General features: G+C 56.8%; 215 protein-coding genes, 2 tRNA genes and 1 pseudogene (2 of these 218 cut by a window edge). 102 read left to right on the top strand and 116 right to left on the bottom strand.

Features of this window, described 5'->3' with window-relative positions:
- The 7 genes from ACXAET_RS08560 to ACXAET_RS08530 all read right to left on the bottom strand — a co-directional run.
- Positions 1-386: the 5' end (the start) of a CpaF family protein gene (locus ACXAET_RS08560; protein WP_475183745.1), read on the bottom strand. Its footprint begins 1,048 nt before the window's first position; the window shows 386 of its 1,434 coding nt (coding positions 1-386); it begins with the start codon at positions 384-386; its stop codon lies off the left edge, out of view.
- Positions 387-411: 25 nt separating this feature from the next.
- Positions 412-1,644 carry a CpaE/TadZ family protein gene (locus ACXAET_RS08555; protein ID WP_475183744.1) on the bottom strand — a complete coding sequence of 411 codons (1,233 nt, stop codon included), beginning with the start codon at positions 1,642-1,644 and terminating at the stop codon, positions 412-414.
- A gap of 195 nt (positions 1,645-1,839) precedes the next feature.
- The gene (locus ACXAET_RS08550) at positions 1,840-2,469 is read right to left on the bottom strand and encodes an OmpA family protein (protein WP_475183742.1); all 630 of its coding nucleotides are present in this window, start codon (positions 2,467-2,469) and stop codon (positions 1,840-1,842) included.
- A 16-nt stretch (positions 2,470-2,485) separates the two neighbouring features.
- Positions 2,486-3,892, bottom strand: coding sequence for a type II and III secretion system protein family protein (locus ACXAET_RS08545; RefSeq protein ID WP_475183741.1), 1,407 nt, complete (start codon positions 3,890-3,892; stop codon positions 2,486-2,488).
- Between the two features lie 191 nt (positions 3,893-4,083).
- Complete coding sequence (gene cpaB / locus ACXAET_RS08540; protein ID WP_475183739.1) at positions 4,084-4,959, bottom strand: Flp pilus assembly protein CpaB; 876 nt, start codon at positions 4,957-4,959, stop codon at positions 4,084-4,086.
- Between the two features lie 161 nt (positions 4,960-5,120).
- The gene (locus ACXAET_RS08535) at positions 5,121-5,336 is read right to left on the bottom strand and encodes a hypothetical protein (RefSeq protein WP_475183738.1); all 216 of its coding nucleotides are present in this window, start codon (positions 5,334-5,336) and stop codon (positions 5,121-5,123) included.
- 86 nt (positions 5,337-5,422) lie between these two features.
- Positions 5,423-5,647, bottom strand: a complete 225-nt coding sequence (locus tag ACXAET_RS08530; protein ID WP_475183736.1) for a Flp family type IVb pilin — start codon at positions 5,645-5,647, stop codon at positions 5,423-5,425.
- Positions 5,648-6,000: 353 nt separating this feature from the next.
- Between ACXAET_RS08530 and ACXAET_RS08525 the strand changes: the two genes are divergently transcribed.
- Positions 6,001-6,867, top strand: coding sequence for a lytic transglycosylase domain-containing protein (locus ACXAET_RS08525; RefSeq protein ID WP_475183734.1), 867 nt, complete (start codon positions 6,001-6,003; stop codon positions 6,865-6,867).
- 44 nt (positions 6,868-6,911) lie between these two features.
- On the opposite strand, the gene ACXAET_RS08520 is transcribed toward ACXAET_RS08525, so the two are convergent.
- The 5 genes from ACXAET_RS08520 to tldD all read right to left on the bottom strand — a co-directional run bounded on the left by ACXAET_RS08520 (position 6,912) and on the right by tldD (position 13,894).
- The gene (locus ACXAET_RS08520; RefSeq protein WP_068337606.1) at positions 6,912-7,538 is read right to left on the bottom strand and encodes a CoA transferase subunit B; all 627 of its coding nucleotides are present in this window, start codon (positions 7,536-7,538) and stop codon (positions 6,912-6,914) included.
- Positions 7,538-8,242 carry a CoA transferase subunit A gene (locus ACXAET_RS08515; RefSeq protein ID WP_475183733.1) on the bottom strand — a complete coding sequence of 235 codons (705 nt, stop codon included), beginning with the start codon at positions 8,240-8,242 and terminating at the stop codon, positions 7,538-7,540. Before ACXAET_RS08515 ends, ACXAET_RS08520 begins: the two co-directional genes overlap by 1 nt.
- Before the next feature lie 100 nt (positions 8,243-8,342).
- The gene (gene topA / locus ACXAET_RS08510) at positions 8,343-10,952 is read right to left on the bottom strand and encodes a type I DNA topoisomerase (RefSeq protein ID WP_475183732.1); all 2,610 of its coding nucleotides are present in this window, start codon (positions 10,950-10,952) and stop codon (positions 8,343-8,345) included.
- A gap of 162 nt (positions 10,953-11,114) precedes the next feature.
- Positions 11,115-12,242, bottom strand: a complete 1,128-nt coding sequence (gene dprA / locus ACXAET_RS08505; RefSeq protein ID WP_475183730.1) for a DNA-processing protein DprA — start codon at positions 12,240-12,242, stop codon at positions 11,115-11,117.
- A gap of 230 nt (positions 12,243-12,472) precedes the next feature.
- Positions 12,473-13,894, bottom strand: a complete 1,422-nt coding sequence (gene tldD / locus ACXAET_RS08500; RefSeq protein ID WP_475183729.1) for a metalloprotease TldD — start codon at positions 13,892-13,894, stop codon at positions 12,473-12,475.
- 176 nt (positions 13,895-14,070) lie between these two features.
- Between tldD and coxB the strand changes: the two genes are divergently transcribed.
- From coxB to ACXAET_RS08445, 11 genes are all read left to right on the top strand, one after another.
- Entirely contained in the window at positions 14,071-14,982 is a 912-nt protein-coding gene (gene coxB / locus ACXAET_RS08495) for a cytochrome c oxidase subunit II (RefSeq protein ID WP_475183727.1), read from the top strand.
- Positions 14,983-15,058: 76 nt separating this feature from the next.
- Positions 15,059-16,015 (top strand): heme o synthase, encoded by a 957-nt coding sequence (gene cyoE, locus ACXAET_RS08490; protein ID WP_475183726.1) that lies wholly within the window; start codon positions 15,059-15,061, stop codon positions 16,013-16,015.
- Positions 16,012-16,173, top strand: a complete 162-nt coding sequence (locus ACXAET_RS08485; protein ID WP_475183725.1) for a hypothetical protein — start codon at positions 16,012-16,014, stop codon at positions 16,171-16,173. The genes cyoE and ACXAET_RS08485 overlap by 4 nt, the downstream gene beginning before the upstream one ends.
- A complete protein-coding gene (locus tag ACXAET_RS08480) occupies positions 16,173-16,748 on the top strand; it encodes a cytochrome c oxidase assembly protein (protein ID WP_475183723.1) in 576 nt (191 codons plus the stop codon). The genes ACXAET_RS08485 and ACXAET_RS08480 overlap by 1 nt, the downstream gene beginning before the upstream one ends.
- Before the next feature lie 22 nt (positions 16,749-16,770).
- Entirely contained in the window at positions 16,771-17,586 is an 816-nt protein-coding gene (locus tag ACXAET_RS08475; protein ID WP_068337593.1) for a cytochrome c oxidase subunit 3, read from the top strand.
- 166 nt (positions 17,587-17,752) lie between these two features.
- The gene (locus tag ACXAET_RS08470; protein WP_475183721.1) at positions 17,753-18,430 is read left to right on the top strand and encodes an SURF1 family protein; all 678 of its coding nucleotides are present in this window, start codon (positions 17,753-17,755) and stop codon (positions 18,428-18,430) included.
- A complete protein-coding gene (gene thrC, locus ACXAET_RS08465) occupies positions 18,427-19,815 on the top strand; it encodes a threonine synthase (RefSeq protein WP_475183720.1) in 1,389 nt (462 codons plus the stop codon). Before ACXAET_RS08470 ends, thrC begins: the two co-directional genes overlap by 4 nt.
- Positions 19,812-21,074 carry a M16 family metallopeptidase gene (locus ACXAET_RS08460; RefSeq protein WP_475183718.1) on the top strand — a complete coding sequence of 421 codons (1,263 nt, stop codon included), beginning with the start codon at positions 19,812-19,814 and terminating at the stop codon, positions 21,072-21,074. The genes thrC and ACXAET_RS08460 overlap by 4 nt, the downstream gene beginning before the upstream one ends.
- On the top strand, positions 21,074-21,658 hold the full coding sequence (locus tag ACXAET_RS08455) for a GNAT family N-acetyltransferase (RefSeq protein WP_068337587.1): 585 nt from the start codon (positions 21,074-21,076) through the stop codon (positions 21,656-21,658). Before ACXAET_RS08460 ends, ACXAET_RS08455 begins: the two co-directional genes overlap by 1 nt.
- Positions 21,659-21,765: 107 nt before the next feature.
- Positions 21,766-22,584 (top strand): MBL fold metallo-hydrolase, encoded by an 819-nt coding sequence (locus tag ACXAET_RS08450; protein WP_475183717.1) that lies wholly within the window; start codon positions 21,766-21,768, stop codon positions 22,582-22,584.
- 38 nt (positions 22,585-22,622) lie between these two features.
- Positions 22,623-24,038: an FAD-binding oxidoreductase gene (locus ACXAET_RS08445; RefSeq protein ID WP_475183715.1), complete on the top strand. Its 1,416-nt coding sequence runs from the start codon at positions 22,623-22,625 to the stop codon at positions 24,036-24,038.
- A 35-nt stretch (positions 24,039-24,073) separates the two neighbouring features.
- Here the strand turns inward: ACXAET_RS08445 and ACXAET_RS08440 are convergent, their stop codons facing one another.
- Entirely contained in the window at positions 24,074-24,553 is a 480-nt protein-coding gene (locus ACXAET_RS08440) for a fasciclin domain-containing protein (RefSeq protein ID WP_068337581.1), read from the bottom strand.
- A 170-nt stretch (positions 24,554-24,723) separates the two neighbouring features.
- On the bottom strand, positions 24,724-25,263 hold the full coding sequence (locus ACXAET_RS08435) for an adenine phosphoribosyltransferase (protein ID WP_475183714.1): 540 nt from the start codon (positions 25,261-25,263) through the stop codon (positions 24,724-24,726).
- Between the two features lie 322 nt (positions 25,264-25,585).
- Between ACXAET_RS08435 and ACXAET_RS08430 the strand changes: the two genes are divergently transcribed.
- Positions 25,586-25,759 carry a hypothetical protein gene (locus tag ACXAET_RS08430; RefSeq protein WP_475183712.1) on the top strand — a complete coding sequence of 58 codons (174 nt, stop codon included), beginning with the start codon at positions 25,586-25,588 and terminating at the stop codon, positions 25,757-25,759.
- 4 nt (positions 25,760-25,763) lie between these two features.
- Here ACXAET_RS08430 and ACXAET_RS08425 read toward each other — a convergent pair whose 3' ends face one another.
- Both ACXAET_RS08425 and ACXAET_RS08420 read right to left on the bottom strand, forming a co-directional pair.
- The gene (locus tag ACXAET_RS08425) at positions 25,764-26,393 is read right to left on the bottom strand and encodes a LysE family translocator (RefSeq protein ID WP_475183711.1); all 630 of its coding nucleotides are present in this window, start codon (positions 26,391-26,393) and stop codon (positions 25,764-25,766) included.
- A 267-nt stretch (positions 26,394-26,660) separates the two neighbouring features.
- A complete protein-coding gene (locus tag ACXAET_RS08420; RefSeq protein ID WP_475183709.1) occupies positions 26,661-27,533 on the bottom strand; it encodes an S-methyl-5'-thioadenosine phosphorylase in 873 nt (290 codons plus the stop codon).
- A 205-nt stretch (positions 27,534-27,738) separates the two neighbouring features.
- Between ACXAET_RS08420 and ACXAET_RS08415 the strand changes: the two genes are divergently transcribed.
- Complete coding sequence (locus tag ACXAET_RS08415) at positions 27,739-29,373, top strand: SulP family inorganic anion transporter (RefSeq protein ID WP_475183708.1); 1,635 nt, start codon at positions 27,739-27,741, stop codon at positions 29,371-29,373.
- A 28-nt stretch (positions 29,374-29,401) separates the two neighbouring features.
- Here the strand turns inward: ACXAET_RS08415 and ACXAET_RS08410 are convergent, their stop codons facing one another.
- Positions 29,402-30,043: a CatB-related O-acetyltransferase gene (locus tag ACXAET_RS08410; protein WP_475183706.1), complete on the bottom strand. Its 642-nt coding sequence runs from the start codon at positions 30,041-30,043 to the stop codon at positions 29,402-29,404.
- Positions 30,043-30,648 carry a flavin reductase family protein gene (locus ACXAET_RS08405; protein ID WP_475183704.1) on the bottom strand — a complete coding sequence of 202 codons (606 nt, stop codon included), beginning with the start codon at positions 30,646-30,648 and terminating at the stop codon, positions 30,043-30,045. The genes ACXAET_RS08410 and ACXAET_RS08405 overlap by 1 nt, the downstream gene beginning before the upstream one ends.
- Positions 30,649-30,721: 73 nt before the next feature.
- Between ACXAET_RS08405 and ACXAET_RS08400 the strand changes: the two genes are divergently transcribed.
- The 4 genes from ACXAET_RS08400 to ACXAET_RS08385 all read left to right on the top strand — a co-directional run bounded on the left by ACXAET_RS08400 (position 30,722) and on the right by ACXAET_RS08385 (position 33,125).
- The gene (locus tag ACXAET_RS08400) at positions 30,722-31,216 is read left to right on the top strand and encodes a GNAT family N-acetyltransferase (RefSeq protein ID WP_475183703.1); all 495 of its coding nucleotides are present in this window, start codon (positions 30,722-30,724) and stop codon (positions 31,214-31,216) included.
- 53 nt (positions 31,217-31,269) lie between these two features.
- On the top strand, positions 31,270-32,013 hold the full coding sequence (locus ACXAET_RS08395) for an EcsC family protein (RefSeq protein ID WP_475183701.1): 744 nt from the start codon (positions 31,270-31,272) through the stop codon (positions 32,011-32,013).
- Between the two features lie 120 nt (positions 32,014-32,133).
- Entirely contained in the window at positions 32,134-32,598 is a 465-nt protein-coding gene (locus tag ACXAET_RS08390) for an NUDIX hydrolase (RefSeq protein ID WP_475183700.1), read from the top strand.
- Between the two features lie 71 nt (positions 32,599-32,669).
- Positions 32,670-33,125, top strand: a complete 456-nt coding sequence (locus ACXAET_RS08385) for a DUF1178 family protein (RefSeq protein WP_475183697.1) — start codon at positions 32,670-32,672, stop codon at positions 33,123-33,125.
- A gap of 171 nt (positions 33,126-33,296) precedes the next feature.
- On the opposite strand, the gene ACXAET_RS08380 is transcribed toward ACXAET_RS08385, so the two are convergent.
- Positions 33,297-33,653, bottom strand: coding sequence for a hypothetical protein (locus ACXAET_RS08380; protein WP_475183695.1), 357 nt, complete (start codon positions 33,651-33,653; stop codon positions 33,297-33,299).
- A 161-nt stretch (positions 33,654-33,814) separates the two neighbouring features.
- On the opposite strand from ACXAET_RS08380, the gene ACXAET_RS08375 reads away from it, so the two are divergent.
- The 6 genes from ACXAET_RS08375 to ACXAET_RS08350 all read left to right on the top strand — a co-directional run bounded on the left by ACXAET_RS08375 (position 33,815) and on the right by ACXAET_RS08350 (position 42,623).
- Complete coding sequence (locus tag ACXAET_RS08375) at positions 33,815-35,053, top strand: aspartate kinase (RefSeq protein ID WP_475183694.1); 1,239 nt, start codon at positions 33,815-33,817, stop codon at positions 35,051-35,053.
- 46 nt (positions 35,054-35,099) lie between these two features.
- A complete protein-coding gene (ptsP, locus tag ACXAET_RS08370) occupies positions 35,100-37,343 on the top strand; it encodes a phosphoenolpyruvate--protein phosphotransferase (protein WP_475183691.1) in 2,244 nt (747 codons plus the stop codon).
- A gap of 139 nt (positions 37,344-37,482) precedes the next feature.
- A complete protein-coding gene (gene zwf, locus ACXAET_RS08365; protein WP_475183689.1) occupies positions 37,483-38,928 on the top strand; it encodes a glucose-6-phosphate dehydrogenase in 1,446 nt (481 codons plus the stop codon).
- Position 38,929: 1 nt separating this feature from the next.
- Complete coding sequence (edd, locus tag ACXAET_RS08360; RefSeq protein ID WP_475183687.1) at positions 38,930-40,735, top strand: phosphogluconate dehydratase; 1,806 nt, start codon at positions 38,930-38,932, stop codon at positions 40,733-40,735.
- Positions 40,736-40,737: 2 nt separating this feature from the next.
- Positions 40,738-41,370, top strand: coding sequence for a bifunctional 4-hydroxy-2-oxoglutarate aldolase/2-dehydro-3-deoxy-phosphogluconate aldolase (locus ACXAET_RS08355; protein ID WP_475183685.1), 633 nt, complete (start codon positions 40,738-40,740; stop codon positions 41,368-41,370).
- Positions 41,371-41,420: 50 nt separating this feature from the next.
- Positions 41,421-42,623: a pyridoxal-phosphate-dependent aminotransferase family protein gene (locus ACXAET_RS08350; protein ID WP_475183683.1), complete on the top strand. Its 1,203-nt coding sequence runs from the start codon at positions 41,421-41,423 to the stop codon at positions 42,621-42,623.
- 9 nt (positions 42,624-42,632) lie between these two features.
- On the opposite strand, the gene ACXAET_RS08345 is transcribed toward ACXAET_RS08350, so the two are convergent.
- On the bottom strand, positions 42,633-43,733 hold the full coding sequence (locus ACXAET_RS08345; protein WP_475187179.1) for a pyridoxal phosphate-dependent aminotransferase: 1,101 nt from the start codon (positions 43,731-43,733) through the stop codon (positions 42,633-42,635).
- Between the two features lie 115 nt (positions 43,734-43,848).
- Between ACXAET_RS08345 and ACXAET_RS08340 the strand changes: the two genes are divergently transcribed.
- Complete coding sequence (locus ACXAET_RS08340) at positions 43,849-44,631, top strand: crotonase/enoyl-CoA hydratase family protein (RefSeq protein WP_475183682.1); 783 nt, start codon at positions 43,849-43,851, stop codon at positions 44,629-44,631.
- Here the strand turns inward: ACXAET_RS08340 and ACXAET_RS08335 are convergent, their stop codons facing one another.
- The gene (locus ACXAET_RS08335) at positions 44,632-44,964 is read right to left on the bottom strand and encodes a DnaJ family domain-containing protein (RefSeq protein WP_475183680.1); all 333 of its coding nucleotides are present in this window, start codon (positions 44,962-44,964) and stop codon (positions 44,632-44,634) included. It abuts the gene before it with no gap.
- A 334-nt stretch (positions 44,965-45,298) separates the two neighbouring features.
- Complete coding sequence (locus ACXAET_RS08330; protein ID WP_475183679.1) at positions 45,299-48,343, bottom strand: valine--tRNA ligase; 3,045 nt, start codon at positions 48,341-48,343, stop codon at positions 45,299-45,301.
- A 141-nt stretch (positions 48,344-48,484) separates the two neighbouring features.
- On the opposite strand from ACXAET_RS08330, the gene ACXAET_RS08325 reads away from it, so the two are divergent.
- Positions 48,485-50,776 (top strand): xanthine dehydrogenase family protein molybdopterin-binding subunit, encoded by a 2,292-nt coding sequence (locus tag ACXAET_RS08325; protein ID WP_475183677.1) that lies wholly within the window; start codon positions 48,485-48,487, stop codon positions 50,774-50,776.
- Complete coding sequence (locus ACXAET_RS08320) at positions 50,754-51,830, top strand: DUF2235 domain-containing protein (protein WP_475183674.1); 1,077 nt, start codon at positions 50,754-50,756, stop codon at positions 51,828-51,830. The genes ACXAET_RS08325 and ACXAET_RS08320 overlap by 23 nt, the downstream gene beginning before the upstream one ends.
- Before the next feature lie 240 nt (positions 51,831-52,070).
- Here ACXAET_RS08320 and ACXAET_RS08315 read toward each other — a convergent pair whose 3' ends face one another.
- Positions 52,071-52,646, bottom strand: a complete 576-nt coding sequence (locus ACXAET_RS08315; protein WP_475187177.1) for a GcrA family cell cycle regulator — start codon at positions 52,644-52,646, stop codon at positions 52,071-52,073.
- A gap of 126 nt (positions 52,647-52,772) precedes the next feature.
- On the opposite strand from ACXAET_RS08315, the gene ACXAET_RS08310 reads away from it, so the two are divergent.
- Positions 52,773-53,576 (top strand): ABC transporter permease, encoded by an 804-nt coding sequence (locus ACXAET_RS08310; RefSeq protein ID WP_475183672.1) that lies wholly within the window; start codon positions 52,773-52,775, stop codon positions 53,574-53,576.
- A 55-nt stretch (positions 53,577-53,631) separates the two neighbouring features.
- On the opposite strand, the gene ACXAET_RS08305 is transcribed toward ACXAET_RS08310, so the two are convergent.
- The gene (locus ACXAET_RS08305; protein ID WP_475183670.1) at positions 53,632-54,513 is read right to left on the bottom strand and encodes a DMT family transporter; all 882 of its coding nucleotides are present in this window, start codon (positions 54,511-54,513) and stop codon (positions 53,632-53,634) included.
- Between the two features lie 292 nt (positions 54,514-54,805).
- Here ACXAET_RS08305 and ACXAET_RS08300 point away from each other — a divergent pair, with 292 nt between their 5' ends.
- Positions 54,806-55,993 (top strand): acetylornithine transaminase, encoded by a 1,188-nt coding sequence (locus ACXAET_RS08300; protein ID WP_475183669.1) that lies wholly within the window; start codon positions 54,806-54,808, stop codon positions 55,991-55,993.
- Positions 55,994-56,050: 57 nt separating this feature from the next.
- Positions 56,051-56,977: an ornithine carbamoyltransferase gene (argF, locus tag ACXAET_RS08295; RefSeq protein ID WP_475183667.1), complete on the top strand. Its 927-nt coding sequence runs from the start codon at positions 56,051-56,053 to the stop codon at positions 56,975-56,977.
- Here argF and ACXAET_RS08290 read toward each other — a convergent pair.
- The gene (locus ACXAET_RS08290) at positions 56,974-57,573 is read right to left on the bottom strand and encodes a ferric reductase-like transmembrane domain-containing protein (RefSeq protein ID WP_475183666.1); all 600 of its coding nucleotides are present in this window, start codon (positions 57,571-57,573) and stop codon (positions 56,974-56,976) included. The genes argF and ACXAET_RS08290 overlap by 4 nt on opposite strands.
- A gap of 5 nt (positions 57,574-57,578) precedes the next feature.
- Positions 57,579-58,034: a twin-arginine translocation pathway signal gene (locus tag ACXAET_RS08285; protein WP_475187175.1), complete on the bottom strand. Its 456-nt coding sequence runs from the start codon at positions 58,032-58,034 to the stop codon at positions 57,579-57,581.
- Positions 58,035-58,342: 308 nt separating this feature from the next.
- Between ACXAET_RS08285 and ACXAET_RS08280 the strand changes: the two genes are divergently transcribed.
- Entirely contained in the window at positions 58,343-59,305 is a 963-nt protein-coding gene (locus ACXAET_RS08280; protein WP_475183665.1) for a pirin family protein, read from the top strand.
- Between the two features lie 66 nt (positions 59,306-59,371).
- Positions 59,372-60,346 carry a 2-dehydropantoate 2-reductase gene (locus ACXAET_RS08275; RefSeq protein WP_475183663.1) on the top strand — a complete coding sequence of 325 codons (975 nt, stop codon included), beginning with the start codon at positions 59,372-59,374 and terminating at the stop codon, positions 60,344-60,346.
- Between the two features lie 5 nt (positions 60,347-60,351).
- Here ACXAET_RS08275 and ACXAET_RS08270 read toward each other — a convergent pair whose 3' ends face one another.
- The 3 genes from ACXAET_RS08270 to hrpB form a co-directional block, all read right to left on the bottom strand.
- Entirely contained in the window at positions 60,352-61,830 is a 1,479-nt protein-coding gene (locus ACXAET_RS08270; protein WP_475183662.1) for an inorganic phosphate transporter, read from the bottom strand.
- 92 nt (positions 61,831-61,922) lie between these two features.
- The gene (locus ACXAET_RS08265) at positions 61,923-62,381 is read right to left on the bottom strand and encodes an NUDIX hydrolase (RefSeq protein WP_475183661.1); all 459 of its coding nucleotides are present in this window, start codon (positions 62,379-62,381) and stop codon (positions 61,923-61,925) included.
- Between the two features lie 110 nt (positions 62,382-62,491).
- Positions 62,492-64,933 (bottom strand): ATP-dependent helicase HrpB, encoded by a 2,442-nt coding sequence (gene hrpB, locus ACXAET_RS08260; protein WP_475187173.1) that lies wholly within the window; start codon positions 64,931-64,933, stop codon positions 62,492-62,494.
- Positions 64,934-65,156: 223 nt separating this feature from the next.
- On the opposite strand from hrpB, the gene meaB reads away from it, so the two are divergent.
- The 5 genes from meaB (at position 65,157) to ACXAET_RS08235 (ending at position 69,096) form a co-directional block, all read left to right on the top strand.
- On the top strand, positions 65,157-66,134 hold the full coding sequence (gene meaB / locus ACXAET_RS08255) for a methylmalonyl Co-A mutase-associated GTPase MeaB (protein WP_475187170.1): 978 nt from the start codon (positions 65,157-65,159) through the stop codon (positions 66,132-66,134).
- Positions 66,135-66,232: 98 nt separating this feature from the next.
- Complete coding sequence (locus ACXAET_RS08250; protein WP_475183659.1) at positions 66,233-67,417, top strand: Hint domain-containing protein; 1,185 nt, start codon at positions 66,233-66,235, stop codon at positions 67,415-67,417.
- A 119-nt stretch (positions 67,418-67,536) separates the two neighbouring features.
- Positions 67,537-67,824 (top strand): 50S ribosomal protein L28, encoded by a 288-nt coding sequence (gene rpmB / locus ACXAET_RS08245; RefSeq protein ID WP_068337516.1) that lies wholly within the window; start codon positions 67,537-67,539, stop codon positions 67,822-67,824.
- 403 nt (positions 67,825-68,227) lie between these two features.
- Positions 68,228-68,578, top strand: a complete 351-nt coding sequence (locus tag ACXAET_RS08240) for a hypothetical protein (protein ID WP_475183657.1) — start codon at positions 68,228-68,230, stop codon at positions 68,576-68,578.
- Positions 68,579-68,622: 44 nt separating this feature from the next.
- The gene (locus ACXAET_RS08235) at positions 68,623-69,096 is read left to right on the top strand and encodes a copper chaperone PCu(A)C (RefSeq protein WP_475183656.1); all 474 of its coding nucleotides are present in this window, start codon (positions 68,623-68,625) and stop codon (positions 69,094-69,096) included.
- Positions 69,097-69,184: 88 nt separating this feature from the next.
- On the opposite strand, the gene ACXAET_RS08230 is transcribed toward ACXAET_RS08235, so the two are convergent.
- The gene (locus ACXAET_RS08230) at positions 69,185-69,793 is read right to left on the bottom strand and encodes an HdeD family acid-resistance protein (protein WP_068337510.1); all 609 of its coding nucleotides are present in this window, start codon (positions 69,791-69,793) and stop codon (positions 69,185-69,187) included.
- Between the two features lie 60 nt (positions 69,794-69,853).
- On the bottom strand, positions 69,854-70,549 hold the full coding sequence (locus tag ACXAET_RS08225; protein ID WP_475183654.1) for an NAD-dependent deacylase: 696 nt from the start codon (positions 70,547-70,549) through the stop codon (positions 69,854-69,856).
- A 27-nt stretch (positions 70,550-70,576) separates the two neighbouring features.
- Between ACXAET_RS08225 and ACXAET_RS08220 the strand changes: the two genes are divergently transcribed.
- A complete protein-coding gene (locus ACXAET_RS08220; protein WP_475183653.1) occupies positions 70,577-71,020 on the top strand; it encodes a low molecular weight protein-tyrosine-phosphatase in 444 nt (147 codons plus the stop codon).
- On the opposite strand, the gene ACXAET_RS08215 is transcribed toward ACXAET_RS08220, so the two are convergent.
- From ACXAET_RS08215 to ACXAET_RS08205, 3 genes are all read right to left on the bottom strand, one after another.
- Positions 71,017-71,958 carry a LysR family transcriptional regulator gene (locus tag ACXAET_RS08215; RefSeq protein WP_475183651.1) on the bottom strand — a complete coding sequence of 314 codons (942 nt, stop codon included), beginning with the start codon at positions 71,956-71,958 and terminating at the stop codon, positions 71,017-71,019. The two genes, ACXAET_RS08220 and ACXAET_RS08215, sit on opposite strands and share 4 nt — an antisense overlap.
- Positions 71,959-72,024: 66 nt before the next feature.
- Positions 72,025-72,336, bottom strand: a complete 312-nt coding sequence (locus ACXAET_RS08210; protein ID WP_475183650.1) for a hypothetical protein — start codon at positions 72,334-72,336, stop codon at positions 72,025-72,027.
- 52 nt (positions 72,337-72,388) lie between these two features.
- The gene (locus ACXAET_RS08205) at positions 72,389-73,441 is read right to left on the bottom strand and encodes a Hint domain-containing protein (protein WP_475183648.1); all 1,053 of its coding nucleotides are present in this window, start codon (positions 73,439-73,441) and stop codon (positions 72,389-72,391) included.
- A 162-nt stretch (positions 73,442-73,603) separates the two neighbouring features.
- Between ACXAET_RS08205 and lepA the strand changes: the two genes are divergently transcribed.
- Positions 73,604-75,403: a translation elongation factor 4 gene (lepA, locus tag ACXAET_RS08200; RefSeq protein ID WP_475183646.1), complete on the top strand. Its 1,800-nt coding sequence runs from the start codon at positions 73,604-73,606 to the stop codon at positions 75,401-75,403.
- 160 nt (positions 75,404-75,563) lie between these two features.
- Positions 75,564-76,184: a hypothetical protein gene (locus ACXAET_RS08195; RefSeq protein WP_475183645.1), complete on the top strand. Its 621-nt coding sequence runs from the start codon at positions 75,564-75,566 to the stop codon at positions 76,182-76,184.
- Between the two features lie 1,256 nt (positions 76,185-77,440).
- Here ACXAET_RS08195 and ACXAET_RS08190 read toward each other — a convergent pair.
- Both ACXAET_RS08190 and ACXAET_RS08185 read right to left on the bottom strand, forming a co-directional pair.
- Positions 77,441-77,578, bottom strand: a complete 138-nt coding sequence (locus ACXAET_RS08190; RefSeq protein ID WP_475183644.1) for an entericidin A/B family lipoprotein — start codon at positions 77,576-77,578, stop codon at positions 77,441-77,443.
- A gap of 325 nt (positions 77,579-77,903) precedes the next feature.
- Positions 77,904-78,239, bottom strand: a complete 336-nt coding sequence (locus ACXAET_RS08185) for an ArsR/SmtB family transcription factor (protein WP_475183642.1) — start codon at positions 78,237-78,239, stop codon at positions 77,904-77,906.
- A gap of 311 nt (positions 78,240-78,550) precedes the next feature.
- Between ACXAET_RS08185 and ACXAET_RS08180 the strand changes: the two genes are divergently transcribed.
- The 6 genes from ACXAET_RS08180 (at position 78,551) to ACXAET_RS08155 (ending at position 82,312) form a co-directional block, all read left to right on the top strand.
- Positions 78,551-79,183 carry an ATP-dependent Clp protease proteolytic subunit gene (locus ACXAET_RS08180; protein WP_068337496.1) on the top strand — a complete coding sequence of 211 codons (633 nt, stop codon included), beginning with the start codon at positions 78,551-78,553 and terminating at the stop codon, positions 79,181-79,183.
- A 133-nt stretch (positions 79,184-79,316) separates the two neighbouring features.
- Positions 79,317-80,582 carry an ATP-dependent Clp protease ATP-binding subunit ClpX gene (gene clpX, locus ACXAET_RS08175; protein ID WP_475183640.1) on the top strand — a complete coding sequence of 422 codons (1,266 nt, stop codon included), beginning with the start codon at positions 79,317-79,319 and terminating at the stop codon, positions 80,580-80,582.
- Positions 80,583-80,644: 62 nt separating this feature from the next.
- The gene (locus tag ACXAET_RS08170) at positions 80,645-81,019 is read left to right on the top strand and encodes a Rid family hydrolase (protein WP_475183639.1); all 375 of its coding nucleotides are present in this window, start codon (positions 80,645-80,647) and stop codon (positions 81,017-81,019) included.
- Positions 81,020-81,098: 79 nt separating this feature from the next.
- Positions 81,099-81,482: an NADH:ubiquinone oxidoreductase subunit NDUFA12 gene (locus ACXAET_RS08165; RefSeq protein WP_475183638.1), complete on the top strand. Its 384-nt coding sequence runs from the start codon at positions 81,099-81,101 to the stop codon at positions 81,480-81,482.
- 12 nt (positions 81,483-81,494) lie between these two features.
- Positions 81,495-81,947 carry an outer membrane lipid asymmetry maintenance protein MlaD gene (gene mlaD, locus ACXAET_RS08160; RefSeq protein ID WP_475183636.1) on the top strand — a complete coding sequence of 151 codons (453 nt, stop codon included), beginning with the start codon at positions 81,495-81,497 and terminating at the stop codon, positions 81,945-81,947.
- Positions 81,944-82,312 (top strand): DUF2155 domain-containing protein, encoded by a 369-nt coding sequence (locus tag ACXAET_RS08155; protein WP_475183635.1) that lies wholly within the window; start codon positions 81,944-81,946, stop codon positions 82,310-82,312. Before mlaD ends, ACXAET_RS08155 begins: the two co-directional genes overlap by 4 nt.
- Here the strand turns inward: ACXAET_RS08155 and aat are convergent.
- The 4 genes from aat to ACXAET_RS08135 form a co-directional block, all read right to left on the bottom strand.
- The gene (gene aat, locus ACXAET_RS08150) at positions 82,267-82,899 is read right to left on the bottom strand and encodes a leucyl/phenylalanyl-tRNA--protein transferase (RefSeq protein ID WP_475183634.1); all 633 of its coding nucleotides are present in this window, start codon (positions 82,897-82,899) and stop codon (positions 82,267-82,269) included. The genes ACXAET_RS08155 and aat overlap by 46 nt on opposite strands.
- A 48-nt stretch (positions 82,900-82,947) precedes the next feature.
- Positions 82,948-84,297: an acetyl-CoA carboxylase biotin carboxylase subunit gene (accC, locus tag ACXAET_RS08145; RefSeq protein ID WP_475183632.1), complete on the bottom strand. Its 1,350-nt coding sequence runs from the start codon at positions 84,295-84,297 to the stop codon at positions 82,948-82,950.
- Between the two features lie 9 nt (positions 84,298-84,306).
- Positions 84,307-84,804, bottom strand: a complete 498-nt coding sequence (accB, locus tag ACXAET_RS08140) for an acetyl-CoA carboxylase biotin carboxyl carrier protein (protein WP_475183631.1) — start codon at positions 84,802-84,804, stop codon at positions 84,307-84,309.
- A gap of 150 nt (positions 84,805-84,954) precedes the next feature.
- Positions 84,955-85,491 (bottom strand): LuxR C-terminal-related transcriptional regulator, encoded by a 537-nt coding sequence (locus ACXAET_RS08135; RefSeq protein WP_068337480.1) that lies wholly within the window; start codon positions 85,489-85,491, stop codon positions 84,955-84,957.
- A gap of 205 nt (positions 85,492-85,696) precedes the next feature.
- Here ACXAET_RS08135 and ACXAET_RS08130 point away from each other — a divergent pair, with 205 nt between their 5' ends.
- The 5 genes from ACXAET_RS08130 (at position 85,697) to ACXAET_RS08110 (ending at position 91,612) form a co-directional block, all read left to right on the top strand.
- A complete protein-coding gene (locus ACXAET_RS08130; protein ID WP_475183630.1) occupies positions 85,697-86,992 on the top strand; it encodes a short-chain fatty acyl-CoA regulator family protein in 1,296 nt (431 codons plus the stop codon).
- Positions 86,993-87,070: 78 nt separating this feature from the next.
- Positions 87,071-87,451 (top strand): response regulator transcription factor, encoded by a 381-nt coding sequence (locus tag ACXAET_RS08125; RefSeq protein ID WP_475183628.1) that lies wholly within the window; start codon positions 87,071-87,073, stop codon positions 87,449-87,451.
- Positions 87,448-87,762, top strand: a complete 315-nt coding sequence (locus tag ACXAET_RS08120; protein ID WP_475183627.1) for a hypothetical protein — start codon at positions 87,448-87,450, stop codon at positions 87,760-87,762. The genes ACXAET_RS08125 and ACXAET_RS08120 overlap by 4 nt, the downstream gene beginning before the upstream one ends.
- On the top strand, positions 87,750-90,428 hold the full coding sequence (locus tag ACXAET_RS08115; protein WP_475183625.1) for an ATP-binding protein: 2,679 nt from the start codon (positions 87,750-87,752) through the stop codon (positions 90,426-90,428). Before ACXAET_RS08120 ends, ACXAET_RS08115 begins: the two co-directional genes overlap by 13 nt.
- A gap of 77 nt (positions 90,429-90,505) precedes the next feature.
- Positions 90,506-91,612 carry a FliM/FliN family flagellar motor C-terminal domain-containing protein gene (locus ACXAET_RS08110; RefSeq protein ID WP_475183624.1) on the top strand — a complete coding sequence of 369 codons (1,107 nt, stop codon included), beginning with the start codon at positions 90,506-90,508 and terminating at the stop codon, positions 91,610-91,612.
- Position 91,613: 1 nt separating this feature from the next.
- On the opposite strand, the gene ACXAET_RS08105 is transcribed toward ACXAET_RS08110, so the two are convergent.
- Genes ACXAET_RS08105 through ACXAET_RS08090 form a run of 4 tightly spaced genes read right to left on the bottom strand, consistent with a single transcriptional unit; the run spans position 91,614 to position 93,804 of the window.
- Positions 91,614-92,045 carry a protein tyrosine phosphatase family protein gene (locus ACXAET_RS08105; RefSeq protein WP_475183622.1) on the bottom strand — a complete coding sequence of 144 codons (432 nt, stop codon included), beginning with the start codon at positions 92,043-92,045 and terminating at the stop codon, positions 91,614-91,616.
- A gap of 9 nt (positions 92,046-92,054) precedes the next feature.
- On the bottom strand, positions 92,055-92,486 hold the full coding sequence (locus ACXAET_RS08100) for a DUF6691 family protein (protein ID WP_475183621.1): 432 nt from the start codon (positions 92,484-92,486) through the stop codon (positions 92,055-92,057).
- On the bottom strand, positions 92,486-92,908 hold the full coding sequence (locus ACXAET_RS08095) for a YeeE/YedE family protein (RefSeq protein WP_475183619.1): 423 nt from the start codon (positions 92,906-92,908) through the stop codon (positions 92,486-92,488). The genes ACXAET_RS08100 and ACXAET_RS08095 overlap by 1 nt, the downstream gene beginning before the upstream one ends.
- Before the next feature lie 32 nt (positions 92,909-92,940).
- A complete protein-coding gene (locus ACXAET_RS08090; RefSeq protein ID WP_475183618.1) occupies positions 92,941-93,804 on the bottom strand; it encodes an MBL fold metallo-hydrolase in 864 nt (287 codons plus the stop codon).
- Positions 93,805-94,047: 243 nt separating this feature from the next.
- Between ACXAET_RS08090 and ACXAET_RS08085 the strand changes: the two genes are divergently transcribed.
- Positions 94,048-94,263: a hypothetical protein gene (locus tag ACXAET_RS08085; RefSeq protein ID WP_224889499.1), complete on the top strand. Its 216-nt coding sequence runs from the start codon at positions 94,048-94,050 to the stop codon at positions 94,261-94,263.
- Between the two features lie 10 nt (positions 94,264-94,273).
- Here the strand turns inward: ACXAET_RS08085 and ACXAET_RS08080 are convergent, their stop codons facing one another.
- Entirely contained in the window at positions 94,274-94,492 is a 219-nt protein-coding gene (locus ACXAET_RS08080; protein WP_068337460.1) for a hypothetical protein, read from the bottom strand.
- Positions 94,493-94,758: 266 nt separating this feature from the next.
- On the opposite strand from ACXAET_RS08080, the gene ACXAET_RS08075 reads away from it, so the two are divergent.
- On the top strand, positions 94,759-95,022 hold the full coding sequence (locus ACXAET_RS08075; RefSeq protein ID WP_475183616.1) for a DUF2312 domain-containing protein: 264 nt from the start codon (positions 94,759-94,761) through the stop codon (positions 95,020-95,022).
- 253 nt (positions 95,023-95,275) lie between these two features.
- Here ACXAET_RS08075 and ACXAET_RS08070 read toward each other — a convergent pair whose 3' ends face one another.
- Positions 95,276-95,578 (bottom strand): hypothetical protein, encoded by a 303-nt coding sequence (locus ACXAET_RS08070; RefSeq protein WP_475183614.1) that lies wholly within the window; start codon positions 95,576-95,578, stop codon positions 95,276-95,278.
- A 106-nt stretch (positions 95,579-95,684) separates the two neighbouring features.
- Here ACXAET_RS08070 and ACXAET_RS08065 point away from each other — a divergent pair, with 106 nt between their 5' ends.
- The gene (locus ACXAET_RS08065) at positions 95,685-95,927 is read left to right on the top strand and encodes a helix-turn-helix domain-containing protein (RefSeq protein WP_170704308.1); all 243 of its coding nucleotides are present in this window, start codon (positions 95,685-95,687) and stop codon (positions 95,925-95,927) included.
- Between the two features lie 134 nt (positions 95,928-96,061).
- On the opposite strand, the gene ACXAET_RS08060 is transcribed toward ACXAET_RS08065, so the two are convergent.
- Both ACXAET_RS08060 and ACXAET_RS08055 read right to left on the bottom strand, forming a co-directional pair.
- Entirely contained in the window at positions 96,062-96,658 is a 597-nt protein-coding gene (locus ACXAET_RS08060; RefSeq protein WP_475183613.1) for a hypothetical protein, read from the bottom strand.
- A gap of 195 nt (positions 96,659-96,853) precedes the next feature.
- Entirely contained in the window at positions 96,854-97,288 is a 435-nt protein-coding gene (locus tag ACXAET_RS08055; RefSeq protein ID WP_475183611.1) for a hypothetical protein, read from the bottom strand.
- 60 nt (positions 97,289-97,348) lie between these two features.
- On the opposite strand from ACXAET_RS08055, the gene ACXAET_RS08050 reads away from it, so the two are divergent.
- Positions 97,349-97,762 carry a hypothetical protein gene (locus ACXAET_RS08050; protein ID WP_475183609.1) on the top strand — a complete coding sequence of 138 codons (414 nt, stop codon included), beginning with the start codon at positions 97,349-97,351 and terminating at the stop codon, positions 97,760-97,762.
- Between the two features lie 451 nt (positions 97,763-98,213).
- Here the strand turns inward: ACXAET_RS08050 and ACXAET_RS08045 are convergent, their stop codons facing one another.
- From ACXAET_RS08045 to ACXAET_RS08015, 7 genes are all read right to left on the bottom strand, one after another.
- Positions 98,214-99,143, bottom strand: a complete 930-nt coding sequence (locus ACXAET_RS08045; protein WP_475183608.1) for an alpha/beta fold hydrolase — start codon at positions 99,141-99,143, stop codon at positions 98,214-98,216.
- Between the two features lie 354 nt (positions 99,144-99,497).
- Positions 99,498-100,379: a LysR substrate-binding domain-containing protein gene (locus tag ACXAET_RS08040; protein WP_475183607.1), complete on the bottom strand. Its 882-nt coding sequence runs from the start codon at positions 100,377-100,379 to the stop codon at positions 99,498-99,500.
- Positions 100,380-100,525: 146 nt separating this feature from the next.
- A complete protein-coding gene (locus ACXAET_RS08035) occupies positions 100,526-101,401 on the bottom strand; it encodes a hypothetical protein (RefSeq protein WP_475183605.1) in 876 nt (291 codons plus the stop codon).
- Between the two features lie 338 nt (positions 101,402-101,739).
- A complete protein-coding gene (locus ACXAET_RS08030; protein ID WP_475183604.1) occupies positions 101,740-103,539 on the bottom strand; it encodes a GAF domain-containing protein in 1,800 nt (599 codons plus the stop codon).
- A gap of 155 nt (positions 103,540-103,694) precedes the next feature.
- Positions 103,695-104,864, bottom strand: a complete 1,170-nt coding sequence (locus ACXAET_RS08025) for a hypothetical protein (RefSeq protein ID WP_475183603.1) — start codon at positions 104,862-104,864, stop codon at positions 103,695-103,697.
- Positions 104,865-104,882: 18 nt separating this feature from the next.
- Positions 104,883-105,431, bottom strand: coding sequence for an adenylate/guanylate cyclase domain-containing protein (locus ACXAET_RS08020; RefSeq protein WP_475183601.1), 549 nt, complete (start codon positions 105,429-105,431; stop codon positions 104,883-104,885).
- A gap of 260 nt (positions 105,432-105,691) precedes the next feature.
- Positions 105,692-107,407: an adenylate/guanylate cyclase domain-containing protein gene (locus tag ACXAET_RS08015; RefSeq protein ID WP_475183600.1), complete on the bottom strand. Its 1,716-nt coding sequence runs from the start codon at positions 107,405-107,407 to the stop codon at positions 105,692-105,694.
- Between the two features lie 385 nt (positions 107,408-107,792).
- Between ACXAET_RS08015 and ACXAET_RS08010 the strand changes: the two genes are divergently transcribed.
- Complete coding sequence (locus tag ACXAET_RS08010) at positions 107,793-108,869, top strand: PLP-dependent cysteine synthase family protein (RefSeq protein ID WP_475183598.1); 1,077 nt, start codon at positions 107,793-107,795, stop codon at positions 108,867-108,869.
- A 351-nt stretch (positions 108,870-109,220) separates the two neighbouring features.
- Here the strand turns inward: ACXAET_RS08010 and ACXAET_RS08005 are convergent, their stop codons facing one another.
- Positions 109,221-109,724, bottom strand: a complete 504-nt coding sequence (locus ACXAET_RS08005) for a TetR/AcrR family transcriptional regulator (protein ID WP_475183596.1) — start codon at positions 109,722-109,724, stop codon at positions 109,221-109,223.
- A gap of 280 nt (positions 109,725-110,004) precedes the next feature.
- Between ACXAET_RS08005 and ACXAET_RS08000 the strand changes: the two are divergent.
- Positions 110,005-110,598: pseudogene (locus tag ACXAET_RS08000) on the top strand (SDR family NAD(P)-dependent oxidoreductase); the annotation flags it as partial.
- A 70-nt stretch (positions 110,599-110,668) separates the two neighbouring features.
- Here ACXAET_RS08000 and ACXAET_RS07995 read toward each other — a convergent pair.
- The 3 genes from ACXAET_RS07995 to ACXAET_RS07985 are packed head-to-tail and all read right to left on the bottom strand — an operon-like array spanning position 110,669 to position 113,087.
- Entirely contained in the window at positions 110,669-111,733 is a 1,065-nt protein-coding gene (locus ACXAET_RS07995) for a flavin monoamine oxidase family protein (protein WP_475183594.1), read from the bottom strand.
- A gap of 2 nt (positions 111,734-111,735) precedes the next feature.
- Positions 111,736-112,419, bottom strand: a complete 684-nt coding sequence (locus ACXAET_RS07990; protein ID WP_475183593.1) for an SDR family NAD(P)-dependent oxidoreductase — start codon at positions 112,417-112,419, stop codon at positions 111,736-111,738.
- A complete protein-coding gene (locus ACXAET_RS07985) occupies positions 112,416-113,087 on the bottom strand; it encodes a cupin domain-containing protein (protein ID WP_475183592.1) in 672 nt (223 codons plus the stop codon). The genes ACXAET_RS07990 and ACXAET_RS07985 overlap by 4 nt, the downstream gene beginning before the upstream one ends.
- Positions 113,088-114,651: 1,564 nt before the next feature.
- On the opposite strand from ACXAET_RS07985, the gene ACXAET_RS07980 reads away from it, so the two are divergent.
- Both ACXAET_RS07980 and ACXAET_RS07975 read left to right on the top strand, forming a co-directional pair.
- Positions 114,652-115,233 carry a hypothetical protein gene (locus ACXAET_RS07980; protein WP_475183590.1) on the top strand — a complete coding sequence of 194 codons (582 nt, stop codon included), beginning with the start codon at positions 114,652-114,654 and terminating at the stop codon, positions 115,231-115,233.
- Positions 115,234-115,286: 53 nt separating this feature from the next.
- Positions 115,287-115,940 (top strand): hypothetical protein, encoded by a 654-nt coding sequence (locus ACXAET_RS07975; protein ID WP_475183589.1) that lies wholly within the window; start codon positions 115,287-115,289, stop codon positions 115,938-115,940.
- A 350-nt stretch (positions 115,941-116,290) separates the two neighbouring features.
- On the opposite strand, the gene ACXAET_RS07970 is transcribed toward ACXAET_RS07975, so the two are convergent.
- The 6 genes from ACXAET_RS07970 to ACXAET_RS07945 all read right to left on the bottom strand — a co-directional run bounded on the left by ACXAET_RS07970 (position 116,291) and on the right by ACXAET_RS07945 (position 123,175).
- Positions 116,291-116,366: transfer RNA gene (locus tag ACXAET_RS07970), tRNA-Thr, on the bottom strand.
- A gap of 464 nt (positions 116,367-116,830) precedes the next feature.
- Positions 116,831-117,916 carry an ABC transporter ATP-binding protein gene (locus tag ACXAET_RS07965; protein WP_475183587.1) on the bottom strand — a complete coding sequence of 362 codons (1,086 nt, stop codon included), beginning with the start codon at positions 117,914-117,916 and terminating at the stop codon, positions 116,831-116,833.
- Between the two features lie 3 nt (positions 117,917-117,919).
- Complete coding sequence (locus ACXAET_RS07960; RefSeq protein WP_475183585.1) at positions 117,920-119,575, bottom strand: alpha-amylase family glycosyl hydrolase; 1,656 nt, start codon at positions 119,573-119,575, stop codon at positions 117,920-117,922.
- A gap of 9 nt (positions 119,576-119,584) precedes the next feature.
- Complete coding sequence (locus ACXAET_RS07955) at positions 119,585-120,733, bottom strand: carbohydrate ABC transporter permease (protein ID WP_475183583.1); 1,149 nt, start codon at positions 120,731-120,733, stop codon at positions 119,585-119,587.
- A 3-nt stretch (positions 120,734-120,736) separates the two neighbouring features.
- Complete coding sequence (locus ACXAET_RS07950) at positions 120,737-121,762, bottom strand: carbohydrate ABC transporter permease (RefSeq protein ID WP_068332514.1); 1,026 nt, start codon at positions 121,760-121,762, stop codon at positions 120,737-120,739.
- Between the two features lie 54 nt (positions 121,763-121,816).
- Positions 121,817-123,175 carry an ABC transporter substrate-binding protein gene (locus tag ACXAET_RS07945; RefSeq protein ID WP_475183582.1) on the bottom strand — a complete coding sequence of 453 codons (1,359 nt, stop codon included), beginning with the start codon at positions 123,173-123,175 and terminating at the stop codon, positions 121,817-121,819.
- Positions 123,176-123,391: 216 nt separating this feature from the next.
- Here ACXAET_RS07945 and ACXAET_RS07940 point away from each other — a divergent pair, with 216 nt between their 5' ends.
- From ACXAET_RS07940 to ACXAET_RS07930, 3 genes are all read left to right on the top strand, one after another.
- Positions 123,392-124,423, top strand: a complete 1,032-nt coding sequence (locus tag ACXAET_RS07940) for a LacI family DNA-binding transcriptional regulator (protein WP_475183580.1) — start codon at positions 123,392-123,394, stop codon at positions 124,421-124,423.
- A 1-nt stretch (position 124,424) separates the two neighbouring features.
- Entirely contained in the window at positions 124,425-125,735 is a 1,311-nt protein-coding gene (locus ACXAET_RS07935; protein WP_475183578.1) for a GH1 family beta-glucosidase, read from the top strand.
- 414 nt (positions 125,736-126,149) lie between these two features.
- Positions 126,150-126,235: transfer RNA gene (locus tag ACXAET_RS07930), tRNA-Leu, on the top strand.
- A 139-nt stretch (positions 126,236-126,374) separates the two neighbouring features.
- Here ACXAET_RS07930 and ACXAET_RS07925 read toward each other — a convergent pair.
- The 13 genes from ACXAET_RS07925 to ACXAET_RS07865 form a co-directional block, all read right to left on the bottom strand.
- A complete protein-coding gene (locus ACXAET_RS07925; protein ID WP_475183577.1) occupies positions 126,375-127,049 on the bottom strand; it encodes a DnaJ domain-containing protein in 675 nt (224 codons plus the stop codon).
- Positions 127,049-127,804 carry a vWA domain-containing protein gene (locus ACXAET_RS07920; RefSeq protein ID WP_475183575.1) on the bottom strand — a complete coding sequence of 252 codons (756 nt, stop codon included), beginning with the start codon at positions 127,802-127,804 and terminating at the stop codon, positions 127,049-127,051. The genes ACXAET_RS07925 and ACXAET_RS07920 overlap by 1 nt, the downstream gene beginning before the upstream one ends.
- A 192-nt stretch (positions 127,805-127,996) precedes the next feature.
- Positions 127,997-128,794, bottom strand: a complete 798-nt coding sequence (locus ACXAET_RS07915) for a pyrroline-5-carboxylate reductase family protein (protein WP_475183574.1) — start codon at positions 128,792-128,794, stop codon at positions 127,997-127,999.
- A 47-nt stretch (positions 128,795-128,841) separates the two neighbouring features.
- Positions 128,842-130,308, bottom strand: a complete 1,467-nt coding sequence (locus ACXAET_RS07910) for a M81 family metallopeptidase (protein ID WP_475183572.1) — start codon at positions 130,306-130,308, stop codon at positions 128,842-128,844.
- Between the two features lie 16 nt (positions 130,309-130,324).
- The gene (locus ACXAET_RS07905) at positions 130,325-131,179 is read right to left on the bottom strand and encodes an alpha/beta fold hydrolase (RefSeq protein ID WP_475183570.1); all 855 of its coding nucleotides are present in this window, start codon (positions 131,177-131,179) and stop codon (positions 130,325-130,327) included.
- A gap of 94 nt (positions 131,180-131,273) precedes the next feature.
- Positions 131,274-132,272 (bottom strand): ABC transporter ATP-binding protein, encoded by a 999-nt coding sequence (locus ACXAET_RS07900; RefSeq protein WP_475183569.1) that lies wholly within the window; start codon positions 132,270-132,272, stop codon positions 131,274-131,276.
- The gene (locus tag ACXAET_RS07895) at positions 132,269-133,255 is read right to left on the bottom strand and encodes an ABC transporter ATP-binding protein (RefSeq protein WP_475183566.1); all 987 of its coding nucleotides are present in this window, start codon (positions 133,253-133,255) and stop codon (positions 132,269-132,271) included. Before ACXAET_RS07895 ends, ACXAET_RS07900 begins: the two co-directional genes overlap by 4 nt.
- Positions 133,255-134,133 carry an ABC transporter permease gene (locus ACXAET_RS07890; RefSeq protein ID WP_475183565.1) on the bottom strand — a complete coding sequence of 293 codons (879 nt, stop codon included), beginning with the start codon at positions 134,131-134,133 and terminating at the stop codon, positions 133,255-133,257. The genes ACXAET_RS07895 and ACXAET_RS07890 overlap by 1 nt, the downstream gene beginning before the upstream one ends.
- The gene (locus ACXAET_RS07885; protein ID WP_475183563.1) at positions 134,114-135,058 is read right to left on the bottom strand and encodes an ABC transporter permease; all 945 of its coding nucleotides are present in this window, start codon (positions 135,056-135,058) and stop codon (positions 134,114-134,116) included. The genes ACXAET_RS07890 and ACXAET_RS07885 overlap by 20 nt, the downstream gene beginning before the upstream one ends.
- A gap of 54 nt (positions 135,059-135,112) precedes the next feature.
- Positions 135,113-136,672 (bottom strand): ABC transporter substrate-binding protein, encoded by a 1,560-nt coding sequence (locus ACXAET_RS07880; protein WP_475183562.1) that lies wholly within the window; start codon positions 136,670-136,672, stop codon positions 135,113-135,115.
- A gap of 87 nt (positions 136,673-136,759) precedes the next feature.
- Positions 136,760-137,452: a helix-turn-helix domain-containing protein gene (locus ACXAET_RS07875; protein WP_475183560.1), complete on the bottom strand. Its 693-nt coding sequence runs from the start codon at positions 137,450-137,452 to the stop codon at positions 136,760-136,762.
- 125 nt (positions 137,453-137,577) lie between these two features.
- Positions 137,578-139,617 carry an oxidoreductase gene (locus tag ACXAET_RS07870; RefSeq protein ID WP_475183558.1) on the bottom strand — a complete coding sequence of 680 codons (2,040 nt, stop codon included), beginning with the start codon at positions 139,615-139,617 and terminating at the stop codon, positions 137,578-137,580.
- Positions 139,614-140,276, bottom strand: coding sequence for a helix-turn-helix domain-containing protein (locus ACXAET_RS07865; RefSeq protein ID WP_475183556.1), 663 nt, complete (start codon positions 140,274-140,276; stop codon positions 139,614-139,616). The genes ACXAET_RS07870 and ACXAET_RS07865 overlap by 4 nt, the downstream gene beginning before the upstream one ends.
- A gap of 140 nt (positions 140,277-140,416) precedes the next feature.
- Here ACXAET_RS07865 and ACXAET_RS07860 point away from each other — a divergent pair, with 140 nt between their 5' ends.
- Positions 140,417-142,405, top strand: coding sequence for a CocE/NonD family hydrolase (locus tag ACXAET_RS07860; RefSeq protein ID WP_475183555.1), 1,989 nt, complete (start codon positions 140,417-140,419; stop codon positions 142,403-142,405).
- A 12-nt stretch (positions 142,406-142,417) separates the two neighbouring features.
- Here the strand turns inward: ACXAET_RS07860 and ACXAET_RS07855 are convergent, their stop codons facing one another.
- A complete protein-coding gene (locus tag ACXAET_RS07855; protein WP_475183553.1) occupies positions 142,418-143,344 on the bottom strand; it encodes a LysR family transcriptional regulator in 927 nt (308 codons plus the stop codon).
- Between the two features lie 104 nt (positions 143,345-143,448).
- Between ACXAET_RS07855 and ACXAET_RS07850 the strand changes: the two genes are divergently transcribed.
- The 10 genes from ACXAET_RS07850 (at position 143,449) to ACXAET_RS07805 (ending at position 154,674) form a co-directional block, all read left to right on the top strand.
- The gene (locus ACXAET_RS07850; protein ID WP_475183551.1) at positions 143,449-144,510 is read left to right on the top strand and encodes a maleylacetate reductase; all 1,062 of its coding nucleotides are present in this window, start codon (positions 143,449-143,451) and stop codon (positions 144,508-144,510) included.
- A gap of 25 nt (positions 144,511-144,535) precedes the next feature.
- On the top strand, positions 144,536-145,810 hold the full coding sequence (locus ACXAET_RS07845) for an ABC transporter substrate-binding protein (protein WP_475183549.1): 1,275 nt from the start codon (positions 144,536-144,538) through the stop codon (positions 145,808-145,810).
- A gap of 45 nt (positions 145,811-145,855) precedes the next feature.
- A complete protein-coding gene (locus ACXAET_RS07840; RefSeq protein WP_475183547.1) occupies positions 145,856-146,575 on the top strand; it encodes an ABC transporter ATP-binding protein in 720 nt (239 codons plus the stop codon).
- Positions 146,575-147,285 (top strand): ABC transporter ATP-binding protein, encoded by a 711-nt coding sequence (locus tag ACXAET_RS07835; RefSeq protein WP_224889469.1) that lies wholly within the window; start codon positions 146,575-146,577, stop codon positions 147,283-147,285. The genes ACXAET_RS07840 and ACXAET_RS07835 overlap by 1 nt, the downstream gene beginning before the upstream one ends.
- Entirely contained in the window at positions 147,282-148,145 is an 864-nt protein-coding gene (locus tag ACXAET_RS07830; protein WP_475183544.1) for a branched-chain amino acid ABC transporter permease, read from the top strand. Before ACXAET_RS07835 ends, ACXAET_RS07830 begins: the two co-directional genes overlap by 4 nt.
- A complete protein-coding gene (locus tag ACXAET_RS07825) occupies positions 148,145-149,230 on the top strand; it encodes a branched-chain amino acid ABC transporter permease (RefSeq protein WP_475183542.1) in 1,086 nt (361 codons plus the stop codon). Before ACXAET_RS07830 ends, ACXAET_RS07825 begins: the two co-directional genes overlap by 1 nt.
- Before the next feature lie 13 nt (positions 149,231-149,243).
- Positions 149,244-151,001, top strand: coding sequence for an FAD-dependent oxidoreductase (locus ACXAET_RS07820; protein WP_475183540.1), 1,758 nt, complete (start codon positions 149,244-149,246; stop codon positions 150,999-151,001).
- A gap of 39 nt (positions 151,002-151,040) precedes the next feature.
- Complete coding sequence (locus ACXAET_RS07815) at positions 151,041-151,925, top strand: intradiol ring-cleavage dioxygenase (protein WP_068332476.1); 885 nt, start codon at positions 151,041-151,043, stop codon at positions 151,923-151,925.
- A gap of 1 nt (position 151,926) precedes the next feature.
- Positions 151,927-152,751, top strand: coding sequence for a 3-oxoadipate:acetyl-CoA acetyltransferase (locus ACXAET_RS07810; RefSeq protein ID WP_475183538.1), 825 nt, complete (start codon positions 151,927-151,929; stop codon positions 152,749-152,751).
- A gap of 330 nt (positions 152,752-153,081) precedes the next feature.
- Complete coding sequence (locus ACXAET_RS07805; RefSeq protein WP_475183536.1) at positions 153,082-154,674, top strand: trypsin-like peptidase domain-containing protein; 1,593 nt, start codon at positions 153,082-153,084, stop codon at positions 154,672-154,674.
- Here ACXAET_RS07805 and ACXAET_RS07800 read toward each other — a convergent pair whose 3' ends face one another.
- Together ACXAET_RS07800 and ACXAET_RS07795 are read right to left on the bottom strand one after the other, a co-directional pair.
- Positions 154,675-156,291, bottom strand: coding sequence for an MFS transporter (locus ACXAET_RS07800; RefSeq protein WP_475183534.1), 1,617 nt, complete (start codon positions 156,289-156,291; stop codon positions 154,675-154,677).
- 45 nt (positions 156,292-156,336) lie between these two features.
- Positions 156,337-157,557, bottom strand: a complete 1,221-nt coding sequence (locus ACXAET_RS07795) for an APC family permease (protein ID WP_475183532.1) — start codon at positions 157,555-157,557, stop codon at positions 156,337-156,339.
- Positions 157,558-158,150: 593 nt separating this feature from the next.
- Here ACXAET_RS07795 and ACXAET_RS07790 point away from each other — a divergent pair.
- The 3 genes from ACXAET_RS07790 to ACXAET_RS07780 all read left to right on the top strand — a co-directional run bounded on the left by ACXAET_RS07790 (position 158,151) and on the right by ACXAET_RS07780 (position 160,257).
- Positions 158,151-158,600, top strand: a complete 450-nt coding sequence (locus tag ACXAET_RS07790; protein WP_475183530.1) for a phasin family protein — start codon at positions 158,151-158,153, stop codon at positions 158,598-158,600.
- Between the two features lie 58 nt (positions 158,601-158,658).
- A complete protein-coding gene (locus tag ACXAET_RS07785) occupies positions 158,659-159,066 on the top strand; it encodes a universal stress protein (protein ID WP_475183528.1) in 408 nt (135 codons plus the stop codon).
- A gap of 69 nt (positions 159,067-159,135) precedes the next feature.
- Positions 159,136-160,257 carry an adenylate/guanylate cyclase domain-containing protein gene (locus tag ACXAET_RS07780; protein ID WP_475183526.1) on the top strand — a complete coding sequence of 374 codons (1,122 nt, stop codon included), beginning with the start codon at positions 159,136-159,138 and terminating at the stop codon, positions 160,255-160,257.
- Positions 160,258-160,412: 155 nt separating this feature from the next.
- On the opposite strand, the gene ACXAET_RS07775 is transcribed toward ACXAET_RS07780, so the two are convergent.
- The gene (locus ACXAET_RS07775) at positions 160,413-161,318 is read right to left on the bottom strand and encodes a LysR family transcriptional regulator (RefSeq protein WP_475183524.1); all 906 of its coding nucleotides are present in this window, start codon (positions 161,316-161,318) and stop codon (positions 160,413-160,415) included.
- A gap of 88 nt (positions 161,319-161,406) precedes the next feature.
- Between ACXAET_RS07775 and ACXAET_RS07770 the strand changes: the two genes are divergently transcribed.
- Positions 161,407-162,054, top strand: a complete 648-nt coding sequence (locus tag ACXAET_RS07770; protein ID WP_475183522.1) for a class I SAM-dependent methyltransferase — start codon at positions 161,407-161,409, stop codon at positions 162,052-162,054.
- 45 nt (positions 162,055-162,099) lie between these two features.
- On the opposite strand, the gene ACXAET_RS07765 is transcribed toward ACXAET_RS07770, so the two are convergent.
- Complete coding sequence (locus ACXAET_RS07765) at positions 162,100-163,512, bottom strand: sensor histidine kinase (RefSeq protein ID WP_475183521.1); 1,413 nt, start codon at positions 163,510-163,512, stop codon at positions 162,100-162,102.
- Between the two features lie 286 nt (positions 163,513-163,798).
- Here ACXAET_RS07765 and ACXAET_RS07760 point away from each other — a divergent pair, with 286 nt between their 5' ends.
- A complete protein-coding gene (locus tag ACXAET_RS07760; protein WP_475183519.1) occupies positions 163,799-165,145 on the top strand; it encodes a cytochrome P450 in 1,347 nt (448 codons plus the stop codon).
- Positions 165,146-165,200: 55 nt separating this feature from the next.
- Here the strand turns inward: ACXAET_RS07760 and ACXAET_RS07755 are convergent, their stop codons facing one another.
- From ACXAET_RS07755 to ACXAET_RS07745, 3 genes are all read right to left on the bottom strand, one after another.
- Positions 165,201-166,253, bottom strand: coding sequence for a response regulator (locus tag ACXAET_RS07755; protein WP_475183517.1), 1,053 nt, complete (start codon positions 166,251-166,253; stop codon positions 165,201-165,203).
- A gap of 458 nt (positions 166,254-166,711) precedes the next feature.
- On the bottom strand, positions 166,712-167,209 hold the full coding sequence (locus ACXAET_RS07750; RefSeq protein ID WP_475183515.1) for a hypothetical protein: 498 nt from the start codon (positions 167,207-167,209) through the stop codon (positions 166,712-166,714).
- The gene (locus tag ACXAET_RS07745; RefSeq protein WP_475183514.1) at positions 167,202-167,954 is read right to left on the bottom strand and encodes a helix-turn-helix transcriptional regulator; all 753 of its coding nucleotides are present in this window, start codon (positions 167,952-167,954) and stop codon (positions 167,202-167,204) included. Before ACXAET_RS07745 ends, ACXAET_RS07750 begins: the two co-directional genes overlap by 8 nt.
- 601 nt (positions 167,955-168,555) lie before the next feature.
- Between ACXAET_RS07745 and ACXAET_RS07740 the strand changes: the two genes are divergently transcribed.
- From ACXAET_RS07740 to ACXAET_RS07720, 5 genes are all read left to right on the top strand, one after another.
- Entirely contained in the window at positions 168,556-170,892 is a 2,337-nt protein-coding gene (locus ACXAET_RS07740; RefSeq protein ID WP_475183512.1) for a hypothetical protein, read from the top strand.
- A gap of 130 nt (positions 170,893-171,022) precedes the next feature.
- Complete coding sequence (locus ACXAET_RS07735) at positions 171,023-172,963, top strand: type I secretion protein (RefSeq protein WP_475183510.1); 1,941 nt, start codon at positions 171,023-171,025, stop codon at positions 172,961-172,963.
- Between the two features lie 36 nt (positions 172,964-172,999).
- Positions 173,000-175,315 (top strand): type I secretion system permease/ATPase, encoded by a 2,316-nt coding sequence (locus ACXAET_RS07730; RefSeq protein ID WP_475183509.1) that lies wholly within the window; start codon positions 173,000-173,002, stop codon positions 175,313-175,315.
- A gap of 12 nt (positions 175,316-175,327) precedes the next feature.
- Positions 175,328-176,680 carry an HlyD family type I secretion periplasmic adaptor subunit gene (locus ACXAET_RS07725; protein WP_475183507.1) on the top strand — a complete coding sequence of 451 codons (1,353 nt, stop codon included), beginning with the start codon at positions 175,328-175,330 and terminating at the stop codon, positions 176,678-176,680.
- 79 nt (positions 176,681-176,759) lie between these two features.
- On the top strand, positions 176,760-177,137 hold the full coding sequence (locus ACXAET_RS07720) for a rhodanese-like domain-containing protein (protein WP_475183505.1): 378 nt from the start codon (positions 176,760-176,762) through the stop codon (positions 177,135-177,137).
- A 1-nt stretch (position 177,138) separates the two neighbouring features.
- Here ACXAET_RS07720 and ACXAET_RS07715 read toward each other — a convergent pair whose 3' ends face one another.
- Entirely contained in the window at positions 177,139-177,939 is an 801-nt protein-coding gene (locus tag ACXAET_RS07715) for an alpha/beta fold hydrolase (protein ID WP_475183504.1), read from the bottom strand.
- Between the two features lie 49 nt (positions 177,940-177,988).
- Here ACXAET_RS07715 and ACXAET_RS07710 point away from each other — a divergent pair, with 49 nt between their 5' ends.
- On the top strand, positions 177,989-178,363 hold the full coding sequence (locus ACXAET_RS07710) for a hypothetical protein (protein ID WP_475183502.1): 375 nt from the start codon (positions 177,989-177,991) through the stop codon (positions 178,361-178,363).
- A gap of 59 nt (positions 178,364-178,422) precedes the next feature.
- On the opposite strand, the gene glyA is transcribed toward ACXAET_RS07710, so the two are convergent.
- Entirely contained in the window at positions 178,423-179,718 is a 1,296-nt protein-coding gene (gene glyA / locus ACXAET_RS07705; RefSeq protein ID WP_475183500.1) for a serine hydroxymethyltransferase, read from the bottom strand.
- Positions 179,719-179,885: 167 nt separating this feature from the next.
- Here glyA and ACXAET_RS07700 point away from each other — a divergent pair, with 167 nt between their 5' ends.
- A complete protein-coding gene (locus tag ACXAET_RS07700) occupies positions 179,886-180,647 on the top strand; it encodes an NAD kinase (protein ID WP_475183498.1) in 762 nt (253 codons plus the stop codon).
- Between the two features lie 253 nt (positions 180,648-180,900).
- Here the strand turns inward: ACXAET_RS07700 and ACXAET_RS07695 are convergent, their stop codons facing one another.
- The 3 genes from ACXAET_RS07695 to ACXAET_RS07685 all read right to left on the bottom strand — a co-directional run bounded on the left by ACXAET_RS07695 (position 180,901) and on the right by ACXAET_RS07685 (position 186,858).
- Positions 180,901-182,340 (bottom strand): amidase family protein, encoded by a 1,440-nt coding sequence (locus tag ACXAET_RS07695; protein WP_475183497.1) that lies wholly within the window; start codon positions 182,338-182,340, stop codon positions 180,901-180,903.
- Positions 182,341-182,433: 93 nt separating this feature from the next.
- Positions 182,434-184,323 carry a propionate-CoA ligase PrpE gene (prpE, locus tag ACXAET_RS07690; RefSeq protein WP_475183493.1) on the bottom strand — a complete coding sequence of 630 codons (1,890 nt, stop codon included), beginning with the start codon at positions 184,321-184,323 and terminating at the stop codon, positions 182,434-182,436.
- Between the two features lie 261 nt (positions 184,324-184,584).
- On the bottom strand, positions 184,585-186,858 hold the full coding sequence (locus ACXAET_RS07685; RefSeq protein ID WP_475183491.1) for an NADP-dependent malic enzyme: 2,274 nt from the start codon (positions 186,856-186,858) through the stop codon (positions 184,585-184,587).
- A gap of 181 nt (positions 186,859-187,039) precedes the next feature.
- Here ACXAET_RS07685 and ACXAET_RS07680 point away from each other — a divergent pair, with 181 nt between their 5' ends.
- The 7 genes from ACXAET_RS07680 (at position 187,040) to upp (ending at position 193,419) form a co-directional block, all read left to right on the top strand.
- Positions 187,040-187,738, top strand: a complete 699-nt coding sequence (locus tag ACXAET_RS07680; protein WP_475183487.1) for a hypothetical protein — start codon at positions 187,040-187,042, stop codon at positions 187,736-187,738.
- Entirely contained in the window at positions 187,707-188,804 is a 1,098-nt protein-coding gene (locus ACXAET_RS07675) for a cupin domain-containing protein (protein ID WP_475183485.1), read from the top strand. The genes ACXAET_RS07680 and ACXAET_RS07675 overlap by 32 nt, the downstream gene beginning before the upstream one ends.
- Before the next feature lie 66 nt (positions 188,805-188,870).
- The gene (locus ACXAET_RS07670; RefSeq protein ID WP_475183481.1) at positions 188,871-189,287 is read left to right on the top strand and encodes a cytidine deaminase; all 417 of its coding nucleotides are present in this window, start codon (positions 188,871-188,873) and stop codon (positions 189,285-189,287) included.
- Positions 189,288-189,291: 4 nt separating this feature from the next.
- Positions 189,292-190,599: a thymidine phosphorylase gene (locus ACXAET_RS07665; protein ID WP_475183478.1), complete on the top strand. Its 1,308-nt coding sequence runs from the start codon at positions 189,292-189,294 to the stop codon at positions 190,597-190,599.
- Positions 190,596-191,807, top strand: coding sequence for a phosphopentomutase (locus ACXAET_RS07660; RefSeq protein ID WP_475183473.1), 1,212 nt, complete (start codon positions 190,596-190,598; stop codon positions 191,805-191,807). Before ACXAET_RS07665 ends, ACXAET_RS07660 begins: the two co-directional genes overlap by 4 nt.
- The gene (locus tag ACXAET_RS07655; RefSeq protein WP_475183469.1) at positions 191,804-192,790 is read left to right on the top strand and encodes an adenosine deaminase; all 987 of its coding nucleotides are present in this window, start codon (positions 191,804-191,806) and stop codon (positions 192,788-192,790) included. Before ACXAET_RS07660 ends, ACXAET_RS07655 begins: the two co-directional genes overlap by 4 nt.
- On the top strand, positions 192,787-193,419 hold the full coding sequence (upp, locus tag ACXAET_RS07650; protein WP_475183465.1) for a uracil phosphoribosyltransferase: 633 nt from the start codon (positions 192,787-192,789) through the stop codon (positions 193,417-193,419). Before ACXAET_RS07655 ends, upp begins: the two co-directional genes overlap by 4 nt.
- 6 nt (positions 193,420-193,425) lie before the next feature.
- On the opposite strand, the gene ACXAET_RS07645 is transcribed toward upp, so the two are convergent.
- A complete protein-coding gene (locus ACXAET_RS07645) occupies positions 193,426-194,442 on the bottom strand; it encodes a hypothetical protein (protein ID WP_475183463.1) in 1,017 nt (338 codons plus the stop codon).
- Between the two features lie 158 nt (positions 194,443-194,600).
- Between ACXAET_RS07645 and ACXAET_RS07640 the strand changes: the two genes are divergently transcribed.
- Together ACXAET_RS07640 and ACXAET_RS07635 are read left to right on the top strand one after the other, a co-directional pair.
- Positions 194,601-195,263, top strand: a complete 663-nt coding sequence (locus ACXAET_RS07640; protein ID WP_475183460.1) for a sulfotransferase family 2 domain-containing protein — start codon at positions 194,601-194,603, stop codon at positions 195,261-195,263.
- A gap of 248 nt (positions 195,264-195,511) precedes the next feature.
- A complete protein-coding gene (locus ACXAET_RS07635; RefSeq protein ID WP_475187167.1) occupies positions 195,512-196,195 on the top strand; it encodes a Hint domain-containing protein in 684 nt (227 codons plus the stop codon).
- Between the two features lie 66 nt (positions 196,196-196,261).
- Here ACXAET_RS07635 and ACXAET_RS07630 read toward each other — a convergent pair whose 3' ends face one another.
- The 8 genes from ACXAET_RS07630 to ACXAET_RS07595 form a co-directional block, all read right to left on the bottom strand.
- On the bottom strand, positions 196,262-198,463 hold the full coding sequence (locus ACXAET_RS07630; protein WP_475183458.1) for a 3-hydroxyacyl-CoA dehydrogenase NAD-binding domain-containing protein: 2,202 nt from the start codon (positions 198,461-198,463) through the stop codon (positions 196,262-196,264).
- A complete protein-coding gene (locus ACXAET_RS07625) occupies positions 198,456-198,944 on the bottom strand; it encodes a cupin domain-containing protein (RefSeq protein ID WP_475183456.1) in 489 nt (162 codons plus the stop codon). The genes ACXAET_RS07630 and ACXAET_RS07625 overlap by 8 nt, the downstream gene beginning before the upstream one ends.
- Entirely contained in the window at positions 198,944-200,155 is a 1,212-nt protein-coding gene (locus ACXAET_RS07620; RefSeq protein ID WP_475183453.1) for an acetyl-CoA C-acetyltransferase, read from the bottom strand. Before ACXAET_RS07620 ends, ACXAET_RS07625 begins: the two co-directional genes overlap by 1 nt.
- 11 nt (positions 200,156-200,166) lie before the next feature.
- On the bottom strand, positions 200,167-200,805 hold the full coding sequence (locus ACXAET_RS07615) for a glutathione S-transferase family protein (RefSeq protein ID WP_224889430.1): 639 nt from the start codon (positions 200,803-200,805) through the stop codon (positions 200,167-200,169).
- A 130-nt stretch (positions 200,806-200,935) separates the two neighbouring features.
- Positions 200,936-201,148, bottom strand: a complete 213-nt coding sequence (locus ACXAET_RS07610) for a hypothetical protein (protein WP_068332367.1) — start codon at positions 201,146-201,148, stop codon at positions 200,936-200,938.
- A gap of 54 nt (positions 201,149-201,202) precedes the next feature.
- Positions 201,203-202,984: an acyl-CoA dehydrogenase C-terminal domain-containing protein gene (locus ACXAET_RS07605; RefSeq protein ID WP_475183449.1), complete on the bottom strand. Its 1,782-nt coding sequence runs from the start codon at positions 202,982-202,984 to the stop codon at positions 201,203-201,205.
- A gap of 46 nt (positions 202,985-203,030) precedes the next feature.
- Positions 203,031-203,432: a MerR family transcriptional regulator gene (locus ACXAET_RS07600; protein ID WP_068332361.1), complete on the bottom strand. Its 402-nt coding sequence runs from the start codon at positions 203,430-203,432 to the stop codon at positions 203,031-203,033.
- Between the two features lie 270 nt (positions 203,433-203,702).
- Positions 203,703-204,071 carry a MerR family transcriptional regulator gene (locus ACXAET_RS07595; protein ID WP_475183447.1) on the bottom strand — a complete coding sequence of 123 codons (369 nt, stop codon included), beginning with the start codon at positions 204,069-204,071 and terminating at the stop codon, positions 203,703-203,705.
- Positions 204,072-204,184: 113 nt separating this feature from the next.
- Here ACXAET_RS07595 and ACXAET_RS07590 point away from each other — a divergent pair, with 113 nt between their 5' ends.
- The 3 genes from ACXAET_RS07590 to ACXAET_RS07580 are packed head-to-tail and all read left to right on the top strand — an operon-like array spanning position 204,185 to position 206,445.
- Entirely contained in the window at positions 204,185-204,604 is a 420-nt protein-coding gene (locus tag ACXAET_RS07590; protein WP_475183445.1) for a PaaI family thioesterase, read from the top strand.
- On the top strand, positions 204,604-205,122 hold the full coding sequence (locus ACXAET_RS07585; protein WP_475183442.1) for a PaaI family thioesterase: 519 nt from the start codon (positions 204,604-204,606) through the stop codon (positions 205,120-205,122). The genes ACXAET_RS07590 and ACXAET_RS07585 overlap by 1 nt, the downstream gene beginning before the upstream one ends.
- A 6-nt stretch (positions 205,123-205,128) precedes the next feature.
- Positions 205,129-206,445, top strand: a complete 1,317-nt coding sequence (locus ACXAET_RS07580; RefSeq protein WP_475183440.1) for an MATE family efflux transporter — start codon at positions 205,129-205,131, stop codon at positions 206,443-206,445.
- Here ACXAET_RS07580 and arsC read toward each other — a convergent pair.
- From arsC to ACXAET_RS07560, 4 genes are read right to left on the bottom strand one after another with little or no spacing between them, the layout of a single operon-like run.
- A complete protein-coding gene (gene arsC, locus ACXAET_RS07575) occupies positions 206,442-206,783 on the bottom strand; it encodes an arsenate reductase (glutaredoxin) (RefSeq protein WP_068332351.1) in 342 nt (113 codons plus the stop codon). The genes ACXAET_RS07580 and arsC overlap by 4 nt on opposite strands.
- Complete coding sequence (locus tag ACXAET_RS07570; RefSeq protein ID WP_475183437.1) at positions 206,780-207,838, bottom strand: quinone-dependent dihydroorotate dehydrogenase; 1,059 nt, start codon at positions 207,836-207,838, stop codon at positions 206,780-206,782. The genes arsC and ACXAET_RS07570 overlap by 4 nt, the downstream gene beginning before the upstream one ends.
- On the bottom strand, positions 207,835-208,266 hold the full coding sequence (locus tag ACXAET_RS07565) for a DUF1330 domain-containing protein (protein WP_475183435.1): 432 nt from the start codon (positions 208,264-208,266) through the stop codon (positions 207,835-207,837). The genes ACXAET_RS07570 and ACXAET_RS07565 overlap by 4 nt, the downstream gene beginning before the upstream one ends.
- Positions 208,263-208,601, bottom strand: a complete 339-nt coding sequence (locus ACXAET_RS07560; protein ID WP_475183433.1) for a DUF952 domain-containing protein — start codon at positions 208,599-208,601, stop codon at positions 208,263-208,265. The genes ACXAET_RS07565 and ACXAET_RS07560 overlap by 4 nt, the downstream gene beginning before the upstream one ends.
- A 109-nt stretch (positions 208,602-208,710) precedes the next feature.
- Between ACXAET_RS07560 and ACXAET_RS07555 the strand changes: the two genes are divergently transcribed.
- On the top strand, positions 208,711-210,294 hold the full coding sequence (locus tag ACXAET_RS07555) for a bifunctional metallophosphatase/5'-nucleotidase (protein ID WP_475183430.1): 1,584 nt from the start codon (positions 208,711-208,713) through the stop codon (positions 210,292-210,294).
- A 58-nt stretch (positions 210,295-210,352) separates the two neighbouring features.
- Here the strand turns inward: ACXAET_RS07555 and ACXAET_RS07550 are convergent, their stop codons facing one another.
- A complete protein-coding gene (locus tag ACXAET_RS07550) occupies positions 210,353-212,005 on the bottom strand; it encodes a tetratricopeptide repeat-containing sulfotransferase family protein (protein ID WP_475183427.1) in 1,653 nt (550 codons plus the stop codon).
- 55 nt (positions 212,006-212,060) lie between these two features.
- On the opposite strand from ACXAET_RS07550, the gene ACXAET_RS07545 reads away from it, so the two are divergent.
- Together ACXAET_RS07545 and mnmH are read left to right on the top strand one after the other, a co-directional pair.
- Complete coding sequence (locus ACXAET_RS07545; RefSeq protein WP_475187165.1) at positions 212,061-212,726, top strand: SOS response-associated peptidase; 666 nt, start codon at positions 212,061-212,063, stop codon at positions 212,724-212,726.
- 44 nt (positions 212,727-212,770) lie between these two features.
- Complete coding sequence (gene mnmH / locus ACXAET_RS07540; protein WP_475183425.1) at positions 212,771-213,823, top strand: tRNA 2-selenouridine(34) synthase MnmH; 1,053 nt, start codon at positions 212,771-212,773, stop codon at positions 213,821-213,823.
- On the opposite strand, the gene selD is transcribed toward mnmH, so the two are convergent.
- Genes selD through ACXAET_RS07505 form a run of 7 tightly spaced genes read right to left on the bottom strand, consistent with a single transcriptional unit; the run spans position 213,814 to position 221,901 of the window.
- The gene (gene selD / locus ACXAET_RS07535; RefSeq protein ID WP_475183422.1) at positions 213,814-215,973 is read right to left on the bottom strand and encodes a selenide, water dikinase SelD; all 2,160 of its coding nucleotides are present in this window, start codon (positions 215,971-215,973) and stop codon (positions 213,814-213,816) included. The genes mnmH and selD overlap by 10 nt on opposite strands.
- Positions 215,974-215,979: 6 nt before the next feature.
- The gene (locus ACXAET_RS07530; protein WP_475183419.1) at positions 215,980-216,366 is read right to left on the bottom strand and encodes a Na+/H+ antiporter subunit G; all 387 of its coding nucleotides are present in this window, start codon (positions 216,364-216,366) and stop codon (positions 215,980-215,982) included.
- A gap of 7 nt (positions 216,367-216,373) precedes the next feature.
- The gene (locus tag ACXAET_RS07525; RefSeq protein WP_224889416.1) at positions 216,374-216,643 is read right to left on the bottom strand and encodes a K+/H+ antiporter subunit F; all 270 of its coding nucleotides are present in this window, start codon (positions 216,641-216,643) and stop codon (positions 216,374-216,376) included.
- Positions 216,640-217,137: a Na+/H+ antiporter subunit E gene (locus ACXAET_RS07520; RefSeq protein WP_475187162.1), complete on the bottom strand. Its 498-nt coding sequence runs from the start codon at positions 217,135-217,137 to the stop codon at positions 216,640-216,642. The genes ACXAET_RS07525 and ACXAET_RS07520 overlap by 4 nt, the downstream gene beginning before the upstream one ends.
- Positions 217,137-218,678, bottom strand: coding sequence for a monovalent cation/H+ antiporter subunit D (locus ACXAET_RS07515; protein ID WP_475183416.1), 1,542 nt, complete (start codon positions 218,676-218,678; stop codon positions 217,137-217,139). Before ACXAET_RS07515 ends, ACXAET_RS07520 begins: the two co-directional genes overlap by 1 nt.
- Positions 218,675-219,034, bottom strand: a complete 360-nt coding sequence (locus tag ACXAET_RS07510; protein WP_475183414.1) for a Na+/H+ antiporter subunit C — start codon at positions 219,032-219,034, stop codon at positions 218,675-218,677. Before ACXAET_RS07510 ends, ACXAET_RS07515 begins: the two co-directional genes overlap by 4 nt.
- Positions 219,034-221,901, bottom strand: a complete 2,868-nt coding sequence (locus ACXAET_RS07505) for a monovalent cation/H+ antiporter subunit A (RefSeq protein WP_475183412.1) — start codon at positions 221,899-221,901, stop codon at positions 219,034-219,036. Before ACXAET_RS07505 ends, ACXAET_RS07510 begins: the two co-directional genes overlap by 1 nt.
- Before the next feature lie 220 nt (positions 221,902-222,121).
- Here ACXAET_RS07505 and ACXAET_RS07500 point away from each other — a divergent pair, with 220 nt between their 5' ends.
- Entirely contained in the window at positions 222,122-222,595 is a 474-nt protein-coding gene (locus tag ACXAET_RS07500) for a rhodanese-like domain-containing protein (RefSeq protein ID WP_475183411.1), read from the top strand.
- On the top strand, positions 222,592-223,407 hold the full coding sequence (locus tag ACXAET_RS07495) for a CE1 family esterase (protein ID WP_475183408.1): 816 nt from the start codon (positions 222,592-222,594) through the stop codon (positions 223,405-223,407). The genes ACXAET_RS07500 and ACXAET_RS07495 overlap by 4 nt, the downstream gene beginning before the upstream one ends.
- Here the strand turns inward: ACXAET_RS07495 and mdoH are convergent, their stop codons facing one another.
- The 4 genes in view from mdoH to ACXAET_RS07475 are tightly spaced (at most 36 nt apart) and all read right to left on the bottom strand, a layout consistent with a single transcriptional unit that may run on beyond the window.
- The gene (mdoH, locus tag ACXAET_RS07490) at positions 223,408-225,276 is read right to left on the bottom strand and encodes a glucans biosynthesis glucosyltransferase MdoH (RefSeq protein ID WP_475183405.1); all 1,869 of its coding nucleotides are present in this window, start codon (positions 225,274-225,276) and stop codon (positions 223,408-223,410) included.
- A complete protein-coding gene (locus ACXAET_RS07485) occupies positions 225,273-226,772 on the bottom strand; it encodes an OpgD/OpgG family glucan biosynthesis protein (RefSeq protein WP_475187159.1) in 1,500 nt (499 codons plus the stop codon). Before ACXAET_RS07485 ends, mdoH begins: the two co-directional genes overlap by 4 nt.
- Positions 226,769-227,986: an OpgC family protein gene (locus ACXAET_RS07480; RefSeq protein WP_475183402.1), complete on the bottom strand. Its 1,218-nt coding sequence runs from the start codon at positions 227,984-227,986 to the stop codon at positions 226,769-226,771. Before ACXAET_RS07480 ends, ACXAET_RS07485 begins: the two co-directional genes overlap by 4 nt.
- 36 nt (positions 227,987-228,022) lie before the next feature.
- On the bottom strand, positions 228,023-228,103 hold the end of the coding sequence (locus ACXAET_RS07475) for a tetratricopeptide repeat protein (RefSeq protein WP_475183399.1). Its footprint extends 1,290 nt past the window's final position; the window shows 81 of its 1,371 coding nt (coding positions 1,291-1,371); its start codon lies off the right edge, out of view — the gene reads right to left on this strand; the stop codon is at positions 228,023-228,025.

The raw sequence follows: 228,103 nt of genomic DNA, 5'->3' as shown, positions 1-228,103 counted from the left end.
TCAAGCGGGCCCAGACCCGTCACCTCATCATAGAGTTCCTTGTTCAACTGCGAGCGGTCCTCGCGGTTCAGAACAATGTTGCGAGCCTCAAGAATTTCGCTGACGATTGCGCTGATTTCCGCGCGCAACTCTGCCTCACCCGCATTTTCAAGGGCTGCAAGATTCAGGTTTTCCAGCAATTCGCGGTGTAGTTCGATCTTGATTTCGCCAAGACGCTCTTTGCGCTTGCGATCCCGATCTGCACCGACCGGCTCGGCCGGTTTCTTCTGTGCCGGCCGGCGGGCAACGGCAGTGGTCGTGGGTTTTGTCTCGGCAGCAGGTGCGGGTGCTGCAACCGGGGTCTGAACCGGCTGCGCTTCGGGCTGTTTCTTGTAACGTGAAAACACGGCGGCTCTCTCCCTTTAATACTTGTTACGCGGCCTCAGCGTCGCTGCTGCCCAAACTATGAAGTGACTTCGCAAGTTTCGCGATTTCCCGGCGCAGCGGATTCTTGGCGGCTGCATTGGCCAACGGCTGTCCGTGGTCGCCACTTTGCATGACCGGCTTGCCGCCATCGGGCAGTTGCAGGTCGATGGAAATGCCCAGGCTTTCGCCCATCCGCTTAACCCGGCCCTTGCCATTCAGATCAGTGAATTTCGGAGCGCGGTTCAAAGCAAAGCGCAATTTGTTGAATGGCAGTTCTTCGGCTTGAAGGGCACGTTTCAGACGCAGCGCGTTCTGAGCCGAACGCATGTCCAGTTCGATCATGGCAAAGTACACATGCGCGGCCTGAAGAACCGTTTCGGACCAAAGAACAAGGGTCGAGGGCATGTCTACGATGACGTAGTCGAAATTTCGGCGCGCAGTGTCGATCACACGCTGGATATCTTCGGGGGTAATCAGGTCCAGCGGCACGATGTCCGACGGCGCCGTCAAAACGTGTAGCTTGTCTTCGTATGTCTGGAGCGCTTGCGAGAACACATCGTCATCCATGGACGACGTGTCAGACAGCATCTCAAAAACCGTTTCGCGTCGCGGCAGGTCCAGATAGGTGGAAATGGTGCCGAATTGCAGATCCAGATCCAACAGACATACGGACGGCGCATCCTTATCCGAAACCGTCGCCAGTTCCCAAGCCAGATTGACCGCCATCGTGGTTGAGCCCACCCCACCGGCCAGCCCATGTACCACGAACAAAGCACCCTCTTTCGATGCGCCCTGTGCCAGCGGTGCCGCTGCCGGTTGAACGGCGACCGGATCAGGCCGGTTCATTCGGTCGATGGCTTCCTGCAACTCGCCCTCGGGCAGAGGGTAGGGGACAAACTCATCTGCGCCCTTGCGCAGCAACTGGTGTAAAGAGGCGGGCGTGACATCCTCGGCGATCAGAACGATCTTGATGCCTTTTTCCTTGGCGCGGGTGATGATTTCGCCCATCAGAGACAGGTTATCTTCATCTTCGCCATCAATCGCCAAGGCGACGAACTCTAGGGAATCAGCGTCGGGCTGACTGAAAAACGCAAGGGCTTCGGCAAAGCCGAGGTCGCCCCATCGCTCTCCCAGCGCGACTTCCATGTCCTCGATCAGAAGGTCGAAATTCTGGACGTCACGGCTTATTGTGCAAGCCAGAATGGCGTTCTTGTCATCATGTGGCGATGCGCTCGTCATTAACATATTCCTTGTTGCGAGAGCCGACCAAGCCAGTGAACCCGCAGATTCCGTCTGGTTCGCCCTTGCCCCGTTGTGGCTTTTTCCGGCCACAGGTCATCCAATTGTTGAAAATGTGGCTTGGAACTTGGGCAAGAATTAGGCGCAAAAGAACCAATTGTAGGGAATTGGGCGACGATGCCGCCCAATTCTGGATTATTGTTCAGTTGTATCGCCAACTCGGGTCTGACTACGCAGCTGCGACTCGTAGGTCGCGCTTTCGACATACTCACGATAGACGATCATGGCATATTTACCGTCGAGAACCAGCGGGTTGCCATCTACAAAGCCGGACACCTCGGTCACGGTACGGCGGTTGCGCCGGTCGCGGTTCGGCGTGTCAATCAACGGACGGTACTTACCGAAGGACACAACGCCTTCAAGGCGCGACCGCGAGATGCCCTGCTGAGTCAGGAAGGCAACAGCTGCATTGGCCCGTCGCTGGCCCAGAGCTTTGTTATAAGCCGATGTGCCAACGGCATCAGTGTGGCCGTAAACCCGGAACCGTGCTTCGGGGAACTGCTTGATCCATGCGGCCTGCCGCAACAGAATCCGCTGAGCCGTCGCATCCAGCTGAGCGCTGTCGAAGGCAAAGTTGATCTGCGTTGGAACCTCGGCCGCGAACCGTTGACCCAGGATCTGGGCATAGCTCAGCTCGCCGGTCATGACCTGAGTATTATTCAGGGTCGCGTTTCCGAAAGCTCCTTGGTCAACTTCGTACCCGGCCTCACGCGTACATGCGGCGACAGCGACCGAAAGACCCAGTGTGATGATCCACTTCTGCATTGGTCCTATCCTCCTATCAATCCAGAACGTAGCCGTAAGAACTGCCAAAGTCCTGTTTGGCCACTTCTGAGGCTGCGCCCGCACCCGGACGTGTTGTACGACCGACCCTGCCATTCACGAACAGATCAAATTCGCTTGGCGGTTTGACCCGATCCGTGGGCAGTGCAAGCGCTTCTCCGCGCGTGGGCGAGACCAAGTGTGCAGTGATAATGATCACCAATTCGCTTTGCTGGCGCTGATATTCTGCACTGCGGAACAGCGCACCCAGCACAGGAACATCACCGAGCCATGGTATTTGGCTGTTCAAATCAGTGAAATCATCCTGAATCAGGCCAGCAATCGCAAAGCTTTCACCGTCACGCAACTCGATGGTTGTACTGGTCTGTCGAGTCACAAAGCTGGGAACGGTATCGCCCTGAATTGTGAAGTTCGAGCTGTTGTCGATTGCCGAAACGGCGGCCGCGAGTTCAAGATTGATCAGGTCGCCGTCCACAACGCGTGGAATAAAGTCGATTTCGACGCCAAACGTCTTGTAATCAATGGCAATAACGCCGTCTTCCTGCGGAACCGGGATAGGTACTTCACCGCCTGCAAGGAAGGTTGCTTCTTGCCCTGACAAGGCCGACAGGTTGGGCTCTGCCAGACTGCGGGCCAGTCCCTTGGCTTCCAATGCTTCCAACAACAAACGAACTTGCGTTGATCCGGCGCCAAAACCGAACAGAATCGCGCCTGTGTTTGTTTGCACAAATGGAATGTTGTTGTTCAGGGCACCGGTCAGCGCACCTTGGTTGTTCAAGGTGTTGAAGCCGCCAGTCACGTCGCTGCCGCCAAAGCCCAGCGATGCTGTCAGGCTTTTGGCTACCGAACGGTTCATCTCGGCAAAGCGCACTTTCAGCATGACCTGCTGAACGCCCCCCACCGACATAAGGTTCGAAACACGCTCGGGCGCGTACCGTTCGGCCAGTTCAAGCGCGCGCGCCAGTTTTGCACTACTTGAAATCGTACCAGACAGCACGATGCCATCATTGGCGGTCCGGACTTCGATCGGCTCGCCCGGCAGGATTTGCCGCAACCGCTCTTTAAACTCCGATACATCCGGAGAGACGCGGACCCGGACATTCGCCAGCAGGTTGCCCGCACCGTCAAAAAGGGTCAGCGTGGTCAGGCCAGGGGCCTTACCCAAAACATAGATTGTGCGATCCGAAAGCGACGAAATATCAGCAATGCCTGCATTGGCGATGCTGAGTTCTGCAAACGGTGTTTCGCTTTCTACTACGATTGCGCGGTTCATCGGCACGTCCAGCGTTTCAGCCGTGCCATTCTTAACCACGCGTAAAGTTTCAGCCCAGGCCGTGTGACCGACCGGACCAACTATAAGCGCCAACCCAAAAAGGGTTGCGCTGATCCAGGAACGTATTTTCATGTGACCTGCCTCTCCGATCACGCCTCGTTTTGGGTCTTATGCCCTATGTGCAATAACACTGCGCGAATTCCGAATTTATTGCAATAATCAAGGGTTTCTGGAATTTTCCTTATGTGGGTATTCCGCAACATGCAAAATGAAACAAGCCGCGCATCTGGCGCGGCTTGCATCCGTAAATCTCTGATTTAACGTCAGTTTGTGCAGGGAATCGGAGTCTGTACGATCTCTGCGCCACGCCGAATATTGGTGAAGCATTTTCTCTCCTCCGCCTCGACCGGAGCAGGGGCAGCCTCTTGGATATTCAGCAGTTTTCGCTGGTCTACCTCAATTGCGTCCGCCACCGTGTCGTCCTGCACGCCAACCAAGGCCAGCGAAAGCCGCCCGGTGTTCTGCGCCTGTGCGAGGGCCGCGATTTGTTCCGGAGTTGCAGCTACTGTCACGGTACGGGCGATCGTTGCGCCGGTCAGATCTGATCCGGCGGTTTGATCGACCGCGATCAGCTCGATATTGGTTTGAATCAGACGCGTGATTTCAGTGCCGCCGCCCTCATAACTGCTGCTGACGGTTCCGGTCCAGTAGACATCAATGTTGTCACCGGGGCGCAAAAAGCCGGAGACACCGGATGCGACATCAACGCTGATGGCAAAAGCGCGCATACCTTTTTCAAGTTGCGAGGTCAGACCTGCCGCCTCTCCGGGTTTGGTGACTTTCACCTCCATCAGGGCCTCGTCCTTTTCCATGGTTCTCAGGACGAATCGGTCTCCGTTAGCGTTTTCGGGGAACAATACCGCCATGTCCACAAAGCTGCCTTCCGGGATTGCCTCGTCAGGCCAATTCACGACGCGCACGTCTTCTTGCGTGATGCGCTCGCCGTATTTCATAGCCCGATTGGAAACAATAACGCCGGTGGTGCCGGCCAAAGCTGCGTTTTCAAGCGCCTCTTGCGCGGCCTTGCGTTCGGCGGCGAGTTGAGCCTGATGCTGAGCGATGTAGTCGCGCGCCAAATAGACGGCACCCCCGGCCAAAGCCAACCCGACAATCAGGACAAGTCCAAATACTGCACGCATTTACGTCCCCTCGTTTTACTCTCTATTCTGGTCAGTTCACCGCAACACTACGACGAAGCTTAGGTCTTCGTAATCGTAAATTGTGTCGAAAACGGGGACAATGTGGGATTTTATTTGTGCTGCTTTCTAAGGTTCAGGCTAAATTTCGGCCTCTTCAGCTTTTAATCGCTGAAGTTAACTGTGATTGACATGGTTTCGACCTGGTCGGCAACAGTATCCATCGCTGCGCCGTTTTTGGCGTCAATTGCACTGACCGGCCCTGCGATGTAGATGGCTACGACTCCACCCATAAAGGCGACAAAGGCCGTTAATACCACCCAGTCAATCGTCACAGCCCCGTCTTCACGTTTGTAAAAATTGGAAATTGTTCTAAGCATGGGATCACCACGGCAAGTGTTGGAAAAATAACGGGGCCGAGTCTGCTGACCCAGCCCCACAACACAATGTCTAGACGATCAGGCGTTTACGGCGACGTCGAGCCAGTCGGGTTGACTTTGACCGACGAGGCGACATTACCCGCTGTGGTGTCAAGCGCGGCGCCAACATTATCTGCTACGCCTTTGGTGCCATCACCAATCGCGGTATAAGCAACAGCGGCCAGGCCAACGATAGCTGCGGTCAGAACGACCCAGTCAACTGTTACGGCGCCGTCTTCGTCTTTGCGGAAGTTCTTGATGAACTTGATCATGTTACGTCCCTCCTAAAGGATCAAATAAGTCTAATAAACCTCGGCGTCTTTACAGAGCTTTCTCTCTCAGTCCGCTCCCGACCCACTCGGTATGGCATTATGTTTGCCTGTCAGGCATGGCAGGAATTGGGCCAAACACCGTTTTTTTCCTTCCAGGCTTAACTTTTTGGCAGGAATTTTCGTAACCTAATGAAATTAAACAAATAAAAATTCGAAACTGTTGGGGTCATGCTGCGTTGCCGATGCAAAATTGCGCCAAATGAGGCGAAATTGCCCTAATTGGGCGTGTTTCTCTGGCTTTACAACGGGATTCGCGCTTGAAATGGCAAAAAAGAAAAGCACGAGGCAGGCAAATGAAACTCCGGGACGCGATAAGCTGCGCCGGCATTTTGGCGTTTACGATGACAGGAAATCTGCCTGCCGTCGCAAACGAGATTGAGCCCAGAGGCGTTTACAAACGAGTGAAGGCGCCCAAGCCGGGAACGACGCCCAGGATCACCGTCCAGATCTCGCCCGAGGAACATGCGACGGCGCCGTTCGCGCCCAGCACGGGGGCAGAGATCGTGATTCCCGAAATCATTGCGCGGACCAAGGTTGTTCCCCCATCTGCGCCCGACGCAGGGGCAGGGCCTAAACCGGTTGGGTCCTACAAAGCCTTTTGGGACAACATCTCACCCGCATTGGCCGAGGCAGGCGCATGGAGGTTGAATGAGGCCATAAATGCCCTGGCGGCAACAAACGTAGCCTCGCCGCGGCTGCAGACCCTTCAGAACATCGCGCAGCAGCAGGGGGTCGAGATTTTACGCTCGACCGTGGGGACAAACGTCTCACCTGCCTTGGTTCTCGCCGTCATCGCGGTGGAATCGGCGGGGCGGGCGGACGCGGTGAGCCACGCAGGCGCGCAAGGCTTAATGCAGTTGATGCCCGCGACGGCCAAACGTTTTGGCGTGAGCGACAGTTTCCAACCTGCGCAGAATATCTCAGGCGGGGTAAAATACCTCAACTGGCTGATGGGCGAGTTCGGAAATGACCCGATCCTCGTTCTGGCAGGATATAATGCCGGGGAGGGCGCAGTGCGCAAGCATAGCGGTGTGCCACCTTATGCCGAGACACGAGACTATGTGCCCAAAGTGCTGGCGGCTTTTCAAATCGCCAAAGCCCTGTGTTCAACCCCGCCCGAGCTGATCTCGGACGGCTGCGTTTTCCAGACGACAAACTGAAAAGACCCGCTAAAAAAACAGCGGGCCTTCTTCATTTAGTATGGTCAGTTGACGATTGTGGCTTCTGTCGCCGCGCGCATCTCGTCCTCGCTGACACCATCGGCCAGTTCGACGATTTTGAGCCCACCCTCGACCACGTCCAGAACACCAAGGTTGGTGATGATGCGATCCACAACACCTTTTCCGGTCAGCGGCAGAGTGCATTCCTTCAGCACCTTCGAGTCGCCGTGCTTATTCGTGTGATCCATAACGACGATTACGCGGCCGACGCCAGCCACAAGGTCCATCGCGCCGCCCATGCCTTTGACCAGCTTTCCGGGAATCATCCAGTTGGCAAGATCACCTTTCTCATCCACTTCCATGGCACCAAGAATCGCGGCTGCGATCTTACCGCCGCGAATCATGGCAAATGAGGTCGCGCTGTCGAAATAGGCCGTGCGGGCCAGTTCGGTGATCGTTTGCTTGCCCGCATTGATCAGGTCCGGGTCTTCCTCGCCCTCGAACGGAAAGGGGCCCATGCCCAGCATGCCGTTCTCGGATTGCAAGGTGATGTCCTTGTCACCCACATAGTTCGCCACCAGCGTCGGGATACCGATGCCGAGGTTCACATACATACCGTCTTCCAGCTCTTGCGCCGCGCGCGCGGCCATCTGATTGCGGTCCCAAGGCATTATGCGTCCTCCTTCTTGCGGGTGGTGCGCTGCTCGATGCGCTTTTCGTGCTCGCCCTGAATGATGCGATGTACGTAGATGCCGGGCAGGTGGATAGCGTCGGGATCCAGTGAGCCGCGCGGTACGATCTCTTCAACCTCGGCGATGCAGATCTTGCCGCAGGTCGCAGCGGGAACATTGAAGTTGCGCGCGGTCTTACGGAAGATCAGGTTGCCAGTGTCGTCGGCTTTCCACGCTTTGACGATGGCCAGATCGGCAAAGATACCTTCTTCCATGATGTAGGTTTCGCCGTTGAAATCCTTGTGCTCTTTCCCGTCGGCGATCACGGTGCCGACACCGGTCTTGGTATAGAACCCGGGAATTCCTGCACCGCCGGCACGCATGCGTTCGGCAAGGGTTCCTTGAGGGTTGAACTCCAACTCTAGCTCACCGGACAGGTACTGACGCATGAATTCCGCGTTCTCGCCGACATATGAGCTGATCATTTTCTTGACCTGCTTTGTCTGCAATAGAATGCCGATGCCGAAGTCATCGACCCCTGCATTGTTCGACGCAAATGTAAGATTCTGAGCGCCTGAGTCCTTGATCGCCTCTAGCAGCAGTTCGGGTATGCCGCACAGGCCGAACCCGCCTGCGGCAATCAGCATGCCATCCGTCAGCACCCCATCAAGTGCTTCGGCGGCATTGGCATAGATTTTCTTCATGGAAACTCCCCCAATGACGTGGTGATGGGCAGGTTGTGCCGCCACGTCTCGGGGAAGTCAACGAATCCAGGCCGGTGGTGGTATTTCTACCTAACGGCCCTTAGGTGGCCGCCTTCTTGGTAGTGGCTTTTTTCTTGGGCGCAGCCTTTTTCTTGGTTCCCTTCTTAGCAGCCCGCTCATTCACCAATTCGATGGCCATTTCCTGCGTTACGTCCTCGGGCTTGATATCCTTGGGGATCGTCGCATTGACCTTTTCCCATTTCACGTAGGGTCCATATCGCCCTTCAAAAACCTGCATCGCGCCGCCATCAGGGTGTTCACCCAGATCTTTCAACGGTTTGGCGGCCTGTCCACGCCGCCCCGGGTTCGCGCGTTTTTCTGCCAGCAACTCAACGGCGCGGTTCATGCCGATCTCGAACACATCGTTGGGGTCCTTGAGGTTGGCATAGACCGGCTTGGCCTCATCGGGCAGTTGATGCATCAGATACGGGCCGAACCGTCCAAAGTTCGAAGTAATCATGCCCCCATCGGGATGCTCACCGATCTGGCGGGGCAGGGACAGCAACGTCAGCGCCTTGTCCAGATCCATGTCATCCTTGTTCCACCCGCGCGGCAGTGACGCACGAGGGGGTTTTTTGTTTTCTGGTGTAGGTTCGCCGCGCTGCACATAAGGACCAAAGCGGCCTGACTTCAGCCAGATCTCATCACCTGCGTCTTCGCCCAGCAGACGCTCGTCCCCCTCGGCGCCTTCCCCTGCAATGGGACGTGTGTAGGTGCATTCCGGATAATTTCCGCATCCCACGAAGCCGCCGGTTCGTGAGGTTTTCAGGTGCAGCTGACCGACACCGCATTTCGGGCAAATACGCGGGTCAGAGCCATCTTCCCGCGGGGGATATAGCTGTGGGGCCAATGCCTCGTCCAGCTTGTCCAGAACCTCTGAAATGCGCAGCTCGGACGTCTCGCCAATCGCGGCCGAGAAGTCGCGCCAGAATTTGCCCAGCAGGTCTTTGTAGTCGCGGTCTCCGGCGCTGACATCGTCCAACTGTTCTTCAAGGTTGGCGGTAAATTCATACCCAACATATTGCCGGAAGAAATTGAGCAGGAAGATAGTGACGATCCGTCCTTTTTCTTCGGGAATCAGCCGGTTCTTGTCCTTGCGCACATACTCCCGGTCCTGGATCGTGGTTACGATTGACGCATAGGTCGAGGGGCGCCCGATCCCCAACTCTTCCATTCTTTTGACCAACGTAGCCTCGGTATAGCGCGGCGGCGGCTGCGTGTGGTGCTGCAGGGCCAGAACGGCCTCATTATCAGACAGAACAGCAGATTTGTCGTCCGCGGTCGCTTTGGTGAATTGATCCCGCAATGAGGCTTTGGCGAAGGGGGCCGGATCACCTTGCATAATCTGCGGAAGGCGCTTGTCGTCATCATCGACAACGTCGTCGCGACCCTCTTCATAGACGCGCATGAACCCGTCAAACAGAACCACCTGACCCGTCGCGCGCAGGCCAACCTGACCGTCATCGCTGCCGATCTCAACAGTGGTCCTCTCAAGCCGCGCGGCGGCCATTTGGCAAGCGATGGTGCGCTTCCAGATCAGGTCATACAGCTTGCGCTGATCTTCATCCGTGACCTTCAGCGCCTTGGCATCGCGCGACATATCCGTAGGCCGGATACATTCGTGGGCTTCCTGCGCGTTCTTGGCCTTATTCTTATACATGCGCGGGCTGTCAGGCACATATTCCGGACCATAGCGGTCTTTGATTGCGTCTCGGGCCGAGGCCACGGCCTCAGGCGCCATGTCGATGCCATCGGTTCGCATATACGTGATGTAACCAGCCTCGTAGAGGCGTTGCGCCACCTGCATTGCGTGTCGCGCGCCCATGCCGAACTTGCGGCTGGCCTCTTGCTGAAGGGTCGAGGTCATAAACGGTGCGCTGGGGTTGCGTGCGGCGGGTTTGGCCTCGACCGAGGTAACGCTGAGCGCTCGGCTGGTGATGGCCTGTACTGCCAACTCAGCCTGGGTGGCATCTTTCAGGTCGTGCTTGTCCAGCTTTTTGCCAGCATAGGTAACAAGCCGAGCTTCGTAGGTCTGCCCGCGTGGTGTTTCAAACAACGCGCGGACCGACCAGTATTCAACCGGTTTGAACGCCTCAATCTCCATCTCGCGCTCAACAATCAAACGCAGACATACAGATTGCACGCGCCCGGCTGACTTTGCGCCCGGTAGCTTGCGCCACAAGACTGGAGACAGGTTGAACCCCACAAGATAATCCAACGCTCGGCGGGCCAGATAAGCCTCAACCAAGGGCATATCGACCTGACGCGGGTTTTGCATTGCCTCGGTCACTGCGTCTTTTGTGATAGCGTTGAACGTCACCCGGCTAACCGGGGTATCCTTCTTGATCGAGCGCCGTTTTGTCAGTGCCTCCTGCAGGTGCCAACTGATGGCCTCACCCTCACGATCGGGGTCGGTGGCGAGGATCAGCGCGTTGTCTTCCTTCAGGGCGTCGGCGATGGCCTTGACATGCTTTCGGCTGTCATTTCCGACCTCCCATTTCATCGAGAATTCATGCTCAGGGTCGACGGATCCGTCCTTTGGTGGCAGGTCGCGCACATGGCCATACGATGCCAATACCGTGTAGTCGGGGCCAAGGTATTTGTTGATTGTTTTAGCTTTAGCCGGGGATTCTACAACAACTACAGGCATTTAAGGGGAAACCTCGCTTAATTCAATCGGCGCCTTCTGTGATGGTGCAAAATGTGTGGGGCAAGTGCGAATTGTCAATGCGTTCCTTCGAGCGCGCAGAATTCGAGGTGAATTCAGCGGTATAGACGCAGCGGTAGGTGGCGCGGAATGCAGCGCACCCCCTCAGGCTGTAAGAGACAGCAAGCCGCCGGGTTGCCGTTGGATTCGCCCGTCCAATTCAAGATCGACCAGAGCCGGGCCGACATCACCCGCCGTGGCAGCGATGTCACGGATCAGTTGATCTTCGGCAATGGGCGACGGGCCCAGACGGGACAGAATTTCCCGATGTAATGCAGCGCCGGACGCAACAGGTTTGGGCGACTCTGCCATTTCGGTGGTATCTAACAGATCTACAGGTTGCTGCGGCAACGCCTCGAGCACGTCGTCAGCAGATCGCACCAGTGTTGCCCCATCGCGTATCAGCAGGTTGCACCCTGCTGCGCGGGCGTCGAAGGGGTGCCCGGGCACGGCCAAGACCTCTCGGCCTTGGTCCAAGGCATCGCGGGCGGTGATCAGACTGCCGGACTTAGCCGCTGCTTCGACCACCACAACCGCCTGAGCCAGACCCGAGATGATACGGTTGCGACGCGGAAAGTGCCGGGCCTGCGGATTAATCCCCATTGGTTGTTCCGACAGACGCAGCCCCGATTGCGCGATATCTCTCGCCAGATCGGTGTTTTCAGCCGGATAAATGACATCAACACCGCCAGCCATGACCGCCACTGTGCCTGTATCCAATGCGGCCAAGTGCGAAGATGTATCAATTCCGCGGGCCAGCCCCGAAACTATAACAAACCCCTGTTTCCCAAGATCGGCCGCCAGACCGCGCGCCATTCGGGCACCCAACGATGAACAGTTTCGCGCCCCAACCATCGCGATAGACGGCTTGCGCAGAATAGACACATCTCCGATGGCCCACAGCATAGGCGGGGCGTCGGACAGGTCATTCAGTTGAACAGGAAAATCAGCGGACCCAAGGCACAACAGCCGCGCATTTGCAGCCCTTGCAGCCTTGAGTTCCGCCTCAATCACGCCGGGCGGGCAAATTTCATACCCTTCAATTCCGGCGGCGCGAGCCATTTCAGGCAGCGCAGCCAGCGCGTTCTGCGCTGAGCCATGTTCTCGCAGCAGCCGGCGAAACGTCGCCGGACCTACCTTGCGCGAGCGCAACAGACGAAGCCAGGAAAACCGATCCTCTTCCGTGGTGGGTGGGAGTGTGGGGTGATAGGAAGAAAGCTGCTCTTCGGTCATCCGTCGCTCCGTCTGATTGCAGAACTGGTTTACGACTTAGGAGGTTAACAGCTTGTGAATCCTCTCAAATTATTCGGAAATTTTCTTGAACTTCATCGTCAAATTCACCTAAGTAACTAAGAAACAAAGATAAAAAAAGTGGCGCCCACTTTGGGGGTTTCCCAAGGCAGGCGCCATAATCCGCTACAAACCGCTGTAAGGAGTTAACCTAAGTATCGGGTCGATTCTGCTTAGGCAGCCGATCCGCCAACGGTCAGGCCGTCCAGCAATACGGTTGGCTGGCCGACACCCACCGGAACCCACTGACCATCCTTGCCGCATGTTCCCATGCCCGGGTCCAGCGCCATGTCATTGCCCAACCCTCGGATGCGATTCAGTGCGGACGGGCCGTCTCCGATCAGGGTCGCCCCTTTTACTGGGGCGCCGATTTTGCCGTTTTCGACGCGATACGCCTCGGTGCAGGAAAAAACGAACTTGCCGTTTGTGATGTCCACTTGCCCGCCGCCAAAGCCCACGGCCCAGATACCATCTTTTATGTCCGCGACCAGTGATGCCGGATCTGCATTTCCGCCCAGCATGACCGTATTTGTCATACGCGGCATAGGTTTATGCGCATAGCTTTGTCGCCGCCCGTTGCCGGTGGGGGCCACACCCATCAGGCGGGCGTTCTGGCGGTCCTGCATATAGCCGGTCAGGATACCGTCCTCGATCAATACAGTCCGCGAACTGGGGGTGCCTTCATCATCCACCGTGATCGAACCGCGACGATCCGCGATGGTGCCGTCATCCACGACGGTCACGCCTTTCGACGCGATCCGTTGCCCCATCAGACCCGCAAAGGCTGAACTGCCTTTGCGGTTGAAATCGCCTTCCAACCCATGGCCGATGGCTTCGTGCAGCAAGATGCCGGGCCAGCCGGGGCCAAGTGCTACCTCCATCACGCCAGCAGGGGCGGGAACAGCGTCGAGGTTGACCAGAGCGATCCTCAGGGCCTCCCGCGCTTTGTCTTGCCAGTCAGAGGGGTCGATCAGCCCATCAAGGCCGATGCGCCCACCCCCGCCAGCCGAGCCGCTTTCCCTGCGACCGTTCTGTTCCACGATGACCGAGATGTTCAGGCGGGTCATCGGCCGCACGTCGCGAACCATAACGCCATCCGGGCGCAGAATCTCGACCTCTTGCACGGCGGCGGCAATGGTTGCGCTGACCTGCACGACCCGCGTGTCAAGATCGCGGGCAAAGGCGTCGATCTCGCGCAGGGTCTCGATTTTCACCGGGAAGCTGGCGGATTCGATCGGGTCTTCGTCTGTGTACAGCCGAGTGTTGGTCGCGCGAGGAGCTCCGGCCAGCGTCCCGCCGCCTTCTCCCACAGCCAGCCGCGCCGTTTCTGCCGCCCGTTTTAGGGCGGGAATCGATACATCGGTGGAATGGGCATATCCCGCAACCTCACCTTGAACCGCGCGCAGGCCGAACCCTTCGGATGCATCGTACGATGCGGTTTTCAATCGCCCGTCGTCAAAGACCAGAGACTCGGATTTGCGTCGTTCTACAAACAGCTCTCCATCCTGGGCCCCGGCGGTTGCGGATTGTAGAACCGCAAGCGCTTCGTCCTTCGGAAGAACGCTTTCAAACGGTCGAAACGGGTTGTCGGGCATCACTTGGGGCCTTTCGGGTTTGATCCAGATCAAAAATAGCGTCTGTTTGACGCAAGCATTTTGCTTTATCTACCCGCCAGAATATGGTTTTTAACGCGGCCAAAGACAACGGGAGAGGTGCGACTGATTCACACCTTCTCGCAAAAGAAGCAAAGATCAAACGATCAGGACAGAACATGAAGAATGCTTTGATGCTTTCGGGGCTGCTGACAGCCCTCTCCAGCTTGCCTTCCATGGCGCAGGAGCTTGAGATTATTGGCAAGCCGGTCGATGGCGGCCTAGGGTTCCAACCCGCAGCCACAAGCCTCGCAGAGGGTATTCAGCGTTTGGACGGCATGATTCTGGTGATCATCACCGCGATCTGTTTGCTGGTTGCCGGGCTGCTGATTTACTGCATCGTTCGCTACAACCGTCGGGCAAATCCAACGCCCGCGCGATTCTCGCACTACACACCAGTTGAAATCGCATGGACGCTGGGCCCGATCCTTATTCTTGTGTTCATTGGTGCATTCTCGTTGCCGGTTCTGTTCAAACAGCAGGAAATCCCAGAAGGTGACGTGGTTATCAAGGTGGTCGGAAACCAATGGTACTGGACCTACGAGTACGTGGACCACGATTTTGCATTCGACAGCTACTTGCTGGGGCATCCGGCGACATTGGACGAGGGCGCTCGCCCGGCGGATGCTGACGTCACGCCTTTTGTATTGGATGATGCGATGCGCGCCAAGCTGGCCGATGCCGGTTACAGCGATGATGAATGGTTGCTGGCGACCGACACAGCTGTTGTTGTCCCTGTTGGCAAGGTCATCGTCATGCAAGTCACAGCCTCGGACGTGATCCACTCGTGGACGATCCCGTCGTTTGGTGTGAAACAGGATGGCGTACCTGGACGTCTGGCTGAGTTGTGGTTCGAAGCCGATAAAGAGGGCATCTATTTTGGCCAGTGCTCGGAATTGTGCGGAAAGGACCATGCGTATATGCCGATCACCGTCAAAGTGGTCAGCGAAGACGCATACGAACAATGGTTGCAAGGCGCGATCGACGAGTATGCAGGTCTGCCGCAGTCCTACCAGGTTGCCGAGAACTGATACGGGCGAAAGCTCGTAAGTAACATGACGCAGGCTGCGCGGCATTCGCGCAGCTTTCGCCCCAAAAGGACCCGAGATGAGCGACGCAAGCATCAATGCCAGCACCGTTTCCGCGCAGCCCCGCGCGGACGAGGCAAGCTTTGGCGATTACTTCGCCCTGCTAAAGCCTCGGGTCATGTCACTGGTCGTTTTCACGGCTTTGGTTGGCCTGTTGGCAGCCCCGGTGCAAGTACACCCGTTTGTTGGGTTTTGCGCGATCCTGTTCATTGCCATTGGTGGCGGCGCCTCCGGTGCACTGAACATGTGGTGGGACGCGGATATCGACAGGATTATGAAGCGCACCAGACGCCGCTCAATCCCGTCGGGCAAGGTCGAAGCGGGCGAAGCATTGGCGATTGGCCTGGCGTTGTCGGGCCTTTCGGTGATCATGCTTGGGCTGGCGACAAATTGGCTCGCGGGCGCCTTTCTTGCGTTTACTATCTTTTTCTACGTTGTCGTATACACCATGTGGCTCAAGCGTTTGACGCCTCAAAACATTGTGATTGGCGGAGCGGCAGGCGCTTTCCCACCTGTAATCGGCTGGGTTGCTGCCACCGGCTCAATGACGCTGGAGCCATGGCTGATGTTCGCGCTGACCTTCATGTGGACGCCGCCGCATTTCTGGGCACTGGCCTTGTTCATGCGGTCTGACTATGACGATGCGGGCGTCCCGATGCTGACCGTGACGCATGGCCGCCGCGCGACGCGCTGGCATATTCTGATCTACACCGGCCTGCTTGCTTTGTTGGCGGTTGGGACGGCGTTCTCGGGCATCGGTGGGCCAATTTATCTGACCGTGGCGATTGTGATGAATGCCCTCTTCCTGCGCGGCGCATGGCAGATCGCGCGCAGAACCGAAGACGACTCGGAAGCCGATAACTTCAAAGCCGAACGCGCCTTCTTCAAGCTGTCGCTACTGTATCTGTTCCTGCATTTTGGTGCTATCCTGCTTGAGGCGTTGGTAAAACCCTACGGATTGGGAGGCTGGTCATGAGTTTGCGCAAAAGCCATGAATTGCACCAGCGCCGGTTCAGCCGCAATTTGGGGGTCGGCCTGACGCTGGCGGCCTTCATTGTGATCATTTTTGGCCTAACCATCGTAAAGGTCTCGGGTCCGAGCCTGGGTCTTGCAACGCAGGAGGTACAGAACTAATGGCATTATCCGGCCCGCAGAAAACAGTGGCGCAGACCGTTGGTGTGGTTCTGTTGATGGGTAGCTTAGCCTGGGCGGCAGTGCCGTTCTACGATTGGTTCTGCCGTGTTACCGGGTTTGGCGGCACTACTGGTGTGGCCGAAGCTGCACCCGAGGATATTCTCGACCGTACAGTCACGGTACGATTTGATGCGTCGAAAGCCAAAGGCATGGCGTGGGAGTTCAAACCCGTCGAGCGCGAAATGGAAGTTCGCATCGGGGAAACCGGTCTGGCTTTTTATGAGGCGTACAACCCGACCGACCGCCCGATCGCGGGGCAGGCGTCATACAATGTCGCGCCGTATTCAGCGGGTGGCTATTTTCAGAAAATCGCCTGCTTCTGCTTTGAAGAGCAGGTTTTGCAACCCGGTGAGCGGGTGCAAATGCCGGTAACTTTCTTCGTTGACCCGGAGATGGTCGAAGACTTGGAAGCCAAGTATGTGCATACGATTACTCTGTCGTATACATTCTATGAAATTGACCTGCCCGAGGGCTACGCTGCCCTCGAAACGCAGGCAGAGAAAAACACGAACTAACGCCTGTAGGTGAGGGACGCTGATGGCACACGCAAAAAACCATGATTACCACATTCTGGCCCCGTCGGTCTGGCCCCTGTTGAGCGCGGTCGCAGCCTTCGCGATGCTGTTCGGTGCCGTCCTGTGGATGCACGGAAATACCTCGTTCCTATTCTGGGGCGGATTTGTTGCTGTGCTCTACTGCATGTTTGCATGGTGGTCGGATGTGGTGGCAGAAAGCCGCGCAGGGGATCACACACCGGTTGTCCGTATCGGTCTGCGCTACGGTTTCATCCTGTTCGTGATGTCCGAGGTGATGTTCTTCTTTGCCTGGTTCTGGTCCTTCTTCAAGCATCGCATGTACCCGATGTACGACTATGCCGGTACAGAATACATCCAGCCGGATATCCATGCCGTTGACCCGTTCCACCTGCCGCTGATCAACACGCTCGTGCTTTTGCTGTCGGGCTGTGCAATCACCTGGGCGCACCACGCGCTGATACATGACAATGACCGCAAGGCGTTGGTGAATGGTTTGGCAATCGGGATCGTACTGGGCCTGCTGTTTACCTTCCTGCAAGCGTATGAATATTACGAGTTGCTGGCGCACGAAGGGTGGGTGTTTGGTGGCGATCAGTTCTATTCGAACTTCTTTATGGCAACGGGGTTCCATGGCGCCCACGTCATCATCGGGACAATCTTCCTGACCGTCTGCCTGATACGGGCGCTGCGCGGCGATTTTACTCCTGAAAAACACGTCGGTTTCGAAGCTGCGGCATGGTACTGGCACTTTGTCGACGTTGTCTGGCTGTTCCTATTCTTTGCCGTCTACATCTGGGGCCAAGCCCCACTGATGTAACGCCAGTCAGGCTGTCAAATTGTAAAAGCCGCCTTGAGGGCGGCTTTTTCTCTATACGGGGTAGAAGATTGCGCCCCGTACAATTGCAAGGTTGCTATTGCGCCCTTGCTGACCTTAACAAGGCGCCGGTTCTAGTGCCCACCTGCAACCAAACCCGAGACCCATTATGAGTCGTATCCTTTTCCTGTTGATCTTTGGAATTGCCGGTCTGGCAATTTTGCTGTCGCTGGGTGTGTGGCAAGTGCAGCGGTTGGCGTGGAAAGATGGGCTGCTGACCGATATCGACGCGCGCATCGCAGGTGATCCGGTGCCTTTGCCCGTTGCCCCGGATGCCGAAAACGACCGCTATTTGCCCGTCGCTGTTTCGGGGCAGATGCTGCCGGGCGAGGTGCATGTGCTGGTCTCGGTTAAGCAGGTCGGGCCCGGATATCGCATTATCGCACCTTTCCTGACGGAGAATCGCACCATTCTGGTCGATCGTGGCTTCATCCCTACAACTGCGAAGGCTGCAAACCGTGAACTCGGTGAGATGGATGTGGTTGGTAACCTGCACTGGCCCGACGAGATTGACGGCTACACACCTGAGCCCGATCTTGACGACAATATTTGGTTTGCTCGTGACGTGCCGGCGCTTGCTGACGCGTTAAGCGCAGAGCCGGTGCTGCTGATCGCGCGGTCGCGGACCGATCCGGGTATAACCCCGCTGCCTGTTGATACCGCAGGTATACCGAATGACCATCTGCAATATGCAGTGACCTGGTTTGGCCTTGCTCTGGTCTGGGCCGCGATGACCGTTTACTTCCTGTGGCGCAGCCGCGCCCCTTCAAAGAGTGAAGCGCAATGAAATACATCTCAACCCGTGGCCAAGCGCCAGAACTGACATTTGAAGAGGCGATGCTGACCGGGCTTGCCCGCGACGGTGGCCTGTATCTGCCTGCCGAGATCCCGGTGATGAGCAAGGGTGACATCGCCGCTATGGCAGGTCTGCCGTATGAAGAGGTCGCTTTTCGCGTCATGTGGCCCTATGTCAGCGGGTCTTTCGGCGAAGATGAGTTCAAGGCGATCATTGCCCGCGCCTACGAAGGCTTTGGTCACGATGCCCGCGCGCCGTTGAAGCAGTTGAACGAAAACCACTTCTTGCTCGAACTGTTCCACGGCCCCACGCTGGCCTTCAAAGACTTTGCGATGCAACTGATCGGCCAGCTGTTTCAGGTGGCCCTCAAGCGGCGCGGCGAGCGCGTCACGATCGTGGGCGCGACCAGCGGCGATACCGGGTCGGCAGCGATTGAGGCATTCCGGGGACTGGACGCGGTGGATGTGTTCATCCTGTTCCCGCATGGCCGTGTGTCCGAAGTGCAGCGCCGTCAGATGACGACGCCAGCAAACAGCAACGTGCACGCTTTGGCCGTGGATGGTGACTTCGACGATTGCCAAGCCGCCGTGAAGGATATGTTCAACGATTTCGACTTCCGCGATGGTGTGAAGTTGGCGGGTGTGAACTCGATCAATTTCGCTCGCGTGCTGGCGCAGGTGGTCTATTACTTCTCGTCTGCCGTTGCCCTTGGTGCGCCGCACCGCAAGGTCAGCTTTACCGTGCCGACCGGAAATTTTGGTGACATCTTTGCAGGCTACATTGCCAAGCGTATGGGCCTGCCCATAGACCGTCTTGTCGTGGCCACCAACCAGAATGACATTCTGCATCGCTGCTTGTCGGGGCAGGGGTATTTCAAGGGCAACACCATCCCGTCAATAAGCCCGTCGATGGATATTCAAGTCAGCTCGAATTTTGAGCGCGCGCTTTACTATGCCTATGGCGCGGATGGCCGCGCCGTGGCGCAGTTGATGGATGAACTGAAAACGGGCGGTTTCACTGTCAGCCAGGGCGCGATGGAAGCCCTGCGCGAGAATTTCGACTCGGGCCGCGTGTCCGAGGATGAAACGCTGGAAACGATCAAGCATACGCTGGCCCATAGCGTCGAGCTGGTGTGCCCTCATACGGCAGTTGGGATCAAGGTAGCCGAAGACCAGCGTGCCGCCGATACCCCGATGATCACGCTGGCCACAGCGCATCCCGCCAAGTTCCCCGCCGCGGTCGAGAAGGCGAGCGGTGTTCATCCGCCTCTTCCCTCTCGGATGTCTGATCTGTATGAACGTTCGGAACGGGTGACCCGCATCGCCAATGATCTGGGCACCATTGAGGATCATATCAAAGGGCATATCGCCGAGTGACTGTCAGACAAGACCAACTGAAAAACGGGTTTCGTATCGTCAGTGAACACATGCCGGGGCTGCAATCAGCGGCCATCGGCATATGGGTGACCGCCGGTGGGCGGCATGAGCGGATCGAACAGAACGGCATCGCGCATTTCCTGGAGCACATGGCCTTCAAGGGCACAGCGCGCCGGACGTCGCTGCAGATCGCCGAGGCGATCGAGGATGTAGGCGGGTATATCAACGCCTACACGTCGCGTGAGGTTACGGCCTATTACGCGCGGGTGTTGAAGGACGATGTTGCGTTGGCAATGGATGTGATTGGGGATATCGTTCTGAACCCGATCTTTGACCCGCGCGAGATCGAGGTTGAGCGCGGCGTGATCCTGCAAGAAATCGGTCAGGCCTATGATACGCCCGATGATGTGATCTTTGACTGGCTGCAAGAGCAGAGCTATCACGATCAGCCCTTGGGCCGCACAATCCTTGGACCTTCTGAACGAGTCAGCACCTTTTCCCGCGAGGACCTTTCAGCTTTCGTGGCCGAACATTATGGGCCCGAGCAGATGATCCTTTCGGCAGCTGGCGCCGTGGATCACGATGACCTCATGAAACTGGCCGAAGAGATGTTTGGCCATCTCCAGCCGCGCAAAGGCCTGATTCCGGAAACAGCGCGATTTACCGGCGGTGAAGCCCGGCAAGAGAAAGAGCTGGAACAGGCCCATTTCGCACTTGCCTTCGAAAGCCCGGGCTATCGGGATGACGCGATTTATACCGCGCAGATCTATTCCACGGCCCTGGGTGGCGGGATGTCCTCGCGTCTGTTCCAAGAGGTGCGGGAAACGCGTGGGTTGTGCTATACGATCTTTGCACAAACCGGTGCTTATGCCGATACTGGCACGACGACCATCTATGCGGGCACGTCTGCTGAGCAGGTCGAAGAACTGGCCACCATCACCATAGATGAAATGAAGCGCGCAGCCGATGACATGAGCGCCGAAGAGGTTGCGCGCGCCCGTGTGCAGATGAAGGCGGGGATGTTGATGGGGCTTGAAAGCCCATCCAACCGGGCCGAACGCCTGGCGCGGCTGGTGCAGATCTGGGGGCGGGTGCCTACGCTTGAGGACACCGTTGCCAAGATCGACGCCGTCAGCACCGAAGACGTGCGCAACTTTGCGCAGGCAATGGCCGTTCAGGCTCCGGCAGCGTTGGCACTGTACGGTCCGGTCTCGGGCGCGCCGACACTTGAAAAACTGCAGGAGAGGCGCGCGGCGTGATGCTTCTGGGCAGACGCAAGCTGAAAATCGAAACCGCACGCCTGAGCTTGCGTCCGCCGGTCCATTCCGATTTCAATGAGTGGGCGGCCCTGCGACGCGCCTCGAAAGAGTTTCTGACCCCGTGGGAGCCGGTCTGGGCCAAGGACCATCTTAGCCGCAAGTCCTTTACCAACCGTGTCTACTGGGCGCAAAGGTCAGTGGCCAGCGGCACTGCAATTCCTTTGTTTTTGTTCCGCCGCGAGGACGACGTGCTGGTGGGGGCCATCACCCTGGATAATATCCGCCGTGGTCCGGCACAGGCCGGGACACTGGGCTATTGGACCGGCGAGGCCTACGCCCGCAATGGCTTTATGCGCGAGGCCATTGGCGCGGTTGTGCATCACGCGTTCACTCGTCTGGACCTGAGCCGGATCGAGGCCGCCTGCCTGCCCGAAAACAAACCGTCTCGGGGCTTGCTGGAACGGTCGAGCTTTAAATACGAAGGCGTTGCGCAGTCTTACTTACAGATCAATGGCCGGTGGCGGACACATGTTCTATACGCATGCCTGCGGTCAGACCGGCGCGGTAAGACGGACGCAGGGTAAGCCGGTTTAGCGGATCTTTCCGCGATGCTGAACTCTTTTGGGCGCAAGGTGCGCTTTCGTCTAAACAATACCCATGACTTAGTGATGTTCTGCGCTACACTCCTGTCATGCGTTGGTTTCTAGCGGTACTTTTGGTGATCTCGGGCGGTGCCGCAGCGCAGGAGCGGCGGCCAAGTCATTGTATCGCCATCGCCGATGCCGCGCCCGGCATAGAGTATATCCACAAGGCCGCGTGGACCGATCCAATCCCGGATTTCTCAGTCCGGATCAGCTATATTGCCCACGCCTCGTTTCTGATCCAAACGCAAGGCGGGCTGAACGCGGTCACCGATTTTACCGGCTTTATCGGCAGTGCTGACATGATCCCGGATGTGGTCACGATGAACCATGCCCACAGCACCCATTGGACCGCAAATCCCGATCCGGCCATTCCGCATGTGTTGCCGGGCTGGGGCGAATTCGGGCAGGGGATCGAGCATCACCTTGATTTGGGTGAAATGCTTGTGCGCAATGTCTCAACCGATATCCGGTCGCCCTATGGCGGGGTGGAAGAGCGCGGCAATTCGATCTTCGTGTTCGAGATTGAGGGCATGTGCATTGGTCATTTGGGGCATCTGCACCATGTTCCGACCGATGAGCAGTTCGCTGCGCTTGGCCGCTTGGACGTTGTAATGGCGGCGGTGGATGGCGGGACAACCATGCCCCTGCCGGACATGATCTCGGTGCTCAAGCGGCTGAAAAGCTCTGTCATCATCCCGATGCACTGGTTCTCGCAGTTTTCGCTCGACCGGTTTCTGGTCGATATCCGAAATGACTTCCCCGTCGAACGCAGCGGAGGCTCAGAGATCATCGTCTCTCTGCGTACGCTTCCAGACCGGCCTACGATAGTCGTTCTAGAGCCGCGCTATCTGATTGACCTGGAATAGGGCTTGCCGGGTCCATCCGACTTGGGCAAGGAAGGGTCATGACACTGAATCCTGCTGATGAGAGCTTTGCCCGGCTGATCCGAGCCGAGCTGGGCGACGACATTCTACGCCCCGTGACTCAACGCTATCTGGAAGAGCCACGCCGCCGTTTTTCCGGCCAAACGGCTGTTTTGGCTTTGCCGCGAACGGTCGACGAGGTGGCCGCGCTGGTCCGGTTGGCGTCACGTGCGCAGGTAGCGGTGGTGCCTTATGGTGGTGGAACTGGCCTAGTTGGCGGGCAGGTGATGTCAGATGGCCCTGCACCTCTGGTGATATCGCTGGAGCGCATGACAGCGATCCGCGCAGTTTACCCGTCTGAGAACATATTGATCGTCGAAGCCGGTGCTATTCTGGCCGATGTGCAGGCCGCAGCAGAGCAGGTCAACCGGTTGTTCCCTCTGGCGTTGGCTGCGCAAGGCTCATGCCGGATCGGCGGGAACCTTGCGACCAATGCGGGCGGCGTGAATGTGTTGCGCTACGGCAATGCGCGAGATCTTTGTTTGGGGTTGGAAGCAGTTCTGCCGAGCGGTGAGATTTGGCATGGGCTTAGCCGTTTGCGCAAGGACAACACCGGCTATAACCTGCGCAACCTTTTGATCGGGGCAGAAGGCACGCTTGGGATCATCACGGCGGCCTCTCTCAAGCTGTTTCCACGGCCTGAAAATGTGGGGACAGCGATGATACAGGTCCGCTCACCCGAAGCGGCAATCGCGCTGCTTGCGTTGGCGCATGAACAACTTGGCGATGCCGTCAGCACGTTTGAATTGATCCACAGGCAGGGATTACAATTCCTGACCGAGGCGCTGCCGGATGTACGCCAACCCTTCGCCACGCAGCCCGAGTGGTGCGTATTGATCGAACTTGGGTTGTTTGGGGGGCAGGCACCCATGGACGCGTTGGAAAAACTCTATGTTGCGGCAGAGAAAGCAGAGCTTGTTGGCGATGCGGTCATTGCGCAGAGTGAGGCTCAGCGCGCTGATCTGTGGGCCGTTCGTGAACGTATCCCTGAGGCAAATCGATTGATCGGGTCAGTCTCCAGCCATGATATCTCAGTGCCGATTTCGTCGATACCTAAGTTCATCAAACGTGCGAATGAGATGGTGGCCGCGTTGGGTCCGTTTCGGGTCAATTGTTTTGGTCATGTGGGCGATGGGAATCTGCACTACAATGTTTTCCCGCCCAAGGGCCATGAACGGTCAGAGTTCGATAGCCAAAGACAGGTGGTCCAGCGCAGCGTGCACGATCTGGTTAATGCGTTTGGGGGGTCAGTCAGCGCAGAGCATGGTGTCGGCCGTTTGAAAGCTGACGACCTTGAGAGATACGGCGATCCGGCAAAACTGTCTGCGATGCGCGCCATCAAAACCGCGCTGGATCCGTTGGGGATAATGAATCCGGGCGCGGTTTTGAGGTCTTAAGCGCGGCCGGCAAAGTACGAGCCGCGCAAAAGATTTTACGACTCTGGCAAGATCACTTTGTCGATCACATGGATCACGCCGTTCGAGGTCTCGATATCGGCTTGTACGACCGATGCATCGTTGACCATCACACCGTTATCCAGATCAATCGTGACATTGCCACCTTGGACGGTAGCAGCGGTCATGTCATCGGACAGGTCGGTGGACATAACTTTGCCCGGCACGACGTGGTAGGTCAGAACAGCGATCAGCTGGTCTTTGTTTTCGGGCATCAACAGCGATTCGACTGTGCCTTCAGGCAACGCTGCAAAGGCTTCGTCGGTCGGCGCGAAGACGGTGAACGGGCCTTCGCCCTTCAAGGTATCGACCAGCTCAGCAGCTTGAACGGCGGCGACGAGCGTTTCAAAGCTTCCCGCGCCAACTGCGGTATCAACGATGTCTTTCTTGCCGCCTGCAAAAGCGGTAGTTGCGATCAGAGCGCCGGCCACGCCGGCAATTGCGAGTTTGCGAAACATGTTAACAGGTTCCCTTTTTGGAATGCCAAAAGTGGCATCGAACCTTCTACGTCCAGTTGTCGCAACAAGATCACTGAATATTCTTATATTTACATATTGACGAGATTGAAGGCCGCGCTAAGCCGGCGCAGTGTGGAATTTCCACTCACATCTTTGTGAAGATTGGGCCGTCAGTGCCCTTCGAATTCACACAGGATATGCACGTCCATACCCATTTCTTCGAGTACTTTGCGCCCTCCAAGCTCTGGCAGGTCTATGATGAACGCGCAAGATACGATTTCACCACCCAGTCTTTCAATCAGCTTGATACCGGCTGCGGCCGTACCCCCTGTCGCCAACAAATCGTCGACAACAAGGATTTTCTCGCCTGGCTGAATGGCGTCATCGTGGATTTCAACAATGGCCTCGCCATACTCGAGTTTGTAGTCTTGGCTGATCGTGGTTCCCGGCAGCTTGCCCTTTTTGCGGATTGGAACGAAGCCTACGCTCAACTGGTGCGCAATGGCCCCGCCCAGAATGAAGCCACGCGCCTCAAGGCCGACAACTTTGTCGATCTGCTCACCAGCGTAGGGGTGTAGCATCTGGTCAATCGCCATGCGAAATCCGCGCGGGTCGGCGAACAGGGTTGTGACATCCCGGAACATGATCCCTTCGTGCGGGAAATCAACGATGGTACGGATGTAATCCTTGACCGACTTGCTTCTGGACATGGCCAACCCCTTTGGCGTCAAAACACGCGGGCGTGTTTGGCCCATCGGGGTCGGTCATGCAAGAAGAGTTTCGTACCGCTTTACTTGCGGCGTTGCGGAGAAGCCTTTGGCAATCCGTGATAGCGATACAACGCGGCAGGAAGCCACGAAAGATGCGGTTTACGCCAATTGCGTTGATCTCGCAAAAGAAATGCCTGAGCAGCGTGAAGGTTCATTGCCATAATCCTATTTTTGTTGTTAGTTGCTCGATATCTACAACTTCTATGCTGTGTATATACATTGCATCGGCATTTGATTCAAGTGTTCGGCGGGGAAAAGGCACGTGGGAAAGAAAGACGGCAAGGGGTCTACCAAGAAAAACAGTCAGTTGGTCTTGCGTCTGGACAAAGATGAGCGCGACGCGTTTGTCGAACTGTGCAAAGAGCTGGACACGTCGGCCGCGCGGGAAATCCGACGGTTTATCCGCGGGTTCATGAAGGAAAACGCCGAGGAGTAAGACCTTACGCCGGGCGCCGCAAAACTGCGGTGGCTATACCCATTCCAATCAAGGTCAGTCCTCCGAACCGGGTGAGTGCCGAAATGACCCCGGCGCGCCCGATCATTTTGCGCAGTCTGTCCGCCAGCAAAGCGTAAGCCAGTGCATTCAACCAAGCCAGAATAACGAAAGACGCAATGAGGATGGCGAATTGCGGACCCAGAGGTTCCGCGGGGCGCAGAAATTGCGGCACGAATGCGATGAAGAAGGCAATGGATTTGGGGTTCAACGCAGTCACGGCTGCAGCGTGTCCAAATACACTTTGTGCGGTCACATCCTGCCCTGTCTCCAATGTCTGTAACCCGCTGGAGGGTGCACTGCGCAGCAGTTTGATGCCAAGCCAGACCAAATAGGCTGCGCCCACCCATTTCAGCAGGGAAAACAGGGTGGCAGATGCCAGAACCAGCGCCCCCAACCCCAGCAACGAGGCGGTCATGGCCACCAGATCTCCCAGCGCGACCCCCGTGGCCGAGGCCACCGCAACGCTACGCCCCTTGGACAGGGCATAGCTGAGCACCAGCAGAACGGTCGGTCCCGGTATCAACAACAGGGCGGTGGATGCGGCCATAAAAGCCAGCCAGAGGTCAAGGGACATATGATTTCCTGTATAGCTCAGGCGCTTACCAAGCCCCGGCTGTGCGCGCAGGTCAAGCAATTCTTACGGACTGGGCTGTTCAGATGCGGGAACTCCAGAGCGCGGCTTTGGCCGTTGCCCAGATATTGCGCGTCTCCGGGCGTTGTTTCACATCCCTCGCGATCAGACAATTCCGCCGCATTGTTGCATGGCGCGGCGGAAGCGTCAGTTGGCATAGTCCAGTTGCACACAGGGTGACGAGCAGGGATTTCTGGACCGATAACCGCGTCAAAGAACCCGCCCAGCGACTGCGTCCAACTTGGCCAGCAACCCAGGATCGCGTTTTTCGGGTGCGGTGAGGATCGCGTATTCAAGTGCCCGGTCGCAACCATACGGGCAGGGCGCGCGGTCTTTCCCCAAAAGCTTGGGCAGACCTTTGACCAGCGCCCGGCCTTTTTCGGCGTTGCCGGTCAGGGTTGCGATGATCGAGGTTACGTCAACCTCGCCATGATCGGGGTGCCAACTGTCATAGTCTGTGACCATGGCGATTGAGGCAAAACAAAGCTCGGCCTCGCGGGCCAGTTTGGCTTCGGGCATATTGGTCATACCGATAACGTCGCACCCCCATTGTTCCCGGTACATTTTGGATTCCGCCAGCGACGAGAATTGTGGTCCTTCCATTGCGAGGTAAGTGCCACCGCGATGGATGGTGATCCCCGCGGCCTTCCCGGCCGTCTCACAAGCGTCGGAGAGGCGCGGGCAGGTCGGATGTGCAACGCTGACATGCGCGACGCAACCGGTGCCAAAAAAGCTTTTCTCGCGCGCGAACGTCCGGTCGATAAACTGATCCACGATCACGAAATCACCCGGCGCCATCTGTTCGCGGAACGATCCACAGGCGGACACGGAAATCACATCCGTTGCACCCAGGCGTTTCAATGCGTCGATATTGGCGCGATAGGGGATTTCGGTCGGCGAATGCACGTGGCCACGCCCATGGCGCGGCAGGAACACCATTTCCACACCGTCCAGCGTGCCAGTCAGGATCTGATCCGAAGGATCGCCCCAAGGCGTTTCCACTGTGACCCAGTCCGCATTCTCTAACCCGTCGATATCATAAATGCCTGATCCACCGATGATTGCGATCTTGGTCTGCGTCATGGTTATGCTCCGGTTGAAAAATCTTGTTGGACCTGTCTGCGGGGCGGCAGGGGATTTGGCAAGTGGGTTCAACGGTTTGTGTTGGTTGTCCGCCCGGTATGCATTTGACGCATAGCAGGGTCCCGCCAAACGCGGTATCGCAAGCCTTTCTTGGCCGTTAAAAGACCCCTTTCGCGCGCACCCAACCGACCGACAGGACCGATTTATGCCCCGAGCCATGCTGGCCAGTTTTGCCAACCGTATTGCCAAACCCGACTTTCGTTGGGTGCCGGACGAAGGCCTGACCGTTTCGAGGTTGCGGATTGAGCTGCTGTCTGGCCTCACCGTTGCGCTGGCTCTGGTGCCCGAAGCGGTGGCCTTCGCCTTTGTTGCTGGGGTGCACCCGCTTGTTGGTCTCTATGCGGCCTTCATGGTCGGGTTGATCACCGCCCTGATCGGGGGCCGCCCAGGCATGATTTCGGGTGCGACCGGAGCTTTGGCCGTGGTGATGGTGGCGCTGGTTGCAGAGCACGGGGTCGAATACCTGTTCGCGACCGTCGTGCTGATGGGTATCCTTCAGTTGATCGCAGGGGCGATGCACTGGGGGCGCTTTATCCGACTGGTACCGCATCCGGTGATGCTGGGCTTTGTCAATGGGTTGGCCATCGTGATCTTTCTGGCGCAGATGGGCCAGTTCAAAGTCCCAGGAACCATGGAAAACACCGGGCATGGCGTCGGTGGCGGCGAATGGCTGTCCGGAATTCAGCTTTACACCATGCTGGGGCTGGTGGCGCTGACCATGGCTGTCATCTGGATCATGCCGCGCTTGACCCGCATCATTCCCGCGCCTTTGGCCGGTATTCTTGTTGTCGCTGCGCTGGTGATCGGCTTTGGTTTGGATGTGCCGCGTGTGGGCGATCTGGCCTCGATCGAAGGTGGTCTGCCGCCGTTCCACATTCCGATGGTGCCGCTGAACTGGGAAACTTTCGAGATCATCCTTCCTTACGCCGTCATCCTGGCCGCGATTGGACTGATCGAATCTCTGCTGACTCTGAACCTTGTGGGTGAAATCACCGGAAAGCGGGGTGGAGCGTCGCAGGAATGTATTGCGCAGGGCGTTGCCAATGTTGCCACCGGTTTCTTCGGCGGCATGGGCGGATGTGCCATGATCGGCCAGTCGATGATCAACGTGAAATCCGGTGGCCGCACCCGTATCGCCGGGATCGCAGCGGCGCTGTTCCTGCTGATTTTTATCCTATTTGCGTCGCCACTGATCGAGCAGATACCGCTGGCCGCCCTGGTTGGGGTAATGTTCATGGTCGTGATTGGCACCTTTGCGTGGAACTCGTTCAAAATCATGCGCAAAGTGCCGTTGATGGATGCGTTCGTCATTGTACTGGTCACCGTGGTGACGGTCATGGAGGACCTCGCAGTTGCCGTGGTCGTTGGCGTGATCGTGTCGGCGCTTGCTTATGCGTGGAACAATGCCAAGCGCATTCACGCGATCACGCGTAGCTCCCAGACCGAGGAGGGCGCAAAGGTCTATGAAATTCAGGGGCCGCTCTTCTTTGGCTCATCCGACGGGTTTGTTGAGCTGTTCGACGTGCCCAATGACCCTGACACCGTGATCGTGGACTTTGCAGAAAGCCGGGTCGTGGACCAGTCCGCTTTGCAAGCTATCGAAAATGTCGCTGCCAAATACGAAGAGGCCGGCAAGCGCGTCATGTTGCGGCACCTCAGCCGGGATTGCCATAAACTGCTGAATAAGGCAGGGCATCTGATGGTCGATAGTGACGATGACCCAGACTATGAATTGGCCGTGGACTATTCTGTTCGCACCGGAATCCTGGGGGGGCACTAACCTAAAAAGCGGTCAATTCGGCCGCTTATTAGTTCGGGGAAAGCCTTTCCAGATCTTCGATATGGGCGGACAGCAATGCGCTCTCTGCTTTCGCAACCATCTCGGCGGGCCAATCCCACCAGCGTAGGGCCTCCAACCTTTGTATGGTGTCGGCATCAAAGCGCAGGCGGCGAACCTCTGCTGGATTGCCTGTCACAATAGCGTATGGCGGAATGTCGCCGCGAACAACGGCGCCTGCACCGATTATTGCGCCATTCCCGATCCTTGCGCCGGGCAAGATCAATGCGCCGTAACCGATCCAAACGTCGTTTCCGACAATCGTGTCGCGCGTATCTGGCTGAAATCCGGCCATGTTCTCAGGGTCAAACACCGGAAACGGAAAACATGTCAGCCCGTCCATCGCGTGATTGGCCGATGCCGTGATAAAGCGTACCCCGTGCGCGATTTGGCAGAACTTGCCAAGCACAAGTTTTTCCCGCGAAAACGGGAACAAGTAAGGTGCCAACCGCGATGCCCAGTCCTGGGGTGCGTCAAAGTCCGAGGCATAGGTGAACGCACCGGCCTGAAACCGCGGATGGTCGATAGCTTGTGACAGAAATACAGTGCCCTCATGGTCAGACCCATCGGGAAGCGTGATCGGATATCTGCGGCAAGGGTCTGGCAGAGGCATCAGTCGTCCGGGCGCGCAAGGCTGAAGACGTCCGTGACAACCGAGTAATCCCGGTATCCCAGTCGCGCCAGCGGGTTAAAAGTTGTGACGTCAAACTTACCGTCGCGCATGTGATCGTCGTGCAAATGCACGCCTGTGACTTCGCCGAACACGACCCGGTTGGCTTCGCCGGGAAGCGTGACGATCTTGGTCAGTTTGCATTCAAGCGCCGCCGGGACACCTTGGACGCGGGCGCAGGGAATCGTTTCGCATTCGATCGGTGTCAGGCCCGCGTGTTCAAACTCATCGCTATGTTTGGGCAATGCTGCTGAGGTTGCATTCATCGCATCGCGGTGCGCGTGCGCAACCACGTTCACGCAGAAAACGCCGGTTGCCTCGATGTTGGCGACGCTGTCCTTGCCGCCATCCTGATCTTGCTTGGCCCCGGTCGACGCAAACATCACCTGCGGGGGCGTGTAGGCGACCCCATTGAAAAACGAGTAGGGGGCCAGATTGTTGACCCCGTCCGGGCTGCGGGTAGATATCCACCCAATTGGGCGCGGGGTGATGATGGCGTTGAACGGGTTGTGCGGTAGGCCGTGGCCATCTTCGGGGCGGTAGAACATTCACATCTCCAAGCGTTTGCCCAAGGCCTACCGAAGTGTTAGGGCGAAGGCCAGCAAGTAAAAAGAGGTCGGGGTGCAGCAGTTGGGGATACGTCCGGAAGAGCCGGACGATTGGTGGGAGGTCGAGGCGCTCTATGACCTGTGTTTCGCGCCCGGGCGCGAGGCGCTGTCCTCGTACCGCCTGCGCGATCATGTGCCACCCGTCGACGGCTTGTCCCTGGTGGCGCGGGACGGGCAGGGCATTCTGGCCGGCGCGATCCGGTTCTGGCCGGTTCATGTCGGGGATCATGATGCGCTGCTGTTGGGGCCGGTTGCCGTACACCCAACGCATCAGGGGGAAGGCGTGGGCGGATACCTGATCCACGAAGGCCTACGGGCTGGGCGCGCGCTGGGTTGGACCCGCGTTCTGCTGGTTGGTGACGCGCCTTATTACAAGCGGTTCGGGTTCTCACGCCTCAGCGGGGTTGAGATGCCACCGCCAACCAACCCGGATCGCGTTCTGGGGCTGGAACTGACCCCTGGCGTTTGGGAAGGCGTGCATGGCTCCGTGACCCGTTGGAGCCGCTGAGCTATTGAAACCCGAGCCGTGAATCCCGATGTCTTACAGACAGGAGGTTCACTATGCAGGACGTCGCGCTCGTCGAAGAACTGGATGCCGAGGCTGAACTAGAGCGCTTGGCCGGCTACTACCGGTCTGCCGGAGGGCCGGGCGTCAAGCTGCTGAATAGTCTTGGAGGTTCGGCCGAGTCTCTGTTGGATCAATTGCCTGAACCCATTAAACAAGGTCTAACCGGAGCTACAGAAAACGCGCTGTGGCTGGCAATGCACGCTGCTGAAACGTCGCGCCGGGCAGTGCCGGATCAACATCCCTGGGTTAACACTGCGCTGACCACGGCCATGGGTGCGGCTGGTGGGCTGGGTGGTATGTCCACCGCCCTGATGGAGTTGCCAGCGACTACAGCGATGCTGTTGCGCGCGATACAAGGCGCAGCCGCGCGCGAGGGATTCGATCCCTCAGAAGAGGGTGTGAAATTCGATTGCGTAGGGGTCTTGTCCGCTGCAGGGCCGTTGTCTGATGATGATGGTGCCGATCTTGGGTTCTTTTCGCTTCGTCTGACCCTGACCGGACCCGCCATGCAACGGTTGATTTCAGCTGTTGCGCCACGGTTGTCTGTTGTACTGGGGCAGAAACTCGCGGCACAGTCCGTTCCCGTGTTAGGGGCGATAGCGGGTGGCGGCACCAACTATGTCTACACACGCTATTACCAGCAGATTGCTCGCGTCCATTTTGGTCTGCGCCGGTTGGCGATTGATGCCGATATTCCGCATGAGGAATTAGTGCGCAGGCTCTCGGCACGCATGTAAGCGTCGGGCAAACAGTTGGAAAATGGGCGCTCATATGGTATCGTGAGCGTGGAAACCCGCTAAATAAGCGAAAAGAATGGCGGGATACGGGCATAGATATCCGCAGGAAGGCAATACAGCGTGATTGATGCAAAACTTGCGCCCCACGTTTCGCGAAAAGCCCGGCAAGTGCCGGTTATCCCGCAAGCTGCGGCCCTGTGCTATCGCATCGTATATGGGCGGCCTGAGGTGTTGCTGATCACCACCCGGAAGTCACGCCGCTGGATTATACCCAAAGGGTGGCTGAAAAATGGCCTGACACCTGCTGAAACGGCACAGCAAGAAGCCTGGGAAGAGGCCGGAATACACGGGCAATGCGACGTTCCGGCGTTGGGGCAGTTCTTTTATCAAAAACGGCACCCCAAAAAAGGTGCTGTGATGTGCGTCGTGGACGTTTTTCCATTGTTTACGACATCTGTTGCATCGCGTTTTCCGGAGTGCAAGCAACGGCAAAGAAAGTGGTTTTCGCCGAAGAAAGCCGCTTTGCAGGTCAATTCATCCGAACTGGCAGAATTGTTACGCGGGTTCGAACGCATTCGGCACTGATGTGCTTCGGCAGGGGCTTGATATTGCATTCACCGTAGGTATCTATTTAACAACTGACATTTGGACGGACCATGATTCAATACGCATTGAAATGCAGCAACGGCCATACTTTTGACAGTTGGTTTCAATCGGCCGCCGCTTACGACAAACTGGCATCAACGGGCATGGTGACATGCGCCGTTTGCGGCTGTGCGGACGTTGAAAAGGCGATCATGACGCCGCGTGTTCGCCCGGCCCGCAAGGCCGAGGCGCAGATGCCCGCGCAAAAACCTCAGCCAAACACCATTGATATGGCCGCACCTTCACCGGATGTGGAAAAGGTAATTGCCGAATTGCGCCGGAAGGTCGAAGAAAACTCGGACTATGTCGGTAAGGACTTTGCCTATGAGGCGCGCAAGATTCACCTGGGTGACGCGCCTCAGCGAGCCATTTACGGTGAGGCCAAACCGGAAGACGCAAAAGCCCTTATTGAGGATGGGGTACCTGTGGCACCGCTGCCTTTTGTTCCCAGCCGAAAAAGCAACTGATCAGAAGACTTCACGATCAACAGCGCCGGTCTGAACACGGCGAAACACACGCGTGTACCGGGAACTGAGGATAATCGATCCGACTGAACAGTCTGAAAGCCCCGGTTAGGTCTTCAACGACCCTTTCGATGTCCTGTCATTTGCACTGCATCCGAAAGGGTGCCCCCGCGCTTATTGTCGTTTCAACGCAGCCGTTGGCACTTCGTAGACCTCATCGGGGTCGATGAAGATCACAGTCATGCCCCCGCGTGTTTCATGGCTGATGTTGGACGGCGAACTGCTGGAGTTCGGTACACCATCAGTAAAATAGATGCTGCGCACTTCCCCGGCCCCCAATGCAACCGCCAGAGTTGTCGTGCCATCGTCGTGGTGTCGCAATTCGGCGTGGCAACTGGCCAATGGTGCCCCGCCCGACGCGCAGGGAACAGTGCCCAGAGCATTCGTGCCATCTGTGGCGGCCAAGGTGGACTCCTGTGCAATCGCAGAAGAGGACGACAGGATAACAGCGGCGATAACAAAGCGGAGCATGGAAAACCTCGTGAAGAATAACAGCCCAAGGCTGACACCCATGCACCCAGATGTAAAGCAACGCAGACGACCTGCCGGGCAGTTTTGAACCCTTGCCCTTGAGGTCCCCCTCGCATAAGACGCTCGGGATCTGAAGTCCAAGGCGCGGAGAAACCACCCCCATGCCCCTACTCGTTATGAAATTCGGTGGCACATCGGTTGCCAATCTTGACCGTATCCGGCGCGCGGCCAAACGTATCGGTGTTGAGGTGGCCAAAGGGTACGACGTGATCGTCATCGTCTCGGCCATGTCCGGCAAGACGAATGAGTTGGTGGGCTGGGTAAACGAGACGTCGCCACTATTTGATGCGCGGGAATATGACGCTGTTGTATCCTCGGGTGAGAATGTGACTGCTGGCCTGATGGCGTTGACGTTGCAGGAAATGGATGTTCCTGCCCGCAGTTGGCAGGGTTGGCAGGTGCCGCTGTTGACCACAAGCGCACACAGTCAGGCCCGGATCGAGGATATCCCCACCCAAAACCTGAACCAGAAATTCGGTGAGGGTATGAAGGTCGCAGTTGTCGCCGGGTTTCAGGGCATCAGCCCCGAAGGCCGCATTACGACGCTGGGACGGGGCGGGTCGGACACCACGGCCGTGGCATTTGCTGCTGCCTTTGGGGCCGAGCGCTGTGATATCTACACGGATGTGGACGGCGTCTATACGACTGACCCGCGTATTTGTGAAAAAGCGCGCAAGCTGGACAAGATTTCGTTTGAGGAGATGCTCGAACTGGCCTCACTGGGGGCGAAGGTGCTGCAGACCCGCTCGGTCGAGCTGGCGATGCGGTACAAGGTGAAACTGCGCGTTCTTTCGAGTTTCGAGGAACAGTCCGATGAGGCCGGTACGCTGGTCGTTGACGAGGAGGATATAATGGAATCCAATATTGTGGCCGGTGTGGCCTATTCCCGCGACGAGGCCAAGATGACCGTCGTATCGGTGGCGGACCGTCCGGGCATCGCTTCGATCATTTTCACGGCGCTCAGTGATGAGGGCGTGAATGTTGACATGATCGTTCAGAACATCTCGGACGAGGGACGCACAGATATGACGTTCTCGTGCCCGACCGATCAGGTTGTCCGAGCTGAAAAAGCACTGCTGGCAATCAAAGAGGCAGGGGGGCTGAACTATGCCGAACTGGTTGCTGATACCGATGTCTGCAAGGTTTCTGTCGTGGGCATCGGCATGCGCTCACAATCCGGTGTGGCGGCTAAAATGTTCAAGGTGCTCTCGGATGAGGGGATCAACATCAAGGTCATTACAACCTCTGAGATAAAAATTTCCGTGCTTGTGGACAGGAAATACATGGAACTTGCTGTTCAGGCGCTGCATGATGCGTTTGAATTGGACAAGGCGGCCTGAGCATTTCAGCCAAGGAACTCGCCTGACGCACTAATTTGGTTGGGCCATGGTGGACGGCACCGAAACAGAATCCCGCAAGCTGCTTGGGCGGCTGCGCGAAGAGATGGCGAGCGAGGCTGCCGGTCAGGAACGTCTTGACCGGATCACGAATCTGATCGCGGACAGCACGCGGCGCGAGGTCTGCTCGATCTATCTGTTCCGGGACGAGGAAACACTGGAACTGTGCGCCACAGAGGGTCTGTCGCCAGCGGCTGTGCATAAAACCCGCATGCGTCTGGGCGAAGGCCTTGTGGGCCGGGTCGCGAAATCCGGCAAAGTTGTGAACACCGCGGATGCCCCATCTGCCAAGGGGTTTCGGTTCATGCCCGAAACAGGTGAGGAAAAATACTCATCTTTCCTCGGCGTACCGATTCAGCGACTTGGGCAGAAACTGGGTGTTTTGGTGGTTCAATCGCGCGAGGCGCGAGAGTTTACCGCGGATGAGGTTTATGCGCTGGAAGTGGTGGCCATGGTTCTGGCCGAAATGGCCGAACTAGGTGCTTTTGTCGGCGAAGGTGCTGCGTTGTCACCCCTGCACCAGCAATCCGTTCTTTTACGTGGCGGACCGGCGCAAGAGGGATCAGCCGAAGGTCATGTCTGGCTGCACGAGCCGCGCGTCGTTGTCACCAATCCGATCGCTGACGATCCCGTTCGGGAACGCGAACGTCTGTCCGAGGCTGTCGAAGAACTACGCGTGGGCGTCGACAAGATGCTTGAGATTTCACAGGGCGGCGATTCCGAGCAGCTCAAGGTACTTGAAGCATACAGGATGTTCGCGAATTCCAAGGGCTGGATGCGTCGCATGGAAGAGGACATCGCCCTAGGCCTCAGCGCCGAAGCTGCGGTTGAAAAGGAACAGTCGCAAGCACGCAACCGCATGGGGCAGGTCACAGATCCGTATCTGCGCGAGCGGCTGGCAGACCTGGATGACCTCAGCAATCGGTTGCTGCGTATCCTGACCGGACAGGGAAGTGCGAACGGCACCGATTTGCCGCCTGATCCGATCCTTGTTGCGCGGAATATCGGCCCGGGCGATTTGCTGGAATATGGCCGGTCTCTGAAGGGTATTGTACTTGAGGAAGGCTCGGTCGGAAGCCATGCAACAATTGTGGCGCGGGCGTTGGCGATTCCGCTTGTTGTCCATGTGGGTCGCATCACGACCGAGGCGCTGAACGGAGACCACATTCTTGTCGATGGGGATGAGGGCGTGGTGCATCTGCGCCCCGAAGACACGGTGGTGGGGGCTTTCCGCGACAAGATCGCGATGCAGGCCGAAGCACAGGAACGTTACGCGTCGATCCGCGAAACACCCACGGTGACACGTGACGGCGAACGGATCAATCTGCAGATGAATGCCGGGCTTATGGCCGATTTGCCGTCTCTGGGACATTCTGGTGCCGAAGGTGTCGGGCTGTTCCGAACCGAACTGCAATTCCTGATCCGAAGCAAGATGCCCAAGCGGTCAGAGCTTGTGGCGCAGTATAAGCGGGTTTTGGACGCGGCAGGTGACAAGCGCGTGGTGTTCCGCACGCTGGATATCGGGTCCGATAAGGTTCTGCCCTACATGAAGCATGTGGCGGAACCGAACCCGGCGCTGGGCTGGCGCGCGATTCGAGTGGGTCTGGACAAGCGCGGCGTTATGCGGATGCAGTTGCAGGCTTTGCTGCGCGCTGCCAACGGACGCCCGCTTTCGATCATGTTCCCGTTCGTGGCACAGGCCGATGAATTCCGCGAGGCCCGGTGGGAGGTCAACAAGACCATCGAGCGTGAAAAACGGCTGGGTCATGTCCTGCCCGAAACGCTGGAGGTCGGGGCGATGCTTGAGACGCCGTCGCTGGCCTTTGCGCCGCAGAAATTCTTTGACGAAGTGGACTTCGTTTCGATCGGCGGGAATGACCTGAAACAGTTCTTTTTTGCCGCCGACCGTGAGAACGAGCTGGTGCGCCGTCGCTATGACACGCTGAATGTCAGTTTCCTGACCTTCATTGAGCGGATTGTCGAGCGATGCAGTATCTCGAACACGCCGCTGTCATTCTGCGGTGAGGATGCCGGCCGCCCGGTCGAGGCGTTGTGTCTGGCGGCAATGGGAATCCGAACGCTGTCGATGCGCCCGGCTTCGATTGGGCCGGTCAAGAGTGTTCTGCTGCGTGCAGACCTACAAGCGCTGCGCAAGATCATCGCGGACGCGCGGCACCGTGGTGAGCAATCCGTGCGCCCCTCTGTCATGGAATGGCTGCGGGATCAGGTCTGATTCCGCAAATCCGGGGTTGCTTTCTGCATCTGCATTGCATATTCAAGCCACAAATGTTAGCGATAACATATCCCATGTCACGAGTACCAAGCAATTGTAGTGCTATGGTGACGCAGGCGAGAATTGAAGGAGCCCATCGATGGTCTCACGCGTTATTCCGGTAAACCCGTTCGATCTGGTACTGTTTGGTGCAACCGGCGATCTGGCGCAGCGCAAGATCCTGCCAGGTCTTTATCATCGTTTCGAAGTGGGGCAGATGCCCGAGGATGCCTGCATCATCGGAACGGCGCGCTCTGATATGGACAGTGATGCATTTCGCGACCAGATCCGCGCCTCGATGAAGGAATTCGCGCCGCAATTCAAAAAGGACGTGCTGGATCGCTTTCTCGCACGGGTCTCGTATGTCTCTGTGGACGTCATGGGGGATAAGGGCTGGTCCGAGCTTGCCAAATCTCTGCGGCCCGATGTCGTGCGGGCATTTTACTTGTCAGTGGGGCCCAATCTTTTCTCGAACATCGCGCAACGGTTGGATGAAAACGGGCTGGCGACGCCTGACAGCCGCATCGTGATTGAAAAGCCGTTTGGTCACGATCTGGCCTCGGCAAAGTCTTTGAACGAGGGTCTGCGCGCCTGTTTCAAAGAGCATCAGATCTATCGCATCGACCACTATCTTGGCAAAGAAACGGTGCAGAACCTGATGGCGCTGCGCTTTGCCAACTCTCTTTTCGAGCCGCTGTGGAATTCCAACCACATCGATCATGTTCAAATCACCGTGGCCGAAACCGTTGGGGTTGAGGGGCGTGGAGCGTACTACGATCAGTCCGGGGCCATGCGCGACATGATCCAGAACCATCTTGTTCAGCTTCTGTGCCTGACAGCGATGGAACCGCCTTCCAAATTTGCACCGAACTCCGTTCGCGACGAAAAGGTCAAGGTGATCGAAGCGCTGGAACCAGTTGAACCGAAAGATATCGCGCGGGGTCAATACCGCGCTGAACATGGCGATGATGGCTATGTTGATCACGTCGGAAACCCGTCTAGCCGGACAGAAAGCTTTATTGCCCTCAAGGTGCATCTGGGTAATTGGCGTTGGGCCGGGGTTCCGTTTTATTTGCGCACCGGTAAACGGCTGAGGGCGCGGGAATCCGAGATAGCCGTGTATTTCCGCGATCCGCCACACACGATTTTCCCAAACGTAGGCCCGCTGCGCGGCAATGTTCTGGTGATCCGCCTGCAACCCGACGAAGGCATCACCCTGCGCACCACCATCAAGGATCCCGGTCCCGGCGGATTCCGCCTGTCCGATGTGGCCTTGGACATGAGCTTTGCCGATGCGCTTGGCGCCGACACCCGCGCTCCGGACGCCTATGAGCGATTGGTGATGGACGTCATTCGCGGTGACCAGACCTTGTTCATGCGGGGGGACGAGGCCGAGGCCGCCTGGGCCTGGGTTGATCCAATCATTCAGGGCTGGGAAGAACGCGGCGACCGCCCGGCACGATATGATCAGGGAAGTTCGGGGCCCGAAGAAGCATTGATGCTATTGCATCGTGATGGACGCCGCTGGCGCCAAATCGGAGGTTAACATGACTCACACCGTCATCACCGACGTTACCCAACGCATCATCGACCGCAGCAGCAATCTGCGCGGTCCGTATCTGGAACGCATGGAACAGGCCCGGTCGAAGGGCCCCGCGCGCGCTCATCTGTCCTGCAGCGGTCAGGCCCACGCCTATGCAGGTGCAGGGCCGGATCAACAGGCCATGGCAACTGGCACTGCAGGCAATCTGGGCATTGTAACGGCCTATAATGACATGCTCTCGGCCCACCAGCCGTTCGAGCGTTACCCCGAGTTGATCCGCCAGGCGATCCGCGCCGCGGGCGGCACTGCGCAGGTTGCCGGTGGCGTTCCCGCAATGTGTGACGGCGTAACGCAGGGCGAGGCAGGGATGGAGTTGTCGCTGTTTTCCCGCGACGTGATCGCGTTGGCGACAGGCGTCGCGCTGAGCCACAACACGTTTGACGCCGCCGTGTTTCTTGGGGTGTGCGATAAGATCGTGCCCGGTTTGGTGATCGGCGCGCAGGCGTTTGGCCATTTACCTGCCGTTTTCCTGCCTGCCGGACCTATGACCAGCGGTCTGCCCAACGACGAAAAAGCCAAGGTGCGCCAGAAATTCGCTGCCGGAGAGGTGGGCCGCAAGGAACTGATGGCCGCCGAAATGGCTGCCTATCACGGACCGGGCACCTGCACTTTCTATGGCACTGCCAACACCAACCAAATGTTGATGGAGTTCATGGGCATGCACCTACCGGGTTCAAGCTTCATCAACCCCAATACGCCGTTACGCGATGCCCTGACCGAGGAAGGCGCCCGTCGCGCCCTGTCGCTCAGCGCGCTGGGCAACCATTATACGCCGGTATGCCAAATTCTGGACGAACGCGCCTTTGTGAACGGCATTGTCGGTTTGATGGCTACGGGTGGGTCGACGAACCTGCTGATCCACCTGATCGCGATGGCGCGTGCTGGCGGTATCGTGCTGGATTGGCAGGATTTTTCCGATATCTCTGCTATCGTTCCATTGGTTGCGCGTGTCTATCCGAACGGGTTAGCAGACGTGAATCATTTCCACGCAGCGGGTGGCTTGGGCTACAGCATCGGTACGTTGCTGGAAAACGGGCTTCTGCACCCCGATACTCTGACCGTGGCAGGGCAAGGGCTGCAAAATTATACCAAGGAGCCCAAGCTGAAAGACGGTGAACTGGTTTGGGAAGATGGCGCAGGTCGCAGCCTGAACGAAAAAATTGTCCGTTCGGCCAAAGATCCGTTCCAGCCCACTGGTGGTCTGTCGCGCCTGACTGGCAATCTGGGTACCGGCGTTATGAAGGTCTCAGCCGTTGCTCCCGAACATCAGGTGGTCGAAGCGCCGGTGCGTGTATTCCACGATCAGGAAGAGGTGAAGACCGCCTTCAAGGCCAAAGAGTTCACCGGCGACGTCATTGTTGTCGTCCGCTTTCAGGGACCCAAGGCGAATGGCATGCCGGAACTTCACTCACTGACGCCGATCCTGTCGATCCTTCAGGGCAGGGGGCAAAAGGTTGCGCTGGTGACGGATGGCCGCATGTCCGGAGCATCGGGCAAAGTGCCTGCCGCGATCCATGTCAGCCCCGAAGCGCTGGATGGTGGGGCGATCGCCTATCTGCAGGATGGTGACATACTGCGCGTTGATGCGGTCAAGGGTGAGTTGGAAATCCTGACCGAGGGTGTGCTGGACCGCGCCCCTGCCAAGGCTGATCTTTCTGGCAACCAACATGGCGTGGGTCGCGATCTGTTCGCCACTTTCCGCAATACCGTCGGTTCCGCCGATGCCGGCGCCAGCATTTTCGGAGCTTAAAGATGTCCAAAACTCAACGTACCCGCGAAATCTGCGGTCTTGCCCCAATTGTTCCGGTTCTGGTGGTCGATGATGCCGCGCAGGCCCGTCCGTTGGCCGAAGCCTTGGTCGCCGGTGGTCTGCCCGCCCTCGAAGTCACGTTGCGGACACCTGCGGCTTTGGATGCTATTCGCGCGATGGCACAAGTCCCTGGCGGTGTTGTGGGTGCAGGCACGCTGGTCACGCCCGAAGATGTCCGTGCCGCGAAAGAGGCGGGTGCGCAGTTCGGAGTTTCACCCGGTGCAACCGATACCCTGATTGCGGCCTGCGAAGCCGAGGGGTTGCCTCTTCTACCCGGCGCGGCCACGGCAAGCGAGGCAATGCGCCTGCTGGAAAAGGGCTATGACATGCTGAAATTCTTCCCGGCCGAGGCCTCGGGTGGCGCACCGGCCCTGAAAGCCATCGGCGCACCGCTGCCGCAGATCACTTTTTGCCCCACCGGCGGCGTATCACCGGCAAACGCAAGGGACTACCTGTCGCTCTCGAATGTCATCTGTGCTGGCGGAAGCTGGGTCGCACCCAAGCAGATGGTTGTGACAGGAGATTGGGTCGGGATCGAAACACTAGCACGTGAGGCCTCAAAGTTGATGGATTGACGCGGGATTTTGCTGCGATAGGGTGGCCTCTATTCAGACAGGTTGACCTCATGACACAGCAAAACTCTCTCGCGCACGGGCGTGAATATCTGGCGATTCCCGGCCCTTCTGTCATGCCTGACGCAGTGTTGCAGGCGATGCACCGCCCGTCGCCCAACATCTATGACGGCGCGCTGGTCGAGATGATGCCCGATCTGACGCGCGATCTGAAACGCGTAGCGCGAACTGAACATCACGTTGCGATCTACATTGCCAACGGTCACGGCACGTGGGAGGCCGCGCTGTCCAACGTCATCGCGCCGGGTGAAACGGTGCTGGCACCGGCGTCCGGACGATTCACCCATGGTTGGGCTGAAATGGCCGAAGGGATTGGTGCCAAGGTTTCGCTGCTTGATTTCGGAATGTCCTCAACGTGGGATCTGGATCGCATTGCAGAGGCACTGCGCGCTGACACGACCCATCAGATCAAGGCGGTGCTGGCTGTGCATGTGGATACATCCAGCTCAATCCGAAACGATATCCCGGCACTGCGGGCGGTGCTGGACGATTTGAATCATCCGGCATTGCTTATGGCGGACTGTATCGCGTCGCTGGGGTGCGACCGCTTCGAAATGGACGCGTGGGGCGTCGATGTCATGGTCACGGCGTCCCAGAAAGGCCTTATGACCCCGGCGGGCGTTGGCTTTGTGTTCTTTAATGACAAAGCGCAGGCCAAACGGGCGGAAATGCCCCGCGTTTCGCAATATTGGGACTGGCAACCGCGCGTCACGCCCGAGATGTTTTACCAGTATTTCAACGGCACAGCCCCGACGCATCACCTATATGGCCTGCGCGCAGCGCTCGATTTGATTCACGCTGAAGGGATCGAGGCTATTTGGGCCCGCCATGCGCGCCTTGCCAAGGCAATCTGGACCGCATGTGAAATCTGGGCGCAAGGTGACGCGCTGCAACTGAACGTTGCAGATCGTGCGCATCGTAGCCACGCTGTGACTGCGTTGCGGTTGACGGATGGGAGGGGAACGCCGCTGCGTCGCGTTACCGAAACCCAGTTGGGCCTGACCCTTGGAATAGGATTGGGGATGGAGGATCAGGATAGTTGCTTCCGCCTGGGCCATATGGGCCACGTGAACGCACAAATGGTGATGGCGATGCTTGGTGGTATGGAAACCGCTATGGCCGCGTTGGGCATTCCGCGCGGCTCGGGTGCCTTAGAGGCCGCGGCCGCCGTTCTTGCTGACCAGATTCAAGGCTAGACCTGTCAGCTAAGCTTTCGCAGCCTCCAAAGCTTTCGGCAGTGCAGCGGCGAAGGCATCCAGATCCGCTGCTTTTCCACAGCTCACGCGGATACAACGGTTCTGCGGTGGGGCAAATGGCATGCGTACAAAGACCCCTTGGGCGACCAGAGACTCAAGAACTGCCTTGGCAAAAGTACCGTCCTGTCCACAATCAATTGCCACAAAATTGGTAGCTGACGGTAAAGGGTCCAGCCCATTTTCGCGTGCTATCTGGGCGATCCGGTCTCGCGCGGCACTGATCTGAGTCTGAACCTGCGATAGCCACACGACGTCTTGTAGGGCTGCCAAAGCTCCTGCCTGCGCGGCCCGGTTCATGCCGAAATGGTTGCGCACCTTGTTGAAGGCTGCGATCAATCCCGGCGCGCCAATCGCATAGCCGACCCGCGCACCGGCCATGCCGTAAACCTTGGAAAACGTACGCATCCGGATCACACGCGGATCATCCGGTGAAACAGGTGCAGCCGTACCATCAGGTGCGCATTCCACGTAGGCCTCGTCCAGCACTAATAGGCAGCCCTGGGGCAATGCCTCCATCGCCTTGACGATATCTGCGCCACTATGCCAACTGCCCATCGGGTTGTCGGGATTGGCGAGATAGATCAGCTTCGCGTTCACCTCAGCTGCCTTGGCAAACAGCGCCACGGGGTCCTCGTGATCATTCAGATAAGGGACTTTGTGCAATACGCCGCCAAACCCGGCGACGTGATAGTTGAAGGTTGGGTACGCCCCGTCCGAGGTCACAACCGCATCACCCGGCCCGACGAGCAGCCGAACAAGATACCCCAAAAGGCCATCAATCCCTTCACCGACGACGATGTTGTCTGGTGAAACGCCGTGATGATCCGCCAGTGCATGACGCAGATCGTGGTTCTCGGGGTCGCCGTACATCCAGATACCCGTTGCCGCCATTGCCTCGATTGCACGGGGTGAGGGGCCAAAAACGCTCTCATTTGCGCCCAAACGTGCTACGAACGGCGCGCCTAGCTGACGCTCCTGCGTTTCGGGGCCGACAAAAGGCACGGTGGCGGGCAGCGACAGGGCAAGTGGGGTGTAGCGTGGATTGGTCATACGCTGAAATAAACGCATGGCCGCAGGACACGCAACCATGTGCTGCCCCGACGTTGTGGTGGAACTTGCCAATGCTTCCGGGCAAAGTTGGCCTAACCGGAGCTTGGAGGACCGCATGACACGCGTATCCGTCGAATACAAAGATCACATCGCACATGTCACCTTGACCCGCGGCGACAAGATGAACGCGCTGGATGACGCGATGATCAAGGCCCTGCTGTCAGCGGGGCAAGAGGTTGAGGCCTCGGACGCGCGTGCCGTCATACTATCCGGTGAAGGCAAGAGCTTTTGCGCTGGGCTTGATATGGCGAGCTTCGCAAAAATGGCTCATATGGACCCGACCGAATGGCTGATGGAACGCAGCCATAACGGCGCCAATGAGATGCAGGAGCTTGCCCTGATCTGGCGTCGCATCCCAGTGCCGGTGATTTGTGCCATTCAAGGCGTGGCCTATGGCGGTGGTCTGCAAATCGCCTTGGGGGCAGATATCCGCATTGCCCATCCCGAGGCCAAGCTGGCGGTGATGGAGATGAAATGGGGCATCATCCCCGACATGGGTGGGATGGTATTGCTGCCGCAATTGGTGCGCTCGGACGTGCTGCGCCTGTTGACCTATACTGCGCGTCCAATCGGGGCGCTGCAGGCGGCCGAGTGGGGATTGGTCACCAAACTCTCGGACGACCCATTGATCGAGGCGCAGGCGCTTGCCGAAGACATTGCTGGCAAAAGCCCATCCGCAATTCGTGCCGCGAAGCGCCTGATCGAGGTGGCCGAGACCAGTTCGCGCGCAGACGTGCTCATGGCGGAGTCGGGTGAACAGGTGGAGTTGATTGGCAAGCCTGATCAGATGGAGGTTGTGATGGCGCAGATGCAGGGCCGAAAGCCTGAGTTCAAGTAGTCAACGCAAGAAGCTAAACCGTGCTTCGCGCGCAATGTTGTACCGCATCTCAAGTTCAGCGATTTGCGCCATGGCAGCCTTGCGTTTTTCGGGGTCGGTAAGCGCGGCAAAGCTCTTTCGGGCTGAGTCCAGCTTTTTTCGTATCTCGAATTCTTCTGGCAGCACGCCAGCCTGCGCCATGATCCGATACCCGGTTGCGATTGCCTGATCGCTTTGCGCTTCGGTTGATCGGTCAGGAAGGGGTTGACCTTCGCCTTCCAGCCCCTGCAACTGGCCCTCGGCCTGAGCCTTTTTGATCGGGTGTTCGATCAGTTTTCCAAGCGACTTAATCATGCAATAATCGTATCCTAAACCGCTCGGTTTTGAAAGCTTTGGTCTGGCTTGCTTGCGCCCAAGGCACCCATCCTGCTTTTAGCTGCGGCTACTGCGATCACCGCAACCAATATCCGAGACAAAATTGGGAAGGGGCCGACGTACCCGACGATTGTCCTATGCAGTCCCGTTCAGACGGCCTGAGACTTAGGAAAGGCGTGGGGCACTCGGTTTTGAGGATAGTTGTCAGCAAGAACTGAAAAAGATGTGTTATTTGGGGCAGGTTTTATGAAGGGAAAAGAAAACCCCACCACAAGGCTGTGCAGTGGGGTTATCTTGCAGGGGCTGAGGAAGGTCAGGCGATTTCGGCCAGACGGGCCAGCGCTTCGTTCAGCTTGGCCTCTTCTTCTTCGCGGGCGGCGAGGTTGGCTTTGGCCTCTTCAACAACCTCCTCCGGGGCCGAAGCCACGAATTTGGGGTTGTTCAGACGTCCGCGCAAGCCGCCAAGTTCCTTGGCCAGCTTGCCCTTGGCTTTCTCCAGACGTTCTTTCTCTGCGCCGATATCGATGATATCCGCGAGTGGCAGGCCAAAGGATGCACCGGGCGCAGCGATTGAGATGGTGCCTTTGGGCAGTTCGTCGGCCTTGGTCAGGCTGTCGATCCGCGCGAGACGTTTGATCAGCGCTTCGTTCCGGTCCCATGCGGCTTGGCCGTTGGTGTCGATCTCGGTCACCAGCATCGGTACATAAAGCCCAGCCGGAACCCGCATTTGCGCACGGGCCGAGCGGGTATTTTCGATCACCGAGATCACCCAGTTCATCTCACGATCCGCGTCGGCGTCGATCAGGTCGGCAGCGGCATAGGTGGGCCAGTCGGCATGGACGACCATCTTGGCGCGGCTGCCGGTCAGACCCCAGAGTTCCTCGGTGATGAAGGGCATGATCGGGTGCAGAAGGACCATGCACTGATCCAGAACCCAGCGCATTGTGGCGCGGGTTTCTGCCTGCGCCTCAGCGTCATCGCCTTGCAGCAGGGGTTTTGACAGTTCCACGTACCAGTCGCAGACCTTGCCCCAGACAAAGGCGTACAGACCGTTGGCCGCGTCATTGAAACGATAGCTCTCCAGCGCAGCATCAACCTCTTCGCGCACGCGGGCGGTTTCGCCGACGATCCAGCGGTTTACGGCCGCCTTGGGCTTCAGGTCGGAGACGTCCAATTGCGGTACGGCGTCGGTGAAGACCTCATTCATCTCGGCGAAGCGCACGGCGTTCCACAGCTTGGTGCCGAAGTTGCGATAGCCGGTGATGCGCTCGCGGGACAGTTTCAGCACGCCGCCAATCGCCGCCATCGAGGCGTTGGTAAAGCGCAGCGCGTCGGCGCCGAATTCGTCCACGATCTCCAGCGGGTCGATGACGTTGCCGGTGGTCTTGGACATCTTCTTGCCCTTCTCGTCACGGACGAGCTGGTGCAGGTAGACCGTGTGGAACGGGATCTGATCGACCACGGCCAGTTGCATCATCATCATCCGGGCGACCCAGAAGAAGAGGATGTCGAAACCGGTGATCAGAACGTCCGTGGGGAAGTAGCGTTCCAGTTCCTCCGTCTGCTCGGGCCAGCCCAGCGTACCGATGGGCCAGAGGCCGGAGGAGAACCACGTGTCGAGAACGTCGGGGTCGCGGATCAGCATTGGGCGGGTTTCTGTGCCGAAAAGCTTTTCGAATTCTTCCGTATCCGCGACGACGACGCATTCTTCCCCATAGTAATCTTCGGCAAGCTTCAGTGCAGCTTCCGCGTTGGGAGCACAGAAAGGCTTGTTCTCTTTCAGTGCCAAGTTTGCCGGTAGGTTGCCCCGGCCCTTTTGTGGCCCATACCAAACGGGTACTTGATGTCCCCACCACAACTGGCGCGAGATGCACCAGGGCTCGATGTTTTCCAGCCAGTGGTAATAGGTCTTCTCGCCCGACTCGGGGATGATCTTGACCGTGCCGTCCTTGACCGCATCCAGCGCAGGGCCGACAACCTTTTCGGCATCTACGAACCACTGGTCGGTGAACATCGGCTCGATCACCACTTTCGAGCGGTCGCCGAAGGGCTGCATGATCGGTTTGCTCTCGACCAGCGGAACCAGCTTTTCAGCGCCCTCGTGCTCAGGCTTTAGAGCAGTGGAGCCGAGACGCGCGTCATCGGCACGGCACATGACGGCCAGACCGTCATTGGTGATTTCTTCGACGACCTTCGCCCGCGCCTCGAACCGGTCGAGGCCACGCAGGTGATCAGGGACAAGGTTGATTGCGTCGATTTCGTTCTCGGTGAACTCACGACCGCGCGCGTATTCCTGCGCCTTGCCCGCCTCGTCGGCATAGGGCGCACCATCGGCCCGCATCGCGCCTTTGGTGTCCATAAGGCGGTACATCGGAATGCCGCCGCGCTTGGCGACCATGTTGTCATTGAAGTCATGCGCCCCGGTGATCTTCACCGCGCCTGAGCCGAACTCAGGGTCCGGATAATCATCGGTGATGATCGGGATTTGACGGCGATGCTCTTTTGGACCAACAGGGATTTCGCAGAGTTTACCAACAATTGGCGCGTAACGTTCATCTGACGGGTGAACCGCAACCGCGCCGTCACCCAGCATGGTTTCCGGTCGCGTCGTGGCGATCGAGATATAGTCGCGCTCTTCCTCGAGGATGACATTCCCATCCTCGTCCTTCTCGACATAGGTATAGGTCTCGCCATCGGCCAGCGGGTATTTGAAATGCCACATATGGCCCGCGACTTCGATATTCTCGACCTCAAGGTCCGAGATTGCGGTCTCGAAATGCGGGTCCCAGTTGACCAGCCGTTTGCCGCGATAGATCAGGCCCTTTTCGTACATATCGACGAAAACCTTGATCACCGCGTCATGGAAATTCGCAGAGTTTTCGTGCCCCGTGCGCGGGTCGCCTTTCGCGCCGGCCATCGTGAACGCGTTGCGCGACCAGTCGCAGGACGCGCCCAGCCGTTTCAACTGCTCGATGATGGTGCCGCCGTATTCGCCCTTCCACTCCCAGACCTTCTCAAGGAATTTCTCGCGCCCCAACTCACGCCGACCCGGCTGCTGCGTCAGCATCAGCATCTTTTCCACCTGCATCTGGGTGGCAATGCCCGCGTGGTCCTGACCGGGTTGCCACAGCGTGTCAAAGCCGCGCATCCGGTGCCAGCGGATCAGAATGTCCTGCAACGTGTTGTTGAACGCATGGCCCACATGCAAGGCACCCGTCACGTTGGGCGGCGGGATCATGACGGTAAAGCTTTCGTCTCGCGATTTGTTCGCGCCTGCCTTGAAGGCTCCGGCCTGTTCCCAGGCCTCGTAGATGCGGGCCTCGGCCTCGGCCGCGTTGAATGTCTTTTCCATCGCCATGGGGTGCGTCCTGCGTCATCACTCTCGGGTCAGCGCCTGCAATAACGAATGCGTGCAGGAAGGGGAAGGGTCTGCGCACGCTCTGGACATCGGACCGGTGGAACCTAATGTCGCCCCTACAGGCCGCCGCAGGAGCAACCCATGGAAAAATTCGGAAAAAGTCAGCCGGTGAAACGGACCGAGGATCAGCGATTTCTGACTGGGCAAGGGCAATATATCGACGACTCGGTGCCGGGTGGTACGCTGTATGCTGCCTTCTTTCGCAGTCCGGTCGCGCATGGACGGATCAAGGCGCTGGATCTGGACGCAGCGCGTGAGGCGGACGGTGTGCGGCTGGTCTTGACCTTGGATGATTTGTCAGAGGCCGGGATCAATACTGTTCTCAGCGCAACGACGTTATCGAACCGCGATGGCTCGAAGGCGGCAGCACCGGAACGGCATATGCTGGCCAAGGACCGTGTGCGCTTTGTCGGCGAGCCGGTCGCCGTGGTGATCGCAGAAACACAAACACAGGCCCGCGATGCGGCTGAACTGATCTGGATCGAAACCGAGGACCTGCCCGCCAAGCTGGATTTGGCTAGTGGTGGTGAACCGCTGCATGACGAAGCGCCCGACAACCGTGCATTTGACTGGGGCTTGGGGGATGAGGCGGCGACCGAGGCGGCCTTTCAGAATGCAGCCCATACTGTCCGGCTGGATGTGGCCGACAACCGGGTCATAGTCACGTCTATTGAACCGCGCGGGTGTCAGGCGCATTGGGCTGGCGAACGGCTGCACTTTGCTTACGGCGGGCAGGGTGTCTGGGCCATGCGTGGACAATTGGCGCAGAAGCTGAAGCTGGAACCTGACTCCATCCGTGTCACGACCCCGGATGTTGGCGGCGGGTTTGGCATGAAAGCCATGCCTTACCCCGAGTATTTCTGTGTTGCCGCAGCCGCCATGAAACTGGGCCAGCCCGTTCATTGGATGTCCGACCGGTCCGAGGCGATGCTGTCAGACCATCACGGTCGTGATCTGACCTCTCTGGCGGAACTGGCTTTTGACGCAGATCACAAGATCACTGCGTATCGCGTGCACAGCAAGGTCAATCTAGGGGCCTATAACAGCCATTTCGGGCAGGCGATCCAGACCAGCCTGTTCAGCAAAGTCTTAATGGGCGTCTACGACGTTCAGACAACTTTCCTGCGGGTTGAGGGCTTTTATACCAACACCACGCAGGTTGACGCGTATCGTGGGGCGGGTCGACCCGAGGCGATATATGTACTCGAACGGGCAATGGACCGCGCCGCGCGTGAGCTTGGTGTCGACCCATGGGAGCTGCGCCGCAAGAATTTCATCCCGCCCGAGGCCTTCCCCTACAAAAGTGCAACCGGTGAGACCTATGACGTTGGTGATTTCAACATGGTCCTGTCGCGCGCGGGCGAGCAAACCCGCGGCTTTGCCGATCGCAAGGCCGCTGATGAGGCGTGCGGTCTAATCCGGGGGCAGGGTCTGTGTTATTACATCGAAAGTATTTTGGGTGATCCTTCCGAGAACGCAAAAGTGGAGTTCTGCGAGGATGGAACCGTGAAGCTTTACGTCGGGACGCAGTCGAATGGGCAAGGGCATGAAACGGTTTATGCCCAATTCCTGTCGGATCAGACGGGCATTCCGATGGATCAGATCACTGTTGTTCAGGGGGACAGCGATCAGATGTCTCATGGCGGCGGAACGGGGGGCTCGCGCTCGGTCACGGTTCAGAGCACAGCTACGCTGGCCACAGTTGACGTCATGATCGCCGCATTCACGCCTTATCTCGCCGATAAGATGGGGGTGGAGGAGGTCGAGGTGAGCTTTGATCACGAAACATTCCGCGCGCCGGGTTCAAACCTGACACCGACATTGACTGAGGCGGCAGAGATGGCGCGCGCCGATGGACGCACCGACCTGATGAAGCATGAGGCGCGCATCACGCTGGACGCGCGCAGCTATCCCAATGGCGCCCATGTTGCAGAGGTGGTTGTAGACCCTCAAACGGGTGAGACATGGGTTGACCGGTATACTGTGGTTGATGATTTCGGAAATCTTATCAACCCGATGCTGGCCAAAGGTCAGGTACATGGCGGTGTTGCGCAGGGTATCGGTCAGGCGCTGAGCGAGCATGTGGTTCATGATGCGCAGGGGCAACTGCTCACGGCTTCGTTGATGGACTATGCCTTGCCTCGCGCCACCGAGATACCCATGATTAAGTTTACCTCGGCGCCGGTTCCGTCAACGTCAAACCCGATGGGGATGAAAGGATGTGGTGAGGCCGGCACCGTGGGCGCACTGGCCGCAGTGGCAAACGCGGTTCAGGACGCGCTTTGGGAACACGGGGTGCGGCAGGCCGATATGCCCTTCACACCCCTCAGAGTTTGGGAAATGCTGACGTATGGTTCTGTCGCGGCTGAGTAGAAAGGTACTGGGATGGCTCGGACGGCCTCTGCGGTCCGAACACTCGGCCGAGGCGCTGCACCGCGAGCCTATTAGTCATGTCATTATCCTCGACGGCACAATGTCGACACTTGAGCCGGGTTTTGAAACCCATGCCGGCCAGACATTCCGCTTGTGTCAAGACATGGGCAGCAAGGTCTCGGTTTTCTACGAAGCAGGCGTGCAATGGGAAAGCTGGAAATCCTCGCTTGATGTAATGATGGGGCGCGGTGTCAACCGACAGATCCGTCGAGCTTACGGGTATCTTGCATCGCGCTACAAACCCGGCGATCGGGTGTTCTTTATCGGGTATTCACGCGGGGCTTATGGTGTGCGCAGCCTTGCGGGCGTGATTGACATGATCGGCTTGCTCAAGGCGGAACATGCGACTGAGCGCAATATCAAACAGGCCTATCGCCACTACGAATGCAATCCCGACGGAATGGCAGCGCAGGTTTTCCGCCAGCAGTTCTGCCACCCGGAGGTTGCTATCGAGATGATTGGGGTCTGGGATACGGTCAAGGCGCTCGGTTTGCGCCTGCCTCTGCTATGGCGTTGGGCCGAGGACAAGCATGCGTTCCACAATCACGAACTTGGCCCCGCGGTCAGGCACGGGTATCACGCGATTGCGCTGGACGAAACGCGCGAGGTTTTTGAGCCGGTGCTTTGGAAATGCACGCCTGACTTCAAGGGTCACGTTGAACAGGTCTGGTTCCGGGGAACGCACGGCGATGTCGGCGGGCAATTGAACGGTTTTGAAGAGGCGCGTCAGCTTAGCAACATCTCACTTATTTGGATGTTGGAAAAGGCGGAGCGGCACGGACTGCCGCTGCCTGAAGATTGGCGTCATAGGTTTCCCACTTCGACTGCTGGACCGTCTGTTGGAACGTGGCGGGGTTGGGGAAAGATTTTTCTTCTGCGCAAGCACCGCACAGTGGGTATCGACCGGTCTGAGCGGTTGCACGATTCGGTTTCGCCAGAGGAACTACCGGGATGGGTCCCGATGCCGGATGTGCCCTCGCATCCTGCGCAATAGATCACGCCAAAAGGCCTTGGTCCTAGCCCACCGAATGGAAACACTTGTCTTTGAGTGCGCTTCGCCCAAAACCTGTGCATCCCCGGGCAACGATAGGCTTTTGTCCGTATGCGTCGGAATGGAACGAAATATCACAGGAACTACCGATGAAGTGCTGGCCGATGTTTGGCCAGCGCTCTGTAGCGATTCACGTGATCAAGCAAGTGTTTTTGTTTGTGGCCGCGACCTTCGGCGCCCGTTTCACCGACGCCGGTCGCGGCGAGAGCTCATCGGTTGGAAGGCAACGCCCACATGAGCCTCGCAATAGGGTTTGCCGGGCTCAACAGGCAGCCCACAGAACCAGAAATCTTCGGTCGCGGGGTCGCCTACGGGCCATTTGCATGTCTTTTCCGTCAGCTCCATAAGCGTCAGCTTTTTGGCCTTTTTCTCGATCTCATTGACCTTGGCAAGCGCTTCGGGGCTGATCTCATTGGCCGAGGGCTGCGGCGGCAGCGGCTGACCAGCCGGGATGATCTGGCGGCGTGCCGGTACGGCGGGCTTCGCCTCAGCCGTTGGGGCAGGGGCAGGGCGGGCCGGTTCGGTTTTTGGCGCGGGTTTGGGCTTCGCCTCAGCCTTTGGTGCAGGAGCCGGTTTTTCCTTGGGTTCCGACTTGGCCGGGGTCGCGCCAGTGGCCCGGTTCGACAGACCCAGACGGTGGACCTTGCCGATCACGGCGTTGCGGGTCACACCACCGAGTTCCTTGGCGATCTGGCTTGCCGACTGGCCCTCGCCCCACATCTTTTTCAAAAGTTCTACGCGCTCGTCAGTCCAGGACATCATTTGCCTTTCAAAAGCGGAAAGCGGCCCCAGATTCGGACCGCCTTGGGAATTCGTATCAGCCCCCTATTCTAATCACTGCGCACCGAGTTACAAGCAGTCTTCGAATCAGTTTGAGGATCAAGGATGCAAATTCCCTTTGAGCAGAACGAACGCCGTTTCGGAACGGTCAACTGGATGGGCCTGTACACGCTGGCCAAGCGTGAGACCCAGCGCTTTTTAGTGGTATGGACGCAGACCCTGTTGGCACCTTTGGTGACTGCCGGGTTATTCCTGTTGATATTCAACATCGCCATCGGCCCCAGCCGCGCTGACGTAATGGGCGTGCCGTTTCTGACTTTCCTTGCGCCCGGCATCATGATGATGACCGTGATCCAGAACGCGTTTGCCAACACGTCGTCTTCGATGGTGATCGCCAAGGTGCAGGGAAACATCGTTGATACGCTGATGCCGCCGCTTTCGCCATTGGAAATCCTGCTTGGGTATCTGGCCGGGGGGATCGCGCGTGGTGTTCTGATCGCTTTTGTTATCGCGCTTGCGCTTGCGCTGGTGCTGGGCTTGGTGCCGCAGAACCCATTGATTGCACTGGTGTTTGTCATCCTCGGAGGTGCCTTCATGGGCGCGCTGGGTCTTTTTGCAGGGATTTTCGCCAACAAGTTCGATCAAATGGCGGCTATCACCAACTTTATCGTCACGCCGCTCGCCTTTTTGTCTGGCACGTTCTACTCGGTCGAAGCGCTCCCACCTATTCTGAACCGCCTGAGCCATGTGAACCCGGTTTTCTACCTGATCGATGGATTGCGTCATGGCATGATCGGAGTGTCCGACAGCGCTCCGGCGTTGGGGATTGCAGTGTGCAGTGGCGCGACCTTGGCTATTTGCGCCGTCACCTGGCAGATGTTGCGCAAGGGGTACCGGCTGAAGGCATAGGGCGCGAAGTTTTGGTCTGAGTGGGTTTAGGCCGAGAGCCAGAGGAACTCGCGGCCTACGCGGTTCTGACGCGCGCTTCGCGCCAGACAAGAATAAAGCCTCCAGCAAGAATGACGGCTGACCCAAGCTGGCTGATTGCGTCCGGGATGACGCCAAACACGGCAAAATCGTAGAGGGCTGCAAAAATCAGCGTGGCATAGCTGATTGGGGCCACAAAAGATGCATCCGCCCGTGCCATCCCGTTGACAAAGCAAGCCTGCGCGCAGGCCATCAATAGGCCGATCCCCACCAAAGCGGCCCATTGTTGGGGCGTTGGTATCTGGAACACGAAGCTGACCGCGATCGAGGCAATCGTCAGCCCCATCGCGTTGTTGATCAGCAGAATCTGTATCGGCCTCTCACGCCCGGAGAGCTTTTTGATGAAAATCAACTCCATCCCGATCATCATAGCTGCGGTCAGGGCCAGCAAGGCCGCGGGTTGGAAGCTGGCGGGTGTTGGACGCAGCAGGATTAACGCTCCGGTCAGGGCCACGGCAGCGGCCATCCAGCGCCACGGTCCCACACCCTCTTTGAGCAACGGAATTGCCAGAACCATGGCGAAGACAGGGTTCAGAAACGATAGCGCGGTGGCATCCGCGATTGGTATGAACGCAACCGAGGCAAACATCAGCGTAATCCCCACCCAGCCAAAGCTGGTCCGTCCGATATGCAGACCCCAATGCGGGCGGCTCAAACGTGGGCGTAGTATGCCGACTGCACCAAGGATCGCCAAAAACGCGAACAGAAACCGCCCATGGCTGATTTGCATCGGATGCAAAGCCGGACCCAGAGTGTCTGTCCCCAAGGCTTTGGCCAGCAAAGTTGTGCCCGCGATAAAAGCGCTGGCGGAAACGATCAGCAGAGCTGCGAGGGAGGGATTATGTCGTGCCGGAGTCATGGCTCAGCGGTGCGTCACTGTGCCAGGAAAGGCAAGCGGTAATTCCTTTGTGGTGCGCGAAACTTCCGTGACGTGAAAATCAGGGTTTCCACTGAGCGCGTACCCCGCTATACAACGTCACATGATCAAACGTGCAAATATCCTGCGCCTCCGACGCCGACGCCTGACCGCTTAACCGGCTTGTTTGATCACTTGCGCGCTGTAAATCCGCGCAGACCCCACCAAATCTGTTGACGAACATGGGCCTCGTGTATCACTCACAAGGCTTAACTTATCTGAAAAGGATGATCCGATGATCCCGTCCGTTCTGCCGACCTATAACCGCGCGCCTTTGACATTCGTGAAGGGTGAAGGCGCTTGGCTGACCGAGGCGGATGGCCGACGTTTTCTGGACTTAGGGGCCGGGATCGCGGTGAACGCGCTGGGCCATGCTCATCCGGCGCTGGTGAATGCGTTGACGGAACAGGCGCACGCGCTGTGGCATGTTTCGAACCTGTATCATATCCCTCAGCAGCAGGCGCTGGCTGATAAGCTGGTCGAACATACCTTTGCTGACACTGTCTTTTTCACCAATTCCGGCACTGAATCCTGCGAGTTGGCGGTGAAGATGGCCCGCAAGTGCTTCTATGATCAGGGCCAGCCCGAGCGGGTCGAGGTCATTACCGTCGACGGTTCGTTTCACGGGCGGTCTTCGGCAGGTATCGCCGCAGCCGGGTCCGAGAAGATGACCAAGGGTTTTGGCCCGCTTCTGCCCGGTTTCGTGCATGTCGCGTTCGGCGATCTTGACGGCGTCACCAATGCCATCACCGGAAAGACCGCGGCGATCATGATCGAACCGGTTCAGGGCGAAGGCGGCATTCGCCCTGTGCCAGATGCCGAACTGAAGGCTTTGCGCCAGATCTGCGATGACAATGGGCTGCTGCTAATCCTTGACGAGGTTCAATGCGGCATGGGCCGAACCGGCAAGCTGTTTGCGCATGAATGGGCGGGGATCACTCCGGACATTATGCTGGTCGCCAAGGGCATTGGCGGAGGTTTCCCGCTGGGCGCGGTGCTTGCGACCGAAAACGCCGCAAGCGGTATGACCGCTGGCACGCATGGGTCGACCTATGGTGGAAACCCTCTTGGCTGCGCCGTGGGCTGTGCGGTTCTGGATCAGGTCGCAACCCCTGCCTTTCTTGAAGGCGTGAGCCGCAAGTCGGGATTGCTGCGCCAAAAGCTGGAAGGGCTGGTTGCTGATCACCCCGAGGTTTTTGAAGAGGTTCGCGGCGTGGGTCTGATGCTGGGATTGACGTGCAAGGCCCCAAATCTTGACGTGGTGAATGCAGGCTATGACAACGAAGTCATCACCGTTCCTGCAGCGGACAATGTGATCCGGCTGCTGCCGCCGTTGATCCTGACCGAGGATGACATCGCACAGGCGATGATCCGCCTTGATAAAGCCGCCAAGCAGATCGAAGTCCAGCTTGCGGACGCCTGATTTCTTGATGTTCAGGGGCCTTGTCCCCGGGCAACCAATAGCCAGAAGTGAAACGAAATGAACCATTTTCTTGATATCCACAAAACGGACGCGGGCGATCTGCGCACGATGATCAACACGGCCGGAGAAATGAAGATGGCCCGCCATGGTCGCCCCAAGGCCGCACCGGATGATGATCAGCCGCTAAAAGGCCGTATGGTCGCGCTGATATTTGAAAAGCCCTCGACCCGGACGCGCGTGTCCTTCGATGTTGGTGTACGTCAGATGGGTGGGCAGACCATGGTGCTGTCCGGCAAGGATATGCAACTGGGGCACGGTGAAACGATTGCAGATACGGCCCGCGTGATGTCGCGCTATGTCGACATGATCATGATCCGGACGTTTGACGAAACCATCCTGACGGAGATGGCGGAATACTCGGACGTGCCGGTCATCAACGGTCTGACGGATCGAACGCATCCGTGCCAGATCATGGCGGATGTTCTGACATTCGAAGAACATCGCGGGCCGATCAATGGCAAAAAGGTGGTCTGGACCGGCGACGGGAACAATGTCTGCGCCTCATTCCTGCATGCGGCTGGCCAGTTCGGCTTTGACCTGACCTTCACAGGCCCGGCGCAGTTCGACCCCGAGGAAGAATTTATGGGATTTGCCCGTCAGAAAGGGTCGAAGATCGTGGTTGAGCGTGATCCGTTCAAGGCTGTTGAGGGCGCCGACCTTGTGGTCGCTGACACTTGGGTTTCGATGCACGATTCCCAATCTGCCAAGGAACGCCGCCATAACCTCCTGCGCCCCTATCAGGTCAATTCCGAGCTGATGTCACATGCCAAACCCGACGCGTTATTCATGCACTGCCTGCCTGCGCACCGCGAGGAGGAAGCGACATCCGAGGTCATGGACGGACCGAACTCGGTGATTTTTGACGAGGCAGAAAACCGTTTGCACGCGCAAAAGGCGGTGATGCGCTGGTGTCTGGGTGTCTAACTACGACGGCGGATATCCCACACCCGCAACCTGGTCAGCGTTCGGGCGGCTGCCAACACGGCCAAGGCGCACAAAGCTGTCTTGGTCATGATCTCCATCGTGCCTTCGATCAACATGGCATGTACAACGCTGCCGATGATGGTGACGGTGGCCAGCCCGGTGTGACTCAACCTCCAGACCCTAAACCGCAGGGCAAGACGTTGCCTGTATACTCCCAGCGTGGCGGCCGCAAATGCCGCCCACATTGCGACAACGCCCCAAGCGGAAAACGGTGTGGGAGAGACGAAAAGCAACGCGTCTACCACGTCCGGTGGGCTGGTGACCCAAAGCCCAGCCACATGGATCAAAATGGCGATGACCAGCGCGACTCCGACCCATCGATGCCAGCGCCGACTGTCCAAGGGGGTCAACCCGGGCAGGTCTCGCCCTGCTAACAGGGGCTGCAGGACCAAAAGCCCCATGCTCAGCACTCCGGCGAAACCGGCCACAATGTAGATCGGATCGCGCCAAGCTAAAAGTGGGCTGTAGGCAGCCGCAACAAGCGGCACCGCCAAGACGGCGGTTACAACGGCCCAGATCACAAGGGTCTTGATCACGAAGGTCAGGCAGGTGTCAGAACAAAATGTGCCGCCAAGGTCTTATCCTTGGAACTGGCCATGATCGGGCGCAGGAATACGGTTTCGAAATCTCCGCTGTCATAGGCTAAGTGACCATGTGGCTGCCCAAAGGCGGGAACGATCTGCGGCATCTCAAGCCGGAATTCACCATTTGCATCAGTCAGGGTCGCGCCGTGGCTTTGCGGGTCACGTTCGTGGCCTTCGGTGGTGTGCGCCCATATCTGAATGCGTTGGCCGGGCAGGGGGGCACCGTCGCCCGCGCGGCGGACTGTGCCGGTCATCCAGAACCCACCACCGCCGATCCGTTCAACGATTGGTGCGCCAGGGCGGTAGTTGTTGGACCCCCCGCGCATGGAAGGCGTTGGTGCCAATCCGGCTGCGCGCGCGGGCAGCAGCAGGCCCGTGCTGCCGGTAGCCAATACTGCCCCGCCCAAGGCCATCACAGAGCGGCGGGAAAAATGTGGATGCGTCATAACGGAACCTCCTGAAGGGATTCATGCTTAGCGACATAGATAGCACGGTTCAGATCAGTTCCGAGTTGATGCTCACGGTTCTGTGATCATTTTCGTCCTGGCTGAATATCTTTGGTCGAGCACAGTTAGGATGTCCGCAACAGGTGAGGTGAGCATAGACACACACATGCCAAACTTCCGCACTCCGATTGTGCGCCGCTGCGTCTGCCATTGCGAACGAAACGCTCTATACTCCGAAACCAGTAAGTCATCTATTTGATCGCAGGAGTGACGTCATGAGTTGGAATCCGACCCACAGCCCCGAATGCCTGTCTGAAAATGCGGCGTTGGATACTTTGATCATTCCCCGCGCCCGCGATCTGGGCGGGTTTGAGGTGCGCCGGGCATTGCCTTCGGTCAAACGTCAGCTTGTCGGACCATTCATTTTCTTCGACCAGATGGGTCCGGCTGAATTCATCACCGATGGCGGGATTGATGTACGCCCGCATCCGCATATCGGACTCGGGACGGTCACTTATCTTTACCAAGGTGAGTTTGAGCACCGCGACAGTCTGGGCACGCATCAGATGATTTACCCCGGCGAGGTCAACTGGATGGTTGCCGGTCGTGGCGTGACCCATTCCGAGCGCACAAGTGCAGAAACCCGAAGCACAAAGCACAGCCTGTTTGGCATCCAGACGTGGATTGCGCTGCCCGAAGCGCATGAGGATATGGCGCCGGACTTCGAGCATCACAAACAAGCTGCGTTGCCGCACATTGAGGACTCCGGTGTCAGCGCCCGGCTGATCCTGGGGTCGGCCTATGGTGAATCCAGCCCGGTAACGATGCTGTCGGAAACCTTTTATCTGGACGTACAGCTTGACCCGGGCGCGTCCTTTCCCCTGCCAGACGATCACGAAGACCGCGGGGTTTATGTCACGCAGGGCTCGGTCGAAATTGCCGGTGAGACATTCGACGAGGGAAGGATGATGGTGTTCCGCCCCGGTGATCCCCTTTCGGTGAAAGCCGGACCAGCGGGGGCGCGCCTGATGTTGCTGGGCGGCGCGACCATGAACGAAGATCGCTACATCTGGTGGAATTTCGTGTCATCCTCGAAAGAAAAGATCGAGGCGGCCACGCGCGAATGGAAAACTGCGGATTGGGCGAATGGCGCTTTTCATTTACCGCCGGGTGATGATGAGGAATACATCCCGATTTCGAAAGAGCTGGAGCGGACCAGCCCGAGGTTGGCACGCTGACCACGCGTCAGGGGGGCTTGCCCCAGACCCCTTCGACAGCGATCTTTGTAGCTGCGGAGGGACGCCATGAGGATTGTGATCGCGGGTGCGGGCAGTATAGGATGCTATTGCGGTGCTCTTTTGGTGTCTTCAGGGCACAGGGTCACGCTGTTGGGCCGCAGCCGCATTCTGGATCCCATCCGCGACAAGGGGCTGACGGTGACGGATTTCTCTGGCCTGTTGCGAAATGTGGGCGCGCAGGACCTTACCCTAACTGACGACTCCAGATGCCTTGCACATCCAGACGTGGTTATCGTGACCGTCAAGGCAGGTGCGACATCGGACATGGCCAAATTGATTGCTCAACACACGCCGGTTTCCACGCCGGTCCTATCCTGGCAAAACGGGATGGACAACGCGCGCTGTCTTCGGTCGATATTGCCAGACCATGATGTCCGTGCCGGGATGGTTCCCTTCAATGTTGTACCGACTGAACCGGCTTGTTTTCACCGTGCCACCTCTGGTGAAATCGTCATTCAAAGCGGCCCCGGAGCGTTGGCTCAAAAGCTGGGCGGCACCGACCTGCCAATCGTAGAGAGCGACACGATTGCCGCCGTTCAGTGGGGTAAGCTGCTGATAAACCTAAATAACGCTTTGAATGCGCTGTCGGGATTGACCTTGAAGAAGCAACTGCTGGACCGGAATTGGCGTAGGCTTATGGCAGATCAGATGTCCGAAGCTCTGTCCGTTCTCAAGGCCGCTGGCCATCCTGTCGCATCGACCACGCCGCTGCCGGCGTGGATGACGCCATACATCCTGCGCCTGCCGACGCCTGTCTTTTCCCGCATTGCGGCGCGCATGTTGACCATCGACCCCAGCGCACGCACCTCAATGTCGTATGATTTACTGGCAGGCCGTCAGACCGAAATCGATAGCCTGCAAGGGGAAATCATGCGTCTGGGCCAACAATTTGGCGTCGCAACACCGATCTGTGCCAAGGTCAGCGCCCTGATCAAGCAGGCACCAGAGGCTGCGCTGTCACCGGACCAAATAGCACCCTAGGGGTGTCAGACAAAAGCCGTCAGAAACACGAAAATTGCCGCCGACATCGCCGCCGCAGCAGGAACCGTGACGACCCAGGCTGCGACGATAGTCATGAAATGCGAGCGACGCACCAGCTTGCGACGTTGATGTTCTTCGCGCGCCAAACGCTGTTCGGGCGGGCGTTGACGGTTTGACTGTTTCCAACGCTGGTCCGAATGCCATTCGCGATAGAACCCAACACCGAACACGGCACCAACGGCGATGTGGGTTGAACTCACGGGCAAGCCCAACCAACTGGCTACGATTACGGTGATCGCAGCCGACAGGGCCACGCAGAATGCACGCATCGGGTTCAGCTTGGTGATCTGGCTGCCCACCATTTTTATGAGCTTCGGGCCAAAAAGAAACAGACCAAATGAAATACCAAACGCTCCGATAACCATGACCCATGTAGGGATCGACACTTTCGAAGCGAAGTCGCCGAACTCGGCGGCGTGTACAATTGCGGCCAACGGGCCAACGGCGTTGGCGACATCATTCGCGCCATGTGCGAAACTGAGGAACGTTGCCGAAATGATCAAGGGCAAGCCGAACAGCGTTTTCAAAGACTTGGTGCGATTTTCCAGCCCTTCGGACTTGCGCCGCACCCACGGGACCGTCACGGCCCACGCCAAAACTCCGAACGCCAGCCCGATCATCAGCGCCACCTCAAGATCGATCTTCACGATACGTTTCAGTCCTTTGACGGAAAGATAGGTTGCAAAGGCACCTGCCATAACGGCCACAAGGATCGGAACCCACCGCCGGGCCGCGGCAATCTTGTCGTCCTGATATTGGATTTTTGCATTGATCAGCGCCAAAAACATGGCGGCGATCACACCGCCCAAGACGGGCGAGATCACCCAGCTGGCGGCAATCGCGCTCATGGTGCCCCAACTTACCGCGCTCAGCCCCGCAGCGGCGATACCTGCACCGACCACGCCGCCCACAACAGAGTGGGTGGTCGATACCGGCGCGCCAAACCACGTCGCGATATTGACCCACATGGCCGAGGAAATCAGCGCGGACATCATGGCCCAGATGAACACAGAGCTATCCTGAACGGAGGCCGGGTCGATAATTCCTTTCGAAATGGTCGAGACCACGTCCCCACCGGCAAGCAAGGCCCCCGCGCTTTCTGCGATTGCGGCGATGACGATCGCGCCGCCCATGGTCAGGGCATTGGCGCCAACGGCTGGCCCCATGTTGTTGGCAACATCGTTTGCGCCGATATTGATCGCCATGTAGGCCCCAAAGACCGCGGCAGCGACGACGATCACCCCACCATTTGCCTGCCCGAAAAAGACCGCGGCCGACAAGCCGGCCAAGGCGATGAAAGCCAGCGCAATACCGGGGGCCAGAATCGGGCGCACAATGTGTGAATTCGCAGTTTCAACCCGCGAAATGCGGTTTAGATCGCTGTCCAGAGCTTGCCAGCGTTTTTTGGAAAGTGTGTCCGACATCAGATTTCTTTAGGTGGCGTGGTTTGAGTGGCGCGCGTATCCGGTTTCAAAACACGGGGCAAGCAGTCTCACAAAGAGTTGTTGCCAAAGCGTTACAATTGCCGAAGAAGCGCGCTCAGTTCTGGTTCACGGACCAGATCGGCCGCCTTTTGCGGGGGAAACCAGCGCCGGTCTCGCTGTCCTGCCTCGGGGTAGTTCTCAGCCAGACCCTTCACACGTATGCGATACACGCTGGTGTGCACCGGAATGGACGAACCGTTATCCATACCCTTGTCATAGCTAAAATGACCGATTGAGGTACGATCCAAGTGATCCGGCTGCACCCCAGCCTCTTCCCAGGCTTCCTGTTGCGCGGTTTCGGCTCCGTCTTTTCCGTTGATTGGCCAGCCCTTAGGAATGACCCAACGCCCCGTGTCGCGGCTGGTGATCAACAGCACCTCGGGTCCGTTCGGCGTGTCGCGTGTGCATATGGCTGCGAACTGCACCCGTGGGGGGCGTCGGAGAACAGGCCGCGCCACCTCTTGCCAGATTTTTTGAAACCATGTCGACATTGATGAGTTTGATCTTTTGCCACCAAGTGAACGTGATGGTGAACTTAAAGTTGAACAGGGGTATTTCAACTACCCCTAAAAAACGGACTATTTTGCAGTGAGTTACGAGACTACCCGCGCCTTTTCGCCCGCAACGTCGGATCGGATTGTGTCGGGTCTTCGGGCCAGGGGTGTTTGGGGTATTGTGCGCGCATATCCTTGCGGACGTCAGCATAGGATCCTGCCCAGAATCCGGGCAGGTCGCGGGTGATTTGGATTGGACGCTGTGCCGGAGACAGCAGGGTGATCTTCAGCGCCTCGCCCCCCACAATCGGATGCTGTGTGACACCGAACAGTTCTTGCAGACGTACCGAGATCTCAGGCACCGCGCCGCTATAGTCGATCGCCACCCTGCGCCCTAAGGGCGTTTCAAACGACCCCGGTGCGCGGCGGTCCAACTCTTGCATCTGGGTCCAGTCCAGCCGCGCGCGCAGGGCAGGTAGCAGATCAAAGCGTTTCCAGTCCTCGGCAGTGCGCACACCGGACAGCATGGGCAGTAGCCAATCTTCAAGTGTGTCCATCAACCCTACGGTCGTAAATTCAGGCAGGTCCGCCCCTTCGGCCCGTATCAGTTCTACCCGAGCCGCCAGCCGCGCCGCTGCCCCGTCCAGCCGCACTCCCAGATCGCGAACGCCATCCAGCATGGCCTGCGCGACCATCTCGTCGGGTACATCCTTCCAGATGCGGTCACTCAGCGTGATCGCGCCCAGCCTTTCCTGCTTTCGCGCCACAACACGACGGTCGCGTTTCGACCACTCACAACTGTCTACCCAGTTGATCTGATCCGCGAACAGGTCTCGGATCTCACGTTCTGAAATTTGTACGGCCATGCGCACGCGGGCTTCGCGTGGGTTGCCGTCTGTATCCGTGACCACCAGATAGGGCGCGGCGGCGAGGGTATCGCCGCTGTCCAGCACCACACCTTTTCCGCCAGACAGAACGTAACGGGGCGTGTCGCCCTTGCGCCGTTGTCCGATGCGGTCGGGATAGGCCAGCGCGGCCATCGCGGCAGGGCTTAGATCGCTGGCGTTTCCTTTGGTACGTAACCGCTTGGCTTCGGCCTTTATGCGGTCCACGACGCCGGTGTTCACCTGCCAGACGCGGTTACGTTGAAACGCTCGCGGGTCGCGCAGGGCTTCGAGCCGCAGCAACATATCCGATGGCGCTGCTTTCAACGGGTCGCGTTCAGCCATAAGTGCAACTAAAGGCGCTGCATCAGGTCCTGCGTGTTCAAGCATGTGTGCCAGTCGCGGATGCAACGGCAGCGCGGCAAGGGCGCGCCCGTGGTTGGTGATCCGCCCTTTAGCGTCCAGCGCGCCCAGCATGGCAAGCAGCGCCTTGGCTTCGGCCATCGTGCCTTCGGGTGGGGATGTCAGGAACGCCAGATCGCAGGGTTCCGCACCCCACAGCGCAAGTTCCAAGGCCAGCCCGGTCAGGTCTGCTGCCTCAATCTCGGCGGGCGGGTAGGCGGAGAGCGCGCCTTCCTCTGCCTTGGACCACAGGCGGTAGCACACCCCTTCTGCAACACGACCGGCGCGGCCTGCGCGCTGCGTCGCCTCGGCCCGTGTCACCCGTTCGGTCACAAGGCGCGGCAAGCCAGATCCCGGATCGAACCGCGCGCGCCGGGCTTGCCCCATGTCGACAACGACCCGGATGTCGGGGATTGTAAGAGAGGTTTCGGCAATCGAAGTGGCCAGCACCAGTTTGCGACCGCGTTCCACGGGTGCAATCGCGGCGCGCTGGGCAGCAAAGGGCATCGCTCCGAACAGGGGGCGTACCGTACACTCCGCTGGCAACAGCCCGGACAAAGCGCCTTCGGCCCGGCGGATTTCGCCCTCACCGGGTAGGAACACCAACATGCCGCCACCCGTGTCGCGCGTTTCCCGCTCGGCGCGAACGACCAGATCGACCAGGGCGTCCAGACGCCGCGCTTGAACGCCTAAGGGCCGGTCTAACCAACGCGTTTCAACCGGGAAACTGCGGCCCTCGGACGTGATCAGCGGTGCGTCCATCAACCGACCGACGGGCTCTGCATCCAGCGTTGCGGACATGGCCAACAGTATCAAATCATCGCGCAGCGCACCGGTGACTTCCAAACACAGGGCCAGCCCCAGATCCGCGTTCAAAGAGCGTTCGTGGAATTCATCGAATATCACCGCGCCAACACCGGGCAGATCAGGCTCGGATTGGAGCATTCGGGTCAAGATACCCTCGGTCACAACCTCGATCCGGGTTGCTTTGGACAGTTTCGCGTCACCGCGCACGCGGTAACCGACTGTTTCGCCTGCACGTTGACCAAGGGTTTCGGCCATACGCTCGGCGGCGGCGCGCGCGGCCAGCCTGCGCGGCTCCAGCATCACGATCTTGCCATCGCACACGCCCGCTTCAAGCATGGCCAGAGGTACGCGTGTCGTTTTACCCGCGCCCGGAGGTGCCTGAAGCACGGCGCGGCCCGACGCCTTTAGGGCGGCAAGTAACTCTGGGATTGCGTCGTCGATCGGCAGGCGTGTCATGCGGGCTTTATCTGCCAACCGTCCGGCAAGGTCCAGTTCCGCAATCGGCGCGGCCCCAAGCCCATGTTCGATTTGCGAACAAGCGCCACGCCAAGAAGGGGCAATAAGAAATAAAAAGCGAGTCTTGTGGGCGAATGGGGACATCTTGCGCATTTCCCAAACGGTCTGGACAAATACGGTATTCCCGCGGCAAGTAGTCATGCCGCAAAAGATCGGGGTTGAAATGGACATACGCAGCCTGGGTGACAGGATTTTGAAAGGCGAGCGTCGTGCGCTGGCCCGCGCAATCACTCTGGTCGAAAGTGGCCGAGAGGATCACAGGGCGCAGGCGACGGAATTGCTGACCCATTTGGCGAAATCCAATCGGCAATCGCTGCGTATCGGACTGTCGGGCACTCCGGGCGTTGGTAAATCCACCTTTATCGAGAGCTTTGGCATGATGCTGATCGAACAGGGCTTGCGCGTGGCGGTGCTGGCGGTTGATCCCAGTTCGACGCGCTCAGGTGGTTCCATTTTGGGTGACAAAACCCGGATGGAACGCTTGAGCCGTGAGAAAAACGCCTTTATCCGACCGTCCCCCAGCCAATCTCATTTGGGTGGCGTTGCCCGTCGCACGCGTGAGGCGATTGCCTTGTGCGAAGCGGCTGCTTTCGATGTGGTCCTGATTGAAACCGTCGGTGTTGGCCAGTCCGAGACCGTTGTGTCCGAAATGTCTGATTTATTCCTGTTGCTTCTGGCTCCCGCAGGCGGGGATGAGTTGCAGGGTGTCAAGCGCGGTATCATGGAAATGGCGGATATGATCCTGGTCAACAAGGCAGACGGGGATTTGAAAGCCACCGCGACCCGGACCTGCGCCGATTATGCCGGTGCCTTGCGCCTGTTGCGCAAGCGTCCGCAGGATCCAGAGGGTTTTCCCAAGGCCATGACCGTTTCGGCGGTCGAGGAACACGGGTTAGAGAAGGCCTGGGCGGAGATGCAATCCTTGGCCCAATCGCGTCGGGAAAGCGGCCATTGGGATGCCAATCGCGCCGCGCAAGCGCAGTACTGGTTCGAGCAGGAAGTCCGTGCCGCACTGTTGGCAAAGTTAACGACCCTGCAGGCGCGGACCGAAATGGCCCATCTGGGCGCTCAGGTCCGCACCGGCGAACTAAGTCCTTCGGCGGCGGCAGAAACCATGCTGGCGTTTTTGCTGCCGCGTTAGGCACCGCGCCGCACAGTTCCGATAAAAGTTTCGTCATTGACTAAAGATTGCAAGGAACCGTGCTATCCTAATCGCCAGGACGCGCGGGACCGGATTTAATGCCCAGAATTGACGGGACAAATGGTGACGATGATATTGACGTCACGAATGACAACGGAACGCTGAACGGCGTACCGCAGGGCAGCCCAATCGACAATATTCGGGCGCGTGGAGGTGATGACGACATAGACATCACCAACAGTACTATCGCCGATAATGTCCTCGGAAATGCCGGGAATGACACCATCACCGTTACAAACAGCACGGTGGGCGGGCGAATTGCCAGCGGCTCGGATGCGGATACGGTCGATATCACAGGATCAACCGTTGGCTCCATCCGTCTGGGCAGTGGAAATGACACGCTGAATTTCAGCAGTACAACGGTTGACGGTGATATTCGCGGGGGCGGAGGTACCGACACGCTGAACCTGCCAGCCGGGACAGTTATCGACGACGTCGCCTTCGGCAGGATCACAGTCGAGGACGGCGTTCGTTATTCAGTATCCAGTGGCACGTTTACTCTGCCCTCAGGCATTGTGGTTAACTATTCGGCGTTTGAAAACGGGGCGGGCGTTCCCTGCCTTGTCCGGGATACCGGTATCCTGACACAGAATGAGGTGCGACCAATTCAAAGCCTGCGGATTGGCGAAATGATTTCAACCCTGGAACACGGGGCGCAGCCGATCCGGTGGATCGGACGGCGCCGGTTTGACCGTGCCGCCTTGTTGAACAATCCGCGCCTATGGCCGGTTCGGATTCTGGCGGGGGCGCTGGGCAACGGGTTGCCCCGGCGCGACCTTTTGGTATCACGTCAGCACAGGATGCTCGTGCGCTCGAAGATCGCAGAGCGGATGTTTGGGACAACCGAGGTTCTGATTCCCGCAATCAAACTGACCGCATTGCCGGGTATATTCATCGATGACAGTGTGCAACGCGTCGAATATTTTCACCTGCTCTTTGACTGCCACCAAGTCATCTTTGCCGAAGATGCACCGACCGAAAGCCTGTTTCTGGGTGAGGAAGCCCTGAAGGCGCTGGGCTCGGATGCCAGACAAGAGATATTCGAGATTTTTCCCGAACTGCGCGACAAAAAGCTGATACTGAAGCCCGCTCGCCTTATCCCGCGTGCGCAGCAGCAGAAGCGATTGCTTCAGCGGCACCACAGAAACAAAAAACCCTTGTTGTGGAACCCACAACCAACCTGCTCTGGCTTGCACGCAAAGATTTCGTGCGAGCCATCTTGACCCCTTTGGCGATTCCCACTACACGCATCCAACCAGTTTTCGGGCGCGACTTCGGGTTGCGCCTCTTGTGATTTGGCCGCAGGTGTTTTACCCGGCCTCCAGAAACAAAGGAAGAAACCATGTCGCGCCGTTGCGAACTGACCGGAAAAGGCCCGATGACTGGCAACAATGTCAGCCATGCCAACAACAAAACCAAACGTCGTTTCCTGCCGAACCTGAACGATGTTACCTTGCAGTCGGAAACGCTCAATCGTGGCGTCAAGCTGCGCATCTCGGCTGCTGCGCTGCGCTCAGTCGATCACCGTGGTGGTCTGGACGCGTTCCTGGCCAAAGCCAAGGATGAAGACCTTTCAGCAAACGCGCTGAAGGTGAAAAAGGAAATAGCGAAGGCGCAAGCCTCGGCCTAATTCCTTTTCAAACCAAAAAGAATTCGAACCCTGTACCGACTGGTGCAGGGTTTTTCTTTGCTCGCCGTTCTTCAATTGGAAATAAATAATGCCGCTTGGTGATATTGTTCACATACACTGCGCTCATTTTGGCTTATGTTTGTTCATATTCATCTGACGGAGTTCAGTCACATGTCATATAAATCTTCTGATTATTTCTCCCTGTTGGCTGCCTTTATTGGCAAATCGGTTGGGACATGCTTTCGGATGCAACGGCAGGTGAACAGGTTGCATACGAGCCTGACCAAGGGGTCTGTCAAACGTCCACCTGCGGACAGTTGACACGATACCAAGTTCTGCGGGCTTTGGGCGCACTCGATTGTGCTTGAAGCTCGCTTTGTGTCGGGCCTATACCTAGCGCAGGATGAAACCCGTTCTGAACAGACTCTTGCCATTGGTGGTTTCTCTGCTTGTCATCCTGACAGGGCAGGGCGTGGCTGCGTCGCGCGGAATGGATGGCCCGGTGGGGCAGATGGTTCTGTGTACAAGTACAGGCCCGGTGGTGGTCTATATGGACGCCAGCGGTAAACCGACGCGACCTGCACATTTCTGCCCAGACTATGCCTTGGCGCTATTGGGCGCGATCGACGTTCCGGCGTTGGATTTACCGTTGGCGTCGAAGGTCACCCAGCCTGCTCCGCTGCGGAAGGCAGACAACTTGATCGCCCTGCCGGTCCCGAGAAAACCAGCGCGCGGGCCGCCGAGTTACCTCTGAAACCCTCTGTAAAGTTTAATGAAATCTAAACTGGGAGAGACGTGATGTCCCTCAAATCCAACCTGTTGGCCACGATGGCTGCAGTAACCCTTGCAACAACTGCGTTTGCGGAAAGTACGATTGCAGTTGACGATGCCTACGCCCGGTCTTCTGGAAAAACGGCCAAAGCCGGCGCGGCCTTTATGATGATCCAAAACAGCGGTGACTCGGATGACCGGCTAATAGGCGCGAAATCGGATGCGGCTGCACGGGTCGAGTTGCACACGCATAAGATTGATGACGCCGGTGTGGCCAAGATGATCGAAGTCGAAGAAGGGTTCGTTATTCCGGCTGGCGAAAGCTATATGCTGCAACGCGGTGGCGACCACGTGATGTTTATGGGCCTGACCGCACCTTTTGAGCAAGGCGCTAAGGTTCCCGTGACACTGATTTTTGAAAACGCCGGTGAAGTCGAAATAGAGATTCCAGTTGATCTTGATCGTAAAGACACGGGCGGTCACGGGTCTCATTCCAACTAGGGCAACGCCAGTCTTCGGGCCGCTGCGCGGCCGTCATCCATGCGTCAGGCCGGGTCATACCCGGCCTGTTGTCGTTTTCGCCGATCCGTTAGCGATTGACGACCCGCATGGCAACACGGTCATGGGCGCGTTTGAATCGTGCAGTCAGCCAGAACATCATCGCAGAAAACGCCAGTGCGCCGAAGGCGATGGCCCAACCCAGCGCGACCATGCCGCTGCCGGGCCAAAAGATGAGAACCAGTCCGATCAGCAGGGCGATAATCCCCGAATTGCGGACCGATGGCGCATCGGGATGCTGATCCGACATTTGTCGCCATGCCATCAGCGAACCAACCCCGACAATGAGTGCCCACGCACCCAAGAGGAAGAAGGTCAGGCGCGCCACGCCCTCAGGCCAGATCAACAGCACCAAACCAATCAGAAGCGCGCCGATACCGACCCCTCCGATCAGACCGCGCCGCCCGAAGCCCAGCAGCGTCAGGCTGCCATCCACGATCAGGACCAAGCCAACAAGGCGCAAAAGCAAGGAAATACTGCCAGTTGGCCAGAACAGTGCTGCAATCCCCAGAAGCCCGGCCAAAATGCCACGCAGCAAGAACGTCCACCACAGCCCGGCGAGTTGATCGCCAAGCGCGTCACGGTTGTCCAGGCTGCCCACCTCAAGGATTTCCTCGCGAGGGGAGTTGGGATCGGTCATTGTACCCTCCTGACGTATCAGGACTTCACTATAGGTTAAAGTCTCGGTGTGTGTCTGCGGTTATCTGCGACTGACTAGACCCTCTACCCAGCCTGGGACCGTTTCCGTTGCCGGACCGAGTATGACATTGTCAAAGCTGGAGGCGCCAGACGAGGGGTCAAGGTTCAGTTCCACCGTGCGGGCGCCGGAGTGTTGGGCTTCGTGCACGAAGGCGGCGGCGGGGTAGACCTGACCCGAGGTACCAATGGCTGCAAATAGGGTCGCTTCGGCCAGGTGGTCATAGATTTCATCCATGAAGTACGGCATCTCGCCAAACCAGACCACATCGGGGCGGGCTGCAGGGGCGGTGCAGGCTGTGCAGGGCTCACCTACCATCATCTCGGGCGGAGCAGGCCATCGATGACCACAGGACGCACAGAGCGCACCGGCGAGTGTACCGTGCATGTGGATCACGCTTTGCGCACCGGCGGCTTCGTGCAGGCTGTCAACATTTTGGGTAACGAGTACAACTTTGCCTTGGAAATCCTTTTGAAGGCGCGTCAGGGCCGCATGCGCCGCATTGGGCCGCGCCTTTGCGGCTTGTATGCGGCGAGCGTTGTAAAATTCATGAACTAGGCCAGGGTTGCGCGCGAAGCCTTCGGGCGTGGCGACGTCCTCAATCCGGTGCTGTGACCACAACCCGCCTTCGTCACGAAAGGTGCCCAGCCCGCTTTCGGCGGAAATCCCGGCCCCGGTCAAAATGACGATCTTTTCCATCTTAGCCTCATGCGATAACCCTTTCCCATGACCCACCGTATCCTCTTTGTCTGCTTGGGCAATATCTGCCGTTCCCCCGCTGCCGAGGGCGCGTTCCGCGCGCGTGCTCCGCATTACATAACCGACAGTGCCGGGACCTCGGGGTGGCATGTTGGTGATCCGCCTTATGGGCCGATGCAGGCGGCGGCGCGCGCACGCGAAATTGACCTCAGCAGCCTGCGGGCACGGCAATTTATGGCCGAAGATTTCGACAGGTTTGATCTGATCATCGGAATGGACGCAGATAACATCAGAAATATCGAGGAACTGCGGCCTTCCGGAAACGAAACGCCTGTGCGATTGCTTACAGATTTTGCGCCAGAGTTGGGTACGGATCATGTGCCGGACCCCTATTACACGCGGGACTTTGACGGCGCATTGGACTTGATCGAAGCCGCTGTTGCGGGACTTGACGCCTGTCTCCGGCGCTAACCCATTACCCTGAGACGATCCGCAAGCCACGGCAGTTGTGCCAGCGCCGGATCAACGATCTGGTTGCGCATCAAGCGGCGCATCATGCCAGCAACATCCTGCGGCACCTGATCGGACCAGTCGTTGCGCGTAAAAAGCGAAATGGTGCGCGCGAGATCACCAAACGGGGCGGGGTGTGCCTCTAGCGCGTCGTGAAACCGGGCTGCCCGCATATAGCCAAGCGGCGTGGTGATTGCCCAGCCCAGCCCGCGCGCCACCATCGCCATCAGGGCCAGATGCGAGCCGATTTCGAAACGTTCCTCGTAACTAAGCTTGTGCCGCGCCAAGTGGGCCTCAATCTGCCGGCTGATAAGCTGTTCGCGGGCATAGCGCAGAAACGGCAATTCCTGAACCGCATCTGTTGCAGCTTTCGGCGTTACCAGAATAAACGGATCCTGCACCAGCGGGTATTCGACCACGTCTTCGAGCACCTCACCGGAATGAGCCGAAACCACCATGTGCAGGCGCTGTGCCTCAAGCTCATCGAATAGGTCGAGGCTGGGAAGGGTGATCAGCTTAAACTTGGACCGGGTCAGGCTGTCGGCCAACAACGTGGCCAGCCGTGGGGTCAGGTCGTTGTCGAAATCATCAATCAGCCCGATGGACAGCGTGGTGAGATGACCCAGATCCATCAAAGTCAACTCGCTCTGGGCCATTTGAAGTTCGGCCAGAACTGCCTCGGCCCGGGCAAGAAAGCTGCGTCCGGCCTGGGTCAAACGCATCGGACGCCGACCATGATCGACCAAATCGGTGCCCAGAGCGTTTTCCAGATTGCGCAATTGCTGCGACACCGATGGTTGGCTGAGCCCCGTAATCTCGGCCGCCTGTGCAACCGAGCCCGTCCGCGCCAACGCCTCGAACACTTCGAGCCCGCGCAGGGTTAGCCCTTTCATAACCATCAGATATCCCTTTCGCTGCGCCTTTTCTGGGGTGCAGCGCGGGTTAGGTCAAGGTTTCAGATCTGGTCAGCTGCAGACGGCCTGAGCCATCTGGCCAAAGTTCTGATACCGATCCCACAGCGCATCGTCGCGCGCCGTCCGCGACATCTTTAACTCTTGCGCCTGATGAGGATCCTGGAACCATTTCGAGATGGTCTTCTGATCACTGCGCGTCAGCGCCTGATCTGCCACACGCTGAATGCAATTGCACCGGTCGCGCGTTGCCTCTGCCCTGTCGGATGCCAGGCAAGCGCGTTTAATATTCGCCGCCTCAAGGGATTTTGGCGCCACCGCCAAGATAGACGTGGCACACAGTGCGATCAGGAGGAACTTTTTCATGCTCATGCCTCGTTGTTTTGCCTGCCCGGACGGGTCTTGCGCCCCTCTCGGTCTAGGCGGAAGTATGAATCAAACGGGATGCCTGTTCAATGGCCAAGATCTCCCGTATCAAAAATACCGCTTCGCGTCTTGTAAGCGCTAATCTTGCCGTTTTTGTGGCTGCCGTGGCAAGGCCTGCAAGATCGCTGAAAAACAAGCTGTTCGGATCAGCAGCGTAGGACGCTGGAGAAGACAAAAGGCTTTCAGACGCCGAGCCATTTGCTTTGATTACAGCGTGCTGGTCCAGCAAGAGGTGGTGATAGCACGCGGTTTGCTTGTCGGACAGCCATGCGGCGCCAGCGTCGACAAAACTTATGGCCGGGGCAAACACCTCCGATGAACCGAAATGCAATTCGGCCAGGGCGTGAGTGATCAATAACCTATGTTGTTGCGACACCAGCAGGGGGGCAAAATTTGACAGCGTGCCCAGGGGGACTTCGACCATTTTGAACCGCCCGGTCGCGATCACATTTTGCATTCCGACCCACCGCACAGGGACATACCCGCTGTCTTGCGTCCAGACCATATCGCCGGGCTTTAACTCTTCTATGCGGACATGACCCTGATCGGTGCAAATCCACGTGCCGCGGCCATAGCAGATCGGTGTGACGTAGTCGGCAGCTTCGAAGCTTGGACCTTCTTGCGTATCGACCACGGTCAGCTGCACCCCGGCCGGGGGGAATTCTCCGGGGCCGCCGATAAAGGCGATGCCTTCGACGGTTGCGTAGGACGGGTTCGAGTTATTTAAATTGAACGCCACGGCCTGCCATGTGTTGGTACCATCGGTCAGCGTGATGCCATATTCGGCCTCGACCCGAGTGCCATCGTTGAACAGAACGCCATCGATCGTTTGATCACCGTCCAGACGTTGGTTCCCGTCATTATCGGCAAAGTTTTCATCGCTGCCGTTATCTGTGATAAAAACCTCGGTCGCAGACCGCGAGTCGATTGTGATTGTTTCACCAATCAGATGAATACCGGTTCCCTGATTGAGACCGTCCAGCCCTTGCGGCACCGATACCGAGAGCTGGCTTTCACCCAGCACAAAAATGGAGTATTCCGCCATAAACTAAACTGCTCTCGAATTGGTATTTTAGTCTCTTGGTATCAAAATCGCCGCTTGACCTCAATTTTAGGTGAACGGCGCAGGTGTAACTGTTGCAAATGGCAAACGAACGTGGCGCTTCGCCGCTTGACGGGGCCTCATTCTGCGGACATATCCCACTGCATGACAGACCTTGCTCATATCCGTAATTTCTCCATCGTCGCGCATATCGACCATGGCAAATCCACCCTTGCCGACCGGCTCATCCAAGAGACCGGGACAGTGCAGGATCGCGACATGAAGGAACAGCTGCTCGACAGCATGGATATCGAGCGTGAACGCGGCATTACCATCAAGGCCAACACGGTCCGCATCGACTACACTGCCGACAACGGCGAAAAGTATGTTTTGAATCTGATCGACACCCCCGGTCACGTGGACTTTGCCTATGAGGTCAGCCGCTCCATGCGCGCGGTCGAGGGCTCGTTGCTGGTTGTGGACTCGACCCAAGGGGTCGAGGCGCAGACGTTGGCCAACGTGTATCAGGCCATCGACGCCGATCATGAGATCGTGCCGGTGCTGAACAAGATCGACTTGCCCGCGTCCGACTGTGACCGCGTGGCCGAACAGATCGAGGATGTGATCGGCATCGACGCGACCGACGCGATTCAGGTCTCGGCTAAGACGGGGCAGGGCATCCACGAGACTCTCGAAGCCATCGTGAAACAGCTGCCCGCACCGCAGGGCAATCTCGACGCGCCGCTCAAGGCGATGCTCGTCGACTCGTGGTACGACGCCTATCTCGGCGTCATCGTTCTGGTCCGCATCATGGACGGCACGTTGAAAAAGGGCATGCGGGTCAAGTTCATGTCGAACGGCACCCTTCACCATGTCGACCGCGTCGGCGTTTTCCGTCCCGCGATGCAGATGGTCGACTCGCTTGGCCCCGGTGAGATCGGGTTCCTGACAGCGTCCATCAAACAGGTCCGCGATACCCGGGTCGGTGACACCATCACCAATGACCGCAATGGAACCGATAAGGCTCTGCCTGGCTTCAAACCCGCGCAACCTGTGGTGTTCTGCGGCCTTTTCCCCGTCGATTCAGCCGAATTCGAAGACCTGCGCGACGCGATCGACAAACTGGCGCTGAACGACGCCAGCTTCAGCTTTGAAATGGAAACCTCGGCCGCGCTGGGCTTTGGCTTCCGCTGTGGCTTCCTCGGCCTGCTGCACCTCGAGGTCATTCGCGACCGCATCGAACGCGAATACGATATCGAGCTCATCACCACCGCGCCGTCGGTGATCTACCACGTCTTCATGAAAGACGGTGAGATGATCGAACTGCACAACCCCGCCGACATGCCGGACCTCAGCAAGGTCGACCACCTTGAGGAGCCGCGCATCAAAGCGACCATTCTTGTTCCGGATGAATACCTCGGCGACGTGCTGAAACTCTGTCAGGACCGCCGCGGCATCCAGATGGATCTGACCTATGCGGGCCAACGCGCCATGGTCGTCTATGATCTGCCGCTGAACGAGGTTGTCTTCGACTTCTACGATCGCCTCAAATCGGTGACCAAAGGCTATGCCAGCTTCGACTACCAGATGACCGGATACCGTGAGGACGCGCTGGTCAAGATGTCGATCCTTGTCAACGACGAACCCGTCGACGCGCTATCCACCATGGTCCACCGCGACCGGGCCGAGATGCGGGGCCGGGCGATGTGCGAAAAACTCAAGGACCTAATCCCGCGCCACATGTTCAAAATCCCGATCCAGGCCGCCATCGGAGGCAAGGTCATCGCCCGCGAGACCCTGTCCGCCTTACGCAAGGACGTGACCGCGAAGTGCTACGGAGGCGACGCCACGCGGAAACGCAAACTACTGGACAAGCAGAAGGCGGGTAAGAAAAAGATGCGTCAGTTCGGGAAGGTGGATATCCCGCAGGAGGCGTTTATTTCGGCGTTGAAGATGGACAGCTGATAGCTGGCCGTTATTAAGGCCGGTGGGCGAAAGCGGTTGGCGCAGCCAACTGCGTGCCCACACGGTAGTCGGACAACAAACATTTAGTTAGAAGGGCGTGCTTGAGTGAATGTGCGTGCTATGAGAAGTTATTGAAACGCAACCAATTTAGGCGTTTCCAATGAGCGAATATGATAGACACTTCAAGCTAACTGAAACCCGCGACCATGAAATTGTAGTATTTGAAGAGCAATACCGGTCTCTACGTAAAGAAATCTTAGATCGACAACAGAGACGTTTCTTTATCGTTGCTGGTGCTGCACTGGGAATACCCAGTGTGTCTGGTTTGAAAATAACTGGCGTAATGGAAGGAACATTTTTGTACATTGTTCCACTGGTTGTCGTAGCTATGTCGTTTTTGTTCGTCATCGAAGTGAATGGCATCGCGAGAGCAGGTCGTTTCATTGAACTGCGAATTGAAAACCAATTTAAAAACGTAGCTGGTTGGGAGCACTACTTGAAAGACCTCAAAAAGGCTAACGAGCTGACGCCTTCGGTAGTAAAGGTCGCGAACTCAAGCTTTTTGATCCTGATGGCCGTATACTTTGTTTTTTCCGCTTTAGTTTCCGCTTCAAGGCTCTGGTATCGAGAAGTCGGAGATGGCGGCGGTTTCTTTGACGCAGCGCAAACTAGTGGGGCATTCTGGGCATTGACTTATTCGGTGTTCATGTTGGCTGCATTTATTGCTTGGATCTATGGGATGTGGCCCCATTTGAAGTTCTCAGCCGAAACCCAAAAGTAAAGCGTTCGAACTCTGCGTGTTAACCCCCGACCGGCGGCACCGCCGGGCAGCGCTGACCTGTCTCTGTCAAACCAACGGCTTGCCTCCCCCCAAAAACCAACCCACCTAACAATCCAATGGGTCATTCATGAAGTTTCCCTAACGTAACTTGTAGTCTCCCCAAGCCACCCCAATCTGGTAGTCACAGGTTTCACGTAGCCTGCGGATCGGGTTGTCCTACAGAAGCGGCCCGTCCGGCAGGTGAACCGAAGCGTTTCCGGCCCGTCCGGTCTGTAGGGGTACTGGCTGCGGCAGGTCGCGGCGCGTAATAGGTAATCCCGGTCGGGTCGGAGCGCTTCTCATGAACGGACACCTTAACTCGGCTGTGTGTTGTCTTGCGGAAACGCCGCCGTTCGATCTTGCAGTCCATGCTTAACGCGCCATCGCTGATAGTCGCTGGCATGTGATTCGAGCGAAATGGGGCCCGAGGCACTTAGAAAGCCCTCTGATTTGACTGCTCTAGCTGCCCGATGACCTTCGCACCTGCAGAAAGCACGCAAAATTTGGGAGTTTTCGGCCAAATTGACTTATCCACCAGTAAAGCTGCACCGCAGCAAGATTTCCCGGGTTATCCACAAAGCTCTCCAGCCGGATATCAACATCTTATCCCCGTCAAATTTTCATGCTGCAGTGCTATTTTCTTGTCGGACACTCAGACCAATGCAACAGTCATTCCATCGCAACGGTTCTCAGGAACCTGAGCGGAGCGCAAAGGCCAGGGGGTCGCAGCGGTGAAAGAGAGTTCTAGGACTTTTCCTTTCACAGTAGGGGCTTACCGGTGGGTGATTGACTGGTTCGGAGTTACCTTCGGATCAGGTGGTCATCTTCTCAGACGGCCGGCGCGTGCTGCGAAGTGCCGCTTGGTGCTAAGCAGTGGTTTCGACCCTGTACAGGGTTGAGGCAACCGGTTCGGAACGTCCCCCGGACGTACCGATCCACTAAGGCGTCAGGAGTGTCCGCAAGGATACATGCATGGACCGCGTCTGCGCACCTGACGCCTTTTCCTTTACGCGTCTCAGAAGAACAAGCAGGGCACCACTCTACCCCTTGTCCAACAAGCGAACGGGGTTCTTGTCATGCCACAAGAACCCCGCCGAAGTGTCAGTAATGCAATGCCGCGTCTATGCACCTGTACGCACATGCTTACAGTGTATCGGTGTCGATTTCAACTACATCTTGGGTGCGACGCCAGTTGAGTCGCAGATTGTAGGTGTTATCTACAAGCCCTGCTGAACGTCGGTCGCCGCGTTCTGAATCGCGTCGCCAGCGTTTTCAATATCTTTACCGGCGCCCTTTGCCGTTTCGCAGGCGGTAAGTGTAAACAAGGCTAGCCCCAACAAGATCGTGCGGATCATCGGTGTCTCCATAAGTGTCAGTCCCAAGTTGCCTAGCAGCTTTCCATGCGCGGAACCAGAGCTTTGGGCGCAGATTGGGTGACACGATATGGCGGTCTGCACGGAGTGACAGCGGCGCAGACTTTGCTAACCCCGGTAGGGAGCGACCTGGCCCGCTGAGGCGCTATCCATCGGCAAAATCATGCGGACTGATCCGCCACTGGTTTGGTTGGACGGCATCGCCACGGAGATCACGGGACGAGCTGGTGAACTGTGGCCGAGGGCTACTTATGCAAGACGTGTCCGTGTCTGTTCAGGATCGAGCAGCCGCCTCGAACGTGGCGTGCTATTCGTCTCCATTAAATATGTCGTTGACGAGTTCAAGCAAACGGCGTGGGCGGTCATCCGCAAGGCGATAGTAAATCGCCTTGCCCTCACGACGGGGCACGACAAGCCCTTCAAGCCGCAAGCGTGAAAGCTGCTGCGATACTGCGGCCTGCCGAGCTGACAACAGCTCTTCCAATTCAGTCACGGATTTTTCACCAGACACGAGATGGCAAAGGATCATTAGCCGGCCTTCGTGGCTGATCGCCTTCAGGAAATTTGCCGCGCGGGCAGCGTGTGCGACCATCGTGTCGAAAGACTCGGGCGAAGCATCCTGCGATAATTGGGTGAGGGCCATTGGTTATTTCCTTGTTTATCCCGGAGGCGGGTAGTGTGTGAGTGGTTTCTGAGCGTTTGAATAGAACCCTAGCTATATAGTCTGCCTGTCTATTTCTACATGCACGGATCAAAATGGTGTGATGTGAAGGTGTTAATAAGTGATTAACACATTCTTGCTCGCGCCTTCGCGATGGCGCGCTTTAACTTCGTATCACAACGATAACGGATGAAGTATCGGGCCCCCCTTGCAGCCCCCCGATGGCGACACTAAGACTCGGGTAACGTTTCTTCGGGTAGTGTCCCAACTCATAGCAAACAGGCAGGTTCATAATGTTCGATCCAGTTGACACCTACATGAATACGCTCGTCCCCATGGTGGTCGAACAGACCAGCCGTGGCGAACGCGCCTACGATATTTTCTCGCGCCTTTTGAAAGAGCGGATCATCTTTATCAATGGTCCGATCCACGACGGGATGAGCCATCTGGTGGTTGCTCAGCTTCTGCATCTTGAGGCGGAAAACCCCAGCAAAGAGATCTCAATCTACATCAACTCGCCCGGTGGTGTTGTGACCAGCGGTTTGTCCATCTACGACACAATGCAGTACATCAAGCCGAAATGTTCGACATTGGTTATCGGTCAGGCGGCTTCGATGGGGTCGGTTCTGCTTGCCGGTGGCGAGAAGGGGATGCGGTTTTCTCTGCCCAACAGCCGGATCATGGTTCACCAGCCCAGCGGCGGATATCAGGGTCAGGCCAGCGATATCATGATCCATGCGGCTGAGACGCAGAAACTGAAAGATCGCCTTTATGACATTTACGTTCGTCACACTGGGCAGACCAAAAAAGCGGTTGAAAAAGCGCTGGATCGCGACAATTTCATGAGCCCGGAAGAGGCGAAAGATTGGGGTCATATCGACGAGATCGTCGAAAATCGCGCCAAAATGGACGGCGAGGATTCCTGAACTCATACCCGCGCGCCGGTAGCGCGGGTAACATTTTGAGATTGTAGCCGTCTCGGTGCTGGCCTAAGCTGCACCACAAGACGACAAGCGCGGCGGGATGACGGCCGCAGGGAAGAAGCCCGAAAGGTAGAACATGGCGACGAATTCAGGCGGTGACGGCAAGAACACGCTCTACTGTAGCTTCTGCGGCAAGAGCCAGCATGAGGTACGCAAGCTGATTGCCGGGCCGACCGTGTTTATTTGCGATGAATGCGTCGAACTTTGCATGGATATCATCCGCGAGGAAACCAAGGCCAGCGGACTGAAATCCTCGGATGGTGTTCCGACCCCGAAAGACATATGCGAGGTTTTGGACGATTACGTAATCGGTCAGGCCACTGCCAAACGTGTTCTGTCGGTTGCCGTTCACAACCATTACAAGCGCCTCAATCATGCTCAGAAAGCGGGCAGCGATATTGAGTTGGCAAAGTCCAACATTCTGCTGATCGGCCCGACGGGATGCGGCAAGACCCTGCTGGCACAAACGCTGGCGCGGATTTTGGATGTGCCGTTCACCATGGCGGACGCGACGACGCTGACAGAAGCCGGTTATGTGGGTGAGGATGTTGAAAACATCATTCTTAAGCTCTTGCAGGCCAGCGAGTACAATGTTGAGCGCGCGCAGCGCGGCATCGTCTATATCGACGAGGTCGACAAGATCACGCGCAAATCTGAAAATCCGTCGATCACGCGCGATGTTTCGGGTGAGGGTGTGCAACAGGCGCTGCTTAAGCTGATGGAAGGCACCGTGGCCAGCGTACCGCCGCAAGGTGGGCGTAAGCATCCGCAGCAAGAATTTCTGCAAGTGGACACCACGAACATCCTGTTCATCTGTGGTGGAGCGTTTGCCGGGCTTGACAAAATTATCGCGCAGCGTGGCAAAGGCTCGGCAATGGGCTTTGGTGCCGATGTGCGTGACAATGACGAACGCGGCGTAGGCGAGATCTTCCAGGATCTGGAGCCTGAAGACCTTTTGAAATTCGGATTGATCCCTGAATTCGTCGGTCGCCTGCCAGTGTTGGCAACGCTTGAAGATTTGGACGAAGATGCGCTTGTCACGATCCTGACTAAGCCCAAAAACGCCTTGGTCAAGCAATACCAGCGGTTGTTTGAGTTGGAAGATGTTGAGCTGGCCTTTACGGATGACGCGTTGAAGTCCATCGCCAAGAAGGCCATTGAACGCAAAACCGGCGCGCGTGGCCTACGCTCGATCCTGGAAGACATCCTGTTGGATACGATGTTCGAACTGCCTGGCATGAAGAATGTGACCGAAGTTATGGTCAACGAAGAGGCGGTGTCGTCCGACAAACAGCCGTTGATCATCTACGCGGATGCAGCGGAATCGGCCTCGGCGGGATAAGTCCTTAAGGGTCAATTAGAAATGGCGCGGCAAAGACCGCGCCTTTTTCATGTGGGGTCAACATGACGATCAAACGTATATCTTCGGGCGGAGAGTATGAGGCCAAAGTCGGCTATTGCCGTGCGGTTGTCGCAAACGGCTTTGTTTTTGTGGCCGGAACTTGCGCGCAAGGTGAAGACATTCCCGAAGACATCGTTGGTCAGTGCCAGTCTGCGCTTGAAGCAATCGGCAAAGCGCTGGCCGAGGCTGGCGCAAGTTTCGCTGATGTCGTCAGGGTGAACTATTACCTTCCGGACATGAGCGAGTTTGAACTGTGTTGGCCGCTATTGGTTGAAACATTCGGTGCGAATCCTCCGGCTGGCACGGTAATCGAATGCAACCTGATCACTCCCAAGGATCGTATTGAGATTGAAGTGACCGCTGCGTTGCCGCAATAGTGAGTGCGGTCCTAGCGACACTGGACCTTGGCGTGCCTTTGGTCCATATCTGCGGTGACAGAAATGCCGGAGGCAGCCGATGGGTATCTTGAACACACTATTGCGGGCCGTGACCTGGTGGAATGGGGCCACTCTGGGCACGCAAATTTACACTGCGCGGAAGGGCCAAAAAGTCGGCGAGGACAATGAGGGCAACGTCTTTTATCGCAACGCCGATGACAGCAAACGCTGGGTGATTTTCAATGGTGAGGCCGAGGCCAGCCGGATCGACCCCGATTGGCATGGCTGGTTGCACCGGACGTGGGATGAGCCGCCGACTGATAAACCGCTAAAGCACAAGTCCTGGGAAAAGCCGCATCAGGAAAACCTGACAGGTACTGCGATGGCTTATACGCCTGCGGGATCTCTGCGCCGCAAAGACCCGGTCGAACGCACAGACTATGAGGCCTGGAGCCCGGAGTAAACGAGGCGAGCAATGTCGACTTACAATTTAACCGAAGTTTTGGTCGGTGGGGCCGTATTGGCCTCTGCCGTTGCATTTGGTGTCTATGCCAGCCAGTCCACTGGATTGTCGCAAGGTGCCGCGGGCTATCAGCTGGAGGCTTCGTTTCGCTCACTCGAAGGGGTGAGCGTTGGGACGGATGTACGGCTTGCTGGTGTCAAGATCGGTACGGTGACAGGGGTAGACCTGAACCCTGACACTTACCGCGCGGACACGACGTTCACGATCCGGGATGGCATACTGGTGCCTGACGATAGCGCCATTGTAATCTCGTCCGAAGGGTTGCTCGGTGGCAATTTTGTCGAAGTGATGCCCGGCGGTTCGCCGTTTTTCTTTGAACCCGGTGATCAGGTTACGGATACGCAAGGCGCGGTCAGCCTTATATCGCTCTTGGTCAAATTCGTGGCCGGAGATGGCAGCGAATGAAACACTTTGCCCTTGGCGCTGCATTGTTGGCCGCGACGGCTGTTTCAGCACAACAAAAGGTCCAGTCCGGCCCCGGGGCGATTCTGCGAGGGCTGGACAAGGTCAGCGGCCAGACCGTGGATGTCGAAATGCAAAGCGGTCAAAGCGGAGAGGTTTTCGGACTGGACGTCGCGCTGGGTGATTGCCGCTATCCGCCGGAAAACCCGACGGGTGATGCCTTTGCCTATCTGACGATATGGGAAAAAGGAAAGTCGGATCAGCTGTTTGACGGGTGGATGATCGCGACCTCTCCGGCATTGAATGCGCTGGATCACGCCCGTTACGATGTGTGGGTCATACGTTGTATTACACCCTCGGCTGATTGAGTCAGTGGCGCAGTGAAATCAGCGCTGGCGTTAATCGCCTCTTCCAATTCCTTTCGGTATTGCGAGCGCGGTATTTCGATCGCGCCAAGGGACGCCAAGTGTGCCGTGAGGAACTGTGTATCGAACAATCGAAAACCGGTTTGACGCAGACGATCCACCAGATAAGCCAATGCAATCTTTGACGCATCCTTCCGGCGGGAAAACATGCTTTCGCCGAAAAAGGCTGCCCCCAGCGTGACGCCGAAAACGCCGCCAACCAATTGGCCGCCCTCCCAAATCTCTAGCGAGTGCGCCTGACCTGCGTGATGGATTTTCAGGTATAGGGCGCGCAGTTCAGCATTGATCCAGGTATCAGAACGGTCGGCACAGCCATCGACCACCCCGGCGAAGTCTTGGTTGATCGTTACGGAGAACCCGCATTTGCGAATACGACGCGCCAGACTGCGGGAAACGTGAAATCCATCCAAAGGGAACACGCCGCGAAACTTGGGGTCCACCCAGAACAGTTCTGCCGCGTTGCGATGTTCGGCCATCGGAAAAATGCCGATGGAATAGCCGTGCAGTAAAAGGTCCGGGGAAAGGCTCATCTGGAATGCTCAAAGGGCGAAGGAGTGTTGTCCTTCGCCCTCAGTATGTTACCCGGCCATATTGTCCGCAAGCCAGTGCTCCAACCAGTGAATGTTGTAGTCACCGCTGTGAATATCGGGATTCTGCAATAAAGCGTGAAACAGAGGTACGGTGGTGTCAATGCCATCGACGATCAGTTCACCCAGCGCGCGTTCCAGCCGTGCCAGTGCCTCGGCCCTGTCGCGGCCCTGAACAATCAACTTGGCGATCAGCGAATCGTAGTAGGGCGGGATCGAGTACCCGTCATACAGCGCCGAATCCATCCGTACCCCAAGGCCGCCGGGTGCATGGTAAGCCGTGATCTTGCCAGGACAGGGGGAGAAGTTCGGCAGTTTCTCTGCGTTGATCCGAACCTCGATGGCGTGGCCGTTGATCTCCAGATCGTCTTGGCTGAACGACATCTCTTCTCCGGCGGCGACAAGGATTTGCTCGCGCACCAGATCGACGCCAAAAATGCCTTCGGTTACAGGGTGTTCCACCTGCAGGCGCGTGTTCATTTCGATGAAATAAAACTCACCGTTTTCATACAGGAACTCGATTGTACCCGCACCGATATAGTTAATTTTTGCTACGGCATCGGCACAAATCTTGCCGATCTTGGCGCGTTCTTCGGGGGTGATGCAGGGGCCGGGGGCTTCTTCGAACACCTTTTGGTGGCGGCGTTGCAGCGAACAGTCACGCTCACCCAGATGCACCGCGTTGCCCTTGCCGTCGCCAAAGACCTGAATCTCGATATGGCGCGGCGTGGTCAGGTATTTCTCAATGTAAACCTCGTCATTGCCAAAGGCGGCTTTGCCTTCGGCGCGTGCGGTCAGGAAGGCGCTTTCCATCTCATTGGCGCTGCGGGCGACTTTCATGCCACGTCCGCCACCGCCGGCAGTGGCCTTGATGATGACGGGATAGCCGAACTCTTCACCGATCTTTTTTGCAGCTTCCAGATCAGGCACGCCGCCGTCAGACCCGGGAACGCAAGGAACACCCAGTTCCTTCATCGTGTCCTTGGCGGTGATCTTGTCACCCATGACGCGGATGTGTTCCGCTGTAGGGCCGATGAAGGTGATGTCGTGATCTTCGACGATCTGCACGAACTCGGCATTCTCTGACAGGAAGCCATAGCCCGGATGGATCGCCTGCGCGCCGGTGATTTCACAGGCCGAGATGATGGCGGGTACCGAAAGATAGCTTTGCGGGCTGGGGGCCGGGCCGATACACACCGATTCGTCTGCCATGCGCACATGCATCGCGTCGCTGTCGGCGGTGGAGTGGACGGCGACCGTCTTAATCCCCATCTCGCGCGCGGCGCGGATGACGCGCAGGGCGATCTCGCCTCGGTTGGCAATCAGGATCTTGTCGAACATGGGCCCGCCTTACTCGATGATGACCAGAGGGGAGCCGAACTCCACTGCATCGCCGTCTCCGACCAGAATGCGTTTGATTGTGCCCGCCTTGGGCGCGTGGATGTGGTTCATGGTCTTCATCGCTTCGACGATCAACAGCGTGTCGCCTTCGGACACAGATGCGCCGACCGAGATGAACGCGGGCGCGCCCGGTTCGGGTTGCATGTAAACGGTACCAACCATGGGTGACGTCACCGCGCCGGGATGGTTTGCCGGGTCTTCAACGGCGGCGGGCGCGTCGGCAGGGGCAGGAGCAGGGGCGGCAGTGGGTGCGGAAGGCGCAGCGGTCGGAACGGCGACCTGAACCGGAGCGGCAGCGGCTTGGGTCAATCGGCTGACGCGTACGTTCAGGCTGTCTTCTTCGCCATATTCACGTTTGACCTGCAATTCCGTCAGGTCGTTTTCACGCAGCAATTCTGCCAGTGCCTTGATGAATGCCACATCCGCTTCGTGTTTGGTGTCTGTCATGAGTGTCCTCGACGGTTCCCCTTTGGCCCGTCTGTTCCTGCGGGCTTTGGTCTGATTACGCAGCGTTATAAGCCAAGCGCCCGGTCATGAAAAGCGCAGTCTGGCCTTGTGGGACGGCGGTTTTTTCAGGTTTTCGCAAGGCAAAAGAGGTTAAAGCGGCATACCCGAAAGTTTCGCCACCAATTCGGGTAGTTTGCGGGCGCCGAATTTCTCCAGCAGGCGCGCGCGGTAAGCTTCGATCGTGCGATAACTCAACTCTAACTCTGCCCCGATTTCTTTTGCCGAAAGTCCACGGCAAGACAGGATGGCGACCTCGCGTTCGCGGGCGGTCAGTTCAACCAGCGGACGTTCCTCGGAAATGTCGGAAAAGCTCCAGATACCATGGCGGAACGGATCATCGGGCGTTAGTGAGCGCCCACGCGCGCGGCACCAAAACAAACCGCCATTGCGCCGCCGCATGACCCTTTCGTCCGTGTAATATCCGGTATCACGCATCACTTGCAGACTGCGGGCACCAATACGCTCCCAATCGGCGACAGATGGGTAAAGGTGCAGCAGCGGCATGTTGCGGTAGTCTGCGGCTTCACCGCCAAAGGTGCGGGCGAACTGTAAATTGCACCGCCGGATGACCCGGTTTTCCAGTTCGACCAATCCGATTGGGGCGTATTCAAAGGCGGGATCGCTCATCGCGCTATCGTGCCGGTAATTCATCGAAAATAGAAGGGGTGGTGCGCAGATTCTGGCCTGGGTTGTGGTGCGGAGCCTTGTATCTGTTTGTTAAGCCTGTAAACGCACTTTGAAAATAAGTAATTAAATAATACAAATACAACAAGAGTTCTGAAAATTGTTGGATGAGCTCAACGGATGGTTTCGCTAGAGGAGGGGCGAGAGCATGCGCGATACTTTGACAGGCAGCCGTATACGGGAAAGGCGGCAGATCGCCGGTCTGCGGCAGGCTGAGCTGGCGCGGCAGGTCGGGATTTCAGCCTCATACCTGAACCTTATCGAGCACAATCGCAGACGGATTGGTGGCAAACTGTTGGTCGATATTGCATCGGCGTTGACGGTAGAGCCTTCGGTGCTGACCCGGGGGATCGAGGCGACGTTGATCTCGGCGCTGCGCGAGGCTGCAGCGGATGCTGTCGCACAAAAGGCCGAGCTGGACGGGCTAGAAGAGTTCGCAGGTCGCTTTCCCGGTTGGGCGGGCGTTCTGGCGCAAATGCACCGCCGGGTCGTGTCCCTTGAGCGTACGGTTGAAACGCTGTCTGACCGTCTGACGCATGATCCGCATCTGGCCGCATCCATGCATGAGGTCCTGTCGACCGCTGCGGCGATTCGCTCAACCGCTGCGATTCTGGCTGACACCCAAGAGATCGAGCCGCAGTGGCGGGACAGGTTTCACAAAAACCTGCATCAGGATGCAGAACGTCTGGCGGACAGCTCGAAATCTCTGGTCACTTATCTGGACAACAGCGATTCTGATGGGGATCACCGCGGTGTTCCGCAGGAAGATGTCGAGGCGTTTTTCGACGCCAACGACCATCATTTCAACGATATCGAGCATGGTGGAGCAGTGGCAGATGTCGACCTATCCGAACTGGACTCGGCAGCGGCGAAATCTCTGACGCAGGACTTCCTTGCTATCTATGCCGCAGACGCACGGGCGATGCCGTTGAAGGATGTGCAGGCGGCTTTGGCGGAGGCACCGCTTGATCCGCTGCAACTGGCATCCCGGTTTTCGGTGGATGTTGCAACGGTTCTTCGTCGGCTTGCGACCTTACCGGACGGGTATCTAGGCCGCCCAACCGGTTTGGTCGTGTGTGACGCATCCGGAAGCATTCTGTTCAGCAAATCGGTTCCTGGCTTCGCCATGCCGCGGTTTGGCGAAGCCTGCCCTTTATGGCCGCTGTTTCAGGCGCTGAACAGGCCATTGGTTCCGATCCGTCAACGCGTCGTTCAGCTTGGGCGGGCAGCGGCAGTCTTCGATTGCTACGCCTACGCCTGGCCGCAACCCGGATCTAAGTTTGATCAGGCTCCGGTTTATCGCTCGGTGATGCTGGTGCGCTCGGTTGAGGATGTCGCGCAGGATGCGCAGGCCGTCGCGCGCGTGGGCCCCAGTTGCAGGGTCTGCCCCCACGACAATTGTTCGTCCCGGCGTGAACCATCGATTCTGAGCGAAGGTTTTTGACAGTTTCCCGGCAACACGCGTAAGCTGACGTGGATGGGTCGTCCATTCATTGGCCTGTCACGGGGAGGACAGACAGTCATGAGCCGTAAGGTTCTGTTAATTGAGGATGAACCCAACATCGCCGAGGCTATTCGGTTCCTGCTGACACGCGAAGGGTGGCAGGTGGAAACCCATGCAGAAGGCGCGGATGCGTTGCAGGTTATCCGGGTGGCAAGCCCGGACCTATTAATTCTGGACGTGATGCTGCCGGGAAAAAGCGGGATGGAGATTCTGCGCGACCTGCGTGAGTTGGAGGACATGCAGGGATTGCCGGTTCTCATGCTGACGGCGCGTGGCCAGACCCGCGACCGCGAGATGGCCGAAAATGCGGGTGTCAGCCGCTTTATGACCAAACCTTTTTCCAATACCGAGATGCTGACGGCAGTACGGGATCTGCATGCACAGGCGACACAGTCATGAGCACGCACGAAGACCGACCGCCCTCAGGTGCGCGGCCTTCGCTGTTTCTTGAGCGGCAAAGCTATCGCCGCCGCAGGTTGACGGATGCGGCGCGGCTCCTGCCCTTTCTGGGCGCGGCGCTGCTGGCTGTTCCTTTACTTTGGCCGGATGATCCGAGCCGCCAGCAAGCGGTGCCGCTGTCTTCTGCCATATTGTACATTTTTGCCTGCTGGGTTGGTCTGATCGTCGCCAGCCTTGTATTTGGGTTTGCGGCCCGTCGCATGTCGGCGCAAGACGACTCCGATCCCGGGTCGGATCAATGGCCACGCTGAACGTTCTGATACTGGTCTGCCTAGGGTACGTTGTGCTGCTGTTCGGTGTGGCCTTTGCCGCCGACAGATTGGCCGCCGCCGGTAAGGGGGCGTGGCTTCGGTCCTCGTTGGTCTACACGCTGTCGCTCTCGATCTACTGCACGGCATGGACGTTTTATGGTGCCGTGGGTAATGCCGCGCGGTCAGGGTTGGAATTCGTTACGATTTACCTTGGTCCAACGCTGGTGATGATCAGCTGGTGGTGGGGTCTTCGAAAACTGGTGCGGGTCGGGCGCAGCCATCGGGTGACGTCTATCGCTGACCTGATTTCCTCGCGCTATGGAAAGTCCAACACGCTGGCGATCTGCGTGACCATTCTGGCGGTTCTGGGCGGAACGCCCTATATCGCGTTGCAGCTTCAATCCATTACACTGTCGTTTTCAATTTTCGCCGATGCCGACCCTTCGGGCCTATACCGCGAAGGCTCAAGTGTATTCTGGGTTGCGGCTGGGCTGGCCGTTTTTGCGATCCTGTTCGGCACCCGAAACCTGGATGCGAATGAGCGTCACCACGGGGTCGTGACGGCTATCGCACTGGAGTCCGTGGTCAAGCTGTTTGCCCTGCTTGCCGTTGGCGCTTTTGTTGTCTGGGGTGTCGCGGGGGGCGTTGGTCCGATGATGGACCGCATCGATGCGTCTGAGATCGGGCACTGGAATGTCGACACGGGGCGCTGGACAACCTTTATCTTTCTATCCGCGGCAGCCTTTGTCTGCCTTCCCCGCATGTTCCAGGTGATGGTGGTCGAAAACACAGATGAAGGACACCTGAGGACGGCTGCCTGGGCCTTTCCCCTGTATCTGCTGCTTATCAGCCTTTTCGTGGTGCCGATCGCAGTTGTCGGTCTGGACATTATGCCCGAAGGCTCGAACCCGGATTTGTTTGTGCTGACGGTACCTTTGTCGCAAGGCAATGACTGGTTGGCGATGCTGTCATTCATTGGCGGGTTCTCTTCGGCCACGTCGATGGTCATTGTGACGGCGATGGCGCTGTCGACGATGGTTTCGAACCATGTGGTCATGCCCATATGGCTGAGCACGCAGGGAGGGTCGGGATCTGTATCTGGTGATGTCCGACATATCGTTTTGCTTGCACGGCGCATATCGATTGCCGTGATCATGGCGCTGGGATTTTTCTACTATCGTTTGTCCGGTGGCGGCGCGGCTTTGGCGTCGATCGGACTGATAGCGTTCGCCGGCATTGCGCAGATACTGCCGGCCCTGGTTGGCGGATTGTTCTGGCGCGGGGCGACACGCACCGGCGCGCTTGCGGGTTTGACGGTCGGGTTCTTGCTCTGGATCTACACGCTGCTGCTGCCGGGGATGGGCGGCGTGTTGATGCCCGAGACTGTTTTCCTAAACGGCCCATTTGGTTTGAGCTGGCTGCGTCCGCAGGCGCTGTTCGGAATCGAAGGGATGGATCCGATGGTGCACACTGTCATGTGGTCCCTGTCTCTGAATACGATCGCGTTTTGCGTGGCCTCTTTGTTGAGCTTCCCCAGCCCGTTAGAGCGTTTGCAGGCCGCACAATTCGTCAACGTCTTTGATCATTCCGTCGCACCGCGTGGCTGGACCGGTTCGGTGGCGCAGAGCGAGGATCTGATGATCATGACTCAGCGTATTCTGGGCGCTAGCCCCGCGCACGAGTTCTTTCAGGCCGAAGCCGAAAAACAAGGTGGCAGGTCCACTCTGCCCGAGCCGACGCCAGCCTTTCTCGAACGCCTGGAACGCGAGCTTAGCGGGTCCGTCGGGGCTGCGACCGCGCATGCGATGATCGGTCAGATCGTTGGCGGCTCGTCCGTTTCAGTTCAGGACCTGCTGGCCGTGGCCGACGAGTCCGCACAGTTGCTGGAGTATTCCGGTCAGCTTGAAGCGAAATCAGCCGAACTTACCCGTACCGCGCGGCAATTGCGCGAGGCCAACGCCAAGCTGAGGCAAATCTCCGAACAGAAGGACAGTTTCCTGAGTCAGGTCAGCCACGAGCTGCGTACACCCATGACCTCGATCCGCGCTTTTTCCGAGATTATGCGCGATGCTGACGAGTTGAGCCCTGAAGAGCAGACGCGCTATGCCGCGATAATCCACGATGAGGCATTACGCCTGACCCGGCTGCTGGACGATTTGCTGGACCTGAGCGTTCTGGAAAGCGGTCGCGTCAGTTTGAATGTTGGTGATGATACGCTGCGTTCCGTCTTGGATCGGGCCGTGTCCAGTACGCTGGCGGGAACCGGCAAAACCCTCACAGTGCGCCGAACAAAGGCAGCCGAGCGTATCCCGCTGCAAACCGATCTGGATCGGTTGGGGCAGGTGTTCATCAATCTGATCTCGAATGCCCTGAAATACTGCGACGCAGATGAGCCGGAGCTTACGATTTCAGCCCATGATGTGGGTGGTCATGTGGTGATCGATTTCATCGACAACGGCAGCGGTATCCCGCCCGGGGCGCGGTCGGTGGTATTTGAGAAATTTGCCCGCGTTGGCGGTGACAAGGCTGGCGGCGCCGGGCTGGGGTTGGCGATCTGCCGAGAGATCATGCAACGCTTGGGCGGTGAGATCATGTATCTACCCGGGCAGGGCGGTGCAGCATTCCGTGTGAGGTTGCCGTTGGCGTATCAACAGGCCGCTCAGTGACACAGATGTAAAGTTATTCTTAACCAGAGCTGGGTTAGACCGAAGGCCAGACGCAGCAATACACAGCGGATTCGGGCATGACGCAAACGGTCAGCGCAGCTTTGGCGCGCAAGCTTTCGGTAGGGCGGGAAGAGCAGGAAGAAAAGCCACGTTCAATCTTGCGCGCGCTGCGACTGGCTTTCGCCCGTGCCGCCAGCGACCGGCTGCAGCTACCCTTGGCTGTTATCGGTGCAAAACAGTCAAGCCGATCAACGGATGCACTAACGGATGGGATCGGGGAAGACTGGCTGTTGCTACGATTTGTGGATCGCAACGGTAAGGCAGCATCAGTCTGCATGGAGCTTGGTGTCGTTGCGGCCATTGTGCAAATACAAACCTTTGGCGAGATGTTGGCAGACGATCCCGCACCCCGCGCATTCACACACACAGACGCGGCAATGGTGGCCCCGCTGATCGAAGATATTTTGTCGCGGGCGGTCGAGCTTGTGGATGCGCCGGCAGATCGAAACGCTTTGGCCGGGTTCGAATTTGCCGCGCGCTTTTCTGACCTGCGCACGTTGACTCTGGCGATGGTTGAAGACGTATATCGGACGTTTGAGGTGACTGTTGAATTGGGTGGCGGGTTACGGCAAGGTCGCGTGGCCCTTTTTTTGCCGGATCGCTCGGACGAGGAAAACGATGCACTTCTGTCTAAGGACGAGGGCCCCAAGCTTGAACAAGCATCCGGGGTCTTACGGGCTGAACTCAATACCGTGATCTGTCGAATGTCACTGCCACTGGCAACGCTGTCTGACCTGGTGATTGGTGACGTGCTGCCGTTAACAGGATCAAGGCTGGATCGGGCCGAAGTGATGACTATCGACCGAACGCGCACGGCGATTGGTCGTTTGGGACAGTGTAGTGGAATGCGCGCTGTTCGCCTGAACGAATACGAGACTCTAACACCGTTGCCGCAATCCGAGAGCGAGGAGTTTTCAGACACGCCTTCGTCCATGATGCCGCACCCGGAACCTGAGATCCCGATGCAGACTGAGATTTCGCAGGTACCCGCCCTGTTCGATCCACCCGCGATGAATGACATTGAGCCTGACCTGAACTTTGCTGAAGCAGAGGATCTGCTTGTCGACCCTGCGCAGTTTACAGGGCTGGCTACGTCAGAAAACGAGCCTGAAGATCACAGCTAGCTCAATCCAAACCGGCACGTGTCTGATCAAGGATCGGGCGTAGATTTTCGAGCGAATAACCCGCGGTGGTTGTAGCGTGCAGGATGTCATCCGTGCTCATTCGGTCGCACTGACCCAATGCCCACACCACAGAACACCGCGTGCCCGAGGCACAATAGGCCAAAACTGGTCCATCACAGTTTTCGGCCATTTCGCGTTGCAGGGCGACGTTTTCGGGTGTCATCGTCTGGTGAGTCAGCTCGAGAACTTCGTACTCCATACCAGCCGCGCGTACCGCTTCTCCGATTGCGTCCGACTGAAGACTTGCCGGAACCTCGGTATTGGGTCGGTTGCAGATCACTTTGACAAAGCCGGCTTCGGCGATTGCTGGAACGTCCTCGACCGTTATTTGCGGCGAGACAGCATAGCGGGGTGTAATAGGGCGAATCTCCATGGGTATTGCTTAGGCCGGGTTCGCTGATCTGTCCAGTTGGGCACCAACCGATGGGGCCGCAACCATTCCTGCAATCATAGCGATCAGAAAGGTCACACCGCCGATTCCGCCATAGCTGAGCGATGCCAGCGCCGGGCCGGGGCACAACCCTGCCAGACCCCAGCCCATTCCAAATAGGGTTGACCCAAGAATGAGGCGGCGATTCAACTCAGGTGCGCTTTTCGCTGGAAATTGACCGCCGGTCAGGGGTTGGCGGTTTGTTGTCAATCGCCATGCAAGCAGCATTGGAAGGATTGCGCCGCCCATTACAAAGGCAAGCGTTGGGTCCCAGTTGCCAAAAACATCCAACCAACCCAACACTTTTGTCGTGTCGGTCATGCCCGAGATCAGCAAGCCTGTGCCAAATAGGGACCCGGCCAGAATCGAAACCAACATGCGCATCAGATCAGCCCCCAGACATGGCGCAGCAGGGCGACTGTTACACCTCCGGCCGCGATATAGACGAGAGTGGCGGCAATCCCACGGAAAGAGAACCGGGAAATGCCACAGACACCGTGCCCCGACGTGCAACCATTGGCGATGCGTGTTCCCAGCCCCACCAGAAGGCCTGCGACGATCACGATTGTGATGTTCCCGGTGAGATGAGTCTCAGTCGCGGGCGAGATCAGAGGATGCAACAACAAGGGCATGCCAATAAGACCGGCCAAAAAACCAAGCCTTTCAAGCGAGCGGTCGCTGCCGTCGATCAGACCACCCAAAATGCCGCTTGCCCCCATAATGCGCCCATTACCCAGCAGGTAGATTGCAGCACCCAGCCCAATCAGAAGGCCTCCGCCAAGGCCTAAAATCCATTCAGTTTGCATTCTTCTTCCTTTGTAAGATCGCAGCCAGCGTTTCAGAGTTTGTTCAAAGGCACCTTGAGGAACACGTTGCCCTTTTCATCCGCTGGCGGCATTTGGCCTGCACGCATATTGACCTGCAACGACGGCAGAATCAGGCGTGGCATTGGCAGTGTGGCGTCGCGTGCGTCGCGCATTTCCACGAATTCTTCGATTGAGCGACCTTGTCCGATATGAACGTTCAACGCTTTTTGTTCACCTACCGTAGTTTCCCAGGCGTAGTCATCGCGCCCCGGTGCCTTGTAGTCGTGGCCGACAAAGATACGTGTCTGATCCGGTAGCGATAGGATTTTTTGGATCGAGTTGAACAGCGTTGCGGATGACCCGCCCGGGAAGTCACAACGCGCGGTACCAAAATCGGGCATGAACAAGGTGTCACCGACAAAAGCGGCATCGCCGATAACATAGGTCAGACAGGCGGGTGTATGGCCAGGGGTGTGCAAAACGTCGCCGCGCATCTGACCAACGTGAAAGCTGTCACCCACGCGAAACAAGGCGTCGAATTGACTGCCGTCGCGCTGGAACTCGGTGCCTTCGTTAAAGATTTTTCCAAAAGTTTCCTGGATAGTCACGATCTGATCGCCGATCCCGATCTTTCCACCCAGTTCCTGCTGTAGATAGGGGGCCGCAGACAGGTGGTCTGCATGGACATGGCTCTCGAGTATCCATTCCACCCGCAGATCATTCGCCCCAACATAGTCCACAATCTGATCCGCGGATCGTGTGCTTGTGCGGCCAGAGGCGTGGTCGAAATCCAGAACGCTGTCGATAATGGCGCATCCAAGCCCCTCGGGTTCCTGCACGATATAAGAAACCGTAAACGTGCCGGGATCAAAAAAAGGCTTCACTTTCGGTGTCATGAGGTCCTCAGCAGCGGCCATCTAATCAAGTATTAGTTGCAGATTCTGTTGCGATCAACACTACGCAGTTTGATGCTAGTCAAAGCAAGGCGGTCACAATTCGAGTAAATTTTATACAATTCTTATCTGGGTCCAGTTTTTGCACGCGTCACCGGCGAGATTCCGCGTGCAAATGACGTAGGGTAACCAAGTCGTAAAACAGTTACTTCTTTCCGGATATGATAACACTAATGGGAGGATATTATGTCAGCAGTAAATTTGTATTCCGAAGCCGAACAGCTTGAGAAAAAGCTGAACGGAGCAAGCCTCGACACGCGCATCGCATTGCAACCGAGTGTCACCAAGGTGATCGAAAGAATGCGCCAGCAAGGGGTGCATGTGCCATCGCGCCTGCGCCGTCTTGATGCTGCGCTGTGCGAAGACGCAATGGAAGCGCGCTTCGACAACTTGCCGGTCTGATTACAGCTTGTTAGCCAAAGGATATTCCAACGATCACCACCATCAGGCCGATCACGGAAAGAAAAAGAGCCGCCAAGTTCCACGGCAGAACACCTTGAACAACTGCGCGCAGTTCGTCGTCTGACAAACCGGATCTGCGCGCTTTCATCACACGCAGGATACACCAAACGAGGCCCAGCAGCCCGGCGAGTGACAGGGCGGCACCGCCCCAGGTGATGACTTCGAACATGGTTCCCCACATTTGCGTATCATTTCCGTCTGCGCTTAGCGGATCGCCCACTTATTCACAAGTGCGGTAGGATTGGATGCTTGCGGCCTAGGCAGTGGCATTGTATCCGGCATGATACCCGCTGTTGCAGTATTGAAACCAGGGGATGCCAAAAGCCCTACTGAAACCCAGTGGGACTTTTGTTCTTAGGAACATAAACCAAGCGGAATACATGACGTGCAGCAGGTATTCCTTCACCACAACAGGCCAGAATCAGGAACAGCAAGATGAGCATGACCGAAGACGCGGAAGCAAACTACAAAGTCACCTCCGGTGAGCTTCGCCAATTTGTTGAGCGTATCGAGCGTTTGGAATTAGAGAAAAAAGATATCGCTGATCAAATAAAGGAAGTGTACTCCGAAAGTAAATCTCGGGGTTACGACGTGAAGGCCCTGCGCAGCATTATTTCTCTGAGAAAACGAGACAAAGACGATATTGCAGAGCAAGAAGCCGTTATCGAGATGTACAAAGAAATTCTTGGTATGACCTAAAACCGAGTCTATGAACCAGCTCTGAGACTCAGGTCACTTGCCCTTGGAGTGGTGATAAGGGCTGGCGAATGCCAAGAAGAGCGACATAGCACTGCTATCTGGGGCGGAGACATCAAACATCGCAGCCCCAGATTGCAGTGCGGTTATCCTTGCGAATCACTAACGGGTGTTTGGATTGAATACCCCTTTAGACGCCCGCGCCTGTTCTAAGCAAAAAAGCTAGTTTGGCTTTTTGCGTTCTTCCATTACGAACCTAACCGTGTTGCTCGAAGATTTGTCGTAAGTACGTGAAGAACTTTCCGTACTGAAGGTTGTTGGCTTGTGCAGTCATTTTGAACCAGGCTTCATCTTCTTCCAAAATCGATAGATGCAGTTGCCCAACATATTGAGACCGTGGCCTACCACCGTTTCGAGCTGGCTTTTCACCCGAAGCAAGGTGCGGTTTGACAAAAGTCTTGTGGTCTTTGTCGAGAGCCATTCGCTCCAAGAAGCGCATTTCCAGTCTGTTCAGTATTTCAATCATCTGGGCTTCTGTCAGACGAACTCTTTCTGCCATGTAACGGCCCCCGCTTGTTGCCAAACCTTTGTGCTGTTGGAATTTACTCTGAGATTCAAAGTATACTGTATAGACGACTAGCGTTGCGTGGGCGATTTGTCAAAACATGGCGAACGCACCAGAAGACCAATTACTAGCAGCATTTTCCAGAGTTTTGCGTCGTCACAGGCTCGCCAAGGAGTTTTCGCAACAAGAGCTTGCCACCCATGCGAACCGAAGCATGCAATACATCTCACTTCTGGAATCCGGCCGGCATCAACCAACACTCGGAACGCTGCAACTTCTCAGTGGTGCACTGGGTCTTACTTTGACCAAATTGGTTTCTGAAATTGAAGAAGAGGCTGAGTAACATCTTAAAACAAAACTCATAGCCAGAGCAAAACGAGTGCTGCGAGGGCGATTGCGGATAGTAAAACTGTCTGACTTCAGCGCCAATGGGACAGCTTATGTTAAATATTCGGTAATGGCGGCAGGTAGGCTGTACTAGCGGTCTGGGTCTGTATCGAGTTTGCCCCAGAGATCATCAACCAGATCTGAGAAGCCATCATTCGAGGCCTCCTTGGGCAGTAGCCCAGCTTTTCGCCGGCGTTCGACCTCGGCCATTAGTTCTTCCTCTGTCGCTGTCTCAACTACATCACATCGAAGAGCTTCTATCTCGTCCGCTGTCCACGACTCAAATTTGTCAGCGTAGAAGCCCAGGGAATAAGGCTCATCATCAGAAATCTGCTTGATCACAGCATTCCAATCTTCGCTCTGGTTCGTTTCCTTTTCGACCCTCTCATCTAGTTCGCGGATTGACTTGCGGATCATCGGCAGCAGCTCTGCCTCAACTCTTTCTTCACCTACACCAGTCCCTGCAAGCCAAAGGTCCGCAATCTTGCGGACGAGCGCCCAAACCGTCAGATTTCGAGGGTGGCCTTTAATCCGGCCGCCAAGGCCTTTTTCTTTAATGCCCAGCTGTTTAGCGGCCCGTTCGTTCATTCGGATATTGTAATCGGACACGTCCGCGAGTTCTGAATCGTTCTCAGCAATGGCTCGAGCAACCTCTTGATCACCAACATAGACAACCACCTTCAACATCCGGCTACCCCTTCCTTCGCCGGTTCATCACTCGGTCCAGGTGGCTGTAGTCCAGATCTCGCATGATCCTTTGTACTTGCTCTGGATCGACTTCGCGATCTTTTCCAGCGGTGTAGACGATTTGTCTGACGTAGATCGCCAACGCGACAATGATCACCGCGGATAAGATCAAGCTGAAATGCTCGGGCCCCATCACTAAGTCTTCTTCCTCGGGTCTTCGATCCCGAGGTCGTCGAACACGTTGCCGCTACCATCAGTGATCTCGACATCATCGTCGTCAGTCACTAGATCCCAGGTGTTCTCTTTGATCCATTCATCCCGCCATTTGGGCGCGTCGGCCGGACGCTGTGCAAAATCGGCGATTTGCTCGAAAATCATCTTGCGCAATGCTAGCCAGACTTCCGGACCCTCTTTGCGACGAGCTTGAAGCTCTGCGATCAAGTCATCCAGAGGAACATCCTGCAACGGGCGCCCGAAGACTTCTTTTACTGAATAAACTTCGCCTCTTTTGTTCTCAGCGATCCACTCGTCTGTCCACTCCGGAACCTCGTCGGGCTTTGGCACGACTTCCACCACTTGCTCTTGCACAACCTCCAGCAATGCTGGCCAAAACTCTTCATCCGCTTTCATGCCTCGTTGGTTTGTAGAGAAAGACCTAGAGGCCGGACGTCTTGTCGATGTGCTGCCCAAATGGCGCGCAGCTCAACTCAACATCAACGCAGCATTTCTGCGCGAGGTTATTATTGTGATCCCAAGGACCCTGATCGGCCTCTTGGCCTTTCAATGGCAGAGGTTCTGCGAAGATCTGGTCTTGGTGTTAACTACTTGAGGAACGAGCGCCATCTAGACCTTCGCGAGCACGTCAAAGCCTGGTTAAAGAAACACAAGAGATCTGACACTGCCGCCAAACGGAAATCTAAGAAAGCCAGGCGGGACTCGATTTCATTTCTTCAAGAAGCAATAAGAGTGATGTCATCTGAGGCACAATCTTGGCTTATCGAGAAAGAAAAGCTTCAAACCAAAATAGAAAACCTGGAAGCAGATATTCGCAACATACGTGACAGCGGAAATGTTGTTGGGATCGGCTCAAGAAAACGAAAGTGACGTCATTTTTCAAAGCCTTGTGGCTAAGTTTTGATGACCTTACGCCGCACAGCTGACATGCTGGGCACCTTACTGAGCTCAGGACTTCTGCTCTGAAATGTCTTCGGTTCACGGTTGGGAATCTGGGTGAGATCTATCGCAGACTCATACAGCGACTTGAACTTTTTGAAGACGAACTTCAGTTTTATTCACTTCCGCAACGGATCTTCGTGGCTTGGTGGCTATGGAGCGGCTGAGAACCGATTCAAAGCCAAAGCGAATAGTAAACTAAGCTACGACTCGGTTTCTGAGCCAACATAATAAAGAAGCCCTTGGCATGAACTAGAAACAGCCATGCGAGATGGCTTGCCTTGCCGGGCTGGAAGTATTTTATGTTTCCCCAAAGCCCTCAGCCCATCGAAAGCTTTTTAATGCGGCCGCTCAGACTTGGCTGAGCAGCCGCGGATCAGGTTTACCCAAGGAAGGACAGCACGTGGTTGGTCACCTCTTGCGGGGCGTCCTCCGGGCTGTAGTGGCCTGCTTCGGGAAGGCGATGTATTTTGCCGTTCGGGAATGCGGCCTCGAATAGCGGAAGAAAATGCCTGGCATGAAGTGTCCGGTCTTTTTCACCCCAAAGCGCAAGCGCGGGTTTTGCGCTGATCGCTTTCCGGGTTGCCGCATCGGGTTCTTCGAACTTGTGCGCCCCGGCCGCAAACCCTTTGGCCCATCCGATAGCTCCGGCAGCCTCGGCCGGTGTTGGGAAAGGTGCGCGGTAGGCGTCCAGCCAGGCGTCCGTCACGATCGAGGGGTCTTCAAAGCCGTTCAGTTTCAAAGTTGAGAGGATGGTATAATCCAGCTGGCCTAACAGCGGCTCAAGCGTGCCGTTGTCATGTGCCTTGAGAATCCATTGAAACCACGGCGCATCACCCGCATTCGCGACCAGCCGATCAATCAGGTCAGGCTGGCCCAGTGGTGTTGGTCCGTTGACCGAGACAATCTGTTTGACCCTGTCGGGGTGGCGAACTGCAAACCCCATGCCGGTCGGACCGCCAAAGTCATGCATCACAAGCGTCACGTCTCGGAGGTCGAGGGCAAGGGCGACCGCCTCCAGATTGTCGACATGATCCTGCAACCAATAGGTTCGGTCCTTTGGCGTGGCGCTTTTGCCAAAACCCATATGGTCGACAGCAATAACCCGATGATGGCGCGACCATTCAGCGATTTGATGCCGGAACAGATAGCTCCACGTGGGTTCGCCATGCAGTAACAGCAAAGTCTCGGGCCCTTCTCCCACGTCAATATAGTGGGCGGGATAGCCGGGTGCGTCCGTGTAGTTTGCAGCAAAAGGCCAGGTGCCGTCAAAAGTGGCGTCAGACGGTACGGCGGGGGTTATTTTGGTCATATTGGAGTCTCCAAAACTTTGAGATGGCCGCAGGCCCGCGCCGAGCGCGCCTGCGACGACGGTCAACTGCAGCATTTTGCGGCGTGTGAAGTTACTCTTGTGGGCGAGTGGCTCGAACGGGCTCATCCCGGCATCCTTCCAATGTGCAAACAGAATTTGAGTTCTGAGTTGAGGAAGCCCGCCTCCCGGCAGGCAAAACGGTGTAACCTTTCCAACGGGCGCGCAGTTTCACGAGACGCCTGTTGGGCGTTCTCCTTTCCGCTACATAGGGGACGTAATGTGGTGCTCGACGCCTTACCAATTCGAAAAACGCGCACGAGAGATCTATTTTTTAGATGGCTGAGTGCTGACGCTTCAGCTTTTGATCTCGGCAAAAGCCTCGGTCAACCAATCGGCAAAAACTGACATTGCTGGAGTAAAGGCGCGTCCCTTGGCGCTGACCAGCCAATAGCCAAGGCGTTGGTCCACAACCTTGGGGTCTGCAAGCCACTTTAGCCGACCGGCGCGCACGAGCGGATCAACAAGCAACTGACGGCCGATTGCCACACCAGATCCGTCAATCGCGGCTTGGACGACTAGGTTGTAATCAGTCAGCGGCATGCGTTTCGCACCGGTCAGTTTCACGCCTTGCGATTTCGCCCATACTTGCCATTCGTGTTTTTTGAGGCTGAGTAGAATCTGCTCGTCTGACATATTGTCAAGCGAAGTGGTTCTTGCAGCATGCGCAACGGGTGCAATCTTTTCGACACGCAGAAGCGTGGCATCAACTCCGGTCCATGGGCCGGTTCCGTATCTTATGCCCAGATCGGCCTCGTCCCGCGCAAAGCTGACATTTTCAAGCGATGGATCAAGTTCGATTTCGATCTCTGGATGCGCTTTTGAAAAAGAAGAAAGACGCGACACGAGCCACAATGAGCAAAAGGACGGGAGCGCCGTCACGCGCAGCGTTTGCAGTCCGGCCCCGGCCCGAAGCTCTGCTGTTGCATCTGTGATGGTCCGGAAGGCAGCGTCGATTTGAATGAGATAGCGCTCCCCTTCGGGCGTCAAAGACACGCTGCGCGCATGACGCACGAACAGCGGTGTACCGAGCATGTTTTCAAGCTGTCGGATGTGATGGCTGATCGTGCTTTGGGAAATCAGCAGCTCCTCTGCTGCCTTGCGGAAACTCAGCAGCCGCGCCACCGCTGAAAAAGCGCGAAGGGACAAGAGCGGTGGAAGGTTTGGGCTTGAGCGCAAACAGAGGGCCTCTTTCTTTCCAGTGTTCCGGTTTCGGAATAGTACAGCCCTTTGTGGCCGCGTCCGCAAGCGCAAGGATCGGTTGGTGTTCAAGTCGAGGTCAGTCCGCCTGACACATTCGGCCAAACGGGCGGCTGCCGGGATTGTCAGGGCTTCAAGACACGGACACCGGGCGTCGCGCTCAACCTTTCGAGATCTTGTTCGTAGAGCTCTGAAAACGCGTCTATGATCTCGGTGCTCCAGCCGGGCATGTTGAGTTCTTCCTCAACCTTCTCGGGTTCTGCATGATCTTCGAAGATCTGTGCAAGTACGTCGTTTAGCTCTGACCTTTCGATTTGCACATCCTGACCGGTCAATTCCAGGACTTTCTCGCGGCCGTTTTCATCCAGCAAGCTCGACAAAAGCTCATACTCATCAGCCAAAGCGACGTCTTCGTCCAAATCACATAGTGCACGCATGATATCGCCCCAGATAAAGGGCGTGTCTTCATTGCTCCACAAGGTGATCTGTACGCTTGGCGCAAGGTCTCGGATATCTTCGACCATACCAATCCAGCTAAGACAGCTCAGGTCTGTGTTGCGAAGGATGTCATCACGCCCCTCTTCCGGAAGCGACATCAGCAGTTTTGGGATCAAGCTTCCTGGATTTCTGAGACCCATCAGCAGCTCAACCTGATGGTCGCTATAGACCTGTTCCAGAAGCGCCATTCTTTGACCAGCTTGCGGATAGAGTTGCCCGTCTTTCAGTGCTTCTGCCTGATCGCCCGCAAAGCTGCCACTGCAAAAGATCGTGCGTCGCGTATCAGTTCCGGTTGGAAGGATGGCTTTGAGGTTTTGATAGGAGGTAAGATGCACAGCCTCGTCTTCTATCGTGTCAAAGGCGGGTTTGAAGATACGACTATATCGCCGCCATCCAAAGAACCTGACCCCCGTAGCAGATAGGGTGGCAGAGTTTTTCTTTAGCGAGTTCAACACGCGCCCTTCGTCGGTAAAAGCCGCGCCTGCGTGGATAGCAACCTGCATCTTCGGGTCTTGTCCTTGCTTTTTACCCTCGCTTGCCGGGTTACAACCTGCAACTTGAACAGTCAAATCTGCTCCCTCGTGGTGAGGCGCCTCGTTGGGTGACTTTAAGGTGACCCGCGCTTTGTTACATTCTCTATTGTCAGATGGCTATGCGTGGTGCCCATACCGGAAGGGGAACGCATGAGCCGTTGGGCAGATCGCATTCTCAGTAACCTGACAGTTAGCAGCAGTCGTCCACCATCTCAGCGTCGACGCTGCCAGCAACTGACCACGCTATAGGTTCGTAAGCCACGGCAGACACTGAGATTGCTGGGGTCTCTAGATTTATTCGTTCAAATCTATCCCTGAACCACAGCGAAGACCTCGACAGGCTCCCTTATGCCCTTGATCTTTACCTCTCCCCGGCTTTCAGCTTCCAGCTCGCCTTCAACTGCGGCCCAGGTTCGGGGAGAAATGAGAATCTCATCGTTTTCGGCCATGTCGCATAGCCGCGCGGCTGTGTTGATCGACGTTCCTGAAGCGGTGTAGTCGAAGCGACCTTCGGAGCCTACGATCCCGACAGTGGCGTAGCCGTAGGAGATGCCGATTCCAAAGCCGAGCCGATGGCCCATTTTTTTCCAGTTGAAGCAGAGTTCGCGCATCTTGTTGCGCATTGCCACCGCCAAACGCACAGCGTCGCCCGCTGGATCGTCAACTGTGATTGGATCGTTGAAGATAACCATTATCCCGTCACCGGCCCGCTGATCCACACCACCGCCATACTCGTCGATCAATATGGACATCTCCTGATGGTAGGTCTGCAACACTTCGATGGTTTCTTCTGGTTCAGCGCTTTCACAAAAGGCCGTGAATCCGCGCAAATCGCAGAACAAGGTCGCGACAAGCGCGCGATGCGAGGCCAGCAAACTGTCGTCACCCGATGTAACGACTGCATCGGCGACTGCAGACGGAAGAAACCGTTTCAATCGACCCATGCGCTCGATCTCTCCGACTTGTTGATCGACCCGCTCGCCAAGTTCTGCGTTTAGTGCCTCAAGGTTTCGCAATTGCTTGGTGTTTTCGATTGCGATCACTGCTTGAGCAGCGAAGGTTTCAACGAGCTTGATCTGATCATCGGTAAAGGGCGCGACTTCCAGCTTATACAAGGCAATTACGCCTATCGCTGTTTCTCCTTGTTTTAATGGAACTTGCAAGACCGTTCGCATCCCTTCGAGATCCAAGGCGAGTTTGATCTGCGGGACGTGCTCGGACGCGGGTTTGGCTTCGCGAAGGTCCGGAATGTGTAGGACACGTTGTTCCTTTACCGCGCGCACAGCATAGCTTGCATCATTGTCAAGCCGATGCGGCGTCTCCCGAAGCTGATCAATAAAAGCAGATTTCGCCTCATTGCTTGCTTCTACCACGAGGTGTTCGTCGTCGTTGTCCCGCAGAAGCAAAAGCGCATGCGGCGCAGAGCAAAGACGTGCAGCATTCTCCAGGATCGCACTGAACACCGGCTGTGCGTCCGACCGGCTTCGACTGATGACGCTCAAAACCTCCGCAGTGGCCGCTTCGCGTTCAAGCCGCATCTGAACCTCGCGGAACTGCCGTACGTTCTCGATCGCAATGACGGCCTGCGCGGCGAAGGTTTCCACCAGCTTAATCTCATCGTTGCTAAAGGCCTTTACCTCACGTCGGAACAACGTGATGCAACCTATTGCTTCGCCTTCAAGCAGAAGGGGAACACCTACGATGGTCCGCATGCCTTCCATTTCAACCATCGCGACCCGACCGGGATCCCCTTTGCGGTACAAGTCTGTGTCCATCAAATCTTCAACTTGGACGATCGAGGCTGTATGCATCGACTGGGCCGGGACCAAGTTACTGTCCGATAAACGGGTTGTCTGTCCTACGTTTAGATGGCGCAATCCTTCACCATAATGCGCTTCCAGTGTCCAATGACTGCGCATCTCATTTAGGACGACCAGATTGGCCGAAGGTGCGTTTGAAAGGCGCGCTGCGTTGGTCAAGATTGTTTCAAAAACAGGTGCAGGATCAGTCCGAGACGCGCTGATCACGCGCAGAATTTCGCGCGTTGCCGCTTCTCGTTCACGCAGGGCTGCAACTTCGTCATTCAAACTTTTCAAATCGGTAGTCACGGTAACCTCTGCTCGGCTCCAAATGGGTCGCTTTCCATGATTACCACACTTTCCGCTGGGGCTCCCTCTACCACCTTACCATGTTACCGGCTGTGCTATTCTTAGGTGACAGACCTTCCAACGCGATCTGGGTCGCTCAACTCAAAATGTTGGTGCTAATCGGGAATACCTGCAGCCGCCAACATCGTGTAGTAAGTGTTGTAGATTTCCGGCTTTGCTATTGAGATGCGGGCACGCATATTCCTGAATAGTGAAACGCTAAAATCGGGTTCGCGCGACATGTGAATACATGCGAGTTCCTTGGCTCGCGCCGTATTACCGAGAGCCATCTCAGCGACAAGTTCATTCAAGCGAAAAACAGTTACTGTATTGTGAAACGCGCGCATTTTCCGGGCGGTTTCTCTGAGATCGTGCCAGTTCTCTTCTGCAATTTGCGATAGGCTGACTCCCATATACACCCTGTAGTTCAGCGGATCGTTGGGGTTGAGCCGGAGAGCCTCCTTGGCATGAGCTTGTGCCGTATACGCATCACCCATCAACCCGTGCAGCAAACAACTGGAGCCCCAGGCTGAAACACAGTTCGGGCTTGTTTCGACCACGCGATCCACCAGTGACAAGCCGTATTCCGTGTCTTCCGAGAGAAAAGCGAGGACATAACCGGCATAGGCTTGGGCTTCCAAGTCAATATGCGATGCATTGAGTGTCTCGTGTGCCAGCTGCACCGCGTAGTCAAATCGTTCCTTGCTTGGGCGCGTGTCCGGGTTCCAAAGCAGAGTTCGGATCCAACCTCGAAGTGCGCTGGCCAACGGGTATTCACTTGAGAGCGAGAGAGCTTTTGCCAGTTGGTCGTCCGCTTCGTTGAAATTGAACCTGTAGATCAAAGCCTGCGCTCGCAGAAAGTGATCATATGCGCCCAAGGTATCTGGACGTTTGTGAGCAGACCGAACAATTTCTGCTTGTCTGATCCCGGGCGCAATTGAGGCAACGACGGCCTCGGTAATCTTGTCCTGGAGGTCAAAAATATCTTGTAGCTTACTATCGTATCGATCCGCCCAGACATGCGCCCCGGTTTCTGCATCAATCAGCTGACCTGTAACCCGCAGGCGGTTTCCAGATCCACGTACAGAACCTTCCAGTACATAGCGAACGCCAAGTTCGCGACCGATGCGGCGCACGTCAACCAAAAGACCCTTGTAAGAAAAAGAAGAGTTTCGCGCGACCACGAATATCCAGGGCACTCTGGACAAGCTGGTAATAATGTCTTCAGTAACACCTTCCGCAAAGTATTCCTGTTCTGCGTCAGACGATGGATTTTCGAACGCCAACACGGCAACAGAGGGTTTTTAAGGGTGAGAGTGAACAATCGGCGGTGCAGGGGCGAAGGAGGCCCGAACTGCATAAGCCGTCACAGGGCGTGCAATGTTCTTGAGGTATTGCGCCCCCAGTTCGGTGAACGAGACATCTACTTTGCCGACAACCTCTTCGTAAACCCGCGCTGAAACCACGATCCCGCCGGGAGGTGCCAGACCTTCCAGTCGGGCTGCGATATTGACGCCATCACCTAGAATGTCACCGTCGTCGTCAAAAACATCACCTGCATGAATTCCCATGCGAAATTGCATCTCCGGGCTTTGTCCGCGGGTCGCGTTCCGCTGAGCCATCTGGCGCTGCATCGTTTCCGCACACGCCACAGCATCCGCAACCGAAGGAAACTCTGCAAGAAAACCGTCACCGGTTTTTTTGAAAAGCCGTCCACCATTCAGTGCCACATGCGGCTCTAGCGCTCGAAAGTGAACCTGAAACGTTTTCAGTGTCGCTTCCTCGTCAGTACTGACAAGCGCGCTATAGCCAACAATGTCAGCCGCGAGTATGGCAGCCAGGTGTCTCTCCAAACAAAAAGCCTCCGGCGTCTATGCGAAGCAATGTCAAAGAATATTAGGGGCTTCGCGTTCAAATCGCGATCATTATCAGTAAACATCAGTCGGGGAGGGTAAGAGCGGCCTAACGATGGACAGACCGAAGTAGAGAAACTCACGCACGGCACAGATCAAAACGGTTCAAATGAAGCGAACCACCTCTTGTCCGGACGTGCCTTGGTGACAGAGAGTGCCTTTTCCACAAAAAAACGCTTTGCCGTTGGTGAAGCGTGCACCTATTCAGGCAAGCCGGCTAAACGCAAAGACGCGCAGTCTTTCTCCAATCGGTCTCTATCAGAGAAAAGCTGAGTCTTTGCCCATTCCGATATGCAAAACCTCGGGCGGTATTTCATCACGTATCGTGCTTCTTCGCGCGCGGCCTCGACATTGCCCATTTCTACATGGACGATCACGAGGTCGAGGTGCCCGAAGCCTTCTACCCTTTGACCATATTCAGTGAATGCAGCTTTGGCTTCCTCGTAACGGCCATCAAGCCGAAGGGCCAATCCCAACACACCAGCGTACCAACCCGGATAGTGAGGGTTCAGCGTTATAGCTTGCTGTGCAACTTTTATGGCTTTGTCCGCTTGACCGTTAAACGCCAGTGTAAGAGACAGCCGTGCAGCTACATCTGCATGGTTTGGGTTTAACGCCAAGGCTTCGTTGAACTTCTCGATCGCCGGTATCAGCCTGCCGTCGATTGCATCCGCAAAACCCGCGATTGCGTGCGCCTCGGGGTTGTAGCTGTCTATTTCCAAAGCCCGCCGCGCGCAGTCACGTGCCTCGGCCAACGCGGCGCTTCCGTCCGCGGCAAAGCCATGCCGGGCTTCGACGGTACATATGAACCCCAAAGTGCAATAAGGGGCAGAGTATCCCGGATCGAGCGCAATGGCCTGTTGTGCAAACCGGCGCGCGTCAGCCTGTGCTTCTTTTGTTATCCTGCGCGAAGCTTCTACGGCTTGAAGTTGAGCCGCCCATGCATTCAGGTTTTTGGTCCCCGAACCCCGGAACCGAGCCATCTCGCCCGTCAATAGCTCTACCTGGAGCTCGGTTGCTATTCTGAGGGCAATTTCATCCTGCACCTCAAAGACATCTTCCATGAGGCGATCATAGCGGTCCGCCCAAATGTGCATTCCGGATTTTGCATCAATTAGCTGTGCGGTGATGCGAACACGGTTGCCGCTTTGGCGTACACTTCCCTCAAGAACAAGATCAACACCCTGTTCCAGACCAACCTGTTTCACATCGACTGAGCGCCCTTTGTAAACGAAAGTCGAGTTGCGCGCGACGACCAGTAGGTTTGGTAGCTTTGACAGGGTGGTAATGATTTCTTCGGTAATACCATCCGCAAAGAATTCCTGATCAGGGTCAGAGGAAAGGTTGTCGAAGGGCAGGACGCCGATCAGCAGAGACTTTGCATGGCCAGCCGGCGTCACGCGCGGTGGGGCGGAACCGGGGGGCGACCATTGAAAAACGTCGACCGGCGACGGGGCGTTCTTGAACTGTCGTTCGCCCGCGCGATGGAACTGCTCGGCGAGGCGTTCGTCAAGACTGCGATGGACGACATCGGAAATTAACACGGCTTCTTCGTTGGACGCTTCTTGCAACCGAGCAGCGATGTTGATGCCATCGCCGAAAATGTCATCTTCGTCGAACACGATATCTCCAAGATGAACGCCAACTCGCAGTTTAAGCGAGGATTGAGTGGACACTTGGCTTTGAAGATCCAGTGCGCATCGCACTGCGTCAGAGACCGAATTGAACTCGACTATCCACCCATCACCCAATTTCTTTATGATATTGCCGCGATGATCACTGACCAGTGGATCAAATATCTCGCGGCGCAGGACACGGAGTTCGCTGAGAGTCCGGTTCTCATCCGCCTTTATCTGGCCCGAGTAGTTTACTACATCGGCCGAGAGTACTGCCGAAAGTCTGCGGTCTCCGTTCATGTCCTTTCGTAACAAAAAACGAGTTGCGTGGAAAAGACATCTTGTGTTTGGGAAATCCGCATGAAGCTCGACAGTCAGCTTTGTCTGCACGTCAGGTGTCTGGATATGGCGCCACGAACGGCCGGCTTGGAACTCGGCCAGATGGGTCGTGTTGAATGATCGCAATGACGAACGCAGCGGACGTTGAACCACGTGGCGCGGCAACTTTTTGCAAAAAGCACTTTGTGAACGATCCAGAAGACGGATGACGACACACCGCCTGACCGCGCCTCGCTCGAGGTTCGGGATGCGCTGTGCTTTCTCCGCATGCGCGCACGTGTATCAATTTCACCGGGCTTATGGCAGTCTTGGTCACATTGGAAAAATTGAGATATGGGAGGGGCACATGGAAATTCGAACCACTTCCGGGCGCGGTCGACTTTACGACAGCGTCTTGGACACGATCGGCGACACGCCGTGCATACGCATCAACAACATCGCGCCAGCCAAGGTGACGGTTTACGTCAAGTTTGAAGCCTTCAACCCTGCTGGGTCAGTTAAGGACCGCCTTGCGCTGAACATCATCGAAGCCGCCGAAAGAGAAGGGCGGCTGAAGCCCGGACAAACGGTTGTTGAGGCGACCTCAGGCAATACCGGGATTGGTCTCGCGATGGTATGCGCAGCAAAGGGCTACCCTCTCGTGGTCACAATGGCAGACAGCTTTTCGGTCGAGCGCCGCCGGTTGATGCGTTTTCTTGGGGCTAAGGTGGTGCTGACACCTCGGGCACTCAAGGGCTTTGGCATGTACTCCAAGGCAAAGGAATTGGCCGAAGCAAATGGATGGTTCCTCGCCAGCCAATTCGAGACAAGTGCCAACGCCGATATTCACGAAGCCACCACGGCGAGGGAAATACTGAGCGATTTCGACGGAGAACGACTGGATTACTGGGTCACCGGGTATGGAACGGGCGGCACGGTTTCGGGCGTGTCGCGTGTGCTGAAGCGGGATCGTCCTGACACCAAGATCATCCTGACAGAACCCGCAAACGCCGCGATCGTGGGGTCTGGTTACGTGAACACCCGCAACGAGGCACATCAGCCCACTGAAAGTCATCCGGCCTTCGAACCGCATCCTATCCAGGGTTGGACGCCCGATTTCATCCCGTACGTGCTTCAGGAAACTCTGGACAATGCATACTATGACGAACTGATCCCGGTTGCCGGCGCGGAAGGTATTGCATGGTCCAGGCGTCTCGCCGCAGAGGAGGGGATCTTCACCGGGATATCTGGGGGGTCCACATTTGCGATCGCCATGCAGGTGGCTGAAAGCGCCCCGGACGGATCGGTTATGCTCGTGATGCTGCCGGATACAGGCGAGCGGTATCTTTCTACTCCACTTTTCGACGGGATTGCTGAGGACATGACGGACGAGGAGCGAGCGATTTCTATGTCGACGCCAACCGCGCAAATGGCAGCTGAATGATCCCGATTCAATGGTTCTTGGATGTAGGTTTGCCAGCGCTTGAGTCGCGGCAATGACGCCGTCCAGAACCTTGCAGCACGCCGGAGACCGATAGTGCATAGCCGGCCTCTTTGTAGGTCCGGCTGGTCCCGCAACGCAGAGGTTGGAGCAAGTTGCGATGCACAAATTTTAAGCGGGACGAATTGGTCGTTGAGGCACTTGCAACGAACGGCAGCAATACACTCAGCGCGATAGCATCGCTAAGTACACCAAGCTGAAAGCTATTCAGAGTTTGAGGCAGCGCGTCACCTTCTGTATCGCCGCTTCATTTCTCTACGTTTAGCAAGGTACGCTCCGTCCGCGTCAAGAAAGTTAAGATTCGGCAAGTTGTTTTGTGGCGTCTTCGAATACAGTGACGTCACCCGCCGAGCGCGCAATGAGCATCGCGCCTTCCAATTGGGACAAAATCGTTAAGCCCCTGCCAGGAGCAGCCGTATCCAAGGAGTCAATGCCAAATTTCAGAAAGGCGTACGCCTCTTTCGCTACGTCTTCGGGAAGGCTATTCCCTTCTACGGCCAAAATGCCACACAGGCACATCAGCCCGTCCCGCTTCAGTGCGTTTTGGAAGAGATCGCGCCACGCTTCGATCTTTCCGGTCCCGCGCGCCTCTGCTTTTTCAAGCGCGTCGGTAAAACGCTCGCGATACCTTTTGGCGACAGCAGCAGCCAAGTCAGTCTTGGTCGGAAAATGATAGTGCACGCTCGCAGATTTTATACCGATCTCATCGGCGATCTCGCGGAACGAAAATCCATTGTACCCATGCGCACGTATGCGCCTTTCGGCTGCGTCCAAAATTGCGCTTCGGCGGTCTGACATATGGCAACCTGCGATTCCAATACTACTACCTATCACTAGGTAGAATTCGCTTGTGGGTCAAGGTGGATTAGCGTAGTAAGCTATCTATCACTAGTTAGAAATTTGGTATCTTCAAAGATAAGGTAGCCAGTGTAACGGGCGGCAACTCGGGTATTGGCAAAGACGTCGCTAGTCGTTTTTGTTGCGGCGGGGATTGGCCGTGATCGGTGGGTGAAAGCAGGAGAAGCTTGCATCCGCCACGGCCGTGATTGACGCTCCAGGCTAACGCGTTGCCTTTGTTGCGGGCGACATCGCAGATCCCAAAGCCGGCTGTGCGACGGTGGCCAAGACGGGGGAAACCTTTGGCGGTGTTGATGTTCTGTTTAACAACGCGGGCGTGTTCCCGCCAAGGTCTTTTCTAGACCTTACGGTCGATGAATATGACTGGTTCTCGGACACAATTCTGAAAAGCAAGTTCTTCATGGCGCAGGCTGCAGCCAAAGAGATGATCAAACGTGGGGGCGGCGCGAGTTTTCAAACCGGCTCTTTTTGGGCATTGCAGGCTGTGGGTGCCACGCCCTCTGCGGGGTATTCTGCAGCCAATGGCGGTGTTCACGCGCTTGTCCGCAACCTTGCGCTTGAGCTGGCGTCCGAGAACATCCGGGTCAACGCCGTGGCGCCCGCCGTTGTGGAAACGCCAGTGTGCAATACTTTCATGGAGGCCGATCAGGTCGCCGAAACTCTCCCAGGCTTCAATACGTTCCATCCCCTAGGACGTAACGGACGTCCGGCCGACATCGCAGATGAGCTGATGTTCCTTGCGTCAGATCAGGCAAGTTGGATCACGGGGCACATTCTTTCTGTGGACGGCGGAGTGACCGCTGGTCGGCATTAGGGTCAGATTTAGACAAACACAAAAGGCGATCAGGTTTATTCTGATCGCTTTTTTGGTGTTCTCTTCCTGCTTAAGCGGCGGACTTATGCAAGCCCAGCTTTTTCCGAGCTGCCTCTGCTGCTTCCAGCGCCCCTTCGACAAAGCCGCCAAAGCTTTGCGCCACTTCTGTTCCCGCGAGAACAAGATCTCCATCCCAAAGGTTCCGAAGCTCATAGGGAAGGCCATATGAGGGATGGCTATAGACGGGCACGGTGTCGGCATCCGTGGCTGTTAGAGGGTCGAATGCCCAGTCTTTGATCAAAAGCGCGCGGGGAGTCGCGGCTTCCTCCCCGAACAAACGAACCAGTTGCGCCTGGATCGACTGACGCAACGTCTGTTCGTTGGACCGGGCATGTGCAGGAACACCGATAAACCCAAAGAGCGCGTGTGCGCCGCCATCTGCGGTCGAAGCATCATGGATCTCAACTATCGGGCCCCGGCGGCTCATCGCATCCCCGGACAGCCCCGCATGCCTCCAGAACGGTTTGTCATAGACGGCAATGGCCTTGGCTTGCCCGGCCATCCATGTCGGTACGTCGCTCATCGCCTGAACGGCCTGACTTGGCAGGGGCGGATCGAATGTGAGCGCCGCCATCAGCCGGGGCGGCATAGCCAGAACGATGTGATCGGCCTCCATCACCGCCCCGTTGTTCAGAATGGCACGGCAACCTGCCTGCGTTTTCTCGACGGACACCACTCGCGCATTAAATTTTTTGCGTTTACCCGGGATTTTGTCTGCAAGCGCCTGAGTCAACGCACCTATACCGCCATCCAACCGCCATGAGCCTTCCATCGACGCAAAACCACGGCCACGTTGCACGCGGCCGTTTTCGTCTTCGTACGTCAATTCACCTGTCGAATATTGATCAAACTTCTTGAGGCCAAGACGTGAAACGAGCGCGGTAATGCGTGGCTGCCCCGGCCAGAACCAGGCAGGTCCCATGTCAAAGTACCCGCCCTGCTCCAGCCGTTCGGTCATGATCCGACCGCCAAAGCGTTCCCGTGCTTCTACTATCTCATAGTCTTGCCCGTCTGCTTCCAAACGTTCAGCTAGCGCCAGGCCTGACAGGCCTCCTCCGATGATCAGGGTTTTCATGGTTAAAAACTCTCTGATGCTGGACGCAGGTCCAGCTCATGGCTCCAAGTTGATTTGGGTTGATGGGCCAATTGCCAATAGACATCCGCGATGTCTTCAGGGCGCATCATCTTGGCCGGGTCGAAACTGTGCGTTTTTCTGGAGCGCTCTGAATCAATGATCCCATCTAGGATCGTGTGACACACGTGCACGCCTGCGGGTTGGAATTCCCGCGCCAACGATTGTGTCAGCCCGCGCAGAGCAAATTTGGCACTGGCAAAGGCAGAGAACCGTGCGCCACCCCGCAGCGATGCGGTGGCACCAGAGACGATAAACGCACCGCCGCCTGCTCGCACCATGGGCTTGAGAGTCACTTGCGCCAACAGCACAGCAGACTGCACCATCGACCGCCACGTGCGCTGATAGTCATCCAGATGACCCTCTTCAAAGGGCTTGATGACAAGTTCGGCCACGTTATGAATGACGACTTTGGGCGCGCCGTGCTCTGCAATTACCTCTTGTAAAGCAGCACGGGCCACCCCCTCGTCAGCAAGATCGACGGTTTTGAAATCACCGACGGTCTGTTTCGGCTTTGACCGACCAAGACCGACCGGCATGTAGCCGCCTGCCTCAAAACGGGCCAATAGGGCTTGACCTAAACCTGCGCCTGCGCCCGCGACGACAATCAATGGTTTTTCAGTGTTCATAGAACCTCCGGCGCCTTGGCATATGTTAGATGACCGGTTTTGACCCAGATCTTCGCACCGTTCGATCCTGCCTTCGCAACAAGCGATTGTCCGTCCGGTAGCCGCAGCCAGCCACCTTTTTGAAGCGTATCGCCGCCTTCGGTAATACTGCCATCGATCACAAGCAATTCGATACCGCCGGCATCTGCGATTTCCAGTTTCGCCCTTGCATCAAGATGGCTGTAGGTAACGGTTTCGCGGGAATCTTCATGCAGTACGGCTGTGGCAATACCGTTCGTCGGCTCTGCCAGCTCATTGGCCATATTTTTGCGGAACTGGGTGCGATCATCCATGTCAAATTGCCAGAGCTTCACGAAAATCGTGCAACCTTTTTCCGACCCCGGAGTGTGTGTAGACGTCGGTGGATTGCGCACATAGGTTCCGGTAGGAAAATCACCGTGCTCGTCCTGAAAGACGCCGTCCAGCACGATAAACTCTTCTCCACCCGTGTGGGTGTGGGCAGAGAATTGGCTGCCTGGAGCATAGCGTACTATGGTTGTAGCGCGCGCAACTTCGTCGCCAATGCGGTCCAACATACGGCGATCAACGCCGGGTATTGGGGACGCGACCCACTCTAAGTCGTTCGATTGCACAACGACCCGCTCGTCAAAGTTTGCGTTCAGTTCCACGTTCCGTTCCGCCTCTTTTCAGTGTTAGAGCACATATTCGATCTGCGCCGCTTGTGAAGGCAGCGCCGAGTCAGTGTAAATTAACTATCTAGTGATAGATAGTTTAAAACTCAACCCCTGTCGATCTAAATGTGAAGTGAGGTGCTACAACAGCGTGGCACTTAGGTCTGTCTTGCAGTTTCCCTTATCCATTGTGCTAGTGGAGAGCCGAGGCCGCTTGCTTGCTGATGAGCACTGAAAAAAGAGAGTGCGATCCTTCACCAGCAGACGTGGTGCAGCCTAATTTGCGCTAGCATCAGGGATCATCGTCGTGGCCCCAAGCCGTGCAGTGTTGACGGTGTGAAATGAAACCGCCTCCGCTAAGACCAAAAATTGCGGCCTCCGAAACCGATGCCTTTTGAGTTCGGCACAGTCTAAGACCAATGTCAGATTCTCCGCAGTTTGGAGCTCTTGGAGCAAAGTGCAGCATCTTGACACTCTGGACTCGATGAAGTCATCGTCTGCGACGTGCATCAATGACAAGAGGCAGTGCTGCTACCGCGCCCAATCTCCATCGCCGGTAGCTGCACGCCGATCGGATAGACGTTTGGCTATGTTGTATTCGTGACCGCCCCGTTCGAAGCGGCTTTCATAGAGGTTGCGAACCATTGCGTTTTTTTGGCGATTACAAGGCCACAGTAGAAAGCCGTTCGACAATGCTGCGACGTTTCTGGTCTGACATCCTTCATTAGAAGGTTTTGCGCAATAAGCGACTACTTGCTCCTTCTTGGAAATGAGGGTTCGCTTAAGGCGACCTCGGAAGCAGTGGACTTTCCGGATCTTCGTACAATCGACGCAGGTGTGGACAGCGACTTAAGCGTCGACTCCGTGAACTTACTCTGCGGCATACCATGTCCTTGTAATGACCGTTTCGTTACAAGGTTCATGATACGTTCTAACCATAATCAAACCCAACCGAAGAATAATATTGCACCTCAAGTATCTGAGGAAACATTTTATTTTGCCGGTGTTTGACTGGTGTTTAAGTGGTGCCCCCACACGGACTCTTAAATAAACAATATCAACAACTTACAGACAGCCTTACAGTGCGTTACGTACATTTTACGTCTTTTCACCTTAAAGGTGATACCTTACCTTTTAGGTGACGTAACGCCCTATTTCCCCAAAATTCACATCAGTTTCCGTACATCCTTCCTACTTCAAACATCTCGCGACCGATCGTGGCGCAGCAAACTTACTGCCCGCCCGCGTCGGGCGCTCAACATGATTCAATCCATAAGTGGATTGCAAGAACCTTTTTAAAATAGCTCCAAACCCCTCTGTTAGAAACGCGGACTTCGTCACTGTGTTTAAGAACAATAGACACAGTGCTTCTGCTTACTCCCCTCGCGAGACACAGCCCGTCAGGGTGGCGACCATAAATGGCATAGCCCCACCGGAACCCAGATTCGTTGCTCAAATTTTTACTGATCAATTCCAGATATGCAGAACATGGCTCTAGCAGTCACAGATTGCCGAAGCTACTACTGGAGCGACCAAGCAGAGAATTTGAGAGAGATGATTAATGGCTCCAAGCTACACACGTCAGGTCCACAAAATTGACGACCAAAAACTAGTTAGTACTCTCAACAAGATCAGAGACTTGTTCTCTAGCGAACAGGTAAATTGTAACGTCGCGTTGGTTCAAAGGCTCAATATTCCGGTTCAAGAAATAGAAGATCACACAGAATTGGTTGGAAGGTACGCGTTTCAACAGGCTTCTGTAGGTGGGAATTTCGGTGGAGACAAGAGCATTTCAGTCGCTTTTAACCGCACGCCAAGCTCAGGACCTTCGGCCAAATTTGACGAGTTTACAGTAAATTACGGACGTGATGTTAGCCGGTGGGAAGATGACAAAGAAACCGTTGCAACCGTCAATTCAATTTTGGGTGAATTGGACATTCCGCTAACTGGTGGAAGCTCCAACGATGATAGCGAAACTTTGCGCCAGCAGATCGTGGGTTTTGGTGCGGTGCACAAGCAGATGTTAGCGTCACTTAACCAGACAATAATTGATGTCGAAAGGCGGCGAGTTGAAGCACAAAAGGAATTTGAAGAAGAGGAAAAGAAGCGAACAGAAAAGCTAGAGAGCTCGCTGAAAGAATAGAGGGCCAAAGAGAGAAACTTAAGCTGGAGTCCTACCGTTCGGAACGGCGAAACATGCTCCACAGTCTTTCGAGTGGCGCGACAAACGACCTTCGGAAAACCGTTGTTGCTCCAGCGGCGGTTCGAGCAAATTGGGAAGTGTTTATTGTGAGCTGGGCACTGGCTGCTGTTGCTGGCCTGTTAGCCTTCACTAGTATTTCCCAACTAGGCGTAAACTCAACGGTAGTTGACAACATCCTTTCTCATGTTGAAAGCAATCAGCCAAATTCAGAGTTGAGTGCTCTCATCACTTCATCCACATTCGCCACCAATTGGTATCTGATTGTCAGATCAAGTCTTGCCTCACTGGTCGCCTTGGGCGCGCTAGTTTACGCCGCTAATTGGCTTCGGAGCTACTATAATTCGATCCAACAAGCAAACCGAGAGGTCGAACAATTCAATGCAGACCTTGTGCGTGCAGGCTGGGTTATTGAAGCCATTTTGGAAGTCCAACACGAACGTGGCGCGGAGGTTCCCGAAGCTTGGGTTCAAGGTGTGACCAAAGGGCTGTTTGAAAAAGTACATTCGGAGGAACCTGCTGGCGGCCCGACAGAAGCCCTGAGAGTCCTCTTAGGTTATGGGGTTTCTATGTCTGTGGGACCAGACGGAACAAAGCTGGATTTGTCAGAAAAGAGTGCCAAGAAATTGGCAAAGGAAGCCAAAGCATAACGACATCTACTGCAAGATCGTCTCGCTTTCGAACTAAGGTTGTTGATTTTTACCCCGTCTTTGGGCGGGGCAATGTCCGACCCACTCAACTTGAACGCAATCGCGGGTCTCGTTGCCGCAATGCAGCGCTTGGTAGCCCTGATGCCAACAAGTATGCATAGCGCCGATCTAGATATGACAGGCCAAAGACTCGAGCATTGGAACGCGAAGTCCCAACCAATCCTGTGGAATAATGCCAGAGATGGATTCAAAATCGTCGGTGCGCCGGTTCGAATCCGCGGTGCGGACTCAAACTTTACGTAATCTTACGTACATTGAATTAGGTTAAGTCATTGATTTTTAAAATATTCTGGTGCCCCCACACGGACTCGAACCGCGGACCTACTGATTACAAATCAGTTGCTCTACCAGCTGAGCTATAGGGGCACCGTTGTTTGCACTGGTTTTATTGGAAATCTGCCCAAGTCCACCTGAATTTAGGTCGATATAAGGGCGACTTGAATTCCGCCGGTTCCAGTGCAGCCGCGTTTAGCGAGTTTTTTTCGACCCCACAACCCCCGGCGTAAAATTTTGTGCGCTTGTTTTTGAAGTAATCCGGGCAGCGACGCGACGCATTGGATTTGAACCATTCAGTTATAAATCCGTGTTGAAAGTTCATCAAAGGACAGTGGGGTTTTTAGCGCTGGAATTACACATGGATCAGTTTTCCAGAGTTGGACGTGCTCAAATCGTGTTCCGTGATTGCGTACAAGATTACGTGCGCAAGCCGCCAAGGACCCAGCTTTTCGCTGCCGTCTGAGACGGGTGGCTGTAAACTCGTTGTCTTGCACAGACATGCTGACGCAATGATGCAAACCAGATTCTTGGCCAAAAGCCTCTAGATCGCTCCGTCACTGCTTTCGTATCGAAAGCCCATTGTGAAAGAGGTGAACCTTGGCAGGGTCGGCATTCAGTTTAAGGGTCTGACCTCGCAGGTTTTTCCCGATACCGGGGAACTTTGCCACGATGCCGTCTGACCCGGGCTGATTTGCGAAATACAACAAGGTGACTTCACCCAAAGCTTCAATGAAGTCGACAGTCCCTTCCAGAAATCCAGATGCGTCGTCGGCAAAGAAATCCTCGGGCCGCACACCGATATTGACTGTTAGGCCCATTTGGTCGGGGTCGGTGGCTATCGACGAAATAGCCGTACCGCCTGCGTCTAGCGTGACCGCGGTCTGTTCCCCTGTTTTTGAAATCACACCGGGCAGTAAGTTCATCGCCGGTGAGCCAATGAACTGTGCGACAAACTCGTTATCGGGTGTTTCATACAGTTCTAGCGGCGTGCCAACTTGCGCGATCCCTTTATTGGCCAGAACAACGATACGGCTGGCAAGTGTCATGGCCTCTACCTGGTCGTGGGTGACGTAAATCATTGTGCTGTCGGGCATCGCTTCTTTCAGGCGCGCGATCTCGATACGAGTGGCAACGCGCAGGGCGGCATCGAGGTTTGAAAGGGGTTCGTCAAACAAGTAAACCTTGGGGTCGCGCACAATGGCCCGTCCGATGGCGACACGCTGACGTTGCCCGCCCGACAGCGCCTTGGGAAGACGGTCCAGAAAGGGTTCCAACTGTAGAATTTTGGCGGCACGATCGACGGCGGCATCGACCTCAGCCTTGCGCATTTTTGCGATTTTCAGGGCAAACGCCATATTTTCGCGCACTGTCATGTGCGGATACAGAGCATAGGATTGAAACACCATCGCTATGCCGCGCTGTGCGGGCGGAACGTCGTTCATCACTTGCCCCTCAATCTCAAGCGTTCCGCCTGAGATCTTTTCCAACCCTGCAATCATACGCAGCAAGGTGGATTTCCCGCAGCCCGAAGGCCCGACGAACACGATCAGTTCGCCGGTTTCAATGTCAAGATCGATATGCTTGAGAACGTCAACCGCACCATAGGTTTTGGCCACATCCGTGAGCTTGAGTTCCGACATGGCTTACCTCTTTTCCTTGGTCAGCAAGCAGAATTGTGCGGCCTTAAGATCGGTGGTTCCAACCGCATCCACAGCCCCCAAATCCTCACCAATCACGCGCCAATCGCCTTGCGGCAAGGCGACCTCGGCTGTGTCAGGGCCGAGGTTGAATGCGCAGAATACCTGTTCTGTCGCATTCTCGCGTATGAACGTCAGCACGGAACCTGTTTGAGTCATGTCAACCTGCGCCCCCGATGTCAGGGCCGTATGTGCATGACGCAGGGCAATCGCGCGGCGATAGTGGTGCAGGATCGAATCGTGGTCCCGCTCGGACCGGTCCACGGCACGTTCCGCTTGCGTTTGGCTTACCGGCAGCCACGGGTTGGCGGTGCTGAAACCAGAGTGTTCGTCCTGGGCCGCCCAGACCATTGGTGTGCGGCAACCATCGCGGCCTTTGAACTCGGGCCAGAATTCGATGCCATAAGGGTCTTGCAGATTTTCGAAGGGCACGTCGGCCTCTGGCAGGCCCAGTTCCTCACCCTGATACAGGCAGGCAGAGCCGCGCAGGCACATCATCAACACTGCGTGCTGGCGCAAGGCGGCATCGTCCAGCCCCCACCGCGTGCCGTGGCGCTGGACGTCGTGATTGGAAAAAGCCCAGCACGGCCACGCATCGCCGGCTTTGTCTTCAAGCTGACCGAAAACCTGTTTGGCATAAGCTGCGGTCAAAGCGCGTTTTTCCAGAAACTCGAAGGCATAGCACATATGCATCCGTTTATCGCCGCTGGTATATTGCCCCATAAGCTCCAGCCCACGCTGTGCATCGCCAACCTCACCCAGGCAAGCGCGGCCTTCGTATTGATCTGTCAAAGCCCGCAAGCGTTCAAGAAACGCGATGTTTTCTGGTTGGCTTTTGGAATACACGTGGTCCTGGTGGTTGTACGGGTTTACCTGCGGCGCGATCGTGGCGTTGCGCTGATCAAGGGGGAGGGCAGGGTTGTCGCGCAGCTGACTGTCGTGAAAGTAGAAGTTGATCGTATCCAGGCGGAATCCGTCCACGCCCATGTCCAGCCAGAACCGCGCCACATCCAGCAGCGCATCCTGTACATCGAGGCAGTGAAAGTTCAGATCGGGCTGGGATGAAAGGAAGTTATGCAGGTAATACTGCTGACGCCGGGTATCCCACTGCCACGCGGACCCGCCAAAAATCGAAAGCCAGTTGTTGGGCGGAGTTCCATCCGGTTTCGGGTCGGCCCATACATACCAGTCTGACTTGGGATTTTCCCGGTTGGCGCGGCTTTCGCTGAACCAGGGGTGTTTGTCCGATGTGTGCGACAAAACGAGGTCGATCATCACCTTCAGACCCTGCGCATGGGCTTGATCCAGAAGAGTGCGAAAATCCTCCATCGTTCCAAACATGGGATCGATGGCGCGATAATCGCTGACATCATAGCCGAAGTCTTTCATCGGAGACTTGAAGAACGGTGAAATCCAAATCGCATCCACCCCAAGCGAAGCGATGTAGGGCAGGCGCTGCGTAATCCCGTTAAGGTCCCCGATCCCGTCGCCCGTGCTGTCTTGAAAGCTGCGAGGGTAGATCTGATAGATGACGCCACCGCGCCACCAATCGGACGAAACCTGGGTTGCATCTTGTTGTTTTGTGATGTTCTGCACGTTCATAACACGCCTTTATTTGACTGATCCGGCCAGCAGTCCGCGGACCAGATATTTCTGCATTGCAAAGAAGACGACCAGCGGCACCGCGATTGAGACGAACGCCGCCGTGGCCAGGATTTCCCAGTTGCCGCCACGCGTGCCCAGCAGCTCGACGATGCGATTTGTCATGACCGTGGTCTGGCCCGTGGCATCGATCAGGAACACCTTTGCGACGAGCAGATCATTCCATGTCCAAAGGAACTGGAAGATTGCAAAAGATGCCAGTGCCGGAAAGCTGAGCGGCAGGATGAGCTTTGTGAATATCTGGAACTCGGTCGCGCCATCGACGCGCGCGTTTTCGATCAGGTCGCGGGGCAACCCGGCCATGTAGTTTCGCAACAAGTAGATCGCCAACGGCATCCCAAAACCGGTATGGGCCAGCCAGACCCCAAGATAGCCTTTACCGATCCCGATATTCAGGTGGAACTTGAGGAGCGGGATCAATGCCAGTTGCAGCGGCACGACCAACAGGCCCACCACAGCGGCGATCAGCAGCGCCCGGCCTGGAAAATCCATCCAAGCGAGGGCATAGGCAGCAAAAGCCGCAACAAGGATCGGGATGATTGTCGCCGGAATTGTTACGGTCAACGTACTAAAGAACGCCCGGCCCATACTGTCGGAACTACCTTTGTCGAAAAGAACCGTTTGGTAGTTGTCGAACGTGAACTCCGGCGGCAGCTCAGCGGTCACGAAAATCCGGGCGCCGCGATTGCCGGTGAATTCCTCGATGTTCTCCATCCGGTAGTTTCCATCCGCGTCAACAGTGATTGTCCCGCCGCGGCGAAGCTCGGCTGTCTCACCGGGTGTGAAGGCATCAATTTCACGCGAACTGATACCCCATCTTGAGATTTTGACTGTCTGATCGTCGCCGAACAGCTTGCCCTGAATGACGTAAAGCCCATCTTCCAGCATCTGTGTTTCAGGTGCGGCGCTGCGCAGGGTCAGGTTCTGCTCGGACGGGAATAGCGCACGCCACCATCCGCTTGTCGCGATCTGATCCGCCGTGCGAAAAGACGAGATCAAAAGCCCCAGCGTCGGAACCACCCACAACACCACAAGAAACAGAACCGAGGCATGGACAACCCATCTCAGGGCCGGTTTTTCACCTGCAAAGCTATCCATTTATCAGTCTCCACCCAAAGAAGGCGAACCTTCGTTTCGGACCTGCCGGACGTTCCAGATCAGTATCGGAGTAACCAGCAGCATGATCACCATCGCCGACGCCGAACCGACACCCCAGTCATTGGCGCGGAACAGCTTGTCATACATGTAGTTGGCCAAAACTTGCGTTTCCCATTGGCCGTTGGTCATCGCAAAAACGATGTCAAAGACCTTGAGCACGGTGATGGTGATCGTGGTCCACACGACCAGAATAGTCGCCTTGATCTGAGGCACCTTGATGCGAAAGAAAATCTGGAACGGGTTCGCGCCGTCCAGGATTGCAGCCTCTATCGTTTCTTCAGGGATACCGCGCAGCGCGGCGGACAAGATAACCATGGCAAAGCCGGTTTGAATCCAGACCAGAACGATCATCAGGAAGAAACTGTTCCAGAACGGAATAGTAAGCCATGTCTGCGGGTCGGTACCGCCAAAGAACAGGTACAAAGCATTCAGGATACCGATCTGATCCTCGGCTTCCGGGCGTGAGTCGTAGACCAGCTTCCATATGACCGAGGCACCCACAAATGAAATCGCCATCGGCATGAAAATCAGCGATTTCGCGACGTTACCCCACCGGATGCGGTCCGTTAGCTGCGCCACCAGCAGACCAAACGCTGTCGACATTGCGGGGACGACGATGAGCCAGAGCATGTTATTGCGCATCGCTTCCCAGAACTTGGGCTCAGCCGCCATCTGCGCGTAGTTGTCGAGGCCTACCCATTGGTATCCACCGCCCGGCACACGTTCAGTCAAAGACAGTCGCAGCGTTTCAACGACCGGGTAGGCCAGATACAACCCAAGCGCTGCTATCGCCGGGAACAAGAACAGCCACGGTCGGATCATGTTCGCCCGGTTGATGTTGCGGCCCGCGTTTGGTCCGCGCGGAGGGCACAGAACCTTGTCGAGAAACTGATTGGACAGATAAAAATATCCCACGCAACCCAACACACCGATGGCGATGGTCAGCAGGCCTTGAAGTGCCGGTGTCATGATGCCCTCACTCGTTGTGCAATGGGGCGACGCGGTGGCCGCCCCGCGCGTCAGTTACTTTGCCGCGTCCCACGAGGACTGGATTTCACCAGCAACAGTGGCCGCGTCTTTCGCGCCTGACGAGTAATCGACCATTCCGGTCCAGAAGGTGCCTGCACCAACCGCTCCCGGCATCAGGTCGGACCCGTCGAAGCGGAACGTGGTGGCGTTGGTCAGGATTTCGCCTTGCCCGCGTTGCGTGTCGTTCGAGTAATTGTCAGGATTTGCACCCAGATGCGGGGTGAGGAAACCATCCTGAGACATCATGATTTCATGAGCAAACGGTGTCTTGAGGAATTCCATGAACGCCTCGGCGGCGGGGTTTGGATTGGTGATGGTGAACAGCGTGCCCGCCCCCAGTACCGGTGTCCCCAGGTCTTTTTCTGCGTAGGCCGGAAAGTAGAAGAAGTCGGCATCCACCCCAAGCTCGGTTCCTTCTGGGAAGTAGGCCGGAATGAACGAGGCCTGACGGTGCATCATGCAGGCTGGCGGGCTGTCAAACAGACCTTTCGGACTGTCGCGGAAGTCGATCGCGGCGGTATCGTCGGCATCGCCTACGACATAATCATCGTTGCGTGTAAAGCTGCCGTATTCTTCTATCGCTGCAACGACGCGCGGATCATCGAACTTCATTTCGTTCGAGACCCATTGGTCATAAACCTCGGGCGGTTGCGTCCGCAGCATCAGGTCCTCAACCCAGTCGGTCGCGGGCCATCCGGTCGCACCACCAGATGCAAGGCCAACGCATAGCGGTGTTTCGCCGTCAGCGACCATCTGATCCATCAGCGCCTTGAATTCTTCCATGGTCTGAGGCACTTCATATCCGAAATCTTCAAAGTTTTCAGGGATATACCAGACCAGCGATTTCACGTTCACGTTGAAGAAAAAGCCGTAGAAATCCTTGCTACCTTCGGCGTTCTCGAAGGTTCCAAGGTCGACCCAAGACTGACCGGCGGCAAAGTTGTCCTTGATCCAATCTGCCGATCCTTCGGCCAATGGGGTCAGGTACCCGTTCTTTGCCATATTCGCGGCAAGGCCGGGTTGGGGAAACACGGTCAAGTTCGGCGCCGACCCTGCCGCTGCATCGATCAGGATTTGCTGCTCCAGTGAGTCCGATCCCACATAGCTGGAATTCGCGCCCGTCGCTGCATTGAAATACGCGACGAGGTTTTCGAATGCTTCGCCTTCACCCGCCAGCCAAGGCCCGAAAATAGTCAGGTCTTCGCCGCTCAGGTCATGCGCATCTGCGAAGGCCTGGTATCCATCCCAGTCAAAACTGCCGTCCCCGACGGCGTGCAGCAGATCGCTTTGTGCCTGAACCGAACCGGCCATCAAGGCAAACACGGCCGCACCTGCGTAAAGCGAGTGTTTCATGACTTCTCCTCCCATCACTTTCCAGCGCCTTTTGAGACTCGGTTTTCAAAGCGCTTTGAATACCCAGCTTTATCCGCTAACATCGAGTTTCTGTCAATATCGGGAACAGGAAAGTTTATTTGTTGAGGTTTAGCGCAGGGGTCAAGGCGGGTTGACGTGGAATAAAAATGGATTGAAAACGTATTTGGCAAAAAATTTGAAGGCGCTTTGAAAGCCATGAACCTCAAGCAGCTCTCTGAAATCCTCGGCTTGTCGCAGACCACGGTTAGCCGCGCACTGAACGGGTACCCCGAGGTAAACGAGGGTACGCGCATTCGTGTGCAGGCGGCGGCGGACAAGCACGGATACCGGCCAAACATTCGTGCCAAAGGGCTGGCGACGGGGCGTTCGATGGTGATCGGGCACGTGATTCCAACGTCGTCACAGCACGAGATGGTGAACCCGATTTTTGGCGACTTTGTCGCCGGCGCTGCCCGGACCTATGCCGAAAAAAACTACAACATGATGTTTACCCACGCGCCGGACACCTCGATCGAGGACTCCTATCGCAGCCTTTTTTCACGCGGTGCGGTTGATGGCGTTGTTCTGCAGGGGCCCAAAGTAAACGAACCGCGGATTTCCGTGCTGTCGAATATGGGCGTTCCATTCATCGTGCATGGCCGCTCGACCGGTGTGGATTTACCGTATGATTGGATCGACGTTAACAACCAACGTTCATTCGAGCGGGCAACACAGTTTCTGATTGATCTGGGGCATCGGCGTATTGCGTTGATCAACGGCCTGGAAGAGATGGATTTTGCGCAACGTCGCCGCAACGGCTACATGGTGGCGCTGCAAAGGGCAGGGGTTACACCCGATCCGGCGTTGCTGCGCAGCGCAGAGATGACCGAGATTTACGGGTATCAGACCGTATGTGACATGCTGAAACTGGATAACCCGCCCACTGCGATTCTGGCCTCGTCCATCATCTCGGCGGTTGGTATCCGCCGCGCGTTAGAGGAAAACGGGTTGAAAATGGGCCGCGATATATCGGTCATCGCGCATGATGATGAGTTGTCTTACATGCGCAACGGCCAGGACGTTCCGATTTTCACCGCCACACGGTCTTCCGTGCGCCGTGCCGGCGAACTTGCGGCTGAGATGTTGATCGAGCGGATAAATGCGCCAGATGATCCGCCAAAATCATGCCTTCTTGAAGCAGAGCTTGTGGTCGGCAATTCAACAGGCCCGGTGCGACAGAGGTTGTGAAATGAAACACAAGCGAAGTGATTTTCCAGACGATTTCCTGTTTGGGGTCGCAACCTCGGCCTATCAGATCGAAGGGCATGCGCAGGGGGGTGCTGGCATGACCCACTGGGACAGTTTCGCAGCCACGCCCGGAAATGTCGTAAACGCGGAAAACGGGGATGTGGCCTGCGACCACTACACTCGGTTCGAAGATGATCTGGACCTGATCAAAGGGGCGGGTTTTGATTGCTATCGCTTTTCAACCAGCTGGGCACGTGTGCTGCCAGAGGGGCGCGGCCCGGTCAATCAGGAAGGTTTGGACTTCTACGACCGGCTAACGGATGCCTTGCTAGAGCGCGGCATCCGTCCCTGCGCAACCTTGTATCATTGGGAGCTGCCTTCGCCGCTGGCTGATCTGGGAGGATGGAGGAACAGGGATATCGCCGGGTGGTTCGCAGATTTCACCGAAATCATCATGCGCCGTATCGGTGATCGCATGTTCAGTGTTGCCCCGATCAACGAGCCGTGGTGTGTCAGTTGGCTGAGCCATTTTGAAGGTCACCACGCCCCCGGCCTGCGAGATATTCGCGCGACAGCACGTGCGATGCACCATGTCCTGCTGGCCCATGGCCGCGCGATCGAGGTGATGCGGGGGTTGGGCATGTCCAATTTGGGCGCCGTGTTTAATCTGGAATGGGCCGAACCGGCTGACGACAGCCCGCAGGCGCAACAGGCGGCTGCACGCTATGACGGTATTTACAACCGCTTCTTTCTGGGCGGCGTGTTTAAAAAGTCGTATCCCGATACAGTTCTGGACGGGCTTGAACCCTATTTGCCGGATGGGTGGCAGACTGATTTCGAAACAATCGGCGCTGCGGTGGATTGGTGTGGTGTGAACTACTATACCCGTAAGCTGATCGCGCCTGCGGAAACGCCATGGCCAAGCTTGGGTGAGGTTCCCGGCCCGCTGCCCAAAACGCAGATGGGATGGGAGATTGATCCGGCGGCCTTGTCCCGTTTTCTGCTTCGTACGGCCACAGAGTATACGGGTGATCTGCCAATCTATGTGACGGAAAACGGTATGGCCAGTCCACAGCGTCAACAGGACGATGATCGTATCGACTATTTGGATCAGCACCTGTCTGCCGTTCAGGCGGCGCTAAACCAAGGGGTTCCGGTCAAGGGGTACTTTGTCTGGTCTTTGCTGGACAACTACGAATGGGCCTTAGGGTATGAAAAACGCTTTGGGTTGGTGGATGTGGATTTCGATACCCTGAAACGAAAGCCCAAGGCATCTTACTTTGCTCTGAAACAAGCGCTTGCCAGCGAGTGAGCGATCGGCACCTGATGCCGAATCATGTGCGTATACTGATCGGGTTGGGACAAACCGGACCTGCGTTTGGGTAGAAAAGGACTTGTGACACAACTGCGTTTTTATCGCCCAAGTTAACGTTTCGGCTTGCGAAAAAGGCTGAGTGAAGGCGCCGCTGATGGCATGTGCTCTGCTCGTGTTCGCAGCCGTTCGCCCCTTTGCTGGAGGCTTTTCAACTTAGCGGCTTTTCAATCGGACTGGTTGGCAGTAAGAGTTTCTGACGTCAGCGGCTCAACCGGGTTGATGGCAATCAAATGTGGCTAAACCCCTGACTGCAGCAGGCTTAAATTCCTGCCGCGTTCTGAGGAAGCCATTGTTTCGAAGGCCTTATGGCCGTAGTGAGTTTTGGGGCCCGGTTAAGGCCTGACACGCTTTGCCCGCGTGGTGGAATGGTAGACACAAGAGACTTAAAATCTCTGGGCCGAAAGGCCGTGCCGGTTCGAGTCCGGCCGCGGGTACCACACTCAAACAGAACGAGAATCGCAATTTTTTGTTTGCGGTGTGAACCGTTGGGCAAGCGCGCCAAGCGCATCCACGGCATATCGCACGGTCGCCCGGCCACGCGCTGGGCAACGCACCTTCTGAGTATGCGAAAACCCCTTAATTTTGGTCGCCAAGCAGAATATTTCTTGCTTCGGTAATTTGCGCTGTCAACGCAGCTGAGCCGCCTTGATCAGGGTGTACGCGTTTAATCAGCCGGTTGTACGCCTCGCGGATTTCTTCGGCGCTGGCACCCGCATTCAGGCCAAGAATCTGGTACGCCTCTTCCTTGCTGAGCGGGTGCAAGTTTTGGGGTCTGTCTTCGTCGGTGTAAGAGCGCCAATCGGGGTGTGCATTATCAAGGTAAGCTTCAAGCAATCGCTCTGTTTCGTCATCATCACCGACTGCCGCGTGCAGATACATCAGTTCTGTGAGGTCGAGGTCTGAAAGCAGCTGGCCCTCGTGTTTACCGGTCAAAATCCGCCCGTCTATCTTTCCTGACTGGTGGTCAAGCGTCATTTCCAGTCGCGCCGAGCGAACCTGTGATGTCCGCGTTTTGCTGGTTCGGCCCAGCGACGATCCTTTGAGCAAAACCAAACTGATCCCCAGGATTATGAGTGGCGCTGCAAGCGCAAAAGCACGTGTGGTTACCAGCGCCACACCAATCGCGATCAACGCAAAACCCATCGCCCTTTGCGCACGGCTGCCTAAGATAGACCGGGCCGCGTTCATCAGAACCCATAGCAAAAACGCTAATCCGACAGCACTGGCGACAACGGTCAGGAATGGAGGCATCAGCGCATGTCTGACAGTAGTTGTTTGGCCTGCGAGTTATCAAGCGACTCCAACGCTTTTCGACCGCCAGCCGCATATGTGGCAACCGCAACAAGAAGCGCCTTCAATTCATCGGCCGACCCTGCGTTAAACGGCAGGTAGACACCCCCGGTTAGCCGCGCGATTTCGCGGAACGCGACTGCGGCTGTTGGGTCAGCGCCATCATGAAATGCAAACACCTTTACACCGTTCAGGCGCAATTCACCGGCCAGCCCACACAGCTTGTCCACGTCCTCTTCCATTGAGTCGCCGACATATACCAAAGCGGTCAAGGGCTCTTGCTCAGCCATTTTCTTGGCATGCATAAAAACCTTGGCAATCTGGGTCAAACCGCCCCGGCAATCTATTTTCTCCATCATCGCGCGCAAGCTGTTTGCGTCATTGACCCACCGAGAGGCGCGGGCTTCCTGATTGCCGCGAAAATAGACAAGCTGCACAGACAGGTTTCCGACTGCCTCAGCGGCAGAGAACATCTCGCCCTGAAGGGCGCAGGCCATGTCCCATGTCGGCTGACGGCTCATGGTTGCATCCAACGCAAAAATCATCCGCCCGGGCGATGCGGACTGCGTCGCGGCCAGCTGTTTGGCCTGAAACAGGAAATCGCTGATCTCCGTTTCAGTTGACTTGCGCTCAGCCGGAAGGTCGGTTTCTTTCTGACGTGAAAGGTCGTTGCGTTGCATCACACTAGGGTATTTGTTGCGGGCGATTCTGTACACCTTTTGAGCGTTCTGAGGCAGTGCAGGTGTTCAATTACCCCAGTCTTCAGCTCTTTCGAAGAATGTAAGGTCGACGACACTGAAGGCAAGCCTCGCGCAGGATCAATTGTTCTGTCACGCGAAGCGGTTTTTGGACCGTTTTACGAATGGTGTAATTCTGCGCGGGTGTGCGGTATACCCAAGAGCGCACTGTCAGCCGATGTCTCTGACCCGCGCAACAGCTGAATCGAGACCTTCAGCGATGGTTTCGGGAATCAACAACTGCTGCATCGCTTCGAGGCCGGCGGCGGTGGTCCCTGCATAGTCGATCATCCACTGTACATGCTCTGCGGGTGTCATAGGGTCTTCGGATAGCATTGTACCGGATGCAAGAAAGAGCTGGCGCACGGCCCGATCAGCGATCTCGGGCTTGATGCCCCGCGATGTGGCAAAATCAACCATGGCACTGGCAAACAATGCAACAAATCCTGGCACAGGGCCGGTCAGAGCGGTGAAAACCTCAATATCAGTTTCATTTTCGACCTCATCGGAAAGGCCGCATGTGGACAGCACAGCTTGGGCAAGATCGCGATCCCGGTCTGTTATTGCTCTGCTGGCATACCAGGGAGAATAGGCCAGCTTGTCTTTGGCTGCGGGGCTGCTCATGGCGCGGATGACACGAGAAGATCCCGTGAGCCGGATAAGCTCCTCCACCGTTGTTCCGGCCATGACGGATAAGATCAGTTTATCCGGGGCCTGAATGGAAATCTGGTCCTTGAACGCCGGAGGAACTGACAAAATAACCATATCACTGGCCGAGGCTAGTTTCTGATTATCGGTCGTGACATTTACGCCAGGGTGGGTTTCAAACCCTTCGGCCTTTCCGCTGCGGTTCGACAACCAGACGTTTTCGGCAGATACAAGGCCGCTGTTCAGAATGGCCTGCGCGATTGTGCGCCCCAACATACCGGTGCCGCCAATTATCCCAATCTTCAAGCTTTCAATCGGCATTTGCCTTCACCTCCGGGACGATGCGATTTGGTTTCTAAACAGCTGGGCTATCGGTCTCGATTAATCCGAACGCCCGGCCGTAAGTTTGAATAATGTGTGCTCTCCAGTAAACATGGGAATTGTCCGGGCGATGCGCACAGCAAGATCTCTTGCGCGATGGGCTCAAAGTCTGCGCGGAAATGCGCCGTGCTTTTGACGCACAGGATTTTGGCGTGTTCCGGTTCCAGATCGAAATGGCGAAACTGGGCCAGATCGAGGCATTGATTGCGGATGCTGGTGACAATGATCTGAATGTTTGTTCCAACAATCTGTAGCGCTGCGGACGGGCCAAGCGTCGCGATGCCACCGCCGTACATCTCGCCTGTATAGGTGCACAGACCATCGCTAATTCGGTGCACTTTGACCTGTGCCGACACTGGGCCAGAACCCTCGCTGCGCCCGCCGATTTCGGCGTGAAACTGCGCGCCTGTTCCGGCCTTCTGGGCCTTGGCGGCCAATGCGGGGTCATAGATCAGCCCCATAAGGGTAGGCGGGGCATTCTGCCGCAAAAGCTCTTGCAGAATCCCGGTTGTATCTGACGATGCCCCGGCGCCGGGGTTGTCCTGCACGTCTGCGATAACAACAGGGCGCCCGTTTGGGGCCTTTCGTGCGTGTCTTACCGCCTCGGCAGGAGAAAACAGATGGCTATCAAAATCCTGTTCAGCCTTCTTGAGTTGCTCCGCCAGAGTATCGGCGATTGCACTGGCTTCGCTGGAATCAGGTCCGTAGGCTATGATCGAAGGACCTGCATCAGCAATATCCGAGGCAGTAAAACCAAGTGCAAGCTCTGCCAAACGCGTCCCGCATCCGTCGAAATCACTGAGCGCTTGGTACAGGGCCCGAGCCGGCCCCGCATTTGTCTGCTGCGCGTGGAGCGGGATCAGATAGTCGCCCTGCCGCCATTTTTTCTGCGGACGGCCGTGGTGGCGGATGGCCATAAGCATCCGATAGGCACGTGCACCTGTTTCGGCCATGTCCAGATGCGGATAGGTGCGATAGATCGTCAGCGCGTCAGACAGATCAACCATTTTCTGCGAGATATTCGCATGCATGTCCAGGCTGGCGACCAGAGGAATGTCTGGTCCGATGACATGCCGGACCCGCTGTAGCAGTTCACCTTCGCCATCGTCGTGGGTTTCGGTCACCATCGCCCCGTGCAGATCCAAGTATACCGCATCCAGTTGCCCCAACTTGATGATCGTTTCTGTAATTTGCCCTGCTATGGCGTCGAACGCGTCGTCCGTTACTTTGCCGCCCGGCTCGGCGGCGCACCATAGTATCGGATATACGCTGTCTTTTGCAGCGGCCCGAGCGAAGCCTGCGATAGGTAGGTTCATGCCTTTTGTCGTGTCCAGCACCTCCTGTCCGGTCAACAGCGCGGGCCAGCTGTCGGCTTGCTCAAAATCCTGAAGTGTTGTTGGTGTGGAAACGAAGGTATTGGTTTCGTGCTGAAATCCGGCAATCGCAAGTCTCATGGCGTGGCGGCAATTATCAGCAATGTGCCAGTTCGGCTGTCAGGATTTCCCGCAACTTTGCCGCGACGATCTCGGGTTTATGCCGCGTCATCGAGACGTGCCCCAATCCGGGAATTTCATGAAATACGCCGTTCGGTGCGAGGTCGGCAACCACCTTGCACATGACCGGTGCGGTCTGAACGTCCTCGGAAAAGGCGATGACGTGCATCGGTACTGGGCAGGTCCTAAGCCCCTCACGACAGTCGAAGTCAAGGCAGGCCTCCCATTGATCGATGGTTGCCTGCGGATCGCGATCCCGAAAACGCTCGGTATACGAGGTTTTGATTTGGTCCCACAGCTTGGGCTCATGCAGGGCTTTGGCGGGGAAGGCATAGACGGCGTAATGCGGTGCAAGGAAATAGTCGGGCAGGGTGATCCCGTCTTTGCGCAAGTCAATTTCGGCCTGCATCCAGTCGCGTGTGAACCCGTCGATGTAGGCAGATGTGCCCATTGGAATGGCAAGTTGGACCTTGTCGGGAAAATTTATCGCGGTCTGCTGCGTCACCAAACCTCCCAGCGACAGACCGCAGACCGCGGCCTGCCCACCGGCGAACGCATCGATTACGGCGGCGCAATCGGCGGCGTAGTCATTCATCGTCCAGGGCGGCGGCGGAGACTTGGTTTTGCCCGCGCCGCGAGGATCATAGGTGATACATTTAAAGCTGTCGGACAGGCGTGAGAACTGTTCCGAATAGGCTTCGGCAGTTTGATCCCCGCCGGGAACGAACACAACGGGCAGTCCTTCGCCTTGCGTGACAACCCGCATTGTGACGCCGCCCGTCGTCAGCTGATGTGTCTGGGCCTCTGGTCCGAATTCTAGAAAGGCTGGCATCGATGTTCTCCCGTTGATGCAGCTGCATTTGACGAAGTCACAGTTCAAATGCCGGGTTTCGTGATGTTCGCGTGGTGCGGTGTTCGCATATCGGTCAGGCGGTCCTTTCCTGCAGATTCGGTGGGCGCGCACCGGGGGACAGCGGGAAATGGCAGGCGATAGCGCGCCCGTCCGACACGTGCCGCTGGGGTGCATCCGAGCTGCAGCGTGCCTGCGCCCAGGGGCAACGGGTGTGAAATTCGCACCCCGCCGGTCGAGCAAGCAACGACGGGACCTCGGCAGGCAAGGTGATCCGATCATGGGTTTTGTCCGGATCGGGTTCCGGATTGGCCGACAGGAGCGCGGCAGTATAGGGGTGTTGCGGCGCGCTAAAGACCGCTTCCGTGTCACCGGCCTCGACGAAACGGCCCAGATACATGACGGCAGTGCGGTCGGCGACGTGGTGAACCACGTGCAGGTTATGGGTGATGATGACCATGGCAAGACCCAGCCGCTCGCGCAGATCGTTCAGCAGGTTCAGAACCTCACCTTGCACGGACACATCCAGTCCTGCTGTGGGCTCATCCGCGATGATCAGCGCCGGGTCCAGTGCAATGGCGCGTGCAACGCCAACTCTGCGGGCTTGCCCGCCGGATAGCTGGTGGGGAAAACGCGAAGCGAAACTTGTTGGCAAGCCCACCAGTGTCAGCAGGCGCTCGGCCTCGTCCCGCAGATTGCGCCCGCCGCTGCCGTGTATGCGAAAAGGCTCGGTGACGAGGTCACCAACCGTCATGCGTGGGGACAAAGACCCGACCGGGTCCTGAAACATCATAGACATGCGCCGTCGCACCGGTTTCATCGACTTGCGGTCCAGCCCGTCAATGCGTTGATCCTCAAACGTGATTGCGCCTGCGCTGATTTCTTGAAGGCCATTTACAGCCCGCGCCAATGTCGTTTTGCCTGACCCGCTTTCCCCGACCAGGGCAAAGGTTTCGCCACGGTTGACCTCAAAGCTCACACCGGCCACGCCAAGGATCGCGTTACGGCGTGCCAACCCGCCGACCGGGAATGAGACCTGTACGTCCTCGACCTTGAGAATGGGATCGCTGCTCATGCTGTTGCTCCGGTCTCAACAGGGCTTATGGCAACGAAACAGCGCGCAACGTGGCCGTCGCCGATGGCCTCCTCTGGCGGGGGGGCAGAACAGGCATCGCGAACGTGATCGCATCGATTGGCAAAAATGCACCCTGCCGGCCGGGCGCGCAAATCGGGGATTTCACCGGGGATTGTGGGCAGGTGACGGGTGCGTTCACTCTGCCGCGCCGGGTCGCATTCCAGCAGCCGCGCGGTGTATGGGTGGCGCGGGTCATGGAATATCTGCCGGACAGTGCCGCGTTCGACAACTTCGCCCGCGTACATAACCACCACGTCGTCACACAGCTCGGCGATAACGCCGAGATGGTGCGAGATGAACATGACTGAACAGCCAATCTTTTGCTGCAAGTCCCGCAGCAACTCAATTGTCGTCACTTCCAAGGTGGCATCCAGCGCCGTTGTGGGCTCGTCCGCGATCAACAAGGCAGGTTCCATCATCAAGGCCATGGCAATAGCGATCCGCTGTTTCATTCCGCCCGAGAATTGATGCGGATAGCGCGCCAGCGCCGCGCGGGCATCGGGAATACGGACCAGTTCCAGCATTTCAACCGCCCGCGCGGTTTTCTCTTCTTTCGAAAGGGCTGATCGGTACTGGATGTTCAACATTTGCTTGCCGACAGAGATCACCGGGTTCAGCGCGCCCATCGGGTCCTGAAACACGGTGGCAATTCTGGGGCCGCGCAGGTCGCGCATGCGCGATGGGGGCAGAGCGGTCAGCTCATCCTGTCCTTCAAACAGGATCGAGCCACCGTCGATGCTGCCATTGTCGGCCAGAAGACCAAGGATCGCATTGATCAGCGTCGATTTTCCGCAGCCGGACTCGCCCACGATGCCTACGATCCGGTTTTCCGGCACATCGAAGCTGACATCCTTCAACGCGTGCAGCGGTCCGGCTTCGGTTGAGAAGCTGACATTCAAGTTGTCTATGCTCAGCGTGGTCATTAGCGTCCTTTCAGCCGGGGATCGAACACGTCCCGCAGCGTCTCACCCAGGAAGGTAAAACCCAACGTTGTGATGATGATCGGCACGCCACCCGCAATCGCGATCCAGGCGGTATCGCGGATATTGGTGAACCCGTCATTCAGGATTGACCCCCAACTTGGGGTAGGAGGGCGAACGCCGAGGCCTAGAAAGCTCATTCCTGCTTCGATGCCGATGACGACAGGGATGTCCATCGATGCGAGAATAACCAACGGGCCGATCACGTTTGGCAGAATGTGCACCCGCAGAATACGTGCCGAGGACGCGCCCATGCTTTGTGCGGCTGTGACGTATTCCGATGTTTTTAGCGCAATGGTCTGCGTGCGGATGATCCGCGCATATCCCGGCACCGTCACCAGGACTACAACGACCATGACTGCTGTCAGGGACGGTCCCATAAGTGTTACCAGAGCAAGGGCCAGCATGACGGTCGGGAAACTCTTCATCGCGTCGAACAGCAGGATCATCAGGTTGTCCAGCCAGCGCGGCCCGTAGCCCGCGATCAGCCCGAGGATGATGCCAATCACCAGCGACACAGCGGTCGAGACCAGAGCGACAAACAGCGCGATCCGCCCGCCATGCAGCACCCGGGCAAACAGGTCCCGGCCTAACTGATCGGTGCCCATTAGATGATTGGCGCTTGGGCCTTGGAACCGGTCACGTGGGTTGATTTTCGTCGGGTCCCAACTGGTGAGCAGATCGGCAAAGACAGCGCCAAAGATCACGAACAGGACCAGAAACAACCCCAGCGCGCCCAGCGGTTCGCGCAGGATTTTGCGGATTGGGCGCCAAAGCTCGGCCATGCGCCCGGGGGCGGGGTTAGAAACTGCTTCTGACACGGGGATCCAAAGCTCCGATAATGAGGTCTGCTAACAGGTTGAGCAGAACAAAGAGGACGGTGGTGATCAGAACGGTGCCTGTCACGATGGGGAAGTTGCGGGTCAGGATGGCGTCATAGACCAGCTTACCGACACCGGGGCGGGCAAAAACGATCTCGGCAAAGACAGCCGACGACAGCATCTGACCGATACCCACGCCCAACAACGTGACCGTGGGCAGGATCGCAATCGACAAAGCGTAGCGATAGGTGATCGTTCGGTCCGGTAGCCCAAAGGCGCGTGCGGTTCGGATATGGCTGGCCTCAAGCACTTCGAGCATTGAGGCGCGGACCATACGCGCGATGTAGCCCACCCAGCCTAAACCGACCGCAAGTGACGGAAGTATAAGATGGGTCAATTGATCCCCAAGATTACCGGGCTCGCCAGCTCCGATGGCAGGTAGCCAGCGCAGTTCTACGGCAAAGATCAGCAGTGCATAAATTGCGATCACAAACGACGGGACCGCGATCACGGCCACGGAAAGAACACCAACAATCCGGTCGGCCCAACTGCCGCGACTGACGGCTGCCCAACATCCCAACGGAATGCCTAAGGCGACGGACCAGGTGATACCACCGACGATCAGGGCCAGAGTATAGGGCAGTTGTTCGAACACAACGGTTGTCACGGGGCGCCCAGACAAGACCTCATCCCCTAGATCGCCAGTCCAGGCACCGATGTAGAATTTCCAGAACTGAACCAGAACAGGTTGGTTCAAGCCCATTTTTTCCCGCAGGGCAGCGCGCATTTCCTCGGTCGCCCGAGGCCCCAGCGCAACCGAGGCCGGGTCGCCGGGGATCAGGTAGATCATGCAAAACAACAGGAACATGGCGACCGACACGATTGCTGCAGCCAGCCCAAGCCGTTTGAAGAAATAGCTTATCATACGCGCCCCCTATTGGCGTGCGGGCGGCGGTTGCACGCCGCCCGACTGCTTGGATCAGGCGGGTTTGAACAGCGGCAGCAGCGGCTCACCATTCGGTTTGAGGCCCGGGCTGACGGTGTCCTTGTGGATCAGACCGACAACCTCATGCGTCAGGAATACGTAGCAGCCGCTTTCATCCATGAGACCCTGCATCTTCTTGTAGATCTCATCGCGCTTGGCCGGATCGCTTTCGACCAAACCTTCTTCGTGCAGGGCCTTGTACTCTTCGTTGTTGAAGCGTTCCCAGTTCCAGACACCAACCTGCTCCGGGGTGAACCATACAGTCGCCCAGCTAGGATCAGGATTCATGGAGAACCGGCTGAGTACCAGCTGAAGGTTCATGAAGTAATCGCCGTCCTTTGAGCCCAACGTCCAAAACGTACCGCTGTCATTTTGCTTGATTTCGCAGGTGATCCCGACTTCAGCCAGATTGGCCTGAATGACCTGAGCAGCCGTCAGTCGTTCGGACTGGTTGAGGATATCCAATGTGACGGTCATGCCCTCTGCACCGGCCTCGGCCAGCAACTCGCGCGCTTTGTCGGGATCATAGTCATAGGTCACGCTGTCCCGGCTGCCGGGCAGACCCGGTGCAATGATGCCATTACCCACAGCGGCTGCGCCGAAATAGGCCGCATCAACAACGGTCTGCCGGTCAATCGCATGTTGGATCGCACGGCGGATACGGATATCCTGAAGCGCCTCGTTGTCTTGGTTCATACCCAGCCAGACATAGGCGAGCGAGGGTTTCTCTTCGACAACCGATCCCGCAGGCGGGTTCTCCTTAAGCCGCGGCAACGAAGACACTGAGGTCCAGGTGTAGTCCAGATCACCAGCCTCAAACCCAAGTTCGGCGGTCGAGGGGTCCTCGATTGGAAGGATGTGAATTTCCTCGTATCCGCCTGGCTCATACGCCCAGTCCGGATTGCGTTTTAACACGGTTTTCTGCTTTGGGACCCACTCCGTCAGGATGTACTGGCCGGATTGCGCCACGGGTTCGGACCCGATCTTGCCACCGATTTCGTCCACCGCTTTGCGCGATACAATGCAGGATGCCGGTGTCGGCAGCGTGGTCGTCCAAAGCGGTACAAATTTGTTTTTCAGGTGGATCAGACCTGAAAGATTGTCTTTTACTTCAACCTCTTTCAGGGCACTCCAATCACCAGCGTACGGGCTTTCGTTGGCAGGATCTGCGATCCGCTCGATCGAGAATTTCACGTCGTCGGCTGTCATCTGGCCGAAGCCGTCCGTAAAGCCGATGTTGTCACGCAGTTTAAAGGCGATGGTTAGGTCGTCCAACTGCTCGATGCTTTCAACAGCAACGGGACGCCAGTTCCATTCGTCACCCTGTTGGTTGGACACCAACGGAGCATAGATCGATCGCATGATGTCAGCTTCGGGCAAGGCCAGCCAGAAGGCGGGGTCCAGGATTTGCAGGTCACTATAGGATCGGATGGTCAAAACCGTGCCGTCCGCACTAACGGCCATGTGCGGAAAGGCAAGGCTGGCCGCGCCCAAGGCTCCGGCCCCGGCCAAAACAGACCGCCTCGATACATCTCCTTTGAAAATCGAACTCATTTGCTTACTCCCTGTTATCGTGTCCGGGCATATGCCCGGCTAGGTTGCTTGCGGGTCTGTGCCCGCCACTTCAGGTGCCAGCAGGTCTTATCCGTTCTTTTTCTTGTGTGACTGTGGCAGTTGTTCTGCAGCGCCAAGGGCCGAGAATCTTGGAATGATGACGGGCGAGTTCACCCAGATCATGCGGGCGGGTTGATCCGATACGTTGCGTAAAACGTGCAGGATGTCACCGGGAAAGCTAAAGCTGTCACCAGTGCGCAACGTGACGGTTTCATTCTCAAGCACCAACTCCAGCTCACCGTCCAGAATAACACCGTGCATCTCACCATCACGAGAGAAATACTGGTCGATGACTTGTTCCGAATAGGGGCGATAGTCCGAAACGCCCAAACAGAAACCACCGCCGATCGAGCTGGATAAAAGCTGATCGGAATAGCCCGATTGCTCGATTGGCTCGTCATACAGCAGGTTCAGATTGCGGCGATTGGCCTGTCGTACGACATAAGCGCGCTCAAGTGGACCAGAGCCGGGGCGGTGATTGAAAAACCATTCTTCAGCGACGCCAAGGGCTGCTGCGATGCGTGAGATCTTGTTCAACGACGCGCTGACCGTGCCGCGCTCGATCGCGCTGAGATGGCTAATCGAAACACCGCTGCTGTTCGCAAGCTCGGCCAGTGTCATCTGCCGGGCCTTGCGCAGCTGGCGCACTTCAGCACCGAAGGCGGCAAGACCTTCTTCGCTTGCGGTGCGGCTTTGTTTTTTAGATGCGCCCTGGCCCACGAATCCCTCACTTCGATTGCCGAGTTTCAGAAATGCTACGATAGTTTTTCTTTTTGGCAAGAAATTTTCACGTTTTTTCCTGTATCGAGAGTTTTCCGGCTGGTTAAGGCCTCGTTTTACGCAGATCACCACCGAATTCCGATCCGCAGCGCGTCATAGATGGCGGCGTGAATGTTGCGGGCGGACACGGCGTCACCAATCCGATAGAGGTCGAAAGTCGCGTCGGGGTTGGTTTGTGGAAACAGATCGCCCGCGCCAGAAGTTAGGGCGGCGTGGTCCACTTCGCCGCGGTTGCGCGACAGAGGCTTGAGGTCAAAGTAAAGATCGTCCAGTGGCAACGTGCCCTGATTGACAACCACCTGATCATAGGTCCTTTTTTCAACTAAATCCGAGTAATCGGTTCCAATGCAGGCCATTAGCTGATTGCCTAGTTTCTCAATCGACTTCAGCGTTCGGGCGACGGTGAAAACAGCCCCGGTTTTCTGCAATGTGCGCATGTAGGGCACAAGGTTCATAGCCATCACTTCCGGCGCGAAACTACGATCACGTGTCATGACCTCAACGCGGGCGCCGGTCGCAGCGATGATTTCAGCAGCCATCAGCGCGGGGTGGTCGCCTGCGTCGTCATAGATCAGGACGTTTTCACCAGGCTGAACATCGCCCGACAAGATATCCCACGCGGGAATGGCATGTTCGTTGCCCGTGTCAAGAATTGTCGTTTCCGGTATCCCGCCGGTTGCGATCACAACAATATCAGGCGACAGGGCCGTCACGTCTTCGACCTCAGCGAAGGTGTTGAAGTGGAATCTGACGTCTCGTGCAGCGCATTGTGCCATACGCCAGTCAATGATCCCGATCATCTCGGCCCGGCGCTTGGATTGCGCTGTAAGGCGCACTTGGCCGCCGGGCTCGGGGGCGGCTTCCAGAACGGTGACATCATGCCCACGCTCGGCAGCAACCCGTGCCGCCTCAAGCCCGCCGGGACCTGCGCCCACGATGACGGCGCGACGGGGCGTTTCCGCCGCAGGGATCACGTGCGGCATCGACAATTCGCGCCCGGTTGCAGGGTTGTGGATGCACAACGCCTCGCCAGCCTGGTAAATTCGGTCAAGACAGTATGTGGCCCCGACGCAGGGGCGGATATCATCTTCCTGACCGGCTTGTATCTTGGAAACGATCATCGGATCAGCCATATGCGCGCGGGTCATGCCGACCATATCCAAAAGGCCCGAGGCCACTGCATGCCGCGCCGTAGCCACATCAGGGATCCGAGAGGCGTGGAAGGTGGGCATCCCGATCTCGGCCCGCACGCGTCCGGCGAAATCCAGATGCGGCGCGCTTTTCATGCCTTGAACCGGGATCACATCTGTCATCGCCGGATCCGTATGAATGCGTCCGCGAATGACATTCAGGAAGTCGACTTGCCCGCCGTCGCGCAGTCTGCGGGCGATTTCAAGCCCTTCTTCCTCGGTGATACCGCCTTTTTCAACCTCATCCGCGGTGTAGCGAACGCCAACAATGAACTTGGGTCCGACGCGGTCACGGATTGCATCCAACACCATGAAGCCAAAGCGCAAGCGATCGTCGAGGCTGCCACCAAACGGCGCATCCATCGTGTTGGTCAGGGGTGACCAAAACTGATCCAGCAAGTGACCATAGGCCTGCAGTTCGATTCCATCCAAACCGGCAGCCTGCATGCGTTCAGCCGCGTCCGCATAGTCGGTCACAATGCGCTCAATATCGAAGTCTTCCATTTTTTTAGGGAACGCGCGATGCGCCGGTTCGCGATAGTGCGATGGCGAAACAGAGGGCAGCCAATCACCCTTGTTCCAACCGGTGCGACGCCCCAGATGGGTCAATTGAATCATCACCGCGCATCCATGAGCGTGGCAGGCATCTGCCAGTTCACCCATCCAGGGCACGACCTCGTCCTTGTAGGCCAGGATGTTGTTGAAAACTGGCGGGCTGTCGCGACTCACCGTTGCAGATCCAGCGGTCATTGTCATGGCAACGCCCGCTTTCGCGCGAACTTCATGATAGGCGCGGTAGCGCTCTTTGGGCATTCCGTCTTCGGGGTAGGCAGGTTCATGACTCGTGGTCATAATCCTGTTTTTCAGGGTCAGATGCTTTAGTTGATAAGGCTGCAAAAGGACATCGCGGTTCATGAGGAAGATTCTCTGTCAGACTGCTGTGGCGCGGCGACATCTTTCGGAATGACGACAGGTGAAACAGCCCAGATCAGCCGACAGGCCTGGTCCGTCCGATTGCGCGCGTGGTGCGGAATTCGTGCGTCAAAGCTATAGCTGTCACCGGCGCGCAGAGTGATGAACTCTTCACCGATCTGCATTTCTAACTCACCTTCCAGAACCAGCCCATGTTCTTCGCCTTCGTGCTTTTGCAAGGGGTCTTCAGGGCGTTCCGCATAGGGTGCGTAAACCGCCAAACCCATATAAAACTGCCCGCCAATCGAGCTGGACAGCAGGTGATCGGTGTATCCAAGCTCAGCCGCGTCCTGACCGTAAAGGGTGTTGAGTGCGCGGCGGTTTTGGGCGCGTACGACAAAGGCCTGTTCCATTGGCCCGGCCCCCGCGCGGCGGGCAAAAAACCAATCTGGGGTGACACTCAGCGCGTTGGCAATGGACTGCAAGACGTCGACCGAAGGCTTGGATACCCCGCGTTCAATCGCCGACACATGACTCAGCGAGATCCCTGCCTCTTTGCTGAGTTGTTTAAGGGTAAGCTGGCGCGCTTTGCGTAGTTGCCGCACCTCACTGCCCAGCGAAGAAATTGCGGATGGCAAGGCGACGACGTTGTCAGATGGCATATAGCTCTCCGGTTCTGCGCGAGTGGTTGAACTCTGACAAAATTAAAACCAGACTAGAATTTTTCTGTCAAATTCTATTTTCGAATGAATTTTCAGAACGTATTGCAAATCAGTCGTCGATTTGCACAAGTGAAAAAGACATGGAACGCATAGGGCGGATCAACGTGATGGGCAAAACCGACTATCCCTTTGACGTGGCAGAGACAGATCATTTGTGGATAGAAATGCCGGACGGCGTTCGGCTGGCCGCTCGGCTCTGGCGCCCCATGACGTCGGAGGCCGTGCCAGCAATTCTGGAATACATCCCCTATCGCAAAACAGATATGGTTCGCGCGCGGGATGAACGGAACCACCCCTATTTTGCCGCCCACGGATACGCCTGCATCCGGGTAGACATGAGAGGGTCTGGTGACAGTGAAGGTTACATGCCGGATATGTACGCGCAGGCAGAATTGGACGACGCGCGGGCGGTAATCGAGTGGCTGGCCGCACAGCCTTGGTGCAATGGTCGCGTCGGCATGTTCGGAACCTCCTGGGGTGGAACTGCGGCACTTCAGGCCAGTCTTGGTGCGCCCATACCGTTGAAGGCGACACTTGCCGTATGCGCCACGCATGACCGGTTCGAAGACGACATCCACTATATGGGCGGTTGTGTTTTGTCGGACACGTTCGAATGGGGGGCGACGCTGCCCTCGATTCTGGCATCGCCACCCTCACCGAATGTTGGATCAAACTGGAAAGCCCTGTGGAAAGACAGGATCGAAAACCTGACCTTTCCGCTTGAAAACTGGCTGCGCGAGAATGGTCGAGGAGAGTATTGGCGGCACGGGTCAGTCATTCACAATGCACAGGCCCTTTCCGTTCCTATTCTGTCGGTCGGGGGGTGGAGTGACCGCTATTCCAATTCCGTCATGTCGCTGGTCGATGCGCGCCCAGATCTGGTCTGGGGTGTCGTTGGCCCTTGGGGGCACCACTATCCGGATCATGGGGTGCCGGGACCCGCAATTGGATTTCAGCGGCTGGCGTTGGATTGGTGGGACTGTTGGTTGAAGTCAGACAGCCAGGAAACCCCGAATTGGCCGCGCCTGCGCGTCTGGCTGCGGGAGTTTGATGCGCCTAGTGATTCCTTGGCGGAGCGGTCCGGAAAGTGGGTTCAAGGCGGCCCGGTATCGGCGGAAGCAGATGTACGGGAACTGGAGTTTTCCAAGCTGGGACCAAAGGCTGACGATGCTCGGTGGAAGATACCCTCGGACCCGACAGTGGGACAAAACGCAGGTGATACGGGGTATTTTGGCCGTTCGGGCGGGTTGCCCCTTGATCAAAACTTGGACGACGCCTTGTCCCTGGTTTTTGAAACTGCGCCATTGGAAGAAGATTGTTTTATCTATGGTGCCGCGACTTTGGGACTGTCTGGCGAAACGAAGGGTGAGCCGGGACAGGTCATCGCAAGGCTTAGTGATGTGAACCCGGATGGTGTAGCCGCGCGGATCAGCTATGGCATTCGCAACCTTTCGCTCAACGACGATCTGGATCACGACCCGGCCAACGCAAAGGCAGCGGAATTTAACGCGGAAGTCCGACTTCATTCGACGGCCTATCGTGTGCGCAAAGGCCACAGTATCCGACTGGCTTTGTCTTCGTCTTACTGGCCCCTTCTTCACGCCGCAGCAAGATCAGACGACATCAAGCTGGATACTGCGGTGCTAAGGCTACCTCTACTGATGCGTGAGCCAGCTGAATTGGAAAACCCCTTGCCTCTGACTCAAGACCTGCCTTTGCGGAAAACTCATCAAACCCGATCGTTCGAGCCACTTGAACGTTGGCAGAATGGACGTGGACATGAGGTAGAGATGGGTTGGCATCAACCCTTAATGACGACGGAATTTCCGCAGACCAAAACGGTATTCAGCTATGAAACCAGTATGTCTCATCGCTTGGATATGACGGACACGATAGCGCATGAAACGAAAGTTCATCACAGGATGCTGTTTGAACGTGCTAACGGAACTGCGGAAGTCTCGATTGCGTTAACCGCGAGGTCTGTCCTTGGCGTCACAACAGTGGACGCCGAATTGAACGTGACATGGGACGGCCAGCCTTTTGCAAGTCGGCAGTGGTGTATACTCTGACGCAAACCTTTGTTACGCCTTGCATATCAACCGGTCCAGCAGTTCGAATTTCCGCTCGACAAAAGCCAGAAACCGATTGGAGGTCGCCGACATTCGGCGATCGCGACGCATGACACATCCCAAATGGCGGTCCGGGTCCCCGATTTTAATCGGTAAGGATGTCATCATATTCTGCCGTTGCATCATGAAAACGACCGAAAATGGCAGGACTGTCAGTGAATCCGATCCCGCCAGAACGTTAACAACAGCACTCAGCGAGCCTCCGGTGAAACTGATCTTCAGTTCCCGCACACCTATGCCGTCCAACGTATTCCTTAGGTCGCGGAACAGCGGGCTGTTCGCTGGCGGAGCAATCCAGGAATAGTCGGTGATGTCCTCTAGCTTAACTTCGGATTTGCGCGCCAATGGATGACCGACACGGCAAGCAATGACGTTTCTGCCGGGCAGGATTTGCCGGAACTCATACTCTTCTGATAGGTCGGCTGGCCGAATTGGAAGAATTGCCACATCAAGCGTTTCGCTGGAAATCTTGGACAACAGCTCGGCGGGGTAGCCATATGACTGATCGATCCGGATGTTTGGATGCTCGGCCTGGAATTCTGCGATAACACTAGAGATAACGCCATCCATGAAGATCGGCGTACCCGCAACCCGGACTGCACCGGACAGCCCTTGACGATGCTCATCCACCAGCCGGCCGGCGTGTCGGCCCGCCTCAAGGATCCTTTTGCCTTCCTGTGCAAGTGCCAGTCCAAGTTCTGTCGGCTGAAGCGGTCTTCGGGCTGCAAGAAACAGGGGCTCGCCCACGCGGTCTTCCAGCAGGGAAACACTCCGTGAAACACTTGGCTGTGATTTTCCCAGCAAGGCGGCGCCTTCGGTCAGCCCACCGGACTCAACAATAGCTGCAAGGATTTCAAGATGTCTTGGGTCGAGCTTCATAACCCAAAGTTATATTGATCGTCCAAAATTCGATCAAGAGTGAATTCGCAGCCTGATAGGGTTTCCTTAACACGATAAGTCCGCGCACGTCAGGAAGCTTTTCAATGGCTCTTAGCATCACCAGCATTAATGGTCAGAAGGTCCGGTTTGGTGTTGGTTTGCGTAACGACATTTGTTCCGAGCTGTCAGAGCTGGGGTCTAAAAAGGTGCTGGTGCTTTCGACACCTCAGCAGGTGGATATGGCGATGGAATTGGCGACTGCGATTGGTAATCGTGCGTCGGGCCTCTTCACTCGCGCAACGATGCACACACCGGTCGACGTGACCGAAGAAGCGGTTGAGCATGCCCTGTCAATTCAAGCCGATAGCCTAGTCTCAATTGGCGGTGGGTCGACCATCGGTTTAGGCAAGGCAATTGCTCTGCGCACCGGGTTGCCGCAGATCGCGATCCCAACAACCTATGCCGGGAGCGAGGCCACCCCGATCCTGGGACAGACGGAGGGTGGAGTAAAGACAACTCTGACAGATGCGAAGGTTCTGCCACGCGTCATTCTGTACGATCCCGAACTTGTCGCGTCACTGCCGCCTGCGATGACCGTGACCAGCGCCTTGAACGCCATGGCCCACGCAGCCGAAGCGCTGTACGCCAAGGACCGCACGGATCAGACGACCGAACTTGCCGTTGATGGTCTCAAAGCATTTGCCGAGGGTTTGCCAAACGTTGTCGAAAACCCAGGCGATCTAAAGGCGCGAGAAGAAACGCAACGTGGGGCATGGGCTTGCGGCACCGTTCTTGGTCAGGTTGGAATGGCGCTGCATCACAAGCTCTGTCACACGCTGGGCGGCTCTTTCAACCTGCCGCATGCCGAGACCCACGCAATCGTTCTGCCGCATGCCATTGCTTACAACGCTGTGGGTGTGCCTGAACTGCTGACGCCGGTCTCGGAAATACTGGATGGTGGCGAGCCGGGGCAGGCGCTTTGGGATTTTGCCAAGAAAATGGGCGCGCCAATTGCTTTGAAGGATCTTGGAATTTCCGAAGCCGATCTGGATCGCGCGACCGAGATTGCACTCAGGAACCCGTATTGGAACCCACGGCCAATTACCGCTGATGGGTTGCGGGTGCTGCTGCAAAACGCCTGGGCTGGAAACGCCCCTGGCATTTGAGTTCACCGTGTCAAGGGAGGGACACATGATCACAAGACGCAAACTGCTACAATCCAGCGCTGCAACCGGCCTTGGCCTTGCCGCTGGCGCACTGGCCGCACCTGCAATCGCGCAGGGGGCAAAAATCAAACTTGGATATGTCAGCCCTCAGTCCGGTCCGTTGGCCGCGTTTTCCGAGGCGGACAAATTCATTCTGGACAACTTTGCCGCGTCGGAGGCCGGCGCGAATTTTGAAGTCATTGTCAAAGACAGCCAATCAAACCCGAACCGGGCCGCGGATGTCGCGGGTGAATTGATTGTAGATGATGAGATTGACCTGATGCTTGTCGCCTCAACGCCCGAAACGACGAACCCAGTCGCCGCGACATGCGAGGCCGAAGAGATGCCCTGCATTTCAACCGTCGCCCCGTGGCAGCCGTGGTTCATCGGGCAGCAAGGCAACCCTGGCGATCCGTCAAGCTGGGAACCCTTCTATTACGCCTACCACTTCTTCTGGGGTCTGGAAGATGTGATTTCAGTTTTCACTGCAATGTGGGGACAGTTGGAGACCAACAAGCAAGTTGGCGGCCTGTTCCCCAACGACGGTGACGGCAACGCTTGGGGTGATCCGAATGTTGGCTTCCCGCCTGTATTGTCCGAACTGGGATACACCCTGACGGACCCCGGGCGTTATCAAAACCTGACCGACGACTTCTCGGCCCAGATCAACGCGTTCCGACAGGCGAATGTTGAAATCGTAACCGGCGTTCCGATCCCGCCCGATTTCACGACATTCTGGAGCCAGGCCAAACAGCAAGGGTTCACACCCAAGGCCGCAAGCATCGGCAAAGCGATCCTGTTTCCGCAAGCAGTCGAGGCATTGGGCACCGCAGGCAACAACTTGAGTTCCGAAGTATGGTGGTCTCCGACGCATCCATTCTCCTCCTCGTTGACGGGATCGAGTTCGGCGGAACTGGCACAAGGCTACATGGCCGCGACTAACCGGCAATGGACCCAACCCATCGGCTTTGTGCATGCGCTGTTCGAAATGGCAGCCAATGTCATGGGCCGCGTCGATGATGCCGGTGACGGAGACGCCGTGGCGGAAGCAATTGCTGCAACGCAGTTGGAGTCGATCGTTGGCCGGATCGCGTTTGATGGCGCGGGACTGCCACCCTTTGCCGCGAAGAACGTCGCAAAAACGCCGTTGGTCGGAGGGCAGTGGCGATTGCTTGACGATGGCAGCTACGACCTTGTGATCGTCGACAATTCTTCAGCGCCCGAGATTCCAACAGCCGGCGTCATGGAAGAAATCTCCTGATCAATTCAAAACCAAAGCCCCGATTTCCGGGGCAGGACTACCGGTATGACAATTCTTTCACTTAGAAACGTCTCGAAAAGCTTCGGAGCTTTGACCGTTGCAGACGACGTCAGTTTTGACGTTGCGGCGGGGCAGGCGCTTGGGATCATTGGTCCCAATGGCGCAGGTAAATCGACGCTGTTCAATTTGATTACCGGTAATTTGACGTCTGATGCGGGGTCTATCCATTTCGATGGGGCTGACGTGACCCGCGTTCCGCCTATGCAGCGGTGCCTGTCTGGGATTGGGCGCTCATTCCAAATTCCTCAGCCCTTCGATCACTTGACCGTCTTTGAAAACCTACTTGTTGCCGCAACACACGGGCAGGGCAAGTCGGAACACGAGGTCGAACAAGACTGCGTGCGAATTCTGGAACAGACAGAAATGTCGGAGGTGGCGAATGACCCTGCAGGGGGTCTGCGGCTGTTGCAACGTAAGCGCCTGGAACTGGCGCGGGCGATGGCGACCCGCCCAAAGCTGCTGCTTTTGGATGAAATCGCCGGTGGGCTGACGGATGCCGAATGCACGGCCCTGATTGATACTATCAAAGGCCTGCACGCCAGCGGTGTGACGATCATCTGGATCGAGCATGTCCTTCATGCGCTGACATCCGTGGTCGAGCGGCTTCTGGTTCTGGATTTCGGCAAGGTAATTGGCCTGGGTGATCCGGACGAGATCATGAACAGCCGCGAAGTCAAGGAAATCTATCTGGGGATCGAAGTCTGATGAGTTTGCTGGAAACCCATGCGCTGACGGCTTCTTACGGGGATTTTCAGGCCTTGTTCGGCGTGGATATCCGTCTGGAAGAGGGCGAGGCTGTTGCAATCATCGGCGCAAATGGCGCGGGAAAATCGACCCTGATGCGATCCATCTCAGGCGTTTTGATCAATGAAACAGATCAGGTGCAGTTTGACGGTCAGCCAATTGGCCACCTGACCGCGGATGAGATCATGGCGCGCGGTGTTGCAATGGTACCCGAAGGCCGTCGGTTGTTTCCTTCGCTAAGTGTCGAAGAAAACCTGCTTATTGGAACCTATGGCCGGAAAGTCGCGGGACATTGGTCGCTTGAAACAGTCTACGATCTGTTCCCGATCCTGAAAGAGCGCCGAAACCATCCGGGAACCGCACTTTCGGGCGGTCAGCAGCAGATGGTTGCGATTGGCCGTGCCCTGATGAGCAATCCGCGCGTTCTGCTTTGTGACGAAATCAGCCTTGGACTGGCCCCCGTGGTTATCAAGGACATTTACGCCGCCGTGCCCCGCATTCAGGACGCTGGGGCCAGCCTGATCGTGGTTGAACAGGATATCGGGCAAGCGATGAAAGTCTCGGATCGCGTTTACTGTATGATGGAAGGCCGTGTCACCCTAGAGGGCGCAGCGGACACGCTCAGCCGTGAGGCCATCCATGATGCCTATTTCGGAGGAGCCACCATATGATTTGGATCGACACCATCATTCAGGGTGTGCTGCTGGGGGGGCTTTATGCGCTTTTCGCTGCCGGGCTGAGCCTGGTGTTCGGGATCATGAGGCTGGTCAACCTTGCGCACGGCGACCTGATCATCTTCGCCGCTTACCTGATCCTCCTGCTTGTGTCGCTGCTGGGGCTTTCCCCATTTCTGGCAGCGATCATCGCCGCACCGATCATGTTTGGCGTCGGCTGGGCCTTGCAGCGGCATGTTCTGAACCGGGTGCTGGGGCCTGACATCCTGCCGCCCTTGCTGGTCACCTTCGGCTTGTCTGTCGTCTTGCAAAACGCTTTGCTGGAAGGGTTTTCCGCAGATAGCCAACGGCTGCCAGCTGGTGAGATCGCCACGGCCTCGGTCCAGTTGGGCGGTTTGAACCTGGGTGTGCTGCCGCTGCTGACCTTTGCTTCGGCAATTCTTGTGATCGTTGGCCTCAACCAGCTTTTCTATCGCACCGAACTGGGCCGAGCCTTCCGTGCGACATCAGATGATGCCGTTACCGCCGGTCTGATGGGAATCCGCCCGGAACGCATATTTGCCACCGCAACCGCGATTGCGATGCTGGTGGTGACGCTGGCGGCCCTCTATCTGGGAATGCGCGCGAACTTCGACCCCAATATCGGCCCTGCACGTCTGATCTATGCGTTCGAAGCGGTGATCATCGGTGGGCTGGGCAGCCTGTGGGGTACGCTTGTGGGCGGTGTCATCATCGGCGTCGCGCAAACGCTTGGTGCCGCGATCAATCCAGAATGGCAAATCCTGGCTGGTCATCTGGCCTTTCTCATCGTGCTTCTGATCAAACCCAGAGGCCTGTTTCCAAGGGCGGTGGACTGATGGCTGATATCCCGATGTATCGCGTCAGGACGCAAACGCGCGCCTCATACAGTGCCGGGGCAGTCTGCGTCGTCTTGATCGCAGTGTTCATCCTGCTGCCCGCCTTTGCCGGCAGGGGTCTGATCCAGGACCTGTTTTTCATCTTCACGATGCTGGTGCTGGCGCAGTTCTGGAACCTGCTTGCGGGCTATGGTGGTCTTGTTTCCGTGGGTCAGCAGGCCTTTGTGGGCATGGGGGCTTACGCCATGTTCGGTGGCGTGATCCTTTGGGGCATGGACCCAGTTCCCGCGATCCTTCTGGGCGGAGTTGCGGCCTTGGTTGTCGCCATTCCCACGGCGTTCTTCGCCTTCCGCCTGCAAGGGGCGTACTTCGCCATCGGCACATGGGTGATCGCCGAGGTGATGCGCCTGCTGGTCGCCCAATGGAAGCTGCTGGGTGGCGGCACCGGCACCTCTCTGCCGCGCACGGCAACGCGTGAGATGTGGGCGACCGAGTGGATACAGGCCACCTTTGATGTCCGAGGGGCTGCTGCGCGGGATATCCTGACATACTGGTTGGCTCTTGGGTTGGTGATTGCCACGATTGCCGGCATCTATTGGCTGCTGCGAACCAAGCGCGGTCTGGCGCTGGCCGCTGTGCGCGACAATGTCGAAGCCGCCAAATCGGTCGGCGTTGATGCGGCGCGGATGAAATGGCTGGTCTACCTTGTCTCAGCAATGGGAACCGGCCTGACCGGAGCATTGATCTATGTTCAAAAGGTCCGCATTTCGCCCGACGCTGCTTTCTCGGTCACCGATTGGACGGCCTACGTGATCTTCATCGTCGTAATCGGGGGGATCGGCACAATCGAAGGACCGATCCTTGGCGTGCTCGTATTCTTTATCCTGCAAAGTCTGCTTGCGGATTACGGTTCTTGGTACCTCATGGTTCTGGGGCTGATCGGGATCGTGGTCATGCTCTTTGCTCCGCGCGGTCTGTGGGGGCTGATCTCTGAAAAAACCGGGCTGCAACTGTTCCCCGTACGCCGTCGCCTTGTGCTGACCAACCCGCAAGACGGCGCCAACACATCAAAAACTGACAAATAGAAGGAAGCGCAACATGGCCACCATCACAACAGATGTTTTGATCATTGGCACTGGCCCGGCGGGATCAGCCACGGCGGCTTTGCTGGCAAGCTATGGCATCGAGAATATGGTCATCAACCGCTATCGCTGGTTGGCCAATACACCGCGGGCGCACATAACCAACCAGCGCACGATGGAGGTTTTGCGGGATCTCGGGCACGAGGTCGAGGCCGAAGCCTATATGCATGCCGCGCATCAGGATCTGATGGGTGAAAACGTGTTCTGCGAAAGCCTGGCCGGTGAAGAAATCGGGCGGATGAAAAGCTGGGGCAATCATCCGCTTTCGAAGGCTGAACATCTGCTGTCCAGCCCGACCATGATGAATGACCTGCCGCAAACCTTCATGGAACCTATCCTGTTCGGCACTGCCTGTCGTCGTGGAACGCAGGCACGAATGAGCACAGAATACCTGAGCCACGAACAGGATGAAGACGGTGTCACGACCACATGTCTAGATCGCCTGTCGGGCGAGACCCTTACGGTGCGGTCGAAATACCTGGTGGGTGCCGATGGTGGTAACTCGCTTGTTGCCGAACATGAGGGTCTGCCGTTTGAGGGGCAGATGGGTGTCGGCGGGTCGATGAATATTCTGTTCCGCGCTGACCTCAGCAAATACGTGGCGCATCGCCCGTCGGTGCTTTACTGGGTAATGCAACCCGGCGCAAATGTGGGCGGTATCGGCATGGGTTTGGTGCGGATGGTCAGGCCGTGGAACGAGTGGCTGATTGTCTGGGGCTATGACATCAATCAACCAGCGCCCGAGGTCGATGAGGCCATGGCAACGCAGGTTGCACGCCAGCTTGTTGGTGATCCCGAGCTTGAGATCGAGCTGATCAGTGCCAACACGTGGACCGTCAACAACATGTACGCCACGCATATGCAGAAAGATCGCGTGTTTATCATGGGCGACGCGGCTCATCGTCACCCGCCCTCGAACGGGTTGGGCTCGAACACGTCGATCCAGGACAGCTTTAACCTGGCTTGGAAACTGGCTGCCGTTCTGAAAGGACATGCCGGGGCAGAGTTGCTGGACAGCTACAGTGAAGAACGCGCGCCGGTTGCCAAGCAGATTGTCACGCGGGCCAACCAATCTATTGGCGAATTCGGACCCATTTTTGAAGCGCTCGGAATGGCCGAAGGGGTTGATCCGGAGGTTATGCAAAGCAACCTTGAGGCACGCACCGGCTCAACACCCGACGCACAGGCCCAGCGGCAGGCGATCCGCGAGGCCATTGCGTTCAAGAAGTACGAGTTTGATGCGCATGGCGTCGAAATGAACCAGCGCTACGATTCCTGCGCGGTTGAAAAAGACGGCCAACCTGATCCCGGCTTCGAAAAAGACGCCGAGCTGCATTATCAGCCGACAACATGGCCGGGTGCGCGCATTCCGCATGTCTGGGTTTTTGATCACGACACGGGCAACAAGCATTCAACGTTGGATCTGTGCGGTCGAGGCGAGTTCACAATTTTCACCGGCATAGGCGGCGAAGCGTGGGTGGCAGCAGCCCGGGCCGTGTCGGCTGAGTTCGGAATGCCCATCCGGTGCCATGTCATTGGGCCGCGCCAAACCTATGTTGACCATACAGGGGATTGGGCAAGAGCATCCGAAATCTCAGATACCGGCTGTTTGCTGGTTCGTCCCGATCAACATGTTGCGTGGCGTTCTGCAGAATTGCCCGCCGATGCCGAAGCCGAATTAAGACGTGCGCTGAGCGCAATCCTTTCGCGCTGAGCGAAGTCGGATCAAGCTTACACAGGTTTGGAGGTTACAATGGAAACGCATGAGTTGGGATACTTTACCGAGGAAAACTCGGCCGAGGTTGTTTCTGCGCGCAACAAGAATGCGGAAAGCGAGCGGCTCAAACAGGTGATGGAGGTTGTTATCCGCAAGCTTCATGAAGCCGTAAAAGAAATTGAACCCACACAGGAGGAGTGGTTCGAGGCGATTATGTTCCTGACCAAGGTGGGGCATATGTGCGACGACTGGCGGCAGGAATACATTCTGCTTTCTGACGTGCTGGGTGTGTCGATGTTGGTGGACGCCGTAAACTCGCGTCGTCCGACCGGAGCCTCAGAAAACACCGTGCTCGGCCCCTTCCATGTGGGCGGCGCGCCGGAATACGAGATGGGGCACAATATCTGCCTTGACCAGAAGGGCGAGGACATGGTCGTTCGTGGGCGTGTCACCGATGTGGACGGCAATCCGCTGGAAGGCGTCAAGATTGATGTCTGGCAGGCCAATGACGACGGTTTCTACGACGTCCAGCAAAAGGGTATCCAGCCAGATTTCAACCTGCGCGGCGTCTTTACGACCGGGGCGGACGGGACCTATTGGTTCCGCGCTGTTCGGCCCAAGAACTATTCGATCCCAGATGACGGCCCGGTTGCCGACCTGTTGCATCGCCTTGGGCGGCACACCTACCGGCCCGCGCATCTACACTATATCGTCTCGAAAGAGGGGTTTGATGATCTGACGACCCATATCTTTGATCCTGATGACGAATACATAAACTCGGACGCGGTTTTTGGGGTAAAAGAAAGCCTGATTGCTGAATTCAAGCGGGTCGATGACCCGGCGAGGTCAAAAGAGGTTGGCTTTGACGGGCCATATTGGGATGTTGAGTTCGACTTTGTACTCGCACCAAAAGAGGCATAAAATGGCGGAACCGTGTATCATATGTGTGGCAATTACAGGGTCTGTGCCCACCAAGGCTGACAATCCAGCCGTTCCCACAACTGTGGAAGAACAAATCGAAAGCACGCAGGAAGCGTTCGAGGCAGGGGCCGCGATCTGTCACGCCCATGTGCGCAACGACGACGAAACGCCCTCGAGCGATCCTGAGAAATTTGCCCGGCTGAAAGAAGGGCTGGAAAAGCACTGCCCCGGTATGATCATCCAGTTTTCCACTGGCGGGCGTTCCGGCGCGGGCAAGACACGTGGCGGCATGCTGCCGTTGCGGCCGGATATGGCCTCGTTATCTGTTGGATCGAACAATTTCCCAACGCGCGTTTATGAAAACCCGCCTGACCTTGTTGATTGGCTCGCGGCTGAGATGATTGAGTATGATGTCAAGCCAGAGATTGAAGCCTTTGATCTGAGCCACATCCTGATGGCTGCCGAGATGCACAAAAAGGGAAAGATAAAGGATACGCCTTATGTGCAGTTCGTGATGGGTGTCAAAAACGCGATGCCAGCTGATCGGGACGTGTTCGACTTTTACGTCAAAACGGTGAACAGGTTGTTCCCCGGAGCACCGTGGTGCGCGGCCGGGATTGGTCCGAAGCAGATCGTATTGAACGATTGGGCAATCTCTTCGGGCGGGCACGCCAGAACAGGTTTGGAAGACAACGTTCGAATGGACAGAAATACTCTGGCCCCGTCAAATGCCGCTTTGGTCGAATGCGCTGCAAACATCTGCGCGCAGTACGAACGCCCGGTCGCGACACCTGCACAAGCCCGGGCAATACTCGGGTTGGCTTGAGGCTGATCTGTCACGGTCAGCATGGCAAAGGAGCGATCCGTCGCTCCTTACATCAGTGATTAATCAGGCGCGCCAATCTGCCAGTGGCGAAGCTCTGGTTCTCAGCGGCGAAAATCTGCCGCGTAGACGTAGGCAGGGTCAGGGTTTCGTCAGATAGTGTTCATGCACTGGCACTTGATTGCATTGAAGGCTTTCCTTTGGGCTGCGCTGTTTCAGTTTCGCGGCATTTTGCGTGTATTCCGAAGCCGACTCTAAAGACTGGGACGACAGCATTCGAAACGCCGTAAACGCATGTTAAAGTGGCACTGCATCCTTTGACAGGGGACTTGCATGCGGAAAACCGACGGGAACGGAGAAACACCACTGCCCAACGTCAGAGGCGGAAACGTCCGCGCGTTTTTAGAAAGCCTGACCGGACCGTCGCGCGGAAACGTAACCTGGCTTGTCGACAATGCCCTGACCGTATCGGTTGGTGAGAACAGAGCAATCAGCTTGCGCCTGAAAGATGACATGCCGCCCCATGACAACGATGTTGCCGCGCTACAATGGGTCGGCGATGGCTACTCGGTTACCGCGCCTTCTGGCAGCAGTGTTTGGGTCAATGGGCGATTGGTTTCGTCGGAACGCCTTAGACCCGGCGACATGATCGAGTTTGGTGAAAAAGGTCCGATGACCCGGTACAGAATATGCAACCACGTATTCCCCAGACGTCATACCGTCGAAGATATTCTGAGTGACGCGTATGCCTATGCCCGATCCAGCAGACGGCCCTTTGCAAAACGGATGTCCGGTGCGCTGCGCGACAGTGGGCGGCGGCTAGCATCGCAGACCACCATCCTGTTCCGCATCACGGTCGTTGCTGCCTTGTTCCTGATCGCAGGACTTGTGTTCCTTCTCTATCAAAACGACCAGAGGTTGGCGGAAAGTATCGATGAGGAGTCTCGCAAAATCGAAGCCGTTGCCGTCATGCTTGCGCAGACCCGAGAGGACGCGCTGACACCGGAAGACCTGAATACGCTGAGAAACGCGTTTGAAAATCAGGTCATCTCGACCGAGCAGCGGCTTGGGACGCTGGAACAGCGCGCGGGCGCACCAACGCGGGTAATTACTGCCTCAACGCGGTCCGTTGCATTCATTCAAGGGGCGTACGGGTTGCGCCATATCGAAAGCGGAAAGCTTCTGCGGCACGTCTTGGGCCCGAATGGAGAAAAGCTGCAAACCCCGTTCGGGCAACCTTGGATCGAACCGGATGGAACCGGGGAACCGGCAGAGTTTCAGTTCACAGGTACCGGCTTTTTACTTGAGGGTGTTCCGCTGATGGTCACAAACCGTCATGTCGCGTTGCCCTGGACTTCGGCAGATCGCGAAAAAGCACTGACATCTGCGGGACTTGAGGCAGAGATGTTGAATTTACTGGCCTTTTTGCCCGGTGAAACCGAACCAATACAAGCGCATTTGGATAAGTACAGCGAAACGGCCGATTTGGCCCTGTTGTCAGTGGATGCGAACCGTGTGCAGGGGCTGGGGCTACCCTTGTCGGATGCCGCGCCGCGTGCGGGTGAAGAGGTTTACTTGCTGGGCTATCCAACGGGTTTGAAGGCCTTGATCGCACAAGCAGGGCCGGGATTTCTACAAACGCTTGAGAAGGAGGGAACACTTAACTTCTGGTCAATCGCTTCTCGGCTCTCTACGGAAGGCAAGATCCAACCACTTGCCAGCCGCGGAATCGTTGCACGAACAAGTCCGGGTTCCGTTGTCTATGACGCCGAAACTACGACCGGTGGCAGTGGGGGGCCGGCCCTGAACCGCAGGGGTGAGGTCGTGGCAATCAATGCAGCGATTCTGCCGGAATTTGGCGGCTCGAACATCGGTGTTCCAGTTTCGGATCTTGTCGCATTGCTGGATGAAACCGTAGGTCAGTAGTCATTCGCGTGTTTGGAAGCGGGAGTTTTGGACAAGCAAAACCATGGCCAACGGTACAATCACCGAAATCAAGGCAACGGCAATCAACAGGTATCCAAGTTCGCTGTAATCCGCGGTTGAGGTTACAAGACCGGTTTCCGGGTTTGTTACCTCACGCGTAACGACGAATATTTCGTTCAGGTATTTTGTGCCCAAGCTACTGGCCGACAGGGCCATGTTGGTAAACGATGCCATGACCGCAAAGAAAGTCGCCTTCAACTGCGTGGGGGCGTTGCGCGCGATCCACGCCAGCATCGGGACCATCGCAATCTGCCCAAGCGGGGATTCTACGGCTGTATCAAGAATGGCGATGAACCTTGCGTCCACGATCCCGCCTGTGCGGGCTGCCGTCCATTCATGCACGCCGTAGTACAGCGCGAGGTTGGGCAGGGCGAGGATACCCGCAGCGATCGTGAGGACCACAACAACATGCGCAATCGAACGATTGGCCATAAAAGGCCTCAGGATGAATAGGCCAAGCAACGCGAGCAGGGATGTCAAAAGGGCCAGGATTGCGAGGAACTGTTCATCAAAGCCCAACTCGTCAATTTCAAACCAGGTCAGTCCGGGGCCGGGCAGGGGGACGGCGCGGAACACGAATATGATTGTTGCCGTCCCAATCAGGGCTTTCGCCTGTGCTGGCTCCAGCTCTTTTAGCAGGCGCGACATGAGGTAGAGGATGACCGCTAGGGACACCACGAAAATAGTCTCTTGCGCAAATGCGAATTCCGCTGTTCCCAGCGTTATGCTGAGTGCAACAAACGCGAGGCCACCCAGCAAGATCGACCATTTGACCTCGGTGACGTCTTCGGGGCCGTGTGCTGGGTGACCCTGGAGGCGGCGCTGGCGCTGGATCAACGTGTGCAGCACAACGCCGCTAACCGACAGCAGCGGGATGATCAGCGCGATTAGGTAGACTTGGCCATATAGTCCAAGCCGATCCGAATTTTGCAGCTCTTCCGCACCAGAGAAAATCCATATGTTCACCGCCGCAACTGCGGCAAACCCCGAGATTATCGCAACTCTGCCCAAGGTTTGCATGGTGGTGTGCTGCGCACGGCTTTCCTCGGGTGTAAAAGGGCGGCCATCCTGGTCGACCTTTGGAACCGCTTCGACCGTCATGGCGTCGGCGACAACATCCTGGATTGCATAGCCGGAGGGGGCCAGCAGCAGGGCGACCACATACCAGTCTTCCAATGGCATCGTGCCTGACATAAGCGCCGGCGCGGTCACAAGCCCGTACATTATTACAAGCGACAATGTGATCAGTGAAGCGCCCAGCAAGATCAACAAGGATTTCCAGCGCCAGAACAGATCAACCACATGCCCCAGTGGCATTTTCAGAATCCACGGAAGCCCGGCCCAAAATGCCAGCCCGGCAACAAACGACGCGGATAAATCTAGATAGTCTTTCAGAAAAAACGCACCGACGACTGATGTCAGGCCAGAAACGCCTGCAGCAAAGTAGACCATCAACGGCGGCAGGTAAGACCACCGCAATTGCTGCGCCAGATCAACAAAGGTCCGGTGCCACCAGGTTGAAACCTGCGTTCCTATGGAAGAAGGGTCGATGCTCATATGCGTTGAAGTCGCTTGGTTGAGACTGCGGTCTGTTGCATTTACTCAAAGAAACCCGGCTGCGAAAAGCAATGAACTGGTCAAGACACCCAAGATCGGCACAATAAGAGGCACTCGAAAGTGTTTTTCGGCTGAGGCTGGTGCCCTTTTCAACAGGATCAGCGAAAGGTTGACCAAAACAAACACGCCTAGAACGATCTGCGACGTGCGTTCTGCCAGAATCCCGATTGGAAGGGTTTGGGTCAATAAAAGGATCGTTGCGACAACCAACAGCGTCGCGACGACGGGCGTGCGGGTGACCTTGGGTACAATTGCCAAGACTTTGGGTAGGTGATCGCGGTCAGCAAGCCCATAGATCACCCGTGATGCCATTATCATCTGGATCAGGACACCATTGACCGTTGCTACGATTGCGACGGCCGAAAAGCCCTTTTTGATCGCCTCGGGAGCCTCAGAGAACACCAACGCAAGTGGAGCCGCAGAGTTTGCGAGTCTATCGATAGGAACAACATTCAAAACGGTGATTGACGTGCCAAGATACAGTACCGTGGCCAGCGCGAGTGTGAGCAAGATCGCCTTGGGAATCGTGCGGGTAGGCTCTTTTACCTCTTCGGCGACATTTGCCATATCTTCAAAGCCGACGAACGCAAAAAAAGCCAGAAGCGAGGCGGCGAATATGCTTTTCCATGCGCCGGGCTCCAACGGTGGGATCATCGAAGTGACGGCATATCCCTGAGGGTCGTGTATCGACACACCCCAACCAATGACAAAAAGAAGCCCGGCAATTTCGATGATTGTTATGACGGCAGCGATGAACACGGATTCTGTGATGCCCCACAATGCGATCAGGCCCATAATCAAAACAACGCCCACAGTCAGAAGGGGTGTTCCAAAACCCGTCAAGGCATGCAGATACGAGGCGGCACCAATCGCGACCGCAGAGGCGGAAATTATTCCTGATGCCGCGACCGCAAGGCCCACAAGCACCGCCATCCAGTCCCGTTGAAATCCGGCGGCGACATAGGCGGCCTCGCCTGCGCTGACAGGATAGCGCGTTGCCAGTTCCGCGTAAGACAGCGCGGTCAGTGACACGACAAGCGCGGCAATAACAAATGAAAACGCAGCATAAGGCCCTGCGATGTCCGCTGTTGCACCAACGAGCACGTAAATTCCCGCACCGACAGTGACCCCAAGACCGTAGAGCGTCAACATCGGAGCTGTCAGCGCTCTTTTGAGTTTCTGTTCCGTTGGTGCTTCCGTGTTCATCCATTCTGCCTGTCAGGTGCTCTTCAAGTTGGTCGGCGCTAAATGCGCCTGCAGTGGTGTTTCGGTCCGCCGGTAGCGGCGCAGGCGAAATACGTGATGCGTGTCACAAATCTGAACGGCTGAGCATCAAACGTTCTGATTGACGACAAGAGGCTCTGTATTGCGCACACCGCACCCACTGTCGGGGTGGTTTTACGCCGCAAGGTCATCGCTTTAGGGTATAAGTCCGGTATGCGCATATAAATCACGACGAAACATTCATATCTTCAATGGGTGGATGCTTTTGCCGCCTTGATCTGTATCAATCAAAGGATACCGCGGGTCTGCGAGGCTGATCGTTGGGAACCGCCCTATTTTCCTTTGAAGCAACAATACCGGGGCGGGACGACGATCTATTTGGCTTGCTTTACGGACCGCCAGACGGTGCGGCGGGTATAGGGCAGGTCTTGGTGTCGCGTTCATGCATAAAGGCATTTGTTTTGCCAAAGGTCCTGTCGGAAACTGAAAGCAAAATGTGTTGTTGATCTGGGATAAGGCAGAACCCCGCGGCGCATGCTAAACTTAGCCATTCAGGGAAAGAGGAGTAACTTACGATGCCAAACAAAAAGTCAAACCCAAGTTACCCGACCAGTCTTGTCGAGGTGTTCAAACAAATGCAGCCACCTTCGTTAGGCAGTTCTCCGTTCAGTGCGCAGATCGAACAGTTTTGGGACGCGCAGGAGAAAATGCTCGAAGAGACCGAGGTTTTTGCCAAGCACTGGTTCGAGCGGCGTCACGAAGCCGTTCGTTCGGCGCTGCAAGCAGCGCGTACCGCCTCATCTGCGAACCCGTCTGACCCGTCCAAGGCCATGCAGAGCATGGCGGAATGGCAGCGCCATTCAGCCGAACGGTTAGTGGCGGATGCCCAGGAATGGTTCGAAACGATGACCCGTTGCGCCGCGTATGTTGCCGAAACCGAGGCGGAGGCCGTCGAAAAAACGGTTGATGACGTCGCGTCGGCCGCAAAAAAAGTTGGAAAATCTTCAAAATCTGAACCGGTCTAGGGCTTTGTAGCCAAACAAGTCAGATTGAAGTCTTCGGCGACAGGAAGGAATATTTCAAATGTACAAAAACATCCTGATCCCGGTTGCTTTGGACAAGGCCCATGACACGCAGGCGTCCTTTCAAGCTGCGCGCCTGCTTGCCGATGCGGACGCGGCTTACTCTGTCGTGCACGTCCAGGAACCGATCCCAGCGTATGCAGCCTCTCAGATTCCGAACGATGTTCTTGCGCACACGCGGCATGAGATTCAGGAGCAGCTGAGTAAAAGCGCCGCGGAACTTCCCAATGCGAAGGCGTATCTGATATCCGGGCACGCAGGCAGGGCGATTGTCGATTTCGCAAATGAACATGACATCGACTGCATTATCCTGGCGTCGCACAAACCCGGTTTCGAAGACATATTCCTTGGGACAACTGCAAACAGGGTCGTTCATCACGCGAAGTGTTCGGTTCACGTCATACGCTGAGACGATCTTGGCGGCGCGCGGCTGTTTCCGGGCGGTTAAGGCGCTGCATAACGGTTGGGGGTTTTGGAAATGACAAGCAAGTCACCGATTACTCGGATCAAGAGTCTCAACGCAGATCATGAAGAAGCTTTGTCGCTCTGCGGTTTGGTGGACGATGTAAAAGACCCCCTGGCACTGGAACCGCGGCCATACAGGTATGCCGAAGGTGAAAATATCTGCCAGCCGGGTGATCCTGCCGAATGCCTTTGGGTTATCGTTACCGGTTCAGTGGCCGTAAGGCTGAACCACCACACGTTGTTCGTCAGGCGCCGAAATGAAGTGATCGGCGAGCAGCATTTGGCAGGGAACGGATATCGCCGCGTCTATGAATTGGTCGCCGACGAAAGCAACGTAGAAGTGTTGATTATCGACAAATCGAAAATCGAGGAACATCCCGAAGCTGGTGTTATTTGGCGAAACATCGCAAAAATCATCTCGATCAAGCTGCGGAATGCCACCAGAAAGACGGCTTCTCTGGGTCGTCAACTGGCAGACGACACACGGATTCTTCACGCCTATACAAACCAGTACGCCCTGAGCCGCCGAATGCAGTCAGGCAGCGAACATCAGGCCGACTACGTTGTTGAGCGCGCGGTCATCTGGTTTTCGGATGTTGTAGATTTCAGCAGGTTCACGTTGAAGACAGCGCCGGAACGGGTTGCGGATGTCGTCCAACGTTTTTTTAACGCACAAACCGCGCCCGTTTTGGATGCTGGCGGTCACATAGACAAATTTATCGGTGACGGGTTGATGGCGTTTTGGGTCATGAAACACAAAAGCGACAGTGCCACGGCAGTTTGTACCCAAGCTCTTAATGCCGCAGAGCAAGCAGCCCGAAATGTTGAAAAAATCAGAATTGGGAACGAGCCCTTGTCACTGCGGATCGGGTTGCATTTGGGATTGGTGGTCAGCGGGGATTTCGGATCGGCAACCCGCCACCAATTCACAATGATCGGTCCCGAGGTTAACAAGGCGGCACGGTTGGAGCAGGTCCACTCTGACGACATCGTAAACGGAAACGGCGTGTTGGGTGGAATAAGGCTGAGCCGTGAGTTTTGGAATGAGTTGAACGAATTCCACAGGCAGCGGTTCAGCAGTCAATTCCGCGTTCGGGCGAAAAACATTGGTGAGCTTGATGTTTATACGAACTGACCTGACGGATTTCGACGTGATCTGATAACTGCCGCTTTCACTGGTTTTCCGCTGGCTCCGACCATTTCAACGGACGGCGCACCCTCTGGTCCGCGACAGAATCCTTTCGTGACGAACGCAAAGCAGTTTGGGTATCCGCGCCCATCGTCGGGCGATCATGCGTAGTTGCGCAATTGCTTGGCCAAATGGTCGAAAACCAGCCTGATGCGCCTTGCGGTATGCAGTTCAGAATGTGTTGTCAGCCAGATCGGAAATCTAAAGGGTTCACGACTTGGAAGTACTCTTTCGACGCCGGGTGTCATTGCGGCGACCTCGTCCGCCATCACGCTAACACCCAGGCCGTAGCGCACCAATTCCCAAGCAACGATCCCTGTTTTCGACCCTGTACGAAAGTTCTGCGCAGTCACAGGAATACCGGCAGAGTTGAGAAGGCCAATCATCGTTGTCACATCCCCGAAACCAACAAAATCAAGCTTGGCAAGGTCGTCTTCGGTTTTCGGACGCCCGACCTGATCAAGGTAAGATGAGGCGGCATAGAAATGCGCGTTTGCCTCGGCCACCAGCTTTGCAATCAAGTCCGGTTGGGTCGGGCGAACATGTCGGATGGCGATATCTGCTTCGCGGCGCTGGATGTCACGCAGGTCGTTGGCCGCAACGACATCAATTTCCAGGCGCGGGGCCATTTCACGTATTTGCTTGATGATGGGCGGCAGTTGGTAGACGGACATAACGTCAGATGCCGTTATCCTGACCTGTCCCTCAATGGTGTTAGATTGGCTCGTCGCAGTTATGGAAATCCGATTTGCGACATCGGCCATTTCCCGAACATGAACCAGCAACTCCTCGCCAGCGCTGGTTAGGTTCAGCGACTTGCCGACACGTTCGAATAATGTCACGCCAAGCGAATGCTCCAACGCAGCCACCTGACGACCAACGGTTGGCTGGGATTGCTCAAGCACGCGCGCGGCCGCAGAAAAAGACCCTTTTTCGGCGGTTGCCAAAAACGAACGCACCTGGTTCCAGTCAAAGTTGATCGCCCCCCAATTCATGCATTTATGCATATCACTACTGCAAACAGACGCAATTCCATTAAATCACATGGCAGCGTATGACGCGCCCACACCGCATTTTGAATAAGTGAGTTTGACAATGGGAGCCTTACCCAAAGACGCCGCATTCTGGAGCAAAATTTCTCGTAAATATGCGTCCAGCCCTATCCGCGACATGGACGGGTACCGCAAGACACTTGAGCGTACGAAATCCTATTTGAAACCAGCAGACAACGTGTTGGAAATCGGGTGCGGCACCGGATCGACAGCCCTGCTGATCGCACCAGATGTTGCGCACATCACCGCCACTGACATTGCGCCGGGAATGATCGAGATTGCCAACGAAAAGCTTGCAGGCGAAGGCTTGAAAAATGTCACGTTTAAAGTGGCGGAGGTTTCTGATCATTCAAGTGCCGAAGCACCATACGATGCCGTACTGGCGCATAACTTGTTACATCTTCTGCCCGAGCTTGACCGCGCCCTTGCATCCATAGCCGCGCTGATTAAACCGGGCGGTCTTTTCATCTCGAAAACCGTATGCGCCCCTGCACGTGGTGGCTGGAAATTCACCCTGATCAGCAAGGTCGCGATTCCGGTAATGCAGGCCATTGGTAAGGCACCGTTTGTGTCCTTCATTACCCCAGACATTCTCGAACAGAAAATCAAGACCGCGGGCTTCGACATCGTTGAGGTCGGGGATCAGACCGGAACACTAACAAGCCACTATGTTGTTGCCAGAAAACTGTAATCGGTCTGGCAGATATTCGAAACCGAAAGACGATGCCAGCGACGCCTACCCAATCTGCATGGCGCGCGCCGGTTCGTCAGGTTCCGATGTGCTGCTTTTCAGGATGGGCAACTCAATAAAGAATACCGAGCCTTTGCCAAGAACGCTGTGGTAATCAATTCGGCCACCAAAATGCTCAACAATTTCCTTCGAGATATGCATCCCCAGCCCTGTGCCACCTGCGTGCCGTTCATCTGATGAGTCGATCTGCGAGAAACGGTCAAAAACCTTTTCCCGACTGCCTTTTGGAATGCCGACGCCTTGGTCTCTTACAAAAATTCGTATATGCGTCCCCATTTTTTCGCAGCCGACGATGACTGTACCGCCTTCGAAGGAAAACTTGGCCGCATTGGAAATCATGTTTGCCAACACTTGCAGTAGCCGCGAGTCATCCCCCTTGATAAAGACCTTGTCCTTGCCGCGGATATCCTCGGTGATTTCCACGCTATGAGCGCTGACATATCCCAAGTTACACGCAATTGCTTCGCGGATCAGTTCGTGTACGTCGATCGTGCCCTCACGATAGCTCATTTCGCCGGCTTCCATTTTCTGAATGTCCAGCACGTCGTTGATCAGTGAAGCAAGGCGTTCGCTGTTTTTGCTTGCCAGTTGAACAAGGTTTTGCATGGGGGCAGGAACCTCACCCAGAGCGCCGGAGTTGATCAGATCAAGTGAACCTTTGATGGAAGTCAGGGGTGTGCGCAGTTCATGACTGACGGTTGAAATGAACTGAGACTTGGCAACATACGCTGCTTTTGTTCTCTCATGTTCTTCTTTTAACTTTTCAAGCTGTTCAAGATTTCTGCGGTAGAGCTTGAGAAACACCAAGGAACAGTCGATCAGGAAGTACATGACAAAAATGACTGTGAAAAACTGCAACCAAAGATCAGAAGAAAGCTCGGGGCGTTCAATCCATATGTCGCTTACGACAATCACCATGAACGAAACACCATACATCGTTAGGCGCACAATCATCGCCCAGACAAATTGGTGATTGTTCATTGCAGCAAACAACGCTGCAGCGAACAGGAAGAACAAGGGCGTGAAGTGCCCGCCAGTGGGCTGTTTCAATGCCACGGAAATGGCATAAACGCAAATCGCAAATGAACTTAGGATCGTATTCAGGATGATCCATGCGACCATCATTGCAATGGCCTTGTGCTGGTCGGGCCTTAGCCGCGGCACGCGTTTTGCAAGCATCAGGTCCTGTGCTTCGCAGACCAGGATCGTTCCATAGAACAACAGCGCGTTCATGGGGTCGAAAAAGAACCCTGTCAGGATGGTCGTTGCCAGAAAAATAGCCTGACGCTGCCACAAGAGCGCAAAGCTCATGGCAGTGTAATCCTTGATGTTTTGCAGAAGCCGGTTTTCCGGCTCGCCGGTTGACCGGTCCAACTGCCCTGGATCGATGGCCGTCATTTAAAAATCTTCGTTTCTGACACTCTTGGAACTGCGATAGCGGAACAATGAGGACGCAGTTGGTCGGAATTGGGTTCACAGTTTGGCAATAATCCAGACGCTCATCACCAATTGTTGAGTTCTAACTGAATTACGGTGGGATCAGCGGGTGACATTATTGTTGCGCAACTGCCCACATTGTAGCCAAAAGCCTATGATTTTGTTGCTAATATGGCGATTTTCCACCTAAATTGAGGCGAGGTTAGGCTGAGATACACCAAGGAGCTGCGTTTTGACGGCGTTTGGAATGACGAAAATGAAGCAGTTCGACGTCACTCCGGTTGCGGCGCGGCTTGCGGAAAAACCGGTGACATTGCTTCAATTCGCAAGGTCGGCAGGGCGAAACATGCTCGAAGTCATACCAGCCGAAACTCTGCGCGAGACCTACGTGCGCGGTCCGTTGAACATACATTATTTCTGCGACCCAGAAATGATCACCGAACTATTGGTTGGACAGGGGCGTTCGTTTCCGAAAGCCAAGTTTACCAAGGATATCATTGGATCGGCTGTCGGTAACGGCCTGATCCTTTCCGAAGGTGAGAAATGGCGCCAGCAACGGCGGCGGTATTCCCCTTTGTTTGCGGCCAGACATTTGCCGACGCTTGCCCGTTACTTTGCAGAAACAGGATCCGAGGTCGCTGAGTCACTGGTGGAAAACGAAGGCTCTGTGGATGTATCTCAGGTCGCGCCTGCATCGACTTTGACCAATATCTCTCGGGTGATTTTCTCAGGCAACAAAGAAGTCAGCTCTGAACAAATCCGCGTAGGGCTAATCGCGTATTTCAAGTACATCTCAGATATCTCTCTGTTCGATTTAATGGGCCTGCCGAAATGGTTGCCGCGAAAGAAATGGCTGGCCAGCAAGGCACCTGTGACCAAGATGCGCGAACTTGCCCGGCAAGTGATCGAGCAGCGTCGGCTTGAAAACCGGAGCGAACCCCGAGACTTTCTTGACTTCATGATTGAGGCATTGAAAACGGACTTCGAAGACGAAGAGACCACAGTTGACAACCTGTTGACCTTTGTTGTCGCAGGTCACGAAACCTCGGCAAATGCATTGGCGTGGGGCTATTATCTGCTGGCATTGAATCCCGATATACAGAACAGAATTCGCAGGGAAATTCGATCAGTGCGCGCCGAAGGTCTGATTGAGTTTTCTGACCTTGAATCCATGCCACTGCTGCGTGCGCATGTGAAGGAAACACTGCGCCTTTACCCATCTGCCGCGTTTTTCGCCAGGGATGCCGCGGAATCCGTCGAAATCAAGGGTGTAAAGATCGAAAAGGGCGACGCGCTGTTTTTCCCTGTCTACTCGCTGCACAGGAATGAAAAACTGTGGGAGGCTCCGGACCACTATCGGCCAGAGCGGTTCCTTGAGGCTAAACTGCCGCGTGGTCAGTACATTCCCTTTGGTGATGGCCCTAGAATCTGCATTGGTGCCCAATACGCAGAAACAGAGATCATGGTTCTGATGGCGTCGGTCCTGCGCCGCGTGCATTTTTCCTTGGGTAAAGCGGAAATGCCTGAACCAGTTTTGACGTTCACGATGCGCACCAGTGGTCCGCTTGTACTTGAAGCCGAACGAGCGCCGTAACGCCGCAGACCGTGACGTCGGAAGACCCCAGAAAAGCCGCTCGGCCTGATCCAGACTATTTTCTATTCAGATACGTATCGTCGCCGTACAGCTCTTGAAGAACTGTATCATAGAGTCTTGCTGTCACCTGTTCCTGGCGCACGGGTGCTTCTTTTGGGTACACGTGGGATTGTACAATTGTGCTTTTGCTCATTGCCCTCTCTCTGTCGTTTACTTTTTCGCATGCCAGGTTCAAAGCTGAGATCGCGCCCGATTTCGAGAAAGATCGCATAGAAACAGGCGAACTCATCACGACCTTAAGATGCGACGACGTCAGCCGACTGCTGAGAACCATTCTTAGTTTTCGGTTAAGGACTTCTTCGGACGGGAGTTGGCTTGTGAGGCCACGCCCATGCGTGACAATGAGAAACACGCCGCTTCCCCGGTACGAGAAAACACCTTTTGCCTTCGTGGATGTCTTTTCAATGCATTTGCCGATGTCGGAAACGACGCGTCGAAACATACCAAAGTCACTCATGTCAAAACGGTATTCGGCCCCCAGAAGTTTGACCGCTGTAACCCAGGTATCAAAGCGGCGCCCTCTTGAAAGCTGATCAACGTAATTGTCGAACTCGACATATCGCAAGCACCGTTCCAGCCCTTCGATCGAAAGCGGGTCTTCGAAGCTGAACTGCCGATTGAAATCGAGTTTTTCGCGCAGGTTTTTTATTGAAGCTGACGAGCTTTTTGCCCGAATCCGTTCCATCATCAGAACGTGGGCTGCATTCATACGGCTGCGCAGCTCGAAGAAGTCAAACGGCTTGGTGATGTAGTCAAATGCCCCCTCCAGAAACGCCTCTTCGATATGGTCATGATCGGCCATCGCGGTCAGCATGATGACCGGCGTATCCATGTACTCTGGTGTTCTTCTGAGCTGTTTGAGCAATTCAATCCCGGTGGTTCCCGGCATCTGTATGTCTAATAGCAGACAGTCGAATGGGCTTGTCGCGGCCTGAACCTTTTCAAGTGCCGCGTTAGCTGAGTCCGCGACCGTAACGGTACAGTTTTCAAGTTCTGGCAATGCCGATTGTAGCAGCTCAAGAATGCTTGGTTCGTCATCAACGACCAAAACGTTGAGCGTCACCTGCCTGAGCGCTTGAAGATCCAGTTTTCTTTGAAACCGATCATTGTCGAGCGTGGAATGTCTCATGACTGTTTAACCGCGATTACTCTGCCTAATGCGCTTAGGTTAGAAGGCGAGTGGGACGAAACAGCGGCATAACTGCAGAAAACCTGCATGAAACGCGGTATTTTCTTGACCTTATTTTGGCAAATGTCGTCTCTACGCCAACTTCGGGGTCTTAAATGCCGACTCTCTGGGGTTGTGTGTATGCAAATGGAACCGGCGGCAGTACTAAATTAGATAAGTCCAAATTTTTCTATGGGCCGCAGAATAACATCTCGGGGACGGTGAGGGAAGGTTGCGCCCAAGCTAGGCTTGGAAGCGGGTTTTAAGGCCCACGTGTTGCGGAGCAAAAAACTCAAAATTCGACGACCCCAGGTCAGGGGGCGTCGGTGTTTTTTTGATCAAACGGGGAATCCGAGTTTGCTGATCAGGTGCCAGATATCACGGTTCGCGGCGGACAACTGCGCTACGATATCTTCGATCTCTTTTATGGCTTGCTCATCAACCGTATCGGAACGTCCGAGTTTGATATCGGTTTTTCGGTCCGCTATGCGCATTAAGATCGTCTTGGGATTCCCGCTTTCAGCATCGAATGAATAGATACAGTGATTGTACCGGTTGCGGATCGATGACAGCTTGCTGAGCCGCTGCGTGTGTTCAAGGATCGGATCACGAATCTCGGCCGGGCGCCCCTCCATCTTGGCAAGGCGTTCAACAAGATCGATCCGCGCGCGCGTGGTGTTGAGCGTCAGGAAGATGATGACAGCAACATCCTTGTTGGTGCCGCTCAGGCCGGCAATCAGGTGGATCAACAGGCTTTCGGTGTTGGTCCACATGTAGTTCAGCTTGCCGACCAGCAAGATCAGACGGTCAAATCGGGTTTCCAATGTCTCAGTCAACGGTCTGGCCGCGCGCTTCGTCTGACGTCACTTCGAAGTAAAACTGCGCAGCCGCCGTTCTGTTGCTGACTCCGATCTTGCCGGCAACGTTGTGCATGTGCAGTTTTACAGTGTGCTCGGTAATGCCAAGGTTAGAGGCGATGATCTTGTTGCTCTGTCCTTTGGACGCCAGTTGCAGCACCTGCTTTTCCCGACGCGTCAGTCGTGAATACAGCGGATTGGGTTCTTTTGGCTCTGGCTGGTTGTCTGCCACCAGACAAGGCTTGTTGTGATTCTGCGGCTTCAACACGCAATCGGCCACAAAACTTGGCAGATACAACTCTTCATGCATCAACAGCCGCAGAATGGACCGCCACACATCCGGAGCGACATTCATCGGCAGATATCCGATATCCCCGAATTGGCGCCGATCCCAGTTTTCAAAAAGCGAACGCGCCGCGTCTTCTTTGCGATAGGCAAAGGCCAGGCAACCGGAGCCAGCTGCTTCGGTATAGACTTCTGGCCGGCTGAGCAGATCGTCCAACATGATCTGATCGACAACGACAATCTTTCCAGTCATCCCGCCTGAAACGCTGGCGCTCAATTCAGAGACGTCTTCATACCTGTGAGCGGCAACGCCGAACTCTGACTCAACACTTCGCAGGGTTTGATTTGAGAAGAAGAGTTCCTTGCCAATAAAATTGATCGAGAAGTCTTCGGTACATTCGTTTATTCGGGCAACACTATCCTGTAACGGATTGTTCATTACTTCCCCCTATGAAACCACGCCACGCAATCAGTGACGAAATCGTAAAAAAAACTAGCAGCACGCAGTCGTAGTAAAATTGGACTGCTTTTGTAACTATACCTGAAAGACTAATTTCCATCAACATTTTGTGGTCACCTGTCTGTTTGGCCTAGTACTTTCGTTTAGGTTTCCAATCGGTTTTCCAATAAAAACAAAGGAGAACTGTGATTTTAAGCATTTTGCCGAATTTACGCCGCATTTTCGTGTAGTTACCCGCCGGCCGCAGAAAATTCGCAAAAAAAGTATAATTAAATCATATATTTAAATCGTCTAATGCTTTAGGGCAGCTATTCAGCCCGCCATCCTGCTGCGAACATGAACCTGCTTCAATTTGGGAAGCGTAATTCCTGACGTGTCCGCGAATCGCGAATTTGCGCGAATCTGTAGCACCGCTGACACACCATCGGCTTAGCCGGGAAAGGAAGGTGGGAGACGAAATCACGGTACATGACCGCTTCAAGCGCATGTTGCGCCTGTAAGCCTTAGTTTTGTTTCAACCGCGCCAGTAGCCGTTTTGTAGATGAATGACGGTCGGGCGCTTAGTAAGTGGAATTTTGAAATGGGTAGAGAAAGACAAACGACCGGCGACGTTACAGCCTCAGGTCTGGCGGACGTGACTGCAGAGGGCACCTATGCAGTATCCGAATCCGAAGCAAGCGTTGAAAACACGGACATTAACGCAAACCTGAACGGTCAGGACCAAGATCAGGACACCGATGTCGATCAGGATCAGGACGTTGATACTGATGTAGATACCGATGTCGATCAGGATCAGGATCAGGACGTAGATCAGGATCAAAAGCAACAGCAGCAGCAATCCAACGAAGTCAAAAACGGTGGCAACGACCAGAACATCAACACGAACAAAGTCGACGTTGACTTTGGTGATCCGGGTGAGTGGATGCCGAAGGAAGACAACGACCTGGTCGATGTTGACGTTTATGAAGGTGGTTCCGTTGAAGACGTAATCACGGTCGGCAATGACTTTGACTATGATCCGGGCGACGACATGAACCTGGATATCTCGCTGGACGGTCAAGGCAACGACATGCTGGCAATCAACAGCCAGTTGGCCGAGCTGAACGACGCTGACAACCTTGGTTCCGCGAGTGTCAAGAACGACGGCGAGTTTACTCAGTCCGGCGACGCCAAAGGTGGTCTGGCATTTGCTGATGATGGTATCGACACCCAGTCAGACGGTGGCAACTCCGGTGCTGGCGGTTCGAACCTCGGTGGAAGCACTCTGTCCTTCACCAAAGGTGCCAATGCGGCTGCTGCAGGTGGTGAAACGGGTGATGCTGACACCAATGCCGAAGCCGGAGACGGCGGCGAGTCTGGTGATGCGGCAACGCTGGGCCTGAACTTTGGCAAAGGCTATGCAGACGCTGACGGAAGCGGTGATGGTGGCGATGGCGGCGAAGCCGATGCAGATTCCAGCGCCAACAACGAAGGCTTTGCTGACTCTTCTGACGCTGACAGCGACGCTGGTGACGGCGGCAACGCCGGATCGATCGGTCTGGGCCTTGGCCTTGGTCTGTCGGGTGCTTCCAACGACGGTGACTCAATCGGTGGCGACAATGACAGCTTTGCTGCTGCCAAAGGCGGCGCACTTGCTGCCAATGACGCATCGGCTGGCGGCGCAGAAGGCGGCGACAGTGGTGCCGGCAACATTGGCCTCGCCAAGAACGAGTCGGAAAGCGAAAACGAAACTGGTGAGACATCCTCGGGTGGCAACATCGGTCTCGGTAAAGCTGCAAGCCTTGGCGCTGCTGGCACGGATGCCGATGGCGGCGCAGGTGATGGCGGCGAAGGCGACGGCGGCGAAGCAAACGGAGCCGCGGGCCTTGGTGGCGCAAGCACTGGTGGCGGTGGTGAAGCCGGCGATGCTGGTCAGATCGACGCAGCCCTTGCATCAACCAACCAGGGCAATGGCCTGTCTGGCCTGAACTTGGCGGGTACGGATGCCAGCAACGGTGGTGGTGACACCAACGAAGGTGGCAACGTCAACGCTGGTGCCGGAGACGGTGGCCAAGGCGTAGGCGGTGGCGCTATCGGCGGAAACGGTCCTGGCGGAAACGGCCCTGGCGGTGACGCAGACAGCGGTGACGCAGATGCTGAGTCCTTCGCCAAAGGCATTGGCGATCAGGATGCAACCGGTTCGGTCGTTACACCGACTGCGGGTGATGCCGATGGCTTTGCCAAGAACGACCAGGCGGCCGACTCGGCTGGTGGCGCTGGTGGAACCAACGACACCGACGGTAAAGCCGATGCTGATGGTACCGGAACTGCGACAGCTGACGGCGTTGGCGGTGGCGGCGGCGCACTCGATCTGGATGCGACCTCGACCGGAACCGGTGCTGGCTCGGCAGACGCTGACAACGACGCTGGAAACGGCGGAGACTCCGGTGTGTTCGCAATGTCCGACGTTGACGGATCAGCTGACAGCCTGGCCGAGGCAATCTCGGGCTACGGCGGTACTGGCTACTCCGACAACGATGCAACCGCAGCTGGATCTGCCACTTCGAATGGCACGACCGAAACGGGCATCGGTGGCGGCGGCGGTGCTGCACAAGCCACAGGTGGCCAGAGCGGCGACGCCCACGGATCTGTCGACATCGGTGACACCTGGGGCGGCACGCAAGAAGCGGGCAACGCAACTGGTGCAAACTCGGGTACCGGTGGTGCTGGTGGTAACGCCGGAACCTGGGGCTCGAACAACGGTGGCGATGGCATCGTGAGCGGCGAGTCGCATGCATCTGCAGCGGCAGTTGTTGACACGGCAGCCTTCAACCAGTCGATCGTCATGGGTGCCAACGTTCTTGGCAACTCGGTCGATACAACGATGGTTGGTGGCAACATGTCCTCCAGCTACGCGACCGACGACACCGACGTGTAAGCAAGAGGCAGAGCCCGCTTTGGCGGGCTCTGATCCCTCTCAAGACAACGCGGGGGCCGCAACTGGGCGGCCTCGGCACAGCTTAACCTAAGCCGGAAATTTTAGGCTGGCGCGGGGAAAGGGAACCAGTATGTCGCTCGACAGTGTTACAGAACAGATTGCACATTTTGTTGGAACATTTGAACTTACGACCGAGCAGGCCCGGTGGCGGGACCAGTACGAAGAATTTGTTGCACTGCGGCGTAAGGCAGAACTCGAGAACCTGGAAGACCCCACAAGAATTGACGTAAAAGCTCCTTTGAAAATGGATCCGGGCGATTACGGCCCGATATCCTACAAGTTTGCCCCCTTAAAGTCTGATCTTCCCCCTCCGGCCGTAAGCCCAGGGCCGGTTGAAAATGCCGGCCTGATGTCGAACCCGGCGTTGGGCCCAGATGTTTTCTTTCCAGAAACGCTGGGTTTCGGGGATGGCGCACAGTTCAACGTGATCCTCAAGCCTGAGTTTATCCATCAGTTGATCGGCTCGGCGGTTACTTACACTGTCCAGAAAATTCACCTCAACGACAACGACGTCGTGGGCAAGGGTGATTTCCGGGATGCCGAAGCCCTGATGGAGCAAGGTCAGGTGCTGAAAACCGTGGCGATGTCCCTGCATGCGGTTGAGACCCCTTCGATCCACATTCAGGATTACCAGTCCGGTGAGGCGATTGAGCACCTCATCGAACAGATGCAGTCGCTTGTTACTATCGATATCGAAGGTGTCACCGTTCATCAGTTCCAAGGTGAGGAAGCCACAGGCATTATTGTGAATGGCGAGCATGTTGATGAAATGCCCGACTTTCTGGAATTGATGCCCGAACATCACAAGAAGGATTTGGAAGAGGACGACGACGAGGACGATATCTCAGACGACTTACCAGCCGAATGGGATCAGTCCGAAGACCAAGAATTCGAAGACGGCCATTCGATCGTCGCAGGGGGCAACTTCGCCGTAAATGAAGTTGCAGTGACGGTCGGCTGGGTTGATGCCCCGAATATCGTTGTTGGCGGGCAAGCCGTAAACCTGACCTTCGTCAGCCAGGTCGCAGTCGTCACAGATGTTGATCAGGGCGAGGGCGCGCAAAGTAACACGCAAGTGCTTCAGGCTTCGGACATAAGTACCGAGGCCAATGAGGCAGCATGGTTGGAATACAATGTCGCCGAAGATCCCGAACAGGATCCGATTGTCGCAATCGACTGGATTTCGGGTGACTTGCTGGTCACCAACTTCATACAGCAGCTTATCGACGCGACAGATATCGACCACATCGCAACCGAAATCACCTCGTCGTCTACGGCTTACACGTTGGGGGACAACATCCTGACCAACGTGACCAACATCCTTCAGCTGGGCACCTACTACGACATGATCATCATCGGGGGCGACATGATCTCGGTTGATGTCGTAACCCAGACCATCGTTTTCACGGACAACGATGTGATTCACGGCGCACATACTACCGATGCCGAGGACAATCTGGTCATGAACCAGGTATCGTTGACAACTGAGGGACAAGACTCTCACACAGAAATGAGTGCCAATCTGGCCTCAACCGTGGACCTGCAAGAAGTAGATACAGACGCTCTGGAAGACGCGTTGCTGAACGATCCGATGTTCGCCGGTACCGAGTTGATCCGGGTGCTGAAGATCGAAGGCGATCTGATGCAGGTCAACGTCATCGATCAGGTCACCATGTTGCAGGATGACGACGATGTGTACGTAGAAACCCCAGGCGGAGAAGAGGTTTCGGCACTGGGGGCCGGTAATGCGCTGTTGAATGCGGCCAGCGTTACCAAAATGGGCGTGGACTCGGTCGTCATGGCGCAAGAGGGCGAGTATTCGGAATTGATGCTGCATCAGGCAAGCATGTTTGACAGCCCCGAGGGGGAAAACCCCGAGCTGGTCAATGAAGCGATTGCGATACTGTTGGACGAGGTCGACGCAGCAGCAAATGAGGTCGAAAACGCGGCCAATCTTACATCTTCCGAGATGGCAACCATCGACGACGGGCTGCAAACTATGCTAGCCTAGTATCCTGTTTGTTACGAGTGACCTGAAAGTTTTGACATGTCGATTGTTTTTCTGTCGCGTCCTAGACGATACGCCAGCCCGTTGGATCGCAACGGTGGCGCTGTCTCAAAGCCGCCAAGTGCGAGCAAATCCAAATTGAAACAGAAAAAAATTCCCGGATTACGCCTAAGCGAAGACTTACGCATCAGTGATCCGAAAGACGGCAATACAGAGGCAGCCGCCAAGAGCGATGCGGGTGCCGATAAGGCCGTAGAAAAAGATCCCGCACCTCAAGTCGCAAAAGCGGAATCCGCACCTCAAGTCGCAAAAGCGGAATCCGCGCCACAAGAAGCAAAGAAAGAATCCGCACCTAAAGTAGAAAAAAAGGAACCAAAACTGCGCGCCGAACCTTACTTCCGGCGCAAGCAGCCGCAGCCTGCCAAGGACAGTGACCAACAGGGCAGCGGTGCTGGGGTGGCCGACGTCGAGGGCCCCGATCCAGAAACCGTCAACAAAACGAGCGACCGTTCACCCCCCGCGTCGCGCTCGGGCGGCGGTGATCGCATGGGTGCCACTATCGAGGCCAAGGCGAATGAGCCAATGCTGCGCAGCAATTCAGGCGGCGGTGATGGTAAAGGGCCACCCCAAACATTTCACAAGCGGACCCCGCCCGAGGACTTTCAGAAAACGCTACGGACGTCACTGCGCGCGATTTATCGCAATCTGTCCTTCGTGCTGGTTCTGACGTGCGCCACGAATATCCTTATCCTGGCGATTCCGATTTATCTGTTTCAAATCAGTGACCGCGTCCTGACCAGCCGGTCGTTGGACACGTTGATCATGCTGACAACGATTGTGGCGGGCGCGGTGATTTTCCAGTCGGCATTTGATGCTGTCCGACGGTTCATGCTGATGCGGACCGCGGTCGAGGTTGCGGCCCGTCTTGGCGCCCCGATCCTAAGCGCAGCCGCGCACGCTTCGCTGCACGGCACAGGGCGTGAATACCAGACGCTGGGCGATCTACAGCAAGTGCGTGGATTTCTGGTCTCGGGTACGCTGATTTCCTTCCTGGATGTGCCCTTCGCGCCCTTGTTCATCCTGATGATCTTCTTGGTACACCCTCAATTGGGCACGATCGTGATTGTCACGGCGCTGGTGCTTATGGTTATTGCCTTCGTCAACCAGCGTATGACGGCCAAACCGTTTGCCGAGGCAAACAAGGCCCAGTCCATGGCAAACATGCACCTCGACTCGATGTCTCGAAACAGTCAGATCATCAATGCTCTGGCTATGATCCCCGAAGCCGTGCGGATTTGGGGACGGGACACCGCGCAATCGTTGACGTGGCAGGTTCGCGCGCAGGACCGGAATGTGATCTTTGCCGCCATTTCCCGCGCCGTTCGCTTGCTGACCCAAATTGCCATTTTGGGCTGGGGTGCGTTTTTGGCCCTTCAGGGTGAAATCACTGGCGGGATGGTCATTGCTGCCTCGATTATCGCAGGCCGGGCCTTTGCGCCGATCGAAGGCTCGATCGAAGGCTGGAACGGCTTTTTGCTGACCCGCGCGGCTTATGGTCGGATCAATCAGCTTTTGTCCAGCTCGGCGCTGCAATTTGAAAAGCTGCGGCTGCCGCGCCCCGAGGGACGTTTGGACGTTGAGCGTTTGCTGTATGTTCCCGGCGGCACCAAGCGCGTCGTGCTGAATGGTATCAGTTTCTCGCTGAACCCGGGTGAGACGTTGGCCATCATCGGGAACTCGGGTGCAGGGAAAACCACGCTGGGTAAAACACTGGTCGGATCAATCCTGCCAACGTCGGGCAGTGTCCGTCTGGACCTGATGGACATCCGCAACTGGGATCCGCGCCAGTTTGGCGAAAGCATCGGATATCTGCCTCAGGACGTGCAACTGTTCCCCGGTACGATCAAGGACAATATCGGCCGGATGCGGAGTGATGCGACGGATGAGCAAATCCACGATGCCGCTGTTCTGGCCGATGTGCACAACATGATCGCAACTCTGCCGCAAGGGTATGAGACCGTAGTGGCCGCCGATGGATCGCCCCTGTCCGGCGGTCAAAAGCAGCGTATCGCACTGGCGAGGGCGTTCTTCGGCAATCCGCGTATGGTGGTTTTGGACGAGCCGAACTCGAACCTGGATGTCGCGGGGGACAAGGCTTTGTCACGGGCCATCGAACAGGCCAAAGAAAGCAAGATTACAGTTGTAGTTATTACGCAAAAGCCTACGCTATTGAACGTGGTGGACAAGATCATGCTTCTCACGGATGGCCGTGTGGCGCTGTTTGGTCATCGCGAACAAGTTCTGCAACAACTGAATGCGCCGCGCGGTAATCAGCCCGGCATTCAAAAGCAGTAAGGGGGGTACGACATGAATGAACTGGTGCCCGTGAACAACGATCCCAAATCGCCCGAGGTTTGGTATGCCGAAGTTCCGCGTTCTATCAGCCGCTTCGTCGTCATTGGGATGGTCATGCTTGTTATCTGCTTTGGCGGTTTTGGTGTCTGGTCCTTCCGGGCGCCCTTGGCTGCTGCCGTGATCGCACAAGGCAGCTTTGTCGCCACGGGGCGCAACAAGATCGTGCAGCACCTCGAAGGCGGCATTATCCAGGATATCAAGGTTGTCGAAGGTCAGTATGTTGAGGCCGGGCAGGTGATGATGACGTTGGACCAGACCTCGGCCGAAGCCAATGAGCGCGAGCTGTTTATCCGGAAAGTTCGCCTTCAGGCCATGTCCCAGCGTCTGAATGCAGAATACAAAGAGCTGCAGAGACTTGAGTTTTCACCCGAATTGACGGCTAAATCGGACGATACCGAGGTGATGGCCATTCTCGATGGTCAAAAGATCACCTTTGATCTGTCCCGTAAAACGTTGCTGAACGATATCGCATTGCTGGAACGGAATATGGAAGCCCTGAGAATCCGCTCAAGCGGATTTGAGGCGCAGTTGGACAGCATGGTTCGGCGATCAGAGATCCTTCAGGAAGAGCTTGAGACGAAACAGGCGCTGTTTGAAAAAGGTTTGGTGCGAAAGGGGGAACTGAACACGATCCGCCGCGTACAGGCCGAAGCTGAAGGGCAGCAGGCGCGCTTGCAGGCCGAAGCCTCTGAGATCAGCCAGATGTTGTTGAAATATGAGGAACAGATTGATCGCACCCGTGCGGCCTATCGTGAGGCTGCGTTGGACGAGTTGGGCGTGATCGATGCTGATCTGGAAAGTGTGCGTGAAAAAGCCCGACAGGCCCGCAGTGTTCTGGATCGCGCTGTTGTGCGGGCTCCGGTCACGGGGACCGTGATACGTATGCACTATCACACACCGGGTGGTGTTATCGAGACCGGTGTGCCAATCGCCGAGATCCTGCCCTCGGACGCCCCTTTGATCATCGAAGCACAGATTCCACGCACCGATATCGACAGCGTCGTAACCGGGCAAGATGCAACGGTGCGTCTTGTCGCCCTGAACCAGCGGACAACGCCGGTTCTGAATGGTCAGGTGTTTTATCTGTCGGCGGACTCGGTGATGGAAGATAGCGCCGGTGCGCCACAAGAGGTTTATGTGGCCCGCATCTCGTTGCAGCCTGAAGAGCTTGACCGCGTGCGCGGCTTTATCCCAACACCGGGTATGCCCGCTGAAATCATGATTCAGACCGAAGAGCGTACCTTTGCGGCCTATATCGCGAAACCAGTGACCGACAGCATGTCGCGCGCCTTCCGCGAACAGTAATGGGGCTGGCCGCACGGCCAGTCTACCTCTTCCATTTTTGACATGATAACCTCCGCTGAAATTCATCGGAGGACTGAGCATGCCGCAAACTGTAAAGGATATGATGGAGGCGGCAAATGCCGTGGTCGAGCGAATCGATGTTGGCAAAGCGAAGCACCTGATAGAGCAGGGCGGCCTGCTGCTGGATGTGCGCGATGCCGTAGAGCTGCAGCAGACAGGGCGGGCCAGCGGTGCTCATCATATCCCCCGTGGGGGGTTAGAATTCCGTGCAGACGATGCCTTGAAATCCCATGACGCTGAGCTGCGGAAAGATCGACCGATCGTCTTATACTGTGCTGCCGGTGGTCGCGCGGCGCTGGCCGGTAAGCTGTTGAAAGATATGGGGTACGAACAGGTTTATAACCTTGGCGGCCTCACCGATTGGGTCAATGGCGGTGGCGACGTTTCTAGCGACTGACTCAGGCGTTTAGAAACGTCCTGACGGCAGTCTCGAACTCTCTCGGCTTCTCGGCGTGCAGCCAGTGGCCCGCGCCGGGAATTTTGGCGAATTTAGCGGCTGGAAACAGCGCGCGGATCAAATCGCGGTGCTGAGGCAGAACATAATCTGACTCGGCCCCCGACAGAAAAAGCGCTGAACCTTGCCAGCTTGCATCCACTTGTGGAAAGCCCATGATTTTGGGCATCTCGGCTGCCAGCACATCCAGGTTCAGCAACCAGCGTTGTCCTTTGATGTCCAGCGATTGTGTGAAAAAGCTTTGCAGTGATTTTTCCACATTCAGCGCGGCCAGTTGTTCGGATGCGTCGGAACGACGCTCAACCTTGGTCAAATCAACCGAACGCATCGCTTCGATGAATTGGATCTGGCTGTGAGTATAGGCGACGGGCGCGATGTCCGCCACCACAAGCTTGCGCACCAGATCACCGTGTCGAAGGGCCAGCATCATCGCCGCCTTGCCACCCATTGAGTGGCCAACCACATCCGCGCGCCCGCCGAAATGCGCGATCACCTCGGCAAGATCATCAGCAAGATCGGGATAGCTGTGCTGATCGGTCCACATGCTGTAGGCATGGTTGCGCATGTCGACGGCGATGACCTGCCGTTCATCGGCCAGCCGTCGGGCAATGACACCCCAATTCCGCGCAGAGCCGTACAGCCCATGGGCAATCAAAACAGGAGGTTTCGCCGTAGGTTCGCCATGTAAGATCGTGTTCAGCATAGCGCCGTGATACCCGCCAAGAACAGAAACAACCAGCCCCATTGTCGCCCCCGCAAACGGTGGTTAGATTGGCAGGCTCGGAGGTTCGCCCATGTCGGATAACACAGACATCCAAACCCAGATTGCGCAGACGGTTGAGTTGCTGCGCAAGAAGTTGGGTGTGAAAGATGCGACTCTGACAACCTCGATCCGAAAGGCCAAGCGGCGTCTGCCCCGCCGTATTTATAAACAAGCGTTGCTATTGGCGCGTGCCGAACCATTGGCGGACCATCCCAGGCTACGGCTGACATTGGACGCTCAGAAACTGGCGCGAGCGTCCGAGCAGGTTCAGGAGCATTTGAGCGGTATCAACCTTGCCGACCGGCGATTGGGTTGGTTTTTGGGAATGCTGGGCGGGCTGGCGTTCAACCTGCTGGCCTTGTCCGTCCTGCTACTTATTTTCTTGCGGTGGCAGGGCTTTATTTGACCGACAGACGAAAAACGGCGCCCATCAGGCGCCGCTTGGGTCGTAAGGTTTAAACCTTACTACAGGTTTGGATAGATCGGGAACTTGGCGCAGAGGTCTGCGACCTCGGCCTTAACCTTGGCTTCGACGGCGCTGTTGCCGTCTTCGCCATTGGCGGCCAAGCCGTCAACCACTTCGATGATCCAGTCGGCGATCTGGCGGAATTCAACCTCGCCAAATCCACGGGTGGTTCCGGCGGGCGAGCCCAGACGGATGCCCGAAGTGATGGTCGGCTTTTCCGGGTCAAACGGCACGCCATTCTTGTTGCAGGTGATATGCGCGCGGCCCAACGCCTGTTCGGTGGCGTTGCCCTTGACGCCTTTAGGGCGCAGGTCGACCAGCACCACATGGGTGTCAGTGCCGTGGGTCACCGTATCCAGTCCGCCCTTGATCAACTGATCCGACAGCGCCTGAGCATTGGTCACGACCTGCTGGATATAGCTTTTGAACTCGGGACGCAGCGCCTCGCCAAAGGCTACGGCCTTGGCGGCGATCACATGCATCAGCGGGCCACCTTGAATGCCGGGGAAGATCGCCGAATTCACTTTCTTGGCGATACCTTCATCATTGGTCAGGATCATGCCGCCACGTGGTCCGCGCAAGGTCTTGTGGGTCGTCGTTGTCGCCACATGCGCGTGGGGGAAGGGGCTGGGATGCTCGCCTGCCGCCACCAGACCGGCGAAATGCGCCATGTCCACGTGCAGATAGGCACCAACCATGTCGGCAATCTCGCGCATGCGGGCAAAGTCGATCTGGCGTGGGATGGCTGAACCCCCGGCGATGATCAGCTTGGGCTGATGCTCTTTCGCCAGTGCTTCGACCTGATCGTAGTCCAGCATGTTGTCTTGTTTGCGCACACCGTATTGCACCGCGTTGAACCACTTGCCCGACTGATTGGGTTTTGCACCGTGGGTTAGGTGACCACCCGCATCCAGGCTCATCCCCAAAATCGTGTCGCCGGGCTGAATCAAGGCCTGGAATACGCCCTGGTTCGCCTGAGAACCCGAGTTCGGCTGGACGTTGGCAAACTCGCAGCCAAAAAGCTGCTTGGCACGGTCGATGGCCAGATTCTCGGCAACATCGACGAATTGGCAACCGCCATAATAGCGCCGTCCGGGATACCCTTCGGCGTACTTATTGGTCATGACCGAGCCCTGCGCCTCCATCACGGCGGCAGAGACGATGTTTTCCGACGCGATCAACTCGATCTCGTCGCGCTGGCGGCCCAACTCGGATGTGATCGAGCCAAACAGCTCGGGGTCACGATCCGCAAGGGACTGGGTGAAGAAACCGTTGTCACGAATATTGACGTTCATGGGGACTCCAAATGGCTGAGCTGTTCCTTGCGGATTTCCTATCGGAAACCGATCATATGCAAAAGGTGTAAAACGACGATTTGGCCCGCTGCGGCGTCAAGTCTGGTTTATTGGGGAAAGGTATGTTTGTTTCGGAACCAAATGTGCAGCACCGGAAACCGGAAGAGATGACAAAGAGAATCGCCTTTCTCGCCAGCGACGCCAAAGTGGCGCAAACCGCGCGGGACAGCCTTGTGAAACGCTATGGTAATGTCGCACCGAGGGACGCGGATGTTGTGGTTGCCTTGGGCGGGGATGGGTTCATGCTGCACACGCTGCACAACATGCAGCACCTCGATACACCCGTCTACGGAATGAATCGCGGCACCATTGGATTCTTGATGAACGAGTTCCACGAAACCGACCTGATGGAGCGTCTGGCCACAGCCGTGGAAGAGGTCATCAACCCTTTGGCGATGCTGGCACTGGATCAGTCCGGAAAGCTGCACGAAGCGCTGGCCATCAACGAGGTATCGCTGCTGCGGGCCGGTCCTCAGGCAGCGCGGTTAAAGATCAGCGTGGACGGGCGTGTACGGATGGCCGAACTGGTTTGTGACGGCGCGTTGTTGTCCACACCGGCGGGCTCGACCGCTTACAACTATTCAGCTCACGGGCCTATTCTACCGATCGGGGCGGATGTTCTGGCCCTGACGGCAATTGCGGCGTTCCGCCCCCGTCGGTGGCGCGGAGCGCTGTTGCCCAAGAACGCAAAGGTTCGCTTTGATGTCTTGGACGCAGATAAACGCCCTGTCATGGCAGACGCGGATTCTGTTTCTTTTCCGGATATAGACTGGGTTGAAATTCGATCTGAGCCTGCGATTCAGCATCGTTTGTTATTCGACCCCGGCCACGGGCTTGAGGAACGGCTGATCTCAGAGCAGTTCAATTAGGACCCTAGAAACAAACGATTATTCTCCTTGTGTGAACCAGTTCACAGGCATTGCATGTTTTCTTTGCTAATGTGAATTTGCCTGGGAACACGCCTTGGTGGGAGTGAGTGGCCACCAGACGGCGTTGTCGAATGATCGCGCAGTTTTCGCGCCGACGAGGGTGGGTGGTGCTACGCTCGTCGTCAGAATTCCGGGCTTATTTAAGTAAGAGGACCCTGGGTGAAAATCCCGGGGTCTATTTTGTTGACCGGGTCTACTTGGCCGCGCTCATTCTTTTCCAAAGGGGCAGGTGCATCTGACCAATCCGCGCCTCGATCGCTGCGGCGGCATCAACGGCCAAGTCCTCGCGCCAGCGGCGTGCGGCGATCTGGATATTGATTGGCTGCGGCCCACTAGGCAAATCAGTCAACCGTGCAGGCACGCAGGCGGCGGGCAGCCCAAGAAAGTTCATCGCGTAGGAATAGACGGCGCAACCCAGAACCTCATGCACGCCTTCCGCACCTTCCGTATCACGGTCTGGTTTGAAGAATGGCTGTGGTAAGAAAGGCGAAAGGACCAGTGGATAGTCTTGCATGAACAGGGACCATTCGCGCGCGTAGTGGCTGCGTTTGGCCAACATCTGAACCAGTTCGGTGCCGACGATGGGAGGGAATTCCTGAAAGTAGACGTCAAAAATATCCCGGATGGTTTTCGACCCCGCAGCTTCGATATCGCTTTTCATCAGGGTCAGGACCTCACCCATAAGGGTTCGGTATCCAGTCCGACCGCATTCGAACACATCAGGGGGCGAGACCTCCTCCACCTGATATCCGGCGTCTGACAGCGCGTCGCGGGCGGTGTCCAGGGCTTTCTCGACCTCGGGGTGAAGGGCATAGCCAAAAGTGTCTTTGGTGAAAGCAATCTTGATCGGGCCGTCCAAGGGTTCGCCGCGCCAAGGTATCGGAACGTGGAAAGGATCGCGCGGGTCTGCGGCGATCAGGCTGGGCATCGACAGGTGAAGATCAGCAGCAGAGCGGGTGATTAAACCCTGTACCGACATGGATTGCGCCAATAGCCCGCGCTCGGCCTGTTGGCTTGGGTTCCATGCTGGCACGCGGCCAAGACCAGGCTTGATCGTGACCGCCCCATTGGCTGCCGCCGGAAACCGAAGGCTACCGCCGATGTCGTTGCCATGCGCCAAAGCGCCAATCCCCGCCATCACCGCCGCACCGGCACCGCCCGAAGACCCGCCGGGCGAGATATGCCGGCCCCACGGATTGTGAGTCCTGCCATGCAACGGGTTGTCGGTGTCTGCGCGAAACGAGAATTCCGGCGTATTCGTCCGGCCGATCACAACGGCTCCGGCGTTTTGCAGATTTCTCACCACTGGCGCATCATCTGGCGCGATCACGTCCTTCAGCGCGACAACGCCGTTTGACGTGGCATGACCTTTTTGGTCGACGTTGATTTTGATCGTTACGGGCACCCCATGCAACGGCCCGACAGGTGCTCCGCGCGCTCGCGACCGATCCAGATGACGCGCCCTGTCCAGCGCCTCGGTGCTCAGGTCTTCGACGACGGCGTTCAGGTCTGGGTTTACCTGGTGCATACGGTCAATGGCACTTTGAACGGCGTCTTCGGCGCTGATGTCCCCGCTGCGGGTCAGGGTGGTCAGGTCGGTGGCGTTCAGGCGCCAGTAGTCTTTGGTTGTCATGTGGCCTCACTGTCTTGACCAGACAGTAGGCGCGTTGAATTCCGTTGCAAGTGAAAGCCGTGGGTCAGGCGGCCGTAGCCGCCTGAAATGTTCTTACTGCGCGAACCCGATGGATTTCAGCGCGACGGCAATCTCGTCCAGAATGGCCGGATCGTCGATAGTTGCGGGCATTTTGTACTGTTTGCTGTCCGCAATCGACACCATGGTTCCGCGCAATATTTTGCCCGATCGCGTCTTGGGCAGACGATCCACAACAACAGCCTGCTTGAAGGCCGCGACTGGGCCGATCTTTTCGCGCACCAGTTTGACCACGTCCTGCACGACCTCGCCATGGTCGCGGTCACATCCCGCGTTCAGGCACAGAAAACCAACGGGCATCTGACCTTTGAGCTGATCTGACACGCCAATCACGGCGCATTCGGCAACATCCGGGTGGGCGGCCAGAACCTCTTCCATCCCGCCGGTGGACAGACGGTGACCCGCAACGTTGATGACGTCATCGGTGCGCGCCATAATGTACAGGTACCCGTCCTCGTCGATCATGCCCGCGTCACCGGTTTCGTAATAGCCGGGGAACTGGTTCAGGTACGAGCTTTTGAACCGCTCTTCCGCGTTCCACAACGTTGGCAGAGTGCCGGGCGGCAGCGGTAGTTTGACGGCAATTGCACCCAGTTCGCCAGGTTTCATCGGGTGGCCGCCTTCGTCCAGGATCTGCACGTCATAGCCCGGCATCGCCTTGGCCGGAGAGCCCAGCTTGACCGGCAACTCCTCGATCCCCAGCGGGTTACCTGCGATGGCCCAACCGGTCTCTGTCTGCCACCAGTGGTCAATGACCGGAACGCCAAGCGATTTCTGAGCCCATTCGATCGTGTCCGGGTCAGCGCGCTCACCCGCAAGGAACAAGGCGCGCAGGTTCGACAGATCATATTTCGCCAGCATCTCGCCCTTTGGGTCTTCGCGTTTCACGGCACGGATGGCGGTGGGGGCGGTAAAAAAGCTCTTGACCTTGTGCTCGGAGATCACGCGCCAGAAGGTGCCGGCGTCGGGGGTGCCGACGGGTTTGCCTTCGAAAACAATCGTGGTGTTTCCGTGGATCAGCGGCGCGTAGCAGATGTACGAGTGCCCGACGACCCAGCCAACATCTGACGCCGCCCAGAATACATCGCCGGGATCGACGTCATAAATGTTTTTCATCGTCCAGTTAAGCGCCACCAAATGCCCTGCGGTCGGACGGACAACCCCCTTGGGCGAACCGGTGGTGCCAGATGTATAGAGGATATAGGCCGGATCGTTGCCGTCCACCGGCACACAGTCAGCCGGTTCCACCCCATACTGGAACCCATGCCAGTTGTAATCCCGACCTTCGATCAGTTGTGCGACTTCCTGTTCGCGCTGGAAGACCACACAGAAACCGGGCTTGTGGCTTGCCATCTCGATGGCGTCGTCCAGCAGGGGTTTGTAATGCACCACGCGGCCCGGTTCCATCCCGCATGAGGCGGCGATGATTGCCTTGGGTTCGGCGTCGTCGATCCGCAAGGCCAGCTCATTGCTTGCAAAACCGCCAAAGACCACTGAATGCACCGCGCCCAGACGCGCGCAGGCCAGCATCGCCTCAAGAGCCTCAGGGATCATGGGCATGTAGATGATGACCCGGTCGCCCTTTTCAACACCCTTGGCCCTCAGCGCTCCGGCCAGTGTGGCGACGCGGTTGCGCAACTCGACATAGGAAATCTCACGCTTGGTGTGGGTGATCGGGCTGTCATAAATAATCGCCGTTTGCTCTCCTCGGCCATTTTCGACATGGCGGTCCACAGCATTCCAGCATGTGTTGACCCTGGCATCGCAGAACCATTCGTATAGCGGCGCGTTTTCGTTAAACAACGCCTTGGTCGGTGGTTGAACCCAATCGATCCCCTTGGCGGCTTCCATCCAGAATGCTTCGGGGTCGGATTTCCAGCTCTCGTATACGTCCTGATATGCCACGATGACCTCCTCCTAAATCTCCGTGAATTGTGTAAGGCCGCCGGGGGGCACCACACAAGCAACGGAAATGACGAAGCGTCACTTTATCGCAAAATCTTTGCAGAATATGCCTGAGGTACTTGCAAATTTTTGCAAACAAGTCGCTCAGACCGATTTTTCGGGCATCAGGTAACAAGTTTTGCAAAACTGCAAACTTACACGTGCAAAGAATCACCTATAGCGCAGGCTCAACGGCCACGTGGCCAGTTGAGCCAATACAGATCAGCCGTAATGCGCAACCGGGGTACCGCCAATCGCCGCCATGTTCAGCAATCCGCGCGCCGTGATGGACGGGGTCACGATATGTGCCTTGTTGCCCATGCCCATCAGGATCGGTCCGACCTCAAGCCCGTCGGCCTTCATCTTCAGGATGTTGCGCACCCCGCTGGCCGCATCCGCATGCGCAAAGATCAAAACGTTCGCTGCCCCTTCCAGGCGAGAGTTCGGGAAAATCCGCGACCTCAGCTCCGGGTCCAGAGCCACATCAAGGTTCATCTCACCTTCGTAGGTAAAGTCCCGAGGTTCGGAATCGAGTATCTTAAGCGCGGCCCGCAGTCGTTTCCCAGAACCCTCGGCCTGATTGCCGAATTGCGATTGTGAGCAAAAGGCAATCTTGGGTTCGATCCCAAACCGACGAACATGACGGGCTGCCCCAAGTGTGGTTTCAGCCAGCTCTTCTGGTGTTGGCAACTGATGAACATGGGTGTCGGCGATGAACAAGGGGCCGGCTTCAAGTATCATGAGAGACAACGCCCCATGCGGGCGCAGCTCGCCATCCGCCAGGACTTGTTCAACATAGTTCAGGTGCCAGCGATATTCACCGAATGTGCCACAGATCATACTGTCGGCCTCGCCTCGGTGCACCATGATGGCTCCAATGGCTGTATTGTTCGTGCGCATGATGGCCTTGGCCAGATCAGGTGTGACGCCACGGCGCTGCATAATCTCGTGGTACGAGCTCCAGTAGTCGTAGTATCGGGGGTCATCTTGCGGGTTCACGATCTGGAAATCTTCGCCGGGTCGCACCTTTAGGCCCAGACGCTCGCACCGGGTGCCGATCACGTCGGGACGACCGATCAGGATTGGGGTTTCGGTGGTTTCTTCCAGAATGGCCTGTGCAGCACGAAGAACACGTTCATCTTCGCCCTCGGCAAACACGATTCTGCGCGAAGCTGCTGCAGCAGCCTCGAACACGGGGCGCATGAGCAGGGCAGATTTGAACACCGTCTGGTTCAGTTTCTCTTTATACGCTTCGATATCTTCGATTGGACGTTTGGCGACCCCGCTTTCCATCGCAGCCTTGGCCACGGACGAGGAAACGACACCCACAAGGCGCGGGTCAAAGGGCTTCGGGATCAGGTAGTCCGGTCCGAAGGTCAGCTGCTCACCCTTGTAAGCGGCGGCAGCTTCGGCGCTGGTGGTGGCGCGGGCCATTTCGGCGATACCGTCAACGCAGGCGATCTGCATTTCGTCGTTGATTTCGGTCGCACCGACGTCCAACGCGCCTCGGAAGATGAAGGGGAAGCACAAGACGTTGTTGACCTGATTGGGGAAGTCGCTTCGACCAGTTGCAATGATCGCATCCGGGGCAACTTCTCGCGCGGCCTCTGGCAATATTTCGGGGGTCGGGTTGGCCAGCGCAAAAATGATTGGCGTTTTGGCCATTTTCTCAACCATTTCGGGCTTGAGAACATTCGGCCCGCTTAGACCAAGAAATAAATCAGCATCGCCAATCACATCGTCCAGTGTGCGCAAATCAGATTTCTGGGCAAATTGGTCCTTGTGCGGGTTCATGTCCTCGGCACGGCCCTCGTAGACCAAACCATGAATGTCACACAGCCAGATATTCTCGCGCTTCACCCCCAATTTTACCAGCATCATCAGGCAGGCGATCCCAGCCGCACCACCACCGGTCGAGACGACCTTGATGTCTTCGAACTTCTTGCCTGCCACATGCAAAGCATTTTTCGCGGCGGCCCCTACAACGATGGCGGTGCCATGCTGGTCGTCGTGGAAAACCGGGATGTTCATCCGCTCGCGGCAGATCTTCTCAACAACAAAGCAATCGGGGGCTTTGATGTCTTCAAGGTTAATCGCACCAAATGTCGGTTCCAGCGCGCAGACAATTTCGGCCAGTTTTTCCGGGTCGGGCTGATCCACTTCGATATCGAAACAGTCGATTCCGGCGAATTTTTTGAACAGGACCGCCTTGCCTTCCATCACCGGCTTTGATGCCAGTGCACCGATGTCGCCCAACCCAAGCACCGCTGTTCCGTTGGAGACAACGCCCACAAGGTTGCCGCGCGCGGTGTAAAGCTCGGCATTTGCTGCATCCGCCTTGATCTCGAGGCTGGCCTCCGCCACACCGGGGGAGTAGGCGCGAGCCAGATCACGACCGTTTGCCATCGGCTTTGTCGCCTTGATCTCCAGCTTTCCGGGCTTTGGTTTGGCGTGATATTCTAGCGCGGCCTGCCGCAGGCTGGGTGTATCAGACATTGACGATTCACTTCCGTTCAAAAATTTGATTTAGCCCTAAACCATTTTTCTTAGCTTGGCTACGTCAGGTCACCTGATCAGTCGGACGTGCCAGTTTTGTGGTTTCGGTTGATTTCAGTCGCAAAACTATTAAAGTCCGGCAACTTTCGAATCCTCGCCATTCCGTTTCAAGAAGACCAGTATGAGCTATAGTGAAGACCATGGGACGGAAACCTCCCTTACACTGAAACAAAAGGGGTCTGGTGCTGGTCGTTTTGCGTTTTACGCTGTCCTCGCCTTGGCCTTGGGTATTCTTTGCGCGATCTCGATCTGGCCGGTGCAGGCTGCCGCATTCAATCAAGAAGGTGGTCTCATCGAGACAGGCTCGGCCGTGGCGTTGTTGGCTGCTGGCGTGGCGGCCCTTGTTCGGTACCGTGGTATCAGTCGTCTTTACATTGGCGTGGTATGCCTATTGTTGGCGGAGCGAGAGCTTGAGGCCGATGTCTACGCAACGGGCAGCTTGCCATACCAGATTCTAAACGGACTCGATGTCATGCTGGATATGACGCTTGTGCGCGTGGTGTTGGCCGTTGTTGTCTTGGGCGGTGTTTTTTGGCACGGCGTACCAAATGCTTGGCAGGCGCTAAAAATCCGCGCGCCGTTTCTTATGGTTTTCATTCTGGCTGGCATCTTGGCGGTTGTTGCGCAAGGGTTGGAAGAAATAAGCAGTGCCTTTGGCGACGAAATGACAGAGGTCATGATCGTCCGCTTGTTTGCGCTGGAAGAAACGCTTGAGATGTTTTTTTCGATTGGCATTTTGGCCGCCGTTCTGATCGGATGGCCGAAAACCAAGACCGATGAGACATCAGATGAGCAAATCGCCAAAGACAACTTGCGCTGAAATCCGCCTGCCGACACAGGAATTGCGCGACGATATTCCGTTTTACACCAAGGTTCTGGGTATGCGGATGGATATGATCTATCCGGCCGATGACCCACGTATTGCCGTGTTTTCCGGTCACGGTTTGCGCGTGCGAATTGTCAAGGACGCGCCCGAGGAGCCGGGTACTCTTCGAATTCTGACGGACGCCCCGGACGAATTTGCGGATGGCCAGCGCAGCTTGGTAGCTCCAAATGGCACACGGGTTGAAATCGATGAGTTGAACCCGCCTTTGGTCATGCCGGAAACGGTGCATTCTTTCGTTGTGCGAAGGCTCAAGGATCAGGCGCCTTGGATTATTGGACGGGCAGGGATGCACTATCGCGATCTGGTGCCGGATCGGCTGGGCGGGTCTATCATCGCAAGTCACATCCGTATCCCAGACGGGGGTCCGGTGCCGGACATGGTGCATTTCCACAAGGTTGGGTTTCAACTGATCTTCTGCATCCACGGCTGGGTTGACGTGGTGTACGAGGATCAGGGTGAAAAGATGCGCCTGACGGCAGGGGATTGCTTTATCCAACCCCCCGAAATTCGTCATCGTGTGCTTGAAGCGTCAGACAATGTGCAGGTGATCGAGATTGGCGTTCCGGCCGAACACGTGACCGAAATTGATCACGACATGGAATTGCCTACGCCACATTACCGCCCCGAGCGGGAATGGCAGGGCCAGCGATTCGTCTTTAATCAGGCCGAAGGTGCCGAATGGGGGCCGTTCCGACTGCCGGGTTATACCTGCCGCGACACGACGATTGCCGAAAACACCAAGGGCGTTGCCGGGGTGCAGGTTGTGCGCAAAGGGCAAGGCGATCCGGTTTGGGCGTCCCATGACACGGATATCCACTTTTCCTTTGTCATGAATGGAGAAGTCACGCTGGAAGGCGAAGGCCGCGAACCTTACCAGCTGGAACAAGGTGATGCGTTCGTGATCCCGCCCCGTATGCGCACGCGCCTGTCTGATCCGTCCGAAGATGTCGAGCTGCTTGAGGTGACGCTTCCGGGTACGTTCAATACGACGCTTGGCTAAGGAAACTTCTGTCCGGGGGCTTCAACTGTTTGGGCGAATGCATTTAGTGTATGCACTTCTGACCAGATGATCAAAAATTGGGGAATCACAATGCCGCTGAAGAACGCAGCCCTGGCTGTTCGGGAAAAAGCCTATGCTCCTTATTCCAATTTCAAGGTCGGCGCGGCGATCCGTTCTGCGTCAGGTGAGGTCTTTTCCGGCTGTAACGTCGAAAACGTAGCTTACCCTGAAGGCACTTGTGCCGAGGCGGGCGCAATTGCGGCCATGGTTGCAGCGGGTGAGCTGTCCCTGACCGAGGTTTACGTTGTGGCGTCATCCCCGCAACCTGTGCCGCCCTGCGGTGGGTGTCGTCAGAAACTGGCCGAATTTGGCAAGCGTGACGTCAAGGTGACGCTTGCGACCGTCGACGGGGTCGAATTCGAAACAACGATTGGTGATCTGTTGCCGGGCGCCTTTGACGCCTCGCATATGGAAGACGTCTGAGCAGATGGACGCCCGCTCGATCATTGCCAAGCTTCGTCGGTCGCAAGTGCCCAATGGCGAAGAACTGCGCTGGTTCGCGCAGGGTCTCGCCGATGGTGGCGTCAGTGATGCGCAGGCCGGAGCCTTTGCAATGGCGGTCTGCATGGGTGGTTTGGGTCAGCAGGGGCGCGCTGACCTGACCATTGCCATGCGCGACAGCGGCGATGTGCTGAGCTGGGATTTAGACGGTCCCGTTATCGACAAACACTCGACCGGCGGGGTGGGCGATAGTGTCAGCCTCGTCCTGGCACCCGCGCTGGCCGAGCTTGGAGCATATGTGCCGATGATCTCGGGCCGCGGGCTTGGGCATACCGGGGGGACGCTGGATAAGCTTGAGGCAATTCCCGGCGTTACCACTCAGATCGGAGAAGACCGTTTGATGCAGATCTTGCGCGATACCGGCGCGGCCATTGTTGGCGCGACCGGGCAGATTGCGCCGGCGGACAAACGGCTCTATGCAATCCGCGATGTGACCGCAACGGTAGAGAGCCTTGATCTGATCACCGCCTCCATCCTGTCAAAAAAACTGGCCGCCAGCCCCGAGGCGTTGGTTCTGGACGTTAAGGTCGGATCGGGCGCGTTTATGAAAACACTGCAGGACGCACGCGAATTGGCGCAGGCACTGACCGAGACGGCGAATGCAGCAGGATGCCGGACGTCGGCGGTCATCACCGATATGAATCAACCGCTGGCTCCGGCGCTGGGCAATGCGCTGGAAGTGGCCGAGGTGATGATGGTTCTGACTCAAGCGCATGACGCGCCTCTTGCGGAAATCTCGGCAGAGCTCGGCGGGGTTTTGCTGGCGGATGCCGGGATGTTCGAAACGGTGGACGAAGGGCGCGACAAAATCACGGACGTGATCCGTGACGGCCGCGCGGCCGAGCGCTTTGGCCGCATGATGGCGGCAGTGGGCGGGCCGCTGCAATTCGTTGAAAACTGGAGCCGTTACCTGCCCGAAGCCAGCGTGATCCTAGAAGTTCCTGCCCCTGAAAGCGGCTATGTCTCTGCAATAGATGGCGAAGCACTTGGCCTTGCCGTGGTCGCGCTGGGCGGCGGGCGGCAGGTTGAAGATGATGTTATAGACCCGGCCGTTGGCCTGTCAGGTATTGTTCGGCTGGGCGACAAAGTTGATAGGGGCGCACCGTTGGCGGTTGTTCATGCCGCGCGTGAGGACGCAGCACGGGACGTCGCCCAGACGGTGTTGCGCGCCATCACGCTTGGCCCGGACGCGATCACCTCCCCAACGCTTGTCCACGAAAGGATTTCCCCGTGACCCGAGCCTTTTTGGTCGTGATGGATTCGGTGGGCATCGGCGGTGCGCCAGACGCAGGCAAGTTCTTCAACGGTGAGACGCCCGACACTGGTGCAAATACCCTTGCTCATATTGCGAAGGCCTGTGCCAAGGGTCAGGCGGAACAGGGCCGATCAGGGCCTCTTTCCGTGCCAAATCTTGACGTCTTGGGATTGGGGGCCGCGACGCGCCTTGCTTCGGATGAGGAGACGCCCGGTTTGCAGGCCTTGCCAACCGGCCTTTGGGGCTGCGCGCGCGAGCATTCGCCGGGCAAAGATACACCGTCGGGTCATTGGGAACTGGCCGGGCTGCCGGTGCCGTGGGACTGGCATTACTTCCCGAACACGACACCGTCTTTCCCTGCCGAACTCAGCCGCGCCGCTGCTGAGGCCGCGGGCACCGAGGGTATTCTGGGCGACTGCCATGCCTCCGGCACCGCCATCATCGCAGAACTGGGGGCTGAGCACATGAGAACCGGATGGCCGATCTGCTATACCTCCGCCGACAGCGTGTTCCAGATCGCCGCGCATGAGGACAACTTTGGCCTCGACCGGCTTTTGCAGATGTGCAAAACGCTGGCGCCGCGACTGCATGCGATGAAAGTGGGGCGCGTGATTGCGCGACCTTTCATTGGGACACCGGAAGAGGGGTTCACGCGTACCACCAACCGCAAGGACTTTGCCATCCTGCCGCCCGCACCGGTTTTGACCAATTGGGCGCAGGATGCGGGGCGGCGCGTACATGCGGTCGGCAAGATAGGCGACATCTTCTCGATGCAGGGAATCGACACGCTGCGCAAGGGATCGGATGCCGAGCTGATGCGCCACCTGTCCGATCTTGTTGATGAGGCCGAAGAGGGAAGCCTGACATTCGCCAATTTTGTTGAGTTCGACAGCCTCTATGGCCATCGCCGAGACATCAGTGGATACGCCCGCGCGCTGGAATGGTTTGACCACGAGATTGGCGCGATCCTGCAAAAGCTGCGCCCCGGAGACTTGATGCTGCTGACCGCCGATCACGGAAATGACCCCAGTTGGATCGGCACCGATCACACACGCGAACAAGTGCCGGTGCTGATCGCAGGACGACAGGCGGGCCAAATCGGTGCGGTGAACTTCGCCGATATCGCTGCCAGCATCGCGCACCATTTGAACATTCCGGCACAGGGACCGGGAAAGAGCTTCCTATGACCATAGAAGACCTGCCAAAGATTGAGTTGCACCTGCATCACGAAGGCGCGGCACCGCCCGCCTTTATCCGCCAACTTGCGCATGAAAAACGCATCGACCTGAGCGGTATCTTCAAGCCGGACGGCAGCTATGACTTCCGTGATTTCGCGCATTTTCTCAGCGTGTACGAAGCGGCGTGTGAGGTGCTGAAGACGCCCGAAGATTTCCGACGCCTGACATTGGCGCTCCTGGAAGAAAGCGCGGCCAATGGCGTGGTTTATTCGGAAACTTTCCTCAGCCCCGATTTTTGTGGTGGCGGGGACGTGAACGCCTGGCGCGACTACCTCAGCGCTATTCAGGACGCGGCAGATGAGGCCGAGCGTAAATTCGATATTACCCTGCGCGGAATCGTTACATGCGTCCGCCATTTCGGGCCGGAACAAGCAAAGATCAGTGCCCGATGCGCTGCTGAAACTGCCGGAAGCTGGATCACCGGATTTGGAATGGGGGGCAACGAATCCGTCGGCGCGCAGGGCGATTATCAATGGGCCTTTGACTGCGCGCGCGAAGCTGGTTTGCGGTTAACGTCGCATGCTGGTGAATTCGGCGGCCCAGAAAGTGTCCGCGATGCAGTCCGTTACTTGGGGGTCGAGCGGATTGGCCACGGCGTTCGCGCCATCGAGGACCCGGACCTTGTCCGCGAACTGGTTGACCGCGAGATCACGCTTGAAGTCTGTCCGGGGTCAAACGTGGTTTTGGGCCTGTTTCCCGGTTTCGAAGCCCACCCGATCGAGAAACTGCGCGATGCAGGCGTCAAAGTCACCGTTTCCACGGACGACCCGCCGTTTTTCCACACTACAATGCGGCGCGAATATGAGATGCTGAGCAAAGCCTTCGATTGGAAAACCGAGGACTTTGATGCCATAAACCAAACGGCCCTGGCCGCAGCTTTTTGTGATGAAGATACCCGCGCGCGGGTCAAGAAGAGACTGGAGAAAACATGAGCGAACACCTGACCGTCGTTGACCACCCGTTGGTCCAGCACAAACTGACGCTCATGCGCGACAAGGGCACGTCAACTGCCGGATTCCGTCAGTTGCTGCGTGAAATCACCCTGCTGCTGGCCTACGAAGTCACGCGTGAGCTAAAGCTGACCACCCGTAACATCGAAACCCCGATGGAAGAAATGGATGCCCCAATTCTGGCCGGTAAAAAGCTGGCCCTGGTTTCGATCCTTCGGGCAGGGAACGGCATGCTGGACGGGGTGCTGGAACTGATCCCCTCTGCCCGTGTCGGGTTTGTAGGGCTCTATCGCGATGAAGAAACACTGAAACCTGTTCAGTACTACTTCAAGGCGCCCGAAGGGCTGAGGGACCGTCTGGTCATCGCGGTTGATCCCATGTTGGCTACGGGCAACAGTTCGGCTGCTGCGATTGACCTGTTGAAAGAGGCCGGGGCCACCGATATCCGTTTTCTTTGCTTGCTGGCCGCCCCCGAAGGTGTGGAGCGGATGAAAGAGGCGCATCCCGATGTTAAGATCGTAACTGCGGCACTTGATCGCGAGTTGAACTCGAAAGGCTACATCATGCCCGGTCTAGGTGACGCAGGGGACCGGATGTTCGGTACCAAGTAAATCCGTTTATTCCCCGCAGATATTTTGGAGCCGGACCCAGTCGCGGTCCGGCAGAACCTGTTGCAGGGGGCGCCCTGCCATCGGGTCCGCCTCGATCAGGCCTAGAACCGTTTCACCGGTGACATCCACCGCATAGGCATATGGCGTCGATGGAAGCGCTGTTTGTGCAAAGACCTCCAGCACTTCATCATCGGGTAAGGATGGGCGTGGTTCTGACAGAACCTGCTCGGTATAAGTGTCGATGATCTCGGGCGTCAGTTCTCCGGTCGTCAGCAACCGGAAAGCCGTTGTGGCGCCGGTACGATCCAACAGGTCGTCCAGCGGATCCTGCGCCTCAGTACGGGCACGCTCTGCGATGATGTAGCCTGCGGCGACCGAAGGGTCTTCGTGATCCTCAACGAGCGCCCGGTTCAGCAGAACAATACCTCCGGGCAGGCTCAAACTGGTTTGCACCCCCGCGGGCAGAATGACGATTTTCCGAACGCCAGTGCGCGCAGCCAACTGGTCCAAAGCGGCCTGTGCGTCGTTTGACGTACACGCACGGCCCGAGACCCGTTCGATCCGACGAAGGATCGTGTTTCCGATATCCTGACGTTTGATGTCCGGCACAACCGAGATGACATGATTCTGTAAGGCAATCGGCAGCCAAAGCAGCAAAACGGCGGCCACGGCGGCGAACACCCCTGCGACGGTGACCCAACGCAGCCGGCCAGGATGCGGCCGCGCCCGTTCGATGGCGCGTTGCAGCCGGTCGATCGCCTCGATCATCGTGGTTTCGGTTTCTGCCAGTTCCAGCGTTTCAGCCGGATCGCCGTCCGGGTTGAATATGGCCGGAAACCCACCGGGATTCTGCCGTTCGAGCGCAGCCAGCGACCAATGCGTCAACGCCTGTTCGTTGAAGTCCGAGATTGTCAGCGTGGCCTCGCCAATCGACACCACCACCTCGCGCCGTTGCATATCCGGCGAGGGGCGCCACAGACCGGTGGCCTCAATCCGCTGGTACTGTTTAAGGGCCGTTTTCAAGGTGGGGGTGCTCGTGATTATTTTCCATCAGCTTAACATGCGGAAATCCAAAGGCGCAAACCTGTTGCGCGCTGTTTTGAAAATGTGCTGGATATCGTAACGCGCGGTCGCGATTTGTGTTTGGCGGTAAAAAAGCGCCGCAGCATCGGAGAGGCAGCATGATCATTTCACGCGGGCGTCGCTACGTCTTTGTCCATATTCCAAAGACGGGGGGCACGTCCTTGGCACAGGCTTTGGAAGATCGTGCGATGAAGGATGACATCCTGTTCGGAGATACGCCCAAAGCTGTAAAACGACGCAAAAGGGCCAAGGCTTTGACGGGTAGGGGACGGTTGTGGAAGCATTCAACCTTGGCGGATATCGACGGGGTTCTTTCGATAGACGAACTTCAATCCCTGATCACCTTCACAATGGTGCGTAACCCGTGGGACCGGATCGTCAGCTACTATCACTGGCTGCGCGTTCAACGCTTTGACCACCCCGCAGTTTCGCTGGCGCAGAGGCTGAGATTTGAGGAGTTTGTTCTGCACCCTGACACAGTAAAGTCATTTCGACTGAACCCCGCCCGGCGGTACATGACCCGCGCAGATGGGGTTGAGCAATGTCAGCACTATATCCGGCTGGAACAGTTCAATTTGGATGCGAACGCCTTGTTCGATCACCTTGGGTTCAACCTGACCTTGCCTCGGTTGAACCGGTCACAGCGGCAGAGAGACTATCGTCACTATTATACTGATCGGTCGGCTTCGGCGGTCGCCGAAGCCTGCAATGAGGATATCACAAGATTCGGGTATGCGTTTGATCCAGCAGGCGAAGCATAGTTTCCAAATCTATCCTAATGAGCATTTTTTTTCCGATGTTGTTTGGATTTTCTGCGCATATTGCGGCAGAAATGGCCTAAATCCGGCCTTAATATGTCAAAAATAAGTCACCGCGTCGGGTCCTGTGTTACTCATCATTCTTAGTTGTTTTGAGTAAATAGTGGGTTCGGTTTTTGGTGAAAGTTGAGAGTGTCATAAGTTTTCCCCCGCGTCCTGACGCCCGGGGTACGGCTGAACCGCAGGCTGCGTTGAATGCGCGCCGGGGCGGTTTGGTCCATGGAACCAGGGTTTCCACGAATGGTGGGTGGAAGCCTGTAGAACAAATACAGCCCGGTGACCTGATACGCACAATGGATAATGGGTTTCAGGCGGTAAGCCGCGTTGCAACGGATTGCATCACTGTGCCACCGGATGAAACCAAGGCCGAGAATATGCCGGTCCGCGTGCCATCGCACATGGCCTACAATGACAGGCCGGTCTGGCTGATGCCAGAGCAGGGCGTGGCGTTGGACAACACCAAACTGTGTCATGATCCAATCGCGTTGCCGGTCAGTCTGCCTGTTGTATCAGCAAGGCTGCTGAACGGCATGTTTCGGATCACGTCAGATGTTCCAGCATCGTATTTTGACATCTCAACCCTGTTTTTCGAACAGGACGAGGTGATCTATATCGAAGGCGGATTTCGCGCCTTCTGTCCCTCTGGGCGCTTTGGATCGCGCACCATTCCCGGTCGCGCGTCCTATAAGGTTGTCGGGTCCGAGGCCGCAGCAGAATTGATTTCCCTAACAGCAAAGCGAAGGGATGTTGCTGTTCTGGCCAATTCGCTGGGGTCCTTGCCCGCACCGATCTTTGATCACCCGATTGTCCCTGCAAGGCCGGTCAGGGGGGCTCGTCGCCCCGGGCGCCCGGGTCGTCCAGTGATGAACATCTGAACGGGAAGCTGTATCTGAGACAGCAAGCAAACGCTGGCGCGAGGGGGTACGCGCCAGCGTTTTTCTTTAGGCGGCCTTGGCTTCGGGGTTGAAGCGACCATAGAAGCTTTGGCCTTTTTCAGCCATTTCGCGCAGCAACGGCGGGCAGGCGAACCGTTCGCCATAGGCTTGGGCCAGTTGATCGCAACGCTCGGCGGCATAAGGCGTGCCGATAATGTCCAGCCAGCTGAATGGGCCGCCCGACCACGGTGCAAAGCCCCAACCGAGGATTGCGCCGACGTCGCCTTCGCGGATGTCTTCCAGAACGTCTTCCTCCAGCGCGCGGACCGCTTCAAGCACCTGCGCAAACATCAGACGTTCCTGCACTTCGATCAGGTCGGGCTGGTCTTCGGCATGCGGGTATTTCTCTTGCAGACCTTTCCAGTATTCGACGCGCTTGCCCTTGTCGTCATAGTCAAAGAAGCCGGCATTGGCCTTGCGACCCAAACGGCCCTGTTCCTCCATCCAGAAAATCAGGTCGTCCGAGGGGCTTTCGGGATAGGCATCGCCCATCGCGGCCTTGGTTGCCCGTGCAATCTTGGCACCCAGATCAATCGAGGTTTCATCGGTCAGCTGGATTGGACCTACCGGGAAGCCCAACTGACGCGCCGCGTTGTCGATCAGGATCGGGCTGACGCCCTCAGTGATCATGCGCGCACCTTCGTTGATGTAGGGGATGATGCAGCGGTTGGCGTAGAAGAAACGCGCATCGTTGACCACGATCGGCGTCTTGCGGATCTGGCGCACGTAGTCCAGCGCCTTGGCGACCGCGCGATCACCGGTTTCCTTGCCTTTGATGATCTCGACCAGGAACATCTTCTCAACGGGTGAGAAGAAGTGGATGCCGATAAACTGCTCGGGCCGTGCGGATGCCTTGGCCAGATCGGTGATCGGCAGGGTCGAGGTGTTTGAGGCAAAGATGCAGTCTTCCGGGATGATCGCCTCGACCTTCTTGGTCATCTCCGCCTTTACGCCCGGGTCTTCGAACACGGCTTCGATGATCAGGTCGCAGCCTTTCAGGTGATCCAGATCGGGGGTCGCTGTGATCTGCGCCAGCATCGCCTCTTTCTTCTCAGCCGTGGCTTTGCCGCGCTTGATGCCCTTGTCCATATAGCTTTCGGAATATGCCTTGCCCTTGTCGGCGGCAGCCTGATCACGGTCGACCAGAACAACCTCCATCCCGGCCTGCGCCGAGACCAGAGCGATACCGGCGCCCATCATGCCAGCACCCAGAACGCCAACCTTTTTAACGCGCTGATCGGGGACGTCTTTGGGACGCACAGCGCCTTTCTCCAGCGCTTCCTTGTTCAGGAAGAGCGAGCGAATCATAGCCGACGAGGACGGGTTCATCAGGATCGAGGTGAACCACCGCGCCTCAATCCGTAGAGCGGTGTCAAAATCGACCAGCGCGCCTTCGTAGATCGAACTCAGCAGAGCCTTGGCCGCCGGGAACGCACCTTGGGTTTTGCCGTGCACCATTGCGCTGGCACCGACAAAGGTCATAAAACCAGCAGGGTGATAGGGTGCGCCGCCGGGCATCTTATAGCCCTTCGCGTCCCAAGGTTTAACCAGATCGGCATCCTTGGCGTTCAGAACCCACTCTTTCGCGGCCGCAACCGGATCATCAGCCACAGCGTCGATCAGCTGCGCGCCCTTGGCTTTCTTCGGGTCCATCATCTTGCCTTCCAGCAGGACAGGGGCCGCAGCCATCGCACCAACCATACGGCTATAGCGCATGGTGCCGCCGCCACCGGGGAAGATGCCCAGCAGGATTTCCGGCAAACCAATTTTGGCTTTCGGGTTGTCGGTCATGACGCGGTGATGACAGGCCAGCGCGATCTCTGTCCCGATCCCGGCGCAGGTGCCGTTGATCGCGCAGGCAATCGGCTTGCCGCCCTTCTTGGTCTTTGGGTCCATGCCCGCCAGTTCCATTTTGCGCAGGATGTGGTGGCCACCCATCACGAAATCGAACAGTGCCTGCGCTGGTTCGTCACCCGCTTCCTGACGAATGGTCGCCAAAGTATTCAGGTCCATACCACCGGCGAACGAGCCTTCTTTGCCACTGGTAATAACGATGCCTTTGACCTCGTCATCCTCCAGCGCCTGATCGATCAGCTGGCTGACCTCCTGAAAGGCCTCGCGGGTCAGAACGTTCATGGATTTGCCCTGGGCGTCCCAGGTCACAAAGGCGACGCCGTCTGCGTCTTTGCTCAGAGTGAAATCAGTCATTGTCATCTCCAATCTGGTCAGCCGTCAGCGGGCTGCCGTCTTTCCGGGTGAAAGAGAATCCGTTTTCATCATCTTTCACCATCATGTCTATGTCGCTGTAGTAGCCGGTCTCGGTCGGGGTCCGAGTGCCCACCACCAGAAAGGTCGCGGGCGCATCGGTTTTGTTCACAAGATGGTGGCCGTTGGCCTCACCTGCAGGCCAAGCGGCGCAGTCACCGGGCAGCATCTCATGCTCACCATCGTCATCGATCAGCACGCATGTGCCACTGAGCATGATGGCAAACTCATCTTGCAGCATGTGATAGTGGCGCAACGAGGACATCCCGGCAGGTTCCAACCGCACGATGTTGACCCCGTATTGGGTCAGCCCGCCTGCATCGCCCACACGCTGCACGAAACGACCTGCGGTCGCCTCGGCCAGCTTGCCGGGATAGGCCGAGCCACCCTTGAACGGAATCTGAGAGAGATCCAGTTTGGGCATCAGACGCGCTCGATAATGGTTGCCGCACCCATTCCAGACGCGATGCAGAGCGTGGCCAGACCGGTTTCTTTGTCCTGACGCTCAAGCTCATCCAGAAGTGTGCCGATGATCATCGCACCGGTCGCACCAAGTGGGTGGCCCATCGCGATTGAGCCGCCGTTGACATTGACCAGTTCGGGATCGACATCGAACGCCTGCTGGAACCGCAGCACGACCGAGGCGAAGGCCTCGTTCACTTCGAACAGGTCCAGATCGCTGATCTTCATTCCGTTATCGGCCAGAATCTTCTCGGTCACCGGAACGGGGCCGGTCAGCATGATGGTTGGGTCAGTCCCGATTTTGGCGGTTGCCTTAATACGGGCGCGCGGCTTGAGGCCGTACTTCTCACCGAACTCCTTATTGCCGATCAAAACAGCCGCCGCACCGTCCACGATGCCCGAGCTGTTGCCCGCGTGGTGGATGTGGTTGATCCGCTCCAGATGCGGGTATTTCAGCATCGCCACCTTGTCGAAGCCGGGCATCTGCTCACCCATCATCTGGAAGGACGGATTCAACGCGCCAAGGCTTTGCATGTCGGTGCCGGGGCGCATGTATTCGTCGCTATCCAGAATGGTCAGGCCGTTCTGGTCCTTGATGGTGATGACCGATTTCTCAAACCGGTTCTCTTCCCACGCTTTTGCTGCGCGATTCTGCGATTCAACGGCCAGTGCGTCAGCATCGTCGCGGCTGAAGCCATATTCGGTGGCGATGATATCGGCCGAGATACCCTGCGGAACGAAATAAGTCTCCATCGCCAGCGTCGGGTCTACGGCGATCGCCGCACCGTCGCTGCCCATGGCCACACGGCCCATCATTTCAACGCCGCCCGCGATATACGCTTCGCCCGCGCCGCCTTTGACCTGGTTCGCGGCCAGGTTCACGGCTTCCATGCCTGAGGCGCAGAAACGGTTGATCGCCAAGCCGGGGATCGATTCATCCAGATCCGAGGCTAGAACCGCCGAGCGCGCCAGACAACCGCCTTGCTCCATCACCTGCGTGACGTTGCCCCAGATCACGTCCTCAACGGCGTGGCCTTCCAGATTGTTACGCTCTTTCATCGCGTTCAGCGTCAGGGCGGACAGGCGCACCGAGGTTACCTCGTGCAGGCTGCCGTCCTTGCGGCCCTTGCCGCGCGGTGTGCGCAGGGCGTCATAAATGTAAGCTTCGGTCATGGGTCTTCTCCTTAAGCTCGATCCGACGGGTTGCCGGGCATCAGGTCATAGGGGTGTTTCCAGCCGGGCTGTTCCGACAAACGGGTCAGCCAGGCGTCGATATTGGGCCAGTCGGCGCGGTCAAAGCCAAACGGTTCCGGGTAATACAGGTAGCCGCAACAGCTGATATCGGCATTGGTGACACCGTCACCGACGATCCAGTCGCGCCCATTTAGGTGACTTTCCAGTACGTGATAGGCGCCTTTCAGGCGGCCCTGGTTGAATGCGATCACGTCGGCATTGCGGTGCTCGGGTGGCAGAAAGTTCATCAGAAACCGGGTGACCCCGGCCATCGAGCTGAGTTTGTGGTTGTCCCACAGAACCCACCGGAAGATCTCGTAATTCTCATCCCGGTCCTTGCCACCAAACTTACCCGATTTCTCGGTCACATAGGCCTGAATGGCACCGGACTGGCTGGTGCGGAAATCGCCATCTATCATAACGGGCGCTTCGCCCATTTCATTGACTTCGGCCCGGTATTCGGGCGTGCGCGTTGCACCGTTGAAGAAATCGACAAACACAGGTTCCCACTCAAGGCCGGATAATTCGAGCGCCAAGGCGGCTTTGTAAGAGTTCCCGCTTTCTCCGAAGCAGTGAAGTTTGATGGTCATGGGGTCGTCCTTCCAAAGGCGTGTGGTGCGGTGCCGAAACACGCGTATTTCGAGAAAGCTGAACCTTTCAGTGAGTAAGGGTTCGTCTTGCTGAAAACACGCATATCGAAAGCAAGTTTGACGAAAACTGTCAGCGCTTGCGCGCCTCTAGCTCGGAATTGAAGGCGCGTAGTCGGCGGGTCAGTTTATCCTCATGAATGATGTTGTCGAAGTTTTCGAACAAGAAAGACAGCGCCTCACCTTCGTCAAGACCAGCCTCATGGGCAAAGCCGCGAAGCTTGCGGTATCCGTCCTCAGTCATGGCGACGGGAAAGCGGCGTGTCAGGCGAAATCGTTTCGGCATTTCTCTCCTCCGAAAGACCGGCCCGGGGGTGGGTGCCCACGGGCCAGGCTGCGATCAGAAGTTTGCGGCCTCAAGCGCCATGACCGTATCAGCGCCAGTCTGAATGCGCGCAAGGTGCATGGACGTGGCGGGCAGGCGACGCGCCATATAGAAACGGCCGGTATTGATCTTGGTCTCGTAGAACTCCGTGTCCGAGGCACCGCCATCCAAAGCGTCTTGCGCGGCTTTTGCCATCTGCGCCCACATCAGGCCCAGGCAGACATGGCCAAACATATGCATGAAGTCATAAGAGCCAGACAGCGCGTTGTTCGGATTCTTCATACCTTCCTGCATGAAGTACATGCCAGCGGCTTGCAGGTCTTTCGACGCAGCTTTCAGCGGCTCGATAAACGCCTTGTCATAAGCTTCGTTTTGGCCAGTAGTTTCCTTACAGAAGGTTTTGACCATTTCGAAGAACGCCATGACGTGCTTGCCGCCGTCCTGAGCCAGCTTACGGCCCACAAGGTCCAGCGCCTGAACGCCGTTTGCGCCTTCGTAGATCATCGCGATCCGGGCGTCGCGCGTATATTGCGACATGCCCCATTCTTCGATGTAGCCATGTCCGCCATAAACCTGCTGGGCCTGAACGGTCATGTCATAGCCCTGATCTGTCAGGAAGCCCTTGATGACCGGGGTCAGCAAGGAGATCAGACCATCCGCATCCTTGTCACTCGACCGGTGCGCTTTGTCGATCATGGTTGCGCCCCAAAGGATGAACGCGCGTGCGCCTTCGGTAAAGCTTTTCTGATCCATCAGGTTGCGGCGGATGTCGGGGTGTACGATCAGCGGGTCAGCAGGGCCGTCCGGGTTTTTCACACCTGTCACATCGCGGCCCTGTAGTCGATCCTTGGCATATTCCAGTGCGTTTTGGAACGCGGCCTCGGCTTGCGCCAGACCCTGCATGCCTACACCCAGACGCGCTTCGTTCATCATGGTGAACATGGCGCGCATGCCCTTGTGTTCCTCGCCCAACAACCATCCGGTGGAGTCGTCGTAATTCATGACGCAGGTGGAGTTTCCGTGGATACCCATCTTTTCTTCGATCTTGCCGACCGAAACACCGTTGCGCTCACCCAGAGACCCATCTTCATTGACGATGAACTTGGGTACGATGAACAGCGACACGCCCTTGATGCCCTCGGGGCCGCCGGGGATCTTGGCCAGCACCAGGTGAATGATGTTGTCGGCCATGTCGTGATCGCCGGATGAGATAAAGATTTTCTGGCCGGTGATCTTATAGCTGCCATCACCCTGCGGCTCGGCCTTGGTGCGCATCAGGCCCAGATCCGTGCCACAATGCGGTTCGGTCAGGTTCATGGTGCCGGTCCATTCACAGCTGACCATATTGGGCAGGTATTTGTTCTTTTGCTCGTCAGTGCCGTGCGCCAGAATGGCAGATGCGGCACCGTGTGTCAGACCCTGGTACATCGTGAAGGCCTGGTTCGCGGCCGAGAACATCTCTCCCACCGCGGTACCGATCACATAGGGCATGTTCTGGCCACCGTATTCCTCGGGCATGTCGAGACCGGTCCAGCCGCCTTCTTTCATCTGCTCGAAGGCACCTTTGAATCCTGTGGGCGTGTACACGATGCCATTTTCCAGCCGACACCCTTCGGTGTCACCCACAACGTTAAGCGGGTGCAGAACGTTTGTGGCGACCTTGCCGGCTTCTTCCAGCACGGCGCCAGTGAATTCAGCCTCCAGTTCGCTGTATCCCGGAATGTCAGATTCCGATACTTTCAGAACATTGTGCAAAATGAACTGAGTGTCTTTGGTAGGCGCATTATAGACGGGCATTTGAAGCTCCCTTAAATTCAGATGTCCGGGGATAAGGCCGTGAGGGTTATTCAGCGGCCTTTTTCTCATTCTTCATCGAGGCGATGACTTTCTCGCCCCAGCGCAGCTGTTCTTTCAGATCGTCAATGGCCTGAGTCAGCTCTTCACGGCGGGCTTCCATATCTGCCAGACGTTCCCTTGCGATTTCGAAGGTGCGGGTCATCTGGGTCATTTGCTGGTCGCCCACGTGATACAGGTCCAGTAGCTGTCGGATTTCTTCCAGGCTGAAACCGAAACGTTTGCCGCGCAGGATCAATTTCAGACGTGCCCGGTCACGTTTGGTGAACAGACGTTTCTGCCCCTCGCGGATTGGAAACAAAAGTTCCTTGGCCTCGTAAAAACGCAAGGTGCGCGGCGTGACATCATATGTCTCGCACATTTCACGGATGGTCATAAGATCTTCGGTCATGGTTTCAGTACTTTCGTCACTGGCGTCTAATCAGTCAGGTGCGCAGTTGATGCGCAGGTTACAACACGTAGATGACGTTCACGTAATGCAAACGCTACGTCACTCTGAAAGTTTACGTAACTTCCTCTTGCGTCAAGGTGCGGTTTGCCTTCGGTTCGAGGCGTGACGTAACGGAATTTTGATGGATGGCTGAGCGACACACACCGTCAGACAGGGCCAAAAGCCCGGGCGGATTGGTAAGCGATACCCGTAATCTAACCCCGAAAGGGATCAGCCAAGCGATTTAGCCGTCTGTTCGCGCAGGCGTTGGAGTTCTTCCATCGCCTCTTCCAATTGCTGACGCTGTTTTTCAAGTTCCGGCATTTGTCGATCAGCCAGCTTGATGAACTCGGCCATCTGGGCTCGGTTCCCCTGATCTTCGTAGATCAACAGCCATTGACGAATTTCTTCTAATGAAAAGCCAAACAGCCGACCGCGCATGATCAATTTCATCCGCGCACATTCACGAGGTCCATAGTAGCGGGTACGGCCTTCGCGCTCGGGGTTCAATAACTCGATATATTCATAATATCGCAAGGTGCGCTTGGTTACATCGAACTTTTCGCACATCTCGTTTAATGACAAACGGTTGTCAGTCATTTCGGGTCTCCTCGCCTGCAAACTAGGGCGTCGTGACGACAAGCGCAACAGGCGGTCTTGCTCTTTTGTGGGGCACAGGCTCATAAAGGGTGAAATCGAAGGGATACATACACATGGTCGACAAAGTAGCGATTGCGCGCCGGTTCATTGAGGCGATCCCGCATGCCAAGGCGCTTGGGCTTGACTTGTCCTCAATCAGCGAAGGTGAAGCTGAAATCACCATGCCGTACAACTCTGATTTGGTCGGAGATCCCAGAACTGGCGTGATCCACGGCGGAGCGGTTTTCGCGGCGCTGGACACCTGCTGTGGTGCTGCTGTCATGAGCCATCCCGCGGCCCCGGGCGCGACGGCCACCATAGACCTGCGGATCGACTATATGCGCGCCGCAACGCCGGGACAGAACATCACGACCCACGCCATCTGCTATCACATTACCCGCAATGTTGCCTTTGTCCGCGCAACTGCGATGGACGATGATCGGGATCGACCGGTGGCGACCGCCGCGGGGTCCTTCACGGTGGAGGGTCTGTGATGGCGCGTCCTCGTCCCGAACCCATGCAGGTCGTCAAGAACCGCCGTGATGCCGCCCTGAACGCGATTGTCGAGGGGGTGCCCTATATCCGCTTTCTCAATATTACCTTCGACCGGCGCGGGGATGAACTGACAGGCGTGTTGAATTTTGACGACAAGCTGATTGGAAATCCGCTGCTACCCGCGCTGCACGGTGGGGTCACGGCGGCATTTCTGGAAGTTACGGCCGTGATTACGCTGAGTTGGGAGTATTTCTTTCCTCGTATCGAAAGCGGCGAGGTTGATCCGAAAGACCTGTTCAAGGCTGAAACGATACGGTTCCCGAAAACGGTGGATTTCACGGTTGATTACCTGCGCTCTGGCTTGCCACGGGATGCCTATGCCCGGGCTTTTGTCAGCCGGTCTGGCCGCCGATATGCGTCGGTCCGGGTCGAGGCCTGGCAGGACAATCACGCCCGCCCGTTTGCGCAGGCCACCGGGCATTTCCTGATGCCGCAATCCGAACCGAAAAAAGAGTAGACTGCGATGCAGGATACCGCGGCACCCCTGACGCACAGACGGGTGCTAAAGATCGCGATTCCGATCGTCTTGTCCAACGCGACAGTTCCTATTCTGGGCGCGGTCGATACCGGCGTGGTTGGTCAGATGGGACAGGCTGCACCGATCGGGGCGGTGGGAATGGGCGCTGTCATTCTGGCAAGTATCTACTGGATTTTCGGGTTTCTGCGTATGGGCACGACGGGCCTGGCGGCACAGGCACGCGGGGCCGGTGATACGGCGGAAACGGGCGCGCTGTTGATGCGTGGGCTGCTGTTGGGCGGTACGGCGGGGATGGTGTTTATCCTGGTCCAGGTGTGGGTGTTCTTGGGTGCGTTTGCCCTGTCGCCCGCCAGCCCCGAAGTCGAAGCGTTAACGCGCGATTATCTGGAAATCCGCATTTGGGGCGCGCCCGCTACGATTGCGCTTTATGCGGTTACGGGCTGGCTTATCGCGGTTGAACGGACCCGGGGCGTATTTGTCTTGCAAGTATGGATGAACGGGCTGAATGTCGTGCTGAACCTGTGGTTCGTTCTGGGCCTTGACTGGGGGGTTGAGGGGGTTGCAATCGCCACTCTGATTGCCGAATGGACCGGGCTGGCGCTGGGCCTTTGGTTATGTCGCAATGCGTTCGGCGGGAAGCAGTGGCGCGACTGGCCGCGGATTTTCGACCCGGCGCGGCTGCGTCGGATGATGCAGGTGAATGGCGATATCATGATCCGATCAGTCTTGCTGACTGGCTCTTTCACCACGTTTCTGTTTGTCGGTTCGGATCTGGGGGATGTGAACCTCGCCGCCAATCAGGTGTTGCTGCAATTTCTTGAAATTACAGCGTTTGCCCTGGACGGATTCGCGTTTTCCGCCGAAGCGCTCGTCGGCAGTGCAGTCGGTGCGCGTGACCGACATCGAGTAAGGCGCGCGTCGATCATGGCGTCGCAATGGGGGGTCGGCGGCGCGGTGCTTCTGGGATCAGCCTTCTTCCTTGCTGGACCAGTCTTGATTGATCTGATGGCCACGTCGCCCGAAGTGCGCATCGCCGCGCGCGAATACTTGATCTGGGTCGCACTGGCGCCGGTCATCGGCGTGGCCAGTTGGATGTTCGATGGTATTTTTATCGGTGCCACGTGGACCCGCGCCATGCGCAACGCGATGATCCAGTCGGTTGCAATCTACGTGGTCGCTCTGTTTGTTCTGGTGCCGGCGCTTAGCAACCACGGCCTTTGGGCCGCGCTTATGGTGTTGAACATCGCGCGCGGTGTTACATTGGGCTGGCGCTATCCAAGGCTTGAGGCTCAGGTCGCCTAGAGCAGCGACAGCAACTCTTCCGGTGGACGCCCAATGGCAGCTTTGTCACCTGCAATGGCAAGGGGGCGCTCAATCAGGATTGGGTTCTCGGCCATTGCGGAAATCAATTCATCCGCAGGTGAGGATTTGGACAGACCCAGTTCCTTGAACCGCTTCTCCCCCGTCCGCATCATGTCGATAGGTTCGATACCAAGCTTGCTGAGCACGTCGCGCAGTTCATCGACCGAGGGCGCATCCTCAAGGTATTTGCGCACCTCAACTTGCGCGCCGTTCTGCTCAAGCAACTCCAGCCCGGTACGGGATTTCGAACAGCGGGGATTGTGCCAGTACGTGATCATATCCAGTATTCTCTTTTGCTTCCAATAGCTTGTGCGACAGAATTAAACCCATCGCGCGCCAATAGGTCATCCAACCCTTCGGCAATCTCAGCCACCAATGAGATACCCCCGTAGACCAGCGCCGTATATAGCTGAACAGCCGATGCCCCGGCGCAAATCTTGGCATAGGCCTGTTGCGCGCTGCTGATACCACCGACGCCGATTAGTGGGATATTACCCCCGGTCAGTTGACTAAGCTGCGCAAGAATCCGCGTCGATTTCTCAAAAAGGGGAGCGCCGGAAAGACCGCCCGCTTCACCCTTGTGAACACTGAGCAGCCCATCGCGGTTTAGGGTGGTGTTCGTCGCGATCACCGCGTCCACACCGGCCTCAATAGCCACCTCAGCGATGTCTTGCAGTTCGGCCTCGGACAGGTCAGGCGCAATTTTCAGGAAAATCGGGATTGGGCGGGGCAAGTCGTTTCGGGTTTCAATCACACCGCCCAACAGCGCACTAAGCGCCGCCTTGCCTTGTAAATCCCGTAGTTTCTCGGTGTTGGGCGAAGACACATTGACCGTGGCGAAATCCAGATGCGCGGCGCAACGAGCCAACACCTTGGCGAAATCACCCGGGCGGTCGTCACTGTCTTTGTTCGCGCCAAGGTTCAGGCCAATCACGGCGTCATTGGGGCGATTGGCCAGACGGTGAGCCATGGCCTCCATGCCTTCGTTGTTAAAGCCAAAGCGGTTGATGGCGGCCTTGTCCTCGGACAGGCGAAACAGGCGAGGTTTGAGGTTGCCGGGCTGTGGGCGAGGCGTGACGGCACCCACTTCGATAAAGCCAAAGCCTGTGCGGGATAAAGGCGCTAGAACCTCCCCGTTCTTGTCAAAACCTGCCGCCAGACCAACGGGATTGGGCAGATCCAGCCCTGCCACGGTTGTTTTCAGGCGGGGCGACGTTACCGGCCCCGGCATCGGGGCCAATCCGGCTTTTAATGCTTTAATCGACATGCCATGGGCGGCTTCGGGGTCCATTCTGTGCAGGAGCGCCAGACCCAGTTTCTCAGTCAGCTTCATCCGAAAGCCTCTCCACCCTCTGTCGGCGCACACCGGATCAAGCGTGAGGTTTCTACCGCGGCCTGCCGGTGAATAACAGCGGCCTGATAGATCGGGTCAGTCACCATTTCCAAGAACGCGTGTGCAGTTGGGTAGCGGGCGATAAAGACCTCATCCCAAGTTTCATTCTGTGGACCGATCAGCGTGGTCTGAAATGCTCCGCGCCACAAGATCGAGGCGCCCAGTCGGGCGATGATCGGAGCGGTTTCGGACCCGTATTTTCGATAGGCCTGCGCTCCGCTCAGCCCGGCATCCGCCAGTTCGTGTCCGGTCGGATACTCGGCTTTTTCACGAAACTTCACAAGGTTCAGCATTTCGATCGGATGGTCGCGGTCCAGCGATTTGAACGCTTCGAACTGGGCGCGGTCGGGGTCGATAAAAGTGGTCATTCCATCTCCTTCGGGAATCGATGGGCTTGCCCGTCAAAGGGCAAGGGGCGCGACCAGACAACATCGGTCATCCGAATCTGGCGGTAGAGATGAGGGAACTGGGCACCTCCGCGCGAAACCTCCCACTTCAGATCGTCGCCCATCGCATCGGCGTCGCAGGCCAACAGGGTAAGCCCCTCGACCCCCGCAAAATGCTTGGCGGCTGTCTCGGCCGCTTGTTCGGCGGTCGAGAAGTGGACATAGCCGTCAGCGACATCGATCGGCGCGCCGTCCGACGCGCCCAGTTGTTGTAACGCAGCCCATTCATCGGACCGGAAAATCTTGTAAATCAGCATGCGGTCGTGATGCCCCGCGCGATGAGCAGAATCAAGGTTGTATTCCCCCTTTGACTCTTCCTGTCAGGGCGCGCAACATCACGCCAATCAAAAAACAAGGAGTATGAAGATGTTCACCCGTTTTCTGGCGTCAGTCGCGGTTCTGGGCCTGACTGCAGGCATGGCCGCCGCCGAATACAAATTGACGATCCTGCATACCAACGATTTGCACAGTCGTATCGAATCCATCAATAAATACGATTCGACCTGTGGCGCCGAGGATGAGGCCGAGGGTAACTGCTTTGGCGGTGTTGCCCGGCTAAAAACTATGGTCGATGCCAAACGGGATGAACTGGCGGACCAGAACTATCTGCTGCTGGACGCGGGTGATCCGTTTCAAGGCTCGTTGTTCTATACAACCTACAAAGGCGCGGCTGAGGCCGAGTTTATGGACGCCATCGGCTATGACGTCATGGCGGTGGGCAACCATGAATTCGACGATGGCCCGGAAGGCCTGGCAACGTTCATAGATGCGGTCAGCTTTCCTGTAATTTCCGGCAACCTTGATCTGTCATCGTCAGCCGAGCTTAAGGGAAAGGTTGAAAACCACGTGGTGCTTGAGGTTGGCGGGCAAAGGGTCGGTATCATCTCGGCCCTGGCGACTGATACGGTCGAGACATCAAGCCCCGGCAAGGACGTTGTGTTTCAGGATGAAATCGACAGCCTGACCGCGGATGTCGAGGCGCTGCAAGCCGAAGGTGTCGGAATCATAATCGCGCTGACCCATGTGGGGCTGGCCAAAGATATCGAGATTGCCGAGAAAGTGCCGGGCCTTGATCTTGTGATTGGCGGGCATTCTCATACGCTGCTGTCCAACACCCAAGAAGGCGCGGCGGGTTCATACCCTGTCATGGTCGGCGATGTTCCCGTGGTGCAGGCCTATGCCTATTCCAAGTATCTGGGTGAGGTGACGCTGACCTTTGACGACGAGGGGAACCTGACATCGGCTGAGGGTGAGCCAATTTTGTTGGACGCGTCTGTTGAACCCAATTCCGAAGTCGCCGCACGCGTTGCCGAAATGGGTGCTCCCATTGAAGAGACGAAAAAGAGAGTTGTCGCCAGCTCTGCAGCAGCGATTGAAGGCGACCGGGCCGTGTGCCGCGTGCAAGAGTGCGAGATGGGTAATCTTGTGGCCGACGCCATGTTGGCACGGGTCGCTGACCAGGGTGTACAGCTTGCGATTGCCAACTCGGGAGGTCTGCGGGCATCGATTGACTCGGGTGAGGTGACAATGGGTGAGGTGCTGACGGTGCTTCCCTTCCAGAACACCTTGTCAACCTTTGAGATCAGCGGTCAGGGCGTGATTGACGCGCTGGAGAACGGCGTCAGCCAGGTCGAAGAGGTCAAGGGCCGCTTTCCGCAAGTTGCTGGTATGACGTTCACGTGGGACCCATCGGTTGCGCCAAACGAAGGTCGCATTACCGAGGTCATGGTGGCAGATGGTGACGGATTTGTCCCGATTGATCCGGCGGCGACCTATCTGGTGGTCACGAACAATTATGTCCGCAACGGCGGAGACGGCTATCATATGTTCGAGGGCGACGACAAAAATGCCTATGATTTCGGGCCGGACCTTGCGGATGTGACGGCGGAATATCTGGCGCAGAACGCTCCTTACCAGCCTTATGTCGATGGGCGCATCAAGCAGAAGTAAGCCCGTGCTGAGCTAAAGCAAAGGCCGCAACCTTGGTTGCGGCCTTTGTGTCTGGGGGCTACCCCAAGTCGTATTCCGGCCAGAGTGCCGGATCGAAACCGTCAAGCATGGGCTGCAGGTGTTCGGATACGCTCTGCCATCCTCCAACCGATTTGGTCGAGATTTTGTTGCGCACCTGATCGATACTGGCCGTTCGAACCTGTTTGGTGTTCTTTTCCGGGTGCATCATGGTCTCGCTCCATTCCAGATCGCAGAATGCGGCGACGTTTTGGCTGTAGGTCTTTGGATCGGCCACCAGTTTTTCATATGGAACGGTCAGAATTTGACCCGGGACAACGGCATTCCAATGGGCAATGTAACGGCGATACATATTTGCAGAATGGGCGATTGCCGACAGGTTTGAGGCATACCGCATCCCGCCAGCCGGGAACCGCCTGATCCACTTGGATAATCCCACATCGCGCGGGTCACGCAACATATTGATTATCTTTGCATTTGGGAAAGCAGACAAAAGGAAACCGATATTCTGATAGTTATGCGGCAGCTTGTCGACAAAAGCGACCGATCCGTCGGGGATCGGCGGCATCAGCTTGCGGAAATCCTCTGCGTATTTCGCGGCGTCTTCCGAACCAAAGCTTTTACCTTGCGACGTATACTCGCGGGCAAGGTCTGCCCCGATTGTTAGTTCTCCGCAGCCGGCGATATCCGGGGCCGAACTGAGCATCATTTCCATCAATGTCGTGCCTGATCGGGGTTGCCCCACGACAAACACCGGAACCGGCGCGTCGCTGATACCTGAGCTGGGAATCTGATGATCCACCGGGAACAGGTCGATGATCCTGTTGAACTTTTCCTCTTCAGCTGTGGGGTTATAGGGATTCCCCTCATGCTGAAGGGCATTGGCCTGCTCAAACGCCGGCATCGCCGCATCCATCCCGCTGATCTTCGAGATCAGATGCGCCTGTGCAAACGCCAGCTCGTGATGTTGAATCTCGCTGTTTGAGATTGCGGTTTCAACTGCGTCCAAAAGCTGTGGCGCGTCCTCTTTGGTGGCAACCGTCGACAGTTGCAGCAAGGCCGATATATGTCCCGGTTCCTTCTGCAATATACTTTGCAAGAGGTCTTTTGATCCGTTTTTGTCACCGCTTTGGTGAAGGTTCAAAGACTTTTGGAAGGCGATCTTTGTATCATCCGGGGCCAGTTCAAACGCTCGGGCGATATCGCGCGTGTTTTCCTCGACAAACCCGATCTTTGCGTATGCGCGCGCGCGCTTGGCCAGCAGTTTCACGTCATCGGGTTCATTTTCCAGCTTCTTGCTCGCATGTTCGATCATCATGCGCCAATTGTCGCCCTTGAGATGAATTTCATCCAGAACGCGATTCAGTTCCTGATTATTGGGGAACTTTTCCAGCTTTTGCTCAATATACTCCAGCGCTTTGGGAATTTGCCCTGTCTGCATCAGTGCATTGGCCAGGTTTTCCACGAATTGCGGATCGTCTGGCTTCATCCGTGACGCCTCGACGAAGTGAGGAATAGATTTCTTGTATTGTTTCATCTCGGTCAGGACAAAGCCCGAAATCGCGTGAAAATCCGAGTCATTGGGGAATTTCTTTGCGCCAAGCTGCGCTTTTTTTAACGCCTGCTGCAGCTTACCTGCGTCCAAAGCGGCTACTGCCTTGCCTTTGAGGGTTTTCGCTGTTTGATTCTGCATGAGACCCCGTGACACCTTGTGCCTTTATGAAACAACTATTGATGGTTCATTACTCATGTGCGGACGGTTTGCAATAACCCTTCCCAACGACGCGATGGCGCAGCTGTTTTCTGCGCGGCCAGCGAATACGCTGCCATCCGTTCCAAACTTCAACGTATGTCCAACAAATCAGGTCCATGTCGTGCGCGGCGGAGAGACTGGGCGCAGGCTGGACCCCCTACGCTGGGGATTTCTGCCGCATTGGTACAAGACCGAGACCGCAGGGCCATTGCTGATCAATGCACGGGCCGAAACGCTGGCGGAAAAGCCTGCATTCCGGGCCGCGTGCCGTGATCGGCGGTGTCTGATCGTGGCGACGGGGTTCTACGAATGGACCAAGACCGAACAGGGTTCGCGTCTGCCCTGGTACATTCATCGGAAAGACGGTGCGCCGATTGCCTTCGCGGGTGTCTGGCAGGATTGGGGTGCTGAAAACGCGCGCCAGGGCACCTGCGCGATCGTAACAACGCCAGCCAATCGCCATCTCAGCGCCATTCACCATCGGATGCCACTCATCCTTGAGCAGGACAACTGGCCGCTTTGGCTGGGTGAGGCTGGCAAGGGGGCCGCGCGTCTGATGAAGCCCGCGGCCGAAGATGTTCTGGATTTCTACCGCGTCGATCCGGCAGTGAACTCGAACCGGGCCAGCGGGCCTGACCTGATTGAACCGATCCCAGCCTAACGGCGCGCCTTCCTATTCTATCAATCGCAGGATAGACCGTTTGAATGGCTCTGAAATTCGCTGACCTGCAAAACCTGTATGCGCACGCGTTCGACACGGTGATCGACGTGCGCAGCCCAGCTGAGTATGCCGAAGACCATTTTCCGGGCGCGATTAACCTGCCGGTTCTGGACAACGAAGAGCGCGCGCGGGTGGGTACCATCTATGTGCAGGAAAGCCCGTTTTTGGCGCGTAAGCTGGGCGCGGCCTTGGTTTTTCGAAATGCGGCCAATCATATTGAACAAAGCCTGTCGCATCATGATGGTGGCTGGAAACCTCTGGTCTATTGCTGGCGCGGCGGGCAGCGGTCGGGGTCATTTACCTGGATGCTGCAACAGATCGGCTGGCGGGCAGAAGTGGTCGAAGGCGGCTATCGCTCGTATCGCCGTCTGGTGAAGCGATACCTTTACGACGATCCCCTGCCGCATAGGCTGGTTGCGCTGGACGGGTATACGGGTACGGCCAAGACCGACCTGTTGGGGCATCTGAAATCGCGCGATGTGCAGGTGCTTGACCTTGAAGGGCTGGCCAATCACCGTGGCTCGCTTTTGGGCGAGATGCCGGGCGGTCAGCCCAGCCAGAAGGCGTTCGAATCCGCTCTGGCCGCGGCTTTGAACACCTTAAATCCAGCGTACCCGGTGGTGGTCGAGGCCGAGTCGTCCAAGATCGGTGCGCGTATCCTGCCGCCAAGCCTGTGGACCGCATTGCGCGCCGCGCCGCGTGTCTGGATATCAGCGCCGATTGCCGCGCGCAGCGCTTACTTGGCCAGTGCTTATGACGATATCCTGTCTGATGCGGATCGGCTGCGAGAACGCCTGTCTCCGCTGCGCGCTCATCGCGGGCAAGCAGTCGTGGACGGCTGGCTTGCCCTGATCGACGCCGGGGACAAGCAGGCGCTGACGCGGGCGTTGATGGAACAGCATTACGACCTGTCATATGCAAAATCCAACTGCTCACAAAATGCAGAGAAACTTGCACAGGTGAACATACCAACCTTGGATGAGACGGGCCTGAATGACGCCGCCGCGCGGATAGGGCAATTTCTGGATCAGCTTTGAAGGCGCAGGCCAGGTTTGCTGGTTACATGGCCGATAACGCTTGCCGGATAGCCCGCGTTCCGCAGCTTTTCGCACAGCGCCTGCCCCTGTTCGGTGGCAACGGCAGCCAGCAGACCTCCGGCAGTTTGCGGGTCGAACAACAGATCAGCCTTGCCGCCCGCGGGCAGATCCGGCGCGATTGCGCGGTTATCATCAAAAATTGTGGATCTGACTCCGCGATTGGACAAGTCCAGTGCGCCGGTCATCAATGGGATCGCGTCCAGATCCAGCACAGCGCCGCAATCCGACGCCTCGCACATGCCCAGCAGATGCCCGGCAAGACCAAACCCGGTGACATCCGTCATCGCGTGCGCCCCGGCCAAAATGCGCGCCGCCTCACCCTGGGGCTGAACCATTTGCCGGAATGCGCTGGCAACCCAGGCGCCGTTTGCCTGACCTGCCATCTCAGCGGCCATCAGCACGCCGCTGCCCAGCGGCTTGGTCAGGATCAAGGCGTCGCCGGCGCGCGCGCCGGACAGTAAAATCGGATCGGTCTCGCACAGGCCGGTCAGGGTAAAGCCGATGGTCATCTCATCCCCCATCGAGCTGTGGCCACCCACGATCGCGGCCCCGGCATCGCCCATCACCTCTGCGGCGGTGGCCATGATCTCGGCCAAGGTGCGGCGCTGTAGAGCGGGCGATATGCGCGGCAGGATAATCGTTGCGGTTGCCGCTTGCGGGCTGGCACCCATGGCCCAGATATCCCCCAGCGCGTGTACGGCAGCGATACGTGTCATCAACACCGGATCATCCGTAAACCCGCGAAGATGGTCCGACGTCATAACCTGACGCGCGCCACCCGTTGTCAGCAAAGCCGCATCATCAGTGGGCAAAGGTATCACATCGCTACGCTTTGGTGAGGGCAGGGTGCCCAGAACGGATTGCAGCGTGCCGCGTCCGACCTTTGCCCCGCAGCCACCGCACATCGGTTTGTTCCCCAGCGCCTCTTGCAACCCGTCTGCATGGTGACGCGGCAAATCCGGGCGCGCCATTTCCGGCAGGTCACGGAATTTGTTCATGAAGGTCTGGTCGATATGGTTTTTCCATTTCCACATCAATGGACCGCTGAACGAGGTGCCGAACCTTTCGGCCAGCGCGGATTTACCGCCCAGCGAGATCAGCTTCAGATAGTCTTTCTGCGGCTTGTATCGCCGCATCTCCCCGGCCCCTAATGCTGTCCGCAAGTTGTGGAACAGAACCGGAGCCTCACGCACCGCATAGACCCCCGCCTTGGGGCGTGGGTTTTCCGAAAGATGCGCACAATCCCCGGCGGCAAAGATAGCGGGGTCGCTGGATTGCAGATGGCTAGTCACCCGGATGTAGCCGTCCTGTAAATCCAACCCGGTATCCGCAACCCAGTCATACGGGCGGGCACCGGCGGCACCGGTCACGAACGCAGCAGGAACCTTCTGGCCGGTTTCAAGGGTGATATCATCCTTCGCGATACGCGCAATCGATGTCTGTTCGATCACGTCTATGCCCAGATCGGTCATCGCCTGACGGATCGTTGCTGCTGCTTTGGCTTTTGTTGCTGTCAGGGCCTCGGCATTGTCGATCAGTGTTACCTGCGCTGCACGGCCCTTGGACCGCAGGGCGTGGGCCATTGCCATCACCAGCTCGACCCCCGCCACACCGCCGCCAATCACGGCAACCGAGGCGGGGCCGCTGCCATTCAGAAAATCTGCCCAGCGGGAGGCAAAAGGCCCCAGCGGTTTGGCCGGAACCGCGTGTTCGGCAAAGCCCGGCAGGGCAGGCATATCGGAGGTGATCCCCACATTGACCGCGGCCACATCAAATTCAACAGGCGGCCTTCCAGCTACGTGAACCTGTCGCCGTTCGGTATCAATGCCGTCAACTGGCCCAAGGATAACGCGCGCACCTGCAAACCGGGCCAGGCGCACCAGGTCAATGTCCAGCTCCCAGCGCTCGTAATGCCCCGCCACGAAACCGGGTAGCATCCCGGAATAGGGCGCTGTGGGGCCGGGGTTGATAACCGTTACCCGCGCACCGGGCAAGGGATTCATACCCCACTGGCGCAGCACCAACGCGTGCGTATGACCTCCGCCAATCAGAACCAGATCACGGGTCAGGGGCAGCGGAGGGTGGTGCATGAGAACTCAGGTCTTGCTGTGGTCTGGGACGTCTTCGACCTGCTCTACCGCGTGGGTGGCCCAAAACTCATCCTCGCCTGCGTTTGGCAGATCATTTGGTTTTTCATGGCGATGTATGTGCCACTTGGCAATGAACAGGGCTGTGATCGGTGCGGTCAGAAAAAGGAACAGGGTGATCAGCAACTCATGCAGAGACAGTTTGCCCTCAAGCAAGACCGAGTGGCAGATCGACGCGAGCAAAACGCCACCGACACCCAGCGTGGTCGCCTTGGTCGGTGCGTGCAGGCGCGACATCGGGTCCTTCAGCTTGATCATTCCGTACGAGCCGACAAAGCCAAAGATGCCCGAGATGACCAGAAAGAAGGCGATCAGCAGTTCAAAGATAAATTCCATGTCGCCCTCACTCGATAATATTGCCGCGCAGCATAAACCGCGCATAGGCCACGGTTGAGACAAAGCCCAGCATGGCGATGATCATGGCGGCCTCGAAAAAGACCTCGGTCCCCAAGTGAAGCCCGTAGAGGATCAAAAGAGCGATGGTGTTGATCACCATCGTGTCCAGAGCCAGAACGCGCGTGCCAACACCTTCAGCCGAAATGATCCGCCACAGGCACAGCATGATGGCTGCGCCAAAACAGGCGAAAGCAAACCAGATGGCAACATCGATCATTCGAATATCTCCTTCAGGCGACGTTCATACCGGTTTTTTATCTGGTCGCGCACCGCGTCTGTGTCGGGGGCATCCAGGCAGTGGACCAGCAGGCTGTGACCTTGCGCGGACAGATCGCAGCTGACCGTGCCAGGGGTCATGGTGATGGTTCCGGCCAGAACGGTTATCGCCTCGGGAGTGCGCAGTTCCAGCGGGATGCGAACCCAGTTGGGCTGACGGTCCGCGTCACGTTTGAACAGGATGATCCGGGCGACGGTGATGTTGGCGATTACGATATCCCAAAGGACCACCAGCATATACTCAGCAACCATCGGCCAGTTGCGCAGCTTGGGGCGATCGGGCCAATAGGGCTGCGTGATGAATGGAATGATGATCCCCAAAAGCAGGCCAAACACGACCGAGTTCAATGACCCGTTATTGGCCAGCAAAACCCACACGACTGTCAGCAGGAAGGTCAGGTGAGGGTGTGGGAAAATCCGGTGCAGAAGTCTCATCATTCTTCTCCTCCCAGAACGGCCGAAATATAGTCTTCGGGTGTGAATAGTTGCTCGGCTGTTTTTCCAGCGTAGTTCAATGCAGGACCAGCGAACAGGGTCAGCATCACAAGGCCAAGAACCGCGCCGAACACGGCTGTAAAGGCCAATCCGGGGTTTTGCTCGGGCGCGGCAGCGACAAGGGCGTCTTCACCTTCTACTTTAGGGACCGGATTGTATTGGGCATCGTGGCTTTTCCAGAAAATCATAGTGCCTGCACGTGCCAAGCCGACGATGGTGATGAACGAACCAATGAGGATCACAGCCCAAATCGCACCCGCATCGGGAGCGTCTCGGGCAGCGTCCAGCACAAGCAGTTTGCCTATGAAGCCTGACAGCGGCGGCATGCCCGCCAACGCGATTGCGCCGACGAAAAACAAGGCTGAGATAAGCCCGCTTTGCGGCATCGGAGCCTTTGGTTCAATGGCGCCGCCCTGACGCTCCATAACCAGATCGGCCACAAGAAACAGCAACGCCGTCGCAAGTGTCGAATGAAAGATGTAATACAATGCAGCCGCGGTGGCGGTTTCCGTAAACAAGGAGATCGCGATCAGCAGGGTTCCCATCGAAGTGATGGCGCAAAACGCCACCATCCGTGCAATATGCTGCGCACCAAGGATACTGATTGCTCCGACAGCAAGTGTGAGCAGAGCGGCGGGTTGCAGCCATGTTCCGACAAGACCCTGGGTCGCTTCGACCTCTGGACCGAACCCCAGCGTATACATCCGCACGATGGAATACGCGCCCACCTTGGTCATGATTGCAAACAGCGCGGCCACCGGCAGAGGTGCGTTTGCGTAGCTGGCTGGCAGCCAGAAGTGCAGCGGTAGTACAGCGGCCTTGATGCAGAACACCAGCAGCAAAAGCACCGCACCCACACGCAGCAAAGCGGTATCCTCGGCAGGCAGTTCCGCCACGCGAACCGCCATATCCGCCATGTTCAGCGTGCCGGTGACACCGTAAAGTACACCAAGCGCAAACAGAAACAGGGTCGAGCCAATCAGGTTGTAAACAACGTACTGTACTCCGGCTTTTAACCGAACCGAGCCGCCACCGTGGGTCATCAGCCCGTAAGAGGCAATCAGCAACACCTCGAAAAACACGAACAGGTTGAAGGCGTCGCCGGTCAGGAAGGCACCACAGACGCCCATAAGCTGAAAGTGGAACAACGCGTGAAAGTGTTTGCCACGATCATCCCATCCTGATGCGATAGCATAGAGAACAATGGGCAAAGCTATCAGCGCAGTTAACAAGACCATCATGGCTGACAGGCGGTCCAGCACCATAACGATGCCGAACGGTGCGGGCCAATTACCCAGCTCATAGACCAGAATATCGCCGCCCGCGGCCTGCGCGGTGATGGTCAGCGCGATACCCAGCAAGGCCACAACGCCCGCGACCGAGAAGATGCGCTGCAGGTCAAGGTGGTACCGCAACACCATGATAATGAACGGAGCCAGGATCGCGGGCAGGACGATCGGCGCAACGATCCAGTGGTTCATGCGTCTTCTCCCCGCGCGTCCACGCTGTCTTGAGCAGTCATGTCGATATGGTCATCTTTCGAGGACAGATAGGCAGACAGCGCGACCATCACGACCACAGCCGTCATTCCAAAAGAAATAACGATTGCCGTAAGGACCAGCGCTTGCGGAAGAGGATCGGTATAGGGAACCTCTTCGTATTTGTTCAGAACGGCGGGCGCATCCAGCGCAAGACGTCCGGTGGCAAACAGGAAGACATTCACGGCGTATGTGACAAGTGACAGCCCCAGGATCACCGGGAATGTGCGGCGACGCAGGATCAGGAAAATCCCCGCAGCGGTCATGACGCCTACGGCAGAGGCAACGAGCGCTTCCATCAGGCCTGCTCCTTCATTTCGTCTTCTTTAGGGTCGTTCCGCAGCGGGTTGATATCCATTGGGAACTCTTGTGCCATTCCGGGTTGCCATGCCAGCCGCGAAAGGCTGTCAAGCGCCAACATCACCGCGCCCAGCACGGCAAGAAATACACCAGTGTCAAACAGCAGTGCGGTAGCCCATTCGAACTCTTCCAGCGGCGGCCAGTTGATATAGCCGAAATCGCTGGTCAGGAACGGGCGTTCGTTGAACCATGCCCCGATACCGGTCGCAGCTGCGATAAGAACACCCCAGCCAATGGTGCCGTGGTAGAAAAACCGTTGCCTCTCAATCGCCCAGGTATAGCCGCTGGCCATATATTGCATCAGGAATGCGATTGCGACGACAAGTCCGGCGATAAAGCCACCACCCGGCTGGTTGTGGCCGCGGAAAAAGATATAGGCGCCAACCATCAGGGCGATCGGCATCATCACCCGGGTCGCCACAACCATCATCAGGGGATGTGAATCCCCTGACTGCGGCCAGTGCGGCTTGCGGTTCAGCAAGTAGGCGCGAACATTTGTGCTTAGAACGGACTCGGTCAGGGCAAAAATGATCAGGGCGGCAATGCCCAGAACAATGATCTCGCCAAAGGTGTCAAAACCCCGGAAGTCCACAAGGATCACGTTGACGACGTTGGTGCCACCGCCCCCTTTGTACGAGTTTGCCAGATGAAAGTCCGAGATCGTTGGGAAAGCAAAATCCCTCAGCATCACGGCATAGATCAAGGCCCCGGTGCCGACGCCTGCTACAACCGAGATCGCCGCATCACGCCAGCGACGCGCCGGGCTGCTGTCCCGCGGGGTATCTGTGGGCAGGAAATTCAGCGACAGCAGCAGCAGGATCATCGTGACCACTTCGACCGAAATCTGTGTCAGTGCAAGATCTGGTGCCGACAGGTAGTTGAACGCCATAGAAACGATCAACCCGACCACACCGATCAGGACCAGCGCCAACAGGCGGTTGCGGTGGAACCACATGATCGCCAACGTCGCTCCGACCAGACATATCCAGCCGATGATTGGAATAACTGGCGCGGGCAGCGGCTCACGCGTTACCGGGCCAATTGTGCCGGATGTGTAGGCGTAATATCCAAGCCCAACAGTGAACGCGACAACGATAATGGCATATCGGCTGAGCACGCCGTTATGCAGCGTGTCAGTGATCCAACGGCTGAGCGCGGTCAGCGCGCCAATGATGGCCTCAAAGATAACCTTGGCTTCGGGTCGGGGCAGAGCGTTCCACAGAGCATTGCCTTGGCGATACAGGGACAGCAGGAACAGACCTCCGACAACGGCCACGACCGACATGTAAAGCGCCGGGGTAAAGCCGTGCCACAGTTTCAGCGAGTAGTAAGGCAGTTCCGCCCCGCCAAGCACGGCGCTGGAGACTACTGCAACCAGCGGTCCTACGATGGCCGCCGAATACAGTCCGATCAGAACAACCAGCACCACCAGGAAAGCCGGGGCCAGCCACAGGCCAACAGGCGGATCATGCGGATGATGGGGGTAATCGGTGCGTTCCGGCCCAAGGAAGACGTGGCTGACAAAGCGGAAGGAATATGCCGCTGAGAACAATGCTGACACCAACGCCAGCCCTGGAACCAGATACGGCGAGTTGACCCACGTGGTACGTACCGTCTCTTCCAGCATCATTTCTTTGGATAGGAACCCGTTCAGTGGTGGCAGACCAGCCATGGACAAGGCGGCAATGGTGCCGATCGTGAAGGTTATCGGCATCAGGTGGCGCAGCCCGCCCAGACGTTTGATGTCTCGGGTACCCGTCTCGTGATCCACGATCCCGGCAGTCATGAACAGCGCGGCTTTGAAGGTTGCATGGTTGATGATGTGGAACACAGCCGCCACAACGGCGAACTTGGTGCCAAAACCCAGCAGCATCGTCACAAGGCCCAGATGCGATACCGTCGAGAACGCCAGCAGCGCCTTAAGGTCATCTTTGAACAGGGCAATGCATGCGCCCAGCAGCATGGTGATCAAGCCTGTGGTTGCCACGATGTAGAACCAAGCGTCCGTCCCAGCCAGAACCGGCCACATCCGCGCCATCAGGAACAGCCCGGCCTTCACCATCGTTGCCGAGTGGAGATAGGCCGAAACTGGCGTTGGTGCCGCCATCGCGTGTGGCAGCCAGAAGTGGAACGGGAACTGCGCGGATTTTGTAAAGCAGCCCAACAGGATCAGGATCAAGGCCGGTAGATAATATGGCGATGCCTGAATCAGGTCCTTGTTCTGCAAAATGACGCTCAGGTCATATGACCCTGCGATGTTGCCCAGGATCAGCATGCCGGCAATCATCGCCAACCCGCCGCCACCGGTTACGGCCAACGCCATTCGCGCGCCTTGCCGCCCTTCAGGCAGATGCTTCCAATAGCCGATCAACAGGAATGAGCTGAGCGAGGTAAGCTCCCAGAAAATAAGTAAAAGAAGAATATTGTCCGACAGAACAATCCCGACCATCGCGCCCTGGAACAAAAGCAAATAGGTGTAGAACTGCCCCATCGGGTCTTCACGTGACAGGTAGAACCGGGCGTACAGGATAATCAGCAATCCGATCCCGAGGATCAGCAGAGCGAACAGAAACCCAAGACCGTCCAGCATAAAATTCGCGTTCAGTCCCAGCGCGGGTATCCATTCGAACCGCGCGGTCACGACATCGCCGCGCATGACGGACGGTATGTGGATCAACAGACCCATAAGAGCCAGAAAGGTCGTCAGCCCCGCGGCCGAGGCTGCTGCGTTTCGACCTGCCCGGATCAGCAGGGCTGGTAGTACAGCTCCGAGGAAGGGAAGGGCCGCGATAAGGAATAGGGACAACTGCGATACTCCGGGGCTGTGCGGTCAATGTTATAGATTTAGAATGGATAATTTAATGACTGTTCAGAAAATGCAAGGTTTCGACCTACTCTAAAAGATACATATTGGTTGCATTATAGCTGCGCTACAATGACGCGAACTTGATCCATGGGCCGAATTTCAGCACAGCGCAAAGCTCAGTGTCGTGGTAAAACGTCCCATCGGCGTAAAAGGGTACCGCATGACGGGTAAGGTAAATCGATCTCGAAGGTGGGTTTTGCTGGGGGCAGGGACACTGATCGCCGGTGGATTTGCTGTTCGGGAGTACCGTCTGATCCCGCCTGATTATGCTGGTGGTACGATAAGCGTGGAAAATGCGCACGCACAGGCGATCTCTGGCGATATTCTCTTGGTCGATATCCGCACGCCACGCGAATGGCAGGCCACTGGCGTCGGACAGGGGGCGCATCCGCTGGACATGCGCCGCGATGATTTTGTACAGGCGTTGGCGCAACTGACGGACGGAAACCGGGGTGCCAAGGTTGCGCTGATCTGCGCGCGCGGGGTTCGGTCTGCCAGGCTGAGCAACAGGTTGACCGAGGCAGGATTCACAAACGTAATCGATGTGCCAGAAGGCATGCTAGGGTCGGCGGCGGGGCCGGGATGGGTGCGGGCTGGGTTACCCGTCCAACACGAGGCAGGGGAATGGGGATGATCCGGACACTTACTACGGCTGTGATACTGGCACTGACCGGACAAGCAGGTCTTGCCGCTTGCGCGGATCGCGAGGGCATGTGTGAAACCGCCTCAGGTGGCTATCACATCGAACTGCCCAACGCAGAGAATCCGCCGCTCTTGGTGTTCTTGCACGGGTATGGCGGATCAGCCAAAGGAGTTTTGAAAAACCGTAATATGGTTGAGCCGCTGCTGGCGCGGGGCTATGCGGTGATGGCGCCCGAGGGGTCAGACCGCAATGGCCGCCAAAGCTGGAATTTCTTTCCAGGCTGGGACGGGCGCGACGAAACCGCCTTTTTGACCGAAGCTGTGCAGGATGCTTCAGACCGGTTTGGGGTGGATGCAGACCGGGTGGTCTTGGGCGGGTTTTCGGCTGGTGCCTTCATGGTCTACTATCTTGCCTGCGCGTTACCGGATACGTTTTCGGCCTATGTGCCCGTTTCAGGGGGATTCTGGCGCCCGCAACCCGAAAGCTGCAGCGGCCCGGTTCGGATGTTTCATACTCATGGCTGGACGGACAACGTTGTACCGTTAGAAGGCCGCATCTTAGGTGGTGGCCGATTTCATCAAGGCGATATTTTCGCAGGTCTGGAAATCTGGCGGGTCGCCAACGAATGTGTCGATACCAAACCAAGCGGGTTTTCAGTCACCGGCCAGTTTATGCGCCGCTATTGGAGCGGGTGCAGCGACGGCAGCATGCTGGAACTCGCGCTGTTCCCCGGCGGACATACTGTGCCAAAGGGATGGGCTGACATGATGGTGGACTGGTACGAGGGTCTGCCGGGTGGCTAATCACTCGGCAGCGGTCATGACACCTTTGCCTTCGATAAACCGCTTCAACTCATTCCGGTGTCGCCGGGCCATTCGAGTAATGGCTGGTTCTTGAAAATCCTCTTTCATCCCGACCATGCGCCGCGCGGCACTCGCCGAAACGCCACTTAGCGCGGATAAGGGAATTGCCAGTGCAAGACTGATGGCAATCGGGGCCAGCCATATCGATACGAGGCCTGACAGAATACCAACGCTCAGGGCAAATCCGCTGATCGTTTCCAGCGCATGACACAAGATCAAGGTCCGTAGGCTGTAGCTGCCGCCGTCGCGCATCTGAGGGGACCAGCCGTTCTGAATGCCCAAAACGGTACGGAACACCGCGATCATCTGCTGTACCATCAGGATGGGCGCATAGAGGATCGACAAGATCACCTCGGCCAGGAACGAGGTCAGGAATTTGGAGCGGCCACCAAATTCCGCATAGTGCACACCGCTGAGAGGCAGGGCCAAAACGCCAAGGATCTTTGGTGCCAGCAGCATCGCATACATGACCAGGATAATCAGAACGTGCCGCGTCTCTGACATTTCAGGCCATTGCGGGAACAACGGGTTGTCGGGGCTGAAGTAATGCAGAACCGAAGCATCCTCCCCCTGTCCAATCAGGGCCCACATCACCAGCAGCGCAAACCAAAGCGGCGACATAAGGTAACCCACTGCACCATGGAACATGTGGAACCGGGACACCGCGCGGAAACCGGTTGCGCCAAGCAATTTCAGATGCTGAAGGTTGCCCTGACACCAACGACGGTCGCGCAAAGCGTGGTCGATCAGCGTTGGTGGTGTTTCCTCGTAAGAACCACGAATTCGCGGCAGGAACCGAACACCCCAACCCGCACGGCGCAGCAAGCCCGCCTCGACAAAATCATGGCTCATGATCAGTTTTTCCTGACCGTTGAACGTACGAAGCTTGGGCAGACCGGCGCTTGAGGCAAAAGCCTTTGTGCGGATGATCGCGTTGTGGCCCCAGTAGTTGCCTTCTTGGCCACACCAGCGGGCCAGACCTTCAGCGAACGCAATACCATAGACGCCGTTGGCAAACTGTTGCATCCGGGCAAAGACAGATTGCGCACCGATCAATTGCGGATAGCTTTGGATCAATCCCGCACCGGGGTCGCGGGCCAGCGCATCCGTCAAACGCAGGATGGCGCGACCGGTCATCAGGCTGTCGGCATCCAGCACCAGCATCGCGTCCCAGTCGGCACCCCAATGGTTGACCCAGTCAGAGATGTTACCGACCTTGCGGTCCGTATTCTCGGCACGACGACGGTAATAGAGTTCCAGACCGGGGGCGAGGGTGGTGCGCAATGCCTCGATACTGGCCTGTTCCTGCGCCGCGATTTCGGGGTCACGGGTGTCCGACAGGATAAACATGGCATAGTGGTGCTGTCCGCCCCGTGACTGCAAGTCCTCAAGCATTGTACGGGCGTTGCCCAGCACGTTCCACGGCACCTCGTTGTATACCGGCATCAACAGCGCAACGCGCAGAGGTTGCGGGCGGCTTGCGCGTCTGGGCTGTTCTTGCCGTGACAAGGACAACATGCCCAGCAGCACGGTGCAGACGGTAAAAGAAATCCAGAAGAAATTGAATGAGATCAATGCCAATAGGATGGCTTCGATCAGGTTGATGCCTTCGGCGCCGAACCAGTCGGTCATGACCCACAGCAGGCCCAGTGTGGCCGTCATAGCAGGCGAAAACGCCAGTGCGCGCCAAAACCCGGCTGAGGGGCGATCCCCGTTAGGCACCTGCGCATCCGTAAAGCCCGCGCTGAAGTTCTGCGCAGGCATAGGCAGCGGAGCCTTAGGTGGCATGATATGCAGGTCGCGTGTCATGTGGTCCAACGATAAAGCCAGACCTCTGAGGCCGGCTCTTTGTCTTTCAAAAGCTGCGCGCGCAATTCCACGTGGTCCCGGTCGCCCGGCTTGAACGAAAATGCCAGCCGCAACCCGCCCGTGTCAGGGTTCCGCTGCAGAACGCCCTCGGACGTCTCGGCATGTGGCGAATCCACGAAAATGGTCATTGCCTCGGGGTCTTCGAATAGGTCAGAGGCCTCAAAGTCGATGACAGCCAGACGTCCTTCGCCGAACGTATTCTCGCCCATTGCGGTGTTGATGACGCGCGGCATTGGTGTCCGCTGCGGTTCTTCACCCCAGATCAGGCGGTAGGACAGATCGACCTGACTGCCGGCTGCATAGGGTTCAGAGGGCCGCCAATAGGAGACGATATTGTCATAGATCTCCTGATCTGCCGGAATCTCGACCAGTGTGACAGTGCCTTTGCCCCAGTCACCATTGGGTTCGACCCACAGGCCGGGGCGCTTGTGGTAATTCGCCTCAAGATCCGCGTAGTCCGAGAATGCGCGTTTGCGCTGCATCAGGCCAAATCCGCGCGGGTTTGTATCGACGAATGACGAAATCTGCAGCCGTATCGGATTCGCCAGTGGCCGCCAAAGCACTTCTCCGGCACCATTTCGTATCAGCAGTCCGTCACTGTCGTGAACGGCTGGACGGAAATCGTCAAACCGGCTGTGGTTGGTCTGATCGAACAGGAACATCGACGTGCCCGGTGCGATGCCGACATGCGTCAGATCTTCGCGCGGGAAAAGCGTGGCTTCGATATCCATTACGCAATCCGCGCCTGCCGTGACGTTGAACCGGTAGGCACCGGTCACGCTGGGGCTGTCCATCAGCGCGTGAACCACCATATTGCGCTGTCCGGGCTTCGGGCGTTCCAGCCAAAAGCGGATGAATTCGGGAAACTCCTCGCCATCGGGATCGCCGGTCTTTAAGGCAAGGCCGCGGGCGGACAGCCCATACACCTCATGCAGGCCAATCGCCCGGAAATAGCTGGCACCTTGCCACACACAGAACTCATCGGTTTTACCGGGGCGATGCATTTCAGTTCGCAGGCGCAGACCGGAAAAGCCCAGCGTGTCGTCTATCGGCAGCTCTGGAACCTCTTCGGATTTGTCGAACATCCCCAGATCGAAAGCGACCGGAGCGGCCACACCGTTTTCGACCGTCAGGACCTTAACCGTGCGCGGGAAGTACAGGCCGGGCGTGAAGAAATCGACGTTGAACGGCGTGTCGGTTTCGTACCAAAGCGCACGGTCCAGCCGGAACCGGATCGAGCGGTATTGCTGATAGGTCAGGTCCAGCCATTCCTGCGGCACCATCTCGCGTTCAGTGTAGCGGCGGCTTGCCAGATCGCGGGCCATCTCGATGACAGCATTACGGTCAAAAGGAGTTTCTCCGCCAGAGGCAAACGTGGCCGGGGCGAAAGCAAGCGCCGAAGTCGAGGCCAGAAATGCGCGACGTGTCAGGTTCATTTCTTTGTCTTCCATGGATGTGACTTGAACCAAGCTGCCATGTATGCCACGCCGATGATCATCGCAAAGCCAATCATGTTGGCGATAAAGACACTGGCAACATTCCGCCCACTCAGGTCCAGACCCACGCCGATAAGTCGCGCTGCTGCCATGGAAAATACGAACACGGCCAGCGATTGCTGCCCAACCTTTGTTATAACGGTCAGCAGGAATTGCCAGATCTTCGCAGCCGCGCCTTGACCGGTTGCAATCAAACGGTGCCCATGCTCACCCGCCGCAACCCAACCCAGGTAGGCCAAGGACAAGAAGTGAATGTAACGGAACAGGCCAAAATCTGTCTTGTCCCGGAATTCCTTGGTGACGGGCCAGACTTTGCGTATTTGATCGGCCAAGTCGGGGGCGGCTGCGTTGATCCACGTAAAGACTTTCCACGACCCAAATGGCATCGAGAAAATCAGGAACAAAGCAGCCGCCCAAATAAGCGTCTTTGACACAGGTGGGGCCGGGATCCAGCCGCGCATGAAGGCGAACCCGGTGAAGAACAGCAATTGCCAGCCAAACGGGTTAAAGAACCACTGGCGGTCCGACCACGGCTCAGCCGGCAACGCAAGCACACCGGTCTGAGCGACCAACCAGATCGCGACAGACGTCGCAGCCACGGCCCAGAACCCAATACGAGACAATCCCATGAACAAGGGCATCATCGCCAGAACAACAAGGTACATCGGCAAGATGTCAAAGTAATTCGGCACATAGGTCAGCGTGAACAGCCCAACAATCTGAGGAGCAGGATCGTTGAAAAAATGCTGTAGGTTCAGCGAAGAAACATATGTTTTATCAAAGAAACCCGACTGATCCAGTGCGGCCATGCTCATGGCGACAAAGAAGAACAGGCAAATATGCGCCCAGTAGACCTGCCAGGTGCGGAAGGCTACGCGGGCCGTGCCCATCCACCACCCTTTCCGCGCAAACGCGCCGCCGAATGCTATGGCCGACGCCATTCCTGAACAGAACACGAAAATCTCGGTCGCGTCCGAAAAGCCGAACCGTGCCGGAATCCACTTTGCCCACGGATCATTTGGAATATGCGCGATCAGGATGATGAACATCGCGATGCCGCGATAGAAATCCAAACGCGGGTCGCGCACGCGGACGGGCGCAGCTGCCGAAGCAGTCACAGGCGCAAAATCAGAAGCGGGCGATGCAGTCGCCATGCGTGGTCTGTCCTTCATTAGTCTTTTTTTGTTTTGTTATTCTGCCGGGACGCTCTGTGCGTCGCGGTTGTCGCGGGCCGCATCGATCAATGCGCGGCGCGCCAGAGCAAAGTTATC

It is taken from the genome of Ruegeria sp. AWH4_226 (genome assembly GCF_056159225.1).
Note: the sequence above shows the minus strand (reverse complement) of the source record. Positions and strands in the feature narration are given on the sequence as shown.

Bases quoted from the DNA above. Each gene is read 5' to 3' on its own strand.
- ACXAET_RS08555 (WP_475183744.1), bottom strand. From the start codon at position 1,644: ATGACGAGCGCATCGCCACATGATGACAAGAACGCCATTCTGGCTTGC.
- ACXAET_RS08550 (WP_475183742.1), bottom strand. From the start codon at position 2,469: ATGCAGAAGTGGATCATCACACTGGGTCTTTCGGTCGCTGTCGCCGCA.
- ACXAET_RS08545 (WP_475183741.1), bottom strand. From the start codon at position 3,892: ATGAAAATACGTTCCTGGATCAGCGCAACCCTTTTTGGGTTGGCGCTT.
- cpaB (WP_475183739.1), bottom strand. From the start codon at position 4,959: ATGCGTGCAGTATTTGGACTTGTCCTGATTGTCGGGTTGGCTTTGGCC.
- ACXAET_RS08535 (WP_475183738.1), bottom strand. From the start codon at position 5,336: ATGCTTAGAACAATTTCCAATTTTTACAAACGTGAAGACGGGGCTGTG.
- ACXAET_RS08530 (WP_475183736.1), bottom strand. From the start codon at position 5,647: ATGATCAAGTTCATCAAGAACTTCCGCAAAGACGAAGACGGCGCCGTA.
- ACXAET_RS08525 (WP_475183734.1), top strand. From the start codon at position 6,001: ATGAAACTCCGGGACGCGATAAGCTGCGCCGGCATTTTGGCGTTTACG.
- ACXAET_RS08520 (WP_068337606.1), bottom strand. From the start codon at position 7,538: ATGCCTTGGGACCGCAATCAGATGGCCGCGCGCGCGGCGCAAGAGCTG.
- ACXAET_RS08515 (WP_475183733.1), bottom strand. From the start codon at position 8,242: ATGAAGAAAATCTATGCCAATGCCGCCGAAGCACTTGATGGGGTGCTG.
- topA (WP_475183732.1), bottom strand. From the start codon at position 10,952: ATGCCTGTAGTTGTTGTAGAATCCCCGGCTAAAGCTAAAACAATCAAC.
- dprA (WP_475183730.1), bottom strand. From the start codon at position 12,242: ATGACCGAAGAGCAGCTTTCTTCCTATCACCCCACACTCCCACCCACC.
- tldD (WP_475183729.1), bottom strand. From the start codon at position 13,894: ATGCCCGACAACCCGTTTCGACCGTTTGAAAGCGTTCTTCCGAAGGAC.
- coxB (WP_475183727.1), top strand. From the start codon at position 14,071: ATGAAGAATGCTTTGATGCTTTCGGGGCTGCTGACAGCCCTCTCCAGC.
- cyoE (WP_475183726.1), top strand. From the start codon at position 15,059: ATGAGCGACGCAAGCATCAATGCCAGCACCGTTTCCGCGCAGCCCCGC.
- ACXAET_RS08485 (WP_475183725.1), top strand. From the start codon at position 16,012: ATGAGTTTGCGCAAAAGCCATGAATTGCACCAGCGCCGGTTCAGCCGC.
- ACXAET_RS08480 (WP_475183723.1), top strand. From the start codon at position 16,173: ATGGCATTATCCGGCCCGCAGAAAACAGTGGCGCAGACCGTTGGTGTG.
- ACXAET_RS08475 (WP_068337593.1), top strand. From the start codon at position 16,771: ATGGCACACGCAAAAAACCATGATTACCACATTCTGGCCCCGTCGGTC.
- ACXAET_RS08470 (WP_475183721.1), top strand. From the start codon at position 17,753: ATGAGTCGTATCCTTTTCCTGTTGATCTTTGGAATTGCCGGTCTGGCA.
- thrC (WP_475183720.1), top strand. From the start codon at position 18,427: ATGAAATACATCTCAACCCGTGGCCAAGCGCCAGAACTGACATTTGAA.
- ACXAET_RS08455 (WP_068337587.1), top strand. From the start codon at position 21,074: ATGCTTCTGGGCAGACGCAAGCTGAAAATCGAAACCGCACGCCTGAGC.
- ACXAET_RS08450 (WP_475183717.1), top strand. From the start codon at position 21,766: ATGCGTTGGTTTCTAGCGGTACTTTTGGTGATCTCGGGCGGTGCCGCA.
- ACXAET_RS08445 (WP_475183715.1), top strand. From the start codon at position 22,623: ATGACACTGAATCCTGCTGATGAGAGCTTTGCCCGGCTGATCCGAGCC.
- ACXAET_RS08440 (WP_068337581.1), bottom strand. From the start codon at position 24,553: ATGTTTCGCAAACTCGCAATTGCCGGCGTGGCCGGCGCTCTGATCGCA.
- ACXAET_RS08435 (WP_475183714.1), bottom strand. From the start codon at position 25,263: ATGTCCAGAAGCAAGTCGGTCAAGGATTACATCCGTACCATCGTTGAT.
- ACXAET_RS08425 (WP_475183711.1), bottom strand. From the start codon at position 26,393: ATGTCCCTTGACCTCTGGCTGGCTTTTATGGCCGCATCCACCGCCCTG.
- ACXAET_RS08420 (WP_475183709.1), bottom strand. From the start codon at position 27,533: ATGACGCAGACCAAGATCGCAATCATCGGTGGATCAGGCATTTATGAT.
- ACXAET_RS08415 (WP_475183708.1), top strand. From the start codon at position 27,739: ATGCCCCGAGCCATGCTGGCCAGTTTTGCCAACCGTATTGCCAAACCC.
- ACXAET_RS08410 (WP_475183706.1), bottom strand. From the start codon at position 30,043: ATGCCTCTGCCAGACCCTTGCCGCAGATATCCGATCACGCTTCCCGAT.
- ACXAET_RS08405 (WP_475183704.1), bottom strand. From the start codon at position 30,648: ATGTTCTACCGCCCCGAAGATGGCCACGGCCTACCGCACAACCCGTTC.
- ACXAET_RS08395 (WP_475183701.1), top strand. From the start codon at position 31,270: ATGCAGGACGTCGCGCTCGTCGAAGAACTGGATGCCGAGGCTGAACTA.
- ACXAET_RS08385 (WP_475183697.1), top strand. From the start codon at position 32,670: ATGATTCAATACGCATTGAAATGCAGCAACGGCCATACTTTTGACAGT.
- ACXAET_RS08380 (WP_475183695.1), bottom strand. From the start codon at position 33,653: ATGCTCCGCTTTGTTATCGCCGCTGTTATCCTGTCGTCCTCTTCTGCG.
- ACXAET_RS08375 (WP_475183694.1), top strand. From the start codon at position 33,815: ATGCCCCTACTCGTTATGAAATTCGGTGGCACATCGGTTGCCAATCTT.
- ptsP (WP_475183691.1), top strand. From the start codon at position 35,100: ATGGTGGACGGCACCGAAACAGAATCCCGCAAGCTGCTTGGGCGGCTG.
- zwf (WP_475183689.1), top strand. From the start codon at position 37,483: ATGGTCTCACGCGTTATTCCGGTAAACCCGTTCGATCTGGTACTGTTT.
- edd (WP_475183687.1), top strand. From the start codon at position 38,930: ATGACTCACACCGTCATCACCGACGTTACCCAACGCATCATCGACCGC.
- ACXAET_RS08355 (WP_475183685.1), top strand. From the start codon at position 40,738: ATGTCCAAAACTCAACGTACCCGCGAAATCTGCGGTCTTGCCCCAATT.
- ACXAET_RS08350 (WP_475183683.1), top strand. From the start codon at position 41,421: ATGACACAGCAAAACTCTCTCGCGCACGGGCGTGAATATCTGGCGATT.
- ACXAET_RS08345 (WP_475187179.1), bottom strand. From the start codon at position 43,733: ATGACCAATCCACGCTACACCCCACTTGCCCTGTCGCTGCCCGCCACC.
- ACXAET_RS08340 (WP_475183682.1), top strand. From the start codon at position 43,849: ATGACACGCGTATCCGTCGAATACAAAGATCACATCGCACATGTCACC.
- ACXAET_RS08335 (WP_475183680.1), bottom strand. From the start codon at position 44,964: ATGATTAAGTCGCTTGGAAAACTGATCGAACACCCGATCAAAAAGGCT.
- ACXAET_RS08330 (WP_475183679.1), bottom strand. From the start codon at position 48,343: ATGGCGATGGAAAAGACATTCAACGCGGCCGAGGCCGAGGCCCGCATC.
- ACXAET_RS08325 (WP_475183677.1), top strand. From the start codon at position 48,485: ATGGAAAAATTCGGAAAAAGTCAGCCGGTGAAACGGACCGAGGATCAG.
- ACXAET_RS08320 (WP_475183674.1), top strand. From the start codon at position 50,754: ATGGTTCTGTCGCGGCTGAGTAGAAAGGTACTGGGATGGCTCGGACGG.
- ACXAET_RS08315 (WP_475187177.1), bottom strand. From the start codon at position 52,646: ATGTCCTGGACTGACGAGCGCGTAGAACTTTTGAAAAAGATGTGGGGC.
- ACXAET_RS08310 (WP_475183672.1), top strand. From the start codon at position 52,773: ATGCAAATTCCCTTTGAGCAGAACGAACGCCGTTTCGGAACGGTCAAC.
- ACXAET_RS08305 (WP_475183670.1), bottom strand. From the start codon at position 54,513: ATGACTCCGGCACGACATAATCCCTCCCTCGCAGCTCTGCTGATCGTT.
- ACXAET_RS08300 (WP_475183669.1), top strand. From the start codon at position 54,806: ATGATCCCGTCCGTTCTGCCGACCTATAACCGCGCGCCTTTGACATTC.
- argF (WP_475183667.1), top strand. From the start codon at position 56,051: ATGAACCATTTTCTTGATATCCACAAAACGGACGCGGGCGATCTGCGC.
- ACXAET_RS08285 (WP_475187175.1), bottom strand. From the start codon at position 58,034: ATGGCCTTGGGCGGGGCAGTATTGGCTACCGGCAGCACGGGCCTGCTG.
- ACXAET_RS08280 (WP_475183665.1), top strand. From the start codon at position 58,343: ATGAGTTGGAATCCGACCCACAGCCCCGAATGCCTGTCTGAAAATGCG.
- ACXAET_RS08275 (WP_475183663.1), top strand. From the start codon at position 59,372: ATGAGGATTGTGATCGCGGGTGCGGGCAGTATAGGATGCTATTGCGGT.
- ACXAET_RS08270 (WP_475183662.1), bottom strand. From the start codon at position 61,830: ATGTCGGACACACTTTCCAAAAAACGCTGGCAAGCTCTGGACAGCGAT.
- ACXAET_RS08265 (WP_475183661.1), bottom strand. From the start codon at position 62,381: ATGTCGACATGGTTTCAAAAAATCTGGCAAGAGGTGGCGCGGCCTGTT.
- hrpB (WP_475187173.1), bottom strand. From the start codon at position 64,933: ATGACACGCCTGCCGATCGACGACGCAATCCCAGAGTTACTTGCCGCC.
- meaB (WP_475187170.1), top strand. From the start codon at position 65,157: ATGGACATACGCAGCCTGGGTGACAGGATTTTGAAAGGCGAGCGTCGT.
- ACXAET_RS08250 (WP_475183659.1), top strand. From the start codon at position 66,233: ATGCCCAGAATTGACGGGACAAATGGTGACGATGATATTGACGTCACG.
- rpmB (WP_068337516.1), top strand. From the start codon at position 67,537: ATGTCGCGCCGTTGCGAACTGACCGGAAAAGGCCCGATGACTGGCAAC.
- ACXAET_RS08240 (WP_475183657.1), top strand. From the start codon at position 68,228: ATGAAACCCGTTCTGAACAGACTCTTGCCATTGGTGGTTTCTCTGCTT.
- ACXAET_RS08235 (WP_475183656.1), top strand. From the start codon at position 68,623: ATGTCCCTCAAATCCAACCTGTTGGCCACGATGGCTGCAGTAACCCTT.
- ACXAET_RS08230 (WP_068337510.1), bottom strand. From the start codon at position 69,793: ATGACCGATCCCAACTCCCCTCGCGAGGAAATCCTTGAGGTGGGCAGC.
- ACXAET_RS08225 (WP_475183654.1), bottom strand. From the start codon at position 70,549: ATGGAAAAGATCGTCATTTTGACCGGGGCCGGGATTTCCGCCGAAAGC.
- ACXAET_RS08220 (WP_475183653.1), top strand. From the start codon at position 70,577: ATGACCCACCGTATCCTCTTTGTCTGCTTGGGCAATATCTGCCGTTCC.
- ACXAET_RS08215 (WP_475183651.1), bottom strand. From the start codon at position 71,958: ATGGTTATGAAAGGGCTAACCCTGCGCGGGCTCGAAGTGTTCGAGGCG.
- ACXAET_RS08210 (WP_475183650.1), bottom strand. From the start codon at position 72,336: ATGAAAAAGTTCCTCCTGATCGCACTGTGTGCCACGTCTATCTTGGCG.
- ACXAET_RS08205 (WP_475183648.1), bottom strand. From the start codon at position 73,441: ATGGCGGAATACTCCATTTTTGTGCTGGGTGAAAGCCAGCTCTCGGTA.
- lepA (WP_475183646.1), top strand. From the start codon at position 73,604: ATGACAGACCTTGCTCATATCCGTAATTTCTCCATCGTCGCGCATATC.
- ACXAET_RS08195 (WP_475183645.1), top strand. From the start codon at position 75,564: ATGAGCGAATATGATAGACACTTCAAGCTAACTGAAACCCGCGACCAT.
- ACXAET_RS08190 (WP_475183644.1), bottom strand. From the start codon at position 77,578: ATGATCCGCACGATCTTGTTGGGGCTAGCCTTGTTTACACTTACCGCC.
- ACXAET_RS08185 (WP_475183642.1), bottom strand. From the start codon at position 78,239: ATGGCCCTCACCCAATTATCGCAGGATGCTTCGCCCGAGTCTTTCGAC.
- ACXAET_RS08180 (WP_068337496.1), top strand. From the start codon at position 78,551: ATGTTCGATCCAGTTGACACCTACATGAATACGCTCGTCCCCATGGTG.
- clpX (WP_475183640.1), top strand. From the start codon at position 79,317: ATGGCGACGAATTCAGGCGGTGACGGCAAGAACACGCTCTACTGTAGC.
- ACXAET_RS08170 (WP_475183639.1), top strand. From the start codon at position 80,645: ATGACGATCAAACGTATATCTTCGGGCGGAGAGTATGAGGCCAAAGTC.
- ACXAET_RS08165 (WP_475183638.1), top strand. From the start codon at position 81,099: ATGGGTATCTTGAACACACTATTGCGGGCCGTGACCTGGTGGAATGGG.
- mlaD (WP_475183636.1), top strand. From the start codon at position 81,495: ATGTCGACTTACAATTTAACCGAAGTTTTGGTCGGTGGGGCCGTATTG.
- ACXAET_RS08155 (WP_475183635.1), top strand. From the start codon at position 81,944: ATGAAACACTTTGCCCTTGGCGCTGCATTGTTGGCCGCGACGGCTGTT.
- aat (WP_475183634.1), bottom strand. From the start codon at position 82,899: ATGAGCCTTTCCCCGGACCTTTTACTGCACGGCTATTCCATCGGCATT.
- accC (WP_475183632.1), bottom strand. From the start codon at position 84,297: ATGTTCGACAAGATCCTGATTGCCAACCGAGGCGAGATCGCCCTGCGC.
- accB (WP_475183631.1), bottom strand. From the start codon at position 84,804: ATGACAGACACCAAACACGAAGCGGATGTGGCATTCATCAAGGCACTG.
- ACXAET_RS08135 (WP_068337480.1), bottom strand. From the start codon at position 85,491: ATGAGCGATCCCGCCTTTGAATACGCCCCAATCGGATTGGTCGAACTG.
- ACXAET_RS08130 (WP_475183630.1), top strand. From the start codon at position 85,697: ATGCGCGATACTTTGACAGGCAGCCGTATACGGGAAAGGCGGCAGATC.
- ACXAET_RS08125 (WP_475183628.1), top strand. From the start codon at position 87,071: ATGAGCCGTAAGGTTCTGTTAATTGAGGATGAACCCAACATCGCCGAG.
- ACXAET_RS08120 (WP_475183627.1), top strand. From the start codon at position 87,448: ATGAGCACGCACGAAGACCGACCGCCCTCAGGTGCGCGGCCTTCGCTG.
- ACXAET_RS08115 (WP_475183625.1), top strand. From the start codon at position 87,750: ATGGCCACGCTGAACGTTCTGATACTGGTCTGCCTAGGGTACGTTGTG.
- ACXAET_RS08110 (WP_475183624.1), top strand. From the start codon at position 90,506: ATGACGCAAACGGTCAGCGCAGCTTTGGCGCGCAAGCTTTCGGTAGGG.
- ACXAET_RS08105 (WP_475183622.1), bottom strand. From the start codon at position 92,045: ATGGAGATTCGCCCTATTACACCCCGCTATGCTGTCTCGCCGCAAATA.
- ACXAET_RS08100 (WP_475183621.1), bottom strand. From the start codon at position 92,486: ATGCGCATGTTGGTTTCGATTCTGGCCGGGTCCCTATTTGGCACAGGC.
- ACXAET_RS08095 (WP_475183619.1), bottom strand. From the start codon at position 92,908: ATGCAAACTGAATGGATTTTAGGCCTTGGCGGAGGCCTTCTGATTGGG.
- ACXAET_RS08090 (WP_475183618.1), bottom strand. From the start codon at position 93,804: ATGACACCGAAAGTGAAGCCTTTTTTTGATCCCGGCACGTTTACGGTT.
- ACXAET_RS08085 (WP_224889499.1), top strand. From the start codon at position 94,048: ATGTCAGCAGTAAATTTGTATTCCGAAGCCGAACAGCTTGAGAAAAAG.
- ACXAET_RS08080 (WP_068337460.1), bottom strand. From the start codon at position 94,492: ATGTTCGAAGTCATCACCTGGGGCGGTGCCGCCCTGTCACTCGCCGGG.
- ACXAET_RS08075 (WP_475183616.1), top strand. From the start codon at position 94,759: ATGAGCATGACCGAAGACGCGGAAGCAAACTACAAAGTCACCTCCGGT.
- ACXAET_RS08070 (WP_475183614.1), bottom strand. From the start codon at position 95,578: ATGGCAGAAAGAGTTCGTCTGACAGAAGCCCAGATGATTGAAATACTG.
- ACXAET_RS08065 (WP_170704308.1), top strand. From the start codon at position 95,685: ATGGCGAACGCACCAGAAGACCAATTACTAGCAGCATTTTCCAGAGTT.
- ACXAET_RS08060 (WP_475183613.1), bottom strand. From the start codon at position 96,658: ATGTTGAAGGTGGTTGTCTATGTTGGTGATCAAGAGGTTGCTCGAGCC.
- ACXAET_RS08055 (WP_475183611.1), bottom strand. From the start codon at position 97,288: ATGAAAGCGGATGAAGAGTTTTGGCCAGCATTGCTGGAGGTTGTGCAA.
- ACXAET_RS08050 (WP_475183609.1), top strand. From the start codon at position 97,349: ATGGCGCGCAGCTCAACTCAACATCAACGCAGCATTTCTGCGCGAGGT.
- ACXAET_RS08045 (WP_475183608.1), bottom strand. From the start codon at position 99,143: ATGACCAAAATAACCCCCGCCGTACCGTCTGACGCCACTTTTGACGGC.
- ACXAET_RS08035 (WP_475183605.1), bottom strand. From the start codon at position 101,401: ATGCAGGTTGCTATCCACGCAGGCGCGGCTTTTACCGACGAAGGGCGC.
- ACXAET_RS08015 (WP_475183600.1), bottom strand. From the start codon at position 107,407: ATGAACGGAGACCGCAGACTTTCGGCAGTACTCTCGGCCGATGTAGTA.
- ACXAET_RS08010 (WP_475183598.1), top strand. From the start codon at position 107,793: ATGGAAATTCGAACCACTTCCGGGCGCGGTCGACTTTACGACAGCGTC.
- ACXAET_RS08005 (WP_475183596.1), bottom strand. From the start codon at position 109,724: ATGTCAGACCGCCGAAGCGCAATTTTGGACGCAGCCGAAAGGCGCATA.
- ACXAET_RS07995 (WP_475183594.1), bottom strand. From the start codon at position 111,733: ATGAAAACCCTGATCATCGGAGGAGGCCTGTCAGGCCTGGCGCTAGCT.
- ACXAET_RS07990 (WP_475183593.1), bottom strand. From the start codon at position 112,419: ATGAACACTGAAAAACCATTGATTGTCGTCGCGGGCGCAGGCGCAGGT.
- ACXAET_RS07980 (WP_475183590.1), top strand. From the start codon at position 114,652: ATGGCTCCAAGCTACACACGTCAGGTCCACAAAATTGACGACCAAAAA.
- ACXAET_RS07975 (WP_475183589.1), top strand. From the start codon at position 115,287: ATGCTCCACAGTCTTTCGAGTGGCGCGACAAACGACCTTCGGAAAACC.
- ACXAET_RS07965 (WP_475183587.1), bottom strand. From the start codon at position 117,916: ATGTCGGAACTCAAGCTCACGGATGTGGCCAAAACCTATGGTGCGGTT.
- ACXAET_RS07960 (WP_475183585.1), bottom strand. From the start codon at position 119,575: ATGAACGTGCAGAACATCACAAAACAACAAGATGCAACCCAGGTTTCG.
- ACXAET_RS07955 (WP_475183583.1), bottom strand. From the start codon at position 120,733: ATGGATAGCTTTGCAGGTGAAAAACCGGCCCTGAGATGGGTTGTCCAT.
- ACXAET_RS07950 (WP_068332514.1), bottom strand. From the start codon at position 121,762: ATGACACCGGCACTTCAAGGCCTGCTGACCATCGCCATCGGTGTGTTG.
- ACXAET_RS07945 (WP_475183582.1), bottom strand. From the start codon at position 123,175: ATGAAACACTCGCTTTACGCAGGTGCGGCCGTGTTTGCCTTGATGGCC.
- ACXAET_RS07940 (WP_475183580.1), top strand. From the start codon at position 123,392: ATGAACCTCAAGCAGCTCTCTGAAATCCTCGGCTTGTCGCAGACCACG.
- ACXAET_RS07935 (WP_475183578.1), top strand. From the start codon at position 124,425: ATGAAACACAAGCGAAGTGATTTTCCAGACGATTTCCTGTTTGGGGTC.
- ACXAET_RS07925 (WP_475183577.1), bottom strand. From the start codon at position 127,049: ATGCCTCCATTCCTGACCGTTGTCGCCAGTGCTGTCGGATTAGCGTTT.
- ACXAET_RS07915 (WP_475183574.1), bottom strand. From the start codon at position 128,794: ATGCCGATTGAAAGCTTGAAGATTGGGATAATTGGCGGCACCGGTATG.
- ACXAET_RS07910 (WP_475183572.1), bottom strand. From the start codon at position 130,308: ATGAGACTTGCGATTGCCGGATTTCAGCACGAAACCAATACCTTCGTT.
- ACXAET_RS07905 (WP_475183570.1), bottom strand. From the start codon at position 131,179: ATGCCAGCCTTTCTAGAATTCGGACCAGAGGCCCAGACACATCAGCTG.
- ACXAET_RS07900 (WP_475183569.1), bottom strand. From the start codon at position 132,272: ATGAGCAGCGATCCCATTCTCAAGGTCGAGGACGTACAGGTCTCATTC.
- ACXAET_RS07895 (WP_475183566.1), bottom strand. From the start codon at position 133,255: ATGACCACGCTGAGCATAGACAACTTGAATGTCAGCTTCTCAACCGAA.
- ACXAET_RS07885 (WP_475183563.1), bottom strand. From the start codon at position 135,058: ATGATAAGCTATTTCTTCAAACGGCTTGGGCTGGCTGCAGCAATCGTG.
- ACXAET_RS07880 (WP_475183562.1), bottom strand. From the start codon at position 136,672: ATGAGTTCGATTTTCAAAGGAGATGTATCGAGGCGGTCTGTTTTGGCC.
- ACXAET_RS07870 (WP_475183558.1), bottom strand. From the start codon at position 139,617: ATGAACCGCGATGTCCTTTTGCAGCCTTATCAACTAAAGCATCTGACC.
- ACXAET_RS07865 (WP_475183556.1), bottom strand. From the start codon at position 140,276: ATGCCATCTGACAACGTCGTCGCCTTGCCATCCGCAATTTCTTCGCTG.
- ACXAET_RS07860 (WP_475183555.1), top strand. From the start codon at position 140,417: ATGGAACGCATAGGGCGGATCAACGTGATGGGCAAAACCGACTATCCC.
- ACXAET_RS07855 (WP_475183553.1), bottom strand. From the start codon at position 143,344: ATGAAGCTCGACCCAAGACATCTTGAAATCCTTGCAGCTATTGTTGAG.
- ACXAET_RS07850 (WP_475183551.1), top strand. From the start codon at position 143,449: ATGGCTCTTAGCATCACCAGCATTAATGGTCAGAAGGTCCGGTTTGGT.
- ACXAET_RS07845 (WP_475183549.1), top strand. From the start codon at position 144,536: ATGATCACAAGACGCAAACTGCTACAATCCAGCGCTGCAACCGGCCTT.
- ACXAET_RS07840 (WP_475183547.1), top strand. From the start codon at position 145,856: ATGACAATTCTTTCACTTAGAAACGTCTCGAAAAGCTTCGGAGCTTTG.
- ACXAET_RS07835 (WP_224889469.1), top strand. From the start codon at position 146,575: ATGAGTTTGCTGGAAACCCATGCGCTGACGGCTTCTTACGGGGATTTT.
- ACXAET_RS07830 (WP_475183544.1), top strand. From the start codon at position 147,282: ATGATTTGGATCGACACCATCATTCAGGGTGTGCTGCTGGGGGGGCTT.
- ACXAET_RS07825 (WP_475183542.1), top strand. From the start codon at position 148,145: ATGGCTGATATCCCGATGTATCGCGTCAGGACGCAAACGCGCGCCTCA.
- ACXAET_RS07820 (WP_475183540.1), top strand. From the start codon at position 149,244: ATGGCCACCATCACAACAGATGTTTTGATCATTGGCACTGGCCCGGCG.
- ACXAET_RS07815 (WP_068332476.1), top strand. From the start codon at position 151,041: ATGGAAACGCATGAGTTGGGATACTTTACCGAGGAAAACTCGGCCGAG.
- ACXAET_RS07810 (WP_475183538.1), top strand. From the start codon at position 151,927: ATGGCGGAACCGTGTATCATATGTGTGGCAATTACAGGGTCTGTGCCC.
- ACXAET_RS07805 (WP_475183536.1), top strand. From the start codon at position 153,082: ATGCGGAAAACCGACGGGAACGGAGAAACACCACTGCCCAACGTCAGA.
- ACXAET_RS07800 (WP_475183534.1), bottom strand. From the start codon at position 156,291: ATGAGCATCGACCCTTCTTCCATAGGAACGCAGGTTTCAACCTGGTGG.
- ACXAET_RS07795 (WP_475183532.1), bottom strand. From the start codon at position 157,557: ATGAACACGGAAGCACCAACGGAACAGAAACTCAAAAGAGCGCTGACA.
- ACXAET_RS07790 (WP_475183530.1), top strand. From the start codon at position 158,151: ATGCCAAACAAAAAGTCAAACCCAAGTTACCCGACCAGTCTTGTCGAG.
- ACXAET_RS07785 (WP_475183528.1), top strand. From the start codon at position 158,659: ATGTACAAAAACATCCTGATCCCGGTTGCTTTGGACAAGGCCCATGAC.
- ACXAET_RS07780 (WP_475183526.1), top strand. From the start codon at position 159,136: ATGACAAGCAAGTCACCGATTACTCGGATCAAGAGTCTCAACGCAGAT.
- ACXAET_RS07775 (WP_475183524.1), bottom strand. From the start codon at position 161,318: ATGCATAAATGCATGAATTGGGGGGCGATCAACTTTGACTGGAACCAG.
- ACXAET_RS07770 (WP_475183522.1), top strand. From the start codon at position 161,407: ATGGGAGCCTTACCCAAAGACGCCGCATTCTGGAGCAAAATTTCTCGT.
- ACXAET_RS07765 (WP_475183521.1), bottom strand. From the start codon at position 163,512: ATGACGGCCATCGATCCAGGGCAGTTGGACCGGTCAACCGGCGAGCCG.
- ACXAET_RS07760 (WP_475183519.1), top strand. From the start codon at position 163,799: ATGACGAAAATGAAGCAGTTCGACGTCACTCCGGTTGCGGCGCGGCTT.
- ACXAET_RS07745 (WP_475183514.1), bottom strand. From the start codon at position 167,954: ATGAACAATCCGTTACAGGATAGTGTTGCCCGAATAAACGAATGTACC.
- ACXAET_RS07740 (WP_475183512.1), top strand. From the start codon at position 168,556: ATGGGTAGAGAAAGACAAACGACCGGCGACGTTACAGCCTCAGGTCTG.
- ACXAET_RS07735 (WP_475183510.1), top strand. From the start codon at position 171,023: ATGTCGCTCGACAGTGTTACAGAACAGATTGCACATTTTGTTGGAACA.
- ACXAET_RS07730 (WP_475183509.1), top strand. From the start codon at position 173,000: ATGTCGATTGTTTTTCTGTCGCGTCCTAGACGATACGCCAGCCCGTTG.
- ACXAET_RS07725 (WP_475183507.1), top strand. From the start codon at position 175,328: ATGAATGAACTGGTGCCCGTGAACAACGATCCCAAATCGCCCGAGGTT.
- ACXAET_RS07720 (WP_475183505.1), top strand. From the start codon at position 176,760: ATGCCGCAAACTGTAAAGGATATGATGGAGGCGGCAAATGCCGTGGTC.
- ACXAET_RS07715 (WP_475183504.1), bottom strand. From the start codon at position 177,939: ATGGGGCTGGTTGTTTCTGTTCTTGGCGGGTATCACGGCGCTATGCTG.
- ACXAET_RS07710 (WP_475183502.1), top strand. From the start codon at position 177,989: ATGTCGGATAACACAGACATCCAAACCCAGATTGCGCAGACGGTTGAG.
- glyA (WP_475183500.1), bottom strand. From the start codon at position 179,718: ATGAACGTCAATATTCGTGACAACGGTTTCTTCACCCAGTCCCTTGCG.
- ACXAET_RS07700 (WP_475183498.1), top strand. From the start codon at position 179,886: ATGACAAAGAGAATCGCCTTTCTCGCCAGCGACGCCAAAGTGGCGCAA.
- ACXAET_RS07695 (WP_475183497.1), bottom strand. From the start codon at position 182,340: ATGACAACCAAAGACTACTGGCGCCTGAACGCCACCGACCTGACCACC.
- ACXAET_RS07685 (WP_475183491.1), bottom strand. From the start codon at position 186,858: ATGTCTGATACACCCAGCCTGCGGCAGGCCGCGCTAGAATATCACGCC.
- ACXAET_RS07680 (WP_475183487.1), top strand. From the start codon at position 187,040: ATGAGCTATAGTGAAGACCATGGGACGGAAACCTCCCTTACACTGAAA.
- ACXAET_RS07675 (WP_475183485.1), top strand. From the start codon at position 187,707: ATGAGCAAATCGCCAAAGACAACTTGCGCTGAAATCCGCCTGCCGACA.
- ACXAET_RS07670 (WP_475183481.1), top strand. From the start codon at position 188,871: ATGATCAAAAATTGGGGAATCACAATGCCGCTGAAGAACGCAGCCCTG.
- ACXAET_RS07665 (WP_475183478.1), top strand. From the start codon at position 189,292: ATGGACGCCCGCTCGATCATTGCCAAGCTTCGTCGGTCGCAAGTGCCC.
- ACXAET_RS07655 (WP_475183469.1), top strand. From the start codon at position 191,804: ATGACCATAGAAGACCTGCCAAAGATTGAGTTGCACCTGCATCACGAA.
- upp (WP_475183465.1), top strand. From the start codon at position 192,787: ATGAGCGAACACCTGACCGTCGTTGACCACCCGTTGGTCCAGCACAAA.
- ACXAET_RS07640 (WP_475183460.1), top strand. From the start codon at position 194,601: ATGATCATTTCACGCGGGCGTCGCTACGTCTTTGTCCATATTCCAAAG.
- ACXAET_RS07630 (WP_475183458.1), bottom strand. From the start codon at position 198,463: ATGACTGATTTCACTCTGAGCAAAGACGCAGACGGCGTCGCCTTTGTG.
- ACXAET_RS07625 (WP_475183456.1), bottom strand. From the start codon at position 198,944: ATGCCCAAACTGGATCTCTCTCAGATTCCGTTCAAGGGTGGCTCGGCC.
- ACXAET_RS07620 (WP_475183453.1), bottom strand. From the start codon at position 200,155: ATGACCGAAGCTTACATTTATGACGCCCTGCGCACACCGCGCGGCAAG.
- ACXAET_RS07615 (WP_224889430.1), bottom strand. From the start codon at position 200,805: ATGACCATCAAACTTCACTGCTTCGGAGAAAGCGGGAACTCTTACAAA.
- ACXAET_RS07610 (WP_068332367.1), bottom strand. From the start codon at position 201,148: ATGCCGAAACGATTTCGCCTGACACGCCGCTTTCCCGTCGCCATGACT.
- ACXAET_RS07605 (WP_475183449.1), bottom strand. From the start codon at position 202,984: ATGCCCGTCTATAATGCGCCTACCAAAGACACTCAGTTCATTTTGCAC.
- ACXAET_RS07600 (WP_068332361.1), bottom strand. From the start codon at position 203,432: ATGACCGAAGATCTTATGACCATCCGTGAAATGTGCGAGACATATGAT.
- ACXAET_RS07595 (WP_475183447.1), bottom strand. From the start codon at position 204,071: ATGACTGACAACCGTTTGTCATTAAACGAGATGTGCGAAAAGTTCGAT.
- ACXAET_RS07590 (WP_475183445.1), top strand. From the start codon at position 204,185: ATGGTCGACAAAGTAGCGATTGCGCGCCGGTTCATTGAGGCGATCCCG.
- ACXAET_RS07585 (WP_475183442.1), top strand. From the start codon at position 204,604: ATGGCGCGTCCTCGTCCCGAACCCATGCAGGTCGTCAAGAACCGCCGT.
- ACXAET_RS07580 (WP_475183440.1), top strand. From the start codon at position 205,129: ATGCAGGATACCGCGGCACCCCTGACGCACAGACGGGTGCTAAAGATC.
- arsC (WP_068332351.1), bottom strand. From the start codon at position 206,783: ATGATCACGTACTGGCACAATCCCCGCTGTTCGAAATCCCGTACCGGG.
- ACXAET_RS07570 (WP_475183437.1), bottom strand. From the start codon at position 207,838: ATGAAGCTGACTGAGAAACTGGGTCTGGCGCTCCTGCACAGAATGGAC.
- ACXAET_RS07565 (WP_475183435.1), bottom strand. From the start codon at position 208,266: ATGACCACTTTTATCGACCCCGACCGCGCCCAGTTCGAAGCGTTCAAA.
- ACXAET_RS07560 (WP_475183433.1), bottom strand. From the start codon at position 208,601: ATGCTGATTTACAAGATTTTCCGGTCCGATGAATGGGCTGCGTTACAA.
- ACXAET_RS07555 (WP_475183430.1), top strand. From the start codon at position 208,711: ATGTTCACCCGTTTTCTGGCGTCAGTCGCGGTTCTGGGCCTGACTGCA.
- ACXAET_RS07550 (WP_475183427.1), bottom strand. From the start codon at position 212,005: ATGCAGAATCAAACAGCGAAAACCCTCAAAGGCAAGGCAGTAGCCGCT.
- ACXAET_RS07545 (WP_475187165.1), top strand. From the start codon at position 212,061: ATGTGCGGACGGTTTGCAATAACCCTTCCCAACGACGCGATGGCGCAG.
- mnmH (WP_475183425.1), top strand. From the start codon at position 212,771: ATGGCTCTGAAATTCGCTGACCTGCAAAACCTGTATGCGCACGCGTTC.
- selD (WP_475183422.1), bottom strand. From the start codon at position 215,973: ATGCACCACCCTCCGCTGCCCCTGACCCGTGATCTGGTTCTGATTGGC.
- ACXAET_RS07530 (WP_475183419.1), bottom strand. From the start codon at position 216,366: ATGGAATTTATCTTTGAACTGCTGATCGCCTTCTTTCTGGTCATCTCG.
- ACXAET_RS07525 (WP_224889416.1), bottom strand. From the start codon at position 216,643: ATGATCGATGTTGCCATCTGGTTTGCTTTCGCCTGTTTTGGCGCAGCC.
- ACXAET_RS07520 (WP_475187162.1), bottom strand. From the start codon at position 217,137: ATGAGACTTCTGCACCGGATTTTCCCACACCCTCACCTGACCTTCCTG.
- ACXAET_RS07515 (WP_475183416.1), bottom strand. From the start codon at position 218,678: ATGAACCACTGGATCGTTGCGCCGATCGTCCTGCCCGCGATCCTGGCT.
- ACXAET_RS07510 (WP_475183414.1), bottom strand. From the start codon at position 219,034: ATGGAAGCGCTCGTTGCCTCTGCCGTAGGCGTCATGACCGCTGCGGGG.
- ACXAET_RS07500 (WP_475183411.1), top strand. From the start codon at position 222,122: ATGACGGGTAAGGTAAATCGATCTCGAAGGTGGGTTTTGCTGGGGGCA.
- ACXAET_RS07495 (WP_475183408.1), top strand. From the start codon at position 222,592: ATGATCCGGACACTTACTACGGCTGTGATACTGGCACTGACCGGACAA.
- mdoH (WP_475183405.1), bottom strand. From the start codon at position 225,276: ATGACACGCGACCTGCATATCATGCCACCTAAGGCTCCGCTGCCTATG.
- ACXAET_RS07485 (WP_475187159.1), bottom strand. From the start codon at position 226,772: ATGAACCTGACACGTCGCGCATTTCTGGCCTCGACTTCGGCGCTTGCT.
- ACXAET_RS07480 (WP_475183402.1), bottom strand. From the start codon at position 227,986: ATGGCGACTGCATCGCCCGCTTCTGATTTTGCGCCTGTGACTGCTTCG.